Raw genomic sequence first — 230,686 nt, forward strand, 5'->3', positions numbered from 1 at the left:
AAAAAAGTGGTTGAAGCTGCAATGGAACATTACAGAAAATTTGGATCCTCCAAGAGTCTGGGTATCGGTACCTTCAACATCAAACAGCAGCAGGCCATACAGGAAGAGCTGGAGTTGCAGCTTAAAATGAATTCAGAACTTGAAGGGTTCTTCACAAGTAGTCGTGATGAAGCATTCTTCATCAAGAACCTTGAAACGATTCAGGGGGATGAGAGAGACGTTATATTCGTGAGTGTTGGTTACGGCAAGGATCAAAATGGCCGTTTAAATCTTAACTTTGGACCTTTGAATCGTGACGGTGGAGAAAGACGTTTGAACGTTCTCATAACCCGGGCAAGGGAGCGATGCGTTGTTTTTTCAAATTTTAAGGCCCGTGATATAGATATAACTTCAAATTCTGCCTTTGGAGTCCGGGCTCTAAAGTCATTTCTTGAGTACGCAGAAACAGGAAATCTTGAAAGTGTCAGGGCTCCAGGGGAGGATACAGAATCGCCATTTGAAGATTCTGTGTACAGATTCCTTAGAGAAAATGGGTATGAAATTCATAAACAAGTGGGATGTGCAGGTTTCAGAATAGACCTTGCAGTGGTTAATCCTCACTCTTTAGGGATGTACCTTCTTGGAATTGAATGTGATGGGGCAAGCTACCACAGCTCACACGTTGCCAGGGACAGGGACAGACTCCGCCAGCAGATACTTGAAGGGCTTGGATGGAACATATACAGGATCTGGTCAACCGACTGGTACAGAAACCGTGCTGACGCCCAGAGAAGGTTACTCGAAACCGTAGATGAAGCTTCAAAAGTTGCATCATCCCCTAAAAACTTACAAGAAGAAGTTGAAGCTGAGAATGGAAGAAATACCTCTGAAATAATTGAAACACGAATTGAAAATAGAACTGAAAATAGAACTGAAACTCCTCTGGAAGTTGAAAGAGAAACCATGAAGGTTGAAGTTCCATACAATCTAGACACGGAAATATCCTCAAGTAGGGATCATCCATCTGAACGTGCTGAAAATGGCAACAAAGACCACCTTAATATTGATGATGTAACTCCAAGTTCTGTTAACAGTTCATCTACCCATGATAGTTCTATTGATAACTCTTCAGTTAACAGTTCCATAAACAGGTATCCATTTAAAGATTCTATAAGCTTTATCACTGTTAATGAACCTGATTTTAATGAACATGATGTTGTTAATGATTTTAAAATGAAAAAAGTGGATGGTTCCCATATTGGGGGTCTTGATGATGGTTCCATTGTTAATCAATCTGATCTTTCAGAATCTTATGGTACTTCGGAATCTCCAGAAGATTCTGTAGTTGATTATGATGTTTGTTCCTCACTCTGCATCCCTGTAACTGGTGAACTACATGAAAAACATCCATCTGAACTTGCAAAAGCCGTGGTGCAGATCGTGAACCTTGAGGGTCCTGTGCATTTCAGTGAAGTTGTGAGGAGAATAAGGGTTGCTTGGGGCCTTAAAAAGGCAGGTAAAAGGATCCAGGATGCTGTGCTGAGTGCAGTGGTTTATGCCAAGCAGAATGGTGAAATAACATCCAAAGGCGATTTCCTATTCTACAACGGAGTTACCGGAGGTAATGTAAAGGTGCGCAGGCGTTGTGGAGATCCTCCAGCCAGGATTGACCTGATATGTGATGATGAGATTGCAGAAGCAGTTAGAATAGTGATAATTCGTCAGTTTGCAACTCCCAAGGACGAGATTGTCAAGCAAACCTCCAGAATTCTTGGATTTAAGGCAACCCGTGGATCAACTGCATCAAGGATCGGGAAGGTTGTGAACTGGCTTCTTGAAACTGGTGAGCTTGAAATCTTACCAAATGGTATGATAAACTTTCCAAGACAGTGAAACTCTTAAATAATGAGCTTGAAAACGTGAATATGAAGGGAGTTCAATTTTCTATCAATAGTACTGAATCGTGCCATGGAAATATTAATTTGTATAATGTAAATTCTAAAAAAAATATTCCTAAAAGAATTTAATCCATGAAAACCAAGATCAATTAAAAAAAAAGATCCACTTTAAGGATGCTCAATTTTTTAGGTTAAATTCAATTTTAAGATGCATAATAAAGAGTTAATATAACAAATTTTTAATAAGAAGTTATTTTAACAATTTCTTTAATAAAAATACTCATTTAAAAGAGTTATCAATAGATTAGATGAATTGATAAATCTAATCCAGGAGAACAACATGAAGATACCGTGCATAACAGAAGAATCACTTTACAGACCTGAAGCCCGCAGGTGGAGAGAGAGAATGAGTTTACTGGAACCTCTGGGTGATGTAGTGGTTGTGTTACCATGCAGTATGCGTAAACCTTACTCACAGTCCAAATCCCACTCCATTTTCATGAAGGCAACCAAAGGTTATCAAGAAGCAATTTTAACCTCCCCTTTTGGTGTTTGTCCCAGGGAGATGGAAAGAACATATCCAATACAAGCCTACGACACCTCAACAACAGGTGACTGGTCCCATGAGGAAATAAAAGTCACAGGTGAATGTTTGAAAGATTACATTGGAGATAAAGAGGTCATAGCCCATGTTTCAGGTGGTTACAGAGAAGTTTGTGAGGAATATCTGCCTGATGCCATTTACACATGCGAGGACGGCAGGCCAACATCCTGGGAATCCATGGACAAACTCAAAAACGCTTTAAAAGGTTACAATAAAGTTTCTTGGAAGGAAAGAAGGCTCCACGCTTTAAGATCCATTGCAAGATACCAGTTCAACACCCCTGATGCAGACGCATTGATACCAGATGGATCTAAAGTAGTTGGAAGGTTCAGCAAACGTATCCTTCAGAACAAGGAACAAATTGCAACTTTACTCTTTGATAATGGATTTTACTCTCTCAACCTTCGTGGTGGCGAAATTTTGAGAGATGTTGGGGTTAAATGGGTTGAAATAGATTTTGATCTTAAAACCAGCACAGTATTTGCACCGGGAGTTCTTGATGCAGATCCCGGTATAGTCCCAAAGGATGAAGTTGTGGTTTTAAGGAAAGGGGAAGTTATGGGTGTTGGTAAAGCTGTTTTAAATGGTGGAGAGATGAAGAGATCTGGAAACGGTGTTGCAGTGAAGCTTAGACACAGAAAAAAGTGAACCCCCAACCAACCTTAAACACAAACATAATAAAAGTATAAATACCATGAACAGATCATAGAAAACTACATCTATTTGATGTTGATAAACATCATAAAATAGGCCATTAAGATTAAAATAAGATATTTTATAAAATTTAATGGAATAAAGGCAATAAAACACTTTTAAAAATTTTTGAGGGATAATATGAGTGAAGAATTAGTTGCAAAAATAAGAGAAGCACTTTCAAGTGTTGCAGATCCTCACATGGGTATCAGTATAGTTGAAATGGGAATAGTTGGAGACATTGAAGTCAACGAAGCAGAAAAAACCGCTAAAATCGTTATAAAACCAACAAACCCCGGATGCATGAGTGCAGCAAACATAGCAATGCAGGCAAGGATAAACGCTGAAAAACTCGATGAAATCGACAAAGCAGAGATCGTTGTTGAGGGACACATGATGGCAGATGCAATCTGCGACATGGTAAACAAATAATATGGTTCAATGGAACATCGCCGCTGTAGTGGGTGTTCCAGGAGTGGGTAAAACTTCACTCTGCAGGGAAGCTGCAGAACTAGTTGGAAGCACCCATGTAAACTACGGCGACCTTATGCTAGAAATAGCTAGGCTTGAGGGCCTTGCAGAAACAGATTCTGAGATGTTCAGTCTTGATCTGGACATCCAACACAGGATCTGGAGGACTGCAGCTTTAAGGGCCAGTTCCATGAGTAACATCATTCTTGACCTTCATGGAATTGATAAATCCTCAATAGGTTACATAACCTCTTTTCCAGTTGAAATCATATCACCTGACATTGTTGTGATAGTTGAATCTTCATACGAGAACGTGATAAAACGAAGATATGCAGATTCCTCTAAAAAACGTGTTTTAGAAGATTCTAAAAGTTTGTATGAACACATGAATCTTTTAAGATCATCTGTTGCAGTATTTTCTGTTTTTTCAGGATTTACATTTACAGTGGTTGATAACAACAACTTCAAGGAGTGTCTTGAACAAATCGTTGCTGTTCTGAAGAGATAATTCCATAAATTTGTAATATATGCCATGAAATGCTTAATACATTCTTTAGAATGAGTGCATTAATAGAAAGAGTTATATATGATGAAGGCTAAATCTTGAATCTACCCTTACGTCTTCTAAATTTTAATTCACGAAGGATTAATATTTGAATACAGTTAAGGATATGGGGGCCCGTGGCTCAGGCGGTAGAGCGCACGGCTGATAACCGTGAGGCCCTGGGTTCGAATCCCAGCGGGCCCATTTCCTTTTATAAATCATTCTAATTTTAAAGTAATAGTTTAAATTTCTAAAAATTAAATTTGATCGAATTTTACTCAACTACATTTTTACATCATATTAAACCTGCCATATAAATAAACCTAATTTTTAGCCCAGTACCTGATGTAACAATTTGATATCCATCTTTACCTCTTGAGGTTGCACATCATTTTCCACGATAGTTAGGCAAAAGATGAAAGGCTAAAAAAATGAATTTAAGGCTTAAAACTCTTAAAAAAGATTTTTAAATATTTAGAATTAGGATCAAAAATGTTGATTTTCTGTGTTTTTATCATACAAATTAAAATTTCAAAAAATTTATATTTGGTCGCAGCAAATAGTAAACTGGAGCAATGGTAAAGTCTAGGTAAACATTAATTACCTCATTTTTTACCTTCTTTTTTATTATTTTATCCTGAAATACTTTAAACTATCCAAAAAAGATAAATTTTATTTTAAAAAAAGTATTTAAAGTATTGAATAAGGGTTTATCTAAAAAAAAATCATCAGTTCACTGTTTTTATCTGAATCATCATTCAATTCATTTATTCACACAAAAAAAGGAAATTTAAAGGGAATTACTTGCCCTGATAAACTCTTCAAGCTTCTGGGATGCTGCTCCAGATTCAACTACTTCTTCTGCCATTTTAAAGCCTTCCTTAAGAGTTTCAACCTGCCCACTTATGAACAAAATTGCAGCGGAGTTTGCAAGACACATATCAAGCCTTGCCCTGTCCTTTTCATCACCCCTTTTACCTACCAGAACATCCCTAACAACATCCAGGTTTCCTTCAAGGGTTTCAGGAGCTTTTATATATTCTGGATCAGCCCTTTCAATTCCAAAATCCTCAGGATAAATATCAAATACCTTTATTTTTCCTTCATCCAGTAATGCAACCTTTGTTTTTCCTATGGTTGATATTTCATCCATTGCAGGTTCATCCCTGTCATCAAATCCATGGACAACCATTGCCCTCTTGAGTCCAAGGTTTTTCAGAACCTCTGCAACAACCTCAACGTATTCAGGGTCAAAAACTCCAAGTAGCTGGACATCTGCTTTTGCAGGGGATGTTAAAGGCCCAATTATGTTAAAGACAGTTCTTATTCCAAGTTCCTTCCTCACGGGCATAACATGTTTCATTGCAGGGTGGAAGTTAGGTGCAAACATGAACCCTATGCCTGCATCCTCAAGGCAATGCTCAACTCCCCTTGCACCGCAGTTTATGTTCACGCCGAGTGCCTCCAGAACATCTGCACCACCACATTTACTGGTTATGCTGCGGTTTCCATGTTTTGCAATGGCAACACCACATGCTGCTGCTATTAAAGATGCTGCCGTGCTTACGTTGAAGGTTTTAAATCTGTCCCCACCTGTACCACACGTGTCAACGAGTGGAATATCCATATCTGGGTTCACATTTATGCATGCGTCCCTCATTGCCCTTGAAAATCCTGTTATTTCAGGGGCTGATTCTCTCTTAACTGCAAGTCCAGTGAGAATAGCGGCTATGTGCACATTACTTGCCCTGCCACTTATCATCTCACTCATGCAATTGTAAGCCTCTTCTTCACTTAGATCCTTCCTGGAAGCCACTTTTTTCAGGTAATCTACCATCATCTCTGTCATCTCCCTGGATCTATCCCTGAATCCTTGTTGCATTTTTCAGTTCAGCACATGCTTCCTTCACTTTATCAAGGAGAACTGTTTTATCTTTGAGGTTTTCTTCAACTATGTTTATGAGGGCACTTCCAATAATTGCACCGTCAGCTCCGGCTTTTATAACTTCTGCTACATGTTCTGGTTTTGAAATTCCAAACCCAACACATAACGGTAGGTCTGTGTGGCTGCGCATTCTCTCTACAAGCTCAACACTACTGGTCTTAACCTCGGATCTGGCACCTGTAACACCCATAACCGATACAACGTAAAGAAATCCTGAGCACATCTCTGCAATCTGTTTGAGTCTTTCGTTACTGGTTGTCTGGGCTGCCAGGAATATTGGGTCAATTCCATGCTTTCTTGCTGCTTTCACAGATTCTTCTGCTTCTTCAGGAGGTAGATCTGCGGCGAGAACACCATTTACACCCGATTTCAGTGCATCCTCATAAAATTTATTTATTCCACGTTGGTATATGAGGTTGTAGTACACAAGAAGACCTATTGGAATTTCTGTGAATTCACGTATCCTTCTTATGAATTCAAAACATTTATCTGTGGTCATACCTGCATTCAAGGCTCTTAAATCTGCAGACTGTACTGTTTGGCCATCTGCAACTGGGTCACTGAATGGAAATCCTATTTCAAGAGCATCTGCTCCTCCTTCAACCATTTTTTTAATGATCTCTAATGATGTTTCAAAGTCAGGGTCTCCTGCAACCATGAATGGTATGAAAACACCTTCTCCTTTATCTTTAACCCTTTTAAACATTTCTTGATAAGTTTCTGTCATCAAAGTCACATCCTCATTTTTTTCCATGGGACTCACAGTTCTTCCCCCATTTCCTTTGCAACTAAGAACATGTCCTTGTCTCCCCTTCCAGATAAGTTTACAATTATGGTTTTTCCCTTGTTTTCAGGCATTTTAGCATATTTTTCAGCGTATGCAACTGCATGAGAACTTTCAAGTGCAGGTATTATTCCCTCGTACTTGGATAGAAGTTCAAATCCTCGGAGTGCTTCTTCGTTGGTTACTGCAACGTACTTTGCACGGCCTGAAGTGTGGAGGTAGGCATGTTCTGGTCCAACACCAGGATAGTCCAGGCCTGCAGAAACTGAACTTGCCTCCTTTATCTGTCCGTCCTGATTCTGGAGTACGTAGGATAATGATCCGTGGAGTACTCCCTCCGTGCCCTTGCAGAGTGTGGCGCCTGTTTTGTCTGTTTCTACTCCTTCTCCCCCACCTTCCACTCCAATTAGATCAACTTCTTCATCATCAAGGAATCCTGAGAATAGTCCCATTGCATTACTTCCACCGCCGACACATGCTATTGCTGCATCAGGTAGTTTTCCTTCTTTTTCAAGTATCTGTTTCCTTGCTTCCTGCCCTATAACGCTCTGGAAATGTTTTACCATTGTTGGGTATGGGTGTGGACCCATGGTTGTTCCTATGAGGTAGTGGGTTGTTTCGATGTTGGTGATCCAGTCCCTGAATGCCTCGTTTATTGCATCTTTAAGTGTTTTTGAACCTGAGTGTACTGGAAGTACCTTTGCTCCGGATATTTCCATTCTGAACACGTTGAGCTTCTGTCTCTCAACATCTTCACTTCCCATGTACACTTCTACTGGAATTTTGAAGTTGGCACCCACTACTGCTGTTGCAATTCCATGCTGTCCTGCACCAGTTTCAGCTATTAACCTGGTTTTTCCCATGTACTTTGCAAGAAGTCCCTGTCCAAGGGTGTTGTTTATTTTATGAGCACCTGTGTGAAGCATGTCCTCCCTTTTAAGGTATATTTTACATCCAAGTTTCTCTGAAAGGTTCTTTGCGTAGTAAAGGGCTGTTGGCCTTCCTGCAAATTCCTTTAAATAGTATTGAAGTTCTTCATTGAACTTTTCATCATCCTTGTACTTTAAAAAAGCCTTTTCAAGCTCTTCAAGTGCAGGTATAATAAGTTCAGGGACAAAAACTCCCCCATATTTACCGAATTTTCCACTTTCTATCATGAGATCACCTTAACTTTAATTTATTCCAATCAAACAATCCAATCTTATTCTCCAATTAATTTAACAATCAAACAATCCATTCTAGTTAATTAAAAAGATTATTTTAATATTTAATACTTAAATGACCTTTTATTCCAAACAACTCTTTTATTTTAAGGGGATTTTTAATTCCAGGTGCATCTTCAACCCCTGAATTGACATCCACGTAGTCGAAGTATTTATCCAAAATTTTTTCATAACCCTTTATTCTTTCAGTGCTCATTCCACCTGCAAGAACTGTTTTTATACTTTTTTTAATATTTTTTGCAATTTTTGAAGCTTTTACTGCTGTTTCAATTGGAATCTGCCTTCCAGTTCCACCACTTTTTCCTTCAACTTCGTAGTCAAATATGATGGCATCACAAACCCTTGCAAATTCCTTTATTTCCTCTTTTTTATCCTCTGAAAGTTTATCAGAAATTCCAACTGCCCTTACTATCTTCAAATCCTTTTCAAGGGGACTGATTTTGAAACAATCCCGCCACTTAAGATATTTTATTTCATAAGGGGAAAGTGAGTGAAGCTGTAAAATCTTTATACCTGTTTTCCTTAGTGCAAAAAGCACTTCTTCAGCATTTTCAGGTTCCATTACAAGAACGGCCCTATCTTTATTCTTCATAAAATGTTTCAGTTCATTTATCCTTTCCAGTTCCACGAAACGTTTGGATCGTTTGATGTTTATAAATCCTATGAAGTCTGCACCTGCATCTTCACATATCTGTACATCTTTAGGTCTGGTCATTCCACAGATCTTAACTTTCATAAAAATCCAACCCAATATTAATTTCTTTGAATTTTGGAACCATTTAGGCTGCTGATTATTTGTGAAGCTGCATTAAGCATTTCAGATTTATTTTTTTGACCCATTATTCCAGTTCCTATTAATATTGCATCTGTTCCTGCTTCAGCCAAGCGTAATGCATCTTCAGGTCCTTTCACACCACTCTCAGATACAAAGACTACTTCAGGGGGTATGTGCTCTGCAAGTTTTTCCGTTACCCTGAGATCAATTGTGAAGTCCTTGAAGTTTCTGTTGTTAACCCCTATTAACTGGGCTCCTGATTTTAGGGCATTTTCTATATCTTCTCGGCTTCTGCACTCCACCAGTGCATCCATTCCAAGTGTGGAAGCAAGTTCAATACCACTCATGAGTTCAGGGTACACTCCTGACATCAATAGAACTGCTCTTGCACCTGAAAGTTTTGCCTCGTATATCTGGTACTCCTCTAGCAGAAAGTCCTTTCTGAGGAGTGGGAGTTCTGTTATTTTTGAAGCAGACTTCAGGTTGTTGAGGCTGCCTTTGAAATAATCTTCCTCTGTTAGGATTGAAACTGCACTGGCACCTGCAACCTCAAAAACATCAAGGGCATCTTCAATTTTGGTCCCTGATATATCTCCCATGGAGGGTGATGCTGGTTTGTACTCGCAGATAACACGCACATTTTCATCAGAAGTTAATGCATTCTTAAATGAATTATGTTCATTATTTGAATTAAATTTTGGGCCTGGAAATTTCTCATTATCCAGAATTTCTTCAACCTGGTTTTTCAACTGTATCAATGGTTTTGATTTCATTGTGCTTTGAAGTGTTTTCTGTCTCTGGTTTAGGATTTCCTGAATTTTTATCATGAACCTATCTCCAGAAAGTTTTTGAGTATCTTGAGTCCTTCACTTGTTCCAACAGATTCCGGGTGAAATTGAAGGCCGTAAATTGGGAATTCACGGTGTTTTATTCCCATTATGAGATTATCCTCAGTTTTTGCAGTGACTTCCATGCTTTCAGGCGTTTTTTCTGCATCACAGAGCAGTGAATGGTACCTGGCAGCATTTAACGGGTTTTTAACCCCTCTAAAGAGGCCTTTACCGTTGTGGATTATCTCACTCTGTTTTCCATGAACAGGTTCTGTTAAAATTATCTTACCTCCAAAAGCTGAAAATATCCCCTGATGTCCAAGACAAACTCCTAAGATTGGTATTTCAGGCCCAAGTTCCCTTATGACCTGCATGCAGACTCCGAAGTCTCCCCGGTTTTCAGGGTTTCCAGGTCCTGGAGATATTATTATTTTTTGAGGTTGAAGCTTCCTTATTTCATCTACAGTGATTTCATCGTTTCTTTTAACGATTATATCCTCTTGGATCTGACCTACCATCTGGTACAGGTTGTAGGTGAATGAATCGTAGTTGTCGAGTATCAGAATCATTCAATCTCATCCCCTGACTTGATTGTGGAACTGGAACACTTGGAACCTGAATTTGAATTTAAATTTGAATCTGAATCGGAATCCCCTGAAACTTCAAGTGCTTTTAAAAGTGCTCCTGCCTTATTTTCACATTCATGGTACTCATTTTCAGGTACTGAGTCATGAACTATTCCTGCACCTGCCTGTATTCTTCCAGTGTTTCCTTCGCAGACCATGGTTCTTATGGTGATTGCAAAATCTGCGTTTCCATTTAAGGAGAAGTATCCCACTGCCCCTGCATAAGGTCCTCGTGGAATTCCTTCGAGTTCGTTGATTATTTCCATTGCCCTTATCTTTGGAGCTCCGCTGAGTGTTCCTGCAGGAAACATTGCTTTGAATGCATCAACTGCTGTTTTGTCTTTTCTGAGTGTTCCCTGAACCTTGGAAACTATGTGCTGGACGTGGGAAAATTTTTTAACCCCCATGTACTCTGGAACATGGACGGATCCAAATTCACTGACCTTTCCAACGTCGTTTCTTGCAAGGTCCACGAGCATGAGGTGTTCTGCCCTTTCCTTCTCATCGGATAGGAGTTCACTTTGAAGTTTTTCATCCTCAAGGGTGTTTGAACCTCTTGGACATGTTCCTGCAATTGGGAAGGTTTCAATCTTTCTGTTTTCCACCCTTACAAGCATTTCAGGACTTGAACCTATTATTTCACGTTTTCCAAGTTTTAAGTGGTACATGTATGGGGAAGGATTGATTTTACGCAGTTTTTCATAGAATGATAACTTGTTACCCTCCAATTCATATTCCCTGGCATTGGATATGACACCCTGGAATATTTCACCGGCCCTTATTTTTTCCTTGGTTTTTCTGACCATTTCTTCATATTCTTCCTTGGAAAAATAATGGTTTTTTTCCTTGAAAGTTAAATCATCAATTTTGTAGTCCTTTTTTGAGAGTTCCTGGATTTCTTCAAGTCTGTTCTCTCCAAGGGTCACGTATTCACATTTGTTATGTATCCTGTCGAAGATTATTCCATCAAGAAAGAGTCCAAATTCAAAGTCAGGATAGGATCCCTCGGGTATGTCCACGGGTTCGAAGTGTCTCACAGCTTCGTAGGATACATAACCCACAAGACCCCCGTTGAATCCCTTTTTTCCTGTGTTTTTTGAGTTTATCTTCTTTATTTCATCGAAGGGGTTTTTAACCTCAAATTCCTCTTTTTCTCCATCATGCTCTATTTCAAGGGTGTTACCTTTAGCTCTGAAGGTTGCAGAGGGTTTGAATCCCAGTACTGAGTATCTTGCAAGTCCACTGTCACTTTCCATTGATTCCAGTAAAAATGCGCTTGAATAATTACTGTATATCCCTTTGAAGAGTTCAAATGGAGAATCAAAATCTACATCAATTGTTTGGGGTTCGTTTATTTTAATTCCAATTTCATCGAAGTTATATTCGCCAAAAACATTCACTGCCTTTCATATTTTCACCTTAAAAAGTATTTTATCTTGAATTTTTATCATGAATTTGATTTTATCAGCTGAATTTTTTCTATTAACTCAACTTCTTTTCATACCATAGTTTTTATCTCTAACTTATTCTTACATCATAGTACTATTTAAACCTTTAGAGTACATATTTGTACATAGTTTTAAATAGTTGTTCCTACTAAAGGAAGATCAGGCAGATATAAAGACAGGATCAAAAGGTAGTATCATAACGATGGAGAAATAACTATGTGGGACAGAGTAAAACATAAATTCGAGAAATTTCCAGCCAGGATGGCTGTTGCAAGGAAGATAGTGGAACTTGGACTTCGAGTTGGTGAAAAGGGTAAGATCTACTGCGGAGATGTGGAGATAAGTGATCTGGCCCTTGCAAGATCATCTGGCGTTGATAGACGGACAATCAAGTCCACTGTAGATGTTATATTGAATGATGAACAGCTTTCAGCAATATTCAAAGATATTCACCCTGCAGGTGCCCTTCTAAAAAATATCGCCAAGAACCTTGGATTTGGAGTTGTGGAAATAGAGGCAGAAGCTGGAAACCCAGGGATACTTGCAAAATCCACAGAACTAATATCCTGTGAAGGAATAAGCATAAGACAGGCCCATGCAGGAGACCCAGAACTTGAGGAACACCCAAAACTCACAATAATAACAGAAAAACCTGTTAAGGGAGAACTAATAAACGAGTTTCTGAAGATACCTGGGGTTAAAAGGGTTTCAATCTCTTAAAAAGGTTTCATTTGATTTAAAGGGAAATTTTTGAATAAAAAAGAAAATAAAAAGAGAAATTAATAAAAATTAAATAAAAAGCAAATGTTTAATGAAAAATGATTCAAAAATATTAAAAAATAGATAGTTTACAACTATTTCTTTTCCATATCTTCTTCATCAAGGACCTTTAAAAGCTCATCCCATGCTTCAAGAGATTCCTGAGCTTCCTGATCTGTTAAAACCTCAATTGCATATCCTGAATGAACCAAAACATATCTTCCAATTTCTAAGTCCCCTACAAGGTCCAGTTTTGCCTGCTGTCTTACTCCACCAAAATCAACGGTGGCAACGTTGTCCTTAATTTCAACTATCTGTGCTGGTGCTGCGATACACATAATATCTCCTCTTATTAACTTCAATACTCAATTTAATCTGATGTTGATATCCAGTTTTTGAATGCAACTTCTATAATTTACAATATAAGTTTGTATTCATATTTTGTTTTACTATTGTTTAAATTTCAACCAATAAAAGCTTTGGTTAATACATTTTTAAAGAGTTTACCTATCTTGGAATTTATTCAGAAGAAAAACTTCTTAAACAGGGATTGGGTTTTGGAACCCTAAAACTTTCCAATGTTTAACTCATTTTAGTAATTTAAGATGTGCCACTTTTATATAAAGCACATGTTCTATGAAGGATTTTACATTGAAAAAAATCATATTAATTTATATTTTTGTAATGGGGAAAAACTTAACTTAATGAATAATAAATTCTTTTTGAATAATAATTAATAGGGGTAAAATAATGAAAATTAATATCTGGACTTTTATTTATTTTCTAGCAGCTCTGCCTTTTTTAGGTAGATTCTTTGGTTTTTTAACTTCGGGAAACCCATCATATTTAATCACAGGTTCTACAGGACTTATTTTGATCCTACTCATTTTTAGAGAGTACCAATATTTTTATAAAATACTTTTTCTGCTTTTAATAGGTTTAATTTTATTTTCAGGGTTGACAATCACTTATATATATTTATTTGAACCTATCTATGCCACCAAAGAATATTACTATGCAATCGGAACTCTCTTACTTTACATGGTCTTCTTTGCTTACGGCTATTGGCGCAGAGGAGATATAACATTCCCAGATAATAAATCTAAGATCTAATGAGATTATTAAGTTATATGAATTAAATGGAGGTTAAATTAATGGAAGAAAAGTTTTTGTGGCCAATTTTAAATACAATATTTATCGTTTTTGCATTTTTATATTTTTTAAGTGGAGGACCTTTAACTTTTTTATGTTTATCTCTTATTTTTCTTCCTGCTCCTCTCATATCGGTTTATCAGGCTAAAAAATGTAGTTTTAAAGCTTTAATACGTAGTTTAGTGGGTGCATTAGCAATCCAAGGCATGGGAGTATTATATATCTACCTAAATAAATTTTCATATTTCCAAGATTCAACGGATTATATAGCATTTTATGGACTTTTAGGCGTATTCGTCAGCCTTATGTTTTTAGTTGTATATTTGTATAGACGAAGTGATATCATCGTACCTCAACAATAGCGTGAGTGTTACAGACATTAACCCTGTTGTTGACCCTTTCCCATATTATATCACTTTTTAAACAAAATAGTTTCAGTGACGTTTGCATGAAAATTGTTCATGATGATTAAATTTATATATAATTGATGAAGTGGCTCTTTTAGTCACATAAAACAGAGAATATTAAGGTATAGATAAAATAAAACGTTTTAAATCATTAATATGCATAGTAATTATATAAACAAGATATTCTGGAAATGATCTTGGAGGATGAAAAATGAACATCGTGGTTATAGGGGGAGGTCCAGCTGGTAGAACAGCTGCAATGGAAGCTTCAGGACTTGGAGCAAATGTTACACTGATTGAAAAGAATAAAATAGGCGGTAAATGTCTTAATGAGGGATGTGTGGTTGTTTGTGGGCTCAACGACGTTGCGAAGTACATAAGGAACACAAAAAAATTCAATGAAAGAGGAATCACCAGCCTGAACCCTGAAATCAATTTTCATAAAGTTGCAGGTGGAGTGAAAGAAACAATAGCCAAGATAAGGCACGTTCTTGAGGTTGAAACCCGTGAAGCAGGTGTTAACGTTGTCATGGATGATGCTGTGGTTGGAGATGGCTACGTTTCAGTTGGAAATGAAAGGTATAATTACGACAAGCTTATCATAGGGACAGGTGCAGGTGCTTCCATTCCCCCAGTAAAAGGTGCAGAACATGCACTGACCTACAGAGATGTTCTTGACATTCCAAAGGTTCCTGAAAATCTCAACATCGTGGGAAGTGGAGTTATAGCTGCTGAATTTGCAGGAATCTTCTCAGCCATGGGCTCCAGGGTAAGGATTTTCTGCAGGCACAGTTTTTTGAAGATGCTCGACCCCGATATAAAAAGGTACGTGGTTGAAAAGTTGTTAGGGGATGTTGAAATACTTGAAAACACTCAAGTCAATGAGATTCATCCAGACGGACTCAAAACAGATGCTGGTTTTTTTGAAGGAACTGTTCTTAATGCAGTTGGAATGGTGCCAAATTCAGATGCAGTGAGGGGTCTGGTTGATACTGGAAAAAATGGGGAGATAATTGTTAACAGCAAAATGGAAACCAGTAAAAGGGGTGTTTACGCTGCAGGAGATGTTGTTGGTGGAATAGGAACAACACCAGTGGCCCGTATGGAGGGAGTGGTTGCTGCAAGGAACTCTTGCGGAATTCATGCTGAGGCAGATTACAGGTTCGTGCCAAGTTCCATATCCCTACACTACGATGTCAGTTTTCTGAAATCTGAATCTCCCACGGGTTCTGAAGGGCACATACCTGGATCTTCAGGGCCAGAAACATTTTGGAGAGTTCTTGATGGAGAAACAGGTATGAGTAAGGTTGTTTTTGATGCTGAAACTGGAGATATAAACAGTTTGTTTGCAGTGTCACCCTCTGCACGTACAACCATGGCCTACATGTCCAAGTTTCTAAGGGATGGTTATAAAATCCATGATTTTGATAACTTCATTGAAACCCATCCCTCAACAGATGCTGTTTACAAGCTCATAAGGTTCCTTTCCAAGTTAGAGTGAGTATTCAAAAAAAAAGATATATCTGAATGGACTACAAAGGAATAATTAGCTTTTAAACATTTATAAATACTTGAATATCTTCATTAACTCTTTTTATATTATTTTAGTACTCAAAAAATTTTTAAAATCTCAAATAGATATTTGAATTATTTATTTAAAGGAATTCTGTTGTAGATCATCTCTGCAATATCATCAGCTGAATTTAGAACGTCTGCTCCATACTTAGAAGCATTCAGCTTCATCTCACCCATACCCTTGAATGCATCTTCTAAAACTGTTTCCAGGTTTTCGAGTTCAGCTTCAAGCACTGCTCCATTGAAGACTGCGGCTAAATTATGGTAGCGCCCGTATTTCACTCCTAAAAGTGCTACAACTGGTATGTTGCATGCCATGGCTTCGTGTATCATCATACCATCATCTGTGACCACTGCAACATCAATGAGCTTGTAAAGGTCGCGTATCCAATCTATGTAACCCAAATAAAATACCTTTTCAGATTTGAAGTATTTCAGGTAATCCTCTTCCAGCGGGTCTCCAACCACAAGTATGTTGGCATCGATCTGACTTTCTCCAAGTTTTTCCACACCCTGGGCCATTTTTTCAAAGAGTGTTGAACCCGATGAGAAGAGAACAGTTGGGATAGTTGGATCGTAACCTTCTGGCATTTTTGAAAGGGCCTTGTCCTTATCTCCCACGATTACTTCTGGATTTATTGGTGAGTATGCTTTTTTTGTGTTGAGCTTTTCAAGTTCTGCACTTTCCAACTGGAAGAGGTTGGATTCGGGTAGGGCAACGTTCGTTGTGATCTTGGTGCAGATGTTGGCATCCATGGGGGTTATGAGAATTCCAACTGATGGGAGCCTTGCAACGAGTGCTCCAAGACAACCCACAACTGCACCTCCACCTATCACTCCAACCACAACATCTGGTTTGACTTTTTTGCAAAGTTTTGATACTCCCAGTACTGCTTTGAAGGTTCTGAATGCTGCCTTTCCCATTGTTGCCTTTGTGGCAGCGTGTCCTCCAGCCTGGGGGATGCTGGTTTTATACCAAGTTATTCCATGTTTTTTAAAGAGTAAACCTGGAGCTGTGGGATCCAGTGCAAATTCACATTCAACTCCCTTCTTTTCAAGGGCCCTTGCTATGTTGAGGGCTGTCATTGCATCCCCTCCTATGCCCCTTCCTGTAACAATGCATAAAGCTTTCATATAAAATCACCTTAAATTTATTCTTTTTAAAATTATTGATTATTCTTAAAAGTTCATTAAATTAGTTAGATTAATGATTAAACTGTTTTTTAAGGTTTATAAATAATTTTTCTATGTTCATGAACCTTTTTTTTGTACCTTCAACTTTCATTTTTACAATTTATATTATTATCTGAAACCCCACTTGAAAAAATTTTTAACCTACAATTCATTGGGACAATTAAGATTCATCTAAATTATTTTAAAACACAGATTATTTAGTTAGGATAGTTCCAAATAAAGTAATTACAACTTCTTTTAGATCTTAACTTCCTTAAACAGTTCGTTGTTCCAGACGAATTCGTACATTCCCTCAATCGTTTCCACAAACTCCCGGTACTGGTTCCATATTCCAATTGATGTTTTTGAAACTGCGCTTTCTCCTGAAAACTTGGAAAATGCCATGATCATTTCCTTTTTATCCCTTAAAACCATTTTTATGTTGGGTATCTGCAGTAACTTCAGGTCGCAATCTAGGTTCTGGAGAACTTGAGACACATCTATCATTTCTTCATCTACAATTGAGTGGGGCATTATTATTATCCTTACATTTACCCCTCTTTTAATAGCTTTTTGAATAACTTCTTTTAATTTGGGTGGCTCTTCCTTGAACATAAAGCCCGCCATTATGATAAGGGATTCTTCTGCCCTTGAGATGATCTCAAGTTCCTTGTTCACGATCTTCTCCGGGCCGTGAACAAGCCATATGGGTGCAGGTACGTTGGGTATCTGGGTTTCGTAGACCATGTTGAGTTCAGCTTCAGCTTTGTCCATTGTTTCCTTTATTTCATTTCTTGACCTTTTGAAAACCTCGTGGGGAGGTATCACAGTGAATTGCAGTGGCTTACCCCGGCTCATTTCCACAAATCCCTTCTTTACAAGGGATTTCAAAACCACGTATATCTTAGAACGCGGGACGTTTGATGCTTCACTTAGCTCCGTTGCTGTTCCAGATATTACAGATGTTAAAGCCACATAAGCCCTTGTCTCATAGTCCGTAAGTCCCATAGTCTTAAGGGCGTTTAAAGTTTCCTTTTCCACTGGAATGTCTGCCAACATGTCACCTTCTTAATTTGATTATCTTTAATTGATTTTTTTAGAATATTCCTGTTAAATTGAATTAAATCTGTTAAATTGAATTAAATTCATTTCATAATTTGATGAATCATTACTGGTTTCACCATTAATTATATTTGAACCACGTGTTAATCTGCTCCATTTTATACTCTATTAGTTACATAACTTATAAAAAGGTCATGTTCATATTCCTTATTAACTGAAGGGAAGTGATAAAATTGGGAGAAGAAATTGATTATGCCATAGAAACATCAGAACTTGTAAAGAAGTTTGGTGATTTTAAAGCTTTGGATGGAATGAACCTCAAAGTAAAAAAGGGCGAAGTTTACGGATTACTGGGCCCTAATGGTGCAGGTAAAACAACCACCATAAGGGTACTGTGCGGCCTGTCAAACCCATCATCTGGAGAAGCCCAAATTCTTGGAAAAACCATTCCCAACAATACAATATCAAAAGTTATAGGTTACATGCCTCAAGAAACTGCTCTTTACGATGGACTCACAGTTAAACAGAACCTGAAATTTTTTGGGGAAATTTTCGGCCTTAAAAAGGATAAAACAATTAAAAAGATCCATGAGCTCCTTAGATTCATAGATTTGGAAGACTGGAAAAATGAGGTGACTGCTAACTTGAGTGGAGGTATGAAACACAGGGTTTCACTGGCATGCACCCTCATACATGAGCCAGAAGTGCTTTTTCTTGATGAACCCACAGTTGGCGTCGATCCGGAGCTCAGGTTATCCTTCTGGAACTACTTCAACATGCTCAAGGATTCAGGTATAACCATACTCATCACAACCCACTACATGGATGAGGCACGCCACTGCGACAGGGTTGGATTCGTTAAAAAGGGTAAAATAATTGCAGAGGGACATCCTGAAGATATATTAAGGACTACAGGAACCGAATCCCTTGAAGATGCCTTCCTTGAGTTTTCAAGAACTTGTGGATCAGGAAATGTTCTGGAAGGAGGCAGTGTCCAATGAACTTCAGAAGAAGCTTTGCAGTTACAAAGAGGGTTTTCAGGGACATCAAAAATGACAAACGTACCATTGCACTTATGCTCCTTGCACCCATATTTGCAATGTTTGTATTTGGCCTGGCCTTCAGCGGTGACGTGGAAGATGTTAACGTTGTTGTAGTGAACCATGACACAGGTTTCCAGATACCTGGAGGAGAAAATCTTTCACTTTCCCAGGAGATAATCAGCAACCTGGACACTAATGTTTTGAACATCAAATACATGTCAGACAATGCTTCCGCTGTTGGTGAGGTTGAGAATGGAAAAGCCTACGCAGTCATCATATTTCCGGAAAATTTCACAGAAACTGCCTACATTGGTGCTACAACTCCCTCATCCAATCAAAGTACCCAGCTAATTATAAGGGCTGATGAAAGTGTTGTTAACATTAAAAATGCCATATTCAGCACTGTTGGAGATGCTGCAACCAAGACAATGGAAGATCAGGGAATTAACCCTCCTGTGAAAGTGGATTCTGATCCAGTCTATGGTGAGGGTGCAGAGTTCATAGATTTCTTCGTTCCAGGAATAATGGCCTTCGTTGTTTACCTCCTCACAACGCTGCTCACCCTCCTTGCATTCGTTGGTGAAAGGACATCAGGAACCCTTGGAAGAATTCTAGCAACACCCCTTAAGGAAAGTGAAATAGTATGTGGTTATGCTGTGGCATTTGGAATTGTTGGAACAGTGCAGGCTGCATTCCTCCTTACAGTGGGTGTTCTTGTCTTCAAAATAGATGTGGTTGGAAACGTGCTCCTTGCATTCCTGGTGGTTGCACTACTGGCAGTTGTATCACAGGCACTTGGAATACTGCTTTCAAGCCTTGCAAAACGTGAAGGTCAGGCCGTACAGTTCATACCCTTCATAATACTTCCAGTTTTCCTACTTTCAGGTGTTTTCTGGCCAATAGAAGCAATACCTACATGGTTACGACCATTATCATACTTGGTACCACCAACCTATGCAGTTGATGCTTGCAGGGCGGTTATACTCAAGGGATGGGGTCTGGATAAGATAGGGATAGATGTTGCTGTTCTTTTGGCATTTGCAGCTCTTTTCCTTGTTATGGCTGCACTGTCCCTTAAAAGAAAGAAGGATTGAAAAGTCGTTAATTCTTTCTTTTTACTTTTTAAATAGGAACTAGATTTTTTTAAGGCAGTGAGTACTTCGTCATATTCACGCCTTATTTCGTTATAATTTTTGATACAACTTACTCAATATCATTCTCTTCTGCGTAGGGATTGAAGAACAACCTTCTGAAACCCAAAATTTTAAGTAATTTGTTGTTTATCATAATGCATCGTTTTTTAAGGATTGTTTTACGCATCAAGTCTCCAAGTCCTCCTCCTGTTAAAACATCCATGGTGTAATCTCCAAAGTTGGGATCCTGAATTTTGAGGTTTTTCTTGATGAATGCTTCAAGGTTTTTTCTCCTTAAAAATGCTATGAGAATTGATGTTAAGAGGAATAATGCCAGTACAAATAGGAAAACACCTGAAGCTCCAAAGCCAAATGAATTTCCAACAATACTGCCTAAAACTGCGTATAAAATTCCAAGACCCACAGCAAATGAGTGGTTGCCCACCTCTCCCATCATTATTTTACCTTGGTAGTCCAGGGCAGCGTATCCAAGGCATGCCACCAGGATGAGTAGTGCTGGGTAGTAAAGGGTTGAGGTTAATGCAAATATTCCAAGAACAACCAGAAGAGCCATTGTGATCACTGTGGAACATGCAGTTCCAGGCTGCATGTCTGCAATGTTCATTGGCTGTATCATCAGGGCTATCAGTATTGCAAGGGCACCGAAGTTGTAGTAGAATCCAACTGCCATAACCATCAGCATGCCAATTCCCCTTGAAAGCTGTCCAAGTTCAAATGGCAGCCCTTCAATCCTTTTTCTGCCAATTAAATCATCTGCAAATGCGAATAATCCAATTATTCCTATTAAGTATTGATAAGGAGGTTCTAAAAATAGTAATAAAACTATAAATGGGGCCAATCCAACTGCACGAGGCGTTCCACCCCTTATATTGGTGTAGAGGTTTCCCTTGGTTCTTGTGAAAATTTCCTTGAAAATGTAGGTCAAAACTGCTGATGCTAGAAAAGCTAAGATTAATTCTTCGTACAATTAACACACATCCAATAAATATTAAAAAATAGGGGTTTATTAAGTCCTGAAGAACACAGGATTGTTTCCCCCTTTAAAGGTTGTTCAGTGTTTTGATAAATAGGTTTGCATCTGCAACCTTTTTACTGTAGGAATCGTACTTGTAGGTCTCGTAGATTATGGTTGGAATGCCCTTTGATGCTATTGGCTTTGTAACATATTTTGGGCTGGTACCACTAGGTGGCACGTAAACCTTCAAAAACGACATCTTTGCCTTTACCCTATTTATGTAATTGTAGGTTTTGGCTGTCTTTGATACAGGGTCTAAAAACCTTGGGTATTTGTAGCCACTTGATTTCCAAGCATCTTCATGAATGTCAAAAACAACATTTGGATGGCTTCGCTTGACATCTGGGACAACAAATTTATTCCCAAGCAGCTGTCCATACATTCTACCCTTGTAATAGTTCATAGGAGTCTTGGTAACATGGATCCTGTAAAGAAGGTATTTCTTGTTCGAAGATGCTGTTTGAGTCTTCAGCGCAGATACCATGGCATCATGAAAACCATGTTCTCTTGGGTGAACCCCCACAATTATAGCTATTGTGTTGGTTGAGGATGGATTTCCATAAGTTTGCTTTTCAACCCATCCATAACTTGTTTTTCCAATAACCGCCGCAGAGCATGCCCCAATCATAGAAAACACAAAAATTAAACACATGAATATACTAATTAGTTTTCGCATATAATCACCTTTTATTAATAATATATGTAGATTTTCAATATTCATTAATAAACTTTATCATGTTTTATCAAAAAAGGATAGAAATTTAAGGATTTTAGAAGTTTATACAAATTTTTAAATTATTTTTTAAAGAAAAAGTTTGATTTTCATATTAATTTCATTAAAAGGACAGATATATCTTATAAAATCTTTCATAAATATGATATTAATGAACATTGATTAAAAATAGTTAAAAAATTGATTAAAAGATTCTTAAAACTGTTATTTAACAGTATAATACAATTCTTCGAATAATTAGGTTTGTATATTTAAAACCACTTAATATGTATTCACCATAAACTACTATCTGAGGTTACTGAATTTAAAGACTGTTCAACGTGTTGATAAACAGCTTTGCATCTGCAACCTTTTTACTGTAGGAATCGTACTTGTAGGTCTCGTAAATAATCGTTGGAATGCCCTTTCTTGATAGGGGGTTTGTAACGTACTTGGGACTGGTACCACTAGGTGCGTAAACCCTGAGAAACGGCATTCTAGTTTTTATACGATTTATGTAGCTATAAGTTCTACTTGTTCTTGATATTGGGTCTAGAAAACGGGAGTATTTATATCCACTGGCTCTCCAACCATTTTCATGAATATCGAAGACAAGCTTTGGATTGTTTCGCTTCACATCAGGGACAACGAATTTATTTGCAAGCAACTGCCCATACATTCTACCCCTGTAGTAGTTCATAGGGGTCTTGGTAACGTGAACCCTGTAAACTATGTACTTCTTGTTTGAAGAGGCAGTTTTGGTTTTCACTGCAGATAAAACCGCATTATGAAAACGGTACTCTCGTGGATGAACCCCTAAGATTATAACTATCTTGTAGTTGGAAGATGGATTACCATAAACATTTTTTTCAACCCATCCATACTTAGTTTTTCCAAGAACAGTTGCAGAACAGGCAGCAACTGTAGAAAATATAAAAATCAGACAGAGTAAAATGCACATCAATCTACGCATTTGGATCCCTCCAATTAACATTTCATTGACGTTCAGTTATTATTTGTTTTTTAACCTTAATCAATTTTGTTCTGAGGTTTTAATGAAACTTGATTAAACAAAAAAAAGGAATCCAATTCAAAGAGTAGATCGAATCAATTTTTTTCAATGAATAAATTCAGATATTCTTTTTTAGAAAAAATAGATACATGATGGGCAGTTCTATTGGATTAAATAGATTAAAAATTAATATAAGTTAAAGGTTTTTATTGAGTATTAATCAGCCCATAAAAATATTTCGCAGAATTAAGTTATCCCATACCTTAAAAGGGCCGCAATTCCTCCAAGAGCATTGAGCTGTTTTCCTCCGTCGTGTTCCGTACTTACGATCAGTACTTTACCACCCATATTTTCTGTGAGTTCCATGATCTGTTCTACGTCCAGTTCACGTACCAGTTCATCCACAACAAGGAGTTTTTCAACTGCACCTGCATTTGAAGCAGCCTGAACCTCTTTCTTACCGTATGCAACCAGTTTTGAAGATTTACCTATCTCTGCCAGCAGATCCTCAACAGCTCTCATTTCATAGGCTATCCTGTTTTCTGTGGCCATTTCCTCAATTATGCCCTTTTTAAGAACTTCACTTATTCCTGTCCTTCCCCCAGCACCGGTGTTTTCGATTAGGGATATCTTGGCCATTTCAGGATATTGATCCTTCAAAAAATCGTAGAATTCTCCCTTGGTAAATCCAGGACCTGCTATTATGATACTCTGCACTTCTTTAAACTTCTCCAGGGAGTTTGCAACATCTGTGAAGAAGTCGGATATTGCTTTTTTCCTGTTCTTCTGCACTATCCTTTTTCCGGAAACCTGCCCCATTATTGGGCCGTAGTAATCTATCCCGTACTGTCTTATGATTCCAAGGTCTGCAACATCATCTTCAACTGCAACTATGATTGCTGAAGGTTTTTTAGAAGATTTAACTGCATTTTTAAGCCTTTTAATGTTCCATCTGGACCATTTTTCCTTCTGTATCTTCACAGAATTTTTGAGCTTGAGATCCAGAGTGTGGTGAGAGCCCAGTGGGACCAGATCTTCAGGGCCATGCTCTATTATGCCCGTTGCCCTTAACTTTCCAGTGTACTTATGAAAGTTCATATCCTCAACTTTTATTCCTAAAAAGAAGGTTTTTTTAATGCCCCTGTCGCTCCTTATCTTTTCTCCAGTTGAATCCTGGATCCTACGTGTTGTTTTTGAAGATACCATATCTCCGGGTTCTATTATGTGTGATAGATGCCAGAGGTCGTCCAGTGTTTCTGGGACAAGTTCTATTATGCCCCTTTTGGTATCCTGATAAACTATTCGCATGTTTACACCTTGAAAATATTTGGATAATCCCCTTTTAGATCATTCAAATCCTAGTTTTTAAAATTCTTTTCTAGCCCTTTCTAAATTCCACTCTATTAGTATATGTTAAAAAACCATTTAAAGAATTATCATTAAGCGGATTTTTTTGAAATTCAACCATCCATGATTGAATGATGATAATGGGTATTATAAAAAGTTTTGATGACCCCTCTGATTTTAACCATGATTATTAATAAATTTTATATAAAAGTTAATACATATTGAGTTTTAACGTAAGGGTAGGAGAAGATGGTATGGACAATGAACTGGAAAAACAAATAAAAAATGCATTAAATGGAGTAAATCCATGGCAAAGAGTTCCAACAAATGTGAAAGGCGCATTTTTAGTTAAAACTCCCTCTTCAAAGAGAGGTGAAAGTTTCATGGTTGAAATAAATCCCACAGATGCCAATGGAAACCCTATAAAAAGGAGGGGAGTATTTTTAAAGAGACGATCCGAGCTTGAAAACTTCATGGAAGTTATGGGAAATGATAAGTTGAAGGATCTGATGGATGCCCTTGAAAATATTCAGGGATTAACTCCTGAGGAAGAACTTAAAACTGTTGAAATTTAGGGCTTTAGTTAATTTAATGCCCTGAAAAACTTTTTTTTATTTAAATTCAGTTTAGATCTTTAATTCATTCCGAATGAATATTGGACTGACCTAGAGTTAATCCCAATTAAAACCCTCAATTTTTTATTGGATTGAAAACCATAGTTATAACGAGTTCTTATAAATAATCCTCAATTAAAATAAACATTTAAATTTGAACAATATGAATTTTAGTATGAACTTTAAATTCAAATGCTTTTAATCCAAATTCTAGGAGTTCATTCCATGAAAATTACAATAATCGGCGGTACACGAGGTCTGGGTAATTGGATAGCACGTTTTCTTAAAAATAAGGGATTTGATGTTGTTATAACTGGTAGAAACCAAGTAGAAGGAGAAAGTGTTTCAAAGAAGTTGGGTGTAATCTACCTTCAGGATAATGTGGAGGCTGCATCCCAATCCGACGTTACAATTATATCTGTGCCCATAGATGTAACAACCAGAATCATAAAGGAAGTTGCCCCTCATCTTAAGGAAGGATCCCTTCTTATGGATGTTACCTCTGTTAAAGAGGAGCCTGCAGATGTTATGAAACAGTTTGCTCCTGAAGGTGTGGAGTTTCTGCCAACACATCCAATGTTCGGACCCAGGATACGATCCCTGGACGGACAGGTGGTTGTTTTAACCCCTGAAAAAGAGGGGAATGAGGGTAAATGGTATCCTAAGGTTTTAGCATTCCTTGAATCTGAGAATGCTCGTGTTCTTGTAACTAATCCTGAGAATCATGATAAGATGATGAGTATCGTTCAGGGATTAACCCATTTCTCATACATATCAATTGCAGCAACAATAGAAAAACTTGGAATTGATATCAAAGAGTCCAGAAAGTTTGCAAGTCCTGTTTACAGTTTGATGCTTGACATGATTGCACGGATCGTAGCACAAAACCCTTACCTCTGCTACTCCATACAGACGAACAACAGGTACATCGTCCAGACGCACGAAGCATTTCTAGAGACATTTTTGGAGCTTAAAGAGATGATAAATGCAGGAAGGGAAAAGGAGTTTGTTGGTGCCATGAGTTCTGCAGCAAAACACCTTGACGACCTTGAAGCAGCCCTTGGAAGATCTGATAAAGCAATATCTGCACTCAACGAAGAAGTTCAGCTTCTTAAAGATTCTGTTGGTGAAGAGGTTGGTTTGAGACATATATACTCCGAAACGATCCATGTTGGGATACTGAAGGAATTATCACCAGATTTTGCAACGTTAGTTAGGGATGAAAAGGAAATTAAACTGAAATTATCCAACGTTGAAGTTTTAAGCACTACGAAACTCCATAATTGGAAGGTTGACAATTATCCCAGGAATTTTTACGATGTTTCTGCAGTTTTTCCTGAAAACTGCAATCCTCCAGTGATGGCAGAAACACTGATGAAGTTAGATGCTGTCATAGAAGCATCTGTTGTTGATGTTTACTGCGGAGATCAGATAGAAACTGGTAAAAAGAGTGTCACTATACGTTATTCTATAATAAACCCTGATGCACGGTTTGAAGTTGAAAATCTTTTAAAAGGATTTGGTGGGATTATACGCTGACAGATCCCTGATAAGTTGTCCGTTTTAAAATAATTGAAATGTCTTACTTAAAAATTCTTTTAAAAATAATAAACATCTTTTTTTAATTTAAATTGATTTAAACTTCTTTTTTTAGGAAGTATCCTGTTTAAATGCCAGTAACTTCTTTTAAAATTCATTCCAATGGCATTTAATACATATTGAAAAATAACTATGAAAAAAGCGCAACGTTTATATAGTATGAATAACAAGGTTATAGTAACCAAAGTTAACTAAAACATGATGAATAGTGTAAACTATTTTAAACCCATTAAACATATTATAATCAAGCAAAACGTTAATGTAGGGGGTTCCTATGGAAAATAAAGAAATGAAATTAAAAGTTGCAGAAGCGTTTTCACAAAACGATGTTGGTAGAACAATTGCAAGGATCGACCCGGCATGCATGCATAAGCTGGATCTTCTCGATGGAGACATAATCGAGATAAAAGGAAAGAAGGTAACCGCAGCAAAAGTTGCATCAAGTCAGTCAGATGTTGGGCTTGGAATAATCAGGATCGATGGTTACCTGAGGAAGAATGCAGGTACCTCCATAGGGGAAGAAATCACAGTCAAAAGGGCTGAAGTGAAAGAAGCCCAGAAAGTGATTCTTGCACCCGTTGACCAGCAGATAATGATAAGGGGAGATGTAAAACCCGCATTCATGGGCAGAATCATGTCAAAGGGAGATCTGATAGTCGCAGGAATAAGACAGCAGCAGCCCATGAGGGGGGGCTTATTCGACGACTTCTTCAGGGACATGGTTAGTGATGTTTCACCCATGGGTGAGATAAAGCTTGCAGTGGTTTCAACCAAACCTGCAGGAATCGTTCAGATAACAGACATGACTGAAATGGAAATTCAGACAGAACCCGTGGATGTTTCAAAAATTGAGGGCATAAAAAACGTTGTGGATGTTACCTACGAGGACATAGGTGGCCTCAAGGAGGAAGTCAAAAAGGTCAGGGAAATGATAGAAATTCCACTTAAAAGACCTGAACTCTTTGAAAGACTGGGAATATCCCCACCAAAAGGTGTTCTCATGCATGGACCACCAGGAACAGGTAAAACACTCCTGGCAAAAGCCGTTGCAAACGAAAGCGACGCCCACTTCATAGCAATCAACGGCCCTGAGATCATGAGTAAATATGTGGGTGGATCAGAGGAACGCCTCAGAGAATTCTTCGAAGAAGCTGAAGAAAACGCACCTTCCATCATATTCATAGATGAGATAGATGCAATAGCACCCAAAAGGGAAGAAGTAACAGGAGAAGTTGAACGCAGAATAGTTGCCCAGCTACTCACCCTCATGGACGGACTGAAAAGCAGGGGACAGGTAGTTGTAATCGGTGCAACCAACAGACCAGACGCCCTTGACCAGGCGCTCAGACGACCCGGAAGATTCGACAGAGAAATAGAAATAGGCGTACCAGACAAAGACGGAAGAATGGAAGTTCTCCAGATCCACACAAGGGGAATGCCCCTTGACGACACAGTGGACTTGGATGAAATAGCAGATATAACACACGGATTCGTGGGAGCAGATGTTGAATCACTCTGTAAAGAATCTGCAATGAGGGTTTTAAGAAGGGTACTCCCAGACATCAAGGCAGAAGAGGAGATACCAAAGGAAACCCTCAAAAAGATGATAGTCACGAAATCCGACTTCAAAGAGGCCCTGAAGGAGATACAACCATCTGCACTGCGTGAAGTGATGGTACAGGTCCCAGATGTTAAATGGGATGATATAGGTGGACTTGAAAGTGCAAAACAGGAACTTCGTGAGGCAGTTGAATGGCCACTCAAGTACCCTGAAAGCTTTGAGAAGTTCGGTGTGAGACCACCAAGGGGTGTTCTTGTCTACGGCCCACCAGGAACAGGTAAAACACTCCTGGCAAAAGCCGTTGCAAACGAAAGTGATGCAAACTTCATAGCAATCAAAGGCCCAGAACTCCTATCAAAATGGGTTGGAGAATCAGAAAAAGGAGTGCGTGAAGTCTTCAGAAAGGCCAGACAAACAGCACCTACCGTGATATTCTTCGATGAGATAGATTCAATAGCATCTACAAGAGGTGGAAGTAGCACAGACTCTGGTGTGACACAGAGAGTTGTTAACCAGCTTTTAACAGAGATAGATGGCCTTGAGGAACTGCAGGATGTTTCAGTTGTTGCAGCAACCAACCGTGTGGACATAATAGATCCTGCCCTTCTACGGCCTGGAAGGTTCGATAGACATGTTAAAGTGGACACTCCTGACGAAACTGCAAGAATTGCAATATTCAAAGTTCATACAAAGGAAATGCCACTTGCAGATGATGTTGACCTTGAAAAACTTGCCAAAAAAGCAGAGGGATACGTTGGAGCAGATATAGAAGCTGTGTGCCGTGAAGCAGTGATGCTCACACTCAGAGAAAACCTTGAGGCAGACAAGATCAAAATGAAACAGTTCAAAGAAGCTATGGATAAGGTGAAACCTAAAAGTGAGGTTGACCTGAGGCAGTACAGCTAAAACCATTCCACAAGTGGATTTAACTCCAAAAAAACCTGAAAATTTAACTGGGAGAAGTTTTATTATTTTTTTCTCCCAAAATCCTTAAAATAATTCTTTTTCAAGCCTATTGCTATTTTTAAATTGATAACTTCAAAACATAGATTTGTATTTCTAAAAAAGTGTTATTCAAATTATTTCTTCAAAATAATTCCTTTAAGAGCTATTCTTTGTATATTAAAAAGCGTTTTACGCACTTTTATTATTTCAGTCCCTAAATTTTTCCTAATTTTTAGTTATACCTCCTAATTTTTTATTTGTAGGGATCATTTTAAAAAAAAATGAGGATGTTACCATGAAACATCAAAAAAATGATTTAGAAAAATTATCATCCTTCTTTCAGGAAATGAAAAAAAGTTAAGTATCTTCATATCAATATAGGTTTATTTATCGAAAATCTATTCAGAGTTATTTAGATCTTTTAAAAAGAGAGATTCGTTTTTTAGGTGAGACAATGAGTTACAAAGTAAAGGATATTTCACTTGCACCGCAAGGTAAGAAGAAAATAGAATGGGTACAGAGACACATGCCTGTTCTTGAATACATAAAAAAAGAATTTGAAGAAACCAAACCCTTCGAGGGCATTACAATTGGATCATGTTTACATCTTGAACCAAAAACAATAAATCTTGGTTTAACCCTTCAAGCAGGAGGTGCAGAGGTTGCAATGACCGGCTGCAACCCATTATCAACCCATGACGATGCAACAGCTGCAGGAGCTTCAATGGGCCTTAACATGTACGGCTGGAGAGAAGAAAGCAACGAAGAGTACTACGAAAACATCAAGAGGGTGCTGGACCATGAACCTGACATAATAATCGATGACGGCGCAGACATGATATTCTTCATCCACAAGGAGCGAAGGGACCTTATCGGGAAAATATTAGGTGCCTGTGAAGAAACAACAACTGGAATTCATCGTTTAAAGGCTATGAATGAAGATAAAGCCCTTGAATTTCCAGTTATGGCAGTGAATGATTCCTACATGAAGTACCTCTTCGACAACAGGTACGGAACTGGACAGTCAACGTTCGACTCAATAATGGGCTCAACCAACATGCTCATAGCTGGAAAAACAGTTGTTGTCTGTGGATACGGCTGGTGCGGTCGTGGAGTTGCCATGAGAGCTGTGGGGCTTGGTGCAAATGTCATAGTAACCGAAATAGATCCGATAAGGGCCTTAGAGGCAAGAATGGATGGTTACAGAGTTATGAAGATTCGTGACGCTGTTAAAGAGGCAGATCTTATCTTAACAGTCACAGGAAATATTGATATTGTTTCAGGCGACGACTTCAAGTACATGAAGGATGGATGTCTCCTTGCAAACTCAGGACACTTCAACGTTGAGATAAACAAAAAAGACCTTCAGGAACAGTCTGTAAGCTGCAAACAGGTGAGGGCAGATATAGAAGAGTTTGTAATGCATGATGGAAGGAAACTTTACCTCATAGCAGATGGTAGACTTGTTAACCTTGCAGGAGAACGTGGACAGGGACATCCTGCAGAGATAATGGACATGAGCTTTGCAATGCAGGCACTATCCGCCAAGTACCTCACTGAAAACAAACTTGATGTTGGTGTTTACAAAACCCTTGATGAAACAGACAGATACGTTGCAGAACTCAAGTTAAATGCAATGAACATTGAAATCGATGATTTAACACCAAGACAGGTGGATTATATGAACAACTGGGAAGAGGGAACCTGAATCCCCATCCCACTTCTATTTTTTCTTTTACATGTATCATAAGCTGAAATTATTGCAGTACTCTGGACTGAAATCCTGACAAAAAAATTCTCATGGACCCGATGATGAACATGAACTATTCAAAGATCATAGATAAGGGCAATGAACCTTCACGCCTTTTTATTGGAGGAGTTCATGGTAAAGAAGGAATTACCACCATAAAAGCCCTCTCTCAACTTGATGAGGATTCAGTTTCCAATGGAAAACTTGGGATATACAACTTCGATGAAACTCCCTACTTGAGCACCCTCCACAAAGATTATTACAATTCAGATATGGGTAAAAATGTGCTTTCCCTTATTAAAGAGCATAAGCCCGTGGTTTACCTTGAGGCCCACTGCTACAAAGAGAAGAGCTACGAAAAACTCGTAGATGAAGATCGTAAAAGCAGGGTTGGTGTTCCACCACTTATAGAACTTGAAGAAGGAGTTTTAATAGGATCTGTAGCCCCATTTCTAAGGTTGAACTGTTTCAAAAGGCAAGATATCTGTATAACCCTTGAAATTCCATGTTACCCCTCAAAAAAAGCTTTAGGTGTTTATGTTAATATTTTAAAAGCTGTTGCATCTTCCAAAACCCGGGAGGATCTTGAGGCGACCATTGGTACGAGGTATCCTCAGCAGGTTGAAACTGCACGCAGGTACGCCATTGAATTTTTTGGAGATTACCCCCCGTTTTGAATAAAAAAACCTAAAAGATTATTATGGAAAACAAGGGCCGAAAAAAACTTACATTAATATATGATGTTCAACTATCATGATATATGCAGGGGTACCCAAGTGGTCAACGGGGATAGGTTCAGGGCCTATTGGTGTAGGCCTTCAAGGGTTCGAATCCCTTCCCCTGCACTCATTTTAGAATAAGATTTATTTTGTATTTATTTGTAGAATTTCAGGAGATTGTTAGTTTTTCAACAGAAAATATCAATCTATAAGTCATAATCTTAAATTCTATTTAAAAGCATCCTCAATAAATCTAAATTAAAAAACCGTTCCAATGGATTAAATGACCCAGTATCTCTTATTTCTTTAGATCTCCTCTATATTTCATGATACTTTCTTTATAACTACTTTTTAACATAGATATTATGATAAAAGCAAATATAATTGCTAATATAATAACAGGCGCAGTTCCATTTGAAGGTAGATTAAAAAAAGAAAAAAATGTTTTTTTATAAAAAAACTTAATTTGATGAATTTTCTGTTTTCAGGATAATGCTAGGTCGAACCTGTCCAGGTTCATGACCTTGTCCCATGCTTTTATGAAGTCGTTCAGGAACTTCTTAGATGAGTCTTCACATGCGTAGACTTCCGCCAATGCCCGGAGCTCGGAGTTTGAACCGAAAATGAGGTCAACACGTGTACCTGTCCACTTGAGTTCACCTGTTGCTCGGTCCCTTCCCTCAAACACATTTTCGTCCTCTGAGGATGCATTCCATTCTGTTTTCATATCAAGCAAATTCACGAAAAAGTCATTTGTAAGCGCCTCAGGCATCTTGGTGAAGACACCATTCTGGGATTGTCCAAAGTTGGCATTCAGGACACGTAATCCACCAATGAGAACCGTCATCTCAGGAACTGTCAATGTCAGTAATTGCGCTTTGTCCACCAGCAACTCTTCGGGCCTAAATGCGCTTTGAGTCTTCTGATAATTTCGGAACCCATCTGCAACCGGTTCAAGCACAGCAAAGGATTCCACATCAGTTTGCTCCTTTAGAGCATCCATGCGTCCCGGAGTGAAGGGCACCTTAACAATATAACCAGCATTTTTTGCAGCCTGCTCAACACCAGCGCAACCAGCCAAAACAATGAGATCAGCCAGGGAGACCTTCTTGTCACCTTTTTGTGTTTGGTTAAATTCGCTCTGGATGCCCTCAAGTACCTCCAGCACTTTGGCTAGCTGGGCTGGCTGGTTGACTTCCCAATCCTTCTGCGGTGCCAGGCGAATACGAGCACCGTTGGCACCACCACGCTTGTCAGAGCCGCGGAAGGTAGATGCCGAAGCCCAGGCAGTGGAAACCATCTCTGACACTGACAGTTCAGAAGCCAATACCATACCCTTAAGGGTATCGATGTCTTCTTCATCAACCAATTCGTGATCGGCTGCAGGGATGGGGTTCTGCCAGATGAGCTCCTCGTCAGGTACCTCCAAACCTAGGTAGCGTGTCCGTGGACCCATGTCACGGTGGGTCAGTTTGAACCACGCGCGGGCGAAGGCGTCCGCAAACTCATCAGGGTTCTCATAGAAGCGCCGTGAGATCTTTTCGTATATGGGGTCGAAGCGCAAAGAGAGATCTGTGGTCAGCATGCCCGGGGTGCGACGTTTTGATGCGTCGTGTGGATCAGGAACAGTATCTGCGCCTGCGTCACCCTTTGGCTTCCACTGGTAGGCACCGGCCGGGCTTTTGGTCAATTCCCATTCGAATTCAAATAGTATCCTGAAGAAGTTGTTGTCCCAGTTCGTTGGAGTGTTGGTCCAGATAACTTCCGGGCCGCCTGTAATGGTGTCGTTACCTTTGCCATTACCAAAGCTGCTCTTCCAGCCCAGGCCCTGCTCCTCAATTGGTGCGGCTTCCGGCTCAGGACCAACCATTGACGGATCACCAGCACCGTGGGTTTTTCCGAAGGCGTGACCACCTGCAATGAGAGCCACTGTCTCCTCATCGTTCATAGCCATGCGAGCAAAACTCTCTCGGATATCATGCGCCGCAGCAATGGGGTCTGGTTCGCCGTTAGGGCCTTCTGGGTTCACATAAATCAATCCCATCTCCAGGGCGGCGAGTGGTTTTTCCAGTTCACTGTCACCAGTATGACGCTCGTCTGTAAGCCATTCTTTCTCAGAACCCCAGTATATGTCCTTTTCAGGTTCCCAGATGTCATCACGCCCACCACCGAAACCGAAGGTCTTAAAACCCATGGATTCCAGGGCGACGTTACCAGCAAGAATCATGAGGTCGGCCCAGGAAATTTTTCTGCCGTACTTCTGCTTGATGGGCCAGAGCAGTCGGCGTGCTTTGTCGAGGTTAGCGTTGTCGGGCCAGCTGCTTAATGGTGGAAAACGCTGGTTGCCGTTACCCCCTCCTCCACGGCCATCACTGATACGGTACGTACCGGCACTGTGCCACGCCATACGGATGAATAAAGGCCCATAATGGCCAAAGTCCGCAGGCCACCAATCCTGTGACTCGGTCATGAGTTCATGGAGGTCTTTCTTCAGCGCCTTTAGGTCAAGACTCCTGAATTCTTCAGCGTAGCTGAAATCTTCATCCATAGGATTGGATTCTGAGGAATGCTGGCGCAGGATGTCTAGATTCAACCGGTTTGGCCACCAATCAAGGTTCGTAATACTACCTCTAACAGTTTTTTTGCTTTTTTCATCCATAATTCCACCCTCTTTTTTCCACATCTAATTCACCTATTTTAAATTTTCCAAAAACTGTGAATCTTGTGTTTCCGAGTTTAATTGCCATTAATAACATTCCTTTAAAGAATATAATTTGAATTGTTTTTAAATATTTTCTAACAATTATTTATTAATTACAACTTTATTAAAAATTTTTGTTGATTTATACGGATAATATAAAACCATCAATCCATGATAGGATTTGTATAAATCCAAAAAGTAGATAAAAAAAATACATAAATAATTTTAAATTATTTTTAAAAAATCAAGTGAAAAAAATGTGCAAAAAGACAAATTCTCTTTAAAATTAATTATTTTTTTATATAAAAAAATATTTTCATATAAAATATTTATAGAAATTGTAATAATTATGCAAAACTTGAATGAAAGGTTAAAACCACTGTTCCAAACTACTCTGGTTCATGTCAAGTTTTTTGAGTTTATCAAGGGCACTTGAAACTCTTTCCTCTGAAAAATCGTGTTCTCCGCAGAGGAAGTCTAAGGTACCATCCCTGTCAGGTTTCTTCCATTTCAGGTTGTAATCCTCAAGAACATCGTGATCCAAAAACATGTCCCTTAAAACCATAGGATCAACTTCCAGCTCAACATCCAGATGTTCCAGGGCGTTGAATATGTTTTCATGTTTTTTGATGAGTTTTAAACCTTTTTTAGCACCTATACCTTTTATTCCCTCGTTAAAATCTGTTCCAACGAGTATTGCAACGTCCACAAGCTGTTCCCTTGTTAGTTCAACCTGTTCTAAAACTTTTTTAAGCTGTATGAGTTCCAGGTTGGCTTTTCCACCAGTTATGGTCAGGTTTTTAACCATTCTCGTGGCCCCAAAGAGTATGCAGTCGTAGTCCTGTGATCCCACACACCATGCATCTCCCTTTTCAACCATGTACGATGCTTGAGCTTCACCTTCACCCTTGGCCTGGATGTAGGGGATTCCCATTAGTTCTAGAAGTTTTTTAGATCCTTCCACCACTCCAGGGGACATTCTTGAGGATCGGACTGCGTACTTACGTGCCTCCTGAATATCTCCTTCATCAAGGGCTTCTTTCCATTTCTTCTCTGATTCTTCCTTTACTTCTCTTCGCTTGTCCTGTGTACCCTTTTTAAGATGGCTTGATGCACCATCAAATACATAAACCGGTTTTATTCCCTTTTCAACAAGTGATGATGTTCTGTAAAGGATTCCGCTGAAGTGTGAGGTTATGTTTTTGTTGTGATCCATGAGAGGTGTGCCATCTGCCTGTCTTATGCTTGATAAGAACTGGTAAATTATGTTGGCTGCATCAAGTACAACTATTTTTCCTTCAAGTTCATTGAAGCCTATGGATTCCGGAGATACAATGTCTTTAAACTTTACACCCATTTCAACCACACCAAATAGTTCAATCATCCATTCAATTTTTTTATAAGATTTTGTTTATGGATTGAATTTCATTAACTCAATATTTTGCCTTAAATCAGTTTTCTACATTAATCAGCACTATTAAAAGAAAATTTCTTAAAAAACATCTGATTTGAGATATCTACCAATCACATTTCCAGGGGTTAATCTCTGAAAAGATCGTATGGAAACGTTTCTTTTATCCATATAAGAACTTCACCATTGTGTATGATGTTGTAGGTTCTTGCAAGCATTGGAGAATCTGTTCCATATATCTCTTGAGTTTCTTTGTTGGTTCTCTCTGCGTAAATTGTTTTTATTTCTCTTCTGGACTCGATTTTATGGTTTTTTAATATACGTCCAATTGGGATATCTGCCTTTATCAAGTCTTCTTTGAAGTTATTTTCAAGTCTTTCAACTGGAATGTAAGATACTGCATGTATCAATGGTTCTTCTGTTCCCATTACAACAACCCTGTAGTTCACAGTATCCCCCTCATCTATATCGAGAAGTTCCGCTACATCCTTGTCAGCATCCTGAAATTTCTGAACCAGTGTTTCCAGGTGAACATGGCCCTTAATAACATCGAGTATTGCGGTTACAGATCCATCGGTTGTTAAAAGTATTTTCTGAGCGCTTGACAGTTTTCCAATACTCTTCTCAATGTCTTCAATTCCGTGAATAATATTTTGGTCCATTTTACCTCCTAGGATCACTAATTTCTCCTGAAATTGCTGATGATGCTACAACAGCAGAGTTTGCAAGGTAAACCTCAGAATTTGGGTCTCCCATTCTTCCAACAAAGTTTCTGTTGGTTGTTGATATACATACTTCACCTGAGGTTAAAACTCCCATGTGAGCTCCAAGACATGGTCCGCATCCAGGGTTACAGACTTCTGCACCAGATTTTATGAAGGTTTCTATCAGTCCTTCATTCAATGCCTGGAGGTACACCTCTGCAGAGGCAGGTATTACAATGAGTCTAACATCCTCATGAACCCTTGAACCTTCAAGAACTTGAGCTGCATCCCTCAGGTCTTCAAGACGTCCGTTTGTACATGACCCTATGAATGCTTGGTCAACACCAACACCTTCCACCTTTGAAACAGGTTTTACATTATCAACGTTATTGGGACATGCTATCTGGGGTTCCATATCACTAACATCAAAAATATATTCCTTCTCATATTGAGAATCATCATCGGAACGTATTACATCAAAGTTTTTAACGTTTCTCTTCATTAAATACTCTTTCACTGCCCTGTTTGGTTCCATTATTCCGTTTTTGGCACCGCTTTCAATTGCCATGTTGCAGATGGTCATTCGGCCAGAAACATCCATTGAATCTATGGTTTCACCTGTAAATTCCAGGGCTTTGTATGTGGCACCGAATGAACCTATTTCACCGATCACATTAAGTATAACATCTTTAGCCCTTACATATTCACCTAATGAACCATTTACAGTTACTTTGTAGGATTCTGGAACCATGAACCAGTTTTTACCGGTTGCAAAAACTATTGCCATATCTGTTGCACCCATACCTGTTGCAAATGCCCCAAAAGCTCCGTGTGTGCATGTGTGTGAGTCTGCACCCACAACAACAGTTCCAGGCTTTATGAACCCCTTCTCTGGAAGTACTTGATGGCATATTCCTTCACCATGGGTAAATAGATTTTTTATGCCCTGTTCCCTTGCAAATTCCAGTGTAACCTTTTGAAATTCTGCAGACATTATTTTGTTGGCAGGAACGTTATGATCAAAGATTATAACAATTTTTTCATTATTCCAAACGTTATCTGCAATTTTTTTGAATGTGTTAATTGTAGGTGGAGATGTTCCATCATGGGTCATTGCAATATCAACAGGAACATCAATTATTTCACCAGGTTGTACCTCAGATTTTCCTGATGCACGTGCAAGAATTTTCTCTGTTATGTTCATATTAAAATCAATCCTTAAAATTCCTTATTCAAATGAAAATTTCCTTGAAAGTTTCCTTCTTCAGGTCTAAAAACCTTTATAAAATTTTTATAAACCATTTGAATAACTTTAATATTCAAATTAGTCTAATTGAATTAAAAAATTGATCAAGACATTTAAATCTTAATCTACCTTTTAAATTTTGATCCTAATCATTTAGGGGTCGAAGGGTCCACGTACCGATCTCACTATTTCGTTGAAAAGTTTGTCGTTGATGTACTTTCCTTCTTCTCTTCGTCTTTTGACGTTTTCCACAATTTTACAGAGTTCTTCTGTTGTAACATCTATTCCACATGCATCAAGCTTTGCTTTAACTGCTCTGCAGCCTGAATGTTTACCCAGGACTATTTTTCTGTGATGTCCTATCATTTCAGGAAGGAAAGGTTCGTATGTGAGGGGTTCCTCTATAACCGCATCCACATGTATCCCTGATTCATGTCTGAACACATTTTTACCCACAATAGGTTTGTTTTCAGGTACTTTCATGTTGGTTAGTTTTCCAACGAGCTGGGAAAGTTCGTAAAATATGCTGATGTTGAATCCAAGGTCAACTCCATATATAAGGTGAAGGCTCATCACAAGTTCTTCAAGGGATGTGTTGCCTGCCCTTTCACCTATACCATTGACTGTTGTTGAAACTGCATTTGCACCTGCTAAAAGTCCGGATATGCAGTTTGAAACTGCTAATCCAAAGTCGTTGTGACAGTGAAGTGCTATTTCTGCTTTCAGGTCGGACCTTAATTCCCTTACGAGGTAATCCATACCCTGAGGACTTATGGCTCCAACTGTGTCTGCTATGTGCACCCTGTCTGCACCACAGTTTTCAGCCTTTTTATAAACCTGTTTCAAGAAATCAATGTCTGTTCTTGTTGCATCTTCAGCAGAAAATGCTACAAAAAGCCCATGGTCCTTTGCATGCTCAATTGAGTTCATGCAAACGTTCAGAATTTCTTCACGACTCATATTGAATTTATGTTTGAGGTGAAGGTCTGAGGTTGCCATGAATGTGATTATTCCATCAACTCCACAGTCAATTGCCTTGTCAATGTCTTCCTTCTTGGTACGTGACAAAACAAGTATCTGTGCATCTAAATCTTCATTCACAATGGCTTTAACAGATCTTTCCTCTTGCTTTGACACAACTGGAAATCCTGCTTCTATCTGATGGATTCCAAGTTCGTCGAGTTTTCTTGCGATTTGAAGTTTTTCAGAAGTTCCTAAACAAACTCCAGGTGTCTGTTCACCATCTCTTAACGTTGTATCATAAATTTTAACATCATTTGGAAATTTTAAATCCGCTGCCTTGTTGTAAGGGCTCACAAAGTAATCCAAATTATTCCCACCTGCTAATTTTTGAGATATTTCAATTATTTTTATTGATGAATTTTTTAAAAAATTTTAGCTTTTTTTAAAGCGTTCCAATTCTCAAGTTAAAACATGTTTGATTCATTTCTAAGCTAAAATTTTTTTAAACTAAATTATTTTTAAATTACAACAGAAAAATTTATTCTATGTATAGATGTATTTTTCGAAAACATTTGCCATACCTTTTCTGTTCTTCTTGATCTGTTGTTGTGATTCACTCCTTATTTATCCTTTTATATTTAAAAATCTATTTTTTGTGAAATTTATCACCATGAGGCTTCTGGTTTCCAAGTGATCTGGACATTAGCAAATAGGAATGAAAATTCAAAACCCAAAACAGATTGTTGACAATAATTAAAATAAAAAATAAAGGGTATTAAAGAGAGTGTTATTATTTTTTTTGTTGATTGTTATGTTTATATACTTTTTTTTAATTATTATACAATTAACATTTTACCATGATTCACAATTTTCACCCTTCTAAGGTTCATTGCTCCAAGGATAGGGTTTTTATTAATTTTTATTTTTGAAATTAGGTTAGAAATTGGAGTGAATTTGGAAAAAAATTTTATATATTATAGGAATGTATTCTATGATGTCATACATATTAGATGACACTAGAACCCTCCCTCTCCTCAGAGAGATACCGCCTCCAGGAGAGGGAATGGCTTTTATATAATTACTTATTTTAGGGTAAAAACAAACATTATATGCGCTATAAAAAGAATTTATATGATGTTTCATGCCCCAATCAGGACCATTTATATTCAAACACCCTATTTTATCCCTAGAGAGGGTTTTGAATTCTTATTTTTTAGATTCCAAATCCTTCGTTGCATAACTGGATTATACCCTTTAGTTTTACTGTTCTGATATCATGCGTTACCAATAGAATATTTACTACCATCCGAAGCAGCAGATGCACATCAACATTTACCTTAGAGGATCCAAATTATCCACCTGTAACTTCAAGTAAACATGCCGGATCTTGGATATTTCACAGTATTCATTCCAATCTATGCAAACAACTGAACATATTCATATAATTTAGGTGATCTTTGGAAATTTCAGTTGTCTCGGTAATACTTCCTTAATGAACTCCCATAAGTTCAAGGTAGGATCTTCTCTCAAACCCATCTTCTATTCCAAGTTTCTTGAATAACTCAAATATTTCATCCCTTGCCTGGGAAAAATCTTCACCTTCACGAGCTTCTCTTTCTATTTCAATGAATTTTCCAACATTAAGGACTTCATCAAGAGAAATTATGGATTCTTTGAATTTGTATATAATTCTCTTCTTTTCAACAGTTGCAGCTGCCCTGAATCCAAGGTTTTCAAGGATAGATGCCATGTTTTCAGTGTCTGAAACATCAACTTCAATTTCTTTACGTGTCTTGCTGACCTCATCCATTTTGGCGCCTTTATAGGTTAAAATTATTCGTTTTCCAGATGTATCTGGGATTTCCCTTATCCTGAGTGCCTCATCAGTTTCTGCAAAGTCCCGGTCTGGTGCGTTGAAATAAACATCCTTCTGATGCTCCAAACCAATCATCTCCGCCCTAATTTCATTAAGTTTAACTTCAACATCATTAAAATTACCTGCATGGGCTTTAACTTCAACTTCTATCATTTTTAAACCTTCCAACTCTTTTCAAGATTTTCAACATCTGAAACAAGCAATACTATAAATATGAACTTTTCATCAAACCCTTTAACTGATATTTTTTTGGTTCTTCTGATGTTTTGACATGATCATTTCTTTTTCATATTTCATTATGATCATTTCCATATTAAATTAATGGAAGCTCCAGGTTCTTAATGATTGGGTGAAATAAAGGGGTGAAATAAGATTTTGATGTTTCAATGGAGGCAACAATTTGAAGGACGTCCCCCAGAATATTCTGGATCTGTTAACACATAACCCCCAGATTTATCTCCAAATTTTAAATCAGAAACTTCTGAACCTTTGAATCCTTTAAGGTACCAGACCTGTTCAGCTTTACTACCATACCTGTAGACAGTTATTCCCTTGGATTTGAGTTTGTAAGCCATTAAAAATATCCTTTTAACATCAGCTTTGGATGCTTCGTGTGGAAGGTTAACAGTCTTTGAAACTGCATTGTCCACATGGCTCTGGAAGGCTGCCTGCATCTTGACATGCCATTCAGGTTTTATATCATGGGCAGTTACAAACAACCGCTTCACATCAGATGGAATTCCATCAACATCCTGAATTGAACCATTACACAGCACAGAATCCAGGATTTCCTTTCTATAAAAACCCCTTTTTAAAGTGATTTTCTTAAATAGGGGATTTATTTCAAGGAGTTTTGTGCCGTTCATAACATTTCTAACAAAAGAAACTGCAAATAAAGGTTCTATACCGCTCGTAATATTTGCAATTATACTTATGGTTCCTGTTGGTGCTATGGTGGTTGTTGTAGCATTTCTCATGGCCTTGAAACCTTTTTTGTACCATACACTCTCCCTGAAGTTTGGGAAAGAACCCCTCGATCTTCCAAGTTCTTCTGAAGCCTTCTTTGAATGATCCTGTATGAATTTCATGACTTTACCTGCAGTTTCAACGGCTTTTTTTGAGTCATATGGAATTTCAAGCATTATTAACATCTCTGCAAATCCCATAACCCCCAGGCCGATTTTCCTGTTTTTCAGGGTTTCAGTTTTTATTCGGGGTGTTGGAAAACTTGTAACATCCAGAACGTTGTCAAGAAAATGCACAGCCGTTTTTACTGTGCGTTCCAATTTATCCCAATTTATAACACCAGTTTTAACCATCCTGGCAAGGTTTATTGAACCGAGGTTGCATGATTCATAGGAAAGAAGGGGTTGCTCTCCACAGGGATTTGTTGCCTGGATCTTACCTGAAGCTGGAGTTGGGTTCATTCTGTTTATTTCATCCATGAATAGGATCCCAGGATCCCCTGTTTTCCATGCATTTTCAACGATAGCATCAAACAGATCTTCAGCCTTTATGTAACCTACTTCCTCATTGGTTCTGGGGTTTAAAAGGGGATTTTTATCCTCAATTTCCCTTGATTTGTTTACCTTCCCCTTTGAGTGTTCTTCAGATTCCAGTATCCCTCCTGATCCATTCAAAACAGATGTTTCTTCTTCCAGAAGATGTGTATCTTTGAATCCCTTGCTTTTCTCTTCATGGCGAAGGACTTTGTCCATGAATTCATTGTCAACTGAAACAGACAGGTTGAAGTTTTCAAGATGGGTGAGTTTCTTCAGATATTCAGCATCTGCATCCACTGGAATATTTTTGGCCTGTATAAATTCAAGGATATCCGGGTGGTGAACACTGAGTACTGCCATGTTTGCACCTCTTCTTCTGCCTCCCTGTTTTATTACGTCGGTTGCAACATCAAAAATTCGCATAAAAGATAATGGTCCCGATGCTATTCCAGCTGTTGACCCCACAATATCACCCCGTGGTCTGAGCTTTGAAAATGAAAAACCAACACCCCCACCAGATTTGTGGATGAGGGCCATGTACTTCAGGGCATCAAATATTTCAGTTACAGAATCACCAACCGGTAAAACAAAGCATGCAGAAAGCTGATTTATAGGGGTTCCTGCATTCATGAGGGTGGGGGAGTTGGGTAAAAATTCCAGGGAGGATATCAGTTTGTAGAATTCTTTTTCTACTTCAAGGGTATCTGATTCATAGAGTATTTCTGCCTTGGAAACTGCCCTCGAAACCCTTTGGAACATTTCTTCTGGATCTTCCACTATCCTCCCAGTTTCATCCTTGAGTAGGTATCTTTTTTCAAGGACTTCTAGAGTGTTTTGAGATAAGTGGGGAGATTTTCCAGGTGGATGTTTTGGATTCCCAGTGAATCCCATATTTGACCCCCATTTCCATTATATAACCAATATGTCAGCTTAAAAATGAAACTAAACTGATGTTTTAAATGAATTTGAGTTGTTTTGAAAATATTTAGATCAACAAGGTGTGAACTGATTATCCCACCCTTCCCTGGATGGAATTTTTAATATATAATCGTGAACTATCTATTTGAGAAAGATAATCATTTATTGCATCTTCAACTACTTCATAAGCAGCTATTTTAAGATTTTTCTCCTTTAAAAGGATTTTTTTTTCTTTGATTATTTTTTCTGTGGATTTTTTTCTTTTAAAAAGTCCATTTGGCTGCTGTTCAGTTTCTTTCATTTTATTCAGGTACTCCAAACGGATATTCCTTATATCTATTCGGAGGTTATGGCGTACCTTCTTTAATATTTTCTCAAGATCATCGAGTTCATTTATAGTATTCATAGCCCTGTCAATTGAGGATACATCTATTAACATACCTTCAATTCCAAGGGAATCTATCTGCTGACGGTATTTTTTAGGAGATATCATTCTATTCCTATTCCTCCTTGTGATTCCAAGAGTTAATCAAAGCATTGAAGCTTTATTAAAAATTTATAGCTCCAAATATATAATACTAACTGATTTTTTCATATTAAAATAGAAAAAAATAGAAGTAATTGTAACCTACACCCAAAATTTGGGTTTAATTCCAAAAAAAAACTTCAGTATTAATATAAGATACTTTAATAATAACCCAAAGTTATATATGATGTTTAAGAAAAGTTTAATGCTGAGTACTTTCTTTTAAAATATTCAAGAACTTATTATTAAGATACAAACTCAAAGTATGAAAACCTTTACCTTTAATAACACGCTACTTATATACTTTATAAAAGGAAGTACGAATTTATACATAATATCAAATTCATTTATAATGATTAAATGATCTGGAGGAACAGAATGACTGATGTAGAAATCAAAATTGAAAATATTGTGACTTCCGCAACGCTCGGTAAGCCATTAGACCTTACACAGGTTGGTCCGGCACTCGAAGGTGTCGAATACAATAAGGAACAATTCCCAGGCTTGGTTTTTAAACTTAAAGAACCTAAAACAGCCGCATTAATATTTGGATCAGGAAAACTCGTTTGTACAGGTGCAAAATCTGTAAAAGATTCAATAAAAGCCATCCACATAACAGTGGATCTGATGAGAACCCTCGACCCAGAGATACCCAAAGAATTTGAAATAAAGGTACAAAACATAGTTGCTTCAGCCAACCTAATGAAAACTTTAAACCTTGAAGCAGTGGCTTTGGAACTTGAAAACACAGAATACGAACCTGAACAGTTCCCCGGATTAGTTTACAGGCTTGGAGACCCAAAAGTTGTTTTACTCCTCTTTGGTTCAGGAAAAGTCGTATGTACAGGTGCAAAAACTAAAGAAGCCGCCCAGCTTGGTGTTGAAAAAACTAAAGAAAGACTAGCTGAATTGGATCTGATCTAATTTCATTTTTTAAATTGATTAACTCGGTGATCTTTTGATTAAACTTATAGCATTCGATCTTGATAACGTTCTTATAGATGGCGAAGCCATCGATGAAATAGGCAAACTGATGGACGCAGAAACTGAAATCTCAGAAATAACAAAAAAAGCAATGGAAGGAGACCTTGAATTTGGAGAAGCCCTTAAAGAAAGAGTAGCTTTACTTAAAGGTGCATCTGTGGATGATATAAAGGATGTTGTCTACAAGATTCCTCTCATGGAAGGGGCCAGCGAAACTGTTGCAGAGCTCAAAAAGAGAGGTTACAAAATTGCAACAATAACTGGTAGCTTCGAAATAATTGCAAATCGTATGAAAGAGGAATTAGGCCTTGATTACGCATTTTCAAATGTTCTCCACGAAGAGGAAGGTAAACTCACAGGAGAAGTTTCAGGTCCTCTCGTAAAAGGTTCAAAATCTGACGTCCTCAAAGAGATACTAAAAACAGAGCAGATAACTGCAGAAGAATCTGCAGCCGTTGGAGACGGCGCAAATGACATTTCAATGCTCAAAGAAGCAGGAATGGGCATAGCTTTTAATGCTAAACCTGTTTTAAAGGAGATTGCAGATGTTGTTGTAGAAAAAAGGGATTTAAGAGAATTATTAAACATCTTCAAAGAGGAGGAATCCCAAGTGGAAACAAAATCCGAAACTGAAGATAAAGCTGAAGATAAAGCTGAAGATAAAGCTGAAGATAAAGCTGAAGATAAAGCTGAAAATTCTAAATCACCCTACGCTGGTAAAAGCTTCAAAGAACTTCTCAAAGAGAAGAAAGAGCTTGAAAAGCAGCTCAATGAGTTCACAAAAAAAAGGGATGAACTCAACGAAGAAGCCAGGACTCACAAGGACTTAAGGAATGATTTGAACAACAGTATAAAAGAAAATCTGGATAAAGCCCTCAAATACCGTGATGAACGTGACCAGAACAATGAAGAGGTCAAGAAGTACAAGAAGTTGAGGGATGAAACCAACCAGAAGCTCAAGAAGATGGAATGGGCATCTGGAAAACGGGAAATAGTTAAAGCCCAGGGTGAAATAGAAAAACTCGAAAAAACTATAGAAACCAAGGTCCTGGACATAAGGAAAGAAAATGAGCTTGTTAAAAAGGTTACAGACCTTCGAAAAGAGCTCCAGGACATGCATGAGGATGAAAAAACCAAAAAAGAAGCCCTTGAGCTTAAAGAGATATCCGAAGCCCACCATGCAAAGGTTGTTGAGCTTTCAAACAAAGCCCAGGAAACCCATGAAAGCATGATCGAATACTTCAGGAAAATCGATGATATAAGGGCAAAGGCAGATGAAGCCCACAAAAAATTCATTGAAACTCGTGAAAAAGCATCTGCTGAACATGAATCTGTTAAATCCGTTCTTAATGAAATAAGGAAGATAAACAAAGGCCTTGACAAGATTAAGGCAAAAGAACGAAGCAGTGAAAATGAGGAAAGTAAGAAGAAAAATATGGCTGAGAGGGAGATTGCTCAGGACATATTCGAAAAGTTCAAAGAGGGTAAAAAGCTCTCAAAAGATGAACTTATGCTCCTCCAGAAGCATCACATCGTCTGATTCTCTGAATCAGACAACCTCATTTCTTTATTTTAAATTTATTTTTAAAGGTTATTTTTTACTTTAAAAAATAATATTTAACTTCTTTAAAGGTTTCTAGTTCAATATTAAGTCCTTATTTTATTTTTTTAAACCAATTTAACCCCCCAATATCTCATCATTAAAAATAGTTTTTTTCTATGAAATTTTATTGATTTTATTGAGTTAAAGCATTGTACAGTACATAATACTAATTATTTTCTCATGATTATCATCTATTTAAAGTAAATACATCATAACTAAGTTTTAAGAAAAGTTGAATGGATGTAAGTCAGGAGTCATATTTTATGGGAGAAGAAGATTCATACGTCAAGGAGTCTACACGAATTGCTGCTTTGATCATTGCAACACTTGCCAATTTTTTAACACCGTTCATGAGCTCTGCAATCAACATAGCACTGCCTGCAATTGGTGCAGAGTTTGGATCAAGCGCAATTTTACTGAGCTGGGTTCCAACATCATTTTTATTAGCTGCAGCAATGTTTTCAGTTCCCTTTGGTAGGATAGCTGATATTTATGGGATGAAAAAAATATTCAGCTATGGAATAATTATATTTACAGTGGCCTCCCTTCTTTCGGCTCTGGCACCATCAACCATTGCACTCATAGTTTTCAGGATCATCCAGGGAGTGGGTGCTGCAATGATATTTGTAACAGGCCTTGCAATAATCACCTCGGTTTATCCACCATTTAAACGTGGAAAAGCCATAGGAATAAATATTGCAACTGTTTACATTGGACTGTCCCTTGGTCCTGTGCTCGGCGGAATCATGACCCAGTACCTTGGATGGAGAAGTCTTTTCTATTTGGCTGTTCCCCTGGGTATTCTGATATTTGCACTGACACTCTGGAAGCTTGAGGGAGAATGGGCAGTTTGTCATGGAGAAAAATTCGATGCTCTGGGTTCCATATTCTACAGTATCGTTCTTGTAACTGTCATGTACGGAGTTTCCATACTTCCAAGCAACAACGGACTCATCATGATAACCCTGGGAATTGTGGGTTTACTGGCATTTGTGATATGGGAGTTAAGAACTGAAAGTCCTGTTTTAAACATCAAAATCTTCAAAAACACAACCTTTGCATTCTCAAACCTGGCAGCCCTTATAAACTACAGTTCAACCTTTGCTGTGACTTTCCTCCTGAGCCTGTACCTTCAATACATCAGGGGGCTTGATGCACAGTCAGCAGGAATTATATTAGTTGCCCAGCCAGTTATAATGGCGATTTTCTCTCCAATTGCAGGGAAACTTTCAGACAGGTTCGAACCCCAGATCATCGCATCCCTTGGAATGGCAATTTCAACCATTGGAATATTCACATTCACCTTCCTGACACCCACAACCAGCTTAACACTTCTCATCATAGGTTTGATGGTTCTTGGATTTGGATTTGCACTCTTCTCATCCCCCAACACCAATGCAATTATGGGATCCGTTGAAAAACGTTTCTACGGTGTTGCATCTGCAATGGTCAGCACCATGCGGCTTATAGGTCAGATGTTCAGCATGGGTTTGGCCCTCATGGTGTTTGCAATATTCATAGGAAACGTTCAGATAACAACAGCCCAGTACCCAGCTCTGCTCTCAAGCATACACACTGTTTTCATCATCTGCACAGTGCTCTGTTTCATTGGTATCTTTGCATCCATTGCAAGGGGTAAAAAACGTTCAAAAAATGCACAAAAATGATGGTCAATCCATTAAACTAAAAATTGGAAATAATATATAATTATTGAAAATAAGATATTAAAAAAATGTTACATTGAGAGTTATATTGAGATTTGAATGTTTGAAAGGAGAAAAAAAGTTTTTACTTCATTGGATCATGAAATTTCATTTATCATGAGTTAACAACAAAAGATTCTCCTTCCTCTTTTTTAACCCTTAATATATGGTCTGCAGCATCCTCAAGGTCTGTTTCATGGGTGACTATGATCATCTGAGGTATTATGGACATTTTCTTCAGGAGTTCTATGAGTTCCTGCCTTCTGTAGGCATCAAGGTGTATGGTGGGTTCGTCCAGCATTATAAGCTCAAGACTTCCCCCTGAAAGTGTTTGGGTTATTCCAAGACGGAGAGCAAGTGCCACGGCAATTTTTTCACCACCACTTATCATATCAAGGCTGTTTTGACCTGCAGGACCATATATGGTAACATCGTAGTCCTCATCAAGTTTTATATCCGAGTACTCGAAGTTGAACTTCTCAAAGAAGTCCCGTGTGTTCTGCTCTATGAGCGGCCTTGAAAGGTTTCTGAGGTCCCTTTGAACCCCATCTTTACCATAAAGGTCCCTTATGTAGTCTAAAAGTTTCAAGTAATCCTTTAGACCACTGAGTTTTTTCTCATCAAAACTGTAAGACTCAATTTTTTTGTGGATTTCCTCAATTGAACGTGTGATCTGGGCTTCTTCACCTTTAAACCTCTGTTTTTCACCCTTTAAATCGTTGAGAAGACCATTTTTAGTATCAAGATCTTTTTTAACGATTTCATGAGCCTTTTCATCGTATCCAATAGTTTCAAGTTGCAAACCCATTTCAAACATCTTTTCTCTGGCCTTTCCAATACCATCAACTGTTTCCATGAGCCGGGTGTTGAATGATTCTTTCTGGATCACAGCTCCTGAAAGCTGGTGGTACTCGTTGTTAAGGCCTTCCAAATAGTTTATTTCCCCCTGAAGGTTTTCAACACTACCCCCTGCAATATCAACGAAACTGCTTATCCTGGTTTTTAAAGTTTCAATACTGTACTGGATTTTAGCCAGATCTTCTTCGTACTTCTCAGGATCCTTCAGAGACTCCAGAGAATTTTTAGCACCAATGTAAGCCTCATATTGACCCTTTAGGTCTTCAAGAACCTTATTTTTAGTTTTTATATCATTGTTAAGGTCTTCGAAAATATCTAAGTTCTTTTTAAGTTCTACAACCTTTGAATCTATGTCTCCAATATCCTTTTTACTGTCCTCAACTGCACTCATGTACTCAGTTATTATTCCAAGGTTAATATCCTGTATTTTAAGACTTTTAGATTCAAATATTCCTTTTTTAACCTTCAACTCCTTCAAACGTTTCCCAAGTTCTGAGGATCTCTTCCTGTTATTCTCCATTTCAGATGTGTACTCCTTTAAAAGTTCTTCACGTTTTTGAGGAGTTATGTTTGATTTACATATTGGACAGACATCTTCAACCTGATTCAGTTCTTTTATAGGAGTTTCAAGCCCTTTATTTTGGATTTTGATGTTGGATATTTCAGTTTGAAGTTTGTGGATATCTTCAACTGCTTCTTTTACCCTGGCTTCAACTTCTGGTTTTACAGCTTTAAGATGTGTTTCCACATCTTCCACTGAATCAAAATCCGTGTTGAGAATTTTATTTGATTTTTCAAGGACATCTGAAACCTTCTGCATGGATTGCTCTATTTTATTCTGGACCTTTTTTCTCCTATCCACGTAATTAACCATTAAACCCCTGCTACCTGCAAACTGATCCCGAGCATACTGAAGGCTGCAAACTTCAGATTCCAGTTTCAGGTAGTCATGGTAATAGGATTCATTGGAAGTTATTATCCCCCTGAAACCATTGATATCTTTAATTATTTTATTTAAAATAATTTCTTCCTTTTTAAGGCCTTTAAGTTCATCTGCAGCTTCTTGCATTCCCTTCAAAACAGGCAACTTGTCTATTTTGGGTTTTAATTCCTTCATCCTTTTTTCAGTGGCTTCAATTTCATCTACTTTGGCCCTTAGATATTTTTCATCCACCTCCATTTTTTCAAGGAGGTTTTTCCGGGATTCCAGAGCGGATGTGGTTGCTTCAAAATCTGATCGTTTGGAGTCTAAAATTTCATTCCTATCCTTCAAGGACTGGTACTCTGTTTCAAGCTTCAAAATTTTTTCATTGAGTTCCTGAATTCTTTTATGAATACGTTTTTTATCATTATCTGCAGAGTTTAAATCATCCTTTAGACCATCTAATGATTCTAAACGACCCTCCAGTTTCAATTTTTTCCCGTTGTATTCATCCATGAGGATCTTCATGTTCTTCCATGCTTTTTCAAGGGATTCTATTCCAAGGAGTTTTCCGATCATCTGTTTTTTTTCAGATGGTGATTTTTCAATCAGATCAGCTATTTCACCCTGCCGAACATAGACTGCATTGAGAAAAAGGTCTCCATCCATTTCAAGGAGTCTTTTAACTTCTTCTGTAACTGCTTTTTCCCCTGATGCCAGGGGCATGAAACTTTCCCCATCCATTATGCCCAATTTAGCCTGTGCCCCAGATTTTTTGTTTCTGTCCCTTTTTATACGGTACTTCCTTCCATTCACAAGGAACGTTAATGTGACGCTCATCTTCTCTGTGTTGTTCCTTATGAGCTGTTCCATTTTTTTTCCTGAGTGCTGTTTGAACAGTGCAAAGCTCACTGCTTCAAGTATGCTGGACTTTCCAGCACCATTCTCACCCATCACTATGGATATTCCTGTGCTGAGATCCACACTGGTGTTTCTGTGGGATTTGAAGTTTTCCATCCTTACGTTCTCAATTATCATAAAATCCCTCGTAGAATTCTTCTGCCATCTCTTCAGCACGTTTCATATCACCTTCAGACATTTCTTTCATGAGGTTCACTGCAAATTCAGATATTTTTTCGTCCTGAAAATCTTTAAGACGTTCTGCAAGCATCTTTTTAATATCAAGGGCATCCTTTCCCATTTCAAGGAGAGTTCCATCACCTGAAAGTATGTCTGGCCTGTAATTAGGCCTTAATGATAGGCAGATATCTGAAAAGGTGTTGTTGAGTTTTTCATAGAGTTCTGACCGGCTGAAGTTTCCCCCCTCCACTGTTAACTGGAGTAGCGGTTTTTTCTGGAGAGTGGTTATGTGTTCTGTTATCTTGGATATTTTCTCTTCAAGCTCATGGAACCTTATGCTTTCCTTGATAAATTCCCTTGGAAGTTCAAGGTCTATTCTCTCAATTTCTGGAATGTCTCCACCCATATCAACAAGGTAAAAACCTTTACCATTCTTTTTGTAGCCTTCAACCTCATTTGAACGCCATATTTCAGTGGAACCCGGATACACGAGTTTTCCCTCTCCAAAGTCGTCGATGATCCTTTCATGTATATGGCCAAATGCACAGTAATTGAAACTTTTGGGCACATCACCAATTTTTATTTCATATTCGTAGGGTATGTAACGGTCAATACCCTGATGAAGTACAAGTATTCGTTTTTTATGTCCAAGAGATGCCCTTTCAATATCTTGAAGTCTTTCTTTCAGATTTTTAGAAGTGTAACGGGATGCGTAGGGCGTTCCGCCAATAAAAATATCCCCTTCCATATAAAATGGCTTTTTTGGACTTATGAGTTTCAAACCAAAGTCCCTGTATAAAACCTGGGGAGGTATGGCATTTTTTCGCATGACGATGTCATGGTTTCCTGCTATTGCATAGAATGGAATTTTTTCATCCTTGAATCGGATAACTGCATTTTGAACAGTTAGAAGAGCCTTTGTTGGGGGTCTGGAGTACTCAAAGAGGTCGCCGGAATGTACTGCAAAGTCCGGTCTTTCCCTTATCACCTCATCAACTGCCTGGTTGAAAACCTCAAAAAAGTCGTTTTCCCTCTCTAAAAGTCCGTACTGTCTGTATCCCAGGTGTGTGTCGGACATGTGAACGAACTGCATCAGTAATCTCCCCCAAGATCCTCATACTCTCGTTTCTGTTCTTCAAGAGTCTTTTTATCGTCTTCAATGGATTTGGACCATTCCTCAACTATGTTCAAGTCCCCTCCAGATACTTTGCCCTGAAATTCATCTACCTTGACGAGTGTGGGTATTTTGGTCATTAAACCAAGTACTATGGCTTCACCTATGTTCAGTGATGGAAGTTGAGCAATTAAATCATCACTCAGGCTTTCACTTGCCCTTTGAACATGGTTCTGGTCTGTTGGTTCCACAAGGCGGAGAATTATCATGTTGTTGGCCTGTGAAAGTGCATCTGAATCCAGTGATTTTGGACTCTGACTTACCAGGCACAGTCCCACACCAAATTTACGTCCTTCCCTTGCTATTCTGCTTATCCATAGTTTTGATTCTGTGCTTCTATTCTGTGGGGCGAGTATGTGTGCCTCTTCAAGTATGGAGAAGATTGGGAAAGCTATACCATTTCTGGTTCGCAAATATTCTTTCCTGCTTTTCAGAACGTTCCTCAGAACGTGGCTTACAATAACATCTGATGCAAACTCATCAACGGATCCCAGGTCTATTATGTTTGCCTTGCCCAGTTCCATGTTGTCTGTCACATCCCTGGCTTCAAGGCTCAGTATGTTACCGTACTTGTCCCTCATGTGCTGTAGCTTGTTTAAAACATCTGTTATGGACTTTCTATCAGCAGCATTGGTTGAGTTTCCAGATTTACCCTCTGAAGAATCAGCTTCTGCCTCTAAAATCCATGATTCAAGCTGGTTTTCTATTAAAGCTAAAAAATCATTTCCAGTTGTCAGGCCCTTTGCAAGGGTTTTCTGTGCACCCCTGTAAGCTTTTCTGAAGTACCTCTCCTGAACGTAGGCATTTGAAGGAATGTTTGAGAGTTTCTTTAGCTCCGCAAATGAGAGGTAGAGTGGGTTTATCTGGGGTTTTATCAGGTTAACCTTGTCCTTACCAAACTCCGTGTTAACATACTCTGAATGCATGTCGAAAATCAGAACACTTCCATTTACCCCTAAAAGTCCATCAACAATAACTGATACTGTGTTAGATTTTCCTGCACCTGTCATTGCAAGTACTGCCAGGTGTCGTGTTACCATCTTGTTTATGTCCACCTCAACTTCAACTTCTTCCTGTGTTATGAGGTTTCCAAGTTTTAAACCTGAATTTTCAACGTGAAATATTTTCTTTAAAACTTGTGGGTCTGCAACTTCAACTGCGGTACCTGGAGGTGCAGGAGTTCTTGGAATTTTAAGGTCATTTATATCTCCAAGTATCTTTACAGAGCCTTTTATGTAGTGGTCGTCTCCCTCTATTTCTTTTATCCTTTCGATGGTTTTTGGGTCGTATATATCGCCGTTTATTGATACACTTCCTCTTACAAGGGCTTCTATCATTCCCAGAACTTTTTTTCCATCGTATTCAAGTGAAACGTATTCCCCTACTCTGGGCATTTCCTTGGAGATGAAGCTCACCTGAGTTGGTGATGTTTCTCCAACACATCTCCCAATAACTTCATTCATAACATCTCTCTCCCACTCTTTTCTAAAAATCCAATAATATTTGAAAGTCTTTCAAGGTCAGATTTGCTGATAACAACATCATTGTGGGCCTTTTTAAGAAGGTAAGGATATCCCTCAGCACTCCCTCCCTTCAAACCTTCGAGAATCTTGATTATTTCTTCTTCAGATGCTCTGTAGGGCAATTCAAATTTCAGGACATTTTTGAAGTCTTCAAGCCGTGCATAGAAGACTGTGAAGTTTAAACTTTTAAAGAATTCATCCATGATGGGAAAATCACCCTTAACAGCCTTTTCAGGGCTCTGATAAAATGGCTGCACATCCAGATAACATGGATCTGTGTATCCCTGTTTTTTGCAGAATTCTTCAAATATGGCAATATCAGGTATGTTTGATTTGAAATAATCTGTAGCTATGGATGTTTTTGATATTGCAACGATATTTTTCGTTTCTTTAAGAAGTTTACCTATGCTCATCAGTCTTTCAATGTTTTCTAGGTAGATCATGGCCTCGATCTTGATAGCTGGAAAATTCTTTTCAACAGATTCAAAAAGATCATATGATTCTATTTTAATTTCATCCATATTTCTAAAGCTTTCTTCAAGTATTGGGACATAAAGGCCCCTTATTTCATCTTTTTGTTTTGTTTTGAGTTTATTTTCGACTGGAGACGACTTTAATAGGTTTCCCCTGATTGAACCATCAAAAAGTGTTATATCAACATCGTATTCTCTAAAAGCCTTTAAGCTACTTTTAAATTCAAAAATTCCCATGTAATTACCTAAAATACCCTCAATAGGATATTTGTAGGGAGGAATTACGTTTACATCAGAAACTCCGACTCTTTCAAGTCCATTTTTGTTAAATATCAAACACTCTGCATCAACTGCATATAAAAAAAATCCCATGAATCTCTTTTTATTGTAGCTACCATCACCTGCAGATACTGTGATTTCAGATTTTCCATCTTTAAAGGGATGATCCCTCCATAGGTTATGTGGATCTATTTTTATAGAATCCATATCTCTTTTTAAGGTGTTGCTTATACCATCTTTCTTTTCAAGAGCTTTTTCATAGAGCGAATCAAGCATGTAATCCTTCCAATTATTTTAACCATTAATTTGGAATTTTTAAGTCGAATTGAATGTTTTAAGGCAATTATTCAGAATATCATTTCTTACATCACTATATTAAACTACTCCATTTAAAAAAATATCCCCTTTAAAATCATCTTAATGGAAAAATCCATTAGATGACTCATTGAATCTTAAATGAGGTTTTTAAAGGCATACTATCCCCATATGGATTATACTTGTAAATTGTGTTGTTTCCCTGAAATTTATATAATGTAAAACACAATCTAAAACATATGATCCACATAACTAAAAAGGAAAACATGGTCTTGAACAAGGTAAAATATTTTCAGTCCGAATATGAAGAAGGTGTTCCTTATAATATCCTTAAGTTAGACCTTGAATTATCTGAAATGGAACTTAAAGACATTTTAAAGATTTTAGAGGATAAAAAAGTAATATCTCGTCCTAACAACCACATAAAGATGTGTGCAGTTGATGAGATAAATGTACTTGAGTCCAAGGCAGAGGTTAAAAGGGAAGAGTTGGATGAAATGGAGGAGAAGGCCTTCAAGATAATCACTGAACTTGCAGGGAAAAATGGGTATGTTTCAAGGCATTCACTTGAAGGTCACATGCTCTACGGTGAACTAAAACTCAACACCTTGAAGACCTACAACCTCATCATCTCCCTTGAGAACAAGGGACTTATTAAAAGGGTTCAGCTTTCTGATGGGGAATACTACTCCTTGAATTGAAGCTAAAACAAATGAAATAATTCATTATCTAAAAGATAATTTCCATCCCATGATGAATTTAATCTGTTTCCATTGAATTTTTCAGGTCCATGAGTATGGATTGAATTCAGAGGGAGGGATGTACATGACCTCTGCGTATCCTCGTTTTAGGAGTTCTTGGTTGATATTTATGTTGCCTGCGTAAACTACTGCAAGAACCCTACCGTACTTGTCGTGTTGTTTTTCATCATCTATGTTCAGGTAAACAGTTTTTCCAAGACACATACTCTTCACGTAGTCCTTTGCTTCCTGATATCCTGATTCTCCACGCTCTGGAGTGTTGACTCCGACGAAACGTATTCTCCCAACACCCTCAACATCCAGTGTATCACCATCAACAACATATGGACAGTAGCCGCTGACTTCATAATGTTCAGAAGTTTTAAGAGTGTTACTTGAAGAATTCTGGATTGCAGAATCATTTTCCATTGTCTGGTTCACTGTGCCGGAATCCTGATTTGAATAATTGAAATCTGAATCTGAAGTGACACATCCTGACACTGCGACTACTATACAAATTATAACTATGCAAATGATTGGAGATATGCAAGACATGCTTTTAAATTTCAATTTTGATTCCTTCTTAAAATAAAATTTCTAAAATTTAATGTTCTAAAATTTAAGGTTAAGCATTTTTAATAAGATTTTATCGGATCATACTATAAAAAACTGTTCCTAAAACCTAAAACAGGATATGGATCATTTTCAGAGGAAAAATCTGAAAACTAAAAAAAAATAGAGATTTAAAACCTATCCTGCTTCAAATAGGTTTTAAGCTGGTGTTAAATATTTTGGATTGTCCACCTTTTTCTCTTTACCACAGACTGCACAATAGTCAGCCCCACATTTAGAACAAGTCCATTCGCCTTCTGCTGTCGCCTTCGGGTTGTATGTGAGAGTACCATCCTGGTGACAATACGGGCAGTAATTTTTAAACTCGGCTGTGTGGTAGTTGTAGTCTCCTTTAGCACCGCAGGAACATCTTGCAGTTGCTTTAACCGTTGCTGATGTTGTTTTTACATCAGTTGCACCGTAATTTTTTGTAGTTTTTGTAGTTTTTGTCTTTGTAGCTGCCTTTACTGTTTTGTAGTAAACCTTCTTGTAGGTAACAACCTTCTTGTACTTGTAGTACTTTTTGTACTTGTAGTACCTTTTATGGTGTTTGTAGTAGGTTACTTTCTTGTAGTAGGCCACCTTCTTGTAGGTGATAACTTTTTTGTAGTAGTAAGAAGCTGCGCTGGTTTCTGCAAAATTTCCAATGGATGCGATTGAATTGAGACTAACCTTATCTTGTACAGTTAACGTACCTTGGCTTTGATCTATGGTTCCCATTGATCCTGGGACAATGCATATAGCAAAGGCTAATGCACATAGAACTACACCAACATGTAGTCGCCTAATTAATACCGCCTCCATGCTCAAGATTTATTGAAAACATTTCCCAAGCTTTTTTGGACTGCTAAATGATCACTTACACATAACATATAAAACTTTTGATTTAATTTTCGAAAAACAGACCGTATATGGCCATTTTTTAGATTTAAAAGGGTTTAAGAAGGGATTGAAATTAATGATCATGAATCTTTCTCTTTAATTTGTATTTTCGCCAAAGAAACTCACTAATAACTCTATTTTCAAAAAGAATTACTTATTAAACATCTTTGTTTAAGTGTTCAGAAGTTTTTTAATACAATGAACATGTTCCAATAACACTGAACTTGAAAGGCAGATTATAAAAGAGTTTATCTTAAAAAAACAGATCAAAAAGGGCGGAAAAAGTATTCAAAGCATTTATACTAAGTTTTAATGATTTGAGAAGTTGTGGTAGGTTATGTGGTTCTAGCACCTAAACACCCACGTCCAACCCCTGTAGGATAATTTATAATAAAAGATACCCAAATAAACTCAAGGAGATGTAAAAAGAATGATTCTCATAGTAGGCGGCGCAGGGTATATAGGTTCACACATTAACAAAGAACTTAACAAAAGAGGATATGAAACTGTTGTTTTTGATAATTTAAGCTATGGACATGAAGATTTTGTTAAATGGGGAGTGCTTGAAAGGGGAGACCTTGGAAACATTGACGATATAAGGGCAGTATTTCGTAAGTATTCCATAGAAGCTGTTATGCACTTTGCAGCCTTCACATACGTTGGGGAATCAGTTGAAGACCCGCAGAAATACTATTTGAACAATTTACGTAACACCCTGAATCTGCTTCAGGTTATGCTTGAATTTGATGTGAAAAAATTCGTTTTCTCATCAACATGTGCAACCTACGGTAACCCCATTGAAATACCAATAACAGAGGAACATCCCCAGGATCCAATAAATCCCTATGGAAAGGGTAAATTTATGGTGGAGAAGGTTTTGGAGGATTACAGCCGTGCTTATGACTTACAGTACGCATCTTTAAGGTACTTCAATGCTGCAGGGGCGGATCCTGATGGAGAAATTGGGGAATTTCATGAACCTGAAACCCATCTCATACCATTGATACTGGATGCTGCAGCAGGTAAAAGGGAAAACATCATGATATTCGGAACAGATTACGATACTCCTGATGGTACCTGTGTCAGGGATTACATACATGTAACTGACCTTGCAGATGCACATATAAAGGCTCTTGAGTATCTGAAAAATGGGGGTGCCAGTGAATTCTTCAACCTTGGAAATGGAAACGGGTTTTCAGTCAGGGAAGTTATAGAAGTGAGCCGTGAAGTTACAGGTAAAAACATCAAAGCAGTTGAGGATGAGAGAAGACCTGGAGATCCACCAGTTCTTGTTGGAAGTTCAAAGAAGGCAAAGAAGATCTTAGGCTGGAAACCAGAGTATGCAGACCTCCATAAGATCGTTGAAACTGCATGGAAATGGCATCAAAAACTTTAAATGATTCATGCAAACAAATTTAAACACTAATAATGCTTTTTTTTAAGTTTTAAATTTTGAAATATAATTTTTTTTATCTCCGTTGAAAGAGACTTATCTTAAAAAGATTTTACTCATTTTAAAAAAAGATACTGCTGAAGATTATTAAAAAATAGGGATAGTTTTATTCTAAAAATAATCTTTTAGATAGAAGCAACAATTTAATTAACCCCTAAAATTCTATGCATTAAAGATTTAAAGCTATGAATTAAAGCTTTAGAGAAAAATAAGATACTTAAAAGGATGGGCTTAAAAAGAGATTTGGGATATTCAACCCTTGATGATCTCCTTGAGGTACCTCATCATGTCGTCCCTTACCTCTTCATTTTCCAGGGCCATTTCAATGGAACTTTTGAGCCATTCCACTGTGTTTCCAATGTCGTAAATCTTTCCATCAAAGACATAACCATAAATGCTTTCAAGGGATCTCATGGCATCTGTAAGCTGTATCTCTCCACCCACTCCTGGAGAAACATTTTCAAGATGGTCGAAGATTTCAGGGGTTAGGATGTACCTGCCTGTGATTCCAAGATTCGATGGTGCCTCAGATAGTTTTGGTTTTTCAACCAGATCATCTATCTTGTAAAGAGAATCATTCACCTTTTCTCCCTTTATTATCCCATATCTTTCAATTTTTTCGTCTGGAAGTCTTTCTATTGCAATGGTTGATGATTCATACTTCTCAAATATGTCCATGAGCTGTTTTGTGCATGGGACATTTGAATGGGTTATTGTATCACCGAGAAGAACTGCAAATGGATCTCCATCTATATGTTTTTTTGCACAGAGTATTGCATCTCCAAGTCCCTTCTGCTGTTTCTGGCGAACGTAGTAAATATCGGCCATTTCTGAGATTGCTTCAATTTCCACCAGGTTGTCGATCTTTCCACAGTTTTTAAGGAAGTACTCCAGTTCAAAAGATCTGTCGAAGTGATCCTCTATTGATCGTTTTCCCTTACCTGTTATTATAAGGATATCATCAATTCCAGAGGCAACTGCCTCCTCAACAACGTACTGTATTGTTGGTTTGTTAAAAACTGGCAGCATTTCTTTTGGTTGTGCTTTTGTAGCTGGTAAAAATCTTGTTCCAAGTCCTGCGGCAGGTATTATAGCTTTCATTTAGTCACCTAAAACTATCCATTTACTGGATTGTTTCCTTTAATAATCCATAGGTCATTAATTATGATCCCTAATCATTCTGATACTTAATTTTGTTAAAAAATATTTAGAATGGTTACTAAGATATTTCTGGAGAACTATGCTAATGTAACAATTGAATTATGTTCCCCTATAATCATTTCAACATGAATTCTTTATTTTTTGTATTTATTAAGGTTTTTATTCCAGATTAATGCGATTCCATAACTCTCTTCATGTATTCAAGTCCTTCAACAGTGTCGAACATTTTCATTCCAGTATCTTTCTCAACCTTCTCAACGTTTAAAGAGGAATCTCTGGGCCTTTTAGCTTTCTGAACGAAACTCTTACTTTCAACAGGATTTATAAGGTTTGAATCCAGTTCAAATACGTCTGCAATGTTCAACGCAAAGTCGAACCTGTTGATACGTTCGCCACCAGCAGTGTGGTACACACCAGTTTTATCCAACTCAAATAACTTTAAAATGGCCTCTGCAGCGTTATCTGCAAGTGTTGGGGAGTTGTACTGATCCGTTACTATGTTTATCTCCATTCCATTTTTAAGTTCATTTATAACCCATGTTACAAAGTTCATGCAACTGTGCCATCCGTAGAGAACACTTACACGTGCCACTGCATGATCAACATCGTACTTTTGGATCACCTCTTCACCTTTGAGTTTGGTGAGGGCGTAGTGACCTAGTGGATTTGTTTCATCATCTTCAAGGTACATTCCCCTTTCACCGTCAAAAACAAAATCCGTTGAAACGTATACAAGCTTGCTGCCCGTTTTTTCACATGCCTTTGCTATGTTTTCTGTTCCATTAACGTTGATGTTCCAGGCTTCATCTGGATGGTCCTCACAGTAGTCAACGTTGGTCAACGCTGCAGAATGAACAACAAAATCTGGATTTAATAAACTTATCTTATTTATAACATCTTCTTCATCGGTTATATCAAATGAAACTGAATTTTGGACCGGATTTTTGTGGTGGGTCACTGTTATATCGTATCTGTCTCCTGCAAGATAACCAAACTTGGAACCTAAAAGTCCACTTCCACCGGTTATAAAAAGGTTTTTCATGGTAATGGTTAATAAGAATAGAATATATAAAAGTTTTGAGAATACATTAAAGGTGTTTTTATGATCGATGGCGTTAAAATAAAAAATCTTAAGGTAGTTCCAGATGAGAGGGGCTGGCTTATGGAAATAATGAGAAACGATGATGATATATTTGAAAAATTCGGCCAGGTTTACATGACAACAGCATATCCTGGAGTTGTTAAGGGCTGGCACCTTCACAAAAAACAGACAGACAATTTCACATGCATACACGGCATGATGAAGGTTGCACTTTACGATTCAAGGAAAGATTCACCTACCTACGGTGAGATCAACGAGTTTTTCGTTGGAGAAAAAAATCCAATACTTATAAGTGTCCCAACCTACGTTTACCACGGATTTAAAGCTGTTGGAACAGAAACTGCCTACTTCGTGAGCGTTCCAACCCATGCCTACAACTACGATGAACCAGATGAGTTCAGGCTACCTCCAGACACTGATGAAATACCATACGACTGGATATTAGAGGGTAAAAAACACGGTTAACCCTTATAAATTTAGTATAAAAAAAGTTTTGCTGTAAAACTTTGAATAAGTAATATAAACAGGTGATATTGAATGAAAATGCTTATAACAGGCGGTGCAGGTTTTATAGGTTGCAACTTCGTCCACCACATGCTTGAAACCTACGACCATGAACTGGTGGTTCTTGACAAGTTAACATACGCTGCCAACCAAGAATACCTGAAGGATGTTCAGGATAAAATCGAATTTGTGAAGGGTGACATAGAAGATTCTGAAGCTGTTAAACAGGCTATGAAGGACTGTGATATGGTTGTTAACTTCGCTGCAGAAACCCATGTGGATCGTTCAATAGAGGATCCTGGAGTTTTCGTTAAAACAGATGTTATTGGAACCTACAACCTCCTTGAATACGTTAGAAAGTACGATGTGGACCGTTACCTTCAGATATCAACAGATGAAGTTTACGGGAGTATTGAAAACGGTTCATTCACAGAGGAAAGCTGCATAGATCCTTCAAGCCCATACTCTGCAAGTAAAGCTGGGGGAGACGTTCTTGTAAGTGCCTACTACAAAACCTACGGCACGCCCATAATAATAACAAGAAGCAGCAACAACTTCGGACCTTACCAGTACCCTGAAAAACTCATACCACTTTTTATAACCAATGCAATGCATGACAAGGAACTTCCAGTTTACGGGGATGGGCAGAACATCAGGGACTGGATATATGCACCTGACAACTGCAGGGGAATATACACAGCCCTTACCAAGGGTAAACTTGGAGAGGTTTACAACATCGGTGGTGGAAACGAGAAAACCAACCTTGAAATCACCCACATGATACTTGACATCCTGGATAAACCTGAAAGCCTCATAAGATTCGTTGATGACAGGTTAGGCCATGACAGGCGTTACTCCCTGGACTCTGCAAAGATCAGGAAGCTTGGTTGGAAGCCAGAATGGGCATTTGAGGATGCAATCAGGGAAACTGTTGAATGGTACAAGGAGAACCTTTCAATGGTTATGAAGGGCTAGACGGATCAGAAAGGTTTAATAGAGTAAGCCGGAGTTCATAATATAATACCTGGCTTATTTTACTTCTTTTTAAGTTTCTTTTTTTATTAATTTTTATTAGAATTAAATTATTAGAATTAAATTTTTCATTATCATTCTAAAATCAATGCACTAAAATAAAAATTCTTATTTTCAACAGAGAAAAATTTAGGATCTCAAACATTATTTTGATTCAAAAGGGGATTTTTTCGCGTTTTTCTTTTTGGTTCGTTATATTTTTGCGTATTTTTTGTTTTCTTCCGATAGTTTTATATATTGTTTTATTTAATTAGTTGTATTATTGTATTATTTGTGTTATTGTTTTTGTTGATTTGTAATAATTGTTTGTGGAAGGTTTTTAATGGTAAATGGGAAGTTTAATGTAATTTTAGTGTTGATATTGGTTTTAGCGGTTTTAACTCCGAATTTGGTTTATGCAGGTAATTTAACAGGGTCCTGGAGTGGAAGTGTTGGTGATGGTGGTCGAAGTGCTGTTGTAACGTCTCAGGCTGGTAATGTTACGGTTACGGGTGTTGTAAGTACAGTGGGTAATGCTCGTTGGGGTGTTGCAGATTCCAGTGTGCCAGGTTCTGCTCCATTTTCTAATGGTAAGTTGAATACCAATAACTTCTGGAGCAATCCCAGTGCTCGTGGACACACATCCCTGCAAAGCAGTTACTGGTGGGATATTAGTCCAGATTCTGTGGGTACAAACATAGATCGTGCCGGAGATGATAAAGGAACATGATACATCACATTCTACTTTGATAAACCTGTTTTAAATCCAGTCCTGGATTTGGATCGTATGGGTGGTGATGGTCGTGTTTCAAACAAGGCAACCACCAACTCCGCACTCTTAACACTCCTCAACTCAGATCTAAGCCTTACAAAACTTTCAGGTAACAGTCAGTTTCAGGTTACCAGTAAAACTATAGAAAGAACACCCAATCAGAAATTCTCCCAGTTCAACCAGGAAGCTTCATGGACAGCCAACAGTGCAGGTGCAGGAAGCGTAATGATCAAAGGAATAATCAACAGTGTGAGCTTCAAATGGACAGGAACCGGCATAGAAGGAATGGGACAAGACGGAATAGAACTAGTATGGGACCTCACACAGTACGTGGACAACACAGCACCGGTTGTAACATCATCCCTGAACCCCAACACAACACGTTCCGGGAACACTGTCACTTTAAACGCCCATTCCAGCCCAGATACAACATACATCGTTGCAAATACAATGGGAAACCTGTACAGTATGAACAAAGGCTCCGACAACAACTGGAACCTGGACTTCACAGTTCCAGATGCTGCAGACGGCATATACAATGTACTATTAATGGCCTTTGATGGTATGGGTAACATGGGCACCTCTATAACGAACTTCACAGTGGACAACACACCACCAACCATAAATGCGAGTTGCACTCCGGTTTTAACAAGGACAGGAAATAGTATCCTGGTGAATGCCACTGCAGATGATGACACAGCGAGCATGACCCTGGAAGTACTGGGAACCATCTACAACATGATAAAAGATCCAACTGGCACTTGGATATTCAACTACACAGTACCTGGACTTGTGGATGGTACCTACGACATGTTATTAACTGCTACGGATGCACTGGGAAATACCGGTAACAACTACCTCAATTTCACAGTGGACAACACACCACCAGCACTCGTAGGAGATTTAAATCAAACAACCGCCCGAACAGGTGATAACCTAACATTGAATGTGAGTGCAGACAACGACACAAATACATTAACAGCAACCATCCTCGGAGAGGTTTACAACCTCACAAAGGATTCTGATGGTTTATGGACACTCCAATACACAATACCACAGGTTGCAGACGGACTCTACACCATTCTCCTGACTGGAACTGATACACTGGGAAATATGGGTAACACATCATTGAACTTCACGGTGGACAACACACCACCAAGTATCAACGGCTCCGTGCTTCCGGAGCTTACCAAAACAGGTAACTCAATACTTCTTAAGGCGGCTGCAGATCCTGATACAGTTCGGATGACTGCAACAATACTCGGAACAACCTACAACATGATCCAAAGCCCAGATGGTATTTGGACTCTTCAGTACACAGTACCACAGGTTGCAGATGGTCTTTTAGGTGTGTTTTTGGATGCTTGGGATAGTGCTGGTAATCATGGATGTAATACAACGAATATGACTGTGGATAATGCGCTTCCGGGTGTGAATTGTACTGTTTTACCGGGTCGTGCTAAAAATGGTGGTAACGTCACGTTGAGGGTTTGTGCAGATCCTGATGTGGTTAATGTCACAGCAATCATCGCTGAAAACCATTACAACCTAACACAAAACAGTGACGGCACCTGGACCCTTAAATATCCCATTCAAGGATTTGCAGACGGATTTCAAACAGTTCTTCTCACTGCTACCAACGGCCTGGGCAGTCAAGGAACAGCTTATACCGGTTTTACCGTGGATAACACTGCACCGGCCCTGAAAGCAGAGTTACTACCAAGTATGGTTAGGGAGGGTGGTAAGCTTTTTGTGAGGGTTTATTCTGATGTTGATGCTGTGGCAGTTACAGCGGAGATTCTCGGAAAAACCTACAACCTGATTAAAGGTTCCAACAGCATCTGGACACTCCCCTACACAGTTCCCGGACTTAAAGACGGTAATTACAATGTCATGTTGAGGGGTTGGGATGATCTCAACAACACCAACAACACCACACTCGCTTTTAAGGTACAGAATCCTGTAACACCCGTTAATCATGGTTCACTTGGAGGTTCTAGTGGTTCATCCACATCAACTGTGCATTCTGCTTCACAGGGTTACAGTAACGGTGTTCCTAGTGTGCAGGGTGGTTCTTTTGGTTCTGCCGTGGCGGGTAAGGTGGTTTCTCCGGTTGTTGGTGGTTTGTCTGCTAGGTCTTCATCGTCTTCTGGTTTGTTGGATGGGTTTTTGAGTTATGAGGGTAATGGTTGGTATTGTAATGTGAAGGGTTCTGTTTATGGTGGTTCTGCTGCGTTTTTGGAGAATCCTTTTAATCCCTTTTTTTATCAGTTTTATACATGGGATAAGTTGATTCAGGCGGGTCAGAAGGCTTGGAGTACGGGTAATGTTTGGGATTTCTTTAACTATGATTTTTTCCATTTTTATGGTTACAGTAATTTGGATCATGTGTGGGGTGGGGAGAATATTAAGTGGTTTTTGGATAATTTTGTGGGGATTGATGTCAATGGTAATATGTCTGTTGGAAGTTTCTTGCTTAATTTACTCACTATTATTCCTATAGGTAAGTTAGCGGCTGTTGCTGGAAGGTTACTGGCAAGATATTTACCAAAATTTGCAAGCACACTCATAAGAAGCAAGGCAGTACAGGTACTACTTAAAAATAAAACAGTGCAAAAAATACTCAAAGGAGCAAACAAATACTTAATCAATCCATTAAAGTGGCTGGAGAAATTGACTATTGCTAAATTTTGGAAATATTTGCCTAAGATTAATGGGAATGGGATTGTTGAGGGTGTTAAGAGGTTTAGTGGTTTTGTTAATTTGAGTCCTAGGGTTTGGGTTGAGAGTGTTTTTTCTGGGCTTTCTAGGTCTTCTTTGTTGCGTCGTGTGGGTTTGAGGTTGGAGGGTAAGGTTTTTAGTAGTTTTAAGTTGTGGGGTAAGGTTTTGCCTAGGGAGATTCCGAGTATTGTGGGTCATGGTGTTAATGTGTTTTGGAAGGGTGTTAAGGGTGGTGTTGATTCGTTGTTGGATGTTTTTTCGGATATGACTCCTCTTGCTGTTAAAAAGTGGGTTCATAGTTCTCCGTGGAGGATGAAAACCTTCAGTAAACTTGGGAAAGTAGTAAGTACTAAGTTTTATAGGAATATTCATAGTGCTGTGAGTCCTATTATTAAGAGGAATGTTGCACTTCGCAGTGTTTATAATGCAGGTAAAACGGTTTATAAGGAGTATAAGCAGGTTAAAAAGCAGGGTATTCGTAAATATGTGCATAAAAAGATTCAAAAATATGTTAAACCCGTTTATAAGAGGTATATTAAACCTGTTTATAGGAAGTATGTTAAGCCTGTGGTGAAGCAGGTTGTGTCTGCGGGTAAAAAGGTTTATAGTGGTGCAAAAAACGCATGGAATGGCTTTAAAAAGTGGATAGGGTGGAAATAACAATGTTGGATGAGTATATTGATTGGGATGTTGATGAGGAGATGGGGAAGAATAGGGTGCGTGCTGATAGGATATTAAAGGATTTTTCTGATGTTGAGGGTTTGGGTGAGGTTCTTAGTGGTGTGTTAGGTTTGATGGATTCTGAAGTTTATAATAGGGTTTATTTGGCTAGTGATTTGGGTGAGGAGATTAGTAATTTTGCACCTCCTTCGAGGGAGTATTTGTTTGAGCATTATAAGCAGGATCAGTATGCTTGTACTATTTTGAGGAAGCCTGTGCTTAATCTCTTCACGGACAATGTTATTCTTCAACATTATCTTGCGACTTGTGGTGCAATAGGTTTTGTTCATTATGTTTATAAAGGGTCTAAGTTGTCTTTAAGTGATTTGGATTTGCAACACACAGTACTTGAGCGTTTAATGGTTTTATTGGATAATTTTGACAAGCCTGTTGGTTTTCATCCGCCGGATGAGGATTTTTACAGGAAACTTAAAAATATAAAATGGGATAAAAATGCCAAAAAACTCTATGGGGGAATATTAAGAATAATTAGAGATATCACGCTTGTAAAGTGGGGAACAAATTCAAGTACTTTTGGTAGTGGTGAAAATTTTACTTTAACTTTCCTTGCTGCTTGTAATGCTGTGGTTCATGGTAGGAATAAAATATTACCTGAAGATGTATCAATATCCCATAAAACTCATTTGAAGTTGTTGAATACTGATATTAATAATTTGGGATGATTTATGGCTTATTGGGATGTGATTGGATGAATTAAGTTGTATAGGGTGGAAAAAATGAGTTTATGGGATTATATTGATTGGGATGTTGATGAGGAGATGGGGAAGAATAGGGTGCGTGCTGATAGGATATTAAAGGATTTTTCTGATGTTGAGGGTTTGGGTGAGGTTCTTAGTGGTGTGTTAGGTTTGATGGATTCTGAAGTTTATAATAGGGTTTATTTGGCTAGTGATTTGGGTGAGGAGATTAGTAATTTTGCACCTCCTTCGAGGGAGTATTTGTTTGAGCATTATAAGCAGGATCAGTATGCTTGTACTATTTTGAGGAAGCCTGTGCTTAATCTCTTCACGGACAATGTTATTCTTCAACATTATCTTGCAACCAGTGGTACTATTGGTTTTGTTCATCATGCATATAAGGGGTTTAAGTTGTCTTTGAAGGATTTGGATAAAGAGTATGTGGTATTTGAGCGTTTAATGGTTTTGTTGGATGATTTTGATAGTTCGGTTGGTTTTCATCCGCCGGATGAGGATTTTTACAGGAAACTTAAAAATATAAAATGGGATAAAGGGGCTCATAAGCTTTATAAAAAGATACGGAGGATTTATAGGAATGTTGCGGTTGTTAAATGGGTTCCGGACTCAACTACCTTTGGTAATAATGAGCATTTTACTTTGACTTTCCTTGCTGCATGTAATGCTGTGGTTCATGGTAGGGATAAAATATTGCCTGAAGATGTTGTGGTGGCTAATAGGGCTTATTTGAAGTTGTTGAATACGGATATTGAGGGTTTGGAGTTGTGATTTGCATGGGGTTGAGGAAGTTTGTGGCTTTTGTTGTTGGTGTTTTTGGTTTTTTGGTTACTGGTGTTTGTATTGTTTTGGGTGTTCAAAGTATTTGGCCGGGTTATTCATTTGGTGATCATCCTATTGAGAGGCTTATTTTGTTGTTTATTTGTTTCATGATAGCATCTTTTGTTTATAACTTGATAAAAGGTGAAACTCCTCAAGAAGATCTTGATAAAACCCCAGTGACAAGTGAAAAGATCTCCAGAAAACTTGAAGAAAAACGTGACAAAGAAAAGAAATAACCTTTTTATTTGATAATCACTTGTTAAACATTTTTTTTCGTTTATTAAATCATTATCTATAGTTGAAACAGCTATCAAATGCATAGAATTGGATTAAAAAATTTATTAAAGAGGGGAAGATGGTTTCGCAGAAAGATAAATTTACTTTAAGTGATCATTGCACAATTGAAAAATATTCTGCTTTTTTGTTGGATGGTTTTTTGAATTATGAGGGTAAGGCTTGGGCTTGTAATGTGAAGGGTTCTGTTTATGGTGGTTCTGCTGCATTTTTGGAGAATCCTTTTAATCCATTTTTTTACCAGTTTTATACATGGGATAAGATGATCCAGGCGGGTCAGAAGGCCTGGAGTACGGGTAATGTTTGGGATTTCTTTAACTATGATTTTTTCCATATCTATGGTTACAGCAACTTGGATCATTTCTGGGGTGGTAAGGCTTTTGAAAGTATTTTGAAGGATTTGTTTGGTGTTGAAGAGAATGGTACTATTTCAGTTGGAAGTTTCTTACTTGATTTAACATATTTGATTCCTGTTGGTGGGGCTGCAGCATTTTTAGCAAAATTAGGCCTTTCAAGACTTGGATTAGGTTTAACAGAAAGAGTTTTAGGAAAAAGATGGTTAGAGGTTATTGTCAATAATAAAACACTTCAATTGGTATCCAAAGAGTTAAGCAAAAAATGGGACAAATTAAAAAAGCTATTAAATCCTTATCTCAAGAATTTTCCAGTATCTGGAGAAAATTTGAAGGTGTTTTGGGGTTATGTTGTTGATGGTGCTGATTTGATTGGTTTTAAGCCTAGTACTTGGTGGAAGTATGGTGTTCGGAGTACTCGTTTGGATGGATGGATCTCGGATAGTTTGGGGCATTCTGGTAATTTTATGACGAAGTATTATGCTGATTTTTTTAAGGCTTCTACTGAAGGTGATGTAAGTTATTTAGCTGAAATTACAGGTAAATATCTTGGTCTAAAGAATCATCAGACTATTGGTGCTATTTTAACAACTTTTGCAGGCGCATTCTCGATATATGGTGCGTATAATAAGTTAGTTGACGCTAAAAAATGGGTTACTGGTTTGCAGATAAAAAAGACAGTAAAATATAAGGTGGATTCAGTTAAAAAAATTGTCAAGTCCAATCCTGCAGTTAAAGCCTCTAAAGTAATATTAAAGAATACTTGGAAATCTGTTAAGCCTTATGCTAAGAGAAGTGCTAAAAAATTTATTGGGAAAGTTGAAAAGGTTTCTAAATACATTAAAAGTAATCATGTAGTTCAAAAGATGAAATCTACGGTGAAATGGGTGTTGAAAAAGCCTATTTTTAAAAAAATTTTAAACATTAAACCAGTTAAAGTGATAATCAAAACTGGAAAACAAATAATAAACACCGGAAAATCATTATGGAATGGATTAAAAAAATGGGCATTTTAGATAATAACTAATTTAGGGGGTTTATATAGTGGTATATGATATGAAAGGAATAAAAAAAGCACAAAATAAAATTTTAAAAGAATTTAATAACATTAAAGGATTGGAAGAGATTATAGAAAAAGTAATTAACCTTCTAAGTTCTGACAGATATGCTTTAGTTTATGATGTTTCTGGTTTGATGGAGGGTGGTTTGAGGGATGAGAGTTTGGATGATTTGTTGAGTTTGTCTCAGGTGGGTTATGCTGCTAATGTTTTGAGGGATCCTCCTCTTTATGTGGCTTCTTTGACAGGTGTTATAATCTCAAGCCATTTTATTGCAATGGTTAGCATGGTAGATTTTATTTCATATGCTTACAAACAAGAGAATTTAACCCACGAAGACTTAAAGAAGAACCATACTATTTTAGAACGTTTGATGTGTTGTTTGGATGGTTTTGATACTGTTGGTTCGTATGATGTGCCTGATGAGAGTTTTTATCTTAAGCTTCGGGGTGTTAAATGGGATAAAAGGGCTAAAAAGTTGTTTAAAAGATTATCCACATTGAAATTTGAGGTGAGTTTTGAAAAATTTGGATCTGGTACCACTTCTTTTGGGACTGGTGAGGATTTTGCTTTGACTTTTCTTGCAGCTTGCAACTGTGTAAATCATGAAAGAGATAGAATTAACCCTGAAGATGTTGTAATAGCCTATAAAACCTATTTAAAGTTGATTGACACTGATATTAGTAGTTTGTGATGTGGTTTTTTTATGGGTTGGAGAAATTTTGTAGGCTTTGCAGTGGCAGTTGTTTCCTTTGTTTGTGTGGCTGTGTTAGTTATCGAAGTGTTATTATCTTTAATGGGCTACTCTTCATCTGAGGGCACAGCCCACCATCCTTTAATACGCCTTTTGGGATGGATAATTGGAGCAGTGGGTGCTGTAGGAATTTATAATCTAATTAAAAGCAAAAAATCAGAACCTAAAGCAGACGTTGCGGATAAAACTATTGTAACAAGTAATGAGATTTCCAGAAAGCTTGAAGAAAAGCATGGCAGAAAAAAGAAATAACCTTTTTATGTGATAATCATTTGTTAAACATTTTTTTTCGTTTATTAAGTCATTATCTATAGTTTAAACAGCTATCAAATGCATAGAATTGGATTAAAAAATTTATTAAAGAGGGGAAGATAATGGTTTCACAGAGAGATATGTTCAAATTGAATGATCAACAGATGTTAAAGGAGTATTCTGGGCTTTTGTTGGATAAGTTTGATGTTGAGGGTTTGGAGGATGTTGTTAATAGTTTGAAGAGTTTGGAAAGTGAAGGATTTCATGAAAGGTTGTTTGAGGATTATTTGTTAGGTTTGAAGATTTTTGAGGGTGGTGCTGAGTTGTCTGTGGATGAGAAGCGTGATAATGATCTTCTGGTTTTAGGATATCAAAATTTAAGTTACAAACGCCTATTCTCCATTAAACGGAATTTGATAAGTTTTACTGAGTTTAGTGAGATTTCTGATCTGTTATTACCGTTGTATTACATGTATCTTGGGCGTAAATTAACTCATGGTGATGTTAAGGCTTTTTATGATGCTCGTATTGATGAAAGACTGGTTTTCTTGTTGGAAGATTTTGATGAACCTCTAAATGTTCCTAAACCAACTCCAGAGTTTTTTAAGAAACTTAAAAAGCTACAATGGCAAGATAAAAAAACAAAGAAATTTCATGAGAATTTAAAAGAATTTGTTGGTGTATGCAACTAGTGGAAAACACGTGGATTTTAAATTGGTAAATTTTAAGGCTATAGAATTCAATTTCACACTTTCTCTTATGGCGTGTAGTGCGGTGGTTGGTGGTCGTGATAGGATTAACTTGGATGATGTTATAAGGGCTTATAAGACATATTTTAAGCTTTTAAAAACAGATTTACCTGTTTTGGTTGGGAAGTTGGGTGTTTGAGTTTTTAATTGTAAAAAAAAAGAAATAGTTTGGGGGGGGTGTATTTTTTTAATGGTTAGTGATGTTGAGAGTGTTGTGTTGGCTTCTGTTTCTCGCAGGGCAGGTGCTTTTGTGTTGGATCTTCCGTTGTTACTGATGTTCTTTGGTTTTTTATTCTTCATAGGGTTAGGTTCACCTGATCTGTTTGTGGGTGTTGTTTTCCTGATAATCAGCGCCCTGATTACGCTGGCACACTTTTCTTACTTTGAGGGACCTTCAGGTGGTAGTACGCCCGGTAAGTACTATTTATCTTTGATGGTGGTGGATGAACGGACTTTGCAACCTCCAAGTAGGATGCAGAGCATTACACGGAATCTTTTAAGATTTGTTGATCTTTTACCATACATTATACCGGGCCTCCGGGGCCTGATAATTATCTTCACCTCAAATAAAAATCAAAGACTTGGAGACAAAGCAGCAAAAACCATAGTCATCCAGAAAAAAACCCGATAAAATCCATTTTGTAAAGAACAACTGCAAATACAGTTGTGAAAACAGTAAACTCCGGAATAAACTGGCTAAAAAGCAAAATATGGAAATAACAGATAACATAAAAAAAAAGGTAGATAATATTTATAAAAAATGGGGTGACAAAGGATGGGGTTCTGGAAAATTTTGCCGGTTGATGTGGGTTATAGGGTTTTGTTGGATGATTTTGGTGGTGTGGTTGGTTTGAAGGAGGTTTTGGATGGTATTTGTGGGTTAGTAAATTCGAGTTTATATGGGGATTTGATGTTTGTTTCTTTGGATAATATTAAGGATCCTGATGTGAAAATGGGTCATGATGAAGAACTTTCATTGTTGGAGAAGTGTGCATTTGATAATTTGAGTAATTTTCCTTTGAGGCTTCCTTTCACTCCTCTTGTGGGTATTAAGGATTTTTTGGTGGTTTATAGTTTTATTGCAAGTTTTTATTATCTTCGTTTGGGTCATAAGTTGGATTTAGAGGAACGAAACAAAGTATTTTACAGTGATACTGCAACGAGGATTTTATTACTCTTGGAAGACTTTGATTCTACCATGGAAACACCAGAACCCACATCCGAGTTTTTCAAAAAATTGGGTAAGGTTAAATGGGCGGATTCTAGGTCTAAAGACCTTTTTAATAGGGTTACAGATCTTGGATTCAAGGTGATGGACAGGAAGTTGGGATCTAAATATAGCATCAGTTTATCTGTAAATGAGAATGCTTTTATCTTGTTGCTTTCTGGTTGTGGTGCGGTTTTGGATGGTCGTGATAGAATTAGTATGGATGATGTGGTACGTGCTTATAATATGTATTTCAAGCTTTTGAATACGAATATTACCAGGTTGATGTGATACAATATGGGTTTGAGGAATCTTTTTGCAGTAATAGGTGCAGTAATAGTTTTCATTGGCACAGGCACAATCATTGCTTTATCTGCAGGATATCTGGATCAGTCCGCAGGGAATTTAGTTATAAGACTTTTAGGATTGTTCATATGTTTCATACTGGCCTCAATGGTTTATAATCTCATCAAAATTGATGCAGTTGAAGACAAAAACCAAAAAAAGAACAAAAAGATTGTAACAGGTAAAAATATCTCCAGAAAGCTTGAGGAAAAACAAAAAAAGTAGAAAACGATAATTCTTTATTAATAATCTTATTTTTTTTACAAAAATAACCCCTTGACTTAAAACAGCTAGCAATGCACGGAATGGATTTAAAAAATGGGCATTCAAATAACATGAAAATATTTTAAAGGAGGTCTTACAAATGTTTTTAAGAGCTGAACCAACAAATGAGGTTGCTAAGAGTTTATTGTGTGATTTTAGTGATGTTGATGGTTTGAAAGAGGTTGTGGATAGTGTTTTGAATTTGGAGGATTCTGAAGTTTATGAGAAGCTTGTTAAGATTGATATGCCTGTTGATTCTGGTGTGAATTTGAAGGAGAATTTGAATGTTACTTCTTTGGATGAAGTTGCTGAGGATAATTTGAGTAATTTTCCGCTTAGGCTCCCTTTAACTCCTTTGATAAGTATTAAAGATTATTTTACTGTTGGTTTTTTTGTAGGAGCTATTTATAGTGTTGAAATTGGTCACAAACTTTATGAAGAGGATCTGTCCAGAGTTGCTCACAGTAAAATGATACCCCGTATACTTTCAATGCTGGAAGATTTTAATTCAAACCTTGAAACACCCCTTCCCACTGCAGAGTTCTTTAAAAGGTTGGGTAAGGTTAAATGGCAGGATAAAAAAGTTAAAAAATTCATTGAGGACCTATCTAACCTACATTTTATCTTAGCTTTCAACAAATGGGGTGGGAAAAATGTTGATTGGAACTTTCCCATAACCGAGAAAACTTTTATTAAACTTCTTGCTGGTTGTAGTGCTGTTCTAGATGGTCGTGATAGGATCTGTGTGGATGATGTGGTACGTGCTAATAAGACTTATTTGAAGTTGATTGATACTGATATTAGTGAAATGGTGTGATTTGTTATGGGTTGGAGGGATTTTGTTGCGGTTGTTGTGAGTGTTTTGACTTTTTTGGGGGTTATTGTTTTGATTGGCATTGGTTGTTCGGAGTTTTTCACCAGATTACTCCCCAAGTCAGCATCCTGCTGAAAGAATGGCCCTACTATTTGGAAGCCTAATCGCTGCTTTGCTAATTTACAATCTAATAAAAGGTAAAAAACCAGAACCTAAAGTAAATGTTGCGGATAAACATGATGTGACCAGTAAAAATATCTCCAGGAAACTTGAAAAACAGCAAAAAAGATAAAAAGGGTTGTTAATAGTTTTTAGGATATTATTTTATTTAATTAACAGATTTTCTGTGGCGGGTGATGTTTTCCTTTCGAATCATGAAAGATACTACCTAAAATTGTTACCAAAATCAAAGAACCATAAACTGTTAGGAAAGTAGTTAAAAATGTTCAAAAATGATTTTAAATCTTTGATTTAATCTTTTATGAATGTTTATTTAGTTTTAGCATCTAATTTTAAAAATAAGAGCCCATAATCTTTAAAAACTCATCTTTACCCATATTATGGATCTTTAAGGTTTTATGATGACTTTTATGTCCAGCTATAATCTCAACTGGGTTCTTGGTGAGTTTGGAAAATTCTTTTGTTATTTCCTTGTTGGCCTTGCCCTTCTGTGGAACTGATTTTATCCTGATTTCAATGGCTTCACGCCAGGTGTTGTAGCCTGAAATCTCAAATTTGTTTGATTTTGTGGAAACCTCTATGTCCACCAGTATTCCACCTTCAGATTCCCTCACTGCCTTCATAGTAACCAGTTCCATTTCTATTTTTTACGTTGATAAAACTTTAAGTATTCCTATTTTTATGGTACATATGTATTAAATCCCTGTTTCAGCACCCCTGAGAAGGAAAACATTTAAATAGTGAAAGAGAAAGATGTTGGTATGCTCTAATGTGAGTGAAATTAAATATTTGATCACGCAGGGGTGGTCGAGCGGTCAAAGGCGCTAGGTTGAGGGCCTAGTGGGGTAGTCCCTTCGCGGGTTCGATTCCCGTCCCCTGCACTTAACAATTAACTTCTATTTTTAACATTTCCGAGAATCAGATTTAATATGAGATCTCAGTTGATGAAAAAATTTTCAACGATTTATGGTTGGGTTGAGATCAGAAAATCAATCCCCTTTTAAAAACAATGTTTCAAAGTTTTAAAGGTCTAAAACGTTTACAAATAAATTTTTGAAACATTTAACAAAAAACGAAACAATTGAAAAAATATTAAAATAATATATTAAAAATAAGGTAGATTGAACCTTATAAATTGAATTTTATACATTTACTCCCTTTGAATTTTATAATTTTACTCCTTCTTGAAAATGGTGAAGGATTGAGAGGATAAAAAATCAAATTTCTCCAAAACAACGTATCCACCCTTTTCCATGACATTCAATATATCCTCTTCAGAAGTGTAGTGACCAAAAAGGTTCACAAAGTTGATTTTTTTAGTTTTTTTGTAGTCTATAATAACAATTCTTCCATCAGGAGCTAAAAATTGTTTTAAATGGTTGAAGTAACTTAAAGGTTCGGGTATGTGATGAAATACGTTCCTTAAGAAGATAAGGTTCAGATCATTTTCAAGCTCAAGACTGTTCTCTTCTGCCAAAACAGTTTCTATATTCTTCACACCCTTAATTCGAGTTTCAGACTTCACATAATCGAGATATTCTGGTTCCATGTCAACTGCGTAGACCAATCCATTTTCTCCCACCTCATCTGAAAACTTAAAGGTGAAATAACCCCCACCACAACCAATATCTACAATTTTATCGTTTTCACGTATTTTAAGAGATTTTATAATTTCAGTTGATTTAAATTCAGGTTTAGATGCCTTTTCATTGAGTTTTTTAATTTTTTTTAACTTAGAACTTCCAAACATAGGACACATCTTCCATTTTTTTTCAAGTTAAGAACATCGTTTAATCAATCAACATTTATCACAACTTTCAGGGGTTTACCCTCACTTAAATCATCTATTAAACCTTTTTTAAGGTCACATGATGCTTTATCCGCATTTATCATCAGGGTTCTGCTGCACTTGAATTCGCTTTTTCTGCAGACCATGTCTGTTGGATGGTCCAAGGTCAGTTCTGGATGTCCATAACCTTTTATTTCATCCCGAGCATTTTCTGTCTCAAGAATAACTGTTACAACTGTTTTTTCATTTTGTATTGCATTTTTCAGTTCCTCTGGAAAATCATTCATGGAAACTCCAGATGAAACCCCTATTATGCAGTCGGCCTTGATGCCTATTTCTGGTTCCATTGTAACTTCAAATGTTGTTTTATGGCGTGATGTGACGTTGGGATGTCCCTTTGCAAAGAAACTGTAGTTCATAGATACTCACTTTTCATTATGGATTATTTTTGAGATTATTTTTTGATTAAATTTTTTTTGATCATTTGTATGGTTTGAGGTTCTAAAAAAAGATGTCCTGCACTAGATTATTTATTTAAACCTTATTAAATTATGAAATAAATTTAAAAAAAAATGGTTTTTACGAGAAAGTTCATACTCATCTTGGTATAAAATTAGAACTTAATTAAAGATATACTTAGTCACTGAATTAACTGTTAAGATAAAAAATTTAGTTTAAGGAGTTTCATATGCCAAAAAATCCTTTGAAAGGTACTTACTGTTTGATAATTCACCTGAAGTCCAGACAGAATATTAAGATCGGATGTCTAGGTGAAATAAATTTTGAAGATGGTTACTACGTCTATGTTGGATCTGCACTGAATTCATTGAAAAGCAGGCTTGAAAGGCACCTTAAAAATGATAAAAAGCTTTTCTGGCACGTTGATTATCTTCTAAACAATCCCAATGCCAAGGTTGTGGATGTTGTTTTTGCAGTGAGTGGTGATAAGTGGGAGTGTCCCCTTGCATCGAATATATCCAAGTTGGGACATGAAATCAAAAATTTTGGATGTTCAGACTGCAAATGCCCTTCGCATCTATTTTACTTCCCTGATCTGGAACTATCAAAAAAGATATGTTTAGAATCCTTTGAAAAGTTGGGGCTTCAGCCCAAGGATCTGGAGGATCTGGAAAAGATTTAGATAAATGGTTTCAAGGTACAGATCATCACTAAAAAAATTCAGTTTTTATAACTAATCTCATGATGCTTAGCTTGGTGAGTATATGCTCCAAAGTTTTAGGATAATTGAATGGCATCATCAATTAAAATGAAAATTCTATTTAAAAAAATTATGGGAAAGGTTAAAACTTATCATTATATTACGGCTTGCATGAATCTGCTGAACTTTATTTTTAAGGTGAAAGGTAGTGGGTTCTTAAGGTGAAAAATAGCGGGAATATTTTAGTAAAAATGAAAATTTAAAATTAAAAAAAAGTTTACTGGAACTTCCTGAAAAATTCCTCGAACTCATCCACGCCCATGGGCTGGGGAACAACAAATTCCTGGTTTCTGTATATCTTCTCTGCAAGTTCCCGATATTTTTGTGCCTGTTCAGAGTCTGGAAACTTTTCAAGAACTGTTTTTGCATCGTATTCACTCTGCTGGACCAGTTCGCTTCGAGGTATAACTTCTATGACCTTCGTACCAATCCTCTTGGCGAATTTTTCAACGATCTCAACTTCCCTGTTGGTGCCTCTGCAGTTGCAGATGATGCCTCCAAGGCGGCTTTTGAGTTTCTGGATGCCCTGGGATATGTTGTTTGCAGCGTAGAGTGCCATGTACTCTCCAGATGTGACTATGTAAACCTCATCTGCAAATTCTTCCCGCAGTGGTACTGCGAATCCACCACAGACAACATCTCCAAGTACATCGTAGATGATGACTTCAGGTTCTGGCTTGAAGACTTCAAGTTTCTCAAGGAGATTCATTGCAACTATGACTCCCCGCCCTGCACATCCCACTCCTGGTTTTGGACCTCCACTTTCAACACAGTCCACTTTTCCATAGCCTTTAAAGAGAATGTCATCCTTTTTAACGTCCTTTTTTTCTTTGACAACATCAAGGATGGTTGGTATTCTCCGCCCCACAAGGGTTCTGGTTGTGTCTGCCTTGGGGTCGCAGCCTATTACAAGGACATTTTTATCTTTGGAGTAGGCTGCTGCAATGTTTGAAACCACTGTGGATTTTCCAATCCCTCCTTTACCATATATGGCTATTCTTTTGGTTTTTGAGGCCTCAGTCATTACCCTTCACCATGGCTCCGATTATGTCTCCCCTCGTGACTATTCCAATGAGTTTTTTATCTGCATCAAGCACTGGAAGTCTTTTGATGTGGTGGGAGTCCATTAGCTCTGCTGCATCAGATATTTGAGCATCCTTTGAGATTGAAACCACTTTTTTGGTCATTATATCTCCGATTAAAACTGAGCTTGCCCTTTCCATGTCTTCTGCAAGTTCGTCCATTTCGTACTTCATCTTCACAGGGAGTTCTATGAGGTCAAGGGGTGCAGGGAGTATGAGGTTTATTTTGGGTGAGTGAATTTCAAGCATCCTCATTATATCGCCTTCACTCACTATTCCAACAACGTGGTTTTCATCGTTAACTACTGGGGCTCCGCTTATCTTGTTGTTTCGAAGGACCTGTGCAACATCCACTATTTTATCAGTTGATTTGAATTTTACTACATTTATTTCCATGGCATCTTCAATCTTCATTACTCATCAACTCCTCCATAAACAGCTTCAGCTGTCCTGATTTATCCCATCATCAAATATACATATGTTTCATTTATACAAAGGGTTTACCTATATGCAAGGTTTTAAAATAAAATTGCTTTTAGTATCCTTCTTTTATTTAAGTTTTTTATTCCTTTTTTGGTTTTTATACTACTTTCATTTTACGTTCCTAACAGGATCATAAAAGTTTAAATAGTGAATAATTAAATTTTATAATAATTCAGAAAATTAACTATTAATTTGGATTGAAAAATTGTGAAAAAACATAGGATTAGATAAAAGTGACGTGATACCTTGAAAGATGAAAATATTGATGAAATACTTGATAACCTTTTAATTTATCTTCCTCTTTTCTATCAAAAGGCCATAAAGCCAAAAAATCCGGATATAAAACAGAAACACCAGGTTTATTATCAGATACTTGGAATACTTGAACATTTTGATAATTTGCCCATATCCCACCTTGGAAAACGCCTCTTCGTATCGAAGCCCAACATGACCTCCCACATCGACAAACTCGTTGCAGACGGAATGGTCGAACGTGTACCTGATGAAAAGGATCGGAGAATAATCCGTGTGAGAATCACAGAGAAAGGACTGCGCTTCATAAAGGAATCACGTGATATCATCAATGAAATCATAAAGTACAACCTTTCACCCCTCGATGAATCAGAGCTTGATGAGCTCAATGGCTGCCTTAGAAAGATAAGGGAATTCATGCATAAAATCGACACAATGGAAGAAATACATCGTAAAACTCCTTAAAACTTACGAATAAATGAATGTTATAATTTTTAATTTATTGGAGGATACTTAATGGAAAATGAAAAATCAAAGGGCTCTGAAGCCCTCAACATCAAACTTCTACTGGGTGGACTGATGATAAGTCTTCTTGTAGGTGCTCTGGACAACTCCATAATGAGCACAGCCATGCCCAAGGTCATTGCAAGTCTTGGAGGAATGGCATACTACGTCTGGCCCTTCACAATCTACCTTTTAACATCAACAATTGCAATAATACTTTCAGGAAAATTATCAGATATATACGGCCGTAAAAAGGTTTTAATCACGGGAATAGTTATTTTCATAGTGACATCGGTTCTCTGCGGTTTCTCCCAGAACATCATGGAACTCACATTCTTCAGGGGACTGCAGGGAATAGGTGGGGGAATACTCATGACCATCCCCTTCATAGTTGTGGCTGAAGTCTTCCCTCCCAGGGAGAGGGGAAAGTACATGGGAATTCTCTCCTCCGTGTTTGGATTTGCAAACGTTCTCGGACCCGTGCTCGGCGGTTTCATAACCGACTTCATGGGATGGGAATGGGTTTTCTACGTGAACATCCCAGTGGGAATTACAGCCATATACATGCTCAGATCCTACTTCCCACACCTAGAGATAGTTATAAAAGAAGGTGTAATTGATTACGCTGGAATTGTGACCTTAACTGCAGCTTTAAGTGCACTTTTCCTGGGCTTAACCTTCGTGAGGAGCACGGCAGTTTCATCAGGCCTCGTTGCATCTCTCTTCATATTTGCAGGGTTTATGCTTTTAGTCTTCATTTACGCTGAGAAAAAAGCCCGCGAACCCATTTTACCAATGAAACTATTTAAAAACTCCATATTCAATGTTTCATCCATTGCAATGTTTCTTTCAAGTGCTGTGATGTTCTGTGGAATCATCTACATACCATTATTTATTCAGGGAGTGCAGGGAATGAGTGCTTCAACCTCCGGACTCTTAATAACTCCAATGCTTGTGAGTCTCACCATTGCATCCCTCATTACCGGGCAGATCATTTCAAGAACCGGTACCTACAAAAAACTGGCAGTTCTGGCATTCGTACTGCTTACCCTGGGTATCGGACTTCTTTCAACCATGAACACCAGTACAGGATTTGTTGTACTTATAATCTACTCAACCATATTAGGTATTGGAACCGGTATGATGTACCCAATATTCAACGTTGCAGTGCAAAATGCTGTTCCAATGAGGGAGCTTGGAACTGTTACAGCTTCAATGCAGTTCTTCCGTAACATCGGAGCAACTGTGGCCCTTCCGGTATTCGGAGTTATTGTGAACATCACCGTCAACATGGACATCCAGACATCTAAAAACGTTTCACCAGCACTCATGAGCCTTGGAATACACAACGTGTTCATATCTGGACTTGTGATAAGTTTTGTGGGACTTCTGGTTTGTTTCTTGCTGAAGGATAAAGTTTTGGCTGGTAGGGGTGATTTTGAAGTTGAGAAGAAGGATTTGGCTGGGGAATAAGATTTTGCAGGTGAACTTCTTTTTTCTTTTATTTTTTAAGGATAAAAATAAAAAAATGGAATATTTTCATGATTTTATACATAAAAAGTAGTAATAAACCATATAAAGATATCTTATAAATTAAACATTCACTTTATTAAAACTTTGAAGTGATAGCTTTGAACACCCCCTTTTACTGAAATTATCGGTAAAAAAGAAGGATATATTGTTTTAATTCCATTCAATTTCTTGATAAATCTGATTAGAGAAAAAAGAAGGTTTAATGTTTTCAACGGAAAAATATTTAATTCCCATAAATCTCATTCTCAAATTAATATTCTCCCCAGTTAAATTATCACTCTGAGATTATCTGAAACCCCATTCGAAGGTTTTAAGGGGATGTAATTCATTAATTAAAATAATTCATTGAACTGATAATCGAGGTGAACCATGAAGGTAACGTTCATAAATCCGCCGCAAACCAATTCTAAATACAAATTTATAGGAGTTGTGGCCCCGCCTCTTGGAATAAGTTACATGGCAGCTGTTCTGGAGGAAAAAAATTTTGATGTGAGCATCATAGATGCTTCTGCACTTGATATGACCTGGGAAGCTCTTGAAAAAGAAATAGAGAATGTTTCACCGGATGTTATTGCGGTGACTGCACTAACACCAACCATAAGTCAGGCCATGAAAACTGCAGAAATTGCAAAGAAAACCTGTCCAGACGCCGTGATAGTCCTTGGAGGATACCATCCAACCTTCAACTATGAAGAAGTCCTGGAGAAGGATTTTGTTGATGTGGTTGTTAGGGGAGAGGGAGAAAATACCATGCTTGACCTTGTGGAAACCCTTGAAAGGGGAGGTGATCTATCAGAAGTTAAAGGAATAGCCTTTGAGGATACAGTTACACCTTTACGTCCACTCATAACAGATCTCGATAGTTTACCGTTCCCTGCAAGGCACTTGCTTCCAATGGACCATTACAAACTCTTCAACATGGACACTAAAATGGCAACCATGGTAAGCAGCAGGGGCTGTCCAATGCAATGCTCTTTCTGTGCATCTGCAGCACTTCACGGCTCTAAAATGCGTATGAGAAGTCCTGAGAATGTTGTGGATGAAATGGAACACCTTGTGAAGGATCATGGCGTTGAAACCATAGCCTTCATGGACGACACCTTCACCCTGAAAAGGAGCAGGGTTGAGAAGATCTGTGCTGAGATCAAAAGAAGGAACCTTGATGTTTTCTGGGGTTGTACAGCCCGTGTTGACACTTTGTCCGAGGATGTGATAAAGCAGATGAGGGAAGCTGGATGCATAGCCATGTTCATGGGTGTGGAATCTGCTGATCAGCAGGTTCTGGATGAGGTTGACAAGAAGATCAGCGTTGAAAAGATCAGACGTGCATTCGAGATTTCAAGGAAGGAAAAAATGCGTACCATAGCTTCTGTGGTGCTTGGAATGCCTGGAGATACCAAGGAAAGTATAGCCAGGACAGTGAAGTTTGTGAAGGAACTGAATCCTTCCTACGCAATTTTCAGCCTGGCCACACCCTACCCTGGAACCCGTTTCTACCAGCAAACCCTTGAAAAGAACCTTATAAAGGTCAGGGACTGGTCCAAGTACACCCTCATTTCCCCCATCCTTGAAACAATGGAGTGCTCCCTGGAAGAACTTAAAAATATGCAGAACAAAGCTTTCTGCAAGTTCTACCTGCGTCCTGGTTACATTCTGCGCCAGGCATGGATGGACGGACCAATGTTACTGCGGACAATTGTATCTGTTGTCAGGGAAGTGATCTGAGGATCATTTCTTTCTATTTTTAGGAGGGATTAAGAGAAACTATCAGAAGTATTAGTTTAAAGAAGAAAATCTTAAAATTGAGTTTTAAAATTGATTAAGGCCAATGAAGTTTTTTTTAAAAATTCAATAATTGTATCAGTTCATGAATAAATGATCTTAACATACTTACCACTTTTTTTATCAATTACAGTAATACAAGCTAGAAGTTACTACCCTAATTTTAAATGCAGGAATTTTTATATAATTGAAGTGAGTAAATATAAGACTTCATTGAAGGTAACTTTATGACACGGAAATACACTGCAGTGAAGTACTGTAAATGGTGTGGGGATCCCTTCCTAGTTAAATCACCCAACCAAAAGTACTGTTCACCAGAGGTTAAAAATTGCAGTAAGGAAGCTAAGCGCGAAAGCTGGCGTAAAGCAGCACATAAATACAGGGAAAACTACAAAGACGTCCTTAACATATCCCAGGTTTACAAGCTGGGATCTGGATTCCTAAGCAGTAAACCGCAGAAAGAATTTGATGCTGAGTACAGGGCCATACAGAAGGAAAAGAAAAGGCTTAAGTTGAACAGCATAGGGATAGGATTCTGGTTCTGGGTTCAGTACAACCTGCCTTTAATGCGAAACCTCATGGAAAGAGGGGAAAACCCTTTAATAAATTTTTACGTGAATTTTATTGCAGTTGGAGTTTTATTGATAATTGTGTTTGTTTTTGGAGTTTACTATAAATAATACTTTTCACTATTTTTTTATATAAACTTATGATGGTCAAGTATGAGGGTCGGAAGTGCATTTCCTAACCCCTGATCGTTAGTCATTTAAAATTTATAAAAAAATTATAAAAATCTGGTGGAAACTGTGGAAATGATGATAATATATGTTTTAGCCATGGTAGTATCACTTATACTGGTAATAAAGACTGCAGATATATTTGTAGACAATTTAGTTGCCATAGGTGAAGCCAAAGGAATATCACAGATCATTTTAGGAGTTACAGCTTCCGCAGTTGGAACATCTCTGCCAGAGTTTGGTTCAGCAGTTATAGCCATATTAAGCGGCACCCCTGATATTGGAGTTGGTGTGGTTATTGGATCCAACATATGGAACATTGCAGGTATTTTAGGCATATCTGCATTTGTTGCAGGATTTATAAAGACTGGAAAAGAAGAGTTAAAACGTGACGGTCTCATGACTTTGTTAACTGCCCTGATGCTCATGTTTTTCATGTTTTTCATGACCAAATTAAATGCAGTAGTCGGGATCGTGATGATCGTAGCTTACTGCATCTACCTGTGGATTCTGATAAAAAAACAAAAAGAACACAGCAGTGAGCTTGAAAAACAAGAAAAACTCAAAAATAACGTTCCAAATAACATTAAACATCCAGATCTTAAGAAAAACTATATATTGAGTATTGTAGGGATTTTAGGACTTGCAATTGGATGTAAAATCATGGTCTGGAGTGGTGTGGAAATTGCAAATATTATGAACATTCCCCAAATGATAATCGGACTTTTTGCCCTGTCCATTGGAACAAGTGCACCCGAATTCGTTGTAACCTTAAGCTCTGCAATGAAACGACTTCACAGCCTTTCAATGGGAACTGTACTTGGAAGTAACATATTCAACATACTGATAGGTATAGGCATTCCATCTCTCTTCCTTGCAATTCCAGTAGAATCCCTTTCCGTGACCTTTGATGCACCTGTGATGATTCTTGTAACTTCTCTCTTACTTATAATGGCTTCAAGAAAGAAAAAACTTACGAGATGGGGCGGTCTGGTCTTGATGTTGATCTATTTAATGTACATTATCATTAGAATATCTATTTCAGTTTGAAATGTTAGGAACATGTACAAAAAGGTTTTAAATACAAGCATTGGCAAGTACGTGTGTACAAACCTTAAAATAATAATTAAAAACACTTTTTTTTTAACTAGATAATTTATTTACCAATTATACATTTTATTAGTTCTTTAACTGCATTTTGATTTTAGGAGTTTCAACTTAAAATCTAAAAATTTATAATAATAATTTAATTTTAATATAATTCCTTTAAATGTTGATATTATCAAAAAAATGTTAAAAATTATTTTTTAATTAAAACCAGCTTCAAAAAAAGATCATGAAAAAACATGAACAATTTGTTGTCATGACAATTGTTGTCATGACAACATTTATATGGGGGTGCTACATAATATATAACATGCCTAAAAAACAGCCCCTCAACAGGTAAACTAGATTTAAACAGATAAAATGAAAAAAAACAGGATAAAAATAATGAGCTCAGACATTCCACTTCCAGGACTTTTGTCCATTATCAGCCGTAACCATTTTATTTTTATCAACAAAGAAACAAAGGATTTAGATCTTACAGGAGGTCAATTTCCCTGTTTAATAGCGATTTCACATAAACCTGGAACCACTCAGGATTACATTGCAAACAAACACCAGATAGATAAGGGATCAATCGCACGTGCCGTGAAAAAATTGGAGGACAACGAATTTGTACACCGCATTCCCGACCCAAAAAATCGCCGTAAATACCTCCTTTTCCTAACAAAAAAGGGAGAAAACCTCATACCTCAAATCAGAAGTATCGAAGAAAAATGGGAAAAAATGGTGTGTGAAGGGCTAAAAGAAGATGAAAAAGATAATTTAATGGAATTTCTGACTTTACTTGCTGAAAATAGTATAGAAAAAATTAAAAAGCAAGATTAACATTTAAAAATCCCAGATAATATTAAAAAACCTTAAAATTAATCGTAGTTATTCTTTGGTGAAGTATAATGCAAAAAGAACAATCACAAACAAATAAAAATTCTCCGCCAGGAGATGACAAAACTGATGGAGTCTCCATGATTATGGGAGACCCAAAAAAGGCAATAATAAAACTTTCAGGACCGATGATCGTTTCAATGATCCTCATGACCCTTTACAACCTGGTCAATGCAGTTTGGGTTGCAGGTCTTGGTGGAGATGCCCTTGCAGCAGTGGGATTTGTAACACCACTATTCATGGTACTCATTGGACTCAGCAACGGCCTGGGTGCAGGTGCAGCATCTGCAATAGCACGTTACATAGGTGCAGATAATAAAAAATGTGCAAATAACGCTGCAATGCATACACTGATCATTACAATAGCTATTTCCATTGTTCTGACTGTGCTGCTGCTTGTGTTCCTAAAACCAATACTTGTACTTCTAGGTGCAGGAAGCACCATAGACCTTGCAGTTCAGTTCGGACAGGTCACCTTCGGGGGAACCATCCTCATGCTCTTTACAGGTGCAGTTTACGGAGTTCTCCGTGCAGAGGGAGATGCTAAAAGGACCATGTATGCGATGGCAGCATCATCAGTCCTGAACATGATCCTTGATCCCATACTTATCTACTGGGCAGGATTGGGTATTTCAGGAGCTGCATGGGGTACAGTTATATCCATGGCCTTCGTTGCCATTGTCATGCTCTACTGGTTCTTCGTGAAGAAAGACACCTATGTTTCATTCTCGTTTAAGGACTTCGTACCGGATCGGAAGGTGAGCAAAAACATTTTAGGTGTTGGTCTGCCTGCAAGTGCCGAGTTCTTTGTGATGTCAGTACTTGCAGGTGTTCTTAATGGTATTCTGGTCATGGTTGCAGGAACAGATGCAGTTGCAGTGTATTCTGCAGGATGGAGGGTTGTGATGATGGCCACCATGCCAATAATAGCTGTGGGGACTGCTGTGATCACAGTTGCAGGTGTATCCTATGGATCTAGAAGATACGAAAACATTTCCATAACACACAAGTACTCTATAAAGGTGGGGCTCATCATCGCAGCCATCACAAGCGTTTTAACCTTCATATTCGCACCTTACATTGCCATGATATTTGCCTACACTCCACAGAGTGCACCGCTGGCACCTACCATTGCTGCGTTCCTTCAGGTGATGTGTTTCTTCTACATCTTCATGCCACCGGGAGTGATGTCCGGCTCAGTCTTCCAGGGTGTTGGTAAGGGAATGAGCTCCCTCACACTGACCTTACTCAGGAACCTGGCTTTCATTGTTGTGTTTGCATACCTACTGGCAATACCTCTGGGTCTGGGACAACAGGGAGTATGGTGGGGAATCGTTGCCGGAGATATTGTAGGAAGTGTGGTGGCCTACACATGGGCACACACTTACATCAACAGGTTAAGGGGAAACCCAACCCAAAAATAACCTTTAAGAAGTTGTGGATTTCAAGAGATGTTCTTTTATCCACCATATTTTTTTGCAATTAAATTCTGAATGAACAAGAATCAGATAATTCATTTTTTAAATTTTAGAATAAAAATTAGATTAAAAAAGGGCATTAGTAATTAAAAGGTGATATTAACTATTAAAACAACGATTATTCTATTAATTAACAAGAATTGTTAGAAAAATTATTTTTACTTCTGAATTTTTCATTGCATGAAACTGTAAATAAACATTTTTTTTTAAGTCCTAAATGAAATAGTTCCATTAATTCTACTTTTTAACCCTCTTATAAACAGAATCACTTGCCCTTACCTTATCCACAACAGAAATCGCCACATTCTGGCCTTTAAATCCTTTTTGAATGTTTTCACCGTTTATCTGTATGGACTCAACCCTCTGAATAAGGGATCCAGTTGTTGGTCCCTGGATCATAACTTCATCACCCACTTCAAGGTCATTCCAGAGTCTTATTTCTGCTGCAGAAACCCTGCTGTAGTAGTTCACAACCTCACCAACATCCTGCTTTATATGGGTTGATTCATTGCATCCACTGATTTTATAGGGTTTTCTGAGGTAAAATCCTGTGTCAAACCCCCTGTTGAAAACCTTACGAAGATCTGACATCCATCCATCAACTCGTTCCTTTTTGTTGATATCCCATGAACCACTGGTGTAAATATTAATTGCTTCCCTGTAAACCTTTGTAACTGTTGCAACGTAATCTGCAGGTCTTGCACGGCCCTCTATCTTAAAAGCATCAATTCCAGATTCTATAAGTTCTGGAATGTGTTCAACCATACAAAGGTCATGTGGACTTAAAATATGAGTTGTATCAGAAACTGATCCCCTTGACACATTCATTGAAATCTCTTCACCATCTCCAGACAAGAGTTTCCATTCCTTTCTGCAGGGCTGGAGACATTCTCCACAATTAGCACTCTTATCGTAGAGATGTGAACTTAAAAAGCACCTTCCAGACACTGCCATGCACATGGCTCCATGTACAAATGTTTCAATTTCCATCTCTGTTCTGGATTTGATCAGTTTGATGTCATCAAGTGACAGTTCCCTTGAGAGGATGGCACGTTCCACTCCGAGTTCTTCAAGGATCTTCAATGATTCTGTGTTGGACAGGTTGGCCTGAACACTCATGTGAACTGGAACACCCTGTTCACGTGCAACCTTCAGTGCCCCCAGATCTGAAACTATCACTGCATCAGCACCAGAATCCCTGATAAGGGGCATTACATTTTTAAGATGTTCTATTTCTTCTTCCTTCATTATGGTGTTGGTGCAGATGTACAACTTCACATCAGATTCATGACATGTGTCTGCAGCCCTTTTAAGGTCTTCAAGTTTGAAGTTTGCAGCATGGGCCCGCATGTTGCAGCCTTCCATACCTATATAAACTGAATTTGCACCATTTTTAAGTGCAGAGTTCAGTGCTGCAAAATCCCTTGCTGGAGAGAGAAGTTCTACCATTTTAATCACCGTACATTATACAATTATCATCTAACTATGTAGATCCAGTTTTATAAATCTAATTTTGAATACATCAGTTTTAAATTCAATTTAAAAAAAGAATAAAAAATGTAAATTAAAAAAAAATAACGATTAAAAATCCGATTTAACGTTTTTATGAATTTTTTTATGAGCTAAATTCTAAAAAAATCTTTTCAGCACCTGTCAGCCTCATATTCTTCAATATTTTCAGGTAAAGTTGTTGGATATTCTCCTGTAAGACATCCCATGCAGAGTTCATCTCTTTCAAGACCTATACATTCCACAAGGGATTTTTTATCAAGGTATCCCAAAGAATCCACGCCCAGAATCTGTCTTATCTCTTCAACTTCCTTGTCAGATGCTATTAACTCTTTTTTGGTCGCCATTGCTATTCCATAGTAACATGGAGAAGTTATTGGTGGACAACCCACCCTTAGATGTATTTCCTTAACCCCTGCATCTCTCAGAACCTTTACAAGGGATTTTGATGTTGTTCCACGAACCACACTGTCATCAACAAGTACTATGCTCTTACCTTCAAGCTCGGATTTTATAGGGTTCATTTTAAGCCTCACAGAGGTTTCACGTTCCTCCTGTGTTGGCATGATGAAGGTTCGTCCTATGTAACGGTTCTTTATAAGTCCTTCACCGTATTGTAATCCTGATTCCCTTGAATAACCTATTGCTGCTGTTATTGCTGAGTCTGGTACTGGCATTACAACATCAGCATCAACTGGGAATTGTTTTGCAAGGGCTTTTCCAATGTTCAAACGAACATTGTAAACTGATCTACCGTCCAGAATACTGTCAGGACGGGCAAAATAAACATATTCAAACATACAGTGAGCACGAGGCATCTTCTTGTCTTCAAAGATTTTGTAATGTTTTATTTCATCGTTTATAACAAGAATCTCACCAGGCTCTATGTCCTGAACATATTCCGCCCCTACAACATCAAAAGCAACAGTTTCAGATGCCACAATGGTAACATCACCAAGTTTTCCCATGGAAAGTGGTTTTATTCCTATGGGGTCACGTACAACAATAAGATCATCATTTACAAGTATAACAATAGAATAAGAACCAATCAACCGCTTTGAAACGTTCTGAACAGATTCAACCATGTTCCCTGTCTTAGAGTATTCCACTGAAAGAAGCTGGAATAGTACTTCTGAATCTGTTGTTGAATTGAATTTATGGCCGAGAAGCTGTAATTCCTTCCTCAGTTCCATTGAATTAATTATATCCCCATTGTGGGCTATTGCAATGGTTCCAGATTCGAATTCACTGAAGAATGGCTGTGAATTTTCAAGTTTTGATTTTCCAGTTGTTGAATACCTCACATGACCTATGCCCACGTTACCGTCGAGCCCGTCCATGTTTCCATTATTAAAAACGTCACAAACAAGACCCATTCCCCTGAACGTGCTCATTTCCTGGCCGTCATGGGTGGATATCCCCGCAGACTCCTGTCCTCTATGCTGCAGAGAATACAATCCGTAATATATGTATCTTGAGACGTTATCGGATTTTTTATTAGAGTAAGCTCCTACAATACCACATTTATCCCGCAATTCAAATTCTCCCTGATATTATACAGATAAAAACCCGTTCAAAATTAGTTAAACACACAAAATTTATTGTTTGAGTAGGTTGGGACTGAATTTTTCATCATCAAACTCTTCCTTTAAATCATCTATTTTAGAATCATAAAAAATTAGAACAGTTCTGATTATCTTTAACCAGCCTGCGGCATCCTCTTTTGAGGGTGCTACAATGTAACCTTGACCTACAATGATTTTTTCAGGTTTAAATTCGTTAGATATAAAATAAATTTGTTCTTCATCAATTAATTCTTCATCGAAGGCCTCTTTCCATAGTTCATCCAATGGAAATACTTCGAATAGATCTTTATTCCTGAGTATTTGATACTTGTTCTTTGTATCTGCGTATCTCTGCTTCACGTTTTTAAATTCGTCTTCGCTGATCTTGAGTTTTTCCCTGAACTTCTCCTTTGACTCTGCTATTTCATTGTTTTTAGAAATTAATTCCTGGTTTTCAGCAGTTAAGGCTTTTCTTTCTTCTTTGAGTGCCTTGAGTTTATCTTTGGATTCCCAGAGTTTTTCCTCAATTTCTGTGTACTTCTGTATGTTAGCAATGGATATGAGTCCTGCACGTATTATGGCATTCTTGATCTCGTGCCTTATGATCACGGGATCCATGTACTCCACATCATGGCCAAATGGAAGTTTCATACGTTCAATATGGCCTACTTCCTTTTTAAGACATTTTTGGAACTTATCTGCAAGTTCCCTGCCTGGTGCATCAACATCCGTTGCAATTAAGAGTATGTCAGCACCCCTGACTGCTTTTTTAGCTATTTCAGGGTTGGTTGTTGGAATTATGGCGGAGATGGTGATGTGGTACTCCGCTCCAAGGGCTATGTTCTGCATTGCCCTGGAAACCTTCTCCACATCAGAGGCACCTTCCACAATTATCCTGACATCTATTGGATTTACAGCATCCATATCTTTTCAACCTACTTATATTTCAGTTAATTTATTTCAGCCTGTAACCTGTGATTTTTTTGTTCTGCCAGTTGTAACTTCGGATCCTCTTGGATTTTCCGAACCCACAGGCTGCGCAGTATTTTTTACGTGCGTGGTATGAGTTTTTACCACAGCGCCTGCATCTGATATGGGTTTTTTTATTACGCTTACCAAATGATGGTGTTCCTTTCATTTATTCAATCCTCCAATAAAATTGCAATTTAAAAAATTTTTAGTTTAGATCAGAAATTAGATCAGAATAGTATAAGTTGTAGGTTACTTATTCTATCCTGGTGATATATAAACTATGTTGTCGCCCCTTATGAGAACGACTCCTAACCTTCGTGAGGACTCGCCGCCTTCTAATTCTTCAGCGTCATTCAAGACTAAGTTCATATGCATGTCAAAACTGTTGAGAACTCCTCTAAATTCTCTTCCACCTTTGAGTTTAATGAGTACCTGGGAGTTTAATGATTTACCTAACACATCAAGTGGTCTTGATGTATTCAAATTCTTCTGTGCATTCACAATATCACCTTTCCTATAACTTCAATGTTTGTTTGATTTATATTTAAATGTATGCGTTGTTAATATAATGTAGTATAAAAGTTTTAATTGGAGTTTATTTAGGAAATAATATTTGTCATCAAAGCTTATATATGAATAAGGTGTGTTTTAAATTGAAGATCAGAAAAAGGTACTATCTTAAAAAGAAAAAACTTAAAGAAGTTCAGGAAAAACTCGGTGTATACTCAGAATTAATAGGTTCCAAGAGTAAGGTTGAAATTATTGAAACCGACCTTCCAGACATCCTACTTGTTGATGGGGAGCCCCTCGTGATGATGCTGGACGGTGCGCCACTTCCAACCATTAAGGGTGCCCTTAAAATGGACATCACATCCAGTTACGTTGTTGTTGATATGGGTGCTGTTAAATTCGTTGCAAAGGGTGCAGATATAATGTCACCGGGTATAGTGGATGCAGACCCATCAATAGAAGAGGGTGATCTCGTTGTTATCCTTGAGGAAACCCATAAAAAGCCACTTGCAGTTGGCAGAAGCTTAATATCAGGACCTGAAATGGTTGAAAACAGTGAAGGAAAAGCTGTGAAAAGCCTTCACTACGTTGGGGATGAGATATGGAATCTGGAAATATAAGGTTCAAAGTTGAAGGACACATCTAAAATTAAAGGATTAATTTTAGAATTAATCCTTAATTTATATCCTTTAACAAAATCTTTTTGAATATTTAACGAATTTTAAAGTTACAAAAGTTAAAGCTAATGATTTTGAAGGTGTTTCAATGGTAAAACTCAGATACTCATCAGGAAATGTTATCTCACCAGATGTTCATGGTATTGGTGTGCTTGCAGTTGGATCGCACAGGGAGAACCATGGTGCTGCCCTGCCAATTGATACCGATTCAAAGGTCGCTGCATATATTGCACTTCAGGCATCATTAAAAACTGGGGCAACCTTTTTAGGCATACTTTACGCTGCCACAGAATATGATTACGTGAAGCACGGTGATCATCTGCCTGTGGATGAACTCGTTGAAGGGGAGCTGAAACCAACACTGAGATCTGCAAAGAAATGTTTAGGTCTCAGGAAAGTGGTTCTTGTAAATGGCCACGGTGGCAACGTACCCATAAAAGATTACACCGAGGATCTTGAAGGGGATCTGGACCTTGAACTCATTTTCAACAACAGTATCGTTGAGATGGAGGGTCCACATGCAGGGACTGGGGAACTGTCAATGGCAGCATTTCTTGGTTTTTTAGATGAATCAAAACTTGATGAACACTGTAATTTTGATAAGTACCCTGAAGTGGGAATGGTGGGATTACATGAGGCCCGCAAAGCTGAAGAGGGCATTGACGCTGGGGCAGTGGAAGTTGAGAAAGTTGGGGTTTGTGTTGACAGGGAACTGGGCATGAAACTCCTTGATGATGCTGTTTCGAGTGTTGTTGTGGACATTAAGAGTAGTCTATCCAATTTAAAATGATTTTTTTCGACATGCTTCATTAACATAATCAATGGTAGATCCACTGAAACCCTATTTTTTTTATAATTTTTTATTTTAAAGAGTTTTAAGAAATTTTTATGAAAAAGAAGGGTGAATAAAAAAAATATATTAATTCCCTAATGAAAATGAAGATCAAAGGGGGCTTTCAAATTAAAAATCGTCAAAAGGGTTTTTTTAGTAGGAATATTGATCATATGCCTTGTTCTGGCCGTTTAATATATTTAAAATCAGATAAAAATACAAGTACCCCCATCTAAAAAATCCATGGTTATAAAACATTTTCTAAAGATGGAATTTCATTCAAGTATCCTGAAAACTGGAATGATTATACAAAAGAAACCAGTACTGAAGGTTGTATAGTTTCTGTAGGAGATCTTGAATCCAAATTTATTGGAAAGATACCCTCTTCATTATTCGCATTAACTGGAACAAAAACTACTGCGGAAAACGAAGATATCCTAGCAAAAAGGACTGTTCAAGATTTCTTAAACAACACTCGAAATCTCCAGGTTATCCAGGATATCATCTAAACACAACACCAGTTAGAGAATTTAGATTAAGTGGTTCAAAGGCCTATGAGATTAAGTTGACCATGCGCAACGATGCCAATACTGATTACGGTACTGAATACACTCACCTAGTTTCATTTGAAAAAGATGGTGTTGTGTACGTTATGATGTGCACAGCAATGGATCCCATGATTGGAGAGTCTGATAAAAACTTTGACATTATAATCAACAGTTTTCAGGTTAATTCCTAGGATCAAATTTTTTTTATTTTAAATTATCATATTACAAGAAATAATAATTGAAGAAATAATAATTGAAGAAATAATAATTGAAGAAATAATAATTGAGGAAATAATAATTGAGGAAATAATAATTGAGGAAATAATAATTGAGGAAAACATTAGTCCAACGGATCGTTACAAACCATGATTAACCACTCTCAATCTGTTTAATCAACCTTGAACATTCCCTAACAACATCTTTTTTATCGAAAGCCCCTGCAATTCTTCTGATGGCTTCAATCATTCTTATAACTGCATCAAGCCAGCTGAAAATGTCCCCTGCATATGCCTGGATTCCGTAGTTTCGCATCATCTTCTTGCTTATGTTTGCAGGGTCCTGTTTCATCATACGCTGCTTGAGTATTCTGCGGGAGAGTTCCATCTGGAAACAGTCACAGAATGGCCTATCCTTACATTTGCATGATAAAAATTCTATCTGAAGGTTTATGAGTGTTTCCTGAATGTTGGGTTCAAGTTTGGAGATTGCATCCCCTGATGAGAGTATGTCCAGTGTTGAATCTGCAAAGAGACGTGTGGACATGTTTATTTTAAGAACCTTGGATAATCTCTGACTTATCCTGTTTGAGAGGTATGCACTTTCAAAAGGCTCCAGAAACACTGCTATGTCAAGGGGTTTAACCTTCTTACCATGTATCCTCTTTCTGATGTAATCTGCATCATCATGATTCAGGAAGGATGTGGAAACTGCCCTTCCATAACGCGTTGGAAGCAGTTTTTCCTCTCCATTTTTGTTTTTAACTTCCCTTATGAATTTATGGTGTATCAGAGTGTTGTAGGTTTCATCAAAGCCCAGCGGAAGTTCTTCTTCCATGTAAGCTGCTTCCATTCCCTCAAGATCATCAACACGGCCTGCACAAACATCTGCAAGGAACTGTTCCACAACATCATCCTCGGAGTAGGTCACATCTATGCGTTCCACATCACTTTCAAGGAGGGCTACAGCCATCATATCCTCAGACTGGTCATCGTAGCTGCGCCCTACTTCAGGTATAAGGTAAACCCTTCCAATATCATGGTAGGATGGTCTTCCTGCCCTTCCAAGCATCTGTGAAAACTCGTTGGGTGTGAGCCATTTGTTTCCCATGGTCAGGGTTTCAAAGATAACCTGGGACGCTGGGAAATCAACCCCTGCAGCCAGTGCAGCTGTTGTAACCACCGCTGAAATTTTCTGCTTTAAAAACTCCTTTTCTATCCTGCTCTTCTTGGAATATGATAATCCTGCATGGTACGCTTCAGCGTTAACACCCCTTTTTGAGAGGTAATCTGCTATTGAATGTGTTTTCCTACGTGAATTGGTGAATATGATGGTCTGACCTTTAAAACCCTTCTTTGAAACGTTTTTATATTCGTTTCGTGACAGACGTGCCATTATGTCTTCTTTATCGTACTCTGACTTTGCAAATACAAGGTGGCGTTCCAGGGGAACTGGACGGTTTTTGTACTCCACCATCTTCATTCCAAATTCATTTGCTATTTCCTCAGAGTTCTGGACAGTTGCAGAAAGCCCGATTATCTGAAGATCAGGAAAGAGTGCCTTCAAACGTTTTATAAGGCCGTTTAAGCGTGGACCTCGTTCTTCATCGTCCAGCATGTGTATTTCATCCACAACCACAGTTCCAAGGTCTCCCAGTGTATGTGCCTTTCCAGCACGCAGAAGATAGTCCAAACCCTCATATGTTCCAACCACAATATCGGAAGCCTCAACATCATCATCAACTATTGAAAGCTCACCTTTAGCCTTTATTCGACTCATTCCAACTCTTATTGATACATCTAATCCCATTTTATTGTATTTTTTCTTGAAATCCCTGTACTTCTGGTTTGCAAGGGCCACAAGTGGTGTTAAGAACATGAATTTCTTCCCATTCAATGTTCTGGGTATTCCTGCAAGTTCTCCTATGAGGGTTTTACCGCTTGCAGTTGCGGACACAACTAAGAGATTCTCCCCCTCAAGAAGTCCGTTCTGAACTGCCAGGGTCTGAACTGGGAGTAAATGTTTGCCGTGTGACTTTAAAACCCTTTTAAATTCATTTGGAAGTTTCAGTTCATCCATGGACATCTTTGGAATGCCATCATCACTTCCCCTCTTTATTCTATCGTAGAGGGTGAGATCAGGGTTTTTCACAGGGTTGAAGTTGGGGTTTAGAACGCTCAGAACCTTGTTAAGGTCCCCAGTCTTTTCAAGCATTCTCTGGAAGTTTCTGAAGGTGCTCATGTCAAAACCCCTGGCTTTCAACTCCCTTTTTATCTCCTCCTCAGCACACAACTTGCAGATGTACTCATTGTGGTAGATGTAGGAGGATTCTTTTCTTAGAAGCGTTATGTATCCTTCAAAGGTGCAGTGTCTGCACATTCTGGTTCTCTTAAATGGTATGTTTAAGGATTCTAGCATTTCCTCTGTTTCTTCATCCTTCCCTATGATGTAGACGTTCTGTTTCCTGAGGATCTTGATAGCCTCGCTTGGAGGGAACAGGTTCTCAGTTTCAGGGTCCTTTTTAACTATGAACTTCTGCGGCCTTACCTGGTCTCCATTTCTTCCCAGTTTAAGATATCCATAGAAGATAGGTTGTCTCCTACTGTTAACAGCACCCTTAGCACTGCCTATTGGAAATAGTTCCAGAATCTTCTTATTTTTTCTTAAAATTATCATTTAAATCTTTTGAATCCTTTCATAATAAAAAAAATCATCAATATTCTTATGTTTTATAGTTTTTAAATAAATTGCAGCAGTTCAAATCTAAAATTATTAAATTTCTTTCTTAAATAAAAAATTTTTATGATAAAAAAAGTGAGAAGAAAAAAATGAAAATTGAGTTTAAAGTCCCTCTTCCTCTTTCTTTCTCTTCTCTAACAGTTCTATTCCCTGTTCCTTGAGTTTGAACTTCTGGATCTTACCACTGTGGGTTAAGGGAAATTCATCAACGATAAAAACATACTTTGGAACTTTGTAACGTGCTATTTCCTTCATGGAGTAGTCCCTGACATCCTCTTCTGTTATGTCAGCCCCCTCTTCAGGTATGACGAATGCTCCAACTATTTCACCGTACTTCTCATTGGGTATTCCTACAACCTGCACGTCCCTGATTTCAGGCATGGTGTAAAGGAACTCCTCGATCTCACGGGGGTAGATGTTCTCCCCACCACGAATTATCATATCCTTTATCCTTCCAACTATGGTGTAATAACCGTTTTCATCCTCAGTTGCAATATCTCCACTGTGAAGCCATCCCTCTGCATCTATAACTTCCCTGGTTTTTTCAGGCATTTTATAGTAGCCCTTCATTACGTTGTAGCCTCTGCAGCAGATCTCTCCAGGTTCACCCACCTCAACAGTTTCTCCAGTTTCCATGTCCACGATCTTAACTTCACAGTTCTCCATCTTCCGACCTACAGTGGTGACTCTAAGTTCCACTGGATCATCTATACTGGTCTGGGTGAATCCAGGGGAAGCTTCAGTTAAACCGTAAACACTTGTGATACCTGTCATGTGCATGTCCTTTATAACCTTCTTCATTGCCTCAACTGGGCAGAGTGATCCTGCCATTATACCTGTTCTGAGGCTTGTAAGATCAAACATGTCAAACATCGGATGTGTGTACTCTGCTATGAACATGGTGGGAACACCGTAAAGTGCTGTACATCTTTCTTTATGAACCGCTGCAAGTGCTAGGAGGGGATCGAATACTTCAAGCATTACAAGTGTTCCTCCGTGTGTTAAAAGTGCCATAACACCTAGGACTATTCCAAAACAGTGAAACAATGGCACTGGTAGGCAGAGTCTCTCCTCTTCTGTGAAGTTCTGTCTGTCACCTATGTAAAATCCGTTGTTTAAGATGTTCCTGTGGGTGAGCATGACTCCCTTAGGGAAACCAGTTGTTCCTGAGGTGTACTGCATGTTAACAACATCGTTGTTTGTAACACTGCTTTTAACCCTCTCAAATTCTTCTTCAGAGCCGTGTTTCCCTAGAAGCATTAATTCATGGGTGTTGTACATTCCCCTGTGTTTTTCAGGGCCTATATATATGACGTTTTCAAGGTAGGGGAAGTCTTTGCTTTTGAGTTTACCCCTCTCCTGGGTTTTGAGTTCCGGTACAAGTTCGTAGATGATGTTCAGATAATCCACATCCCTGAATCCTTCTATGAGAGCTAGAGCTTTCATATCAGATTGTTCAAGTATGTATGCAAGCTCATGGCCTTTGTAGGCAGTGTTAACTGTTACGAGAACTGCACCTATCTTGGCAGTTGCAAACATGAATGTGAGCCAGTCCGGCACGTTTAATGCCCATATACCCACATGATCACCTTTTCCAATACCTATGGACAATAAGCCCTTTGCAAGTAGGTTAACTCTTTCATCAAATTCTTTGTAGGTAAATCTGAGGTCCCTGTCGGGATAAACTATAAAATCTCTTTCAGGACTTTTTTCAACTTGTTTTTCAAAGAACTTGCCTAGGGTATCTTCTGTAAAAAGCATGTACAACCACCGGTTTTTGATTTTATGTCAGTTATGGATATTGTATTTAGTAACACAGTAAATATTATTTATTGTCCATTAAAGCCATTTCCTGACCGTTTGAGGATTCAATTTCAGTTTCAGGTAACATATGCTCTGCAAGCTGTGTTCTGATGGAATCTGGTATTGGAACAGAGGTTTCATTGACGAAGTCGTAATGAACAACCACTGCATTTCCCTTAACCTTGATCCTGCCTTCCTGCCATGCTTCATGGCGTAGTGTGAAGGATGTGTTTCCAATTTTTACCACGTAGGTTCGCAGTTCCACGTCTTTCTCAAAGTACATCTGGCATAGGAAGTCGAAGTCTGTTCTGACCATTATGAGCTTCCAGTTTTCGTAGCTGAGGTCAAGATCTGGTGTGAACATTCTGAATATGGGGTTTCTTGCCTGTTCAAACCATACAGCAAGAACAGTGTTGTTAACATGACGAAGTCCATCTATATCTCCGAATCTTGGTGTTACCGTTGTTTTAAACATTTTAATTCATCTCTAATTATCTATTTTTTTATATAATTCTAGGATTTTGAATTTTTGAGGAAAACCATATCATTTCGGATATATTAGTTATAATTTCCTGTTATTCTTCTAAATCCCCTTTTAAATTATTGTTTTTTTTGAATTTTTTAATATTATGATCATGCACTTGGTATGATCTAGATCTAAATCCAGAATTTAAATTATAATCTGGATTGGTTCTAATTTGGATTTCATTGAATAAAAAAAATATTGAAATGTATTTTATTAATGCATCCATTATCTCTTCATGATTTTGAAGCCCTAAAACGGTGTGTAAACAACTGCAAGTATCTTTGCATCGTCACCATTGGCATGGAGATCATGGGGTACAATTGAATCGTAGTAAATACTGTCCCCTTCACCGACCACATAACTCTCCTGGCCGTAAAGAACCTCTATTTCCCCACTCATCACGTATATGAATTCTTCTCCCTCGTGGGATGCTAATTCATATTCCCCTGTTTTAGGAGGATGTACATCTATTATGAAGGGTTCCATGTGCCTGTCACTTTTACCGTAGGCTAAGGAATAGAAATCAAGGACACTTTCGTCAAGACTCGTATTTTTACCTGAAAAATGGGTCACACTCTTTGAACTTCCTGCTTTAACTACAAAGGGACCTGTTTGAGGTGCATCATCCATGAATGTGCCCAAGCGGACACCAAGAGCCCTTGCAATATTGAGTAGTGGAGTTAATGAGGGTAAACTTGCTCCGTTTTCAAGTTTTTCAATGAGTTCTACACTGCTCTGACTTGCCTCTGCAAGTTCCTCACAGGACATTTCTCTGCCCTCTCTTAACTGACGAATTTTTTCCCCAACTTTGTTCTCATCTGCCATTGCAAATCACCTTTAATTAAAAATATGAAATTTATTGTTGTTAAAATGGATTATAAAGTTTTATAAAACCTTTTTAAGTTTATTTAATCATTTTTATTAGTATCCCAATCTATTGTTATTTTTAGATTTAGTAATTTAATTTTTAACCATTTAAAGTGATGTTAAACAAATAAATCTCTTTATTTTCTACTTATTTTTAAGTGTTTAACTGCACTTCACTGGTCTTAGGACCTTTTCAAACTGTGTTTGAAGTTAAAACACTTAAAAAAAGATATTATAAGTTTTTTAGTTTTTTTAAGATTTTAAACTGAAAATCACTCTTTTATCAAAAAATGGTATGATCCTGATTTAGATGGACGTGTTGTTGGTTTTGACAGTTGTGTTCGTTACATTGGATACTGTTGTGTTGTTCGTTACATTTAAAACCATTTTTTGAATGTAAGCTGGTTTAAATGAAGAATCTCCAATGGTTGATATTTGTTCTGAACCTGTTAAATTAAGATCAGGCATAATACTTGCAACATCAACATCATTTCCAAAACCTACAACATTTACCAATGAGCCAAATCCATAGGCAAACAATGCCACCATCAAAATTATAAAAACTGCCCCAGATTTCTTTGGATTCATTTAAACCTACCTAAACAATTAATTGAAAGATGTTATTTTTTTAAAAGTTTTTTTATTATATTTAAAGGTTTGAATATAATATTATCATTGAATCTATATCTTTTTTATCTTTGTTATGGCTTTAAATTATTATAATTTTTATATGCTTCCCAACATTTAAATGTAACACAAGGGGCTGTTTTCTGAATGGGAGATCTAATGTGGAGATCTGAATAAAAAAAAAGTTTGAATTAAAAACCAAAAAAAATGGATTCATAACTTCGATCTATTTAGGGTACATTAAAAAACCGTGCAGATACCAAATCAAATATTTTCCATTTTCTTATTCAACTGTAACACATTTTGCCAAATTTTTTGGTTTATCCGGGTCTATTCCTCTTTCAACACTTATGTGATAGGATAAAAGCTGTAATGGAACAACGTAGACTAATGGAGACAATAATTCATTTAAATCCCCAGAAAACTCTATCATTTCATGTGCTTCTGACTTTAAAACCTCGTCATCAGATGATCCAAGGGCTATGACACTTGCACCTCTTGCTTTTACTTCCTGAAGGTTTCCAAGGGTTTTATCATGACTTCCACCTGGAGGTACAACTGCAACAACAGGTACATCATCATCTATCAATGCAAGTGGTCCATGTTTGAGTTCGCCTGCAGCATAACCTTCTCCATGTATGTATGTTATTTCTTTGAGTTTTAAAGCTCCTTCCATTGCAGTTGGATATGAATAACCCCTTCCTATGAAGAAGAAATCTTCTGCATCCTTGTATTTTTTTGCTATTTCCATTATCTGATCTTCCAGTGCCAGTGCCAGTTTCATGTAGTCAGGCACTCTCTGAATGTCCTTTAAAAGTTTTTCATCCTGGGCCATAGACAGTGCAAGGAGATATATACATGTGAGTTGACTTACGTAGGTTTTTGTTGCTGCAACACCAATTTCTGGCCCTGCTCTTGTGTATATAACATGATCAGCTTCTCTTGTGGCTGTGCTTCCAAGTACATTTACAATTGCAAGGGTTTGAGCAGTTTCATTGGCCATTCTCAGGGCTCTTAATGTGTCTGCAGTTTCACCGGACTGGCTTATGAATACTGCAAGGGTTTTCTCATCCAGGGCCCCTGCAGAAAATTCAAATTCTGATGCAAGCACCACATCTGTTGGAATGCCCACAATACCTTCAAATAGATATTTTCCAACGAGTGAAGCATGGTAGGATGTTCCACATGCAACGAAACATATCCTGTTGAACTTTGGAAAGGTATCAACCATTTCTTTTATGTCCTTGAGTTCCATCAGGGTTTTTTTAACGGCTTCAGGCTGTTCATGAATTTCCTTAAGCATGAAATGATCGTAACCACCCTTCTCAGCCATATCTGGCGTCCAATCTACTACATTAATCTCCTTTTCAATTGGGTTGCCATTTATGTCCTTTACAGTTATACCCTCATTTGTTAAAAGGACCATCTCATTATCGTTGAGATACATGACTTTGTTGGTGTGTTTGAGTATTGCAGGTGCATCTGAAGCCAGGAAATACTCATCTTCACCTTTACCCACGATCAATGGACTTTCTTTCCGGACCCCTACGATTTTATCAGGTTCATCCATTGATATAACAGCTATTGCATAGGATCCTTGGATATTCTGGGTTGTAAGGCGTGTTGCTTCCTCTAAATCAGAACCCTCGTTCATATATTTTTCAATGAGATGAGGAATCACTTCTGTGTCTGTCTCTGATTTGAATTTGTGTCCTTCCCTTTGAAGCTGGTCTTTAAGTTCCCTGTAATTCTCTATTATTCCATTGTGAACCACAGCTATCCTGTTTTTGCAGTCTGTGTGTGGGTGGGCGTTTTCCTTTGTTGGAAGGCCATGGGTTGCCCATCTAACATGGGCGATTCCCATTTTTCCAGGAAGGTCTGTTAATTCAAGTTTTTTCTGGACATCATCTATTTTGCCATCATCCTTCTTGATTTCAATGTCCGGGGATGAAGTTGCTATGCCCACTGAGTCGTAACCCCTGTATTCCAACCTTTTAACGCAGGATAAAAGTACTGGGGCCGCATCTTTATCCTTTAGTATACATGCTACAATTCCACACATTTATTTCACCAGTAGGTATTTTTAAATGAAACCCCATCATATATCTTTAAATGAGTTATTATTACTGTTCTACTGTTATTTATAAGATATTTGCAATTTATATTTATAATGTTAGTAATTAGATTTTTATGGGGTTTATTAACCTTGAATTTAATTGAATTTATTCATTAAAATCTTTAGGGATTAGTTATTAGGGATTATGTTCATTTTTAATGAATTTAATGAAATTTTATTTGATGAATTTTTATAATCACGTGTTTATTAAGCACCTGATAATCATCTGATTATAACCTCTTAAATATAATTTATAATAGAAAGTACAATATCTCTAATTGTAATTTATAGGTATATATACATTTGATAAAATAATTATACAAAAAACAAAGAATGGAGTTACCATGAACACGAAGGTTGGAAATCTCATATATAAGGGTAAAGCAAAGGATGTTTATGAAACTGAAGACAACCAAAATGTTATAGTCAAATTCAGAGATGATATAACTGCTGGAGATGGTGCAAAAAAGGAAAGTCTCAGTAAAAAAGGTTTTTACAATTCTATAATATCTTCCAAGTTCTTTGAGGTCCTTGAGGAAGCTGGAGTTAAAACCCAGTACATCAAGCTTCTGGAACCAGGTTACATGCTTTCAAAAAAGCTGGATATGATCCCCCTTGAGGTCATAACAAGGAACCTGGCTGCAGGAAGCCTGCTTAAAAGGTTCCCATTTGAAGAAAAACAGGAATTTGAACCACCAATAATCCAAATGGACTACAAGAATGATGAGTTCCACGATCCCATGCTCAACGATGATATCATAATTGCCCTTGGACTTGCAACTGCAGATGACCTTGAAACCATCAGGGAAATCACCCTTAGAATAAACAGCATCATAAAGAACTTCTTGAAGGATAGGGGAATTCTTTTCCCGGATTTCAAAATTGAATTCGGACGTGATGCCGAGGGGAACATAGTTCTGGGTGATGAGATAAGTCCTGACACATGCAGGTTCTGGGATATGGAAACATGGGATGTTCTGGACAAGGATTTATTCAGAAAAGGTGAATCTGGAGTTATGGATGCTTACATAACTGTTGCATCCCGTATACTGAATGATGAGGATAAAGAGAAGTGGAATCTGGATATTTAACCAGATCCTGTACTTCTTATTGATTGAGAGGATTGATCATATGAAATACAACGCAGAGGTTAAAATAAGTCTTAAAAAGGGTATGTTGAACCCTGAAGCTGCTACAATTCAAAGAGCTCTTGCTCTTCTGGATTACAAGGTTGAAAACACAGACACCATTGAAATAATAAAATTTTCAATTGAAGGTGAAGATGAGGAAACTGCACATAAAAATATAGATGAAATGTGCCAGAGACTTCTCTGTAATCCTGTGATCCATGACTACGAAATAACAATAACTCCAGAAAATGGATAAAAGGAGAATGAAAGATGAAAGTAGGGATTATAAGGTTCCCCGGTTCAAACTGTGATAGGGATGTTTTTCATGCCCTGGAACTTGCAGGTGCGCAGCCTGAATATATCTGGTGGAATCAGAGAGACCTTTCAGACTTTGAGGCCATTGTAATACCAGGTGGTTTCTCATATGGAGATTATTTAAGAGCCGGAGCCATAGCAGGCATAACACCTGTTATTGAGGGGATCAAAGAAGCTGTTAAAGATGACAAACCTGTTCTTGGTATATGCAACGGAGCTCAGATACTTGCAGAGGTTGGTCTTGTGCCTGGAGTTTTCACAGTAAACAAGGACTCCAAATTCATATGTGAATGGGCAGATTTGAAGGTTAGAACAACGAGAACTCCATTTACAAGTATGTACAAGAAGGATGAAATTATAAGAATGCCCATAGCCCATGCTGAAGGTCGTTACTACAACGAGGAGATTGAAAAACTCCACGACAACGACCAGATAGTTCTTTCATTTGAATCTGAAAACCCAAACGGTTCAATGGAAGCCATAACTGGGGTTTGTGATGAAGAAGGTCTTGTATGTGCAGTTATGCCCCATCCAGAAAGGGCTTCAGAGATCATTCTTGGATCAGATGATGGATTGAAGTTCTTCAAGGGAATAGTTAACTATTAAAAGTTAAATATTAAAAACAATCGTTGAATATTTTAATGTGTTTAGTTAACGTGTTTAAAATAAATTCTAATTTGAATGCGTTCTTTGAATGCTTTCTAGATTTAGTCGTAATATTCTAATAAAACTCAAAGGTGAATCCATGGTAGTATATTTAGTGGGTGCTGGACCCGGAGATCCTGAACTTATAACAGTCAAAGCTGTAAATGCACTTAAAAAGGCAGATGTTGTTGTTTATGACCGCCTTGCCAACGAAGAAATACTGAAACATGCCGAGGGTGCAGAATTCATTTACGTTGGTAAAAAGGCCGGAGAACACTACAAAACCCAGGAAGAAATTAACCAGATACTGGTTGATGAAGGTAAAAAACATGACGTGGTTGTGAGGCTTAAAGGTGGAGATCCATTTGTTTTCGGACGTGGTGGCGAGGAGATGCTTGCCCTTCTTGGAGAGGGAATTGGAGTGGAATTCGTACCAGGAGTTACCTCTGCCATAGGTGTTCCAACATCCGCAGGACTTCCTGTCACCCACAGAGGAATTGCAACGTCATTCACAATCGTTACAGGGCATGAAGACCCAACCAAATCCAAAAAACAGGTTAAATGGAACTTCAATGCTGACACCATCATAATCCTCATGGGGATTGGCATGCTTGAGGAGAACCTGAAAGAAATCATGAAGTACAAGGATCCTAAAACACCCGTTTGTGTTATTGAGAAAGGAACACTTTCTGATCAGCGTATAATAACTGGAACACTTGAAGATATAACTAAAAATGATATTAAACCACCAGCCCTTGTAATCGTTGGGCACGTGGTGGATGTATTCAAGAAGGCACGATTATGAAGGGTTTGAAAGGTAAGGTAGTTGCACTGACACGGCCTGCCGAAAGGATGCAGGAAGCTGTGGACATACTTGAAGAAAATGGTGTTGTGCCCCTGGTGGCGCCCACACTGGAACTTCAGATATCAAACACAGATTCACTGATCCAACTGTGCAATATGGCCCCTGAACTGGACTGGTTGATATTCACATCACCAACTGGAATCATCTCAGCCTTCAAACACTGCAAAGACCTTAAAAACCGATTGAACAAAGAATGCCGAATAGCAGTTATCGGGCCCAGAACAGCTAAATTTTTAGATGAAAACGGGCTCAATGCAGATATTGTTCCTAAAGATTACACCGCAGAGGGCCTTCTTGAGATTTTTAAGGATATTGATGTTAATGGGAAGAAAATAGGAATTCCCCGTACAATGGCTGCGCGTGATGTGCTTCCTGAGGGCCTTAAAGATATGGGGGCAGATGTTTCTCTTGCAGAGGCCTACAAATCAGGACTCCCCAAGGATAAAACACAGGTCAACCATCTCATTAAAAGCTTAATAACTGGAGAAGTGGACGCTGTAACCTTCACAAGTACCCTGACAGTGAAGAATTTATTCCAACTTGCAGAGGAAACAGGTGCAAAAGAGGATATTGTGAAATCCATGAAAGATGGAGTTAAGGTTGCTGCAATAGGCCCTGTAACAGCTAAACCTCTTGAAGCTGAGAATATTCCTGTTTTAATACCCGAAGAGTACACAGTTGAAGCCATGCTTCAGAAACTGTTTGAAGATATGGTTGAATAGTTTAAAAACTCAGGGCCATTCCATTGGCTATTGAATTTAATTAGAATAAATTGAATGATTTTATAAAATGATTTAAAAGGTGGGTGAAGGTAATGAAAGCAGTTATATGGCCTGTTTACATTGATTCAACAAAAACGAAGGGTGAAGGACGGAGGGTTCCGCGGGATCATGCAGTGAAATCTCCAAAACTCAGGGAGATCTCCAATGCTGCTGCAAAAATTGGTTTGAACCCTGCGATTGAAAAGGGGAAATCATATCCAAAATCATGGTGGGAAGTTTCAGGAAGGGTTTTGGTTGATAAAAACCTGCCAAAAGGGGAAATCCTAATTAGGATAAGTAAAATGATAAAGGCTTCACGAAAGTAATCCCAAAATTATTTACACTCCTTTTTACCAAAACCACCATAATATAATTTTTATTTAAGTTTTTATAGTTCTTATTTTTATAAGGAGTATTTTAATTCCCATAAGATTGGTGAATTAATAGATCAGATTTATATGGATTGATGAGTTTTCTTAAAAGTCTAAAAATCGTTAGATTTATTATTAATTTACACTTACATTATACTAGATACTATGGAGTTCACATCAATGATCAACGCTCAGAGAAATTCAATGGATAGAAGATTTTCAAAGGCTCATGAAATGGTTGAGAATGCAGAGGATATTAAGATATACACCCATATAGACTGTGATGGTGTAACAGCGGGAGCTGTGCTTTCATCAACACTTGATAAGCTTGGGAAGGATCATGAAGTTGAATTTATAAGTCTGGATAAAATGGATGACCTTGAAGTAGAGAATGAACTTACAATTTTCTCTGATCTGGGTTCTGGACAGTGCATGGACAAGTTCTGCACATCAAATTCCAAAACCCTGATTTTAGACCATCACACACCCCTCAGAAAACCGGGAGATAGTGTTGATAATGGTTTTCTTGAAATAAACCCCCATTTCTACAAAATGGATGGATCCTATGAAATTTCAGGGGGAGGTATGACTTACCTCCTTGCTAAAACCTTTGGATTCCATGAGTTAAGTTGGATGGGTGTTTTAAGTGCTGTTGGAGATATGCAGAACAGTTTAACAGGCAAAATGGAGGGTTTAAATCGGGAGATACTTGCAGAAAGTGTTGAACAAAATCTTGTAGAGTCAACGAATGACCTCGCTCTATACGGTAGGCAAACAAGACCACTTTTTATTGCCTTATCATACTTTGGAGATGTGAACCTGCCCATAACCAACAACAAAACTGAATGTCTCTTTTTACTTGAAAATCTGGGTATTCCAACAAAAAATGGTAAAAAGTACAGGACTTTATGTGATCTGAGTACTGAAGAGAAAAGTAAACTGTTTTCAGAGTTAGTTAGAATGCTGAGCAGGGAAGTTCCATCGAAGTACGTAAAATACGTTCCAAAACTGATTTCAGGAGATTCTTACGACTTTTTAAATGAGGAGGAATATTCTCCACTGCGTGATGCAAGTGAGTTTTCAACTTCTGTGAATGCCTGCAGCCGCCATAAAAAGCATGATGTTGCCCTTAGAGTTTTGAAGGGAGATAGAGGTATGGCGCTGGATGATATGGATGATCTTGCACTGGAGCACCGAAGGTACCTTGCCCAGAAGATGAGCTGGGTTCAGGAGGAAGATCGGATCATCTCCATGAGTAATCTGCAGTACTTCAATGGTAGTGAAATAAAGAGCGAAGTTGTGGGAACCATAACTGGGATGATCCTGAGTTATGGGGATTGGAAAAAACCAATAATAGGTTTTACAGAAATTGGAGATGGAAAAGAGGGTTTAAAAGTTTCACTGCGATGTTCACGTCTTCTTGCTTACAACGGAATACACTTCGGTAATTTAATAAGGAAGGTTGCCCAGAAAGTTGGAGGTACTGGAGGGGGGCATTCAGTTGCCTGCGGAGCTTACATACCCCATGGAAGTGCAGATAAATTCCTTGAAATCTTCAATGAAAGTTTAAATGGAATGATTTAAAGAAGTTATAATAATGAAAAAGTTGAGTTTGAATGAATTGAACCTCAAGCTCAATGAATTGAAATTATGTTAAAACTGGTTGGATGAGTAATATGAAGGTGTTCAAGAAAAAGGGAGAATTAACAAGGTTTCAGATACTTGCAGAGATAGCAAGGGGACAACCACATCTTAGGCAAAAGGACATAGCAGAAAAACTTGGAATAACAGTTCAAGCTGTGTCTGAGAACATCAAAAATCTTGTGGATGAGGGATACGTTGAAACCGGGCTTGGCAGTGCCAAGTACAAGATCACGAAGCGTGGTATTGAAAAGGTTAAGGGTGAAGCCTCAAACCTCAAAAAGTATGCAGACAATGTTCTTGAAACTATGAACGCCTACAAATCTGTTTGGCCAGCAATAGCCAGAGAACCAATGAGATCAGGCGATAAAATATGGCTTGAGATGGATAAAGGTACACTCTACGCAACGAAGAAAAAAACCCCAGCTTACGCTGAAGTTTTAAATGACGCGAAAAAAGGAGAAGATGTGGCATTGGTCAGACTTGGAGGTACCATTGAGTTAAAACTTGGAACTGTAACCATAATCAGACTTCCAACCATAAATCAGGGCGGATCAAGATCCTGCAACCTTGAAAGGGTGCTTGAGATATATGATACTGGATTTGACAAGATCGGTGCCATGGGAACAATTTCCAGGGCTGTTGCAGATAAATTAGAAATTGCAATTGATTTTGAATTTGCAACACCCCAAGCCACTGTGGCTGCAGCAAAAAGAGGCCTTAACGTGATGGTTTTTGCAGTTGGAAAAATGACAAAAAGTATAACACGCAGACTCAATTCAGAAGGAATAATTTACACCATAGAAGATGTTTTAAAGGATTGAAATTAATTAAAACCTGAAAAAACTCTTTTTTTTCTAAATCTTTTCATTTCACTTTATTAAAACAACTTGTTCCTTAAATAGGAATTCTATCCTTTTTTTACAAAAATCTGCACCCACATGTATCGATCTTGGAAACTATTGCACCTTCAACACTTGTATCTGGACTCTTAGAAATTGCAAAGGCTGTTTTTCCAAGCATGGCCATTGAGGCCCCCATTGTTTCATCTTCAAGAACTTGAACAAGTTCCAAAACTTCAGGATCCATGAGTGATGTTTCCTCTGAGAACTTTCTCGAGAGTTTCATGAACATTTGTGGATCTGGATTTTCTAAAAGTTTTGAAAGCAGATCCCTTCCTGTTTGATTTATTTTTGCTTTGTAACCTGGATCTCCTATTATGCTTGAAGTTTCAATCTCCCCCAGGGTTTTAGATATAACGAAAAGGTCTTCTCCACTTCCATTTCCATTCAATATCAGTTTATCAACTGCCCCCACTCCAGGAGCTCCTTCCTTAACCCGTAGTGTAATTCCTCCACAAACCTCTGCTATAACATCTCCGAGTCCACTTTGCATTTTAATTTCTGCAAGATGAGCTATTGCTGCAGCATTATTAAAGGTTAATGGAAGACCGAGTCTCTTTGAGATCCCCAGTGAAGCTCCAAGGGCGCATCCAGCAGATGTTCCGAAGCCTGCCCCAACAGGAACTTGCAGTTCATGGTTTATGTTTATTTCTTTATCTTTTAAGTATTCACTTAATTTAAACTCTTTCTTTATTAAATCAATGGTTTTATATGTTATAGATGTGTTACGAACATCATATTTTCCGTTTATTTTGACAGAAACTCCGTTTCCATCTTTTATCTCCACATGAGTGGTTACACCATGGTCAATGGCAACACCTGCACCCTTTGATCCTTTCTTCAGAGGGTTTGAGTTGTGGAGTATTTCAAAAAAGCCTGTTATATGGGCTGGGGCGAAAATGGAAGATTTCATGATTATCACTATATTTTAATATGCTGGATAACAATAAATAATCTATCAAAAAAAAAGGGGGATTCCACTATAAACAAGAGAATTGATCTCCATACCCACAGCATATTCAGTGATGGTGAGCTTTTACCATCAGAGATAGCAAGAAGAGCAAGTGTACTGAACCACAGGGCTGTTGCAATAACTGATCATGTTGATGCATCCAACATAGACTGTGTTGGGAGGATAATAAATGCTGTTTTGGATATAAGGGAAAACTGGGACATAGAGATTATTCCCGGAGCTGAAATAACACATGCTCCAGCTGAAATTATTGAAAAACTCGCAAATCAAGCCAAAAATCTTGGAGCCGAGATTGTGGTTGTTCATGGTGAGACCATAGTTGAACCTGTGATTGAGGGCACCAACTGGAATGCAGTTAACTGTCCCGAAGTTGATATTTTAGCACATCCAGGACTTATAACCCTTGAAGAAGCTGAAATTGCCAAAGAAAATGATATAGCTCTTGAAATTAGTGCCAGAAGAGGCCATTGCCTTGGAAATGGACATGTTGCAAGTGTTGCACTTGAAGTTGGAGCCAAACTCGTTGTGGACACTGATACACACGCCCCTGAAGACCTTATATCCTATGATATGGCATATAAAATTGCTTCAGGTGCAGGATTACCTGAAAAAGAGATTGAAAAGGTTTTGAAGGACAATCCTGAGAATATATTGAAGAGTAAGGGAATAATTTAGTTAAAATTAGGGATCAATTACAGTACCTTACAAGATTTTAATATTATAACTAAAATAAATTTCATATTTTTCACATTATAACCTATTGATATCTTTTTTTTGATTTTTTTCATCTACCCAGCTGCCAAACACAGTTTTGCCACTTTTTCATGGAAAAGTTTAATAAGTTTATAAAACAAGTGGATAGTACCTATAAACTAATTTAAATAGATTGTGGTGGTTTTTGATATGAAAGAGAAAATAATGGGAATATGTTACATCATTGTAGCTGCCTTAATAATTGTTGTCAAGTACACCGTACCCAGCTTCTTCAATGTGCTTATATGGCTCGTTACCATTGGTCTGATCCTAAACGGAGTTTATTTACTCATGAAAAAGTAATATGCCTAACAATTTTAAGTTATTTTAATTAATTTTTTATTTTAAACATCATTTAAATCTTTTAAAAAGATTAGGGGCTTTAGTCGTGCACAACATGGTACTCCACCACCAGATCTTTCCCTAAACTGTAACTCTTTTTAAATTCTAAGTTAACTGCATCTTTCATGTGATCTACGCCATCACCATCAACCAGTGTCTTTGCATCCACACCTCCAGCTATCATTGGAGCTATACATACCCTGATTTCATCCACAAGCCCCTGGATGAGCATTGAATAGTTGAGGGTTGAACCTCCCTCCAGCATCAAGGTTTTCACTCCCCTCTCATGAAGTTCTGCCATGAGGCATTGAAGATCAACACGTTTATCCCCACAGGACACAACATCCACATTTTCTTTAAGTGCTTCAACATTTTTGGGGTCTGCAGATTCTGAAACTGCGATTAGTGTGGGTGCATCATCCTTGAGAACTCTGAAATCTATGGGTGTTCTTGCCCTACTGTCAACAACCACTCTTAAAGGATTATCTGATGGTTTTGAGGGTATTTTATGCACAGTTAAACGTGGATCATCTGCAAGAACCGTGTTTATTCCCACCATTATTGCATCAACTTTCTTCCGAATTCTGTGAACTCTTATAAGGTCTTCATGACCTGAAATTTCAGAACTGCCTGTTCTGGTTGCTATCTTACCGTCAAGGGTCATTGCAGAGTTTAATATCACGTATGGTCTCAATTCATCACTCTCAGAATTACTGGATTATCTGGAATTATTTTATTTAAACTACTCCTCTGAAACATTGAATTTTTGAATGATTGAAGATTATCCTTGGAGATCCAAAAAAGATAAAAAATAGGGCGTTGTATCTCATTGAATTGGAAATAGTTCATGTAAAGCTGGTTTGATCACTGCCCTCCGCCCAGTGCATAGAATATCTGCTGCACCTGCTGTACAATGGAGTTGATACTGTCCAGAATATTCTGCAGGGGATCCAAAAAACTCTGGACCTCATCAGCGGTCTGATTAGCAGTTGCGGAGGCATTGTTAAGAGTCTCCTTGGTGTTATCTTTAACGTTATTTAAACTATCATTCGGTGCTGCTGCTACTGCAGTTTGAAGCACAAAACATGTTAATATTATGAATATCGCCAGTAATTGAAAAGATTTCTTCATTTGGTTCACCTGTCTTCCAAGTAAAATTTCCAGTTAATACTCTTAGATGATTCAAGGTACATCTTAAAATTTTTGATTTTATTTTAGGGATCACTTAAGAGAGATTCCATACTAGGAGTTGCATGATACGTATCCAATAGTGTCCTCCAATTGGATTGATCTCATTCTAGTTCCAAACGTCATGTTTAAGGCCTTAACTTTATTTGATTACAACACATAAAGATAAGGAGTTAGCTTAGAAAAGGGAGAAATTTAAATGAGTGATAAGAACTACGAAGAAGGATTAAAAAACATTGAAAAAATTCATCCCAATGCCAGTAAAGCTCTTATGGAAAATCTGAAGGATGTGGCCCCTGATCTTGGAAAATTCGTGATTGAATTCCCATACGGCCAGATATACAACCGTCCAGGCCTTGACCTTAAAACCAGGGAGATAGCAACTGTTGCAGCACTCACAGCCATGGGGAATGCTAAAGAACAGCTTAAAGACCATATCCATGGTGCACTCAATGTGGGATGCACCCAAGAAGAGATCGTTGAAGTTATAATTCAGATGGTTGCATATGCTGGTTTTCCCTCAGCAATAAACGGTATAGAAGCAGCAAAAGAAGTTTTTAATGAAAATAAGAAAGAGGAATAATGAGTACATCCTTTAACTTTATGGATGATCAATCCCTTTTTTTTATTTTGAAAAATTTTAAAGATAGTTGCTAAGAAAGTTTTAAATCCCAAATATCTTTCTTGCATTCTTCTCTGTTACCCTGTCAACTTCACGGACTGAAACTGATTTCACATGGGCAAGCGTTTTCACAACTTCTTCAACGAATGCCGGCTCATTCCTCTGCCCCTTAAAAGGGGATAGATATGGGCTGTCAGTTTCTGTCAGGATATTTGATAAGGGTATATCCTCCACAAGCTTCTTGTGATGGTCTGAAAAGGAGAGTATGGTTGAAAATGAGAGGTGGTAACCTTCCTCAACTATTTTCTGTGCTGTTTCAAGGTCTCCACCATAGCAGTGAAATACAACGTCTGGAATTGATGAGTGTTTCTTTACTATGTCCAGTGCCTGTCTTTCTGCATTTCTTACATGGAGTACAATGGGCAGCTCATATTCAACTGCCATTTCTATGAATGATGAGAAAACTTTTTGCTGCCTGCGCCTTCCTTCTTCATCTGTTACTTCATAAAAGTCCAGACCACTTTCCCCTATTGCAACGGCTCCATCTATGTTCTCTTCGATCTCATTAAAGGCCTGTTCTATTATACTTGAATCTGCCTTCGATGCATTAACAGGGTGAAATCCAAGACTTACATGAACAAATCTAGGATATTCTTCTAATAATTTTAATGTTCGTCTGTTTCCACCTAAACTAGCTCCAGAATTGATGATACCCGTTAATTTTTCCTTGGACCTTTTCATCACTTCTTCCCGGTTTTTATTGTACTCCTTAAAATCAACATGGCAGTGTATGTCCATCATAAGCAAACATCCCCCATTAGAAATCCTGATTTAAAAAATGATAAAATAATTTTTTATAAAAATTTACACTTTTTATAAAATTTAAAGTGTTATAAATCGTGTGGAGATATAAAGCGTTAAAAATAGCTACACTCCAAAACGTCTTTCTCTCTGCTGGTACGATCTTAAAGCCCTTAAAAAGTCAACTTTTCTAAGTTCAGGCCAGAGACTATCGCAGAAGTAAAGTTCAGAATATGAGGATTGCCATAGAAGGAATCCACTCAACCTTTCTTCTCCACTTGTTCGTATTATGAGGTTAGGATCATCCAAACCTGCAGTGTAAAGTTTTGAATTGACAATTTTCTCATCCACACAATTTGGATCTAGCTTTCCTTCCTCAACATCTGTGATGATCTTCTTAATAGCATCAACTATTTCCAGACGTCCATCATAACCTATTGCAATATTAACAAGTCTTTTATCATATGATGCCGTTGAATCTTCCGCTATCTGTATTGCTTCCCTTACATCATCGGGAAGAAGTTCAAGTTTGCCAACAGCTTTTATTCTGACTTTGTTCTTATGTATCTTCTCGTTTCTGGCTATTCCTTCAAAATTTTCCTTGAAGAGTCTCATTAAACCTTCCACCTCATCTTCAGGTCTTTTGAAGTTTTCAATTGAAAACGCATAGACAGTTACTATCTCTATTCCCAGATCAACACACCAATCCAGAACACGTTCCAGCGTACTTATACCTCTTTTGTGCCCGTCAATTGTTTTCATGTTGCCTTGAATCTTTGAAAAACGCCTATTTCCATCCATTATTATGGCCACGTGTTTAGGCATGCTTTCAGGTGTAAGATTTCGTGAGATGTACCATTCATACATACTGTAAAGTGGTTTTAAAACAGACATTTTCAGTTCCTTTCTCCTCATTTATATCCTCTGATCAAATTCAATGCAAATCCTGTGAAATCATGAATATATTCGATTGTTAAATCCTATAACCAATGACTGGTTAATCACAGGATTATTATCTTTTTAAATATCATTCAGTAGTTTTATTCAATGTTTTCTTATTTTGATTTTTTTTATCAGGATATCTTTTTTTTATAGTATCCTATTTTTTTATAAATTTTATAAATTTTATTTCCATAAAAATCCATATTTTATGAAGTGTTCAATGTGTTTTTAACCTTTTCATTTCTGCTAAGTAAGCTGCAAATTCCAGTGCACTCATGTAACCTTCTTTTTTTTGTGATCTGGATGTGTCGACAAATATTTCATCAATTCCAAGGGTTACGGCCCCATGGCTTTTCACTCCTCCAACTAAAACAAGACTTCTGAATATTAGGTTGCCTGATATGCCGTCTGGAGCAAGTATTAAATTTGCATTCTCTGCAACTGCATCCTCTATCAATATGAAGTAGTGTTTAACAGGATATTTATCCCTTGTGATTGCAGTTACAATCTCTCCTTCCTGGATTGAATCATGGATCTTCTGGCTTCTATCTTTATCCTGAGCCCTTCCACCAGATAGAACTGCTATTTTAGGTTTTATATTAATATCCTCTAGAAATTTCGCACCGGCCTCAATCAGGTGGACCTTTTCATCCACACAGTCTCCTTCATCAATTCCAACTGGGGTTAAAAGGAATTTATGGCCTTTGATCTCTAAAAAAGAAGCCCTTGAAAGTTTGGGATATTTATCCCTTAAACGGGTCAGAATCTTGGATGCACTGAGGGATCCTCGTATTCCAGCATCAACTTCACCATTCAAAAGCATATCAACAAGTTCATCCTCAGATTCTGTTAAAATAACATCAAAATCCATTTCACGGGCTGCTTCAGCAACACTTCTGTTTTGACCGAGACCTGCAACAACTTTCATCCTATCATTTGATCCAATATTAATATATGTTTTAAAATCTATTCAATAAAAAGGTTTTCACATACCTATACTATTTCTGAGAAGTTTTCTTTGAAAAAATTATTTCAGATCATTCAATGCTGAAATTTATTCAAATGGATTCTGTAAATAAATTCTGTATTTTAATGTTCCTAAAAATCAGTTGATACGGATTAAGTAATAAACTATTAAAAAAGGAAAAAACATTTGAAAGTATGTAAGTTAAAACTATTTTTTAACTACTTTCAATGCTTCATCTACCTTTTCCAGTGTTATCTGAATGTCCTCATCACTGTGAGCCCTTGATAAGAAACAGCACTCGAACTGTGATGGGGGTATGAACACGCCCCCTTCAAGGAGTTTGTGGAAGTAAGCTGTGAATCCCCGGGTATCCGCAGCTTTTGCATCCTTATAATCCATAACATCTCCTTCTTTGAAATATATCTGGAACATGGAGCTTAAACCTGCAACATGGAAGTTCAAGCCGTTGCCTTCAAGAAGATCCGAGAGTCCCTTCCTTAAATTCTGACCCTTAGAGTCCATTGAATTGTAAAAACTGCTATCAAGCTGTTTTAACATTGTAAGCCCTGCTTTTATTGAAATTGGGTTTCCATTGAATGTTCCTGCTTGATAAACATTTCCTGAAGGTGCTATCATTTCCATTAATTCTCGTTTACCTGCAAGAGCACCCATTGGAAATCCTCCTCCAAGTATTTTTCCAAAGGTCACCAGGTCTGGTGTTACTCCAAAGTACTCCTGAGAACCACCCTCAGCTATTCTGAAACCAGTTATAACTTCATCAAATATGAGTATTATGTCATTTTCAGCAGTTATTTTCCGTAAAAACTCCAAGTAACCCTTTTTTGGAGGTATGCATCCTATGTTTCCCATTACAGGTTCCACTATGATCGCAGCTATCTCATCATTATCTGATTCAATGAGCTTTGTAAGTGCTTCTTCATTATTAAAAGGTACAAGAACTGTGTTTTTGGTTGTGTCCTCTGGAACTCCTGGTGAATCTGGAAGTCCTGCCGCACCTGAACCTGATTTTACAAGAACGTAATCATGGGCCCCATGGTAGGATCCTTCAAACTTAATTATCTTATTTCTACTTGTAGCTGCCCTTGCAAGTCTTATTGCACTCATTGTTGCTTCTGTACCGGAATTCATAAATCGAACCATGTCCGCACAGGGTACTCGATTTACAACCTGTTTTGCAAGTTTTATTTCATTTTCTGTCGGCACACCGTAGGCTGTTCCTTTTTTAAGTTGTTTTGAAACTGCTTCAATGATGGTTGGGTCTGCATGGCCAAGAACAAGGGGACCGTAGGCAAGGCAGTAATCTATGTAGTTTTTTCCATCAACATCATAGATCCTGGAACCTTCTGCCCTTTCTGCAAAGAAGGGGTAGGGTTTGTAGGCCCTTACAGGTGAATCCACCCCTCCTGGAAGGAATTTTTTAGCTTCTTTGAACAAGTCCTCTGAAATCATATTATCACTCCTGAAATAGTTAAAATTGAAGGGTTAAAATGTTATTCCGTCTTGATTTTACTTAAATAATGATTTTAATGGTTTAAATTAATTAGAGATTTATTTAATGATTTAACTTAGTTTAAGCGATTCTTTAATATTTCTTTAGGTGTAGTTCTCATACCTTGCCAAGATCAAGATTAATAAGGGCATTTACTGCAGCTACTGCAACAGGCGTGCCGCCTTTAGGACCTTCTGTTGCTAAGTAGGGCAGTTCTGTTTCTTGAAGTGCTTTTTTAGATTCAGCAGCACCTACAAATCCTACTGGAACTCCAATTACAGATTTTACATCCATTTCCCCTTTTTGGACAAGATCTAAAACCTCCAATAATGCCGTTGGAGCGTTTCCAATTGCAACAATGCCTTCAAATCCTTCAAGTGCTGCCACCCTCATTGCAGCTGATGCACGAGTTATTCCATATTCTTTTGCAATTTTAACTGCCTTTTCATCTTTTATGTAGCATTTAACCTTGCCTTTGTACCTGTTTATTCCCACTTTAACCATGTTTATGTCTGTGAGAATATCCTCCTCATTTCTGATGGATTTCAAACTTTCCTGGACAAAATTACCACTTATTCTGGTTATTTCTGCATATTCCGGGTCTGCTGTTGAATGAACTATTCTCTCAACAATAGCCCTCTCTTTCGAGGTTAAATGACCAGTTTTATCATCTATAAGTGATTTTACTATTTCCCTACTTTTTTCTGCTATATCATAGCCCTGTTTTGTTGACGCACCCATGAACATGGTTTTCACTTACTCAAAAATTTTTTTTACAGTTCAGATTTTTCTATTGTTCAGTTTTTGTTCAGGTTCAATTAAGTTATTTTTGGTGGTTAACTTAGGAGGACGGTTTTCAGTGACCTCTACTTAATACAAGATTTATCACAGGAGCTATGAAGTTCATGGGTTGAATCAAAAATTCGGTTATTTTTTTTAAATAATCAACATTCATGAGGAAGTTTTTTAGATTTTAAGCAAAATTTATATGCTATTTTTAATATATAAGTATTAAAAATACTTTTTTGAAACTGGAGGTATTTCTATGAAAGGAGAAGTGAACGAAGTTAAGGGACAGGTAATGCAGACCATTGCAACTTTGATGACAACTGCTTTTGGATTGATAGCAGCACTCGCATGGAACGAAACTATCAAAGCATTTATAAGCCAATTATTCCCAACAGGAAGTGGATTAACTGGTCTGGTGGTTTACGCAATTCTGGTTACTGTAATAGCAGTTGTTGCAACCATATTGATTGGAAGGGCAATAGCAAAACCTGCAGTTCAGGAAGTTAGAATAGTAGAATAATGGAAATTTAAATATCCATTTTTTATATTTTTTTATTTCTATTTTTAGATTTTATTTTCAATTCATTTAAAAGTTGAAAATTCTTGTTTTAATTCTTAAAGTATTATTGATGTTTAAAATTATTTTTAAATTCGTATATTAAATTTAAAAGGATTTAAAATAGGTTAAGATGAATTATTTTCATTAAAAAAAAATTATGATGCAGATTCCTCAGCATTTTCAACTGATTTTTCCACTTCTTCAACCTTAAAAACCCTTGTCTTTGAAACCTGATCCAAAAACCTGTCATTGGAATCTCCAAAGAGGAATCCAAGGAGTAAATCCAGGATCATGGGGACCCAAAGGATCTTGGATAAATTTCTAATAAAAGAGGCTTTATAAGTCATTTCGCCCGTTGAAGTCTCTACCTGAAGACTCATTAACGATTTACCCAAAGTAGTGCCATGTTTACCTTCCATGTAGGTGAAGTACACCATTATCATTAGAGCAGCCAACAGAAGCCAGTAATTTAAAACTGCAAATGTGCTGGTTGCCATTATTAAAGGATATAAAAGGGAACTTAGTATCCACATTATAAGTGTTAAAATTATTCCATCAAATATTAAAGCTACTAAACGTCTTCCCCAGAAGTTCTGCATTTTTTACCACCCAGAATTATCAATGAACTGACCATGATTTTTCATGAATCTGTATGGATTCAATTCATTTGAATTCATTCAATCTATGTATTACCAGTTCTTATAGATTTATATAAGTTTGTGTTATGAAGTTGAGTTTGTATTTTTCTCTAAACCATAATCCAAAAAGCCAGATTTTTAACCAGGATAATGAAAAAATAGGATAAAATAAGGTTTGGTTTAAAAAGATTTAAAAAAAGATTTTCAGCAGACCCTTGGAACAGGGTCAGCTATTGGTGCTTCAAGTATCCTCTTACCGCCAAGGGCTGTTTCAAGGATAACGTGTTTGTCGTTTGTAACTTCACCAATTATCTGGGCATCTACTCCATACTTGGTTTTGCGCACAGCTTGAAGTATTTCATCTGCTTTGTCAGCTTCAACACCCATTATAACTTTACCCTCATTTGCAACTTCGTAAGGGTCTATTCCAAGCATTTCAGATGCAGCATGAACCTCTTTTTTGATTGGAATCTTCTCTTCATCCAAGAGCATTCCCACACCTGATTTTTCAGCCAGTTCATTGAGTGCATTGGCTATTCCGCCCCTTGTTGGGTCTTTCATTGCCTTAACGCCACCAACTTCAAGGGCAGCTTCAACCATACTCCATACTGGTGCAACATCAGATTTTAGGTCTGTTTCAAATCCAAAACCTTCTCTGTATGACATTAAAGAGATCCCATGGTCTCCAACACTGCCTGTGAGTATGATCTTGTTTCCCACTTCAAGGTTAGAATCCCTTGTGATCTGACCCTTTTTAGCTATACCTATTCCTGTGGTGGATATGACTATGTTGTCCAGCTTGTCATTCTCCATTACCTTTGTGTCCCCAGTTATTATTGCTACATCCACTTCTCTGCAGACTTCATCCATGGATTTTATTATTCGTTCAAAATCCTCCCCTGAGAATCCTTCACTCACCACCATGGCATTTGCTATTGCAAGGGGCTTTGCACCCATTACAGAAACATCATTAACAGTTCCAGCTATGGATATTTTACCTATATCCCCTCCAGGGAAGAAGATCGGGTTCACGGTGTGGCTGTCTGTGCTTATAACAATTTCATAGTCTCCAAAGGGTATTGTTGCACCATCATCAAGGTCATCAAGCCCTACTCCACCATTAACCTGTTTATTATTGATATTTCCAAGTATTATATCTGATATGAGGCCCTGCATGACCTCTCCACCTGCTCCATGTGACATGCTGATTTTCATAGAATTCACCCACGGTTTTGATTTTAATATTTCCAGTTGACTTTGAATTTTTTACTCATTCATTGTATGAATTTGAATCCAGTTAATTGGATCTAATCACTGATCTATTTTAATTCAATGATCCATTATTTTTTTCAGAATTTACTTAAGTTCCTCTTTCATTTAACATAAAATACGTTTAAAATGTTAGATAGAACAATAAAGTTATTCAAAGCTTTAGAATATCCTTGAAATTATTATCAGGAATTCTATTAATTTCTATTGATCTGAGGTTGGAATTTGGAATATTTAAATATTTATAATTCCAGATTTTTTTTTGTGATTAGAAAGTTTATGTATGATCTGTTAGGTACGATAAAAGTCTTTATTAACCTGCACTGTGAAACCAATAATAAACTAGTTAAAATTGAAAAAATTAATATACCTTGATCTAGAAATAGATTCATTCTAGCTAAGACTTTTTTAGTTTGTTAGTTGGTGTTGATAAAAAGTTCAAAGATTTAAAGTGATGGAAGATCAATATTAAATCAAGACAGTCTGGAAATAAAACTGCCAAGAATTCTTTTCTTTCAGTTGGAGAATCCATTCAGTTGAATGATTCAATAATTCCATGATTTCAATTGAATTACATCTAAAAATTACTTAAATTATATTAAAAAACTTAGGTTTAAGATAATAGAGGTGAAATAATGGCAATATGGCAAGGAAAATCATTAAGAAAAGCAACAGGTGCACGTGCAAAAACCAACAGGAACAAGAGGAACTCTGAATTTGGAAGAGACCCTGCTGAAACCAAGATCGGAGACAGGAAAGTCAAAAAGATCAGAACCAAAGGTGGAAACGAAAAAATCAGGCTCACAAACACCCAAACAATCAACGTTGTGGACCCAAAAACCAGCAAGGTCCAGGTTACAGAGATACTCAATGTTGTGGACAACACTGCAAACACTCACTTTGTAAGGCGTAACATCATAACAAAAGGAGCTGTTGTTGAGACCAGTCTTGGAAAAGCTAAAGTAACATCCAGACCAGGCCAGCACGGCATGGTAAACGGTGTACTTGTTGAATAAACAGATTTTAGAACGGGTGAACGAGTTCCTTGGGGATGTCAATAAAAACCTCCCTGAAGGAATGGAACTCGAATATGAGGGGTTCTACGAGAGGGGTTTCTTTGTAACCAAAAAAAGATACGCTCTCATAGAAAACAACAACATAACAGTGAAAGGTTTGGAACTTGTAAGGCGTGACTGGGCCCCTGTAGCCAAAAAGACTCAGGAAAAGGTCATGAGAGCCATACTTGAGGAAGGTTCCCCTCAAAAAGCCGCTAAAATCATTAAAGATATTATTGACGAGATAAAAGAGGGGAAAATTCCCCTGGAAGATCTTGTTATACACACCCAGCTTACAAAAAAACCAGAAAACTACGTTCAAAAGGCACCCCATGTAATGGCTGCCAGAAAAGCAATTGAACGCGGAAGAACTGTTGGACCAGGATCAATCATCCGTTACGTTGTTGTTAAGGGCAAAGAACCTATTAGCAGACGTGCGGAACCAATAGAAGATGTAGATGTTGCAAACTACGATCCAAACTACTACATAGAGAACCAGGTTTTACCTGCAGTTTCACGTATAATCAATTCCATTGGTTATTCTGAAGAAGAAATAATGCAGAAAGAAAAACAAAGCAGTCTGGATGCATTTTTCTAGTGATGATCCTTCAATTATTTTATTAACTTGAAATTTCTTGTTTATTCTTATTAATTGAAAATTTATTATAATTATTTTTTACAACCATAGTCATATTTTAAATTTAATTTTATATTAAATTTAATTTTATAAACCAAGACTCAAATTCCAGTTGCAATGAAAATTATTAATATAAACAGAATCTTACTAGGAATTATGGACTTATTTATTCAATGATAAAAACCTGGCATGTTATTTTCATTAGTTTTAAATAATGAATTATGTAATAATCAATTTGTGTAAAGGTTTGTATGGTGTAAAAAAAATGATAGACGCTGTTTTTTTTGATATTGATGACACTCTCTACGATACTTCCGGCTTTGCAAAACTTGCAAGAAAGGCTGCACTAAACAGTATGATCGATGCAGGACTACCCATGGAACAGGATGAAGCCTACAAGCTTCTACGAGAAATAATAGATGAAAAGGGATCAAACTACGACAAACACTTTAATGTTTTAACAAAACGTGTTTTTGGAGAAGAAAAGCCCCTTTTAATAGCTCTGGGGATGATCACATATCACAACGTTAAATTTGCTCTTTTAAGATTGTTTCCTAACACCACATCCTCACTGATTTACCTGAAAGGCAAAGGCTACCCCCTGGGAGTTATTTCGAATGGAATAACCATTAAACAGTGGGAAAAACTTATAAGACTTGGTCTTCACCATTTCTTTGAGGAAGTTGTAACCTCACAGGAGGCAGGTGTTGAAAAACCAGACAAGGAAATATTCCAGCTTGCCCTTGAAAGGATGGGCTGTGAAGCTGAAAGATCCATTATGATTGGCAATAAATTCAACGAAGACATAATGGGTGCTATAAACGTGGGGATGTCTGCAATACTGGTTAATTCAGAACTAACAGATTCTGAAAGAGAATGCATAACCAGGGAAAATTTAAATGTGGAAGTTATAAATGATTTAGGGGAAATTAAAAACATATTGTAGCCATATAATCTCTTGATAAATCTATTGATAAGATATTGATACTGTATTATAGTTAATATGTAAATCTAAATGAAATCTAAAACTTCATACATTAAAATCTAAAACTTCATGCATTATATGGAGAACCAGGTGGTTTAATGAGTTACTATCATGACCCCAAAATGGAAAAAATATTTGAAATACTGAAAGAACCCAAGTCACTGGAAGAACTGCATCTTCCAGGGGTATTTGTGAAGGATCTGATCTTGAAGATCATAGCAAATCATAACACAGTTAAAACCAGCCGTATAAATGAGATCACAGGTTTACACTGGGATATAATTAAAGAGAGTTTAACAGAACTTGAAAAGGATGGTTTCTGTGCCCCAGTAAGTGGAGGATTTCTTTTTTCGAGTATTGAGTACAGTGTTACCAAAAAGGGAAGAGAAAAATCCAGAACAATTTCTGAAGACAATCCCTACATTGGCATAGCTCCTGTAAACTATGAGGATTACTACTTAATAATGGAAACCCAGATAAAGAATCGTTATCCAATTAGGATACCACATGAAGTTGTTGAAAATACTTTCAAAGAAGTTGTGGGCGTTGAATATGCAAAAGAATCCCTCATTGAATCATGCATAATTGGGAAGGGAGTTTTCATTTATGGACAACCTGGAACCGGTAAAACTTTCATTCTAGGTAAAATGCCAGATCTTCTACCGCCACTCCTGATTCCCAAGTTCATAGAATTTGGAGGTATGGTGATCCAGATATACGATCCTGACTTCCATAAGGAATGTGAGGAACAACCTGAAGATCCCCGTTGGGTTAAGATATGTGCTCCTTTTGTGCTTACAGGTGCTGAACTAAGTTTAAATAAGTTGGAAACCAACTACAACCCTAACAAAGGAGTCTATGAAACCTCACCCATAATAAAAGCTAACGGTGGAGTTTTATTAATAGATGACCTCGGAAGACAAAGGGATGACCATGAACTTATTCTGAATAGGCTCATTGTACCTATGGAGAATAAAAAGGATGTTATATATGTCAGGGGGATTCCAGTCATTTTTCACAGTCACTTCATACCTGCATTTTCAACCAACCTTGACATAAGCATAATGGACGAAGCACACCTCAGAAGAGCTCCACTTCACATATTCCTTAAAACACCAAAACTTGGTGATGTCCAGGAAGTTTTCAAACGAAATCTTGATGCTATTGGGGAAAAATATGATGAAGAGGTTCTGAAAAGATTTGTAAATGTTTATGATGATACTGAAAATGGTGGGGAAGGTCTTCAACCCAGCTTTGCCCATGCAAGGGACGTTGCACAGATATGTCAGGCTGTGAGAATAAACCGTGACAAAGATGTTGTTGACAGGGAAGTTCTTGATGAGGCCCTTGAAAAACATGTTTTAATAGCACTTCAAAGAATGAGAATTGATATTGCACAAGTTATGCGAAAAACACGGTCATTCCGTGTGCGAACAGCCCAAATAAACGAAGCTTATCATGCACTTTTAAAGTATGGGGCAAATAAAATTTCCTACGAATCAGAGTCCCTTATAGTGGATCTTGATGACAGCGTGACCCCTGTACAGCTCGTGGAGTACCTTCACAACAAGGGTATTGAAGTTGACAGAATAGATTTGATTGCAGAATCTGAAAAAGAACTGCGCAGAACAATTCTTGAGTATGATTGAAAGATTAAAGGATATCTTTTATGGAATTACACTAATTTTTAATTTTTTGAAGGATTTAATTTAATTTTAGCAGTTTCCTATTTCATAGGTTAGTGTTGTGCACAAACTTTTTATGGGGCTATTCCACCATCTATTAGCATTACAATTAATATGTGCCCATTCAAATTAGTATGAAAAACAGCCTGAAAAATAGGATTGGAAGTGGGGCCAGTTGAAGGTTTTTATTTAAAAATTATATATGGAGATCATTAAATTGAAAAAGTATTTATATTCAAGTTTATCCATAATAGTTATTCTTTTCCTCGTAGTTTACGGGTCAGCGGATAATAATGTGGAAAAAAAACATTTTAGTAGTAATGGAATATCCTTTGATTATCCTGCCACCTGGCAGAGCGTTGAAGCTGAAAGCCATGTGGCTGCATTCAAAGATCCAGATTCTGGTTCAAACGTAACCATCAGTAAACAGTACATGCCTTCAGATTATGCTTCAAACAATAATTTTACCCTGAATTTCAGTGAAGCTAAAGACTTGGGTTTTAAATTTGTAGCATCTGAGAACGTCACCATTGATAATACAAGTGCCTATAAGAATAGTTACGAAGTTACCACCAAAAACTCTTCAATTTCCCTTGAGGAAGTTTGGGTTGTGAAAGATGGCTTCTTGTACAGCATAATAGTAAAAACCCCTATGAATGAATCAAGTAACACAAAATTCAGTTTAAGTTCATTTTTACCAGGCTCTGAAAAAGTTGTGTCTTCTGAGATAGTGACTGACAGTTTTAAAATAGAAAATTCAACCAATTCAACAGTTTCACCATTCTGGGGCTACGTTTCAATACCAAGTCTTGGTGTGAACTGGGGAATACGTTCAGACACAGTTAATGCCTTGGGTTCAGTTTACCACTACAACGAAAGTTTTTATCCAGGTCAAGATGGTGTTGCGGGTCTTTTAGGACACCACACCCGATTTTCAGCACCATTCATGAACATTGATACCTTGAAAACTGGAGACAGTGTTGTGATAACTGACTTGCTGAGCCAGAAACGTTACACTTACCATGTTTCATCCAATGGAGATATAAAATGGGATTTTAAGACAAACCCCGTGAATTTCACTGCAGGTACTCCTGAATTAAAAATGGTAACCTGCTGGCCACCAGGATACAGTAAAGCTGCTTATCAGACCCACTGTAAACTCGTTTCAATAGAACCACTCTGAAAGCATATACACTGAGCAAGTTTTGAATAACTATGCAGGCAATAGAAAAGTATATAGAAATAGTGTTAGAATATATTCAATTAGAAGAGATGATTTAAATGGCAACAACAACAGTTATACTCGGATCATTATTATATTCTCACATAATTCCCCCTATCCTTGCATTTATAGGTGTGCTGCTCCTCTGTTCAGGTATAATGGACAGAAAAATGAATTACACCTTAATTGGAATGGCATTATTCTTTGCAGCAGGAATTTTACCATTTTTAATTCTTCCTGCAGTTTTAGGGTGATTGATCCAATAAAAAAAATGAACTAAAAAAAGTTACCTAGGGTTAACTTCCATCAGTTACTTTTTTAAAAATTTTTTTAAATTCATTTAATTTTTTTTTAATGTATTTTATCCTATTTATTAAAATATAAAAGGGATTTAAAATAATAAAATGGATAAAATTATTTTTTTAAAATGGATAAACAAACAACTAATATTATAAAAAGAATTTTCTTTATAAAAATTAAATTAGAAATAAAATTTAAAAAGAATTTTTATTGATTATATCCTCTTCACTGATTCTACTTTCCACCAACGTTCTTGTACCATCAAAGGTTCCTTCACCTTCGAGTTTCATTGTGGATACCATGGATGCAAATATACCACATGTTTCAGGGTTCAAGGTTTCCATCCTTCTAGTTGCATAGGCCGCCATGTAAGTGTCACCCAACCCCGTAGGATCTACCCTTAGCTTGTGGGGAAATGCAGGAATTCTATAGCTACCACCAGTTTTCACTGAATATATGATGGATCCCCTACCTCCCCTGGTAATTACAACTTCATTTGGTCCAAAGTTACTGATGGTTCTTGCAACATCCTCCAGTTTATGGATGTGGGTGCCCAGCACAACCCGTGCCTCAACCTCATCAAGGAACACCACATCAAAGAACTTTAAAAATTTTTTAAAATCATTCCATGGCTTTAAAATGACTTTATTTTCTTTTATATGTCGCAGATATCCCTGTATACCTGCATAAATCGGGACATTAGATTTAGATAGATATTCAACAGTTTCAAGGGGTACATCGAAGGGGGTGAGTGCGGATATTAATAATGCATCGAATTCTTTCAGATCGATGCTACGGAGGTTTTCAGGTTTTATTGGGTTTCGAGTGACATCAGCATTTTGAATCCTATGGTTGGGGTCATGGTTTGGGTATATGTTCTCAAACTTCAGTGTTTTATCAACAAAAACTGGTACAAAATCCACATCATCTGGAAAAGATTCAAGGAGATGTTCATCTTCCCGTGAAAGGGTTACAACTGCTGTGGTGTTCACTCCCATCCGGGATAGAACTGCTGCCTGATAATAAACAGCACCCCCTGTGGATCTGTAGGTCTTTTTGTCTCTGACTATGGTATCCAGGGTTAAAGGACCTATAATAAGAAAGTTTGACATCTTTGTAACCTCATCAATTTTTATACACCCTTAAAAATCAGATCTGATCCTGCCTGAGTGGAGTGCAGAACCAACAAGAAACTTACGAACACCTAAAATTGAGAGTTCTTCAATATCATCATCTAAAATACCCCCACCCATAATTATGGAGGATTTAAATGCATGAAATTTGTTAATAAGATTAAAATCAACACCCTTTTCAGTTCCAACCCTAGATATATCAAGTAAAATAATTTCATCAGGGTTTAATTCCTTTATTTTATTGATCATTACATTTATGTCTGTTTTTAGGTATCTGGTGAAAATTTCGTTGTTCTTTATGTCTATGCTCAGAACCAGTTGGTCCCTGCTGAAGGATTCAAATATCTCATCAAGACTTTTAAGGGTTTTAAGGGTTTCTGTAGCAATAATAACCTTATCTGCAGCTTTTAGGATAGTTTCAACCATTTGAACACTGCCAGCACCAGCATCCAGCATTACTGGAATTATTTTATTTACCTCCTCCACGATTTGGAGGTTCGATCCCTTCCCTTCAATGGAATCCAGGTCTGCTATGTAAATGCGCTGTGCTCCTGCAGCTTTTAAAGATTTTGCAATCTCCAATGCATCAGAAGAGTGTGAGAAAACTGTTTTAAGGGGCTTATAAGTTTCTCTCATTCCAGATTTACCTGAAACTGCTTCACCATTTTTTATATCCATGACTGGTATTATCATTGAGCAACATTCCCTAGTTAAATTTCTTTAATATTTAATAAAATCGTTAACTCTTTGCTTTATTGATTTAAGTGATTTAATTGATGGATTTATTATCGAAATGTCAATGAACTGAACTTTTAATATGCTAACAAAAACATTAGATCTGATTACTGAAACAAGTCACAATATTAATTATACATTAAACTATAAAAAAGAATTAAACTCCAAAACATGAAAAACGTTAGCATCAAATTATCTGGATTTCATACTGGGTTCTTTTAAGCTTGATTTTATTTTATAGAGTATCCAAAGAAGGAAACATTTGAGCGAAATATGGTTTTCTGGATACTCTATAAACCAAGCAGGTTGAATCCATGTAGAGGTAAAATTTTACTTCCATCTGGCTGAGGAAGTCCTATAATTCTTAGCATGAACAACCTAAAGAATGATTGTAACGCATAGTATAAATACTTTTATAATAAAAAGTATTACTAATTGTTTGTTAAGCCACAGCTTTGTAATAATGGGGGGTAAATAAAAAAAACTGAATTTTAGAGGTGTTTTTGGATGTGTTTCAACCTTGTATTTCAGGTTCTGTAGTTATCATCCAGAAATTTACCGAGTTCATTGAGTGCATGATCAACAGCTTCCCCTGCTATTTCATCACCAGCATCTGAGAGATCATCAAAAACTATGTGAACCTCAACCTCAACATTTAACTCCTCTTCATAATCCATTTTAACATCTACGTTGAAGTCCAGAACCTCTTTTCTAGATACCTTTTTAAAAATAAAGTTTTCTGCGGCTGAAGCTGTGAATTCTGAGATGGTATCCAGATCTTCACTGCTCAACCTTTTGAGTTTATTCAATTAATATAACTCCTTATAGATTTAGAAGGGGATTTAGGAAATTCCTGCGCCCTGCATGGCTTCCTGAAGAGATGCCTGCATTTCCTGGAGTTTGTTCATGATACGTTCTTCCTGACGTTTCACGGTTTTCTCTCGAAGTTCAAGTGTCTCAACTTTTTCTTCAAGTTCTGCAGTTATTTCATCCTTTTTAACTTTTACAAGAAGATTTCCTGCAGTTTTGTATACATCCCCTTCATCTTCAACCTTTTTCAATTCGTCAAGTGCTTTCTGAGTTTCCTTTATTTGGAGTTCAACAGTCTGTTTCTGCATTGAAATTGCCTGTGCCTGCTGCTGCACCTGCTGGAATTGAGCTATTTGATGCTGGATGTTTTGTGGAAGTTCCATTTTATATCACCTCATAAGAAAAATTATCTTAAATCTTTTTTAATTTTATTTAATTTTATTTAATTTTATTTAATTCTTGATTTTATGGTTAATCATGCCTGATTCAGTACACAATTAATTTATCATAAAATAGGCCTATTTGGTTTTGATGTATTTTCTAAGTTCTAGAATTTCGTAAGACAGCTTCGTCCATCTCAAGTAAGAGTTGAGGGAAGCACGTAATGAAGTTGCATCCTCTGCATCTACCTTGATCCTTATGGTGCTGCCTGCAAGATGAACACTTACAGATGCCCTGTCTGATGGAGATGTGTGAATTTCAGGTTCTATTGATTTCAATATTATCTCTGCATCCTCAGGGGTGTCAAATTCCATTTCAAGTTCTGTTTCAACACCTTCAAGGACTTCCACAGTTCCATCTCCCAGTTCGTATGTGTTTAATCATGGAATATTCTCCAATCCTTGATGTATATCTTAGGGCCCGTTATTACTCCTTTAGAATCATAAAATTCCAGTAAAGCCCTTCTTTCATTGTCTCCTTCCTTAAGAACTAGAATATTTTCCTGCTTTAGGATGTCCCTGCATTTTGGGATACCTAATAATTCCCCCAAAATGTTCAATGTATCCATCTCAGACTTCATGGAGAGTTCACTGGTCTTCAGCCTACCCTTGGAATTTGTGATGGATACTGTAACATCCATAGAAAGGACAATATCGCCCTTTTCATTGTAAAAATCTATCTTAGAAGGGTTACCCTTGGTTTCTGAGATTAGTGCAGTTTTGTCAAATCCCAGTTGCGAAGATTTCAACAAAACATCACGGAGGCTCATCTTCCCCCTGTTAACATATTCAGAGTTTATGACTCTGTCTAAACTTTTGCAGAAGGATCTTGTTCTTTGAGAAGGCTTCCTAGATGTGGTTATTAACATTAGATACCCTTTTCAGGTTCGTTATTGAAAATAGTCAAAAAACTATGTTCAAGGATTATCTTGCTTTTACTGTCCTTTTTACAGGAGGTATTACTTTGAAGAGTATCCTGTACCTGCAACTAGGACATTTGGACTCTGTGTATCCCTTAATATCTACTAAAGTACCACATTTTCCGCATTTATACAATTATAAACCTCCAATTATCCTCTTTATGTTCCTGGTAGCTGTTCTTCCCATTGGAGTTGATGGAAGGTATGCTCCGCCAGTGAATACTGCGCCGCATTTTCTGCATTTCCATATTCCTGCTGAAACCCTTTTTACACCAGGCCTATCACATTGAGGGCAAACATGATCCTTTTTCATGTTTTCTTCTACTAATTTAACGGATCTTTTCGCTTTCCTTCCGTATCTTGCACCGAATCTTCCGGTTATTCCTACTTTTTTCGTTCTTGCCATTTTTTATCACCTTTAAATTTGATTTTTTGAATTTTTGATGAATCGCCCTGATCACTGCAATGAGAACGGGCTTTGATCAACATATTTTTTTAATAGTTTAGTAAATATTCTAATGTGATTAATACTTCATTAAAAATTGAAGATTAGAATTATCTTAAATATTGGTATCCGGAGTTATTAAAACTGTTGTTGAACATTATAATATCAACCTATACCTTAAATAAACATCGATCATTAAAAGATTGATCTGGATTTTTAATCCAGATAATTTCTAAGCTCAGCAGTTTTTTCCTTTGCAATGGACACTGCCTTTAGGACTTCTTCTCTCTTGAAAGGTTTTTGTTCACCTTTCTGCATTGCACATATACTGCCGTCAGCCCTTATCCCAATTGAAATACGGGCATCCATTATTTCTTCCTCTTCAAGTGATGGATCGACCAATAGTTCATCACCTATTTTTGCAAATGTGCACATCAAAGCTTTTTCATTGATAGGTAATGGAACCATGTTTTCAGTATCTAAAACTACTTCACCATCTTCAACTCTTGCTTCTGGCATTTTCGTGTTGAGGAGTGCTGCAACACTTCCGAGAACTGCTGCATCCATTAGGTTGCCATCGTAGTCAATTATATGAAGGTCCAAAAATATCATCCAAACCTTCTTACCTTCAATTATGCAGAGCTTTTCAAGGTCAACAACTTTTCCTTCCCTTATGCACCGGTCTGTAACCCTTGCAAGTTCAACAGAACGTTCATCTGGTGGCCCTGGTTCAAAGTTTGGTGCTGCCATTGGTAGTAGCTCAGAGTTAGTCATCAGAACTCCTTTTCCAGGCGTGTCTGAGAATGGTTCTGCTATCTGAGTTTTTGCACCAACCACTATCTGGGTTTTTCCTATTTTAACCCTTGCAGAACCCTCTGCTTTAGTGATGATACCTGTTTCAAGGGATATTTCACGGTATTCATCAAATTTTCTTCCGTCTGTCCTTTCTCCCTCTTTAACAAGATTCGTCACACTTTCCTTTATTATTTCAGGAATTATAGTAACCATATTACTCACCATACCTGTTTATTATGGCTTTTTTCTGTGCCTCGCCTAATTTCTTGCATCCGTCCATTGCGAGATCCATGGCCTTTTCAAATTCATCAGCTGTGAGGTGGCCATCCATTTGAAGAAGTGTTATTTCACCTGTTCTTGGCATCATGGCTATTGGAAGGTCAGCCTCACCTTCTTTATCCTCAACTTCTGAAAGATCCAGTACAACCTGACCGTTGGATTTTCCTGCTGCACATGCCACAACCATGTCCCTCATAGGTATTCCTGCATCTGCAAGTGCAACTGATGCTGCTGTTATTCCAGCACATCTTGTTCCTCCCTCAGCCTCTATTACTTCAATGAAAACGTCTATAGTTGATCTTGGAAACTTTTCCAGGAAAACAGAGGGTATAAGTGCTTCAGATGTTATCTTGGATATTTCAGTTGATCTTCGGTCAGGCCCTGGCCTTTTACGATCATCCACTGAAAATGGTGCCATGTTGTATCTGCATCTTAAAACTGCCTTGTTTGGCTGCATCAATCTTCTCACATGAAGTTCTCTTGGCCCATATACAGCCACAAGTACCTTGTTACCCCCAATTTCAAGATATGCAGAACCATCAGCCCTTTCAAGTACTCCTGCCTCTATTTTGAATGGTCTTAATTCATTGAAAGCTCTTCCATCAGCCCTTGCACTGGCTTCTGTACCTGTGCTTAAATTACTATCTGTTATAATAATAATCACCCCTTTTTACTGGATTAATTCCTCTCCATTTTCTTCTTCCTCTTCAGGAGTATCTTCTTCTTTGGAACTCGTACCCTCATATTCTGAAGTTTTTTCATCTACTTCAAAACTTTTTTCTTCATCCTCAGAAGTTTCATCATCTTCTGAAACTGTCTCGTTACCTAGAAGTTCTGAAAGCATTTCCCTCACCCTATCTGTCAATCCAGAGGTGTGAGCCTGTTCCTCAATCATCTTTATAACTTTCTCAGCAACACGTTCCATGGAAGGTTCCCCTTTAACCCATACAACTCCGTTCTGTCCTACAACAACATCACAGTGGGTTTCGTCCTTTATCATGTTTATCATGGAACCTTTTTTACCTATGAGCCGTGGCACCTTGGTTGGTGTGATGTTTATAAGAATTCCACCACGGAATTTTCCAAGTCCTCGTCCTTTAAGACCCAGTTTAACTTTTTTAACCTCATCAACATCCACTACCCTTAAAAAGAGAACATCTCCAACATCAAAGGTTTTGTTAAGTTCCCTTTTCTCCTTTCCAAAAACATCTGAAGCTGGTAAAAATCCAGAGTAGGGAGAATTTATATCCAGATTCCACATGGAAAATCTTATGTCTGTGATTTCCCCAATAACAACATCTCCCCTCTTTGGAATGTATTTACTCTGTAAGGGTATTACACTTATTTTTTTGTCTCTTATGGCCACAAGACCTACAAGGGCGGAGCATATATTATTATCTTCCCTGAAAGTCCCTCTTCCTGAATGATATTCCTCGTCTGCCAGAACGTCACCTGGAATTACTATTTCCTTATCATCTACAAATATCACATTCTGCCTCCTTTACGTGGACTGTCTAAAAAAATAAGATTAATTAGAGGACGGATCATCTAACAACTTATCATTATTTAATCAGTTTTGTTTCCACTTGTCCCCTTGTAAGTTCGCTCAGCTTCGTGTAAAAACTGTCTTGCAAGCCCCCAGGTATTTCGATAACTGCAACCCATGAACCATCCTGCTGCCATTCTTCCTTTTTTATGGTACCAAATTCAGATACTGCTCCATAGGCTTTTCCTGTGAAGTCTCCAGGTATCCTCACCGCAACCTTCACCTTCTCAAATCTTATGGGTATTTTGGTTCGTATGGCTTTGAGAACTGTTTTAACCTGTTCATCAACGCTTTTAAATGGATCAACATGGATCCTGCACTCATCCATGGCTATTTCGATCCTTCTTGCAGGATGTGGAAGTTTTGTCTGGGGGTTTATTGATTCGCGTGTGATGGTTGCAACGATCATCTTTCGCTTTTCTTCCTGCATTTCCTTACGCTGCTGGGCAGTTAACTGGACCTGTCCCTTTTTTATTATGGTTGCAGCAGCTTCTAGAGGATCAATTGTGCTGAAGGCCTTCATCATGGCTTCTTCAGAGGCTTTATCCCCCTTATGTGCATCTTTAAATATTTCCTCAACTGCAAGTATCTCTTCGATTTTTATTTCTTCGCCTTTTTTAAAGTCCGATGCAAGATCTGGATCTACAAGGATCTCGAAGTGTTCCCCATAGTACTCCAAACGGGCTATAACTGCATCTTCAAGGGTAACCATAGTTTATTCCTCTTCTTCTTCCTTAGATTTTCGGATGAGGAGTTCTTCAACGTGTTCTGCTATTTCATCGTCTGAGATTTTTTTGAATTTTTTGTCTTTGGCTTCAATGAGTGCAATTTCAACGCTTTCTGGGGTTGTTTTGCCTTCAGTTGCCTCATACACAGCATCTAATGCCAGTTCAATGGCTTCATTGAGTTTTATATCTTCATGATACTTTTTCTCAAATTCATCCATTGCCACCTGCCTTCCAGCACCAATTGCAGTTGCCTTGTATTCAATTAAAGCACCGCTTGGATCTGTTTCAAAGAGTCTGCATCCTGAATCGTTAACTCCACCTATTATAAGGGCTGAACCGAATGGTCTGACCCCTCCGTGCTGGGTGTACATCTGTTTCATGTCGCATATTTTCTTTGCAAGGCCTTCAACTCTTATGGGTTCGTTGTAGGTTATCTTGTTGATCTGTGATTCCATCCTGGCTTTTTCAATGAGGGATCTTGCATCTGCCACCAATCCAGAGGTTGCAGCTCCTATGTGGTCGTCTATCTGGAATATTTTTTCTATAGATTTAGGTTCCACAAGTTTACTTGTTGGCCTTTTATCAACCACGAGTACGATTCCCTCGCTTGATTTTACACCTAATGAAGTTGTACCTCTTTTTACAGCTTCTCTTGCATATTCAACCTGAAATAGCCTTCCATCTGGACTAAATACTGTTATAGCCCTATCATATCCTGCTCCTGGAAACGGTTGCATATATAATACCTCTCTATCTTTTTCTCAAATAAGAAATGAAATTCAATCTGAACTGTGACATTTAAATCTAAATCTCATCCATTTTTTATTTTTTCCATCCAAGTCATATCCACTATATGGACTTAGGGATGATTGACGGAGGAGATCTAAATTTATTACCACATTTATATCATCAGACCGTCTATTTATAAACCATTTTATATAAAATATTTTGAATCTTAATCCAAACTATTTATTCATCTTATTTTCATGGTTTAATAAACTTTTTTATTGCAGATTTAATGGTCCCTGAAATTCCCAGGGTGTGAAACACAATTCTTCGACCCCGGAATCTGGTTATTGTTGGAATTATCCCCATAACAGATTCTAGTTCATCACGATTACATCGGAAAATTCCCTTCATAACAGTTTCATTGGGATTGGAGTGACATTTCCATAGTTTAACTATCCATAAATCAAAGCGGCTAGTACCGCAAGCCCCGTAAAGGTCCTGTGAAGCTTCACCAATAAGGAATATCACATCATCACGCTTCAGTGGGGCTTGGGATATCACCTCAAATGCAACGTACCTCTTCTTTACACGAAGGGTTGGTGGGAGTATTTTAAGCTTCATCTAAATCATCTGCAGCATAACTTTATTTAACATGGAATTATTTAGTTTATTTATCTGAATTAATACAATTTCTATGATATTTTACTTTGATTATAATCTGAATAGTTGTATTTTTATTTTTAATGAATATTAACATGATTGTACTGATAATTATAAGTCAATCATGGATTGATGATTATGGAATGATAATATGAAGATAAGATAGTGATAATAATAATAATTTTAAAGGTTCTTAATTCTTGAGGTTTTATAAGATAGATCGATGATCAGGTAGTAATAGTTCTAACACCATTGACAATAACACTGCTTCTCAGTTCTCCCCGTTTTATTATTTCCATGGGAGTTTTAGATAGTGTTTCAATTGCCTCTTCCTTCGTCAGCCCAAAACATCTTGAAAGTGCAGTTACATCCTGGGGAGTTCTGAGGTCGTAAATAGATCCTGCAGCACATGTGGTTAGAAGTGGAAAATTGAACTTTCTTTGAAGCTTCACGATCTGGCGGAATTGATTTAAAACTCTGTACCGATTTTTAGGATTTGTTCGGAGAAGATATTTGAGGTTTAGCTCAACTGCAACACTGTTTTCTGCAGCTTTTTTTGCAAGTACCTGGTTCATTCCACTGTCCCTCCGATTCTTGTAGGGTTGGGATAACACATCAATACGTGGATCTTCACATGCAGCCCGGTTTATCTTCAGATCTCCTCCCTGAACAATAACAACATCTGCACTTTTGCGAAACTTTTGAACCTTTCTTTTAAGGGCTTCAGGGTTTTTTGCAGTGATTTCAACACCACTGTAGATCCTGAAACTATGGTTTCTGGAGTTCTCATTCCCATGCAGATGCCCTGAATCATGGAAATGTTTACTGGAGCCTTTCTCTGAAGAGGCTTCATCTAACTGTTCTCCACCAAATTCTTCCTTTAACTCTTGAATATGGTTTAGAAAATCCTTGTCATAATCATCCAAATATTTGACAACCGCTACTCCAGAATAACCTAATCTCTCTGCTTCCATAATGAGTTTTTTACCACCATGGAAGTGAAAATCGAAAAACATATTGTTCACCAAGCATTTTTTTTATGTACATTCTGGAATGATTATTTTTAAAGCAGTTTAATCAAAGATTTAAGGAATTTGATCAACTTTCATTGGTACTTAACTCCAATAAAAGGTTTTCTGCAGACTTCTTTCAACAGATGATCGTTTAAGATCTTTAAGGATTCCTTTAGGGTTTTTGAAGTTAAATGATTTTTAAGGCAAAAAAATGTTAAACATCAAACATTTCCCTTGCAAGCTTCAGTGCGATCTCCTTTTTTGCAGGGTAGGCAGCCATCTTAACCTTAACATGGATAGAATCACCATGCTCCACCACCTTCAAATCTCCAAGGTACGCCCTTTGCTTGTCAAATCTTAAAAATAGATTTCCTTTATTATCTATTTTGTTTTCTAGTTGATGTAAAATCCTTTTTTTATCAGGATCAGATAGTTCATTTAAAATCTGGACAAAATCGCGGGTTTCCCTTTTTCTTGTGATCTTGTCGCTTAAAATTAAAACAGAATTTTTATAGTAACCCTCTGTGAGTTCACTTTGGGGTGAAGAAGAAGGAAAAAGGGTTTTAATCGCAGTTTCCACTTTTTCCTGGTTTTCTGTTCCATAAACAAATGCTCTGTATGAGATGTTATGGATCATTGCTTACCTTGCCTTCTCTGAACCTTTTCCTTTAACTCGGAGTCCCCTTGTTTTTTTACCCTCACTTGTAAGGCCTCTGAACACACGGCTTGTGTGCTGTTTCTCACAGATCCAGTTGATCTTTGGATCGTTTTTGATTGAAGGGCTGTTTGGGTCAACCAGAATTACTTCGAAGAATTTGAATTTTCCATCTTCCCATACCCAGTATGAGTTAAGAACTTCAAGGTTGGGGTATTTTCTTGCAACCCTTTCTTCTGCAATTCTTTTGATGGATTTTTTAGGGGTTATTTTATTAACACCCATTCTTTTAGGCTTCCTACCTGCTGTGAATCTTGTTTTTCGCCTTCCACCTCTGCGGACTCGAATTCTTGCAACGACATATCCTTTTTTGGCTTTGTAGCCTAATGATCGTGCTCTGTCGATCCTGGTAGGTCTGTCTATTCTCTTGATTACACTTTCTTTTCTCCAGACTGGAGCTCTTTCATGCATTAACTCCTTGACGTAGGAGTCGTCTGGGTTTTTCCATGCATCTCTTATATACTTGTACATTAAATACACCTCTTTTGTTCAGCTTTCGCCACATCCAGGGATTATAAGTCCCAAAATAGGTTTGATATCATTTAAGACATCAATTGTTGAATACAATCTTAATTGATCAAAATGATCTTAAAATTATATTTTTACATCACCAAAATAAGCGATGATCACTATTGGTTAATTCTATTTAAAAAGCTTTACCCTTCAAATCCAACAGTACATTATATTTCGAAAAACCATTATTTAAATTAAACGGACCGATCAAAAAGAAATTCAAAAAAAGAGGAAAATGGTTGGTTAATTCGTATTATTCTGCTACTTTGTACAGTATTCTTACAGCCTTTGTAAATGCTGGTTTTCCAGCTGTTAGGAGCACAACCCTTAAAACATCCATTATTTCATCCTTGGTTATGTTAAGCTCCTTCATACCGCTTAAAATTTGTTTCTTTATAGCTCTATCATCAGAAGAAGCTGCAGTTATAGCTATGGCCATTAGTTTCTGTGTTTTGTAGTCCAGAACCTTTCCTGTGTAGCAGACATCGTTCAATGCAACACTGATGTCGTAAAGATCTGGGTAGTCCTCTTTAATATGGCTCATTCCTTTACTAAAAAATACTTCGTCTTTCATTAAAAGCCTCCAAAAAACATCTTAGCTAAAATATCTTATGTAACATAATTTATGATCTTCAGATAATATAAGTTTAACTTAACTATGTGAAATCAAGGTTTAAAACTGTTTTATAAACCCAAAAATGTTCATAAATATTTTTTTTAATAATTTAAACTCTTTAAAACTTTGAAGTTTTAAATTTTAAATCTTTTAAATCGATGATTTTTAAAAATAAGAATTAAAATAAAAAAATAAATCGGAGGTTCTTTTAAAGTTTTTAAGAAAATTAAAACCAATTTTTAAAGTTCAATAGGTTTTGAGATATTAAAGTGCTCCTTTGTTCTCTCTTCCTTCCCTCATACCAGTTCCTGCTTCACGGCGGAGTTTATCTGGTTTGAAGAGCATTTTAACAACGTTGTCTGCATGTTCCCGTGCACGGTTTTCTGCAAGTTGTTTAAGATCCTTATCATCCAATCCTTCATCTTCATGGACAAAAACCTCAATTATATGGGTGTTCGTCATGAGCTGTGCATTTATAAGGCCAGTTGATGCTTCATGGGCACATACTTTGTCCATTTTTTCAGGGCCAGGCATTCCAAATGCCATGACCAGTTCACAGCCCTCCTCCTCTATGAGTTTTTTGGATGCCACAGGCAGGTCCTTCACACCAGGCACTGTGCTCCGTATGAAGTTTATGTTGCCGATCTGTCCTTTTATCTGGTCAAGGGCAGCACTTGCCATATCAAAACGTGCAAATGTAGTGTCACAAATTCCTATTTTCATTTTATCACCAGAATTTCAATGAATATTTTTTAAAAAATGATATCTTCTCAAATTTTAGTTTAAGATTTCCTTAAAATTAATGTTAGTTAATCCTGAATTTATTAATATTGTATTTTTAAGTTAATTTAAGTTAAATTATTAATATTAGTCCATATAATATTAAATCCTCATTGTTTTACTGTCAGAATTCTTATCATCAAATCTATTTTTTGTTTGAACTTAATTTATAAAATAGGTATGTAAAATAAATTTTGAAGTGATTAAACTTAATAATTGAAATTAATTAAGAAAAATATTTTAAGTTGGTCTAAAAATAAAAGCTGTAAAAAAAATAAAAAATAGAAATGATTAAGACTAATCATTTCTTTCTAGGAACTAAAACTCCACCTAAAACCATTAAAACTGCCATTACAATGTACTGGAGTGGAACTCCTGTTTTTTGCATTGGAACTGTTTTAACTGATTCTGCTGCGTTTACAACACCATTAGAAGGATCTTGTACAACAACTACGCTTGATGATGCTAAATCATTTGAGATAACTGCGTCGTAGTAGGTTCCAGTTTCTATCCTTGAAGCCGTGTTGTTTATGTTCACATTGGATTTTATGGTCCCTGTGATCCTTAGGAACGCTGATGCTCCAGATTCCATGTTTCCAATGCTCCATATGCCGGTTGCAGAATTGTAAGTTCCTGCAGAAGGCGTTATGACAACATTTAGAAGTTCTGAAGGAATTACATCCCTTATCTGAACGTTGGTGGCTGTTCCTGGACCGTTGTTTTTCACTGTAACCGTAAAAGTTACCTTATTTCCAGGGTTTGCTGATGTTTTGTCAACGCTCTGGGAAACTGTGATATCTGCTGCAGGTACCTGAACAGGTGCATTGCCGGCCATGTAAAACCAGAAGGTTTTGTTTGCAACAACATTTATGTCTGCAGTTGTGTTGAACTGTTTGAAGATCACTGAACTGGTGCTATTTCCAAAGTTAAAACCTGCAAGGGATCCATCAGGATCTGATGAAGTTACAGAATCATTTGCCCACTGTAGATCACCGTAGGAGAATCCTACAAAGCCACTCTTTGTGAGTATGAGCTGGAACGTGTTGTAGAAGGGATCTTCATCAATGTTCATTACATGATCCCACGTGAAGATTGCCATGTCATCTGTTATCTTACAGTGAAGCTTTCCACTATTAGAGTTATCAGTGTAGATATCGTTCCAGAAGGGTGTTATTAACATTACACCAGCATTGTTTGGTATTGCAGGTTGATATGTAGAGTCTGGATATTCCGTGGTGAACTGGACGTATCCGTTGTTGTTAACCCGTAGGCTGTTGTAAGTGTTTCCGTAGTAACTAATGTTGAAAGGTAGTGTTATCACGCCTGTTGTATGATCATCGTTACCGTCAAGGATTATATCCCCGATGTCAGAGTAACTGAGCCCTGGGAGCGTTTCGTTTGAGCTTAACACTGCCATGGTCGATGCCACAACACTGTCAGTTAATGTGCTGTTGCTCACAGAGACTGCTGTTAAGATCACATTATTAACGTAACCTGTGTAATCTGATGGTGCGGTTACTTCAACCATGAATTCCTTTGAAGCTCCAGAAGCTAAGCTCACTATCCATCCATCACCAGTTATGTTAGAAGTTATATCGTTTCCACCGGTGAGTGCATCGAAGTACTTTACTGTCCAGGAAGCGTCGGTTGTGGTGGCCGTTATGTTAAAACCATCCATTGTGTTTCCGTTGTTCTGAATTTTAATATTGTAAACTGCTGCAGTGGTGTTGTTAGCAAAACCCATCTTGGTTTGAGCAGTAGTATTGTTGTAAATAGCGTTACCAATGTATTGGCTGTCTGTAACATTTTTGATCTCTAAATCAGGCTGATTTGCAGCGGAAACTGATCCACAGCATGCTAAGACAAAAACGGATGTGATTATAAACAGAAGAAACCTTTTATGTATATTTTGGTTCACATTTTTCACCTCCTTTTAAGTTTTAATATACATACTTGTTTTAATAGGTTAGATTCACTATAAAAAATTATCTAAATATTATCAGTGTGTTGTGCTCATACTCACAAAGAAAAGAATTTCAAGAGTATCGTAATTAAAGGAAAGCGTTTAAAATTATTATTAAACTTTCAAAAGAAGTTTCAAGGATTTCATTTTATTATTCAAAAGCATGAAAAAGGTTAAACACTATAAAAAAAACATGAAAAACAGTTATTTTATGATATAAAAGGATATAACATCAAAATATCTGAAAAAAATTAATAATCAATCAAAAAAGAAAAAAATAAACTAATTTAATGATTTAAATCTTGATTTAAACCATTTTAAATTCCAAATGACTTCTTCAGAAGTTCAACGTTCACTGCTCCTGCACGGAACATTTCACCAGTTCTGAGGTCGTTTATAACAACTTCTGCAGGTGCGAACATTCCCTTGTCTATTTTGTAGAAGTCAAATTCAGCTTCCTTGAAGACATCGTAGAATGGTTTACCAAATCCATCTGAGGATGCAGATGGTAATTTTTCAGCAACGTCTTTTATGTCATCTCCTTCTTCAGATTCTACGTAGTAGTAGGTTCTACCTCCGAATAGAACTGCATCGTTGGTTTTACCCATTGCCTTGAGTCCATCTGGGTCAACTGGTGCTATTGGTGCTATACCTGCTGCATGTTTAACCTTTGTGACGTCGAATTTGAGGAATTCAAGCATCTTGTAGGTTCCGTTTTCAACTACCCTTCCAGCTATCTGGATTGAACCAACAAGGGATGATGTTGGTGCAACGAGGAGGTAAACGTTTTCTGGTGAAACACCACAGTCTGATGCTATTGAATCTGCTACGTCTGCTCCAGGTAATTTATCAGCTTCGAGTGTTAATATTGCAAGGTCTGCATCATCTTTGTATCCTATTTCTTTGTAGGTTTCTGCAGGTTTGAGTGCAAGGGCCCTTGCAGGTCCGGATCCAAGTGCGAAGAAGTCACCTACACTGACTGACCATCCTGCTTTCTGTGCTCCGAGTGTTGATATTGCAGGGAAATCTGTTTTTATCTTAACTGAAGGTATTGCAAAGTTCTCTGAAAGGTCACCGGGTATGGATATTCCCACCTCTGCCAGTCCACCGAGACAGATCTTCGTGTAAAGTTCTCCAGCTTTAAAGCTTCCTGCAACGTTCACCCCACAATCAATTACTGTTGCACCGTTATCGAGTTTTGAAACTGCTACGTTGAGTTCCTCTGCATTCTCCATCATCTGATCCAATGTTTTTTTTGCTTCAAGATTGACACTTACCATTGTTTCACCTCATAAATTCAAATTTTAACATCCTCATAAATTGAACATTCAATAAAGTGAAGAGTTAAATTCAATTTAATATTCAGTTTGATTTTTTAATTTAATTCAGTTTAATCCAACAAGATGTTTAAGTTTTTTTATTTTATTTTTCGAAGTCACACGATTCAAAATTAAAAATAATAAAATCAAGTATATAACTTAAAAATCCTTTATTAAGAATTTAAATTGATTAAAAATAAATTTAAAATGAAAAGTAGAGTGAAAGTAATTGAAAAAGTTGATTTTTAAGATTTAAACCTCTTCCGCCTCTTTGAAGTTCACTTCATAGATATGGGCACTTATTGAGTGGATGGTGAGTGTTCCAACCTCAACCCCAATCTGGTCTGCTGCGTACTGGGCCAGATGACTGAGTCCCACTGCATTTGGGAACCATGCCCCGTAGATGTCATGTGATCTCCACAGTCCGGTTGTGTGAAGCTTGTCGTCGCGTATCTTGAAGTCAACGAGTATCATGCAGGGCACTTCATCATTTGCTGTGTCTGTAGGAGGGTCCCATGTTATTGATATGGCCCTTCTTGATTCCTTGCAGTTTTTAAGTCTATTTATTGCTTCCTGTATCTGATCTATACCCTGGAAGTGTGCCCTTAACCTGTTGCCGTAGGTGTAAACGAATCCCTGTCTGTCATCAGAGATGAACTGTTCAGCATATTTATCAAGTTTTTCACCGCTCCAGAAGTATCCTTCAGGGGGTTCTGTGTCAAGGGGGTTTTTAACCATCACCATTGTGTTTAAAAGTTCCTTGGTCAATGAACCTCGTTCATCATTTATCTCAGCACCTTTCTTCACTATAGTTTTTACAAGGGCTTTCCACCCTTCCTTTATGGTTGGTACCTTCTTTAGGATAGCCATCCTACCGCCTCCGTCATTGCTTTGAGTTTTGAGAATGCAGCTTCTTTTGGAAGCATTTTCATTCCACAGTCAGGGTCAATTATGAGGTTATCTTTTCCAAGAGCTTCCAAGCCCTTTTTTATGAGTTCTAAAACCTTTTTGGGATCCTCAACTTCCTTCTTCTTGGTGTCGATGCATCCAAATCCTATCTTCTTATCCTTGATGAGGCCTTTATTTGCTGCTTCTTCAAGAACATTTATATTTTTAGGGATTCCTGCAAATTCACAGTCTACTATGTCAACAGGAAATGTTAAAAGTTCCTCAAAAACATCACTTATATCTCCACAGACGTGCATTGCTGTTGGAACCTTCAGATCCTTTGTTATAATTTCAATAGCTTTTTTTGCAGTTTTTATATCTGGCAGTCCAGTTGAAAGAAATGGTTCATCGATCTGAATGTAAACTGCCCCTGTTCTTTCTAAAAATTCTGCTTCCTTCTTTAAAGCATACGCTAAATCAATTACAGCTTTGTCCTTGCTCTTGTAAAATCCTTCAAGCAGGGATGAAAAAACCAGGGTTGAAGGACCTGTTATTATGCCTTTAACTCCTTTAACACCCTCTTCGATTTTGCAGGGATTGGAGCTGTATTCCTTGGAGATGCCTTCAGCAATCTTCACTGCATATTTGAGGTCTTCAGCAGATATGGATACTGGGGAGGGTTTAATTTTCCCAACGATCTTGGGAGTGTTGCCTTCAACAGTCATTCCTGGAATGGCCTTTGCAAAGATCTCAACCATCCCATCCCTTACCTGTCCATCAGATATGATATCAATTCCTGCTTCTATTTGATCCCGCACAGCAAGTTCTATTGCAGGTTTGTATCTGTCGTAGGTTCCAAAAAAACTCGAAAGTTTTTGAGATAGGGATGATGGTTCTTCTGGTAACGCTGGATAACTTCCAACAACTGTGGTTAACATTTTTCAATCCACTGCAACTAATTTGATCCTTGATAGCTCTTCTTCATCAATTGGAATTTCCACAACCGCTGTCCCATGGCATGGTTTGGTGTATGGAATCATGACCCTACTATTTTCTTCATCGATTCCTATTGGTACAGGTGGAAGGCCAATTATACGGGCACCAAGTATTTTTTCTCCAGGATTCACGTGAATAACTTTGACTGCTTCCTTTTCAATGAGTTTAGCGCAGTCTTTAAATCCAGATCTTGAAGTCAGTATTCTATAATCCTCTGATTCCTGCAGGTAAGTTTCAAGACAGAACGTCATTTTTATTCCTCCAGTTCCTTAACAGCCCTATCGAATTTAACTCTGAGGGGTGTTGGATTATGATAAGCCCTTACAGCTATTATTTTAGCATCAGTATTTTCTGAAACTGCTTTCTGGAATTTTTCAAGAAGCTCATGGTCCTTTTCAAATACCAGTGCAATTGAATCTGTGTTCAATATATGGTAAAAGGTTACGAAGTAGGAAACTGCAGCATCCTTGTGAACAAATCCCACGAGAAGATCGTACTGTTCGGGTTCAAGGTTTTCAAGGCAGGATTCTATGTCTATCTTGTTCTTTACGTACAGTTCTTCTGGATCCGAAACCTCCAGAAGCTTCATTGCAGAGGGCGTGCTTGCAACCGTGACTTCGTATCCCATTTTCTGGAGTTTATAGGTCGAATAAACTGCCATTGGAGTTTGTGACGGTGCTTCCGGACATCCTAACAATATAAGGGCTTTTTTCATGATTCATCCTCCATTCTTATCATACTATTGTTATACTCAGTTTATTAACCTCTGTATTTTTAAACTCATAATTTATGCTCAATCTTTTTTAACAACAAGTACATGTGCAACCACCAGTGCACTCAGGAACATGAATGTTAAAAGAGCGGTTCCATTGATTGAACGATTCATCAGGAATAATCCAACAAGTGCTTGGGATATAAAAGCAGTTAAAGAACCTATAAGAAGAGCTTCCCTTCCTAAATAGTTTCTGTTACCCCTCTCCCTTTTTTCTCTGTAGACCTCCAGTATCTTGAATCCTGAAACCATTACAAAAACACACCATGCAAGCAGAAGTATCATGACTATGTATCCAAAGTCGTATGCAAATCCAAATATCCCAGGTAACATGTAATCTATTACATCCTTTTTTGTAACGAGTATACCAAAGAAAACAGGAAATGGTAGTCCGAACAACATTATCATGGATATTGGTAGGGATATGTATCCACTGGAGCTCCCCATGTCCTCTGCTCCCCAGTAACTTGATGTTGGTACATGGCCGAAGAGTGTGGTGTTCTTTATAACCATTTCAACACTTGAAATTGCGTTGGTTTGAATTCTTTCAATCCTGAGAAGAGGACTCAAAACCTGCATTGAAAGGAGTCTTGAAAGGAGTTCAAGGGATCCGAAACCTGCTAAAACAACTGCAATCCCCAATACTATCCTTTTTACTGTGAAAATAGATTTCTGCCTGAGGGATTTTGAGATTACAAATAAACCTATAACCAATCCTAAAAACCACAGTAGAAGGAAAGATCTGTGCATTAATCCTCCCACAACAGTTATGATAACTATGAGAAGTATCGTAAATCCCTTAAGATTTCTAACCTTTATTCCAACTTCCTGCATCATTGGTAATGCTGCGAGGAGTGTTATAACCGCTAAAAGGGCTAAAGGTCCATAGGGATGTGTGAATTCATGGTGGGTCATACCAGGTAAGAAAAGGAAAAGTGCATCTGCACCAAAAAGCATGGTTAGACCAACACCTAAAATCAAAGCGAAAAAGAGCACTAGGCTCAATGAAACTGGTACTATGTTCAGAAGTAGCATCACTGCAACTTGTATAAAAATTGCCACTTCCAATATGAATTGAAGATTAGTTTGAGCGATTAAAGCCATTTTATTCCTCCAAATCCCTCTGGACTTAATTAAAGTTATTTTTTATTATTTTTAAATTTTAGTATAATTTTAAAGTGAAATTCTTATTTATAAGTGTTTTATGTGTGATGATTAGTAAAAAGTATAGCTTCTATACATTATTTGAAGATATTATTCAAAGAGGATACGAGTTATGGATAAGCTAAATTCTTTTCAGTAATCTTAAAGGAGTATTGATCTTAAACCATTTTGAAGAAAACTACCCTGTGATTTCCAGGGCCGTTGTAATCCCTTGCAACCTTCAGCCCATTGATGTTCATTGTTTGATCAGTTTCGTACTCAGTAAAACCTAAACTTTTGTAAAATGAAATTGCAACCTTGTTTCTGGGATTTGTTACAAGAAAAACTTTTCTGCAGCCAGCATCATTCAGAACTTCAAATAAATTCTTAAGAAGGCAGGAAGCAAAACCTTCCTTTTTAAAACCGGGTTTTACACATAAAAGGTGAATGTATGCTTCGTTAAGATCTTCTTGTGAAATAAATCCGAGTAAAAAGCCCATTATTCCCTTTCCATGGTCTTCAGCTACGAATGATGTTTTTTTAAAGAATTTTGTGAACAGGTGATACACTGAATTTTTTTCTGTTATCATTGGACTGCACTTTCCTGCAAGTTCCGCAATTTGGGTTAGATCTCCATCCTCCAAATTTCTTATTTTAATATTTTTCATGATAGTCCTCCATGAACATGAAATAGCACACTTGAAGTAGCATTAAGTTTAAATATCACGAAGTTAAATCCAATTATACGGGCTGGTAGCTCAGGCGGTAGAGCGTCGCCTTGGCATGGCGGAGGCCCCGGGTTCAAATCCCGGCCAGTCCATCTATTTTAATTGATTTAAAGATATTTTAAATGATTTATTTATTTGCTATTTATGGGTGGCATTGAAAATACTGTAATTCTAAAAGCTTTAAAGATTTAAGTTAAAAAAAAACTAATCTTAAACCTTCAATTCTTTCATGAACTTTTCTATTGTACCAATGATTTCATCAAGCCCTTTACCAGTCTTTAGACTACTTTTTATAACTACTGCATCAGGGTTTAGCTCTTTAACATCACTGACCATTTTGTCCTGGTCTGCTCCAACTGCATCTGCAATATCAACCTTGTTGATGACAACCATGTCTGCATCCTTGAATATAAGGGGATGTTTTTCAACTGTGTCGTCTCCCTCGCTGACACTTATAACAACCATTCTTATGTGGGACCCAAGGTCGAAATCCACGGGGCATATGAGGTTTCCAACGTTCTCTATAAATAACAAGTCTATGTCTTCAAGTGGAAGGTCTCCAAGGGCGTGCTCCACAAGATGGGCATCTAAGTGGCATTCTTTACCAGTGTTCAGCCCTACAACAGGTGCTCCATATTTTTCAATTCTTCCTGCGTCGAACTTGCTTATAACATCCCCTGCTATAACACCTATTTTGTAGTCCATTTTCTGGATCAGGATTTCAAGAAGTGATGTTTTTCCAGAGCCTATTGCTCCTAAAACATCAATTGAAAATGTATCTGCTTTATCAAATATTCTCTGGTTTCTTTTTGCAAGTTTTTTGTTTGCAACCATAATGTCGTGCTGTATCTCAATATCTGCAACTTTATGCATCTTAATCACTCTTTTTTACAAATCAAGTACCAAATTTAAGTTACTTAGAATCTTTAATTATTTAGATTAATTATTTAAAATTTTTATTCTTTAAAATCAAACCAAAATCCACATCTGATCGTTACAGCATGTGAAATGTATCTAAATTAATGTTTAATGAATCTTAATCATCTTCTTTTTCTATTTTAATGTTCTTAACGTTACATTCCCGTCCTGCAGTTATTTCTAAATCTCGTTCACTACATTCAGGACATTTAACAATTGCCATGTAATGATCTGAATCATCCATATTTGCAGGTCCAGTGTAATCACATGAATTACATTTAATTTCGACTGAAACTTCTTCTATGTTGATAGTTGCATTTTCAAGCAGTGTGTTTTCAACTAGAACATCTAAAAGAAATTTAAGCTGCTCTGGATTGAGCATTGTAAGTTTTCCAACTTCTACGGTAGCTTCAATTATCTCTGTAGCATCATTTTTCTCTGCAACGTCCAGAATTGTTTTAACCATAGCGTCAGCCATTGAAAGTTCATGCATCCTGCCACCTCATTTATCATAATTTTGTTTTGATCCATAATTTCTATAAATATTAGGGATCGTGATCCTAGATAATCCTACTATTAGAGGAATCTCATTAATAAATTTAACAAATATTTTTTTAAAATATATTATTTAATGGATTGAATGGATTACCAATTCCAGTACTGGGAGATCCATTATTTTATCATCTTGTAATTGTTTAACCAAAAATTCATAAACAATGGTTTTAATAAGTTAAGAACATGATATTTGAAGTTTACAATGATGATATAAATTGTTACAGGTGGTTATTTTGATAATAGGTGGATCTGCTTCACAAAAATTGGCTGCAAAAATTGCATGGGAACTTGAAGACACTTTATGTCCCGTGGAAACTCGTAAATTTCCTGACGGAGAAAGATACCTTCGCATAAAAGAGGATGTGGAGGATGGTGCTGTTGTTGTTCAATCAACAGGTTATCCTCAGGATGAAAACCTTATAGAACTTTTTTTAATCCTCAAAACCCTCCAAGATATGGCTGTGGAAGATGTTAAGGTTGTGATACCCTACTTCGGATATGGGAGGCAAGAGCGAAGATTTAAAGATTTTGAAGCAGTTTCAGCATCTATAATGGCAGATATGATCGAATTTTGTGGTGCATCTGAGCTTCTGTGTGTTAACCTGCATGAAGATGATATCCGGGACTTTTTTGACATTCCAGTGCACAACCTTTCAGCAATGCAACCCCTTGCAGAACACATCGGTGCAAAATTTGAAGATCCTGTTATCGTTGCCCCTGATAAAGGTGCTCTCAGCTTTGCAGAGGAAATTGCAGGAATTTTAGGCTGTGAGTGTGACCACATGGAGAAAACCAGAATATCACCAGAAAAGGTTGAAACCAAACCTAAAAACATGGATGTTAAAGGCAGAGACACTGTGATAATTGATGACATCATAAGCACAGGTGGTACAATAGTTAACGCTACAAATATTTTAAGGAAACATGGTGCAGAGAGTGTTGTTGTGAGCTGCGTCCACCCTGTCCTCGTGGGCGATGCACTCCTGAAAATATTCGCTGCAGGAGTGGACGATGTTATAGGGACAGACACCCTCCGATCCGATGTCAGCACTGTTTCCATTGCAGGAATCGTTGCTCAAAAGCTCAGGGAAATTTAAAACATTTAAAATTCCCTTTTTTTACATTCCAATGTCATTTTTAAGCCATAATATCATTATAAATAAGTACTAGTTTTAAAATAAGAAATTAACTCCTTAAAATCACTGCCATTGCAGTAATATTTCTAAAAATTGTTTTATTTAAAAATATATTAATAAAACGAATAATTTAATAAAATAAATAAGGATAAAATAAGGAAAGATTCCTGTAAGAATGAAATCTTGATTAAACCCTGAGAAGTGGGAATTCAATAAGGGTTTGTGGTCTGTTTTCAGGTGCACATATACCTTGAGACGCTTCAAATCCATTTTTACTATTTTTAGAAGCTTTTTGCATATCTTCCCTCTGTTCAGGTGTGTAATCTCCAAAGTAAAGTTCTTCTCTCTCCACTTCACCCGTCACAATTTTAAGGAGATCATACTCCACAGGGCAGTTTTCAATGGAAGGCACCAAAAAGCAGCCCTCTTTACTCACATCCTGTTCAACATTCACTTTCCATCCTACCTTACCTACGGCTGCATGGTTCAGCATTTCAGCCATGGATCCGTTGTTTGGTGTGACGTATCTTGCAGTGTTCTCAAAATCAACACATGTTGCACTCGGCACATCATCAGATTCTTCACCTAATTTGTAGCTGCCGTTGGCACGTACCGTGAAAAGAGGGACTTCAGCAGCCTCATCCATAAATGTTTTGATCAATATTTCCCATGAATCCTCTGAAAACACTGCTTCTCTCTTTATGTACATAACTGTTCCATCAGGGTTTTTAAGGGTTTCAGATTCTTTACTCTGCCATTTACCATTTAAATCTGCTTTTTTAATCATGATAATTTCCTCCAAATTGAAAAAAACATTGAAATGTTTTGAAGTGCAGATACACTGCGCATTAATTTACATGAATTTAATGTTAAACTTGATCTAACCTTACATAATTAATTTTTGTAAATAATGATGAGTAACAGATTATAGTACTGTTCATAATCGTTTCAATCGTTTTTTTCAATACTGAACTTCAGTGATATAATATGAAAAATAGATATAATAAAAAAATAGATTGTTTCTGGCTTAATTAGTTGATTTTAATGAATTATTAATACAATAAATTGAAATAAATTGAAAATTAAAGGAGTAAAACTTGTAGGTTTTATTCTCCCTTAGTTTATTTCTTTTATTCCCTTTTATTTGCAGGTTCTATGTTGATGGATTTTCCCTTGATCCTGGCACTGTTCATGAGGGAGAACACTTCACTTGCACTTGCCTCTGGAACTTCAACAAAGGAGAACTTGTCAAATATGTCTATTTTACCAATGTTTGAACTTGAAAGGCCGGTTTGTTCAGCTATGGCTTTAACAACATCTTTGGCTTTGATCCTCTGTTTACGGCCGATGTTGATGAAGAATCTGACCATTCCTGGTGCAGCTCCTGTGTCTCCAAATTCTTCTTCATTTGGAGCATTAGAAGGACTTTCCCTTGTCATGACGATTTTTAGAAGAGCTGCAGCCATTTCAACTGAACTGTAATCTTCTTCCATCATCTTTTCAACTAAACGAACCTCCTTCTCAAGATCATCTGTGTTCATAACGTGCTTGATCCTTTCAAGGAATTTGTTGGTTTTTATTTCTTGAACATCCTTGACTGAAGGTATCTGTTGCTGTTCTATCTTGGTTTTGGTGTACTTCTGTATGTCCCTGAGCTGATATATCTCCTTTCCAGAAACAAAGGTAAATGCCATTCCAGTCTTACCAGCCCTACCAGTTCTTCCTATCCTGTGGACGTAATATTCATCATCGTTAGGCACGTCGTAATTGAAGACCGCTTCAACATTTTCAACGTCAATTCCCCTTGCAGCAACATCTGTTGCAACCAGAACTTCCACTTTTCCGTTTCTGAACTTGGACATTACCCTGTCCCTCTGGTTCTGGGTCATATCACCATGAAGACCGTCTGCAGCATATCCCCTTATCTGAAGGTGTGTAACAAGTTTGTCAACCCTTCTTTTGGTGTTACAGAAAACAAGTGATAACTGGAAGTTGTGTATATCCAGAAGACGTGATAGAACCTCAAGTTTCATTTTCTCCTTGACTTCGAAGTATATCTGCTGGATCTCAGGTACTGTTAATTCCTGATGAACCACTTTAAGGAATTCTGGGTCTTCCAGGTACCTGCGTGTTAAGTTGAGAATGTCACGGGACATGGTTGCTGAGAAGAGTAAGGTCTGTCTTTCCTCAGGCATTTCGCTTAAAACGAATTCTATGTCTTCTCTGAAACCCATGTCAAGCATTTCATCAGCTTCGTCAAGGACCATCATTTTAACGCTGCTCATGTCAAGGGTTCTTCGTCCCATGTGATCCATTACACGTCCTGGTGTTCCTATTATGATCTGCACTCCTTTTTTAAGGGCGTTGATCTGCCTGTCTATTGGTTGTCCACCATATATTGGAAGTACTTTAATTTTCTTCATGTATTTTGAGAGTTTCCTAAGTTCCTCTGCTACTTGGATTGCAAGTTCCCTTGTTGGACATAAAATAACAGCCTGCAGCTTCTTGTTGCTTGGATCAACATTTTCAAGAATTGGAATTCCAAATGCAGCTGTTTTTCCTGTACCTGTTTGTGCCTGGCCGATGACATCTTTACCGTTGAGCACGTGCGGTATGGCAAGTGACTGGATAGGTGTGGCTTCTTCAAAGCCCATGTCTGCAACAGCCCGCTCTAATTCAACGGATATGTCTAAATCTTTAAAGTTAAGTTTTTTCATGTTTTATTGTCCTTTATTTTTTTATTTCAAGAATGTTATGATTGTTAAAACCTTGAATTATCTCGTGGGGTTGCAAGGTTAATTACAATTAAATATGTTTAATAAACCTATTAAAATTTACATTAAAATTCGAATTTGGTAGTTTTAGGTTCCACCATATCTTCACTAAAATGAAAAGTTGTATCTAGATTTTCATTATTGAGTATAATTTTCTTTAATAATATCTATAGTTCAATCTTATTTATTGATATTTGAGGATTATAATATTTATAATCCACACAAAATTTGTGACTTTATCAATTAAAATTAGACTACCTTATCAGTAGCACCAATTCACCACAAAAATATTAAAAAAAGAATTAAAATAGGGGAAAAATTAAAAGTCCCCTTAGTTAAATTCCTTTTAATTCACCTAGTTCACTGTTGGGCTTTTGATTATGCCCTTTGGAACCATTTCAGTTACTCTTCGCATTTTTTCAATAAGGCCTTTTTTACCCTTCCCAATCAGGGCGTGTTCAAGAACTTCGCTGAGTGTTTCAACAGGTATGACTTCAATTTCATTTTTGTACCTGTCTTCCAGGAACACATCATCCATGTTGGATTTAGGGATTAAAACCTTTTTAATACCTGATTGAGCTGCAGCTTCAATTTTGCCTGTTACTCCGCCAACCGGTAAAACATCTCCCCTTACGCTCAGTGATCCTGTTAATGCAACTGACTGGTCAACTGGTATGTTTTCAAGTGCAGAAACAACTGATGTTGCAACTGAAACACTTGCACTGTCACCTTCCACACCATCGTAGGCCTGAAGGAACTGTATGTGTATGTCGTACTTGGATATGTTGGTTCCTGTGTTTTTCTTAATGAGTGCACTGACGTTTTGAACAGCTTCCTTGGCTATTTCTCCAAGTTTACCTGTTGCAATGATCCTGCCTTCCTCTGTACTCTGTGCTGGTGCAGCTTCAGCAGCTATTGGAAGAACTATACCACTTCTATCACCAATTATTGCCAAACCATTGACCCTACCAACCTCTGTGCCCTCTGTTTTGAAAACACTGTACTCTTTTCTCTGGACTATGTAACGGTCTGCTATCTGCTGTTCAAGTGTTCTTGCAAGTTGTTTAGCATTTATAACATGATCCACAGTGACAACATTTGCATTTTCCCCTTTTGCTATGTCACCTGCAGCCCTTACAAGGCCACCTAAATCCCTTAACCTCAAGGTTAATACATCTTTTTTACCAGCCCTTCTTTGAGCCTCCCTTATAACCTCAGCTACAGCTTCTTTATCGAAGTGAGGTATTCTACCATCTTTTTTAACTTCCTGTGCAATGAACTGGACAAGTTTGTCCCTGTTTTCAGGTGTGTCAGGCATGCTGTCCTTCATGAAAACTTCGTAACCATATCCACGTATCCTTGACCTGAGGGCTATGTGCATGCCCTCAAGCACCTGAAGGTTTCCGGATGCAACCAGGACAAAATCACATGGAACTGGCTGTGAACGTACCATTGCTCCACTACTGGTTTCGCTCTGACCCGTTATGGAGTATCTCTTTTCCTGCATTGCAGTTAAGAGTTCCTGCTGGGTTTTAGGTTTCAGGGTTCCTATTTCGTCTATGTAAAGAACCCCCTTGTTGGAACGGTGAATCATTCCTGCTTCAACACGTTCATGGGCGGGTGTTCCAAGACCTCCTGACTGGTATGGGTCGTGTCTCACATCACCTAGAAGTGCTCCTGCATGTGCACCTGTTGCATCAACGAAAGGTGCAGTTTTTTTGTTTTCAGCACTTACAAGAAGTTTTGGAACCATTATTGAGCTTCTTGGTTTCATCTGCTGAAGTGCAAGGAAAACGAATGCTGCAGCAATTATTGCAACTAAGAACTGGTTGAGTGCAAATCCAACGATCATGATCAACACTATCATGAGCATCATGAACATGTTCTTTTTCTCTTCCTGTCCCTTGGATTTAACCTTGTAATTCATAACCACATTTTTACCTTCTCCAGAAGGCATTACACCTATAAGGGGGTTTTGGTTATCTTCCATATTTGGATAGACAAGTATGTCCTGTAGTTCTTCTGGAGGGAGAAGTTCAGCCATTCCTTTGGCCAACATGGATTTACCTATACCAGGTTCTCCAATTAAGAGAACATTTCTCCTCTGTTTTGCTGCTTTTTTGATCGTTTCAACAGCTTCTTCCTGACCTATGATCTGGTCTATGATCCTCTCAGGGACATCTATATCTTCAGAAGTTTTGTAACTACTGGAATCCAGTTTATCTTCGGATGAATCTGGTGCTGGACTGGTTGAATTTAAATTGGTTGAATTTAAATTTGAATTTGCCATAATCTATGACAACCTCCTGAATTTTACATTGAATAAAAAAAATTAACGTAACTTTAGTTTGTTATACTCTATTTATTATATATAACCTTATATATGTAGATTTGTATTTAAAAATTTTAGGCCTTATTTTTCAATTTATAGGAAATATTAATGGTTTTATTTCCTTTTTTTATATATTCCCATCTTAAGGTTTGTTAACAATCCACTAATTCCTTATTTTTTTGTTTCAATACTTCCTTTTTTTATCCTTTTTTATTTTAGAAATAATAAAAACTATTAACAAAAAACTTTTTTCCTATTTTAATAACTTCAAGTATATAAAATCATTGATCCCCCAACACAGATCTCAAAAAGTTATTTATAAATAAGGAAGTGACTATTATCTAAACGAAATTTCGATTTAAATAATTCTGATTTAAGTGAATTCTAATCTTAACTAATCTTAAAATATGAACTCCTAAATATATCGCATATTTAAATTTATTGAATATTTAATGGAGATGAACATGAAAATAACTAATTTCAAGGGGATTTAACTTTGGCTTCAAAAGATAAAACCAAATGCATAATGATACAGGGAACATCGTCCAACGCAGGTAAAAGCGTTGCTGTTGCAGCACTCTGCAGAATATTCTCAAAAAGAGGTTACAGAGTTGCACCTTTCAAATCACAGAACATGTCCCTGAACTCATATACAACCTATGAAAATGCAGAGATTGCAATGGCCCAGGTTCTCCAGGCCGAAGCTGCAGGGGTGGAACCCTCCTACAACATGAACCCTATTCTTCTCAAACCTAAGGAAGACTTTATATCCCAAGTTATAGTTCATGGAAAGCCCGCTGGAGACATGAACTTCTACCACTACCAGAACAACTTCAGGGAAGAAGCTTTAAAGGCAATTAAAACCTCCCTTGAATCCCTGAAAAAAGATTATGAAGTACTAGTCATTGAAGGAGCTGGATCCCCTGCTGAAATAAACATGTTGGATAAAGATCTTGCAAACATGCAGATAGCCCGCATAGCAGATGCTGATGTTATTCTGGTTGCAGATATTGATAGGGGTGGTGTTTTCGCATCCATTGCAGGCACATTTTCATTACTACCTGAAGATGATAGAAACAGGATCAAAGGAATAATAATAAACAAGTTCCGTGGAAATTTAGATATTTTAATGCCAGGAATTCGTCAGATAGAAGAGATAGTGGGTGTTCCAGTTCTGGGAGTTCTTCCATATGACGACAGCTTAAAACTTCCAGAAGAGGATTCTGCATCACTTTCAGAGCATAAATACGCAAAAAATGAAAAAATAACAGTGGGAGTTATGAGACTGCCCAGAATATCCAACTTCACAGACATAGATCCCCTTGAATACGAGCCAGACCTTGGAATAAAGCTCGTTGAAGTTGGAGGCCATATTGGAGATGTTGATGCCATCATAATCCCAGGAACCAGAAACACAGTAAGCGATCTTTTAGCCCTTAAAGAAGCAGGTTTTACAGATGAAATATCCAGTTTATCCCGTGACATCCCTGTTTTTGGCATCTGTGGAGGTTACCAGATGCTCGGGGCAAAAATCATTGACAAATCACTGAAAGAATCTAAACACGGCGATATAAAAGGTATTGGACTTTTGGATGTAAATACCAGCTTTGATAATGTTGATAAAATTATCACCCAAAGCTTGGGTGAATCACTTGGTGGTGGCTTGTTCAAATCCCTCAAGGGAGATAGTGTAAAAGGTTATGAACTTCATGAAGGTTTAACTGTCCTTAAAGGATCTAAACCTTTATTCAGAGTTGTTGAAGGATGTGGAAACTTCCCAAACTCAGGATACGACGGTGCTGTTGAAGGTTTGACTGCAGGAACATACTTCCATGGCATATTTCACAATTTCCATTTCAGAAGGGTTTTTACAGATTACCTGCGAACTTCAAAGGGGATTGAAAGCCTTGGATTCGCAACTGATAATTTCCAGGATCTAAGACAGTTTTCCATAGACCGTTTAGCAGAGATATTCGAAAAAAACGTTGATCTAAGTATTTTAGAAGATAACACTGTTGAAAACTAGATGGATTACACAGATCATCAGATGCAATCCATTAAATTCTTAGAACTATTTTTTTAGTATATTATTTTTTTTACTGCATTGAATTATATATGGAGTTACTTGGTGAATTTACTGGTTACATCCTTTACTGCAGGGCTTTTAACCAGAATTGAAATTTTATCGCCTTCAGCCAGGACCATATCTTCAGTTGGAATGGTTATTTCACCGTTTTTGTATATCGCAGATATTATGTAGTTATCTGTAGGGCTTAAATCACCTATTCTTTTTCCTATAACTTTCTTGTTGTTAACACTTATATCCAGTAGTTCTGCATTTCCCTTCCCAATAACTATGAGATCTGCTATCTTGGGTCTTGTTATGAGTTTTTCAAGGTAACCTGCAGCTGTAAGTTCCGGACTTATAACATCATCTATGCCCACTTTTTTGAAGGCTTCCTCATGGTCAGGGTTGCTGACCCTTGCTATGACCTTTTTAATGTTGTAATCCTTCACAAGAATGCATGAAAGCAGATTAGCTTCATCATTTCCTGTGGCTGCTACAAAAACATCAGCATCTCTTATATTAGCTTCTTCGAGGGTCTTTGTATCTGTTCCATTACCACATATGACCAGGGCGTCCAGCCCTGCTGCAGCATTTGCACATAGATTTTCATCATTTTCAATCAGTGTCACATCGTGACCAACTGAAACCAGGGCTGATGCAAGGGCCAGTCCTACTCTCCCACCACCCATTATTACTGTGTACATGGTTAAAATCACCTTCAATAAGTTTTAATAAATTTAAAAGGTATATGTCCCAGTTAAATCCTTAAAAAATTATAATTAAATTATAATTAGATTATACATCTTTAAAATCCTTTAAACAAAGTTTAATGGATTAATTTGGTTAATCACCTTAAACAGATTGATAATAAGATAATGAATTGATCTTATTCGACTTGAACTTTTTACTATTTGAAGGTTGTTGTATATAATTTTTTCTTGAATTCATTGATTTCATTAAAATTTCTCATGTATAAATACGTTTAAAAGCCAAAAAAGGTTATTATGGAGTTTAATAAAAATTTAGTGGAAAAAAATTAGGAAATTTGGAATGGATTATAAAAGGTTGATTTTTAATGCGTTGAGATCTTCAATAATTTTAAACCATGCTTTAATAGAGTTAACCCCTTCAAAACCTAAAAGCTTATATAGTATAAAGCCAAAACCATGGTATGCGGTAAAAGCACTACTGCGACGTTAGTCCAGCTTGGTTAAGACACTAGCCTGCCACGCTAGTGACCCGGGTTCAAATCCCGGACGTCGCATTGCGGTTGTAGTCTAGTCTGGTTAGGACTTGGGCCTTCCAAGCCTACGACCCGGGTTCAAATCCCGGCAGCCGCATTTTTAATACTTTTTTATTCAAACTTTAAATTCAGTACGCTTCAATTTCAATTAAACTGTGTGGGATCCTCTTTTTTATTAAGGGAAGATCAACGTTTGAATTATCATTTCCCACATCAATGTTATTTTATCAAATTTTGTACATTATGAGCTTACATTAATATAAGCTTAATTAATATGAGCTTAATTAATATGAGCTTAATTAATATGAGCTTAATTAATATGAGCTTAATTAATATGAGCTTAATTAATATGAGCTTAATTAAATTTTGAAGCCATTTACATGATTAAAGAGTGTATTATAATAAAAAAAGAGAAATAAATGAAATAGATGAATAACATCTTAAGTTAATTTTTTATAGAATTTGATTTCTAATGAATTAGAACAAAAAAAAAGCAGATAAAAAAAAATAATGCAAAAAAAATCAGAGATATAAAGAAGATGTGAAATTTAAACAGGAACAAGAAGTTCAGCTGCAACCATTCTACAGATATCTGTTTTTGTAATCACACCTACAGGTTTTTCACCCTCCATAACCAGAAGTCCTGAAACATCAGCCCTTAACATTAGATTTGCAGCATCTTCTATTTGATCGTCTGCATCTATGGTTATGACATTTTCAGACATGATATCCTTAATTTCAAGTGATCCTGCCTCTTTGTTTGTTGGTCGTATACTACCAAGAACACCCACCAGATCAGAGTACGAGATCACACCCTCGGGTTTTCCATATTCATCCATTACAAAAAGTCTTCTTACACCCTCTTTGTACATCTTTTCAAATGCTTCCAATGGTCTTGTATCTGCACTGATAGTGATAACACCCAAATTCATGGCTTCTTTAACTTTCATTTTACCACTTCCTTCATTTATACTGTGGGAACTAGTAGTTTCTACCTTCAACATAAGAAACTCAACAAACTATTTACCAGTTATAGTATTCACTACTTCCAATTAATATCTTACCCCAATTTAATATCTTACGAATATGTTAGAAAGGCCTGATTTAAGTTTACATTTCTTAGTACGTCACTTATTTTTTAATTTTTTTAATTTTAAAAAAATTAATAGTAAAAAAATCATGGAAAAGTAATAAGTATTATATATGCAGACAACCATATGAAAGTATGACACAGATATTGTTTTCAGCAAGCAATATTGTGAAGGAAAGACAAGCTTTAAATAGTACTAAAATCGTATTATGGTAATATCTAAAAATGGAGGAAAAATTGTGATGAGAATAAGTATGTCATTGCCGAAGAAACTTTTGAATGAGTTTGACGAGGTATTAAAGGATAGGGGATACCAATCCAGATCAAAAGGAATTAGAGATGCCCTAAAGGATTATATAGTGAGATACCAGTGGATGAACGAGATGGAAGGTGACAGGATAGGAATCATCGCTGTTATATACGACCACCATTACACCGGTGTCATGGAAGACTTAACAGACATCCAGCACGACTACAGGGATTACATAAACGCAGTTATGCACGTCCACATGACAGAAAAATACTGTCTTGAAGTCATCGTTGTTAAAGGCGATGTAAAATACATCCGCGACCTAACAGAGAAAATAATGAGGCTCAAAGGCGTGGAACATGTGAAACTCACAAGCACAGCCAGCGGCGAAAAAATAGACAAAAGTTAATTCCGTCTGAAATGGTGAGGGATAGAAAAAGTGGATAATCAAAAAAATTAACGATTAAAAATGTATGAAACATCTTATCACCACAATTTAACATCAGACACTGAAAGACTGGCTGGCTTTTATGAAGCCATAATAAAAAAGGCGAAGGGAACTGTATACGATATAGGGGCCGGTTCTGGAATTCTATCAAAATGGGCCGCCCCGTATGCAGACTTCGTTTATTCCATTGAAATAAACTCAAAAGTTGCAGAAAACACACGATCCCAACTTAAATCCTTTAAGAACATTGAAGTGATCTGTGCAGATGCCAAAAATCTTAATTTTCCAAAAAAGGCGGATCTCATAATCTGTGAAATGCTGGATACAGCACTCATAGACGAAGAACAAATTCCTGTTCTCAATTCTATTTTAAAAAAACTGAAGCCCCACGGAGAAATCATTCCTCATGGCATTATAAACTGTGTGGAACCAGTTTCAACTGATATTGAACATCTATTTTATGATGATATTTATGATACACCCCTTCACGGAACTCATAATACTGATCATGATAATTCTATTGAATTAAAACCAAAATATCAGGTTCTTGGAAAACTTTTAAGCTACCATAAAATTGATTTTAAAGGGGAAATACTCCAAAATGGCAAGATCCATGCAAATGTTGATTTTTTACTGGATCTGAAAATAAATAGAAGGGGAACTGTTTCTGGAGTGAAGTTAACAACGTTCACACTTTTAACTCCAAATATTATCTGCGGTCCAACACCCATGATGAACCCACCACTCGTGGTTCCAACCGAGAGTATAAAGGTTGATGAAGGAGATACAATTCAACTCAAGTTAAGTTACATTATGGGAGGTGGCCTGGACAGTGTTGAAGCTTCAATTAAAAGAATATCTTAAGAATTTCCTTAAAAACCGTGAAAAAATATTTATTTTAGGAATTGGAAATGATATGAAAGGTGATGATGCTGTTGGTCCTGTTTTAGCCGATAAATTATTCTCTAATTTCCAGCATCAGGAAGATATTGTGGTTGTAAACGGGGGTAACGTACCTGAAAACTACACAGGAACCATAAGAAGGGAAAATCCATCCCACATCATATTCATCGATGCTGTTGAAATGGAAAAGGAACCAGGATATGTAAAACTTGTTAAAAAGGAAGAAATTCCAAATTACAGCATATCAACACATGCAATGCCTATTTCATTCCTGATTAAGTACCTTGAGTCTGCAGTGGACTCTAAAATGATCTTAATTGGAATCCAACCAAAAAGCATGGAATTAGGTCAAGGTATCTCAAAAGAGGTTGAAAAAAGTGTTGAAACTATATTTTACGAGTTAAAACTTCTTTTAGAGAATTGATCCTTTGGATGGTGAATTGAAGGATCAACTCAACGAAAAATCAACTCAATCACTTGATTTAGATCGCTGATTTAAACGCATGATTTTAGACACGTTGATCAAATTGTTTTCTATTTATTTTTCTTTAAAATTAGGATATTCACTTGTTTTAAGATTATTTACATTAAAAAAACCAGCAGTATTGTTTAAAAAAAATTGTACACTATAAATAAAAGGTTGATCTAAGATAAAAAGAAGAACATGGCCATAAAATATGGTTATAAAAATCAGTAAATATGTATTAAAACTTTTTAATAGATTTAAAGTTATTTCAGTGATAAAATGAAGATATTATTTATAGGAGCTCGGCTTTTCGATGATGTGGCCTTTTATGCAGAGCAAAATGGCTTGGAAACTATTTTAACAGAATCTAATCCTCTAGCCCATAACCTGGAACTTGCAGACAAACACTACCTCGTATCAAGGGGTATGAAAGAACCCATGGACATTGCAATCAGGGAAGATGTTGATGCAGTTGTTCCCTTAATGGGGATTGACGGTCCTTTGCTTGAGGTTGCCCAGATGAAGGAGAAACTTGAAGAAGATCACGGCATTCCAGTTGCGGCATCCGGAGTTTCTGCCACATCCATTGCAAAAGATAAACTCAAAACAAAGGAATTCCTCCTTAAAAATGGTATAAAAACACCGAAATTCCATAAAATTCTGCCAGGAACAGATGAAATTATTGATACTAGCTTTCCAGTTGTTTTAAAACAACCAGAAGGTCAGGGAGGTTCTGGAGTAAAGATATTGCCTTCCAGAGTTGATCTCGATAACTGTTTAGAAGGGCTAAAGAATTCCATGGAAGAGATATTTTTAGAAGAGTTTCTTCAGGGAATCGAGGTTTCAATAGAAGTTCTAAGGTGGAATGGTTCTTCTGTTCCACTCGTCCCTGTTTACAAAGGTGAAACCACTGTTGAAGGGATTCATCCATTGAATAAGATAAAAAAAGCCCCCCTTGAACTTGAAGGGGTTAACAACAAAAAGAACAACCTCAAAATTCAGGAACTGGCTTCAAAGATAGCTGAACTCATGGGTATCGAAGGAACTGCAGACATAGACATAATATTTGATGTTGAAAAAAGAGAAACCAACATCATTGAAATCAACAACCGTCCCAGTGGAACCAGATACATGACTGCTGCTTCAACTGGTGTGAATCCATTACATGAACTTGTTGATATGGCTGCAGGCTGTTGGAATCCTGAAAAGGTCCAGAAGCATTTAAAGCATTTTGCAGGGCTTGAAATACCTGTGGGAACCCTTGAAAGTGAGAGAAATAATTACAAATTTAGAGATTTCTCAGGAGAAGAATCATGGATAGTTCATGGCCCTAAAAACTATGAACGCGTCACTATCCGTGGAAAAAACCTTGAAGAAACCTTTAAAATTGCGGAATCCCTGAAGATAGATCTTAAAATGGAGTAGATCCTAAAAAAATCCGGAATAAATGAAATAAATCTTGAAGATATTTCTCTTAAGAATATTTTTTATAATAGGTTCAAAAAAACCTAAAAACAAAACAGGAATTGATGATTGGTTACTTAGATTTTAAATTTATTTAATAATGAAAAGATAAAAAAATATTAAGGTGGTAACTTGACTAACATTCAAACCGGCATTTTCATATTCATTTTTGCATTCATAATAACCACGTTCTTCACCTTCTTCATAAGAAGGGCGCTGAGGTATGCGGATATTAAAGATAATCCAATTGTAACGGAGCACAGACATAAGGCCGGCACACCAACCATGGGGGGACTTGCAATTCTCCTTGGTTTTCTTTTGGTGGCATGTGCATACCCCATGAATAAGATCCTGGTGTTGACGGCCATAATAATGATGACTGCCGGAATTATAGGTTTATTAGACGATTTAATCGGCCTTAAAACTAAGGAGTACCAGAAGCTCATAAGGAACGTATCACAGCAGCCAGTTGAAATAGGCAGATTAACACTTAAACACGGCGAAAACGCAAGGGTTACCACTCCCAAAGCAAAAAAGGATCTTGTGAAACTTCTTGAGGAGGAAAAGGTTGAAGTTGTAGATGAAGTTCCAATAAAAAAGGAAATAGGGGAAGGGGAAAAAATATTCGCTCAGATCCTGATTTCATTATTCCTAGTTGTTTCAGGGGCTGTGAGCACCTCGGTTATGGGGATCAACGTAGGACTGTTCATCATCCCCATTATTGTAATGGGTATCGTTGGATCCATAAACTCTGTAAATCTTATTGATGGAATGGACGGCCTTGCAGCAGGAATACTTGCAATAGCATCCACTTCATGTGCAATTTTCGCATTTTCCACTGGAAACATAGATGGAACCATTCCATTTTTGGTTCTTGCAGGTACCTGTTTCGGTTTTCTAGTGTTCAACAAATACCCTGCAAGCATATTCATGGGTGACACAGGTTCATTTGCACTTGGAGCAGGCTACATCACAGCAGCATTTCTTGGAAACGTCATATACTTTGCAGTGATTGCACTAGCAATTCCAATCATTTCAGTCATAGTGAGTTTAATGCACAGAGCTCATATCATAAAATTACCAGTTGAACCACTCCACCACACACTCAACTACAAGGGAATGTCTGAACAGAAAATAGTGGGTCTTTACTGGGGTTTAACTATTCTGGTATGTGCAGCTGCAATTTATTTTTACCACGCTATTTAAGGATACAATTTAGTACAGAATACAAAACTGGGGATAAAAATGGAAATCACAACTTCTTATCTGGCTCAGAAGATTGATGGAAAACTATTTGGGCCTGATAAAAGGATCAACGGCATTTTCAACTTTCTTGGTGATGCTAGGCATGGAGATGCTGTGGTAAGACACTGGATCAATGAAAAGGGAATTGAAATTGCTGTAGAGAAGGGAGTTTCCTGCATTGTAACACAAAATCCTCATGAAAATGCTGTGGAAACTGCAGAAAAACTGGATTTACCATTAATAGTAACTGAAAGAATAGAACTTGCCAATGCATTTGCAATTGAATGGGCAGTTAAAAGGTTTGCAGATGATGCACTGCGCATCGTTGTGACAGGTACCAATGGAAAATCCACAACAACCCATATGATACATAAAATACTGGAAGATGCAGGTTACAATACTTACACCAACACAGACCCCCAATCTGAATTCAACACTTTGATAGACCCCATAGTTGGAAAACAGATAGCTGAGTTTCCTGGAAAAATTGAAGCAATGGTTGTGGAAGTTTCAGAGGTTCAGGGCTGGCTTGATAATCTAATGAAAGATCATGCCCAGATCATGACGTCAGCCGTGGATCCGGAAGTTGTTGTACTTACAAATGTTTCACTTGACCATATTGGACTTGTTAATTCAATAGAAGAAGCATTTCATGAAATATCTGGTGCAGTAAAAGCACTGGCCTCAAATTCCAACACCCATGAAAAAACCTTTGCCATTCTGAACAAAGAAGATCCTCTCATAAAAAAAATGGCCAACATGATAGGTCCGAAAACTAATTTAATATTTTATGGTAACTGTGATTCTGAAAAAGGTCCAAAATGTAAGGAAAAAGATGAAAATGATAAGGGATGTTCAGAAGTTGAGATCTGTGCAAAGGGAATCACCCACAACGGAGATGTTGTTGTGCCACTGGAAAAACTTCCATTCAAAAGCAAACACTTCCTCCAAAATACCATGGCTTCTGTTGGAGCGGCTTTGGCCGTTAAAATTCCCAGTGAACTCATTGAAGAATCAGTTTCATCCTACAAACCTCTGAAAAGAAGGTTCAGCGTATTGCATGAGAACCCCACAATAATCGATGACTTCGCCCACAACCCTGACGGGATCATTGCAACCATAAAAAGTGCTGCAGAAAGTTTAACAACCAACGGACATTTGTACATTGTATCTGCAATCCGTGGTTCAAGGGGAGAATCCATAAACAGTGCAAATGCACAGGCAATTGCAGAGGGATTGAATGGATTGAAAGGTCTCAAAAACAGCCTGATTGTAACTTCAAGCCTTGATGTTGTGGACATGAACAACACTGTGAAACCCCATGAGAAACGTGTTTTTCTAGAAAATCTTGAAAAGAGGGGTTTGAAATATGAGTTCCATGAGAAGCTCCAAACTGCAGTTGAAGCTGTCCTAAAATCTGCTAAACCTCAGGATACAATTCTATTAATAGGAGCACAGGGTATGGATCCTGTCTCAGATCTTTTAGATGAATTGATTCATGAAGACGTTTAATTGGCAACTACAAAAAAATTGTTAGCTTAATTCTCTTTTTAAAAGACAGAATGTTATGGATCGTATAAAAATTAGAAATAACATGGTTTTCATGAAATTGTAGATCTTTTATTGAAGTTTGGGCCTTTTTATTATTTTTATAATTTTATAGATGTATTGATTAAATAAAAATTTAAATAAAATTTATCCAGATAGGTTATCACACTGAGATCAAACTAGAAAAAAGTTGAAATATTGAAATTTTTTATATGAAAATAGTATTTGTTTTTATATGAAGGTAGTATTTGAAATTCAGGACCCACCTCTATTCTATTGAGAATTGTTCGTTAAAAATATTGAGAATGTTTCATTAAAAAAAAATATTTTTAAATGATACCATTATATTTATAATATCCTTGAATTCAGTGAATTAAATTTATATTAAAATAAGAAGTATCCCAATTATAAAAATTTTAAATAATATTTATTTTAAGAGTTATTTCAAAAAAGAATTGTTTTAAAATAAAATAGGAATGAATACAAAAAAAATCTAAGGTATTTTTAATAAATAGTTTCTGCAATATTTGATATGTACTGAATTGTAGGTACTGAAAATTATTTGATTAAAAATTTCTAATTTACAAAAAAAAGAAGGATCGATTTATATAAACCCATCCATTTGATGTGAGAGTTTAACATGAAATGTACAGTCATAGGCGCAGGTAATGCTGGACGTCCAGTAGCACGGATACTTAACCATGCAGGTAACAGTGTAACCATCACCGATCAGAAGAAAATTGAAGAATTTCCAGATAAAGTCCAGAAAACCCTGATGAAAATGGAAGAAGAAGGAGTGGAACTTAACCTGGGTTCAGATGCACCACTTAACTTTGAAAAAGGAGAAAACGTTTATATATCCCCAACAATACCTGAAAATGCCCCAATAAGAGAATTTTTAGCTTCAGAAGATAATGAAATAGTTACAAACGAAGATGTTTCAAGGGTGATAAACGATCTGATCCCCATAGATATTGTTGGAGTTACAGGAACCCTTGGTAAGACCAGCACCACCCATACTATCTCTGAAATATTTGAAAGTGCAGGTTACAGGGTGTGGATGTGCTCATCAAGAATGGGTAACCTACTGAGTGAAGTAATAGTCGAGGGCATAATCAATGGAAAACCTCAAGAAAATGATGTTGCAGTGCTTGAACTTCCCCATGGAACTTCAAGACTCATGTCACAGGTTCGTTTGAAGGTTGGGGTTTTAACAAATATTTACCCAGAACACCTTGATGAATTCGATTACTCCATGGACAAATATGCAGCAAGAAAACTGTTCATATCCAGTTCAAGCGAAAAACTGGTTGCAGGATTGCAGTGCAAAGAATTTTTAAAGCCGTTACGTGATGATACCATATTTTACTGTTTGAACGATCCAAATGAAGATTCAAATGAAATGAAGAATCAAAATGGGACCTGCAGCGTTTCTGGTTATCCGTCCAATGGAAACATCACAATTTCTTATACAGATATAGATATTCAAGAAGAATCTGGAGAACTGGAAACAGATCTCAGTGGAAAATTTCTGGCACCATTCAAGTTAATGAGTTACTACATGGAAAATGCTGTGGCAGCAGCTGCAGCTGCACTCTGCTATGGACTCCCTGAAAAAGACATATCAGATGGTTTAAGCAGTTTTCATGGAGTTCCAGGACATATGGAGTACATTGGAAACTACAAAGGTAGGGATGTTCATTTCGATGCGGCTTTTGTACCTGAAGGACTGGTCAATACCCTAAATATATTTTCAGACAAAAAACTGGTGATTCTAATGGACAACCCTGACAGCACCAACCCCCGTGACAAAGGTAAAATTGGGGAAGTTCTTGGACGTTACGCAGATGTTATGATCGTAAGTGGATACAATGAAACAACTAAGAACCTCAATATGGATGCAGCGAAGGAAGTTGTTAATGGTGCTGAAGGTTCCAAATCCCTGAAGTTTGCGGTTGAGGATATGAAAACTGCAGGAGAGCTTTCAATCAAACATTCAAAAACCGGTGATGTTATCTTACATGTTGGACCCGGTGCAATTACTTCTTATGAAGAGGTTAAATCCAAAATGATATTGGGAATAGAAGAAGGATGTAAAAAATATGAATAAGGATAATACTTCCTCCAATCATTTCAATGAAACAGAAAATGAGATTTACGGCGTTATAGGAATTTGTGGAATAGTTGGAAATATTGCAGCCCGTGTACTGATGGACAGAGGATGCCATGTACTGGGGACTGACATGAAGTCAGATGATGAGTGTGAATTTAAATACGCCCTTAAAAAGTACATACAGAACCAGGACCTTGAGGTTTATTTTTCAAAACATCCTGACTCTTTCTTCAGCAGATCCAAGTACATAATACCTCCACCAAGCCTTTCAAAAGATTCAAAGGTATTCATGAAAATGGAAAAAATTGAAGCCAATATACTCGATGTCGATACACTTCTCAATGAAATAAAACCTGATAAGCCTGTTTTATGTGTTACAGGAACCAATGGAAAAACCACAACGACCACACTGTTGAAACATATCTGCAAAACTGCAGGTTTAACCACGACAGAGCATGGTTTCAGGAATTTACAGGGAAACATTGATTACATCCCACCACTACAGGCCCGGCTCAAGGGGGATGTGGCTGTTCTTGAAACTGGAACCTTTGGAATTCCAGGAGATCTTAAACGTATGGTTGAACGCTGCCAGCCATCCTGTGGTATTGTAACCAACATCACACCGGACCATATCCATGATGACCAAGATTTTCTAAGTTACGCCAGTATCAAAGGAACTTTCATTGAATACTTTAAAAAGGGTAAGTTAATTGTTAATGCAGATGATCCAACCCTTTGGGGACTTGTTGAATCATATAGGTCAACTTCCAACAATCAAAACGTCAGTTCAGATGTTAATGGTTGTGAATACATAAGCTTTGGAGTGGACTACGAAGCCACAAAACCAGGTAAAAAGAAATGTATCTGTGGCCGTGAAATTCAGATCAACGAAACAATATCTGGAGTGGGTTACTACAATTGCAAATGTGGGCTTAAAAGACCTGAACCCGATTATCTTGCAGGGAATATTGGAGAAGACAGTTTCACCTTGAAAACGCCTGAAGGTGATGTGCAGTTTAAAATGAAGATAAAGGGACTTCATAACGTTTACAATGCCACAGGTTCAATTGTGGCGGCAATTGAATTTTTTAAAATAGATTTAAATACTATTAAAAAGGCTGTTGAAAGTTTTGAAGGTGTTTCTGGACGTATGGAATACATGTACACCTACAATGGTAGTGAAGTTATCGTTGACTATGGCCATAACCCTGCAGGCGTTGGAACTGTTCTGAGGGAGATGAAAAAGATCTACAAAAAACTGGCGGTAGTTGTTACAATTTCATCGGAGTCTGGAGAAAGTGGAGATCTGGAAATACTCCAAAAAGCAGTTGAAATTGGAGATTTTATTGTGCCTGCATCTTTTTACTCAAGACAGGCTGCAGAGAAACATATTTCATCACCCAAGATCATATTAACTGATGAGTCCAAAGCAGAATTTAAAGCTGGCACACTTGGAGCAACATCAAAACAAGTCCTTGAAGGATTAAAAAAAGGTTTAGAATGTGATGTAGATGCTGTTATCTGCCTTGGTGAGGCTGCATTTAAATACAAAGAGCATATTAAATCACTGCCCTGCCATTTAAAGGAGAAGAATATTTAAGTAAAAATCTTAGGATCATTATAAATGATTCAAAATTCTTATAGTTTGAACTGATTGAAATACTTGAATATTACTGAAATACTTGATATTGAAATCAATTTCATAAGATATTATTATGAATCTAATAATTATGAATTTAATGAATTATTGCAAAGGTATGTGGTGAGATCATGTTCATAAAAATCAGGAGAGATACTCTAATCATTTTAATACTTGCATTCATGCTAATTGTATCTGGTCAGTTGATGACTTACATGGCATATGCATCATCAAATGGAACAGAAGAAGGAGTTCCAATATCTGGTGTTATAATAAAAGGCAATGACATCATACCCACAGACACCATAAGAAGTAACATAGCAAATGCAGGTTTTAGATCAGGTAGTTACATCAAAGGAGATACTTTAGTCACCAGCAAACGACAGTTACCATTAAATGAAGCCATTCAAAATGCTGAAACAGCAGCTATGAACTCTAGGATTCCAGGAACAACTGTGAAACCAATTGTGGCTGCAGATGTTCAGGTTGATAAATCCACGGGAATCGTTACTGTTACAGTAATAGAAGACTTCTCAAGTGTCAAAATTTCAGGAGCGAACAGCACATGAAGAGCAATATGAACAGGTTAATCAAGGTTTTCATATTCCTGGTAACCATATCACTGGTTATTGGTACAGCAACAGCAACATGCAACGTCGTAGTAATAACGGACCCAACTGGAACTGATCCAAACGGTGCTGCAGCAGGCAGTATGTCCTGGGCAGCCAACATGTTCCAGTCAACCTTCATACTCTCCAAGGAGAAACATTTCGGTGTTCTCTCCGGTGGTGAAGGTCAGTCCACCCCAAGGCTTCAAGCAATAGTTGGGACTCTTACCAAACTTGAAAACGGTGCAAGTCCCTCAGAAGCAGCTTCAACAGCGAGCAGTTATTCCGGAATCAGGGTTATGGTTGGTACTGCAACCCAGGGTGCTGCAGTTGGTGGGGACTTTAACGTATACCTTGTTACAGTTTCGAACAACGGTACAATAACCGTGACCCCCTATGCTAATGGTGGTCTTGCAGTACTACCTGCAGGAACCAAAGGAGCTATTATTCACTTGAGAAACAGCGAAGGAAACCCTCAAGCCGGAACTGCAGACACTGTACGTCGAGAAACAGCTGTGAATATTGGTAAAATGATAAGGGACGGCTACAATGCAACTTACATAGTTGGAAAAGCCATGGAAGAAGTGGCAATAGACTCCGGTGAAAAGCATGGTGGAGGTGGAATCAACCTGGTTTCAGGAGTAACAACTGGAGATATGTTCACACCTGAAAATTTGAATGAAACTGGTTACTCAATGGATGCAGCATTCTACAAGGTATGCCCAACCGATGGATGGAGAGTCAGTTACCCTGAAGCAGACAACTACCAAACCTGTCCAAACGATGGAACCACCCTGAAAACTGTTTACGCCTACGATGCCCTTATAGATGCAATAACAGTCTCAAATAATAGTTTATCAGTATCTACCTATGGAACCGATGCTGCAGGTATTTCAGAAACAACAGAGGAAATAGTGACTGCATCTGTTAAAAAGCATGGATACAGTGCTGATGAAATTTCAAAGGACATTAACTCTGCAATAGATAATGGCCTGCTTGTTGGGGTTAATTATGTGGAACCTAAAGATATAAACGTGAAAGCAAGTTCAAAAGCTGTGGGAGTTTATTATAAACAGCTCGCAGATCATAGAACATCACCCACATGGAATTTACCAGTTAGTTCCTCTTTCCTTAACATAGTGGGAAATATACAAACAGCAATTGGGTTGATACTAGTTTTACTAGTTCTATTCAGGAGTACACTCATAAAGTCCTTCTTGAAAAAGAGATAAAACAGTGCATCCAACTGAATATAAGTTTGGAAAAACCATGCCAAAATAATTTAAAATTTTTTTTATTAAATCTTTTAAAATTATTTTATTTTTAAAAAGGTTGTTACAGTTTCAGTGCAATGAAACAGTCTTTCAACGGATGATTAATAAATTAGTGTGAATGAATATTATAATATCAGATTACTTAAAGAAGGTGACAATATGGCGTTAATTTTAATACGTGCAGATAATAAAGAAAAACTTTTAAACGGCATTGCAGACGTTGAAAGACATGCTAAATTAAAAATACTTGGAATTCCAAAGATAATACCATCAGAATCTGCTGATAAAATTGTTCAGGGAATAATAAAACAGAAACTTCGATCAAAATCAAAAAAAGCAGTTATTGTTAGGGTTGAGGAAGACACAACCAAGAGCATAGTTCATATAAGAAAAATACACCCTCCAGCACATTTGATGGTTATAAGTGAGGAGTATGGTGAATTTAAAGATCTTGAAGCTAATTTTAAGGAACTTAAACCATTCAGAGGTTATTATTCCCCTAAAAACCCTAATTCTCCAAAACCTAGAAGTACCAATTCTAAAAAAAAACAGAAATAAAATTTGGAATATACTTGGATATTGCTGAGTTGGATATTGCTGAGTGATTCCCAAATGGGATCATATGAAAATCAGCACCTCAATATTCATTTTAACCAATAATTCATTTAAAAAAAAAAAGTAAAATTAATTGTATTAACGTTTTTTTATCCTTGCTATATCTCCAATTGTGGCTCCACGAGCATTTAGATGCCCAATATCCTCAGGAGTAGCACCATCATTCTTCTCAAGAAGTGTGATACCAAGGATCCTCTCAAGCTTCCGTGCAAGTTTTATATCAGGAATCATTTTACCAGATTCTATCCTGTTAATAACAGAAGCCTTTTCATAAATCTTCTCGGCCAACTCTTCACGTGACCATTTCTTCTTCTCCCTAGCCTGCCTTACAAGAACATTACATTCTTCAACCACTTCATATGTAGGCTCTGCAGGTCTTGGTCGTCTTCTTGGGGCTCCAGTTTTTCTTGGTGCACCTGGCCTCCTTGGTTTTTGAGGTTCCCTCTGAATTTTACCAAATTTAGAGCATTCTTTACATGTTAACATTACTGATCCATCGATCTTAGTTTTCAATGGAGTTCCTACTACTTTCTTTCCACATATCTCGCATCTCATGACGATCCCTTTGAACTTATACTCACTATATAATCTGTACCTCTATATTTAAATATTATTAAAAACTAAAAAATCTACATATAAACTTAATATATTATGAATGAACATATCTTTATCTTATAAAAATTAGGAGTGAGTTAGGACCATGGAAAACATGTCCCCAAACATATTAAAAAAGATAGAAGACCTTAAAACTGAGATAAAAATTCTCAAAGAGGAGAATACTAAAACCAAACGTAATCTAACGTGGAAGGTGAGGAAACTCGAGAAAGATAAGGTCCTTATCGAAAATGAGAAGATGAGGCTGGACCGAGAAGTTAAATCTCTAAGGGGGGAGATTGAAAGGTTCAGATCACCTCCACTTGTAATTGCAACAGTAACCGAAGTTCTGGATGACGGTAGGGTAGTTGTAAAAAGCAGTACAGGTCCTAACTTTGTTATTGGATATTCACGCTTCCTAAATAAAAAGGATCTCGAACCTGGAGTTCGAGTTGCACTGAATCAGCAGACATTCAGCATAGTACATGTCCTACCATCTGAGAAGGACCCAATAGTAAGTGGTATGGAAGTGGATGAAAAACCACAGGCAAGCTACGATCAGATAGGCGGACTTGAGGAGCAGGTAGTTGAGATCAAAGAAACAGTTGAACTGCCCCTTAAAAAACCAGAACTATTCACAAACATTGGAATTGAACCACCAAAAGGTGTTCTTCTCTACGGCCCACCAGGAACAGGTAAAACCCTCCTTGCAAAGGCAGTTGCACATGAAACCAATGCAACCTTCATAAAGATAGTTGCATCTGAATTCGTCAGGAAGTACATAGGTGAAGGTGCAAGACTTGTCAGGGGCGTTTTTGAACTTGCAAAGGAAAAATCACCCAGCATAATATTCATAGATGAAATTGATGCAATTGCTGCTAAAAGGCTTAAAAGTTCAACAAGCGGTGATAGAGAGGTTCAAAGGACACTCATGCAGCTTCTTGCAGAGATGGATGGTTTTGAAGCCAGGGGAGATGTTGGAATCATTGCAGCAACCAACAGACCCGACATACTGGACCCTGCACTTCTGCGTCCTGGAAGGTTCGACAGGTTCATAGAGGTGCCAGTTCCAAACGAAGATGGCAGGATGGAAGTGCTCAAAATTCACACATCTCACATGTCCCTGGATGAAGAAGTGGACATCCAGCTCATTGCATCCCTTACAGAGGGAGCTTCAGGTGCTGACCTGAAGGCAATATGTACAGAAGCAGGTATGTTTGCAATAAGGGAAGAAAGGTCCACTGTAACTGTTGCAGACTTCATGGATGCCGTTGAGAAAATAATTGGAATGGAACGGGAAGAAGAGATGAGAAGAGAAGCTGGAGTTATGTTCGGCTGATACTTCCAAATTTTTTTATTTTTTCATAGAAATTAATCTAAAATTAAAGTTTAAAGCCAATGATGAACCCTATGAGCTCTGATACGTGATGACTGATGGGCGATCTGAGGCTACTTAACATTTTACTTAATAATTCAAATTATATTTTATTATTTCTAATTTTTTTTCTACTCTTTTAATCTTCTAGTTCTTTTAAAGATCTTTAATTTTTAAAAAAAGTTATTTCAAAAAAAGATAGGTTGAATCAGATTAAAAATTGAATAAAAAAAAATATTTCAATTTATAATGTACTTTCAATCATAAAATTAATTAAAAAAAAAATTAAATCTGTTTCAATCCGAGTCCCTATGAAATTCCATTAAAAGTTGATTTACATCTCCAAAAACCTTTTCATTTTTAAGTTCTGGAACTTCAGGACGCGTAACAACAACCACAGGGATTCCAAGTTCAAGTGCAGCATCTATCTTTGAGGGAGTACCTCCTGTTTCACCACTCTCCTTCGTGAGCACAACAGATGCATGGTACTCTTCCATCAGAACCTTGTTGAAGTCCTTTGAAAAGGTTCCCTGCATCGCTATTATGTTTTCACCTGTCATTTCCAGTTCAAAACATTTATTCAATGAATATATTGATGGTACAACTCTTGCAACAATATTTTCTGGAGATATTAATTTAGTTAAATGGTGAATGGTTGAAACACCTGCAAGGTGCATTATTTTAGGATTTAAATTGTTTTTATCTTTTAAATCCTTTTCTGCACCTTTTTCTAAAGTTTTTTCTGCAATCTCCTTCACCTTTGAAGCTGCTTCTTCAAATGATCTGACTTCATATATCAGATCATCTTCTGGAAGTGGTATTTGGGGTCTTTCAAATCTTATATATTTTATTCCTGCTATTTTTGATGCCTCAATTGCATTTTTGGTTGCTTCAGCTGCAAATGGATGGGTTGCATCCACAAGAACTTCTATATTTTTTTGGGATATGATCTGAACCATTTCGTCCACACCCAATCCCCTTGATATAACATGAGAAGCCCCTGCGGATCTTGCAAGTTCACCGCCGTACCTTGTGGTTGTGGTGGCAAGTACTTCATTATCTTCAGAGGCTGTTAGTCCTTCAATTATTCTGACTGCATCACGTGTACCAGCCATCACCATTATCCTCATTTTATCAACTTCTCAGATATGAATTCACTTATGAAGATAATTGCTGCAACCACAACTATTAAAACCCAATCCATTGCCCCAATTGCGGTTGTTCTGAATATTCCCTGAAGGAAGGGCACGTATATTACACATACCTGGAGCAGGAATGATGCTGCAACAGCCATTAGCAATGTTTTGTTGGGCACCCTTCCCTTGGCCTTGCAGTTGAACACGTTGAATATCTGGAACATCACGAAGACTGTGAATGCCATGGTTGTTGCTTTAAGCACACTTGAACCTGATGTGAGTTCGTAGTAGTAGAGTGCAAGGGTTCCAATACTCATCACAACTCCAGCAAAAGTTATCCTTATGAGGTTCTTCCTGTGAAGGATGTTTCCCTTGCTTGGTAGGCGTTCCATAACGTCTGCCTCTGAAGGTTCAACACCCAGAGACTGGGCTGGAGGACCGTCCATTATTATATTTATCCACAGTATCTGAATTGGGTTGAAGGGTATTGGCAGATTTGCAAGGGATGCAACTGTTATTGTGAGTATTGCACCTATGTTAGTTGAAAGCTGGAATTTAACAAATCTTTTGATGTTATCGAAGATTGTTCTTCCCTCTTTAACAGCTTTAACTATCGTTGCGAAGTCATCATCCTGCAGGAGCATGTCTGCAGATTCCTTGGCAACATCTGTACCGGAACCCATTGCAACACCAATGGCTGCCTTTTTAAGTGCAGGTGCATCGTTAACCCCATCCCCAGTCATTGATACAACATGACCCCTTGAACGCAGTGCCTCAACGATTCTAACCTTCTGCTCAGGGAAAACACGTGCGTACACATTAACTTCTTCAACCACGTTCTTGAACTCCTCATCACTGAGGTTATCAAGGTCTGAACCTGTTAAAACCTTTCCACCGCCCAGGGCACCATCTAAAATTCCAATTTCTGATGCTATGGCTGCTGCTGTGTCCTTATGATCACCCGTTATCATTACAACGTTGATCCCTGCTTTTTTACAGGTTGCAACAGCTTCCCGAGCCTCTTTACGTGGCGGATCCATCATTCCCACGAGCCCCACAAATATCAGATCATTTTCAAGGGCTTCTTTGTCCTCTAAATCCGCACTGGAATCTATTTTTTTGTATGCCAATGCTAAAACCCTCAGGGCACTTGAAGTCATGTTTTTGAGTTCTTCAAGAACTTCTTCCCTGTTGTCCTCTGTGATATCCGAAATTTCTCCTGCCTCTTCAACACGGCTGCATCGTTGGAGTATGATCTCAGGAGCGCCCTTGGTTAATACATACCTTTCGCCGTTGAACTCGTTGACAGTGGTCATTCTCTTCCTTTCACTGTCAAGGGGTATTTCAAAGATTCTTCGATGGGTTTTTTCAAGTTCTTCACGGGTGTAGCCATTTTCATCAGCAAATATGAGCATTGCACCATCTGTTGGATCTCCAAGGATCCTTCCATTTGAGAGGGTTGAGTTGTTACAGAGTGCTGAAACTGTGTAGGCCATTTCAGGGGATGTGATCTTGGTCTGACGCACGGTCATCTTGTTCTTTGTGAGTGTTCCAGTTTTATCTGTACATATGGTTGTGCATGAACCCAGGGTTTCCACAGCAAGAAGTTTTCTTACAACTGCATTGCTCTTAGCCATTCTCTGCATTCCAAGGGCCAGTGTTAGGGTTAAAATTGCAGGTAAACCCTCAGGTACAGCTGCAACTGCAAGTGAAACTGCAGTCATGAAGTTTTCAACGATGGGTACTCCCTTGAAAAACTGGAGTGCAAATATTCCAGAACACACAACAACAGCTATGAGGCCCATCATCTTTCCAAGACTGGCTATTCTATCTTGAAGGGGGGTTTTTGCCTCTTCTTCTTGTATCATCTCTGCAATTTTACCTATGGCAGTGTTCATTCCAATTTCAACAACAACTCCCAATCCACGCCCCATTGAAACACTGGTATCCATGAAGGCCAAGTTCTTTGTTTCCTCATCCGATACAAATGTTTCATCTTTTTTAACAGGTTTTGATTCACCAGTTAGTGCAGATTCATCAACGAGAAGGTCGTAACTTTTTATTATCCTTATGTCTGCAGGAATTTTGTCTCCTTCTTCAACAACAACAATATCTCCAACTGTGAGTTCAGCAGCCGGAATTTTAACCTTTTTACCGTCACGTACAGCAACTGCTTCTGCAGAACTCATGTCTTTGAGCTTGGCCATTGCTTCTTCAGCACGATTCTCCTGTATGAACCCTACACTTGCATTTAAAACAACCACAATTAGTATTACAGCCGCATCTGTAGTGTCTCCTACAAAAGCCGCAGCAACTGCAGCCACAATAAGTAGAATTATAAGGAAATCTTTAAACTGACCTAAAAACCTTCTTAAAGGCCCTGGTTTTTCTTCTTCCACCAACTCATTTGTTCCATATTTAATAACACGTTTTTGAGCTTCTTCAGTTTTTAATCCATCTGATTTGGATTCTAAATTATCTAAAACTTCATCAACGCTTAGACTTTGCCATTTCATTGTTACACATCTTGTAAAAAACTGCTTTTTCATAATTTATGAGTTTCATCTTTTTTTTTGTATTCAAAAATTCAGTTGAAAGTGGTTTTATTATTAAATCTGATCCCACTGCCTCTGCAACCTCCACTATGTAGGGTTGAAGTTCTTCTGGAGGTCTTATTGAATAAATAAGTGAAGCACCAGCATATATTTTTAAGTTGGGATCTGTAATATCATCTTTGACAACACCATCATGGGAAGGTTTAATATCTGTCATGATAATATTCATCTTATGATGTTCCTTCAGTTTGAGTGCAACCCTCGGGAAACCACCAACACCAACCTCAACGATCTTAGAGGTTTTATCATAGTTTTTTAGAATGTAATCTGATAAATCGTTCCACATCATATCACTACACTGTTTAATGGAGAAATTCATGATAATAAGAGAATTCCGGCGTCCAGATATCAAAAGGGTCCTTGAAATCGAGGAATCTTCCTTCGACGACCCCTACCCATCCAGTGTCCTTGTTGAAATTTACAACCTTGGAGCTGGTTTTCTGGTTGCCCAGGAAGATAATAGTATTGTGGGATATATTATATTTTGGATCAGATTTGAAGATGAGGGTCATATAATTTCAATTGCAGTTGACAAAAAATACAGGCGGAAGGGTGTTGGTTCCAAACTCGTTGAAACTGCCATGGAAATATTCAAAAAGTACAACGTAAAAACAATAAAGTTAGAGGTCAGACTTGGAAATCGTGGGGCACAGAAGTTCTACAGATACCTTGGATTCCATGAAAAAAAGGTTCTTGAAAATTACTACGAGGATCTTGAAAATGCCATGATTATGAATCGGGAACTGATGAAACCAACAGAACTGAACATTGAATATGGAAATGAATCAAAGGTTGATAAAAATTCTCAATAGACTCCAGGAAACATCAGCAAAATCCAGGAAAGAGTGAAGAAGATAATGTTTATTTAAACTTAAATATTAAATTAATCCAGTTATAATCCTTTAATATGAATTTTATATAATAAATAATATTTATTTGAGGAATTAAGCTCATATATTAATTAATAAATTGAATATTTAGATGAAATGGAATATGGTATCAAATACTAATAAAATAAATAGTTATTTGTAATAATGCGGTGATGCAATGCTAAAAGAGGCAAAATTAGCTTTAGAAGACGGAACAATATTTAAAGGAGAAAGATTCGGTTCTGAAACCACTAAAACTGGTGAAGTGGTTTTTACAACAGGAATGACTGGATACGTTGAATCACTTACAGATCCTTCCTACAAAGGCCAGATACTAATGTCAACATATCCCTTACAAGGTAACTATGGAGTATCCTCAGAGTGGTTTCAATCAGAGGGGATAAAGGCTGAAGGATTTATTGTAAGGGAGAATAACCCCTACACATCCCACAGTTTATCAGAAAAAAATTTATCAGAATTTTTAGCTGAATATGAAATTCCAGGTATAAGTGGAATAGACACCCGTGCCCTCACCCTGAAGATCAGAAGATTCGGAGCCATGAAAGGAGCTCTTACAACAGAAGAAATATCCGATGAGGAACTTCTGGAAATGGCAAAAGCCCAAAAGGGTATAGAAGAACTGGACCTTGTGGATGAGGTATGTGTTTCAGAGCCCAGAATATTTGGTGAAGACTACGATAAATGGGCTGTTATTCTTGACTGTGGTATAAAACAGAACAGCATCAATGCACTGCTTAAAAGAGAAGTTGGAGTTGTTGTGTTACCCTACAAGACTGATGTTAAAGAGATCATGGACTACGAACCTGATGCAATGCTTGTTTCAAGTGGCCCTGGAAATCCGGAAAGGGTTGGAAATGCCATTGAAACCGTTCAAAAGCTCCAGGAAAAGCTCCCAATATTTGGAATATGCCTTGGTCAGCAGATAATCAGCCTTGCATTCGGTGCTAAAATCTACAAAATGAAGTTCGGTCACAGGGGAATAAACCAACCAGTTAAGGACCTTAAAACTGGAAAGGTTTCAATAACATCCCAGAACCACGGTTTCACAGTTGATCCAGAGTCTGTACAGGGTTTACCAATAAATATAACCCAGTTAAATCTCAACGACGGCACTCCTGAAGGAATAGAACATAATGAACTGCCAATTTCAAGTGTGCAGTACCATCCAGAGGCTGGGCCTGGTCCACATGACACTGATTACTACTTCGACAACTTCGCTGAAACCCTGAAAAAATACTAAATTTAAATACTCAAAAATTCAATTGTAGACAGATAAAACCCCTAAATTATAATAAAAAGATTTTAAAAAATAATAACTGAGGGTATTTATTTAATTGTAGATTGAAATACCTGAGATCATAGTAAGGCAAATAATTTATTAAAATTAATTGTTAAAGTAAATGGATTATAATAATTGCTAATTAAGAGAATTAGGTAGAGGATCATAAATGCCAAAGGACGCAGACATAAAAAAAGTTCTCATTATTGGATCGGGACCCATTCAGATTGGTCAAGCAGCTGAATTCGATTATTCAGGTTCGCAGGCATGTAAATCCCTCATGGAAGAGGGAATTGAAACTGTGCTCGTGAACAGTAACCCTGCAACAATACAGACTGACATCGACACTGCTGACAGAGTCTATGTGGAACCCTTAACCCCTGAAATCGTTGGAAAAATAATAGAAAAGGAGAAACCAGATGCCATACTTCCCACAATGGGTGGACAGACCGGTTTAAATGTTGCCACCGGCCTTGAGAAGATCGGTGCCCTTGATGGAATTAAGGTCATAGGATCTTCTGTTCAAACTATAAGGAACGTTGAAGACCGTGACCTTTTTGGACACTTCATGATGAAGCTTAACGAGCCCATACCCAAGTGCAGGGCAGTAACTTCCCTTGAAGAAGCTCTAGATGCTGTTAAAGAGATCGGTTATCCTGTGATAGTCAGACCTGCCTTCACACTGGGAGGAACAGGAGGTGGAGTTGCCCATAATCAAGAAGAGCTGATTGAAATTGCAACCAGAGGCCTTGACATGAGCTTCATAAACCAGGTTCTCATTGATGAGTCTGTTATTGGATGGAGAGAATTTGAATACGAGGTAATGAGGGATAAAAACGACACCTGTATCATAGTCTGTAACATGGAGAACATGGATCCCATGGGAATACACACTGGTGAGAGCATAGTTGTTGCTCCAAGCCAGACCCTCTCAGATGTTGACAATCAACGCCTCAGAAATGCTTCAATCAAGATCATAAGGGCCCTTCAGATACAGGGAGGGTGTAACATCCAGTTCGCTGTTCACCCAGACACAGGGGATTATAAGGTCATTGAAGTGAACCCCAGGGTGAGCAGAAGCAGTGCACTTGCATCCAAAGCCACAGGATATCCAATTGCAAAGATATCATCCAAGATAGCAGTTGGAATGACCCTTGATGAAATACAGAACGATATAACCAAGGAAACACCCGCATCATTTGAACCATCACTTGATTACGTGGTTGCAAAGGTGCCGAGATGGCCATTCGATAAGTTCAAGGGAATTAAACGTGAAATTGGAGTTCAGATGCAGTCAACTGGAGAAGTTATGGCAATAGGTCGAACTGCAGAGGAAGCACTTCACAAAGCCATAAGATCCCTCGACATCGGTAAAAACAGCTTTGAAGAGGTTCCATTCACAGAGGACCTCCTTAGAAATGCAACGGATCAACGCATATTCCATATTTACAGTGCCCTGAAATCTGGAATGACAGTTGAAGAATTACATGAAATAACACAGATAAACACCTTCTTTTTATATAAGATACTCAACATCATTGAATTTGAGAACAAGTTAACCAAATTAAGTAGTGCAAATAAAGATGATGTTTTAAGTTCTGAAATCCTTAAAAAAGCTAAGAGAATGGGATTCCCAGACCGTAAGATCGCCAAGTTCGCAGGGTGCTCTGAAAAATCCGTCCGTAACATTCGAAAGGAGAAAGCCATATTACCAACCTACAAAATGGTTGACACTTGTGCTGCAGAATTTGAAGCAAAAACACCATACTATTACAGTACATACGAAGATGAAGATGAAGTAGCTGTTTCTGATAATAAAAAAGTTGTTATAATTGGTGCCGGACCTATAAGGATTGGGCAGGGAATAGAATTTGATTACTGCTGTGTTCATGCAGCAATGGCACTTAAAGATGAAGGAATTGAAACAATAATTATAAACAACAACCCAGAAACCGTCAGTACCGATTACGATATCTCAAACAAGCTCTACTTCGAACCATTAACACTGGAAGATGTCATGAACATCATTGACAAAGAAAAACCTCATGGAGTCGTTGTCCAGTTCGGAGGTCAAACATCCATAAACCTTGCAGTACCCCTTGCAGAAGAAGGTGTGAAAATACTTGGAACTCCCCATGAAAGTATTGACCGTGTTGAAGATCGGGAGAGGTTCACAGAGGTTTTAGAGAAACTTGAAATACCTCAGGCAGATTATGGTATTGCAAACTCTTTTGAAGATGCCAGTAAAGTTGCAGCAAGGATAGGTTTCCCAGTACTAGTCAGACCATCCTACGTTCTCGGTGGAAGGGCCATGGAAATTGTATACGATGATGAAGAGCTCAAGGAGTACATGAAGGAAGCCGTGAAAATATCACCAGAACACCCTATACTCGTTGATAAGTTCCTTGAAGATGCAATTGAAATAGATGTTGATGCACTCTGCGATGGTGAAGAAGTCTTCATTGGAGGCATAATGGAACATATAGAAGAAGCAGGAGTCCATTCCGGAGATTCTGCATGTGTGATACCTCCTCAAAGTATTTCCAAAGAGGTTATCCAGACCATCAAAGACCACACAAAAAAACTTGCCCTTGAACTGGATGTTGTTGGGCTTATGAACATCCAGTACGCTGTTAAAATGGAAAAACCCGGAAAGGCCATAGTTTACATCATTGAGGCCAACCCACGTGCAAGTCGTACAGTTCCATTCGTAAGTAAAGCTGTTGGAGTACCACTTGCAAAGGTTGCAGCAATGCTCATGATGGGTAAAAAACTCAGAGACTTCGGATTAAATGATGAAATTAAGATTAAACACGTTGCTGTTAAGGAATCCATATTCCCATTCATAAAAATTCCAGAGGCAGACTCAGTACTGGGGCCTGAGATGAAGTCCACAGGGGAAAGTATGGGAATAGATGAAAACTTTGGAGTTTCCTACTTCAAGGCACAGCTTTCAGCAGGCATGGAACTTCCAAAAGAAGGTAAAGTATTCATAAGTGTTAAGGATGCCGACAAAGACAGTATCCAGGACATAGTTAAGGATGCAGCTTCAATGGGATTCCAGCTTGTGGCAACTACGGGAACTGCAGAAGCAGTTAAGGGACATGTGTCCATAGAAACCATCCGCAAGGTAAGTCAGGGATCACCCAATATACGTGATGCAATGCTTGATGGTGAAATAAACCTTATAATAAACACACCCTCAGGCAGGCAATCTGCAGATGATGGTTACCATATAAGAAGACTTGCAGTTGAACTTGGAATACCCTACGTTACTACACTTGCAGGAGCTCGGGCCGTTCTCACAGCAATTGAGAAGGTTAAAGATGGAAGTATTGATGTCAAATCTCTAAATGAATACCATGAATTAATTGAATAAAAAGAGGGATACATATTAACCTTTTTTTTATTTGATATTTCTTATTTAAGCCCCTAAAATCAGATTTTCTTTCTATTTTTTATTTATAATTATTTTTAAATGAGGAGACTAAAATTAAAAAATTTTTTAATACCATCTTCAATGAATAATTTTAATAAGGGTTTAAAAGTTGTTTTTTAAGAAATAAAATCGTTTCAAACCTTTTATTTAGTATTCAACTGATTTTTTTTCTTGATTTTTTAAAAACTACAAACTAATAAATAGTAAGGATAAAAATATCTTATTTTATATGATCACCATTAAAAACGCCAGGGTTCTCTACGGAGAGAACATGGAAGTTCATAAAGCAAACATCCTCATTGAAGATGATAAAATAGTTGAAGTATCAGAACATGCACATGGAGGAAGGGTTGTAGATGCTTCAGGTTGTATAGTTGCCCCTGGACTTATAAATTCCCATATTCACATAGGGGATTCAGTTGCAAAGGATGTTGGAGATGGACAGCACATAGATAAAATAGTTAAACCTCCAGATGGAATAAAACACAGGATACTGAATGAAACTCCTCCAGAGAAAATCATTGAATCAATGCGAGACTCCATGAGGCACATGCTCGAAACAGGTACAACAACATTCATTGATTTCAGAGAGGGAGGATTTGAAGGTATTGAACTTCTTGAAGAAGCTTCAAGGGATATTCCAATACGGAAGATCGTGCTGGGGCGCCATGATTCATTCATGGACCCTGAAGTTGAAACATCGAATGTGCGAAAAACTGCAAAAAAACTTCTCAGATCATGTGATGGGATTGGTTTAAGTGGTTTTGGTGAAATAAGGGATGATGTGGCACTTGAGATTACAAAGACCTGTAAAAAATATGGTAAAATCTCTTCCATACACGCTGCAGAGTACGGTGCAGTTCAAAGACAATCTTTAAAAACAAACGGCAACACTGAAGTTCAGAGAGCTTTGAAAACCGGCTTTGACCTTCTGGTACATTTAACATCCCCCCTTGATGATGATTTGAAGGTCACAGGCCTTGAGGGCGTGCCTGTTGTTTCATGCCCACGTTCAAATGGAGCATTGTCTGTGGGCATACCCCCAATAAAAGAGATGATGGACAACAACATAAATCTTCTCCTTGGAACTGACAATGTGATGTTCAACTCCCCAAACATGTTTCATGAGATGGAGTATGCCCTTAAAGCTACAAGAGGCCTTTACAAAGAGTATCTATCCCCAGTTGATGTGTTTAAGATGGCAACTGTCAACGCTGCAAGGGCACTCAACCTGAACTCAGGATACATTCAGGAGGATAAGGTTGCTGATCTCATAATAGTTAAACAGATCTCTGAAAATCCAGTGTTGTCCCTCATAAATAGGGCTGAATCGAAAAACATAATAGGATTAATAACAGAAAGTAAATTAATATAAAGAGGTGAACCTATGTACAAAAAAATACTACTGCCAACAGATGGTTCAAAATATGCAAATAAAGCTGCTGAACATGCCATCTGGATTGCAAGTGAAAGTTGTGCTGAAATAATTGTTTTAAATGTGGTTGAAACTTCTTCACTTGTTGGATTACCTGCAGAAGATCTCATAGTGAAAATAACAGAGATGCTGAAGGAAGAGGGAAAATTAGCCATAGAACACATCGTTGAAATAGCAGAAGATAGCCCAACAGAAGCTAAATGTGAAAAAACCATAAAGATCACATCAAAAACAAAAGAAGGTTCTCCTGCAGAAGCCATATTGAAAACTATTGAAGAAGAAGACATAGATCTTGTTGTGATGGGAACTTCTGGAAAACATGGACTGGACAGATTTTTATTGGGAAGTGTAACTGAAAAAGTGGTTAGATCAGCAGGCTGCCCAGTCTTAGCAGTACATTGATCTAAAATTTTTTAATTCAATTTTTAAAAAAAAACAGTGCTAATTAGTTTTATGCATGAATTAGCAGGTGTAACAATGCTTGTAAAAGAGATAATGTCAGAGGACATACACTACATACATGTTCCAGGTAACCGTGCCAACGCACTGGAACTTATGAGAGATAAGAACGTATCAGGATTACCCGTTGTCAAAAAAGGAACCAAAGAAATTGTTGGAGTACTCACAAGAACAGATCTTGTTGAAAACCCTGATGAAGAGCAAATAGCCCTTATAATGACCCGAAACCCAATAACCGCATCTCCAGATGATGATGTTAAAGAGATCGCAGACAAGATGATGGAAAACAACATAAGAAGAGTTCCAATAACCGAAAATGGAGCCTTAGTTGGTCTTGTAACTGCATCAGACATGATAAACAACGCTTTATGGAAGATGGAAGTTAAAGATCCTGTTGAGGATTACATGCTCAGAAACATTCCAACAACCTGGGAGAGAACTCCCCTCAATGTTGCATTTGGGATAATGAGATACTTCAACCTCAAGGTTTTACTGGCCCTTAACAACGAGGGAAAACTTTCAGGTATACTCACAGAAACAGATTTCATAGATGAAAGTGAGGTTGTATCTGAAAGGACTGTTCACAACACTTCTGTAGGTACTGAAGGGGATAAATGGTCATGGGACAGTAAAAGCGTGCTCTACGTCATTAAGAATCATCTTAAATTTTCTGATAAAGAAGTCAGGGATGTTGCAACACCGGATCCTGTTATTGCAACAACAAAAACACCTGTTCAGGAATGTGCAAATAAGATGAAACAGAAAAAAATTGAACAGATTCCTGTGATTGATGTTGAGGGAGATCTGGTTGGACTTGTCAGGGCCATAGATTTAATAAGAGCTATCAGCGATTAAAATGTCAAAAATTCCAATTTTAAAGATAAAGGGGGATCCAGAAACCATAAGGATCATCGCCAAAAAGGGTGGAGACGTATCAATACAGACAATAAACCTGAAATTCATAATGGCAAACCTATGGTGGGATGGGGCCCCTGAATTTGAAACTTTCTTCAACGTGATGGAGTTAACAATTAAAAGAGCCCTTAAAGAAGTTCATGAATTTGAAAAATTGACAATTGATTATACCTACCGAGCAAATGACAGCCTCGAGGATGCATCTGAGATAGTGGTGGAAATAAACGATGTTAAAGCCGATGAAGTGGATGTAGAAATAGCTGGAAGGTTTATAAGCCTCCTTGGAGAGGATGATAGGGGATTTTTCAAGAGGCTCACAAGTTCACGTAGAAGGGTTGAAGAAACAGTTCACAAAGAGATTTAAAAAAAAGAATTGAGTTATTTTTAATGAAGCAATTAAATAATTGAATTCTTTATGGAATTTATTTTTTCTAAAATTTTTATTTCTTTTATATAACCCTTCTAACATGGGGTAAAACTTGAATAAGAAGTTTTTCAGCATCTTCTTTGTCAATAACTCTTCTTGCAACAATTTTACCCTTTTTGAAGATTGTAACATTTCTTCCTTCTGTTTCAAGCATTGCTATGCCCATTTCAGTAGAACATTTGACACTGCCAAGTTTTTCAAGTTCTCCACATGTGCTTTTTATGTTAACGCTGTAGGGAAGTTCTGTTTCAAACATGATCTTGTTCTTCTCATCTTTACATGGTTTGTAAACAACAATATCCTTTTTTGAATCTCCATGATCCCCTATATCCATTGTGACCCTTTTAAAGCCCACAGCTTTGAGTTCTGAATCAATGTGACTTAATACTCCCCTGTTTAAGAGTTTATCTATTTTTTCAACTTCAATGAGCGCAGTATCCTCATTATCCCTGACCCTTACTACAGCAGAACCTGTAAGTCCCTTCAGAAGTGATTCTGCATATTTTATCCTGTTTATCTTTTTAGGGGTTATTTCACTATTTTTTGATATTCTTGTTGCAAGACAGGTGGTTGAAGGTGAATAGTTCAGTCCCATGGAACCCAGTAGTTCTCTTACTTCTTCTGCTGTGAAGCCTGCCTTGACCAGAGGATTTTTAATATTTTTGTTGTAGTTCACCATTATTCCAGGCCTATCTTCAAGGAGATCACTTATGTTGGTACCGTCTGCTATTTCATCAAGGTTTTCCTGGGCCATTATCTCCCCAAGTTTGGAGTACATCTTGTTTTTGCAGACATAGCACCTGTTTGGTGGATTTGATTTGAATGATTCATCCGTGAGAAAATCATCCTTCACAACCCTATGTTTTATTCCTATTTCCTCTGCCACTTTCCTGGCATTTTCCACAAAATCATTGGGCATAACCCCATTGTCAATTGTAACAGCAAGCAATTCCTTTGAAACTTCTACTGCAACTTTTGCAAGGAGTGTGCTGTCAGCACCGCCTGAAAAGGCAACAAGAACCTTTTTATCACGAATTTCTTCCTTTAATATCTCTAATTTCTTTTCTATTTCCATTAAAATCATTCCATGAGCTTTAATTTTTAATTTAAAATTTTAACGTGATTTGAGAGCAATAATGGTATGTAAGGATGTTAAATCTAAAATTACAGTTTATAAACTCTTTTTTATGTATTCTAGAACTTCAACTGCATCTTCCCTTTTCACATCAACACTTCTTTCATCCAAAAATCTTTCAAGAACCTGCTTTTTAGATTCATCAATGCCTGAATCACTTAAAACCTTTCTGTAGGTCCTCTTAGGATAATAAATCGATTTTGCAGTCTGAATGAGGGTTTTAAAGTCTTCTTCGCTTATTAGCTTTTCATTTAACGCTGCCTTGAAATTGTACCCCATAGTAACCAGGGCTTCTGATAGCTGTTCCAGGGTTTTGGGGTTGAAAACAACCGCAACATCATCATCAGCTTCTATTAACCCTCCTTTATAGTAACTGTAAACTCTGCCCACCCCAATCATTCCAAAATCATCAAGTTCAGATGCCCTTAGTGCACCCATACTTGCACCACCAACAACTGTAACACCTTCTTTTAATGCTTTGAGTATTTCTTTATGGGAAACAGCAGGTTTTTGATGGAAAACACCATCAATAATTGCTATTACATCTGGTTTATCCTTCAAAGCTGTTAAAATATCACCTCTGCCAACAGGGGGGCGATAATCTGCTATCAAAATTTCAGATGCTTTATTAGGATGTAGCGAAGGGCCTGTAAACACTACGATCTTTTTATCTGTGATCTTTTCATTTTTATCCAATTCAAATCCTCTTATTGTTTTATCCAGCTTCATTAGATCGGATGATTATTTTTGAATGATTATTTAATCACCAAATAATAACTATTAACGTGAAAACTTAATAAATAATTTTCTACTTCAAAAATAAGGACTGAAAATGGATTTTTAAAGAATAAATTTTAAAAATAGTTGAAATTAGGTATAAGTAGATATAACTAAAAATAATTAATAATAATTTTCGAAATCACTGCTTCCAACGATTTCTTCATGAAGCTTTAAAATTCTTGGAATTGATGGATGATCCGATCCAAGCCTTTTTTCCCATTTTTTTATGACGAAGTTGATTCCAACTTCTTCTGTACCATGTACAAGGTTGTCTGCATGGGCCACAATTTTCTCCTCAAGTGTAATGGGTATGTAATCCTTAGCTGGTAATCCAAGTGCTTCTGCTTCTAATTGAGGTATTCCTGCACCTATATGTCTTTCAGCAATTCTCTGGACTTCGATGGGAAATTCTCTCTTACGGAGTATTTCTGCACCCACCACCCCATGGAATATACTGTGGGTTTTTGATCTACCAATATCATGGAGCAATGCTCCTTCTTCAACCAAATCCACGTCCACATTGTCAAAATTAGAGGATAATTGCAGTGCCTTCCTTGAAACTGTTTTACAATGTTCAACTATGTTATCAGACAGTAACTCGTCTAAATTCTCTAAGATTAAATTTGTATTCAAGTATTCTTCCTCAAACTAATTTAAAAATAAGGTTTGATTTCAATGAATTCAACTCATTTTTTGCATCATTTCCTTCAATTCAGTTATAACTGCAGAGTTATCCTGATATTCTAAGTTGCCACCACATTTTGGACATATGAAGTTGTTTTCAGATGCTTCATCGAATCTGTACCTGCATCCATTGGTTAAACATACAAAGAACATGTTTCCCTCTTCGAATTGCAGTGCCTCTTCAATTTCCCTTGAAAAATTTTCATACTTATGGGTTATTATGTCTGCAACCTTTTCTTCCTCAAACTTCCAACTGTAGGTGTACCACTGGGTTTCAGGGTCTTTGCTTCTTTTGTAACTTGCAACTCCTGCATCGTAAAGTTTGTAGAGTACTTTTCTTACAATATTAAGTCTTATTTCAGTTTCTTCTGCAATTTCTTCATCTGTTGTTTTACCCTTCAATAAACATTCAATGATAGAAACACTGCTTTCCTCATCATTTGTGATGTCCATGAGGACTTCTTGAACGGTGGGATCCATAAGCATTTAAGCTCCTCCTTTAATTATGAAAATTTGAGTAAATCCGAGATCATGGCCATTTGAACATGATCACCCATTTAGTTGGATACTTCATTTTATAATCATCTAAAACCATGATAAGATGGTTTCAATATAATCGGATTTAATGGTCGGTACCTTAGACTCATGAAAAATTATCTTCAATTGTCCATTAGTACTTTTGATATCACTCACATCAAATCGTTTACACCATTACACTCTTGAAATTTACATTCAAAATTTTCAAAATAATATAATAATCTCGGTGATATAGTATATAAACAAAATAGTATTTATATTTGTTGAATGACAATATTGCTCAAAAAAAGCAATGATTTAAAATAGGTTTAAAGAATTCTAACAATTACAGCAGGCGTGTGCTCAACAGAATCAAGCATATCCACAGTAATATCAGTTATATCTCCATCAAAAGTACTGCTCATATCGTAAACTGTTTCCATATCCATCTCATTTTTTTCATGGTATTCCTCAGTTATTTTAGCTATTTCAATTATTTTATCCAGATCATGCCTCTTTGAAATTCCCAGAGGTGTTGGACCTATTATACTTCCAAAACGACCCAAGATATATCCAAAAAATCCCATGTTGCATTTTATGCCTGAAACAGCTATGGGGAGGGATGTGAATTTTTTACCAAAAAGTTCGTAGCTGGCATCTGTATCTATGATCATCACGGTAACCCTCCTGCCGGTACTTTTCAGTAGCTCATCTTCAATATCCATTGCAACCAGTTCAGGTTTATCTGGAAGTAATGAAACGAATGTTCCAGGAACGTTACTCAAATCCACACCAGCTTCAGATGCAGGTTTAAGTGCATGTTTCAACCCATAATACTCCAAAATAACCCTTTTATGAGATCTGGCTTCTGGAGGAAGTTTTCTGAGATTATGAATAGTTCTTTTCTTTATCCGGAAAATTGGGCCCAAAATATAACCCCATAAATATTTGGACCAGAGATCAGCCAGAAGTATGGACATAATTGATGGTTCAAATTCAGCTTCATCAACCAGCCTACCCTGGGATACAGATATGGGAGTTTCAGAGATAACTAAAAAATCACCATCTTCAATCAGATCTGCAGCACCATGAATTATGGTTTTATAAGGTTCACCAGGTTTTATGTATCCTGTCTTAATTGGTATGGTGATGTAATTCAGTTTCTTATCCAATGAATGTTCAGCCACTTCATCACCACCCATATATCCAGAATAGATTCTTCAATCTCACAGTATCATCTTGATTAAAAATAATTTGTTAGTCAAAACCTTCTTCAAAGTATTATAAAATAAAAATTGAGAAGTTTCATCCCTTGATTGGTGGTGCCCATACCTTAAGGTCTATTCCCTCTATTATGGCCCGTTTACCTTCAAGCTGGACAATAACTCCAGAATGGACTTTCTGCATCATACAATGGCCTGGAAGGAATCTAACTGTTTCACCAATACTGGGTATGTTTCCCTCGATTATGCCCTCAAATCCTCCAACCATACATATTCCAATGTCCATGAATTCAAAGTCTGATTCTGGATCAAGTCTGTGGCACGGTCCCACCATGTGAACCGTTATGAGGCCGTTATCTTCACTTAAAATCTTTGCAAAGTGGGTGATTGGACATGCAAGTGGCCTGTACCTTACAACATCTCCTGCTTTGAGTTCTTTATGCGTGAAGGGGTAGAGAACTTCTCTGCAGGAACGTTCCCCTGGAAGGGGATTTAATATGAAATCTGCTTCGTAGCCATCCAGAACACCTACAAATTTCTCTTCTTCAGGGATCACATTCTCTTCCTTGAGGATCTCCCTTATTTCACTTCTATTTTCATTGAATATTTCCTGGAGGAGGAATCTGCAGCTTTCAAGATTTACCTTGTTTTTCAAGAGGAAGTGTGCAAACTCCTCGCACCTTGCGTATCCACACACACCACAGTTGAAGCCAGGTAACAGTTTCAAAAGCCTTGAGCGTGGATCTGTGTTAGTTGAACTGTTGCTCATAAATACACCTATAATACATAATAATCTGCTTTAAAATTTATTCGCCGTTATTCCCCTTCGTAACTCTGGAATCCATCAATTCTACGGAGTATTCCTCGGTGATATTTTTTGTTAACCTTGGTTTCACCAACACAAAGTGTGCACACAGCAAGAGGTGCTGAATGTCTTAATTTTTCCTCGTCAAGGGCTACTTCTTTGGATTTTATCATTTCTTCAGCCAGTTCAACACATCCCTGACCTGAAAGTCCATTTGCTTCTATTATTTTACATTTGGGGTTTACTTCAAGGACTCTTTCCCTGAATATTTCACGTTCAGCCTGAGATATCATGTCACCCTTTGTTACGACTGCAATATCTGCAGTACTAAGAAATGGACCAACTTTAAGGGGAGTGTTGGGTCCACTGGTTGCGTCTATAACACAGACACCAAGACAGTTCATTGTGTATGGGGCACATCTGTGGCAGAGCCCTGCTGTTTCAACAACAAGAAAATCTGATTCATTTTCCTCTGCCCAGCTTATCATGTCATCTATGTTGTAGATTGCATAGTGGTCTGGACACATGTCCATGGAAAGTCCCACCTTCGTTGGTACCCCAACTTTGGCAAATTTTTTATCATCATCTGTGTACAGGCAGTCGATTTTAACCACAGACGATTTGAGATCCCTTTGTTTAAGATTTTTAAGGGCATGTATCAGTACAGCTGTCTTTCCAGAACCTGGAGTTCCGGCAACAATTACCATCCTCATAATTTCACATCTTCCATGTTTATATCTTCAATAACTTCTCCGTTACGCACCTTGTCCCTTAAACTGAGCATGAGTTCATCGATCTTATTCAGTTTTTGAGATATGGCTTTTTCTGCAGGTGTTGTTCCTACAACATTCTGCATTCCCCCACTCTTCATGACTATACGTTTATCTGTCATCAAGGCAAGCACCGGGTCATGAGTTACAACCATGACTATCTTTCCATGCCCTGAGAGGACCTTAAGGGCGTCATGCTTTCTTATACCTGCATTCTCTATTTCATCAATGAGTACAATTGGAGAATCACTGATAATTGCCACATCTGCCACCATTAAAGCTCTTGATTGACCTCCACTTAAAATTGTAAGGTCAAAATCCTTTTTTATGGGTTCTCCTGTGAGTGTGTTGGCCAATTTTATAACGGAATCCACACATTTGTCACTGGCACCCCTGCATTTAGCGTGAAGATTTAAGAAATCACCAACAGACATGTCCGCAAGGAAATTCATGTTCTGGGACAGCTGTGCCACCATTTTTTTACGGGGATTAGTTCTGTCCTCGTAGCTGGGTTCCTCATCATTTACAAGGATTTTCCTGCGTGAAAATGTATCTTCCTGTGCGAGTTGTTCTATGTCACCTATGAGAGAACTTTTACCACTCCCTGTGGGACCAACAACCCCAAATATTTCACCTTTTTTTATGATTACTTCTTCAACAGGTTCTTTGTTCCCCTGTTTGTCGTAGCCACCTATAACAGTTATTTTTTCTATCATTGCAGGTTCACCTTTCCCAAAGTGTCTCCCCTCAACCCCATTCTCATGGTTTCAAGTGCCGTTATTTCATCAGGTGGGATATTTCCAAGGTTCACATTTGCTCCAAATTTCAGTATCATGTAAACTTGCTGATTTTTATGTGGAGCTTCCCAGATTATTTTGTTGATATCCGTTTTTTTCATGAATAATTCAACATCGTCTTCTTTAACATTGCCATCACTGTCGTAGATACCTATTCCCTTTCCACCTTCCCTTGCTTCAATGAGGACTTTATCGGCACCTGCTTCTATGTCAAAATTAACAAGATCGATCCGTTGATCAATGGTCATTTCACCATCTTTTCTTGGATCCTTCTTTCCAACCTCGGTTATTGTCATGAAGCCATTATCCTTCACTTCACGGATTATTCTTTCCCTTTCTTCAATGGATATGTCAATTGTGCCGTCAGATATTTCTATTGCCTCAAATCCAAGTTTCTGGGATTCATTTAAAAATTCTTCGAATTTATTTTGAATGTATGCAACTTCAAACAATGTCCCGCCAGGGTATGGTTTTACATCATGGGATAAGTACGTTTCAACTTTAGCTTTTATAATGTCTCTTTCATGGACGGCTGAGGTTCCCCATCCAAATTTTGCAAGATCCACATAATCTCCAGATATTTGAAGCAGATCTTCAACAGCTCTTGGACCCATTCCTTTATCCAACATCATTGTAATGCCTTCTTCAGCATCTTTAACGTGAATCTGTGTGAGAAAATTAAATGCATTCATTGCATCACCTTGTTTTTCTATATAATTTCATGTGTTAGTTGTAGATCATATATAAACTATTTCAAATAAAATTTTAGAACTTAATAAGAATTGAATCTTTCGTTTTACTGTTTCAAATTATGAAGATCAAGATATAAAAATTGGGAATATTCAATATCCTAATAATTATTCAACATCGTAGTTAATAGAATAAATTGAAATCATCAAAAAATTTACTTAAATCAAAATTCTAGTTTAATTTAAGAGATCTACATGGGAAATTTGATATAATTAATAAATTTACGGAAATCATAATTAGTAACTTTTATGCGTTAGCAGCAAGTAATTCAAATATGGTAAATTAAATGAATATTGAATAGACTGGATCATTAGTATATCATCATCATAATTCATTGAATAAGAACACATCATGTAAAAATGTGAAGTGATTTTTTATGGAAAAAACTATTCATTACTTTGAAAATCCGGGCATAGAAAACACAGAAAAGCTCATAGAACTTGTTAAAGCTCGAAAAGAAGAATTAAGTATAAAGAACATTGTAATTGCATCTGCATCTGGAAGTTCAGGTGTTAAACTTGCAGAAATGATTGAGGATGCGAGTATCGTTAACGTGACTCACCACGCAGGTTTTAAAGGTGGGGATGAAATTGAGATTGAAACCAAGTACGGCCTAGAACTCGAGAAGAGGGGTGTTGAAATTTATGCAGGATCCCATTCCCTCAGCGGTGTTGGAAGGGGAATATCCAACAAATTTGGTGGTGTTACACCAGTTGAAGTAGTGGCAGAAACTTTAAGGATGTTCTCTCAGGGTTTAAAGGTCTGTGTTGAAATAAGCATCATGGCTGCAGATGCAGGGCTTATACCAACAAATACTGAAGTTATAGCCATAGGGGGCACTGGAAAAGGAGTAGATACTGCTGTGGTGCTCAGTCCTGCACACATGAACAACTTCTTTGACCTTAGGATACATGAGATCATTGCAATGCCCAGACCATAATTTGTGGGGTTATCTTTTCATCATGTTTCCAAGCAAAAGTTCAAAAATTAATCTAGAAAAACAAGTAAGTTCACAATGACGTCATAATGGAATGTTGGTGACATTTTGATGATAAAAGTCAAAAATCAGTTCTGTGATAATAAATTATTGGTAAAAAAACCGTTGCTTTTAAATATGAGTTGTTACAATAACACAATAAGTATTAGTAACATTAGCTGTGGGGGTATGAATTGAAATCTCTTATAAACAATACCATAAAAGAATCTGAAAAGAGAAGGGAAAGATCAGAAGTTGAAGCCCATCATGAATATGATGATAGCATCGACAGCGATCTTAAAGAGATTATACAAAGAAGCCGGGCTAAAATCTATGTTATTGGAACTGGAGGGGCAGGGAATAACACAGTTTCAAGACTTAGTGAAATAGGAATAGCCGGAGCAGGAACTATTTCGGTAAATACCGACGCACAGGATCTTTTCTACTCAAAATCAGACCACAAAATACTCATTGGTCGGGACACATGCGGAGGTCTTGGAGCCGGCGGAGTGCCTGATGTAGGAGAACAAAGTGCTGAGGAAAGCGAAGAACAGATCAAAGCCAAACTCGAAGGTTCAGACATGGTCTTTGTAACCTGCGGTCTTGGTGGAGGAACAGGAACCGGTTCTGCACCAGTTATATCCAAACTGGCAAAGAAACTAGGGGCTCTTACAATAGCAGTTGCAACAATGCCATTCAGTGCAGAAGGACTCAGAAGAAGAGAAAACGCTGAAAAGGGACTTGAAAAGCTCCAAAATGCTGCAGACACCGTAATAGTCATCCCAAACGACAAGCTCCTTGAAGTAGCACCTAACCTGCCAATAAACAAGGCTTTCATGGTTGCAGATGAGATACTTGGAAGGGCTGTGAAGGGCATAACAGAACTCATAACCAAACCTGGTTTAATCGGCCTGGACTTTGCAGATATAAGAAGCATCATGATGGGCTCAGGAATGGCAATGATAGGAATGGGCGAATCCGACTCAGGTGACAGGGCAATAGAATCTGTTCATGAAGCACTCAACAGTCCTCTTCTGGACCTGGACATATCCAATGCCAAAGGTGCACTCATTAACATATCTGGAAGCTCAGACCTGACACTGCACGAAGCAGAGAAGGTTGTGCAGATAGTTGCAGATGAACTGGATCCAGATGCAAACATAATCTGGGGTACACAGATACAGGAAGACCTGCAGAACACAGTCAGAACAACCATAGTTGTGGCCGGAGTTAAATCACCACACATATTTGGAATGCCTGGCGAACGTGAGTATGTAGAAGAAAAAACGAAAGAAACTGTTCCAGAATCTTCACTAGAAGAATTCATTGATGGTGTTTTTTAATCACAAAACCGTATTATTCATTAGTTGGTAGAGGACACCATCGATCATCAGTACTCCATAAAATGTTTCTGTCTTCAGATTTTCAAGTCATGTTAGAATTTATAGGTTAATTTTATGGGTTTAGTTCATACCATCCACCCACAGGATCAAAAGGTTTATAAATCCCTAAAGAGATAACCTATTTGTGATATTCTAGATTTTTTTATAAATATCTCTTCTTTAAGCGTGTCAAAAAGCAGGTATTTCTATGAGTTTAAGTAAAGAGTCAACAGTCAATTTTCTAAAATTATGTCAAAGAGTTCTGCATGTGTCTAAAAAGCCAGACAGAAGTGAATACTTAAATGTTGCCAAAATAACTGGCATTGGAGTTATAATAATAGGTGTTGTAGGATTTATAATCAGTATGATAGCTCAGCTTTTAGGCCAGTAAGTGATTAATATCGATTTAAATCTATTAAAAGCAACTTTTAAAAAACTTTTAAAATAATTATCTATTTATAATAATTATTTGAATATATTATTTGTAATTAAAATCTAAATTTAAAATTTCAACATAACCATAAAACAGCATTATCTAAAATTATTTAAATCTAGAAAGTAATATTGATTTAAGTCAGGTAAGTGATAAATTGATCTATGCAATAAGAACCCTTGTGGGCCAGGAGAAAAACGTTGCAAGAATCATTGCAAGAAATGTTAAAACAAGTGGGATTGAAGTTTACTCAATCTTAGTGCCTGAAACACTTAGAGGATACATTTTAATTGAATCCGAAACAAAAATAGACATGCAGAATCCTGCATTTAAGGTTCCCCACATGAAGGGTGCAATCGAAGGTGAAATACCCTACGATGAGATACAAACCTTTTTAAACCCAGAACCTATCACAGCTTCCATCAAAAAGGGAAGTATTGTGGAACTGGTATCAGGACCCTTTAAGGGAGAAAAGGCTAAAGTTATCAGGATAGATGAATCTAAAGAAGATGTGGTCTTAGAACTTATCGAGGCCGCAGTTCCAATTCCTGTTACAGTTAAAGGTGATCAAATTAGATTAATACAGAAGGAGGCAGATTAATGGCAAAAGAAACTGTAGAAATTCTTATAGACGGCGGTAAAGCCACTCCAGGACCACCATTAGGTCCTGCAATAGGTCCGCTGGGCATTAACATGATGCAAGTGGTTGAAGAGATCAACAAAAAAACTTCAGATTTCAGTGGAATGAAGGTACCAGTTAAGGTTATAGTTGATATCGGCACCAAAGCATTTGAAGTGGAAGTTGGTACACCACCAACAACTGCACTCATAAAGGATGAACTCAAAATAGAGAAGGGTTCACAGGATCCTGGAACAGACAAAGTAGCAGACCTCAAAGTTGAACAGGCATTGAAAATCGCTCGTATGAAATTCGATGCATTACTGTCCAACGACTACAAAATGGCTGCTAAAGAGGTTATAGGTACCTGTGTAAGCATGGGCCTAACAGTCGAAGGAAAAGATCCAAGAGAAGTGCAGAAAGAAATAGATGAAGGAGTATACGATAGTGTACTTGTTCAGGATGCTTAAATCCTGATCTATTTCTATTTTTAAAATTCATTGGAATTAAAAATAAAGCACATGTTTTAAAATTTCATACTCACATTTATCACAGGGGATAAATATTACTAATTTATCCTGTCATCCATTCACAAATTCAATTTCATGGATATGGCATCATATCAGTGAACAAAATATATTATTCATTGTGAACTTTTCATTTGAAAGAGTTCATGGAGGAATATTTGATGAAACAAGAGATATTGGAAGCGGTGAAGAAGGCTAAAGAAGACTCAAAGCCGAGGAACTTCACACAATCCATTGATGTTGTTATAACCATCAAGGATTTAGACGTGAAAAAGCCAGAAAACCGTATAGATGAAGAAGTGTTTCTCCCAAATGGTCGTGGTAAAGACGTTAAAATTGCCTTCATAGCTGAAGGTGAGTTAGCGCTTCAGGCCAAAAACGCAGGTGCAGACCTGGTTATAACCAAGGAAGAACTTCAAAAACTTGGTAAAAACCGTAAGGAAGCGAAAAAAATTGCAAACAAGCATGACTTTTTCGTTGCACAGGCAGATTTCATGCCCCTTGTGGGTAGATTCCTAGGACCTGTATTAGGACCAAGGAAAAAAATGCCTAAACCTGTTCCTGCAACAGCCAAAGCCGAACCAATAATGGGAAAACTTAAAAGCACAGCAAAAGTTAGAATAAAAGATCAACCAGTCATACAAGCAATTGTAGGCTCCCAAGATATGGATGATGAACTCATTGCAGAGAACATCGAAGCCGTGCTTGATATAATGGACAGAAAACTGGAGAAAGGAAGAAGCCAGATAAAGGCCATGTACGTTAAAACAACCATGGGCCCAGTAGCGAGGGTGGTCTAAATGCCTCATGTAGCTAGTTGGAAGAAGGAAGAGGTGGAAAGCCTCAAAGAACTCATAGAAAGCCATGATGTTGTGGGTATGGCTAACCTTTCAGACATACCAGCTCCTCAGCTTCAGAAGATGCGAAGAGCCTTGAAGGACAGTGCAGTTGTTAAGATGTCAAGGAAAACTCTAATGACCCTTGCACTCTCAGAGTCCAAAAAGGAAAACATAGCAGATCTTGGAGAACACATGGATGGGCAGCCAGCCATGATCTTCACAGATATGAACCCCTTCAAGCTGTACAAGATACTTGAGGACAGTAAAACAGAAGCTCCTGCAAAACCTGGAAGCATTGCACCAGAAGACATAGTGGTGCCAAAGGGTGATACGGCCTTCAAACCTGGTCCAATACTTGGTGAGCTTCAGAAAGTGGGTATTCCTGCAAAGATCGATAAGGGCAAAATAGTTATAACCAGTGATAAAACAGTAGTTGCTGAGGGAGAGACTATCTCCAGGGAAATTGCAAGTATGTTAACCAGACTTGAAATATTCCCAATGGAAGTTGGAATCGACCTTGTAGCTGCTTATGAAGATCAAACAGTTTACACATCGGACCTATTGACAATCGACGAAGAGAAAACAATAGCAGATGTACAGAAAGCCTTCACTCAGGCATTGAACCTGTCAGTGAACGCCGTGATATTCAACAAGGAGTCCGTACCAGTAATACTGCAGAATGCAAACACCAAAGCAATGAACCTGGCACTGAATGCAGATATTTTAACATCCAAAACCAGGGACATGATACTTGCAAAAGCTTATGCACAGATGCTTGCACTTGCATCTGAAGTATCAGGCAAGGATACAGATGCAGTTGACGATGAACTTCGAGAAAAACTGAATTCACAGGCCACTGCAGCAGCCCCGAAGGATGATAAAAAACCCGAAGACGATGAAGAGGAAGAAGTTGAAGAAGAGAAAGAAGAGGATGCAGCAGCAGGTCTCGGAGCTCTATTCGGCTGATTTAACATTAAATTTCAACAACTTTAATAAAAATTTAAGGAAGTTAAAACTCAGGGTAAACACTCACGAGTTAAACAAATTTAACAATATTTAGAATTTGAGGTGAATCAAATGGAATATATATACGCAGCAATGTTATTGCACACAGCAGATCAGGAAATTAACGAAGAGAACGTTAAAAAGGTATTAGAAGCAGCAGGAACAGAAGCAGACGAAGCAAGGATCAAAGCATTAATAGCAGCACTCGAAGATGTTGACATCGAAGAAGCTATAGCTAAAACAGCAGTAGCAGCCGCAGCACCTGCAGCAGCCGCAGCACCTGCAGCAGCTGAAGAAGAAGAGGAAGAAGAGGAAGAGGAAGAAGAGAAAGAAGAAGAAGCAGCAGCCGGTCTCGGCGCACTCTTCGGATAATCTCTTTCCCACCTTTTTTTTTAATCGGAAATATTATATCAGACTATTTCATGTCGTTAAAAGTCCGGAATCTAATATATAAATATTGGATCTCCACTTGACTTTTTCATATCTAGAATTTTAACTTATTTAGATATATTATTAAAAATATTGTATCAATCTTATTTTTAGAATTAATTTATTTTAGAATTAACTTTATAGAATCAATTTTCACCATTTTAATTGAATCCTACTTTTAAAAATTTTAAAACTATTTAAACCATGCTTAGTCAAAATAGGATCAAGTTTAACATTAAAATTAAAATAAGTGTTGGTTATAATATCATAGTATAAATATTGAAAATTTATATTTAAAAAATTAAATTGAACTACAACTTTTGAATGAAAAAAACTCTTAAATACTCTTATTAAATTAGTTTAAAGGTTAAAAAGAGTGCTAATTCAAATTTATGTAATTCATTGGATACAATTAAAAAAAAGTTAAGATAAATTTAAAAAACTTTTATTGATGATTACTATGTCTCGTCAGCTTGAAGAACTTGGATTTACAAAGAAAACATGTAAAAAATGTGGAAACGAATTTTGGTCAATAGGGGACAGGGATACCTGTGGAGATGCTCCCTGCGATGAATATGAATTTATAGGGAATCCTGCAACCAGCAAGAAGTACGATCTCTACGGAATTCAGAAGGAATTCACAGAATTCTTCCAGAAAAACGGCCACACGCCCATAAAACGATACCCCGTACTTGCAAAACGATGGAGAGATGATGTTTTCCTTGTTGGAGCTTCAATCTACAACTTCCAGCCGTGGGTAACATCTGGAATGGTTGAACCCCCTGCAAACCCACTTGTAGTGGCCCAACCATCAATCAGACTCAACGATGTGGATAACGTGGGACGTACAGGTCGCCACATGACCTGTTTCACAATGGGTGCACACCACGCATTTAACAGTCCTGAAAAACAGGTTTACTGGAAGGATGAAACTGTTAAGTACTGTCACGACTTCATAAAGCATATTGGAATTGATCCGAGTGAGATAAGCTACATTGAATCTTGGTGGAAGGGTGGGGGAAATGAAGGACCCTGCTATGAAATCTGTGTCAGGGGGGTGGAACTTGCAACCCTGGTTTTCATACAGTACAAAACAACACCAGAGGGACTTAAAGAAATTCCCCTGAAAATCGTTGACACGGGCTACGGACTTGAAAGGTTCGCATGGATCTCACAGGGCACAGCAACAGCATACGATGCATCCTTTGGACCTGTAATCAACAAACTCAAGGACATATCCGGTGTGGAACTTGACCAGGAACTCCTTGCAGAAAATGCAAAAATAGCAGGGATGATGGACATTGAGGACATTGCAGATCTTAAGGTCTTAAGATCCAGGGTTGCAGGTAAACTTGGAATATCAGTTGATGCACTTACCAAGGCTGCAGAGCCCATGGAAGCTGTTTACGTTATTGCAGATCACACCAGATGTCTTGCTTTCATGCTTGCAGATGGGGTGATACCCTCAAACGTCAAGGAAGGATACCTTGCAAGGCTTGTACTTCGAAGAACTGTGCGGTTCATGAATGACCTTAAATTAAAGGAATCCCTCTCTGAAATGATGGATATGCAGCTGGACTTTTTATCCAAGACCTACCCTGAGATCAAAAACAGTCAGGAGCATATATCCAACATAATCAACCTCGAGGAGAAACGCTACGGCAAAACAACGTCCAAGGGCACAAAACTGGTGCAAAAAAGTATAAAATATCTTAAAAAGGAGAATAAAACTGAAATCCCCGTTGACATGCTTATCAAACTCTATGATTCCCATGGAATACCACCTGAAAGCATTGAGGAAATTGCAGTGGCTGAAAACTTCAGTGCAGCCGTTCCTGACAACTTCTACACCCTTGTTGCAGCAGAGCATGAAGAGGAAACAGTTGAAGAAAAGGCCCAAATTGAACTGAACTTCCCTGAAACAGAACTGATGTTCTACGATGAACCAGAGAAAAGGGATTTCCAGGCAGAACTCCTTGGTTTCCATGAAACGAGTGCAGTACTGGATCGGACTGAATTCTATCCTGAGGGTGGAGGTCAGCCATCTGACATAGGATTCTTAAGGGTTGGTGATGATAAGTTCAGGGTTCTTCATGCTGAAAAGGTTCAGAACGTTGTTCTGCACAAACTGAGTGATGAAGATGCAGAGAAATTCAAGGCATTTACTGGGTCCCAGGTTGAAGGAGAGATCGATCCTGTGAGGAGAACCGCACTTACAAGGAACCACACAGCAACTCACCTGATCGTTGCAGCTGCAAGGAGGGTTCTTGGAGAGCACATATGGCAGGCAGGTGCCCAGAAGGGTGTTAAAAAGTCAAGGATTGACCTGTCCCACTACAAACGTATAAAGCCTGAGGAACTACAGGAGATAGAGCTCATTGCAAACAGGTTCGTTATGGAGAACCATGATGTTAAAACCCGTTGGATGAACAGAACAGATGCAGAGAAGGAGTACGGTTTCATACTCTACCAGGGAGGAGTTGTTCCCGGTACGGACATACGGACAGTTAAAATTGAAAATGTGGATGTTCAGGCCTGTGCAGGTACCCATGTGGAGCGCACAGGAGATATAGGTATGATAAAGATAACCCGTACAGAGAGGATCCAGGATGGAGTTGAGAGGATTGAATTTTCAGCTGGAGAAGCTGCAGTTGAAGCAGTTCAAAGAAGCGACGATCTCCTTAAGGAAAGCAGCACCATCTTCAAGGTTGAATCTGAACAGCTGCCTAAAACCTGTGAAAGGTTCTTCACAGAATGGAAGGCATTTAAAAATGAAATTGGAAGACTTCAGGACCAGATTGCTGCACTTAAAATTGAGGGAATTGGAGACAAAGCTGAAAAAATCGGAGACATCACCTTCTTGAGTGAGACCATGGATAGTGACATGGGTGAACTCATCAAGATCGCAACTGACCTCACGGAAAATGAAGATGGCATTGATGTGGTTGTATTTGGAAACAATGACGGCAAGATCGTTGGGGCTTCCTCCAAGAAAGCTGTGGGTATTGGTGTGAGGATGAATGAGATCATCAAGGGTGCAGCCAAGATACTTGGTGGAGGTGGTGGTGGAAGACCAAACCTTGCCCAGGGTGCCGGCCGAAACAGTGAAAAGATGGTTGATGCAATAGAATATGCTGCCCAGAAAGTTAGGGAGATTGTGGAGTGAATCCAGATAATTCCATCCTTTTACTTTAAAATAAATTTTTTTTTGATTCATGAATTTTTAATTTTTAACACCATTACTTTTCTTCAGTTTTTAATTTATTAATCTAAAAAATCAAAATTTTATATAACAAATGATCCTAACTAAACAATTGTTATAAATTGTTACAGTATCAAAAAATAGTTTTTGTATATATTTGTATAATGAAATTAAGCATAAAACCTTCCTTAAAAAATCATTAAAAATTTATGAATAGAGTTACCTGTACAAACATAACCCGGAGAACCTGAATGAATATCCGAACTATAGAAGAAATAAACAAGAAAATTGAAAGTGGAGATGCAACTGTCCTAACCGCAGAGGAAATATCACAGCTTGTAAGGGATGGTGAAGAACCTCGTGCCGAGGATGTTGATGTTGTAACCACAGGTACATGCGGAATAATGTCTGGAACAGCTGCAGTACTCCACGTGCCTGTTGCAGATCCTGGAGCATTCAAAAAAGCAAAAAGTGTCCTGCTAAACGGAGTGCCTGGATTTCCAGGACCCTGCCCCAATGAATGGCTTGGATCCGTGGACATGATTGTTTACGGTACCAATCACAGCATATACAATGACACCTATGGTGGAGGATTCCTTTTCAAGGATCTGGTTGGTGGAAAGGAGATAAAAATAGAGGTTGAATCCATAGACGGAGAAAAATTTGAATCAACCGTTACCATGGATGATTTAGGCGCGGCCCAAATGATTGGAACACGCCTTGCCTTTAAAAATTACAACTCATTTGTAAATCCAACAACCGAAGCGGTTTCATCAATATTCAACGCCATAAATATGGGAGGACCCTTTAAAGGGTTCACATTTTCAGGCTGTGGTGAGCTGAACCCCCTCCAAAACGATCCATCCATGAAAACCATCTGTGCAGGTTCCAAAGTACTTTTAAATGGTTCTGAAGGTCTTGTTATTGGTAAGGGAACACGAAGCAGTGCTGAGAAACCCAACATGATGATAACCGCTGATATGAAAAATATGGACCCCCACTACCTTGGAGGGTTCAAAACAGGAGCTGGACCTGAAGTCTTTGACAGTGTTGCAGCTGCAATTCCAGTTCTGAGTGAGGGTATATTCAAGGAAACCTTCATAGAGAATAAGGATGTTAAATTACCTGTTACAGATATAAGGGGCCGTCACAGTGTTCTTGGATTCACTGACTATGCTGATGCATGGGAAGGATCTGATGAAAGGCCAGTGCACCATGCAGACATCTGTAGAAACTGTGAGGTTTGCATAGTGCGTGAGAGATGTCCTACAGGAGCTTACACAGGCACATTGAACACCAGACGCTGCTTTGGCTGTGGAATGTGTGCCTACTCCTGTCCTTACGGTGCATTCACAATGGAGACTGGAAATGTTCATTTCTCCCTTGAGGGAAAATCCATGGAGGTTCCTGTGATGTGCAGGCAGTCAGATATAAGAAGGGCCAGGGAACTGGTGGCAGAACTCACAAAAAGGATAGAAACTAGGAAATTTTTGCTCAACAACTGTTTGTAGTTTCTAATTTCCTATTTTTTTAAACAAACTTATAAGATGCATGCTTTAATTTTTAAATCTTTTTTTAATGTTCCGGATTTTGTGTAGAAAAAAAGTCAATGAACATCAAATTTTTTTTATAATAATTTTTTATAATTTTATGGTAACAGATTTTAATTTTAAATCCTTATGAGATTTTGTCCAGATTAATCAAAAAAATGTATGGATTGATCAATTGAATTAAAATGAATAACAAAGAGAGCTGAGAAATGAATAGGATCAGTTTCATCCCACTTTTATGCTGGGAATGATTTGGGAGTTTCCAGAGAACACCATTATCCCTATCACGAAGCCAATTATTAATGCTGCAAGTAATATTATAACAGTTGCACCCATACCACTGGACTTCTTGGAAGCTGCAGGCTCATAATCCTCATATCCATAGTTAGATTCGTAACTGGATCTACTTTGGTTCCTTTTCCTAGGGGTTGTGGGTTCATCGTAGTCCCTGTAACTTTCGTAGATATCCTCATAGTCTTCCTGATCCTGGTACTCCCCATCGATGTACCTTTCTTTAAGGGGTTTTTTAGATACGGGTTTCCTATTGCTTTTGGGTGTGAAAAGTTCCATACCGCAGTTTGAGCAGTACTCTTCACCATCTCTAATTTCAGCTCCGCAGTTTTCACAGATCATGTTACCACCTGACATTTAGATATCTGGTTCTTTAATATTTCATTCATAAGTTACAATACATTTAATTTTAAGTTTTGATATTGAATTGATTTGATATTATAAAATTAAGGTAGTTCCTATAAATTTTTTATGAATAACTATGGAGTAATATTGCTTTTACAAGCAACCATACTTAGAGTGTACCTCAGAATCCTTTTTCATCATGGATTCTCCCAGTAAATCTTCAAAAAACATTACACAATAAATAAAAAAAAGGGAACAATGATGCTTTTAAACCATTCAACCAACAACCCTCATGTTCTGAATGAATATTTGAGGGATAACAAATGGACCCCTTTGTTTTGAAGTTTTAGAAGCTGCAGATGCCTTTTTTAAGCTTTGGAATATGTTTCCAGATATCATGGCTTTCTTCACAGGGTAGGCAATTTCACCATTCTTTACTTTGAAGGCATTCATTGCTTCAACTGAGAAATCTCCAGATATTGGGTTTGCAGTGTGTGCACCTAAAACATCCCTTACGAATATTCCATTTTCAACCTCTGAAAGTTCGTTGATGCTTCCAAACTCAACTATGAAGTTGCTCATACCTACAGAAGGAATGTCTGCATAGGATCCCCTCATACCATTACCTGTGCTTTCAACACCACCCTTTCTGGATGTGTATATGTCGTAGAGGAAATTTTTAAGGACACCCTTTTCTATCAAGGTTGTTTTCTGGGTTGGTGTTCCCTCTCCATCAATGTTTGAGGAGTTGAGACCATTTTCAAGGGTTCCATCATCGTATATGCTAAGAGAACTTGATACAACTTCTTCTCCAAGTTTATCTGCAAAAAGTGATCTTCCCCTCTGAACATTGTCTGCATTCAGTGCATTTGAAAAGGTTGAAAGTAAACCTGCAGCTGCGTCGTAATCCAATATCACCATTAAATCTCCAGTATCTATGGATTTACCTCCTCTGGAGTCAAGTGCAACCTGACATGCTTTTTGGGCGATGGTTTCAGGGTTTACATCGAAGTGGGTTGATGAGTCTGATTCATGGGCAGTTGACACTGCTTCGCCATCCTCTGCATTGACGGATATGTACCCTGCAAATCCTGTTGAAATGTCCTGACAGTCTGCACCCTCTGAATTTAGAAGCAAACTTTTGTATGAGCCTGCAGCAAATCCTCCAGATGTTGGCTGGCATTTTTGATCTGAGACCGTGTTTATCATGGTCTGTGCAAAGTTCACAGCCTCTTCAATCTCAAATGCTTCAATCTTCCTGTCGTAAAGGCCTTTAACACTTGGATACTTGGCTTTTGCTGCGAATGAAAAGTTTTCATCTGCCACATTGGAGTGTGCATTGAAAACTGCCCTTTCAACTGTTCTGCCCAGTTCTTCAGTGCTTCCTGTGTTGGTTGTGTGTGCAAATCCCATTTTACCGTCAATTATCACCCTAACTCCAACTCCAAGGGATATGACTTCCTTTGCAAAGTCCACTTTATCGTTTTTAATATCAACATCAACACTTTCTTCCCTTTCAACATAGATTTCCGCATTTTCTGCGTGTTTCAATGCAATATCCAGTGTTTTATTCGCTACCTCATACATCATAATATAAACCTCTCAACAGCTTCTGCAACCCCATCTCCGTAGGGTTTCTCAGTTACATAATCAGCAATATCCTTAAGCTCCGAAACAGCATTTGCAACGGCAACCTTAACACCTGAAGCTTTTAAAAAGTCCAGATCATTCTCACTATCACCCACAGCCATTATATCCCCTGTTTTTATTCCCATTTTTCCTGCAAGAAATTCAAGGGATGATCCCTTGTTCACTGAAGGGTCTGTAAGGTGTATTGCAAATTTAGAGTCGTAAACTTCAACTTCAAAGTTTTTCAGTGCATCCTTAACCATTTCCACAGGGATGTTTCGTTTCAATGCAACTTCAGACACCCTCTGGTTGGAGTATTCAACCTTCTCAACTGGAGGGTTCCATGCCATGTTGGATCTTAAAAAATCATAGGCACCCTGACATTTACCTATGTCTCCAAGAACATGTTTTTCTCCCTGAAACTCAACCACCCCTCCGTTTTCGGCCACAAAACCTCCAGTTGTGCCGAAGAGTATGGATACTGCATTTACAAAGCATGATATGTTTCCTGTGACTATCACAACAGGAATTCCCATACCCTCAACTGTGCGAATGGCCCTTATTGCACTTATACATGCCTTCCTTGTTTTATCCGTTATGGTACCATCAACATCCAGAGCTACAGCTTTAATCACTTAAATATCCGCCCATTTTTAGTTTTTTTCATTTTATCCTAACTTGAAAATCGAAGTAACAATCCTGAAGGGTACAACTAATTACAGGGACCCATATCTGTATGCTATGTTACATGTTCCCTCTTTACTCACCATACATGCACCTACAGGGTTCATTGGATTGCACTCTTTCTTGAAAAGTTTGCATTCTTCAGGTCTTGCAATTCCACGGAGTATTGGGCCACAGATACATCCTGTTACAACATCCTGTGTTTCTTCAACTTCTATATCGAATTTTTCCCTTGTATTGAACTGGGAAAACTCGTCCCTGATCTCGTAGACAGAGTCAGGTATCGTTGGAAAACCTCTCCACTCCCTGCTTGTGATGTAGAAAACTTCTTCAAGGAGTTCTTGAGCCCTCACGTTACCTTCATCCCGGACAGCACGTTTGTACTCATTTTGAACTTCGGCTTTTCCGTCCTTGAACTGTTTGAGTATCATGTAAACTGACATTAGAACATCCAATGGGTTAAAACCTGCAACAACCTGTGGAATGTTGTATTTTTCAGAGAATATATTGTAGGGTTCTGTTCCGATGATGGTTGCAACATGCCCAGGTTCTATGAGTGCGTTTAGGTTCACTTCACCTGATTCTATTAGGAACTTCAAGGCTGGTGGTATCATCCTGTGACAGGACAGGAATGAGAGGTTTTCTGGAGGTCCAGAAACAATTTCAGATGCTGTTGTTGGGGCTGTGGTTTCAAATCCTGCAGCCATGAAAACAACTTCGTTGTCAATTTTTTCTGCTATTTCAACTGCGTTGTTGACACCGTAAACTATTCTTACATCTGCACCGTCTGCCTTTGCATCCATGAGTGAACCTGTTGCTCCTGGAACCCTCAGCATGTCACCGAAGGTTGCTATTGTAACGCCCTGCCTTGCAAGGTACAGGCATTCATCAACTTCCCTTGCAGGGACACAGCAGACTGGACATCCAGGGCCTGCAACTATTTCAACTTCTTTAGGGAGTAGGGACCTTATTCCATGCTGCATTATGGTGTGTTCATGTGATCCGCAAACATGCATTATTTTAACGGGTCTTGAAATGTTTTCTATGCGTTTTATTATTTCTCTGGACAAATTCTTCATTAAGACACCTTGATAACTTTTGATTTCCTGAATTATGTCTTTATTAGACCTAAGAATTTTAAGTTTAATTCTTGTAATATCTATTGTAGAAACAGATACATAAAAATAAGCATAAGAACTTGTATATTTTTTTACATAAAATTTTTACATAAAAATCTTTTTTAAAATGGCAGTTATCCCATTAATAGATATGAAAAAATAAACACAATTTCATAGGTTAGATATTAAAAACCGAAGAAAATTACTTGTCTTGGATTAAAATAGAAATAATGATTGAAAATGGTAATTAAAATGAAGGTATCAGTTATTGGTCTGGGTAAAGAGGGTGAAAATGCTGTAAAATCCCTTTTAAATTATGGATGTCAGGTTTATGCCTCAGATATAAATGAAAATATTGATCTAAGCAATTTTGAAGCTATTTATGAAAAGGACATTGCTAAAGGTCTTGATATGGATTTAGGCAGGCATGATTTTGATAAGATCAATTCATCGGATGCAATGGTACTGAGTCCCGGACTCTGGAACATTAAAATGGCAGAGATGATCAGATCCCAGAAAAAACTTCTTTCAGATGTTTTCAGCCAACATAAGTCCCTTTTCACAGTGGGTGTTACAGGTACCAACGGTAAAACAACAACCTGCTTCATGATAAAGGAAATACTGGAAAAAAAGGGTTTGAATGTCCTTATTGGAGGTAACGCTGGTGGAGGATTTCAGGGTTACACCCAACTTATACTGGAAGCTGAACTTGGAAACCCAGAGCAAAATTACGATGTCATGGTGGTTGAAGTCTGTGATATGACCCTTGATTTTTCCAAGGCAACCTTCGATCTTGATGTTGTTGTGGTTACCAACATTGGATCAGACCATATGGACTTCCACGTATCCATTGAGAACTACTGCGAAGCAATATGCAGATTTTTAAAGGGTAAAAAAGCTGTTTTAAATGGATATGATACCAGCCTTCAAAATTTAGGTGATTGTGCAGATAAAACTATATTTTTTGAGGAGTACACTGGAAAGTTGAATGTTTTTGGGAAGTTCAACAGACAGAATGCTGGGGCTGCATCAGAGGTTGGAAAGATTTTAAATGTAACACCTGATGAAATCAATGCAGCTCTGGGAGATTTTAAAGGTGTTGAGGGAAGAACCAAACTCCTGAAGGTTCATGGTTCCAGGGTCCTCATAGGAAAAACAGACAATGCCCCCGCAACAGCAGCCGTGCTTAAGGAAACTCCTTTTGATGTGGTTATGATTGGAACTCCAAGGAAGGGAGAATTGTGTAGATTAGATACGTTGAAAGAAGTTTCCAGGGCAAATCCTCCTGTTGTGGCACTGTTTCCAGGGCTTGAGGATACTGTTGATACTGCATTAAACATCCTTAAAAGCACAGGCTATTCAGGAGTGATAGAAGTTCTTGAGAATGTTTCTGAAGTTGTGGATTTTACATTAGAACTTGTAAAGGCAAATCAGAGCATCAACATATTCATCGGAGGAAATGGCCAGGAAAGGATTATACAAATACAGAAAAAGTTGTATGAACAATCTGAAAGGCCATGATTAATTAATTTGAATTCAATGATTTATTTGAGGGATATAAAATTTAAAAATAATTTAAATTCTTTTTTTTATGCTTTCAGGAAATACTTTTTTTGGTCTTGTAATAACGGATCATGGTTGATCATATTCCATTTGTATGATCAATTTAAGGACCACTATTATTAGGAGTATTTATACTGTGATGACCTATTATATTAAGAAATAATAAATTTCTAAAAATTCAAAGGAGGATTGAATTATTGTACCGCCGCCTAAAACCAATAATTATCCTATTAATATTGATAGTATTAGCAATCGCGATGAATCCTGTTGGTAACTCTTTAGAGAACTATTATCCACAGCAAAAAGCTATGGATATTGCTGCATTAACTATTGGAAATACTGTTACGTCTGGAATGGATGTTGTGGATGAAAGTAAACTGCGTAAAGTGCCTGTGATCTATCATCCGGAGTACATAATGAATGATCTCAAAGAACAGCAATTCTATGATCTTTTTGTTGCCTTAACCACAGGTGCCATTGAAACACCCCTGAATGAGTTAACTGGAGCCCATATCTCATCACATGGAACTGCTCAGGGATTTGAAGGACCTGGAATACTCCTTGTAAAAGGAGATAAGCTGGTTGTGAGTCCTCCAGACACATTTGTATGGGGATTCAAAAAAGCTTACACTTACGGTGTTAAGACCAAAAGTGGACTTGAAATCTGGGAAAATGAAAAAACCGTTAAAACTGTGCCCTACAGTGATATAAGTAATAGTACAGTTCCTCACAATTACGTTACAGTTAAAACACTGAAAAAATGGTGCAACAAAGCAGATAATGGGGCCAAAATAACATTAAACTATGGACTGTCCAATTTCAACGACAACAGAAACCCAGTAGCTCCAGAAGACATAGAAACATTCTTTGGAAATGATGTTTTAGAGTACATGGAAAATTATCCCTCAGGCAGCCCTGTAATGGTTTACGCTAAATTTTCAACAGAAACTGTTGTTGGAACAGGTGCCGATGTTTTGGGATCCTATGCAAATTACAGTACAACTGCTAGGGCTTACAATGCAATGCAGTTTGTAAAGGGCTGGAACAACACCATAATACCCCCGCACACAACCTCACATGGAAAGGAAACTGTTGGATTTCAGGGAATCAGTGACCCCCATGCACCAGAAGACAGTGCCACTCATGGAGTTTGTCCAGCGGCCAGATCACTGCGAAGTGCCGTTATGTCAGATGGATTCCCACTGCCTGTAGGAATGTCAAGCGGAGAATATGCAGTTTTATATGGATTTGAACCCAGTGCCGGGATATTGCTCAAAAATACAAATGATTATCCTGTTAAAATTGTGATGTGGACAACTGGAAGTGGTGCAGGCCTGCATATATATACAAAGGCAATTGCATTGGCATAAAAAAACTATCCAAATTTCCTTTTCTATTTTTTTCTTATTTTTTAAGGCAATTTATAATTGAAAGAGTTTTCAAATTTAAGAAAAATTTATTTTTTTTTAGATGAATAAGCTTATTTTAGATAAAAGTTCATTCTTAAATAAAAAGAAGGCTAAAGTAGTATCAGATTGATTTTAAAAAAATTAAAGGAATTATTTCAGTGTGATTCAAATGATTTCAGCCATAGTAACAGCAGCAGGAAAAAACAGGCGCATGATAGCGGATCAAAAATCCAGAGGGATTGAAGTAAAGCACAAACTCCTCCTAGACCTTCATGGAAAGCCAGTTATAATACGGACCATTGAAAACGTTTTGAATGCTGGTGTGGATGAAGTTGTGGTTGTTCTGGGCCATTTCAGCCATCAAATAATTGGAGTTATTGATGATTTTGATGATGAAAGAGTTAAGATTGTTGAAAACCCTGATGTAAATGTTGAACTATCTGAAACACTTTTAAATGGGGCTTTCAATGTTGAATCTGGTTTGTGTCTTTGTGTTGCTGCAGATCAACCCACAATAACAACGGAAACATTTAAAAATCTCATAAAAAAGGCTTCAGAATATTTTGAACCTGAAAATATCGTTTCAGTAATGGCAAGGCAGAAAACTGGTTTCCTTGATAGTGCAGAGGGACTTGGGATGCCCTTTGTATGTCACAGTGATCTTTTGAAGAAGTATCTTCCAGGACGTGAGGATAATCTGAATCCTATCTTAAGGAATATGGTTGATGATGATGTGGTTTTCTACGGTTCTCCTGCCCTGAACGATTTGGAACTGGTTAACATAAACCGTTGGGATGATTATCTCCTTGTTTTGGAAAAAATGGGCAGATGACAGTTTTTTCAGGAATTTTTTGGATCTAATTCAAATTATGCTCTTTGAATCTGAATTGAATGGAAAATTGGAGATTGAGTGAATATTAAGGCCTTGACTAACTTAAAAAAAAGTAGCATGTCAATTTCAAAGCCCAACCTAACCCAGTTCAGACTTACCTTTGTGGATTGCTGTTCTTTCATGCTCTGCTTGGGAACTATTTCTCAAGGCTCTCTTCTAAAAGTTCAAATCTTTCCTCGAATTCTTCCATAACCTTTCCAAGTTTTTCAACAAGTATTAATGTATCATACACCCAGTTAATAACTAATTCCTGGTCTGCTTCTCCTTCATATTCCTTTATTTTCCCAGATAAATCCTTCACTTCTTCCAGTATTTTATAAACTGCTGTTTCATCTGACACATTTTCACCCCAGTTATAATCATATATTGTACTTCATTCCTATTACAATATTCTGAAGCAAAAAAATGCCCATTATCAGCTGCGAATATTGGCCATGAAAAATTAGTTATGCAAAAAAAGGAAAAATATGGGATTATAAAGAGTCCAATGCATTTACGAAACAACCTACATTCTCACCGTTCATCCCCACTATAACTTCATCCGGGTTTATATCAGCATAGCTTCTTGAACCGCTGCAACCTAGGGTTATATTCGGCCTTTTACGAGTGTAAGGGCCTGCAACTGCATCTCCACATATTGACTGTATTCCTGCAAAGTCCGCCTCAACACGACCCCCTAGGGTGTAAACCATTGCCTGGGACATCAGCATGGCCTGTTTTGGGTTTGCAATTATCACAACAACATCCGGGTCGAAGGGTGTGGTTTCAAGTGGTGCATATGCTATTGCTCGCATTATCGGGTCAATTTTTGGTATAGCATCCATTGTTCTCTTGGCTGAGCCAAGGCTTGAGAACCGTTTCAGTGAGTAGTACATTTCACCTGTTTTAACCTTTTCTGGAGCTTCCATAAGGCCCAATGCTGCAGCTCCACCTTTACACTTCTCTTCATCCACTGTTGCATAAAAAGTTGCACCTTGAGCTGCTTTTTGAACCATTTCACAGTGCCTAATGGATTCATCTATCTTTGGGATGCCCTCAGGAATATCTTCTTCCTTTAAAACTAGCTTAATTGCAACTGGAGATTTTTTTAGCCCTAATTTATCCCTTATTTTCTCCGAAAGTTCTTTGTATCCGTCTACATCACAACTTGCCATAAATTTCACCTCAGATGATCTATGTAGATAATTGATATAACCTTTTATTTATCTTTCTGATTAACAGCGTTAAGTAGAAATTTTTTTGGAAAATAAAAATTAAAAGAGGTTTTTATTAATTTAAAAATAAGTTAAAGATGTTTTATATAAATTAAAAAAATTTACATGGACTAAAAAGATTTTAATGGAAAAATAGTGGATGAATTATTTAAAAAAAAGTTGAAACTTAAAATAAGTTAGAATATGAATAAGATCATAAAAAGAATTTTATCCATATCTCAGGCGGATCTTATGCCTTGTACGAGTTCTGATATTTTTTGATGGATGTTGGAACTGTTTTCAACCACTGTTCCTGTTACTATTATATCTGCACCAGCTGCTGCAACTTCCCTTGCTTCCTCACCACTTCTGATTCCACCACCCACAATGAGTATGATGTCTGAGGATTTTTTAACGGCAGCGATCATTTCAGCGGGAATGTGATTTCCTGCACCGGATCCAGCTTCAAGGTACAGTAACTTCATGCCCATGAACTCTGCTGCTATTGCATAGGCTGCTGCAAGGTCTGGTTTTGCTCGAGGTATGAGTTTTGCATCTCCAACCCATCCAACTGTTCCGCCGGGCTCTACAACGAGATATCCCATGGGTATAGTTTCAATTCCCATTTTCTTAATGGTGGGAGCACCAAGTGCCTGAGCCCCTGTTATCCAGTATGGATTCGTTGAGTTTAAAAGGCTCATGAATAAAATAGCATCAGCGTACCTGCTTACGCCGCTTATGTTTCCTGGAAACAAAATAACAGGAACATCAATATTTTCTTTAAGTGCTTTGGCAGTTGCATCCAACTCATTTGAGTTGGTTGTTGAACCACCTAACATTATGGCATCTGTTCCACCTGTAACCGCTTCTTTGGCTATTTCAACAGCCTTTTCAGGACTCTGTTCCTCAGGATCCAGTAGGGTCAGGTGCAGTTTATGATCTTTCAATGATTCTTTAAGGTAATCTTCAACATTCATCTTGAATCACCTGCAAAATGATGATAGAAATTATAATAAAATTTTACAGCATTATTGATAATTTTACATAGATTATTTTTTTTATAGAGGTTATGCTCATAAAAATTAATCAAAATGCATTTTTATAATGAAATAGAAGGATTTATTTGGATATTAAAGGTAAATAAATGAAATTTTAAAATTATTGATTTTATAGTATGGTCCTTCAAGTTCAATTAAATCCATGGATAATTTAACATTTGAGGGTTTATAAACCCCTCAGTTAAATTAAAACGGCTTATTCAGCCTCTTGGTTCTTTTGCCTTGTACCTTAAACCTTTGTAACCACATTTTCTGCATGTTTTTGCGGTTGGAGGGTTTCTTGCGTTACATTTAAGACAAATCTTTATCTTGAAGATTCTGTTCTCTGCTTCTTCAAATCTAGCCATGTTTAGCCTCCTATGAATTCATTTTGAATCTTAACAACTTCCATGCTTGTTTTAGCATTGGAATATGCCTCTAAAAGCTCATGGTTGAGCTCTAGAAAAGTAGGTCCCCACTTGAACTGGGACATAATTTCAACAGCATTATCTTTAAGTCCCACTATATAAAAAGTTGCTGCTATAGCCTCTGCAGTTGAAAGTTTGCATGGCTTCCCATAGTTGGTGGGATTGGCTGCAACTAGAAATGGGAGTAAACGATGATATTTCTTGCCTTTAAACATTACCGAAGATTTCTGTATCTTGTTCCATGAACAATCAAGCCCTACGATACCGCTTTTCTCAACGATCTCCCTGTCCTCTGGGGACACTGCTTTCTCTGAGAAGGGGTCCAGAACAAGTCCCCTTCGGGGTAGCATGTTCATGTTATTTACCACCCGGATCTTGCCCTGCCTTTGAAGTTTAGCTGTTGTGCACTTTCTGGGGTCGCACTCGTCTGCATGGTATACTGTAACTTTCATTTCAATCAGTGATCTATTCATGGGAATTCAATTTCATCTTAACAGATTTCATCGTAAAAACAATTCAACTGTAGATTTATATTTCTTTGTTAATTAGATTATTAAATTTAACTATCATGACTATAAAATATTTTTTTTATTTTCTTAGGTTATAACTATTTTCTTAGGTTACAAAAAATTTATTTTATTAAATTTTAATGAATTTTAAAAAATCTACAGTTCCCTTCTTTCATTGCGAAGTATTTCAGGAACAACATCCTCTGGATTCTGTAATTCCTCCAGATCGTAGTAACGACCTCCAGATGCCAGTGCCAATTCCATGTTCATGTTCCTGCCGTACTTAACCGATTTTTCAAAGTTAATCACAATGGTGTGTATTTCATTCTCCTTGAGGGCTCCTGCAATATTGAGGGCATCTGTGGTTGGACCTTCCTCAATTGCAACGTTGGGCATGCCGTCTGTCATGACCAGCATCATTGGTACGTACTCATCCCTCATCTTCTCCTTTTTGAGAATTTCAAATCCTTTTTTAAGGCCAGATGCCAGGGGGGTTGTTCCTCCAACCGTTATGTTATCCACCTGTTCCTTGAAAGAACCCGCCCTTCGTGTTGTTGGAATTATGATCTCGGCGTCTTCTCCCTTAAACCCAACAACACTTACCTTGTCGTTATGGCGATTGGCATCCTCTATCACACGGTTTAAGATTCCCTTGACCCTGTTGGCCTTCCTCTCTGTGAACATGGATCCGCTGATATCCACCACAAGAACTATTGATGCCCTTGCACCGTGTTTTCGAACTTTGTGCCTTAGATCATCACTTTCAACCTTCAAAGACATCCTTGCACCTTTCGATTGGGTGCCTGCAGATTTCAGTGCTGCTGCCCTCAAGGTTGCATCTATGGCAATGTCCCCTGCAGCATCCTTTGGAAGCTTGCTTTTTACGTACTTACCTTTCTGGGTCTTTGAATCAACCCTTTTACCGTAAAGCCTCCTTTTCTTTTTTCCCTTCATCTTCAGCAATTTTTTTAGATCAGGCCCCTCTTCATCAGCTTCAACCTTTTCATCCTCTTTCTCAAGGCTTTTGAGTTTCATGCCCCTTTTTTTACCCTCTGATGAGTTCTGCTGATTTTGGCCAGTTCCCTGCTTCTTGTCCTCAGAGATATCTGAAACCGCCTTTTGAACCTTTTCCTTTATCTTTTCAGGCCCCTGTGAGGATTTATGGAATCTTTCCCCAAGAACAAGGAGTGCAGCTTCTTCAACATGTTCCTGATTAACTTCTTCCATGTTCTGGTAGGCTGCAACTGTCTTTGCTGTTTTCAGTATTGCTATATCAGCCCTGTGGCCGTCAACCCCCATGTCCATGCAGATGTGGGCTATAACCTTCATGAGATCCTTTGAAATACTCACGTTACCCATTACCTTCCTGGCAGTTACTATACTACCTAGGATTTCCTCCTGTTTTTCCTGGAATTTGTCCCTGAATGCTGCAGGGTCTTTTTCAAATTCTTCCCGTCTTTCCATTATCTGCACACGTTTGTCAAGGTCCATGATGCTGTGAACTGATATGTGAAGACCTATTCTGTCAGAAAGCTGAGGTCTGAGCTCTCCCTCAGCAGGGTTCATGGTTCCAACCAGTATGAACCTTGAAGGGTGGGCTATTGATATTCCCTCCCTTTCAACTATGTTTACACCGTAGGCTGCTGCATCAAGGAGTACATCAACCAGGTTGTCATCCAGTAGGTTTATTTCATCAACGTAGAGGATGTTCCTGTTAGCATCTGCAAGAATTCCAGGTTCTAGGGCTTTTGATCCTTCTTTGAGTGCTTTTTCTATGTTTATGGATCCGACAACCCTGTCCTCTGTTGATCCAAGGGGCAACTCAACCACGCGCATTTTTTTCTCTTCAACCTCAAAGTCCCCTGATCTGCATGATTCACAGAGGGAATCCGGATCTTCGGGGTTGCAGTTAAATGGGCAGCCTTTCACAACCTTAAGAGAGGGTAAAAGGTCTGCAAGAGCTCTTACTGCAGTTGTTTTACCTGTTCCCTTGTCTCCTTTTATAAGAACCCCCCCAATGCTGGGATTTATGGCATTGAGTATTAAGGCTTTTTTAACATTTTCCTGACCAACAATTGCTGAAAATGGGAAAATAAAGTTTTTCAATAGTCTCACCGCTTAACAAAGAATTTTCATATTTTTGTTTTATTTTAAGTTAGTTAAATCTTGATATTATTATGGGTTGCACCTAAGATATAATATGATTCAATTTTTTGTATTAACTCCGTGGCTAAAAAGATGAAATTGTATTACTCCATGAGGATTATCCCAATTTATTAGGGTGTAAGGGAATCTGGAATAAAAAAATACAAAAAGGTAAATAAAAGTGCAGACAAAAAAATAATTGGTGATATAAATGTGCACTGTTGGAGGGCCAATGGCTGATATTAAACTGAAAAAACTCAAAACAAAAAGGTATAAATGCCTTGATTGCGGAAATACCTTTAAAGGTATTGGAAGAAGAGTAATATGTCCATCATGTCAGTCAGAGAACGTAGAAGAATTAAATTAAATTCTGATGAAATTCTTTTTTTAATTGGAAGCTCAGGAGAGCTTGGCATAGTAAAAGCATCCAGAGATATGCATATATTCATAGGAACTCCAGAATCAGAAGAAATTGTGATGTTCCTTGAACCTCAAGATTTAATAGCTGTTTCTGCATTTGAAAATGGTGTGAAAGCTGAAAAAGGTATTGAATCCATGTTGTACCTTCTGAGGGAGTTGGGTTCGCCCATCGTTGTTCTTCCCAAGGGCCATCCTACTTCAAAAAGACTACCACTGGTTGTGTCTTGCGGAGATCGTGTGCGCCTTGACTGCGGAATACAGGCCGGCACTCATCCAGAACAGGACATTCTATGTGCATGTGATGATCTTTCAGGTGTTAAAATAGCTGCAGTGGAAGATGGAGTGGAAGTTGAAGGGGATTTCAGCAGGTTCCAGTTTAAAGTTCAAACTACTTCATAATCACCATATCAATACTTATCTTAACAAATAACCCCTAATTGCATTGAAGCTCAAAAAAACCATTATAAGAACTGTTTTGGCGAATTTTGAATCTTAAAAAAGGTTGAAGCTTAAAAAAAAGCTTTAGATTAATTTAAAAATTATTTGAAAATGTAAGCTTTTTTATTTAAAAATAATATTTTGTTAAAAATCCATTCTCAAACACCTTTATATTTATAGTAAAATAGATGAAATGATACCATGGCAATGTATGAATTTTACCAAATATTTGGGCAGTTAGTTTTCCTTCTTGGAATCTCAGTACTAGCTCTGCTCTCTATTACTCTTGTTCTTGGAAAACTTCTGATTAAGGAAAACAGGTTAGTCTTCCCAAGACTGCTCCTTTTTACCATAGACATGTTCTACGGCATATTCAAAAGGTTCTCTGAAATTGTGGGAGTTGATGCTAAGATAGTTGATCAGATCGGTATAGAAGTAAGGAACAAATTGAACGAAAGGATATTCCACAAAATAAAACCTGAAGAGAAGATCCTTGTACTTCCACACTGCCTCAGACATCAGGATTGTGAGGCCAAACTCGGAGAGTCTGGTTTAGTATGCCAGGACTGCAACCGCTGTGTTATAGGTGTTCTCAAGAACAAAGCTGAAGAAATGGGTTACGGTGTTTACATAATACCGGGATCTACGTTTTTAAAGAATATCGTTGCAAAGAACAATTTCAAGGCATTCGTAGGTGTTGCCTGTTACCAGGATCTGAACCTTTCCATGATGAAACTCTCGAAATTTCACTGCCAGGGAGTTCCACTTCTAAGGGATGGTTGTATTAACACAAAAGTTGATGTTAAAGCTGTGCTTAAAATGATGGGTGCAGATATTAAAAATGGGTCTGAAAAACTCTCAGAAGGAAGTCCATGCAGCAAAAATCCCAGCAGAAAATCACTTTAAGGGCATATAATTAAAATTAAGTAGATTAAATCATTCTCTGACATCATTCACCACTTTTTTCATCATATTTCTTATTACGATTAAAAGAAGTAATTTTTATTTTACAGTTTTCTAATAATTTAGATGAAAATAAATAAAAAATAAAAGGTAATTTAAGGGGCGAATACATTCCAAAATCCATGGAAAATGAATGATGTATATGTTTTACCCGTTTTTAGACGTAATAATCCAACTATAGTCCCTAAGACTAATCCAATTATCATCTTAGATAATAATATCATGGGTATATTCGTCAAAGCCATTGGATGAATCAGGAAGACATCGATGTAACCCAGATGCCATATGCTAAAGAGCAGAGTGACTGTGAACCACGTGATCACTCCAGAGTTGACCATTTCCCCAGACCCTTGAATACGATTCCAGATGTAGCCCCTGAAGAGGAATTCTTCAAATGCAGGGGTTAAAATGCCGAATACAATACCCATCACCAGGACGTCGGTTTCCCATGCAAATGTGTAGGGAATCAAAGCCATTGCAACCAGAACAGAAATCCCTAATATGTACAGGTTCCTGGTTTTAGGTTTAATATCCTCCCAGTTAAGGCTCAAGTCCTTGAGGGATGGTTTGAAGTAAAGTAAAAGGATCATTCCCACTATTATGAGGCTCATGCCATTGAATATCTGGAAAACAACTAGATCATTAGGGGAATGTTGAACTCCAAACCATAACGCGCCCATAAAAATCGCCCTTAATAGCTGTATAACTATCAAGGCCAATACTATTTTCAACACGAGTTTTAAAAACTTTTTCCGAACATCCTTGGATTTAAAAAATTGCATAATCATCCCACATCATTTTAAGACCTAAAACTGTATTCCTAGTTTATTTTTGTATGAAAGATATGAAAAAATTCTTTAAATCCCCATTAAATCCCTTTTTAAGGTTAATCAGGGAACCCATATCTCTTTGATTTATTTGTTAAATTTATTTCTCGTCTTCGTACAGGAAGATGTCCTCTATTTTAACCTGGAATAACATGGCCATTTTAAAGGCTAAGCTCAGTGAAGGGTCGTATTTATCCTTTTCTATTGCTATTATTGTTTGTCTGGTTACTCCCAGCTTTTCTGCAAGTCCTTCCTGGGTTATGTCGTTCATTGCACGAAAAACCTTCAGTTTATTTTTCATTTTTGGCACTATCCATGTTTTTTATTGTAGTAAATGTAAAATCCACTGTACAAGAGGAGTAAAAGACATGCAGAGTCAGCTAAGGTGAATCCTGCCTGGGTGAATTCAGGAAAACTGTTCTTAAGTGTCAAAAGTCCAACCCCTAAAACTGTTATTATGGTCAGGAAGAAAAGCATCGCCATTCTGGAAGCTTTGTTAGCCACAAGGGCTGTTCTTTCGTCCTCAGTTATTTCATAAACATTTTTTTTGATGAAGTAAGATACTAAAAAACCCAAAAGCAATGTTATGAATGCAAGGAGCAGGTTTCCAAGTAGAACTGACACCGCAACCAATACAGCCACAACAGTGCTTATAATCATTCTTGAGTATCTGTAGGTTTTTTTCTCCATGATTAATTCCTCCAATTTAATATTTTCTACGGTAGTATGTGTAGGCTACAACGTATATTACAAAGGTGAAGGCACTCACAGCAAAGAGGGTGTAGCCTATCTGCATGTATTGAGGAAAACTGGCCCTTAATGTAATCAGAACTATTGCAATCCACATTGTAACTGCAATTACTACTCCAAGAGTCATATTTGCGGCTTTGTCATTTATCAGCTGGGTTCTTTCATCTTCACGAACACCATTCCCCATCTTAAACATCTCTTCCAGATCATTCCTGTGGATGTAGAGAACCGGGGCCATTCCAACCATGCACAGTATTGCCAGCCCAATTAGGATGATGTTTCCCATTAAAAGGCCAACTATCCATAGTCCCGTTGTGAAGAGCGAGAACGTTATCAATATTTTTCCCATTTTTTTCAGATTCATAAATTCCACCTCATGTAACTAATACTTTACATAATGTTACTTAAACTTTACTATTTGTACATGTTGGTTAACATAAATATCTGGAATTCTCCCTTAAAATTCATTGAAGTCCAGTTCCTGTTAAATTCATCAAAAATCTCCGAATTCCGGGATTAATATCTTGATTAACACCAAAAACATACGTTTCATTGGCAGGATTATTGGGTTGGGAGGGTATAGAATTACTAAAAAAAATGATTGAAACTGTTAAATTATAAAAATACACATAGGAATAGTTAGAAATTATCCCATAGTTCATAATATCCCAAGTTCATAATAATTTAAATGAAAAAGTTCTACGGAGGAACAGTATGGCAAAAGTTCTTTTAATATGTGCAAGTCCTCGTAAAAATGGTAACACATCCCAAGTTCTGTCTGAATGTGCAGCTGTGATTGAAGAAAATGGATTGGAAACTGAAACAGTGCATCTGAAGGGTGAGAAGATTGAATCTTGCAGGGCATGTGGAAGATGTGCCAGAATACACAAGTGCAAGATAGAGGACGGCCTGAACGAGATCATAGATAAGGTTAGGGATTCTGAGGGTTTTATAGTGGGTAGCCCAGTTTACTTCGGAACGGCCCGCGGCGATCTCATGGCAGCACTCCAGCGTATCGGCTACGTTTCAATGAACAGCAACCATTTCCTCTCATGGAAGGTGGGTGGGCCAATAGCAGTTGCAAGGCGCGGTGGCCAGACAAGCACGATTCAGGAACTCCTCATGTTCTACCTCATAAACGACATGATAGTGCCAGGATCAACCTACTGGAACATGGTCTTTGGACTGGAAAAGGGAGAAGCCCTTGAGGATGAGGAAGGAATCAGAACCATTAAAAGATTTGGAGAAAACGTTGCAAATCTCATAAAGAAAATAAACTGAAATTATTGAAGTTAGGTCAAATTAAATCTAACTATATCATAAAAGAGATTAATAATGCCTCCAATGGCGGAACTAAAGTTAAACCAGAAATGGAATAAATTTATTGAGAGAGTGGAACCATGGGTGCAGAGGATTTGTACAAGAAATTTGCAGGGTACTACGATAGGATCTATGAAAATGTGGACTACGCAGGAGAATCAGAATTCATTAAGTGGGCCATTGAAAACCATAAAGAAAGTGATGGAAACAAAATTCTGGATGTTGCCTGCGGGACAGGTACACATGCATCCATACTTGCTGAAAACTTCCAAGTGCTTGGAGTTGATATAAATAAAAACATGCTGAAGATAGCCCATAAAAAGGTTCCAGAAGTCCGATTTATTCATGGGGATATGAAGGAACTGGACCTTGGAGATAAGTTCGATGCAGTTATCTGCATGTTCTCTGCAATCCACTACAACACCAGCTACTTCGAGCTTGAAAACACCCTGAAAAACTTTTACAACCACCTAAATGACGGAGGAGTGGTTATATTCGATTTTGGACTTAACAAGGAAAACTGGATTGAGGGACTTGTCAGTATGGACACAGTTGTTGAAGATGACCTTAAACTTGCAAGGATATGTCAGTCACACCTTGAAGGTACAGTATTCAATGCGAACTTCCTTTTCCTTGTTAAAGAAAAGGGAAAACTGGACTTCGATATAGACCAGCACCAGTTAGGTGTTTTTGAGATGGAGAAGGCCCTGGAAATCATGACCAAAACAGGATTTGAAACTAGTATATACGCTGATTTTTCCAAAAAGGAATGGGAGATTACAGAGGGTGAAAGACCCGTCTTTGTAGGTGTTAAACAATCCAAATCCCCAGAAAGTTGTTAAAAGATGGTGCTTATTAAAAAATAGGTTCAAAACTGGAACTTCAACAAAAAAATTAAATCCTTGAGTATCATATAATTAGTTTAATAGTTGTATCGGCATTAAAATTTTACAAATTTAGGATATTTTAAAGGTTTAAAAAGATTTTAAAGGAGTTTTTAGGTTGTTGGGGAATTTCAAGTTTCAGAGGTGTTCATAATATGAGGATAGCTGTTGCTGCATCAGACGATGAAAAATACGCTGCACATTTTGGCAGGGCACAGAAGTTTTTGATATACAATTTTAACGAAAAAAACATTGAATTTGTTGAAACACGAGAATCTGCAAAGCTTCCTGGAGAAAAACACCAGTGGAAAAAATCTTTGGATGTTGTGGAGGATTGTGATGTTGTTATATGTGTTCAGATCGGTATTAATGCCAAACCAGGACTCAAAAGGATGGGTAAAACTGTAGTTGAGGATGAGGGAACTGTTGAAGAGGTTCTTGAAAGGTTCCACAAACACCAGATATTCATGAGCAAACCCCTTAAATTCTAAAATATTTCTTTTACAACACATCCCATAAGTGACAAAACTCAAGGTTATTTCAAGTTTTGGATTAGGGAAGTACAAAAACAGTGCATCATGTATTTAATCTTATTTTTAAAGGGAGAATATTATTATTTTAAGGGTAGCAGCCTTAAAAAGTAGTTTTAGATCAAATTTTAGAACCTATTTTAACCATGAAATCCACATATCAGTTAAGGATTTCAAATTTATTTAAGAATTTATTGAAGAGCACCTACAAAATAATAGTTGTTCAATAGGTTTTTAATTTCAATAGGTTTTTAATAATTTTAATTTCAGTGAAGAAGATTTTTATCAAATTAACAGATATGAATTTAACAATAAAAAGTGAAATGAATTTTAAAGGTGCTAAAATGAAAACAGCAGTAATATATTATTCATCACATCATGGAAACACCAAAAAGATTGCAGAAAAGTTATCTGAGGCTCTTGAAGGTAAATTATTTGAATACACTGATGTGGATAAATACAACACTGTGGACTACAATTTAATTGGATTTGGGTCTGGAATTTACCATGGAAAACCTGCAAAGGAGTTTTTAGAATTTCTGGAAGAACTTCCAGATGTTAAAAATATAAAGGCCTTCGTGTTCACAACAAGTGGAAAGGGAACAGATAATTACAACAACATCCTAAAGGAAGAACTGGAAGCAAAGGGTTTTGAGGTTGTTGGGGAATTTTCATGCAAGGCCTTCGACACATGGGGTCCTTTGAAGATCATAGGTGGTAAAAACAAGGGAAAACCCAATGAAGAAGACTTTAAAAGGACAGAAGAATTTGCAAAAAACCTTAAAGAACGTTTGAATTCATCTTGAACCCGTGGGGAAGTTACTCCTCAAGGGTATCAACCTCGATTCATTAATTGAGAATTTACAGGGAGTGAAGTTAATAGTTTCAATATCCCATCCAAATATCTTTCATCAAAGCAAATCCTATTTTTAAAGGTTTTTACGGATTTTTCCGGTTTTTATAGAAAACCTATTATAACATGAGATGTAACCTTATAACGACGGGTTCAAGATCGATAGTTAAAATTTCTATTTTTGCGAGTTGAGATTAGGATGATTCCTGAGATCTTCAACAATATTTATAAAGCATAACTGAGAGTTATTAATAAACGATTCTCAATTCTATAATAAAATTATTATAAGTTAGTGATTTTAACCTCGCCTCAATGAGAGGCTATTTTATAAATCGTTTACAACTAAAGGTGATAGTATGGCTAAAGCAAGACGTCGAAGAGTACGAGATACATGGAAAGAAAAACAATGGTATAAGATAATGACTCCTAAAGAATTTGGAGACATTGAAATTGGTTCAACCCCTTCAAGGGACCCAGATCTGCTCCTTAAGAGGAGTGTTGAGGCAACCATGAGGGAGCTTGCAGGTGACTTCAGCAAGCAGTACGTGAAACTGTCATTCCAGGTGAACAACGTTGCAGGAGACATAGCAAACACAGAGTTTACTGGGCATCAGGTTACAACTGACTACGTCAGAAGTATGATACGCAGGGGAACAAGCAGGATAGATGCAATAACAAATGTCACAACCAAGGACGGAAAGACTTTAAAGGTCCATGTCATAGCAATAACCATTAAAAGGGCTAAATCATCCCAACAGAAATTCATAAGGGAAACCATGGAAAAACTGATCCAGAATGCAGCTGTAGACAGATCCTTCCCTGAATTCATTGAAGGAGTGGTATCTGGTAAAGTAGCATCCCACATTTACCACGAGTCAAAGAAGATTTACCCATTGAAACGTGTTGAAATCCTTAAAACCAGGGTAATTGAATAAACCCTGAAAATTTTTGATCTGGGAGATTATGATAAATCTTGAATATGTGGTCCTGATTTTGGTCGTAGGGCTTGTAACGTATGTTAGAAAAGCTCTTGATCTATTCGGATCCATTTTCATGGTTATCATGGGCATAATTATTATTTTTACCGCCGGTACAAACTGGCTTATTTTAATATTCATATTCCTGCTTTTAGGACTTTTATTCACCAAATACAAGCACAGCTACAAAAAGGAAATAGGCGTTTATGAAGGTACCAGAAGCCTTAAAAACGTTATATCCAATGGCATAGTGGCCTTTGTAATGGCTGCATTTGGGAACTACGCAGGATTTATAGGTTCAATTGCAACAGCAACAGCCGATACAATGGCAAGTGAAGTTGGAGTGGTTGAAAAGAATGCACGACTTATAACCACCCTTAAAAAGGTTCCAGCAGGAACAGACGGTGGAATAACAGTTCGTGGAACTGCAGCTGGAATAATGGGTGCTGGAATAATAGGAGTTTCTGCATACCTACTTGGAATTTACCCCAACATATTTCAAACATTGAAAATAGCAATAATAGCAGGTACAGCTGGATGTTTCGTTGACAGCATCCTTGGAGCTGTATTTGAAAGGAGAAAATATCTCTCCAATGAATACGTTAATCTTATAGCTACCATAACTGGAGCAGCATTAGGTATCCTCATGGTTTAGGTGATAATTGTGAAAGGAATCATAATGATAATGGATGGGATGGCAGACCGTCCCATAAAAGAGCTTGAATACAGAACACCCCTTGAAACAGCAAAAACCCCAAACATGGATAAAATGGCCAAAATGGGAATATGTGGATTGATGGACCCTATAAAACCCGGTATAAGGGCGGGAAGTGACACATCCCACATATCCATACTTGGATACGATCCTTACACTGTTTACACTGGCAGAGGACCATTTGAAGCTGCAGGAGTTGGAGTGGATGTTCTTCCAGGGGATATAGCATTCAGGTGCAACTTCTCAACTGCAGATGAAAATGGTATAATCACAGACAGGCGTGCAGGAAGAATAAGGGAAGGAACAGATAAAATAGCAGAAACTATAAACTCCATGGAACTCGATGATAACGTTGAAGTCATATTCAAGGAATCAACCGGTCACAGAGCTGTTCTTGTACTGAGGGGTGAAGGATTATCTGATAAAATTTCAGATGCAGACCCTAAACATGAAGGTAAACCCCCAAAAGAGGTTATTCCCCTTGAAAACACCACTGAATCCCGTAAAACTGCGGATGTGTTGAACAAGTTCATAAAGAAATCCTACGATCTCCTGAGGGATCATCCTGTGAACCTCCAGAGAATTGAAGATGGAGAGAACCCTGCAAACATAATCATACCCAGAGGTGCAGGTGCAGTACCACACGTACAACCCTTTGGTGATAAGTACGGGTTAAAACCGGTTTGTATAGCAGAAACCGGACTTATAAAGGGTATTGGAAAGATAGCAGGTATGGATCTCATTGATATTGAAGGTGCCACAGGTGGTATCGACACCAACCTTGAAAACATCCGGGATGGCATACTTGAAACTACCACAAAGGACTACGATTTCTTCCTTATTAACGTGGACGGTGCAGATGAAGCTGGACATGACGGCCAAATGGAAGAGAAGGTTAAATTCATTGAAAAAGCTGATTCTATTATTGGAGAGATCATGAAGCTTGAAGATGTTTACTTCATTTTAACAGCGGATCATTCAACCCCAATATCAGTTATGGATCACACTGGAGACCCTGTTCCCATCGTTATCAAGGGTCCTGAAGTAAGGGTTGATGATGTGGAAGAGTTCAACGAAAGATCCGTAACCCAAGGGGGATTATGCAGAATAAGGGGAAACAATGTCATGGATATTCTCATGGACCTTATGAACAGATCCACCAAATTTGGAGCATGAAGAGGTGAAGAACATGGCTTCAAATATCCAGGAACAGATGATCCCAAAACTCTTTGGAACATCAGGCATAAGGGGTAAACTCGGCGAAAATATAACCCTTGAGCTTGCAGTAGATGTTGGAATGGCAGTTTCCACCTACATTGGTGGGAAAGGATGTAAAGTTGTAATTGGTTATGACACACGAACATCCAATGAAATGATTGAAAGTGCAGTTGTTGCAGGACTTCTTCAGGGAGGTTGTGATGTACTGCGCCTTCACATGGTACCAACACCCCTCGTTGGATATGCTGCAATGAAACTGGGTGCAAATGCTGGTGTGATGATAACTGCTTCCCACAATCCACCAGAGTACAATGGAATAAAGCTCTGGAACCCTGACGGCATGGCCTACAAACAGGATCAGGAAAGGGAAATAGAAACAATAATCCATGAAAAAAGCTTTAAAAAAGCTTCATGGGAAGATGTCGGTAAGATCGTAGATATATCCTACATAACAGAGGAATATATAAAGGATATACTGGATCACGTTGACATAAAACCTGGTATCAAGGTTGTTGTGGACTGTGCAAATGGTGCAGCATCCCATCTTTCACCACTAATTCTCAGAAAGGCAGGCTGCTCCGTTGTAACCTTAAATTCACAGCCCGACGGATTTTTCCCAGGTAGAATGCCTGAACCTTCAGCCCAGAATCTCCAGGAACTTATGAAGGTTGTTAAAGCCACAGGTGCAGATATTGGAATTGCACACGATGGTGATGCAGACCGAATGATCGCTGTGGACGAACAGGGACGTATATCTGACTTTGACAAGTTGCTGGCCTTAATATGCTATGAAATGGGAGGTAAGGTTGTTACAACTGTTGATGCATCCATATGCACAGATCGCTGCATAGAAAAGGTTGGTGGAGAAGTTATAAGAACTAAGGTGGGTGATGTTCATGTTGCAGAGGCTGTTGAAGCCGAAAATGCATCATTTGGAGGAGAACCTTCAGGTACGTGGATCCACCCTGACTTCTGCATGTGCCCTGACGGAATACTGTCGGCACTGCGAATCATAGAGATCGTTCAAAAACACGGTGCCCTTTCAGAGCTTCTTGACTCAGTTCCAAGTTACCCCACCATCAGGGATAAGGTGAACTGTGACAACACCCAAAAAGGCATCATTATGGGCAGTGTGGAAACTGAACTCTCAAATCTCTTCAGTGATGTCCATGATGTAAATCGTATAGACGGTGTGAGAATTTCAATGAACGATGGAAGCTGGGTTCTTGTAAGACCCTCAGGTACAGAATCTTACATCAGGATCACCCTTGAGGCAGTTGATGAAGCCAGAGCCATATCAATCAGGGATAAATGCAGGGAATTTATAGGAGAGTTTTTATGAAGGCAATTCTACTCACAGCAGGGGAAGGCACAAGGATGCGGCCCCTCACCATCACAAGGCCTAAAACCATGCTGAAAGTTGGTGGAAAACCCATACTCCAGTACAATGTAGAGGCATTAAAGGATGCTGGCGTGGATGAGGTGAGCATGGTTGTTGGGTACCATGAAGATGTGATAAGAAACCATTTTGGAGACGGATCCAAACTTGGAATTAAAATAAACTACATAACCCAAAAAGAAAGACTCGGAACAGCCCATGCAATAGGGCAGGCATCAAAAAGCTTTGAAGAAGAGTTTTTAGTCCTGAATGGAGATATACTGGTTGAACCAAAACTTTTAAGAGATTTGATAGAACGCTACAACATGGGTGATGCAGATTCCATCCTCGCCTTAACAGAGGTTGATGATCCATCATCATTTGGAGTTGTTGAACTTGATGGTGATATCATAACCAGAATAGTTGAAAAACCATCCCCTGGAGAGGCACCAAGTAATCTGATAAATGCTGGAATATACCTCTTCAGCCAGGACATCTTCCAGGCCATAGAAAAAACAGGAAAATCCAAGAGGGGAGAGTACGAAATAACAGACTCCCTTGAAATCCAGATGTCCCAGAAAAAGAGGGTTGTGGGACTTAAATCCAACTACAAATGGGTGGATATTGGAAGGCCATGGGAACTTCTGGATGCAAATCAGCACTTTTTAGAGGATCTTGAAACCCATATCGAAGGGGAGGTTGAAGAGGGGGCTACTTTACACGGACCAGTGTTCCTTGGAAAGGGAAGCATCATACGGGCAGGAAGCTACATCATGGGACCTGTCTACATTGGTGAAAACTGTGATATCGGCCCAAACAACTACCTGAGAAAACACACGTGTATCTGTGACAATGTGAGCGTTGGAAATGCTGTTGAAATTAAAAATTCCATTATAATGGACGGCACCAATGTTAACCATCTTTCATATGTTGGGGATTCCATCATAGGAGCAGACTGCAATGTTGCAGCCGGTACAAACATTGCAAATCTCAGATTTGATGATGGACACGTTAAGATAATGGTTAAAGGAAATAAAGTTGACTCTGGAAGACGTAAATTTGGAGTTGTCTTTGGAGATGGTGTTAAAACAGGTATAAACTCCAGCTTCAACCCAGGAGTTAAGGTTGGTGTTAACTCCCGCATAGGATCAGGAGCAATTATCTACAGTGATGTGGGCTCAAACAAGATAGTTCTACCACGCCAGGAACATGACGTTCTTGAGTACAGGGAATAACTACCTTGAATAAGGATTTAAAGATATTGATCTGTTGTTTGACATATCATATGATACATCCTCATTTAAAGATCTATTAACTGTAACCCTTTATTTTTTTATTTTAATTCAAACCATGTTCTTATGTGGGGCCAAAATCTTATTTTATATGAAATTAAAAAAGGTAAGTACTGTTAAATAAGAATAACCTTTATAAAACTTTAAAAGGGAAATGGAAATGATTCATACAAGTGTTAAAATATTTGAAGGTGCAATAATAACCAAAAACGTTGAAATAGATGAAAAATCATCAGTATGGTTCAACGCAGTTCTCAGAGGAGACATAGAACCAATAAAAATTGGAAAATCTTCCAATATCCAGGACAACTGTGTACTTCACTCCTCCAAGGATCATCCCCTTGAAGTTGGAGACTTCGTTTCTGTGGGACATTCAGCTGTACTACACGGATGTAATGTTGAAGAAAATTCTCTCATAGGTATGAACGCCACAGTACTCAACGGCGCAGTTATCCATAAAAACAGTATTGTGGGAGCAGGCGCTCTGGTTACAGAGGGTCGTGAATTTCCTGAAGGCAGTTTGATACTGGGAGTACCTGCAAAGGCTGTTCGAAAGCTTCAAAAAGAGGAAATAGATGAAATTAAGGATAATGCTATGAGATACGTTGAAATGGCAGATTCCTCATTCTATGATTGATGGTTAAATTTAAAA

231 protein-coding genes and 6 tRNA genes (1 of these 237 running past the window's edge) are annotated in these 230,686 nt (G+C 37.7%); 119 read left to right on the plus strand and 118 right to left on the minus strand.

The window, feature by feature from the left end; translation table 11 throughout:
* The 5 genes from J2756_RS02985 to J2756_RS03005 form a co-directional block, all read left to right on the plus strand.
* Positions 1 to 1,872: the final stretch of a DUF3320 domain-containing protein gene (locus J2756_RS02985; protein WP_209582443.1), read on the plus strand. Its footprint begins 3,366 nt before the window's first position; 1,872 of the gene's 5,238 nt are visible here — the last part of the coding sequence; its start codon lies off the left edge, out of view; its stop codon occupies positions 1,870 to 1,872.
* Between the two features lie 345 nt (positions 1,873 to 2,217).
* Positions 2,218 to 3,129 carry a DUF5591 domain-containing protein gene (locus J2756_RS02990; RefSeq protein WP_209582448.1) on the plus strand — a complete coding sequence of 304 codons (912 nt, stop codon included), beginning with the start codon at positions 2,218 to 2,220 and terminating at the stop codon, positions 3,127 to 3,129.
* A 186-nt stretch (positions 3,130 to 3,315) separates the two neighbouring features.
* A complete protein-coding gene (locus tag J2756_RS02995; protein ID WP_209582459.1) occupies positions 3,316 to 3,606 on the plus strand; it encodes a metal-sulfur cluster assembly factor in 291 nt (96 codons plus the stop codon).
* 1 nt (position 3,607) lies between these two features.
* The gene (locus J2756_RS03000; protein ID WP_209582462.1) at positions 3,608 to 4,153 is read left to right on the plus strand and encodes an AAA family ATPase; all 546 of its coding nucleotides are present in this window, start codon (positions 3,608 to 3,610) and stop codon (positions 4,151 to 4,153) included.
* Between the two features lie 167 nt (positions 4,154 to 4,320).
* Positions 4,321 to 4,393: transfer RNA gene (locus J2756_RS03005), tRNA-Ile, on the plus strand.
* A 586-nt stretch (positions 4,394 to 4,979) separates the two neighbouring features.
* Here the strand turns inward: J2756_RS03005 and trpD are convergent.
* From trpD to trpE, 7 genes are all read right to left on the minus strand, one after another.
* Entirely contained in the window at positions 4,980 to 6,071 is a 1,092-nt protein-coding gene (trpD, locus tag J2756_RS03010; RefSeq protein WP_342593094.1) for an anthranilate phosphoribosyltransferase, read from the minus strand.
* Entirely contained in the window at positions 6,049 to 6,888 is an 840-nt protein-coding gene (trpA, locus tag J2756_RS03015; protein WP_209583180.1) for a tryptophan synthase subunit alpha, read from the minus strand. Before trpA ends, trpD begins: the two co-directional genes overlap by 23 nt.
* 5 nt (positions 6,889 to 6,893) lie before the next feature.
* Entirely contained in the window at positions 6,894 to 8,075 is a 1,182-nt protein-coding gene (gene trpB, locus J2756_RS03020; RefSeq protein ID WP_209582464.1) for a tryptophan synthase subunit beta, read from the minus strand.
* Positions 8,076 to 8,178: 103 nt separating this feature from the next.
* Positions 8,179 to 8,877 carry a phosphoribosylanthranilate isomerase gene (locus J2756_RS03025; RefSeq protein WP_209582467.1) on the minus strand — a complete coding sequence of 233 codons (699 nt, stop codon included), beginning with the start codon at positions 8,875 to 8,877 and terminating at the stop codon, positions 8,179 to 8,181.
* A 17-nt stretch (positions 8,878 to 8,894) separates the two neighbouring features.
* Complete coding sequence (locus J2756_RS03030) at positions 8,895 to 9,743, minus strand: indole-3-glycerol phosphate synthase TrpC (protein ID WP_209582469.1); 849 nt, start codon at positions 9,741 to 9,743, stop codon at positions 8,895 to 8,897.
* Complete coding sequence (locus J2756_RS03035; RefSeq protein ID WP_209582471.1) at positions 9,740 to 10,315, minus strand: anthranilate synthase component II; 576 nt, start codon at positions 10,313 to 10,315, stop codon at positions 9,740 to 9,742. Before J2756_RS03035 ends, J2756_RS03030 begins: the two co-directional genes overlap by 4 nt.
* Positions 10,312 to 11,772, minus strand: coding sequence for an anthranilate synthase component I (trpE, locus tag J2756_RS03040; RefSeq protein ID WP_209582472.1), 1,461 nt, complete (start codon positions 11,770 to 11,772; stop codon positions 10,312 to 10,314). Before trpE ends, J2756_RS03035 begins: the two co-directional genes overlap by 4 nt.
* 264 nt (positions 11,773 to 12,036) lie before the next feature.
* On the opposite strand from trpE, the gene J2756_RS03045 reads away from it, so the two are divergent.
* Complete coding sequence (locus J2756_RS03045; protein ID WP_209582474.1) at positions 12,037 to 12,540, plus strand: amino acid-binding protein; 504 nt, start codon at positions 12,037 to 12,039, stop codon at positions 12,538 to 12,540.
* Between the two features lie 134 nt (positions 12,541 to 12,674).
* Here the strand turns inward: J2756_RS03045 and J2756_RS03050 are convergent, their stop codons facing one another.
* A complete protein-coding gene (locus J2756_RS03050; protein ID WP_209582476.1) occupies positions 12,675 to 12,917 on the minus strand; it encodes a HypC/HybG/HupF family hydrogenase formation chaperone in 243 nt (80 codons plus the stop codon).
* 412 nt (positions 12,918 to 13,329) lie between these two features.
* On the opposite strand from J2756_RS03050, the gene J2756_RS03055 reads away from it, so the two are divergent.
* From J2756_RS03055 to J2756_RS03065, 3 genes are all read left to right on the plus strand, one after another.
* Positions 13,330 to 13,692 (plus strand): hypothetical protein, encoded by a 363-nt coding sequence (locus tag J2756_RS03055; RefSeq protein WP_209582478.1) that lies wholly within the window; start codon positions 13,330 to 13,332, stop codon positions 13,690 to 13,692.
* Between the two features lie 41 nt (positions 13,693 to 13,733).
* Positions 13,734 to 14,093: a hypothetical protein gene (locus tag J2756_RS03060; protein WP_209582480.1), complete on the plus strand. Its 360-nt coding sequence runs from the start codon at positions 13,734 to 13,736 to the stop codon at positions 14,091 to 14,093.
* Positions 14,094 to 14,349: 256 nt separating this feature from the next.
* Positions 14,350 to 15,639, plus strand: coding sequence for an FAD-dependent oxidoreductase (locus J2756_RS03065; RefSeq protein WP_209582482.1), 1,290 nt, complete (start codon positions 14,350 to 14,352; stop codon positions 15,637 to 15,639).
* 146 nt (positions 15,640 to 15,785) lie between these two features.
* Here the strand turns inward: J2756_RS03065 and J2756_RS03070 are convergent, their stop codons facing one another.
* Positions 15,786 to 16,847, minus strand: coding sequence for a glycosyltransferase (locus J2756_RS03070; RefSeq protein ID WP_209582484.1), 1,062 nt, complete (start codon positions 16,845 to 16,847; stop codon positions 15,786 to 15,788).
* 297 nt (positions 16,848 to 17,144) lie between these two features.
* Positions 17,145 to 17,945, minus strand: coding sequence for a TrmB family transcriptional regulator (locus J2756_RS03075; RefSeq protein ID WP_209582486.1), 801 nt, complete (start codon positions 17,943 to 17,945; stop codon positions 17,145 to 17,147).
* 236 nt (positions 17,946 to 18,181) lie between these two features.
* Between J2756_RS03075 and J2756_RS03080 the strand changes: the two genes are divergently transcribed.
* Positions 18,182 to 18,949 carry an ABC transporter ATP-binding protein gene (locus J2756_RS03080; RefSeq protein WP_209582488.1) on the plus strand — a complete coding sequence of 256 codons (768 nt, stop codon included), beginning with the start codon at positions 18,182 to 18,184 and terminating at the stop codon, positions 18,947 to 18,949.
* Positions 18,946 to 20,085, plus strand: coding sequence for an ABC transporter permease (locus J2756_RS03085; RefSeq protein WP_209582490.1), 1,140 nt, complete (start codon positions 18,946 to 18,948; stop codon positions 20,083 to 20,085). The genes J2756_RS03080 and J2756_RS03085 overlap by 4 nt, the downstream gene beginning before the upstream one ends.
* Before the next feature lie 109 nt (positions 20,086 to 20,194).
* On the opposite strand, the gene J2756_RS03090 is transcribed toward J2756_RS03085, so the two are convergent.
* From J2756_RS03090 to J2756_RS03105, 4 genes are all read right to left on the minus strand, one after another.
* Positions 20,195 to 21,112 carry a cell wall biosynthesis protein gene (locus tag J2756_RS03090; RefSeq protein ID WP_209582492.1) on the minus strand — a complete coding sequence of 306 codons (918 nt, stop codon included), beginning with the start codon at positions 21,110 to 21,112 and terminating at the stop codon, positions 20,195 to 20,197.
* A 73-nt stretch (positions 21,113 to 21,185) separates the two neighbouring features.
* The gene (locus tag J2756_RS03095; protein WP_209582493.1) at positions 21,186 to 21,836 is read right to left on the minus strand and encodes a hypothetical protein; all 651 of its coding nucleotides are present in this window, start codon (positions 21,834 to 21,836) and stop codon (positions 21,186 to 21,188) included.
* Between the two features lie 361 nt (positions 21,837 to 22,197).
* Positions 22,198 to 22,845, minus strand: coding sequence for a hypothetical protein (locus tag J2756_RS03100; protein ID WP_209582495.1), 648 nt, complete (start codon positions 22,843 to 22,845; stop codon positions 22,198 to 22,200).
* Positions 22,846 to 23,130: 285 nt separating this feature from the next.
* Positions 23,131 to 24,192 (minus strand): mRNA surveillance protein pelota, encoded by a 1,062-nt coding sequence (locus J2756_RS03105; RefSeq protein WP_209582497.1) that lies wholly within the window; start codon positions 24,190 to 24,192, stop codon positions 23,131 to 23,133.
* 293 nt (positions 24,193 to 24,485) lie between these two features.
* Between J2756_RS03105 and J2756_RS03110 the strand changes: the two genes are divergently transcribed.
* The 6 genes from J2756_RS03110 to J2756_RS03135 all read left to right on the plus strand — a co-directional run bounded on the left by J2756_RS03110 (position 24,486) and on the right by J2756_RS03135 (position 31,545).
* Positions 24,486 to 24,806 (plus strand): hypothetical protein, encoded by a 321-nt coding sequence (locus tag J2756_RS03110; protein WP_209582499.1) that lies wholly within the window; start codon positions 24,486 to 24,488, stop codon positions 24,804 to 24,806.
* Between the two features lie 264 nt (positions 24,807 to 25,070).
* Positions 25,071 to 26,384, plus strand: a complete 1,314-nt coding sequence (locus tag J2756_RS03115) for a prephenate dehydrogenase (protein WP_209582500.1) — start codon at positions 25,071 to 25,073, stop codon at positions 26,382 to 26,384.
* A gap of 334 nt (positions 26,385 to 26,718) precedes the next feature.
* The gene (locus tag J2756_RS03120; protein ID WP_209582502.1) at positions 26,719 to 28,911 is read left to right on the plus strand and encodes a CDC48 family AAA ATPase; all 2,193 of its coding nucleotides are present in this window, start codon (positions 26,719 to 26,721) and stop codon (positions 28,909 to 28,911) included.
* 493 nt (positions 28,912 to 29,404) lie between these two features.
* Entirely contained in the window at positions 29,405 to 30,658 is a 1,254-nt protein-coding gene (ahcY, locus tag J2756_RS03125) for an adenosylhomocysteinase (RefSeq protein ID WP_209582505.1), read from the plus strand.
* Between the two features lie 110 nt (positions 30,659 to 30,768).
* On the plus strand, positions 30,769 to 31,377 hold the full coding sequence (locus tag J2756_RS03130; RefSeq protein WP_209582507.1) for a DUF2119 domain-containing protein: 609 nt from the start codon (positions 30,769 to 30,771) through the stop codon (positions 31,375 to 31,377).
* Between the two features lie 85 nt (positions 31,378 to 31,462).
* Positions 31,463 to 31,545, plus strand: a tRNA-Leu gene (locus J2756_RS03135).
* 358 nt (positions 31,546 to 31,903) lie between these two features.
* Here J2756_RS03135 and katG read toward each other — a convergent pair.
* From katG to J2756_RS03175, 8 genes are all read right to left on the minus strand, one after another.
* Complete coding sequence (gene katG, locus J2756_RS03140) at positions 31,904 to 34,078, minus strand: catalase/peroxidase HPI (RefSeq protein WP_209582509.1); 2,175 nt, start codon at positions 34,076 to 34,078, stop codon at positions 31,904 to 31,906.
* A gap of 412 nt (positions 34,079 to 34,490) precedes the next feature.
* Entirely contained in the window at positions 34,491 to 35,477 is a 987-nt protein-coding gene (gene fen / locus J2756_RS03145; protein ID WP_209582511.1) for a flap endonuclease-1, read from the minus strand.
* Between the two features lie 182 nt (positions 35,478 to 35,659).
* Complete coding sequence (locus J2756_RS03150; protein WP_209582512.1) at positions 35,660 to 36,193, minus strand: chorismate--pyruvate lyase family protein; 534 nt, start codon at positions 36,191 to 36,193, stop codon at positions 35,660 to 35,662.
* A gap of 1 nt (position 36,194) precedes the next feature.
* Positions 36,195 to 37,439 (minus strand): homoaconitase large subunit, encoded by a 1,245-nt coding sequence (hacA, locus tag J2756_RS03155; RefSeq protein WP_209582513.1) that lies wholly within the window; start codon positions 37,437 to 37,439, stop codon positions 36,195 to 36,197.
* A 195-nt stretch (positions 37,440 to 37,634) separates the two neighbouring features.
* Entirely contained in the window at positions 37,635 to 38,810 is a 1,176-nt protein-coding gene (locus J2756_RS03160; RefSeq protein ID WP_209582514.1) for a homocitrate synthase family protein, read from the minus strand.
* Between the two features lie 1,123 nt (positions 38,811 to 39,933).
* Positions 39,934 to 40,473: a class IV adenylate cyclase gene (cyaB, locus tag J2756_RS03165; protein ID WP_209582515.1), complete on the minus strand. Its 540-nt coding sequence runs from the start codon at positions 40,471 to 40,473 to the stop codon at positions 39,934 to 39,936.
* Positions 40,474 to 40,703: 230 nt separating this feature from the next.
* Entirely contained in the window at positions 40,704 to 42,713 is a 2,010-nt protein-coding gene (locus J2756_RS03170; RefSeq protein WP_209582516.1) for an adenosylcobalamin-dependent ribonucleoside-diphosphate reductase, read from the minus strand.
* A 118-nt stretch (positions 42,714 to 42,831) separates the two neighbouring features.
* A complete protein-coding gene (locus J2756_RS03175; RefSeq protein ID WP_209582517.1) occupies positions 42,832 to 43,233 on the minus strand; it encodes a hypothetical protein in 402 nt (133 codons plus the stop codon).
* Between the two features lie 411 nt (positions 43,234 to 43,644).
* On the opposite strand from J2756_RS03175, the gene J2756_RS03180 reads away from it, so the two are divergent.
* The 3 genes from J2756_RS03180 (at position 43,645) to J2756_RS03190 (ending at position 47,520) form a co-directional block, all read left to right on the plus strand.
* Positions 43,645 to 44,190 carry a TATA-box-binding protein gene (locus J2756_RS03180; RefSeq protein ID WP_209582518.1) on the plus strand — a complete coding sequence of 182 codons (546 nt, stop codon included), beginning with the start codon at positions 43,645 to 43,647 and terminating at the stop codon, positions 44,188 to 44,190.
* A 34-nt stretch (positions 44,191 to 44,224) separates the two neighbouring features.
* Positions 44,225 to 45,790, plus strand: coding sequence for a phosphoserine phosphatase SerB (gene serB / locus J2756_RS03185; protein ID WP_209582519.1), 1,566 nt, complete (start codon positions 44,225 to 44,227; stop codon positions 45,788 to 45,790).
* A gap of 326 nt (positions 45,791 to 46,116) precedes the next feature.
* On the plus strand, positions 46,117 to 47,520 hold the full coding sequence (locus tag J2756_RS03190; protein ID WP_209582520.1) for an MFS transporter: 1,404 nt from the start codon (positions 46,117 to 46,119) through the stop codon (positions 47,518 to 47,520).
* A gap of 151 nt (positions 47,521 to 47,671) precedes the next feature.
* Here the strand turns inward: J2756_RS03190 and J2756_RS03195 are convergent, their stop codons facing one another.
* The 4 genes from J2756_RS03195 to J2756_RS03210 are packed head-to-tail and all read right to left on the minus strand — an operon-like array spanning position 47,672 to position 54,141.
* Positions 47,672 to 50,413 (minus strand): AAA family ATPase, encoded by a 2,742-nt coding sequence (locus J2756_RS03195; protein WP_342593095.1) that lies wholly within the window; start codon positions 50,411 to 50,413, stop codon positions 47,672 to 47,674.
* Entirely contained in the window at positions 50,364 to 51,509 is a 1,146-nt protein-coding gene (locus J2756_RS03200) for a metallophosphoesterase family protein (protein WP_209582524.1), read from the minus strand. The genes J2756_RS03195 and J2756_RS03200 overlap by 50 nt, the downstream gene beginning before the upstream one ends.
* On the minus strand, positions 51,509 to 53,053 hold the full coding sequence (locus J2756_RS03205; RefSeq protein WP_209582526.1) for a helicase HerA domain-containing protein: 1,545 nt from the start codon (positions 53,051 to 53,053) through the stop codon (positions 51,509 to 51,511). Before J2756_RS03205 ends, J2756_RS03200 begins: the two co-directional genes overlap by 1 nt.
* Positions 53,050 to 54,141, minus strand: a complete 1,092-nt coding sequence (locus tag J2756_RS03210; protein ID WP_209582528.1) for a DNA double-strand break repair nuclease NurA — start codon at positions 54,139 to 54,141, stop codon at positions 53,050 to 53,052. Before J2756_RS03210 ends, J2756_RS03205 begins: the two co-directional genes overlap by 4 nt.
* Positions 54,142 to 54,446: 305 nt before the next feature.
* Here J2756_RS03210 and J2756_RS03215 point away from each other — a divergent pair, with 305 nt between their 5' ends.
* A complete protein-coding gene (locus J2756_RS03215) occupies positions 54,447 to 54,881 on the plus strand; it encodes a hypothetical protein (protein WP_245315915.1) in 435 nt (144 codons plus the stop codon).
* 81 nt (positions 54,882 to 54,962) lie between these two features.
* Here J2756_RS03215 and J2756_RS03220 read toward each other — a convergent pair whose 3' ends face one another.
* Together J2756_RS03220 and J2756_RS03225 are read right to left on the minus strand one after the other, a co-directional pair.
* Positions 54,963 to 55,349 carry a thermonuclease family protein gene (locus tag J2756_RS03220; protein WP_245315934.1) on the minus strand — a complete coding sequence of 129 codons (387 nt, stop codon included), beginning with the start codon at positions 55,347 to 55,349 and terminating at the stop codon, positions 54,963 to 54,965.
* 342 nt (positions 55,350 to 55,691) lie between these two features.
* Positions 55,692 to 56,252: a hypothetical protein gene (locus tag J2756_RS03225; protein ID WP_209582532.1), complete on the minus strand. Its 561-nt coding sequence runs from the start codon at positions 56,250 to 56,252 to the stop codon at positions 55,692 to 55,694.
* A gap of 592 nt (positions 56,253 to 56,844) precedes the next feature.
* Here J2756_RS03225 and galE point away from each other — a divergent pair.
* On the plus strand, positions 56,845 to 57,810 hold the full coding sequence (gene galE / locus J2756_RS03230) for a UDP-glucose 4-epimerase GalE (RefSeq protein WP_209582534.1): 966 nt from the start codon (positions 56,845 to 56,847) through the stop codon (positions 57,808 to 57,810).
* Positions 57,811 to 58,119: 309 nt separating this feature from the next.
* On the opposite strand, the gene galU is transcribed toward galE, so the two are convergent.
* Both galU and rfbD read right to left on the minus strand, forming a co-directional pair.
* A complete protein-coding gene (gene galU / locus J2756_RS03235; RefSeq protein ID WP_209582536.1) occupies positions 58,120 to 58,968 on the minus strand; it encodes a UTP--glucose-1-phosphate uridylyltransferase GalU in 849 nt (282 codons plus the stop codon).
* A 229-nt stretch (positions 58,969 to 59,197) separates the two neighbouring features.
* Complete coding sequence (gene rfbD / locus J2756_RS03240) at positions 59,198 to 60,070, minus strand: dTDP-4-dehydrorhamnose reductase (RefSeq protein WP_209582538.1); 873 nt, start codon at positions 60,068 to 60,070, stop codon at positions 59,198 to 59,200.
* Positions 60,071 to 60,130: 60 nt separating this feature from the next.
* Here rfbD and J2756_RS03245 point away from each other — a divergent pair, with 60 nt between their 5' ends.
* The 17 genes from J2756_RS03245 to J2756_RS03325 all read left to right on the plus strand — a co-directional run bounded on the left by J2756_RS03245 (position 60,131) and on the right by J2756_RS03325 (position 73,775).
* Positions 60,131 to 60,595, plus strand: a complete 465-nt coding sequence (locus tag J2756_RS03245; RefSeq protein ID WP_209582540.1) for a dTDP-4-dehydrorhamnose 3,5-epimerase family protein — start codon at positions 60,131 to 60,133, stop codon at positions 60,593 to 60,595.
* A gap of 72 nt (positions 60,596 to 60,667) precedes the next feature.
* Complete coding sequence (rfbB, locus tag J2756_RS03250; RefSeq protein ID WP_209582543.1) at positions 60,668 to 61,609, plus strand: dTDP-glucose 4,6-dehydratase; 942 nt, start codon at positions 60,668 to 60,670, stop codon at positions 61,607 to 61,609.
* 379 nt (positions 61,610 to 61,988) lie between these two features.
* Positions 61,989 to 62,375 carry a hypothetical protein gene (locus tag J2756_RS03255; protein WP_209582544.1) on the plus strand — a complete coding sequence of 129 codons (387 nt, stop codon included), beginning with the start codon at positions 61,989 to 61,991 and terminating at the stop codon, positions 62,373 to 62,375.
* Between the two features lie 57 nt (positions 62,376 to 62,432).
* Positions 62,433 to 65,798, plus strand: coding sequence for an Ig-like domain-containing protein (locus J2756_RS03260; RefSeq protein ID WP_209582546.1), 3,366 nt, complete (start codon positions 62,433 to 62,435; stop codon positions 65,796 to 65,798).
* Between the two features lie 2 nt (positions 65,799 to 65,800).
* Positions 65,801 to 66,541 carry a hypothetical protein gene (locus tag J2756_RS03265; RefSeq protein ID WP_209582549.1) on the plus strand — a complete coding sequence of 247 codons (741 nt, stop codon included), beginning with the start codon at positions 65,801 to 65,803 and terminating at the stop codon, positions 66,539 to 66,541.
* 54 nt (positions 66,542 to 66,595) lie between these two features.
* The gene (locus J2756_RS03270) at positions 66,596 to 67,342 is read left to right on the plus strand and encodes a hypothetical protein (protein WP_209582551.1); all 747 of its coding nucleotides are present in this window, start codon (positions 66,596 to 66,598) and stop codon (positions 67,340 to 67,342) included.
* Between the two features lie 5 nt (positions 67,343 to 67,347).
* The gene (locus J2756_RS03275; RefSeq protein WP_209582553.1) at positions 67,348 to 67,629 is read left to right on the plus strand and encodes a hypothetical protein; all 282 of its coding nucleotides are present in this window, start codon (positions 67,348 to 67,350) and stop codon (positions 67,627 to 67,629) included.
* A 119-nt stretch (positions 67,630 to 67,748) separates the two neighbouring features.
* Positions 67,749 to 69,056 (plus strand): hypothetical protein, encoded by a 1,308-nt coding sequence (locus J2756_RS03280; protein WP_209582554.1) that lies wholly within the window; start codon positions 67,749 to 67,751, stop codon positions 69,054 to 69,056.
* Positions 69,057 to 69,084: 28 nt separating this feature from the next.
* Positions 69,085 to 69,792: a hypothetical protein gene (locus tag J2756_RS03285; protein ID WP_209582556.1), complete on the plus strand. Its 708-nt coding sequence runs from the start codon at positions 69,085 to 69,087 to the stop codon at positions 69,790 to 69,792.
* Positions 69,793 to 69,804: 12 nt separating this feature from the next.
* On the plus strand, positions 69,805 to 70,104 hold the full coding sequence (locus J2756_RS03290; protein WP_209582558.1) for a hypothetical protein: 300 nt from the start codon (positions 69,805 to 69,807) through the stop codon (positions 70,102 to 70,104).
* A 122-nt stretch (positions 70,105 to 70,226) separates the two neighbouring features.
* Entirely contained in the window at positions 70,227 to 70,796 is a 570-nt protein-coding gene (locus tag J2756_RS03295) for a hypothetical protein (protein WP_209582559.1), read from the plus strand.
* A gap of 10 nt (positions 70,797 to 70,806) precedes the next feature.
* A complete protein-coding gene (locus J2756_RS03300) occupies positions 70,807 to 70,992 on the plus strand; it encodes a hypothetical protein (RefSeq protein WP_209582560.1) in 186 nt (61 codons plus the stop codon).
* 51 nt (positions 70,993 to 71,043) lie between these two features.
* A complete protein-coding gene (locus tag J2756_RS03305; protein WP_209582561.1) occupies positions 71,044 to 71,484 on the plus strand; it encodes an RDD family protein in 441 nt (146 codons plus the stop codon).
* 144 nt (positions 71,485 to 71,628) lie between these two features.
* Complete coding sequence (locus J2756_RS03310; RefSeq protein ID WP_209582562.1) at positions 71,629 to 72,351, plus strand: hypothetical protein; 723 nt, start codon at positions 71,629 to 71,631, stop codon at positions 72,349 to 72,351.
* 6 nt (positions 72,352 to 72,357) lie between these two features.
* The gene (locus J2756_RS03315; RefSeq protein ID WP_209582563.1) at positions 72,358 to 72,630 is read left to right on the plus strand and encodes a hypothetical protein; all 273 of its coding nucleotides are present in this window, start codon (positions 72,358 to 72,360) and stop codon (positions 72,628 to 72,630) included.
* Positions 72,631 to 72,769: 139 nt separating this feature from the next.
* Complete coding sequence (locus J2756_RS03320; RefSeq protein ID WP_209582564.1) at positions 72,770 to 73,486, plus strand: hypothetical protein; 717 nt, start codon at positions 72,770 to 72,772, stop codon at positions 73,484 to 73,486.
* Positions 73,487 to 73,559: 73 nt separating this feature from the next.
* Positions 73,560 to 73,775, plus strand: a complete 216-nt coding sequence (locus J2756_RS03325) for a hypothetical protein (protein WP_209582565.1) — start codon at positions 73,560 to 73,562, stop codon at positions 73,773 to 73,775.
* A gap of 220 nt (positions 73,776 to 73,995) precedes the next feature.
* Here J2756_RS03325 and J2756_RS03330 read toward each other — a convergent pair whose 3' ends face one another.
* Entirely contained in the window at positions 73,996 to 74,286 is a 291-nt protein-coding gene (locus J2756_RS03330) for a DUF167 family protein (RefSeq protein WP_209582566.1), read from the minus strand.
* 174 nt (positions 74,287 to 74,460) lie between these two features.
* On the opposite strand from J2756_RS03330, the gene J2756_RS03335 reads away from it, so the two are divergent.
* A tRNA-Leu gene (locus J2756_RS03335) sits at positions 74,461 to 74,544 on the plus strand.
* 293 nt (positions 74,545 to 74,837) lie between these two features.
* On the opposite strand, the gene J2756_RS03340 is transcribed toward J2756_RS03335, so the two are convergent.
* Complete coding sequence (locus J2756_RS03340) at positions 74,838 to 75,413, minus strand: class I SAM-dependent methyltransferase (protein ID WP_209582567.1); 576 nt, start codon at positions 75,411 to 75,413, stop codon at positions 74,838 to 74,840.
* Between the two features lie 44 nt (positions 75,414 to 75,457).
* Positions 75,458 to 75,871, minus strand: coding sequence for a DUF371 domain-containing protein (locus J2756_RS03345; protein WP_209582569.1), 414 nt, complete (start codon positions 75,869 to 75,871; stop codon positions 75,458 to 75,460).
* A 284-nt stretch (positions 75,872 to 76,155) separates the two neighbouring features.
* Between J2756_RS03345 and J2756_RS03350 the strand changes: the two genes are divergently transcribed.
* On the plus strand, positions 76,156 to 76,593 hold the full coding sequence (locus J2756_RS03350; RefSeq protein WP_209583186.1) for a GIY-YIG nuclease family protein: 438 nt from the start codon (positions 76,156 to 76,158) through the stop codon (positions 76,591 to 76,593).
* A gap of 295 nt (positions 76,594 to 76,888) precedes the next feature.
* Here J2756_RS03350 and cfbC read toward each other — a convergent pair whose 3' ends face one another.
* Both cfbC and J2756_RS03360 read right to left on the minus strand, forming a co-directional pair.
* The gene (cfbC, locus tag J2756_RS03355; protein WP_209582571.1) at positions 76,889 to 77,695 is read right to left on the minus strand and encodes a Ni-sirohydrochlorin a,c-diamide reductive cyclase ATP-dependent reductase subunit; all 807 of its coding nucleotides are present in this window, start codon (positions 77,693 to 77,695) and stop codon (positions 76,889 to 76,891) included.
* Positions 77,688 to 78,167 (minus strand): CBS domain-containing protein, encoded by a 480-nt coding sequence (locus J2756_RS03360; RefSeq protein ID WP_209582573.1) that lies wholly within the window; start codon positions 78,165 to 78,167, stop codon positions 77,688 to 77,690. The genes cfbC and J2756_RS03360 overlap by 8 nt, the downstream gene beginning before the upstream one ends.
* A 315-nt stretch (positions 78,168 to 78,482) precedes the next feature.
* On the opposite strand from J2756_RS03360, the gene J2756_RS03365 reads away from it, so the two are divergent.
* The 7 genes from J2756_RS03365 (at position 78,483) to J2756_RS03395 (ending at position 86,457) form a co-directional block, all read left to right on the plus strand.
* On the plus strand, positions 78,483 to 78,953 hold the full coding sequence (locus tag J2756_RS03365) for a MarR family winged helix-turn-helix transcriptional regulator (RefSeq protein WP_209582575.1): 471 nt from the start codon (positions 78,483 to 78,485) through the stop codon (positions 78,951 to 78,953).
* Between the two features lie 51 nt (positions 78,954 to 79,004).
* The gene (locus J2756_RS03370) at positions 79,005 to 80,465 is read left to right on the plus strand and encodes an MDR family MFS transporter (RefSeq protein ID WP_209582577.1); all 1,461 of its coding nucleotides are present in this window, start codon (positions 79,005 to 79,007) and stop codon (positions 80,463 to 80,465) included.
* 429 nt (positions 80,466 to 80,894) lie between these two features.
* Positions 80,895 to 82,250 carry a B12-binding domain-containing radical SAM protein gene (locus J2756_RS03375; protein ID WP_209582579.1) on the plus strand — a complete coding sequence of 452 codons (1,356 nt, stop codon included), beginning with the start codon at positions 80,895 to 80,897 and terminating at the stop codon, positions 82,248 to 82,250.
* 284 nt (positions 82,251 to 82,534) lie between these two features.
* On the plus strand, positions 82,535 to 82,987 hold the full coding sequence (locus J2756_RS03380) for a hypothetical protein (RefSeq protein WP_209582588.1): 453 nt from the start codon (positions 82,535 to 82,537) through the stop codon (positions 82,985 to 82,987).
* A gap of 132 nt (positions 82,988 to 83,119) precedes the next feature.
* The gene (locus J2756_RS03385; RefSeq protein ID WP_209583187.1) at positions 83,120 to 84,094 is read left to right on the plus strand and encodes a calcium/sodium antiporter; all 975 of its coding nucleotides are present in this window, start codon (positions 83,120 to 83,122) and stop codon (positions 84,092 to 84,094) included.
* A gap of 441 nt (positions 84,095 to 84,535) precedes the next feature.
* Complete coding sequence (locus J2756_RS03390) at positions 84,536 to 84,976, plus strand: MarR family winged helix-turn-helix transcriptional regulator (RefSeq protein WP_209582597.1); 441 nt, start codon at positions 84,536 to 84,538, stop codon at positions 84,974 to 84,976.
* Between the two features lie 68 nt (positions 84,977 to 85,044).
* Positions 85,045 to 86,457, plus strand: coding sequence for an MATE family efflux transporter (locus J2756_RS03395; RefSeq protein WP_209582599.1), 1,413 nt, complete (start codon positions 85,045 to 85,047; stop codon positions 86,455 to 86,457).
* Positions 86,458 to 86,748: 291 nt separating this feature from the next.
* On the opposite strand, the gene J2756_RS03400 is transcribed toward J2756_RS03395, so the two are convergent.
* The 5 genes from J2756_RS03400 to J2756_RS03420 all read right to left on the minus strand — a co-directional run bounded on the left by J2756_RS03400 (position 86,749) and on the right by J2756_RS03420 (position 91,058).
* Positions 86,749 to 87,960, minus strand: a complete 1,212-nt coding sequence (locus tag J2756_RS03400; RefSeq protein WP_209582601.1) for a U32 family peptidase — start codon at positions 87,958 to 87,960, stop codon at positions 86,749 to 86,751.
* A gap of 194 nt (positions 87,961 to 88,154) precedes the next feature.
* Positions 88,155 to 89,555 carry an amidophosphoribosyltransferase gene (gene purF / locus J2756_RS03405; protein ID WP_209582608.1) on the minus strand — a complete coding sequence of 467 codons (1,401 nt, stop codon included), beginning with the start codon at positions 89,553 to 89,555 and terminating at the stop codon, positions 88,155 to 88,157.
* A 63-nt stretch (positions 89,556 to 89,618) separates the two neighbouring features.
* Entirely contained in the window at positions 89,619 to 90,509 is an 891-nt protein-coding gene (locus tag J2756_RS03410) for a toprim domain-containing protein (RefSeq protein ID WP_209582609.1), read from the minus strand.
* A 31-nt stretch (positions 90,510 to 90,540) separates the two neighbouring features.
* Positions 90,541 to 90,723, minus strand: a complete 183-nt coding sequence (locus J2756_RS03415; protein ID WP_071906298.1) for a 50S ribosomal protein L37e — start codon at positions 90,721 to 90,723, stop codon at positions 90,541 to 90,543.
* 92 nt (positions 90,724 to 90,815) lie between these two features.
* Positions 90,816 to 91,058 carry an LSm family protein gene (locus tag J2756_RS03420; protein WP_209582612.1) on the minus strand — a complete coding sequence of 81 codons (243 nt, stop codon included), beginning with the start codon at positions 91,056 to 91,058 and terminating at the stop codon, positions 90,816 to 90,818.
* 131 nt (positions 91,059 to 91,189) lie between these two features.
* Between J2756_RS03420 and J2756_RS03425 the strand changes: the two genes are divergently transcribed.
* The 3 genes from J2756_RS03425 to J2756_RS03435 all read left to right on the plus strand — a co-directional run bounded on the left by J2756_RS03425 (position 91,190) and on the right by J2756_RS03435 (position 93,315).
* Positions 91,190 to 91,687, plus strand: coding sequence for a DUF1947 domain-containing protein (locus tag J2756_RS03425; RefSeq protein ID WP_209582614.1), 498 nt, complete (start codon positions 91,190 to 91,192; stop codon positions 91,685 to 91,687).
* Between the two features lie 145 nt (positions 91,688 to 91,832).
* The gene (gene arfB / locus J2756_RS03430) at positions 91,833 to 92,534 is read left to right on the plus strand and encodes a 2-amino-5-formylamino-6-ribosylaminopyrimidin-4(3H)-one 5'-monophosphate deformylase (RefSeq protein WP_209582616.1); all 702 of its coding nucleotides are present in this window, start codon (positions 91,833 to 91,835) and stop codon (positions 92,532 to 92,534) included.
* Positions 92,535 to 93,147: 613 nt separating this feature from the next.
* Entirely contained in the window at positions 93,148 to 93,315 is a 168-nt protein-coding gene (locus J2756_RS03435; protein WP_209582617.1) for a hypothetical protein, read from the plus strand.
* A gap of 178 nt (positions 93,316 to 93,493) precedes the next feature.
* Here J2756_RS03435 and J2756_RS03440 read toward each other — a convergent pair whose 3' ends face one another.
* The 7 genes from J2756_RS03440 to glmS all read right to left on the minus strand — a co-directional run bounded on the left by J2756_RS03440 (position 93,494) and on the right by glmS (position 101,964).
* Positions 93,494 to 96,016, minus strand: coding sequence for a DUF5814 domain-containing protein (locus J2756_RS03440; RefSeq protein ID WP_209582619.1), 2,523 nt, complete (start codon positions 96,014 to 96,016; stop codon positions 93,494 to 93,496).
* A gap of 165 nt (positions 96,017 to 96,181) precedes the next feature.
* A complete protein-coding gene (locus J2756_RS03445) occupies positions 96,182 to 97,840 on the minus strand; it encodes an AMP-binding protein (protein ID WP_209582621.1) in 1,659 nt (552 codons plus the stop codon).
* 64 nt (positions 97,841 to 97,904) lie between these two features.
* Entirely contained in the window at positions 97,905 to 98,357 is a 453-nt protein-coding gene (locus J2756_RS03450) for an acyl-CoA thioesterase (RefSeq protein WP_209582623.1), read from the minus strand.
* 100 nt (positions 98,358 to 98,457) lie between these two features.
* Positions 98,458 to 98,634 (minus strand): hypothetical protein, encoded by a 177-nt coding sequence (locus tag J2756_RS03455; RefSeq protein WP_209582625.1) that lies wholly within the window; start codon positions 98,632 to 98,634, stop codon positions 98,458 to 98,460.
* Between the two features lie 23 nt (positions 98,635 to 98,657).
* The gene (locus tag J2756_RS03460; RefSeq protein ID WP_209582628.1) at positions 98,658 to 99,233 is read right to left on the minus strand and encodes a helix-turn-helix domain-containing protein; all 576 of its coding nucleotides are present in this window, start codon (positions 99,231 to 99,233) and stop codon (positions 98,658 to 98,660) included.
* Between the two features lie 348 nt (positions 99,234 to 99,581).
* Positions 99,582 to 99,863 carry a hypothetical protein gene (locus J2756_RS03465; protein ID WP_209582630.1) on the minus strand — a complete coding sequence of 94 codons (282 nt, stop codon included), beginning with the start codon at positions 99,861 to 99,863 and terminating at the stop codon, positions 99,582 to 99,584.
* A 322-nt stretch (positions 99,864 to 100,185) separates the two neighbouring features.
* On the minus strand, positions 100,186 to 101,964 hold the full coding sequence (gene glmS, locus J2756_RS03470; RefSeq protein ID WP_209582632.1) for a glutamine--fructose-6-phosphate transaminase (isomerizing): 1,779 nt from the start codon (positions 101,962 to 101,964) through the stop codon (positions 100,186 to 100,188).
* A gap of 398 nt (positions 101,965 to 102,362) precedes the next feature.
* Between glmS and purC the strand changes: the two genes are divergently transcribed.
* From purC to J2756_RS03510, 8 genes are all read left to right on the plus strand, one after another.
* On the plus strand, positions 102,363 to 103,109 hold the full coding sequence (gene purC, locus J2756_RS03475) for a phosphoribosylaminoimidazolesuccinocarboxamide synthase (RefSeq protein ID WP_209582634.1): 747 nt from the start codon (positions 102,363 to 102,365) through the stop codon (positions 103,107 to 103,109).
* Between the two features lie 40 nt (positions 103,110 to 103,149).
* Positions 103,150 to 103,404 carry a phosphoribosylformylglycinamidine synthase subunit PurS gene (purS, locus tag J2756_RS03480; protein ID WP_209582635.1) on the plus strand — a complete coding sequence of 85 codons (255 nt, stop codon included), beginning with the start codon at positions 103,150 to 103,152 and terminating at the stop codon, positions 103,402 to 103,404.
* Positions 103,405 to 103,418: 14 nt separating this feature from the next.
* A complete protein-coding gene (gene purQ / locus J2756_RS03485; protein ID WP_209582637.1) occupies positions 103,419 to 104,069 on the plus strand; it encodes a phosphoribosylformylglycinamidine synthase subunit PurQ in 651 nt (216 codons plus the stop codon).
* Between the two features lie 139 nt (positions 104,070 to 104,208).
* Positions 104,209 to 104,913, plus strand: coding sequence for a uroporphyrinogen-III C-methyltransferase (gene cobA, locus J2756_RS03490; protein WP_209582639.1), 705 nt, complete (start codon positions 104,209 to 104,211; stop codon positions 104,911 to 104,913).
* Positions 104,910 to 105,695, plus strand: a complete 786-nt coding sequence (locus J2756_RS03495; protein ID WP_209582641.1) for a uroporphyrinogen-III synthase — start codon at positions 104,910 to 104,912, stop codon at positions 105,693 to 105,695. Before cobA ends, J2756_RS03495 begins: the two co-directional genes overlap by 4 nt.
* Before the next feature lie 92 nt (positions 105,696 to 105,787).
* The gene (locus J2756_RS03500) at positions 105,788 to 106,060 is read left to right on the plus strand and encodes a signal recognition particle protein Srp19 (protein ID WP_209582643.1); all 273 of its coding nucleotides are present in this window, start codon (positions 105,788 to 105,790) and stop codon (positions 106,058 to 106,060) included.
* Positions 106,061 to 106,285: 225 nt separating this feature from the next.
* Positions 106,286 to 107,689: a single-stranded-DNA-specific exonuclease RecJ gene (gene recJ, locus J2756_RS03505; protein WP_209582645.1), complete on the plus strand. Its 1,404-nt coding sequence runs from the start codon at positions 106,286 to 106,288 to the stop codon at positions 107,687 to 107,689.
* 92 nt (positions 107,690 to 107,781) lie between these two features.
* Positions 107,782 to 108,570, plus strand: coding sequence for a DUF7839 domain-containing protein (locus J2756_RS03510; protein WP_209582646.1), 789 nt, complete (start codon positions 107,782 to 107,784; stop codon positions 108,568 to 108,570).
* A gap of 97 nt (positions 108,571 to 108,667) precedes the next feature.
* Here J2756_RS03510 and J2756_RS03515 read toward each other — a convergent pair whose 3' ends face one another.
* Entirely contained in the window at positions 108,668 to 109,561 is an 894-nt protein-coding gene (locus J2756_RS03515) for a pantoate kinase (protein WP_209582648.1), read from the minus strand.
* 69 nt (positions 109,562 to 109,630) lie between these two features.
* Between J2756_RS03515 and J2756_RS03520 the strand changes: the two genes are divergently transcribed.
* Together J2756_RS03520 and J2756_RS03525 are read left to right on the plus strand one after the other, a co-directional pair.
* Positions 109,631 to 110,296, plus strand: coding sequence for a histidinol phosphate phosphatase domain-containing protein (locus J2756_RS03520; protein WP_209583190.1), 666 nt, complete (start codon positions 109,631 to 109,633; stop codon positions 110,294 to 110,296).
* Positions 110,297 to 110,524: 228 nt separating this feature from the next.
* On the plus strand, positions 110,525 to 110,677 hold the full coding sequence (locus J2756_RS03525; RefSeq protein WP_209582650.1) for a hypothetical protein: 153 nt from the start codon (positions 110,525 to 110,527) through the stop codon (positions 110,675 to 110,677).
* A gap of 79 nt (positions 110,678 to 110,756) precedes the next feature.
* On the opposite strand, the gene J2756_RS03530 is transcribed toward J2756_RS03525, so the two are convergent.
* Both J2756_RS03530 and J2756_RS03535 read right to left on the minus strand, forming a co-directional pair.
* Entirely contained in the window at positions 110,757 to 111,410 is a 654-nt protein-coding gene (locus tag J2756_RS03530; RefSeq protein ID WP_209582651.1) for a 2,5-diamino-6-(ribosylamino)-4(3H)-pyrimidinone 5'-phosphate reductase, read from the minus strand.
* 170 nt (positions 111,411 to 111,580) lie between these two features.
* Positions 111,581 to 111,847, minus strand: coding sequence for a hypothetical protein (locus J2756_RS03535; RefSeq protein WP_209582652.1), 267 nt, complete (start codon positions 111,845 to 111,847; stop codon positions 111,581 to 111,583).
* A 256-nt stretch (positions 111,848 to 112,103) separates the two neighbouring features.
* Here J2756_RS03535 and J2756_RS03540 point away from each other — a divergent pair, with 256 nt between their 5' ends.
* Entirely contained in the window at positions 112,104 to 112,487 is a 384-nt protein-coding gene (locus J2756_RS03540) for a carboxymuconolactone decarboxylase family protein (RefSeq protein ID WP_209582654.1), read from the plus strand.
* Between the two features lie 81 nt (positions 112,488 to 112,568).
* On the opposite strand, the gene J2756_RS03545 is transcribed toward J2756_RS03540, so the two are convergent.
* From J2756_RS03545 to J2756_RS03565, 5 genes are all read right to left on the minus strand, one after another.
* Positions 112,569 to 113,327, minus strand: coding sequence for a TatD family hydrolase (locus J2756_RS03545; protein WP_209583192.1), 759 nt, complete (start codon positions 113,325 to 113,327; stop codon positions 112,569 to 112,571).
* 126 nt (positions 113,328 to 113,453) lie between these two features.
* Positions 113,454 to 114,221: a polyprenyl diphosphate synthase gene (gene uppS / locus J2756_RS03550; protein WP_209583193.1), complete on the minus strand. Its 768-nt coding sequence runs from the start codon at positions 114,219 to 114,221 to the stop codon at positions 113,454 to 113,456.
* A gap of 265 nt (positions 114,222 to 114,486) precedes the next feature.
* Complete coding sequence (mtxX, locus tag J2756_RS03555) at positions 114,487 to 115,197, minus strand: methanogenesis marker protein Mmp4/MtxX (RefSeq protein ID WP_209582655.1); 711 nt, start codon at positions 115,195 to 115,197, stop codon at positions 114,487 to 114,489.
* Between the two features lie 246 nt (positions 115,198 to 115,443).
* Positions 115,444 to 116,706: a glutamate-1-semialdehyde 2,1-aminomutase gene (hemL, locus tag J2756_RS03560; RefSeq protein WP_209582657.1), complete on the minus strand. Its 1,263-nt coding sequence runs from the start codon at positions 116,704 to 116,706 to the stop codon at positions 115,444 to 115,446.
* Positions 116,707 to 116,863: 157 nt separating this feature from the next.
* Positions 116,864 to 117,493: a cobalt-precorrin-8 methylmutase gene (locus J2756_RS03565; protein WP_245315918.1), complete on the minus strand. Its 630-nt coding sequence runs from the start codon at positions 117,491 to 117,493 to the stop codon at positions 116,864 to 116,866.
* A gap of 298 nt (positions 117,494 to 117,791) precedes the next feature.
* Between J2756_RS03565 and J2756_RS03570 the strand changes: the two genes are divergently transcribed.
* Positions 117,792 to 118,055, plus strand: a complete 264-nt coding sequence (locus J2756_RS03570) for a DUF5654 family protein (protein ID WP_209582661.1) — start codon at positions 117,792 to 117,794, stop codon at positions 118,053 to 118,055.
* A 194-nt stretch (positions 118,056 to 118,249) separates the two neighbouring features.
* On the opposite strand, the gene J2756_RS03575 is transcribed toward J2756_RS03570, so the two are convergent.
* Positions 118,250 to 118,693, minus strand: a complete 444-nt coding sequence (locus J2756_RS03575; protein WP_209582662.1) for an RDD family protein — start codon at positions 118,691 to 118,693, stop codon at positions 118,250 to 118,252.
* A gap of 243 nt (positions 118,694 to 118,936) precedes the next feature.
* Positions 118,937 to 119,956: a hydrogenase expression/formation protein HypE gene (gene hypE / locus J2756_RS03580; RefSeq protein WP_342593096.1), complete on the minus strand. Its 1,020-nt coding sequence runs from the start codon at positions 119,954 to 119,956 to the stop codon at positions 118,937 to 118,939.
* A 680-nt stretch (positions 119,957 to 120,636) separates the two neighbouring features.
* Here hypE and J2756_RS03585 point away from each other — a divergent pair.
* From J2756_RS03585 to J2756_RS03610, 6 genes are all read left to right on the plus strand, one after another.
* Entirely contained in the window at positions 120,637 to 121,017 is a 381-nt protein-coding gene (locus J2756_RS03585; protein WP_209582665.1) for a 30S ribosomal protein S8e, read from the plus strand.
* On the plus strand, positions 121,010 to 121,654 hold the full coding sequence (locus tag J2756_RS03590; protein WP_209582667.1) for a DNA polymerase domain-containing protein: 645 nt from the start codon (positions 121,010 to 121,012) through the stop codon (positions 121,652 to 121,654). Before J2756_RS03585 ends, J2756_RS03590 begins: the two co-directional genes overlap by 8 nt.
* Positions 121,655 to 121,958: 304 nt before the next feature.
* Positions 121,959 to 122,639 carry a TIGR02253 family HAD-type hydrolase gene (locus J2756_RS03595; RefSeq protein WP_209582669.1) on the plus strand — a complete coding sequence of 227 codons (681 nt, stop codon included), beginning with the start codon at positions 121,959 to 121,961 and terminating at the stop codon, positions 122,637 to 122,639.
* A 137-nt stretch (positions 122,640 to 122,776) separates the two neighbouring features.
* The gene (locus tag J2756_RS03600; RefSeq protein WP_209582671.1) at positions 122,777 to 124,327 is read left to right on the plus strand and encodes an ATP-binding protein; all 1,551 of its coding nucleotides are present in this window, start codon (positions 122,777 to 122,779) and stop codon (positions 124,325 to 124,327) included.
* A 253-nt stretch (positions 124,328 to 124,580) separates the two neighbouring features.
* A complete protein-coding gene (locus tag J2756_RS03605) occupies positions 124,581 to 125,546 on the plus strand; it encodes a sortase domain-containing protein (RefSeq protein WP_209582673.1) in 966 nt (321 codons plus the stop codon).
* A gap of 98 nt (positions 125,547 to 125,644) precedes the next feature.
* Positions 125,645 to 125,839, plus strand: coding sequence for a hypothetical protein (locus tag J2756_RS03610; protein WP_209582676.1), 195 nt, complete (start codon positions 125,645 to 125,647; stop codon positions 125,837 to 125,839).
* A 240-nt stretch (positions 125,840 to 126,079) separates the two neighbouring features.
* Here the strand turns inward: J2756_RS03610 and J2756_RS03615 are convergent, their stop codons facing one another.
* The 27 genes from J2756_RS03615 to J2756_RS03745 all read right to left on the minus strand — a co-directional run bounded on the left by J2756_RS03615 (position 126,080) and on the right by J2756_RS03745 (position 146,491).
* Entirely contained in the window at positions 126,080 to 126,997 is a 918-nt protein-coding gene (locus J2756_RS03615) for a PfkB family carbohydrate kinase (protein ID WP_209582678.1), read from the minus strand.
* A gap of 30 nt (positions 126,998 to 127,027) precedes the next feature.
* Positions 127,028 to 127,711: a HisA/HisF family protein gene (locus tag J2756_RS03620; protein ID WP_209582680.1), complete on the minus strand. Its 684-nt coding sequence runs from the start codon at positions 127,709 to 127,711 to the stop codon at positions 127,028 to 127,030.
* Positions 127,712 to 128,280: 569 nt separating this feature from the next.
* Positions 128,281 to 128,562: a DUF3194 domain-containing protein gene (locus tag J2756_RS03625; protein ID WP_209582681.1), complete on the minus strand. Its 282-nt coding sequence runs from the start codon at positions 128,560 to 128,562 to the stop codon at positions 128,281 to 128,283.
* A 33-nt stretch (positions 128,563 to 128,595) separates the two neighbouring features.
* A complete protein-coding gene (locus tag J2756_RS03630) occupies positions 128,596 to 128,946 on the minus strand; it encodes a prefoldin subunit beta (RefSeq protein ID WP_209582683.1) in 351 nt (116 codons plus the stop codon).
* Positions 128,947 to 129,081: 135 nt separating this feature from the next.
* On the minus strand, positions 129,082 to 129,354 hold the full coding sequence (locus J2756_RS03635; protein WP_209582685.1) for a KEOPS complex subunit Pcc1: 273 nt from the start codon (positions 129,352 to 129,354) through the stop codon (positions 129,082 to 129,084).
* 26 nt (positions 129,355 to 129,380) lie between these two features.
* The gene (locus J2756_RS03640; protein ID WP_209582686.1) at positions 129,381 to 129,872 is read right to left on the minus strand and encodes a Brix domain-containing protein; all 492 of its coding nucleotides are present in this window, start codon (positions 129,870 to 129,872) and stop codon (positions 129,381 to 129,383) included.
* Positions 129,873 to 129,927: 55 nt separating this feature from the next.
* A complete protein-coding gene (locus tag J2756_RS03645; protein ID WP_209582687.1) occupies positions 129,928 to 130,059 on the minus strand; it encodes a DNA-directed RNA polymerase subunit P in 132 nt (43 codons plus the stop codon).
* Positions 130,060 to 130,329 carry a 50S ribosomal protein L37Ae gene (rpl37A, locus tag J2756_RS03650; protein ID WP_209582689.1) on the minus strand — a complete coding sequence of 90 codons (270 nt, stop codon included), beginning with the start codon at positions 130,327 to 130,329 and terminating at the stop codon, positions 130,060 to 130,062.
* A 255-nt stretch (positions 130,330 to 130,584) separates the two neighbouring features.
* Positions 130,585 to 131,376, minus strand: a complete 792-nt coding sequence (gene rrp42, locus J2756_RS03655; RefSeq protein ID WP_209582691.1) for an exosome complex protein Rrp42 — start codon at positions 131,374 to 131,376, stop codon at positions 130,585 to 130,587.
* A 1-nt stretch (position 131,377) separates the two neighbouring features.
* Positions 131,378 to 132,106: an exosome complex exonuclease Rrp41 gene (rrp41, locus tag J2756_RS03660; protein ID WP_209582693.1), complete on the minus strand. Its 729-nt coding sequence runs from the start codon at positions 132,104 to 132,106 to the stop codon at positions 131,378 to 131,380.
* A gap of 6 nt (positions 132,107 to 132,112) precedes the next feature.
* Positions 132,113 to 132,931: an exosome complex RNA-binding protein Rrp4 gene (gene rrp4 / locus J2756_RS03665; RefSeq protein WP_209582701.1), complete on the minus strand. Its 819-nt coding sequence runs from the start codon at positions 132,929 to 132,931 to the stop codon at positions 132,113 to 132,115.
* A 73-nt stretch (positions 132,932 to 133,004) separates the two neighbouring features.
* Positions 133,005 to 133,700, minus strand: a complete 696-nt coding sequence (locus J2756_RS03670; RefSeq protein WP_209582704.1) for a ribosome assembly factor SBDS — start codon at positions 133,698 to 133,700, stop codon at positions 133,005 to 133,007.
* Between the two features lie 3 nt (positions 133,701 to 133,703).
* Positions 133,704 to 134,453: an archaeal proteasome endopeptidase complex subunit alpha gene (gene psmA / locus J2756_RS03675; RefSeq protein WP_209582706.1), complete on the minus strand. Its 750-nt coding sequence runs from the start codon at positions 134,451 to 134,453 to the stop codon at positions 133,704 to 133,706.
* A gap of 247 nt (positions 134,454 to 134,700) precedes the next feature.
* Positions 134,701 to 135,066, minus strand: a complete 366-nt coding sequence (locus tag J2756_RS03680) for an Rpp14/Pop5 family protein (protein ID WP_209582708.1) — start codon at positions 135,064 to 135,066, stop codon at positions 134,701 to 134,703.
* 266 nt (positions 135,067 to 135,332) lie between these two features.
* The gene (gene rnp3, locus J2756_RS03685) at positions 135,333 to 136,121 is read right to left on the minus strand and encodes a ribonuclease P protein component 3 (RefSeq protein ID WP_209582710.1); all 789 of its coding nucleotides are present in this window, start codon (positions 136,119 to 136,121) and stop codon (positions 135,333 to 135,335) included.
* Positions 136,122 to 136,332: 211 nt separating this feature from the next.
* Positions 136,333 to 136,755, minus strand: coding sequence for an RNA-binding protein (locus tag J2756_RS03690; protein WP_209582712.1), 423 nt, complete (start codon positions 136,753 to 136,755; stop codon positions 136,333 to 136,335).
* Between the two features lie 3 nt (positions 136,756 to 136,758).
* Complete coding sequence (locus J2756_RS03695) at positions 136,759 to 137,304, minus strand: 50S ribosomal protein L15e (RefSeq protein WP_209582714.1); 546 nt, start codon at positions 137,302 to 137,304, stop codon at positions 136,759 to 136,761.
* Positions 137,305 to 137,599: 295 nt separating this feature from the next.
* Complete coding sequence (locus J2756_RS03700; protein ID WP_209582716.1) at positions 137,600 to 137,920, minus strand: carboxymuconolactone decarboxylase family protein; 321 nt, start codon at positions 137,918 to 137,920, stop codon at positions 137,600 to 137,602.
* Positions 137,921 to 138,226: 306 nt separating this feature from the next.
* Entirely contained in the window at positions 138,227 to 138,685 is a 459-nt protein-coding gene (gene ribC / locus J2756_RS03705) for a riboflavin synthase (RefSeq protein ID WP_209582718.1), read from the minus strand.
* Between the two features lie 358 nt (positions 138,686 to 139,043).
* On the minus strand, positions 139,044 to 140,660 hold the full coding sequence (locus tag J2756_RS11690; protein WP_209582720.1) for a DUF11 domain-containing protein: 1,617 nt from the start codon (positions 140,658 to 140,660) through the stop codon (positions 139,044 to 139,046).
* Between the two features lie 362 nt (positions 140,661 to 141,022).
* Positions 141,023 to 141,985, minus strand: coding sequence for a methenyltetrahydromethanopterin cyclohydrolase (gene mch / locus J2756_RS03715; RefSeq protein WP_209582722.1), 963 nt, complete (start codon positions 141,983 to 141,985; stop codon positions 141,023 to 141,025).
* Positions 141,986 to 142,276: 291 nt separating this feature from the next.
* Complete coding sequence (locus J2756_RS03720) at positions 142,277 to 142,894, minus strand: thymidylate synthase (protein ID WP_209582724.1); 618 nt, start codon at positions 142,892 to 142,894, stop codon at positions 142,277 to 142,279.
* Positions 142,882 to 143,850 (minus strand): methionine synthase, encoded by a 969-nt coding sequence (locus J2756_RS03725; RefSeq protein WP_209582726.1) that lies wholly within the window; start codon positions 143,848 to 143,850, stop codon positions 142,882 to 142,884. The genes J2756_RS03720 and J2756_RS03725 overlap by 13 nt, the downstream gene beginning before the upstream one ends.
* A gap of 3 nt (positions 143,851 to 143,853) precedes the next feature.
* The gene (locus tag J2756_RS03730) at positions 143,854 to 144,159 is read right to left on the minus strand and encodes a DUF1894 domain-containing protein (RefSeq protein ID WP_209582728.1); all 306 of its coding nucleotides are present in this window, start codon (positions 144,157 to 144,159) and stop codon (positions 143,854 to 143,856) included.
* Between the two features lie 2 nt (positions 144,160 to 144,161).
* Positions 144,162 to 144,623: a DUF1890 domain-containing protein gene (locus J2756_RS03735; protein WP_209582730.1), complete on the minus strand. Its 462-nt coding sequence runs from the start codon at positions 144,621 to 144,623 to the stop codon at positions 144,162 to 144,164.
* A 78-nt stretch (positions 144,624 to 144,701) separates the two neighbouring features.
* Complete coding sequence (locus J2756_RS03740) at positions 144,702 to 145,784, minus strand: hypothetical protein (RefSeq protein ID WP_209582731.1); 1,083 nt, start codon at positions 145,782 to 145,784, stop codon at positions 144,702 to 144,704.
* Positions 145,785 to 146,002: 218 nt separating this feature from the next.
* A complete protein-coding gene (locus J2756_RS03745) occupies positions 146,003 to 146,491 on the minus strand; it encodes a GNAT family N-acetyltransferase (RefSeq protein ID WP_209582734.1) in 489 nt (162 codons plus the stop codon).
* A gap of 79 nt (positions 146,492 to 146,570) precedes the next feature.
* Between J2756_RS03745 and J2756_RS03750 the strand changes: the two genes are divergently transcribed.
* Positions 146,571 to 146,643, plus strand: a tRNA-Ala gene (locus tag J2756_RS03750).
* Positions 146,644 to 146,761: 118 nt separating this feature from the next.
* Here J2756_RS03750 and hypB read toward each other — a convergent pair.
* Both hypB and hypA read right to left on the minus strand, forming a co-directional pair.
* The gene (gene hypB, locus J2756_RS03755) at positions 146,762 to 147,424 is read right to left on the minus strand and encodes a hydrogenase nickel incorporation protein HypB (protein WP_209582736.1); all 663 of its coding nucleotides are present in this window, start codon (positions 147,422 to 147,424) and stop codon (positions 146,762 to 146,764) included.
* A 163-nt stretch (positions 147,425 to 147,587) separates the two neighbouring features.
* Positions 147,588 to 147,962, minus strand: a complete 375-nt coding sequence (hypA, locus tag J2756_RS03760; RefSeq protein WP_209582738.1) for a hydrogenase maturation nickel metallochaperone HypA — start codon at positions 147,960 to 147,962, stop codon at positions 147,588 to 147,590.
* A 295-nt stretch (positions 147,963 to 148,257) separates the two neighbouring features.
* Between hypA and J2756_RS03765 the strand changes: the two genes are divergently transcribed.
* On the plus strand, positions 148,258 to 149,121 hold the full coding sequence (locus tag J2756_RS03765) for a ribose-phosphate diphosphokinase (protein ID WP_209582739.1): 864 nt from the start codon (positions 148,258 to 148,260) through the stop codon (positions 149,119 to 149,121).
* 226 nt (positions 149,122 to 149,347) lie between these two features.
* Here J2756_RS03765 and J2756_RS03770 read toward each other — a convergent pair whose 3' ends face one another.
* From J2756_RS03770 to lonB, 3 genes are all read right to left on the minus strand, one after another.
* The gene (locus J2756_RS03770) at positions 149,348 to 149,962 is read right to left on the minus strand and encodes a hypothetical protein (RefSeq protein WP_342593097.1); all 615 of its coding nucleotides are present in this window, start codon (positions 149,960 to 149,962) and stop codon (positions 149,348 to 149,350) included.
* 328 nt (positions 149,963 to 150,290) lie between these two features.
* Positions 150,291 to 151,877 carry a DEAD/DEAH box helicase gene (locus tag J2756_RS03775; RefSeq protein WP_209582744.1) on the minus strand — a complete coding sequence of 529 codons (1,587 nt, stop codon included), beginning with the start codon at positions 151,875 to 151,877 and terminating at the stop codon, positions 150,291 to 150,293.
* A 412-nt stretch (positions 151,878 to 152,289) separates the two neighbouring features.
* Positions 152,290 to 154,224, minus strand: coding sequence for an ATP-dependent protease LonB (gene lonB, locus J2756_RS03780; RefSeq protein WP_209582745.1), 1,935 nt, complete (start codon positions 154,222 to 154,224; stop codon positions 152,290 to 152,292).
* A gap of 568 nt (positions 154,225 to 154,792) precedes the next feature.
* Between lonB and cobQ the strand changes: the two genes are divergently transcribed.
* Positions 154,793 to 156,292: a cobyric acid synthase CobQ gene (gene cobQ, locus J2756_RS03785; protein ID WP_209583195.1), complete on the plus strand. Its 1,500-nt coding sequence runs from the start codon at positions 154,793 to 154,795 to the stop codon at positions 156,290 to 156,292.
* A 95-nt stretch (positions 156,293 to 156,387) separates the two neighbouring features.
* Here cobQ and J2756_RS03790 read toward each other — a convergent pair whose 3' ends face one another.
* Positions 156,388 to 157,038: a potassium channel family protein gene (locus J2756_RS03790; RefSeq protein WP_209582747.1), complete on the minus strand. Its 651-nt coding sequence runs from the start codon at positions 157,036 to 157,038 to the stop codon at positions 156,388 to 156,390.
* A 486-nt stretch (positions 157,039 to 157,524) separates the two neighbouring features.
* Here J2756_RS03790 and J2756_RS03795 point away from each other — a divergent pair.
* Positions 157,525 to 157,598 (plus strand) — tRNA-Gly (locus J2756_RS03795).
* 2 nt (positions 157,599 to 157,600) lie between these two features.
* Positions 157,601 to 157,674, plus strand: a tRNA-Gly gene (locus J2756_RS03800).
* A gap of 451 nt (positions 157,675 to 158,125) precedes the next feature.
* Here the strand turns inward: J2756_RS03800 and J2756_RS03805 are convergent.
* Complete coding sequence (locus tag J2756_RS03805; protein WP_209582758.1) at positions 158,126 to 158,527, minus strand: CBS domain-containing protein; 402 nt, start codon at positions 158,525 to 158,527, stop codon at positions 158,126 to 158,128.
* Positions 158,528 to 158,909: 382 nt separating this feature from the next.
* Between J2756_RS03805 and nikR the strand changes: the two genes are divergently transcribed.
* The 11 genes from nikR to J2756_RS03860 all read left to right on the plus strand — a co-directional run bounded on the left by nikR (position 158,910) and on the right by J2756_RS03860 (position 171,183).
* Complete coding sequence (gene nikR / locus J2756_RS03810) at positions 158,910 to 159,326, plus strand: nickel-responsive transcriptional regulator NikR (protein ID WP_209583196.1); 417 nt, start codon at positions 158,910 to 158,912, stop codon at positions 159,324 to 159,326.
* Between the two features lie 60 nt (positions 159,327 to 159,386).
* Positions 159,387 to 160,229 carry a methyltransferase domain-containing protein gene (locus J2756_RS03815; protein WP_209582760.1) on the plus strand — a complete coding sequence of 281 codons (843 nt, stop codon included), beginning with the start codon at positions 159,387 to 159,389 and terminating at the stop codon, positions 160,227 to 160,229.
* Complete coding sequence (gene hycI, locus J2756_RS03820; RefSeq protein ID WP_342593098.1) at positions 160,198 to 160,692, plus strand: hydrogenase maturation peptidase HycI; 495 nt, start codon at positions 160,198 to 160,200, stop codon at positions 160,690 to 160,692. Before J2756_RS03815 ends, hycI begins: the two co-directional genes overlap by 32 nt.
* 321 nt (positions 160,693 to 161,013) lie before the next feature.
* On the plus strand, positions 161,014 to 162,159 hold the full coding sequence (locus J2756_RS03825) for an ATP-grasp domain-containing protein (protein WP_209582763.1): 1,146 nt from the start codon (positions 161,014 to 161,016) through the stop codon (positions 162,157 to 162,159).
* Positions 162,160 to 162,330: 171 nt separating this feature from the next.
* Positions 162,331 to 163,404 carry a glycosyltransferase family 4 protein gene (locus J2756_RS03830; RefSeq protein WP_209582765.1) on the plus strand — a complete coding sequence of 358 codons (1,074 nt, stop codon included), beginning with the start codon at positions 162,331 to 162,333 and terminating at the stop codon, positions 163,402 to 163,404.
* Between the two features lie 39 nt (positions 163,405 to 163,443).
* On the plus strand, positions 163,444 to 164,955 hold the full coding sequence (locus J2756_RS03835) for a Mur ligase family protein (protein ID WP_209582767.1): 1,512 nt from the start codon (positions 163,444 to 163,446) through the stop codon (positions 164,953 to 164,955).
* Between the two features lie 676 nt (positions 164,956 to 165,631).
* Positions 165,632 to 167,101: a Mur ligase family protein gene (locus J2756_RS03840; protein ID WP_209582769.1), complete on the plus strand. Its 1,470-nt coding sequence runs from the start codon at positions 165,632 to 165,634 to the stop codon at positions 167,099 to 167,101.
* Complete coding sequence (locus J2756_RS03845) at positions 167,094 to 168,704, plus strand: Mur ligase family protein (RefSeq protein WP_209582771.1); 1,611 nt, start codon at positions 167,094 to 167,096, stop codon at positions 168,702 to 168,704. Before J2756_RS03840 ends, J2756_RS03845 begins: the two co-directional genes overlap by 8 nt.
* Positions 168,705 to 168,874: 170 nt before the next feature.
* Positions 168,875 to 169,312, plus strand: coding sequence for a hypothetical protein (locus J2756_RS03850; protein ID WP_209582774.1), 438 nt, complete (start codon positions 168,875 to 168,877; stop codon positions 169,310 to 169,312).
* A complete protein-coding gene (locus J2756_RS03855; RefSeq protein WP_245315919.1) occupies positions 169,309 to 170,583 on the plus strand; it encodes a hypothetical protein in 1,275 nt (424 codons plus the stop codon). The genes J2756_RS03850 and J2756_RS03855 overlap by 4 nt, the downstream gene beginning before the upstream one ends.
* A 156-nt stretch (positions 170,584 to 170,739) precedes the next feature.
* On the plus strand, positions 170,740 to 171,183 hold the full coding sequence (locus tag J2756_RS03860; protein WP_342593099.1) for a DUF356 domain-containing protein: 444 nt from the start codon (positions 170,740 to 170,742) through the stop codon (positions 171,181 to 171,183).
* Between the two features lie 135 nt (positions 171,184 to 171,318).
* Here the strand turns inward: J2756_RS03860 and J2756_RS03865 are convergent, their stop codons facing one another.
* The gene (locus J2756_RS03865; protein ID WP_209582775.1) at positions 171,319 to 171,795 is read right to left on the minus strand and encodes a multiprotein bridging factor aMBF1; all 477 of its coding nucleotides are present in this window, start codon (positions 171,793 to 171,795) and stop codon (positions 171,319 to 171,321) included.
* 145 nt (positions 171,796 to 171,940) lie between these two features.
* Between J2756_RS03865 and J2756_RS03870 the strand changes: the two genes are divergently transcribed.
* Entirely contained in the window at positions 171,941 to 173,173 is a 1,233-nt protein-coding gene (locus J2756_RS03870) for a proteasome-activating nucleotidase (protein ID WP_209582777.1), read from the plus strand.
* A gap of 332 nt (positions 173,174 to 173,505) precedes the next feature.
* Here the strand turns inward: J2756_RS03870 and cobK are convergent, their stop codons facing one another.
* Genes cobK through J2756_RS03885 form a run of 3 tightly spaced genes read right to left on the minus strand, consistent with a single transcriptional unit; the run spans position 173,506 to position 177,246 of the window.
* Positions 173,506 to 174,339, minus strand: coding sequence for a precorrin-6A reductase (cobK, locus tag J2756_RS03875; RefSeq protein WP_209582778.1), 834 nt, complete (start codon positions 174,337 to 174,339; stop codon positions 173,506 to 173,508).
* On the minus strand, positions 174,336 to 176,861 hold the full coding sequence (locus J2756_RS03880; RefSeq protein WP_209582779.1) for a calcium-translocating P-type ATPase, PMCA-type: 2,526 nt from the start codon (positions 176,859 to 176,861) through the stop codon (positions 174,336 to 174,338). Before J2756_RS03880 ends, cobK begins: the two co-directional genes overlap by 4 nt.
* Complete coding sequence (locus J2756_RS03885) at positions 176,836 to 177,246, minus strand: UPF0146 family protein (RefSeq protein WP_209582780.1); 411 nt, start codon at positions 177,244 to 177,246, stop codon at positions 176,836 to 176,838. The genes J2756_RS03880 and J2756_RS03885 overlap by 26 nt, the downstream gene beginning before the upstream one ends.
* A 31-nt stretch (positions 177,247 to 177,277) precedes the next feature.
* Here J2756_RS03885 and rimI point away from each other — a divergent pair, with 31 nt between their 5' ends.
* From rimI to J2756_RS03920, 7 genes are all read left to right on the plus strand, one after another.
* Positions 177,278 to 177,772, plus strand: a complete 495-nt coding sequence (rimI, locus tag J2756_RS03890; RefSeq protein ID WP_209582781.1) for a ribosomal protein S18-alanine N-acetyltransferase — start codon at positions 177,278 to 177,280, stop codon at positions 177,770 to 177,772.
* 235 nt (positions 177,773 to 178,007) lie between these two features.
* On the plus strand, positions 178,008 to 179,090 hold the full coding sequence (gene carA / locus J2756_RS03895) for a glutamine-hydrolyzing carbamoyl-phosphate synthase small subunit (RefSeq protein WP_209582782.1): 1,083 nt from the start codon (positions 178,008 to 178,010) through the stop codon (positions 179,088 to 179,090).
* Positions 179,091 to 179,298: 208 nt separating this feature from the next.
* Positions 179,299 to 182,508, plus strand: a complete 3,210-nt coding sequence (carB, locus tag J2756_RS03900; RefSeq protein WP_209582783.1) for a carbamoyl-phosphate synthase large subunit — start codon at positions 179,299 to 179,301, stop codon at positions 182,506 to 182,508.
* A 289-nt stretch (positions 182,509 to 182,797) separates the two neighbouring features.
* Positions 182,798 to 183,943, plus strand: coding sequence for an amidohydrolase family protein (locus J2756_RS03905; protein ID WP_209582784.1), 1,146 nt, complete (start codon positions 182,798 to 182,800; stop codon positions 183,941 to 183,943).
* Between the two features lie 12 nt (positions 183,944 to 183,955).
* Positions 183,956 to 184,405: a universal stress protein gene (locus tag J2756_RS03910; RefSeq protein WP_209582785.1), complete on the plus strand. Its 450-nt coding sequence runs from the start codon at positions 183,956 to 183,958 to the stop codon at positions 184,403 to 184,405.
* Positions 184,406 to 184,480: 75 nt separating this feature from the next.
* Entirely contained in the window at positions 184,481 to 185,317 is an 837-nt protein-coding gene (locus J2756_RS03915) for a CBS domain-containing protein (protein WP_209583205.1), read from the plus strand.
* Between the two features lies 1 nt (position 185,318).
* Positions 185,319 to 185,741, plus strand: a complete 423-nt coding sequence (locus tag J2756_RS03920) for a hypothetical protein (protein ID WP_209582786.1) — start codon at positions 185,319 to 185,321, stop codon at positions 185,739 to 185,741.
* 85 nt (positions 185,742 to 185,826) lie between these two features.
* Here the strand turns inward: J2756_RS03920 and larE are convergent, their stop codons facing one another.
* The 9 genes from larE to comA all read right to left on the minus strand — a co-directional run bounded on the left by larE (position 185,827) and on the right by comA (position 193,206).
* Positions 185,827 to 186,879, minus strand: coding sequence for an ATP-dependent sacrificial sulfur transferase LarE (larE, locus tag J2756_RS03925; RefSeq protein WP_209582787.1), 1,053 nt, complete (start codon positions 186,877 to 186,879; stop codon positions 185,827 to 185,829).
* Between the two features lie 96 nt (positions 186,880 to 186,975).
* A complete protein-coding gene (locus J2756_RS03930; protein WP_245315921.1) occupies positions 186,976 to 187,635 on the minus strand; it encodes a TfuA-related McrA-glycine thioamidation protein in 660 nt (219 codons plus the stop codon).
* 204 nt (positions 187,636 to 187,839) lie between these two features.
* Positions 187,840 to 188,352 (minus strand): TIGR00295 family protein, encoded by a 513-nt coding sequence (locus tag J2756_RS03935; RefSeq protein ID WP_209582789.1) that lies wholly within the window; start codon positions 188,350 to 188,352, stop codon positions 187,840 to 187,842.
* A 48-nt stretch (positions 188,353 to 188,400) separates the two neighbouring features.
* The gene (gene tfe / locus J2756_RS03940) at positions 188,401 to 188,889 is read right to left on the minus strand and encodes a transcription factor E (protein ID WP_209582790.1); all 489 of its coding nucleotides are present in this window, start codon (positions 188,887 to 188,889) and stop codon (positions 188,401 to 188,403) included.
* Positions 188,890 to 189,248: 359 nt separating this feature from the next.
* The gene (locus J2756_RS03945; protein ID WP_342593100.1) at positions 189,249 to 190,106 is read right to left on the minus strand and encodes a coenzyme F420-0:L-glutamate ligase; all 858 of its coding nucleotides are present in this window, start codon (positions 190,104 to 190,106) and stop codon (positions 189,249 to 189,251) included.
* Positions 190,107 to 190,224: 118 nt separating this feature from the next.
* Positions 190,225 to 190,911, minus strand: coding sequence for a (Fe-S)-binding protein (locus J2756_RS03950; protein ID WP_209582792.1), 687 nt, complete (start codon positions 190,909 to 190,911; stop codon positions 190,225 to 190,227).
* Between the two features lie 47 nt (positions 190,912 to 190,958).
* Positions 190,959 to 191,660, minus strand: a complete 702-nt coding sequence (locus J2756_RS03955; protein ID WP_209582793.1) for a GTP-binding protein — start codon at positions 191,658 to 191,660, stop codon at positions 190,959 to 190,961.
* Positions 191,657 to 192,433: an ATP-binding cassette domain-containing protein gene (locus J2756_RS03960; RefSeq protein WP_209582794.1), complete on the minus strand. Its 777-nt coding sequence runs from the start codon at positions 192,431 to 192,433 to the stop codon at positions 191,657 to 191,659. The genes J2756_RS03955 and J2756_RS03960 overlap by 4 nt, the downstream gene beginning before the upstream one ends.
* The gene (comA, locus tag J2756_RS03965) at positions 192,430 to 193,206 is read right to left on the minus strand and encodes a phosphosulfolactate synthase (protein WP_209582795.1); all 777 of its coding nucleotides are present in this window, start codon (positions 193,204 to 193,206) and stop codon (positions 192,430 to 192,432) included. Before comA ends, J2756_RS03960 begins: the two co-directional genes overlap by 4 nt.
* Before the next feature lie 434 nt (positions 193,207 to 193,640).
* Here comA and J2756_RS03970 point away from each other — a divergent pair, with 434 nt between their 5' ends.
* From J2756_RS03970 to J2756_RS04015, 10 genes are all read left to right on the plus strand, one after another.
* Entirely contained in the window at positions 193,641 to 194,204 is a 564-nt protein-coding gene (locus tag J2756_RS03970; protein ID WP_209582796.1) for a pyruvate kinase alpha/beta domain-containing protein, read from the plus strand.
* 230 nt (positions 194,205 to 194,434) lie between these two features.
* A complete protein-coding gene (gene ftsZ / locus J2756_RS03975) occupies positions 194,435 to 195,583 on the plus strand; it encodes a cell division protein FtsZ (protein WP_209582797.1) in 1,149 nt (382 codons plus the stop codon).
* 247 nt (positions 195,584 to 195,830) lie between these two features.
* The gene (locus tag J2756_RS03980) at positions 195,831 to 196,013 is read left to right on the plus strand and encodes a protein translocase SEC61 complex subunit gamma (RefSeq protein WP_209582800.1); all 183 of its coding nucleotides are present in this window, start codon (positions 195,831 to 195,833) and stop codon (positions 196,011 to 196,013) included.
* Positions 196,014 to 196,212: 199 nt separating this feature from the next.
* On the plus strand, positions 196,213 to 196,656 hold the full coding sequence (locus J2756_RS03985) for a transcription elongation factor Spt5 (RefSeq protein ID WP_209582802.1): 444 nt from the start codon (positions 196,213 to 196,215) through the stop codon (positions 196,654 to 196,656).
* The gene (locus J2756_RS03990) at positions 196,656 to 197,144 is read left to right on the plus strand and encodes a 50S ribosomal protein L11 (RefSeq protein WP_209582803.1); all 489 of its coding nucleotides are present in this window, start codon (positions 196,656 to 196,658) and stop codon (positions 197,142 to 197,144) included. The genes J2756_RS03985 and J2756_RS03990 overlap by 1 nt, the downstream gene beginning before the upstream one ends.
* 218 nt (positions 197,145 to 197,362) lie before the next feature.
* A complete protein-coding gene (locus J2756_RS03995) occupies positions 197,363 to 198,001 on the plus strand; it encodes a 50S ribosomal protein L1 (RefSeq protein ID WP_209582804.1) in 639 nt (212 codons plus the stop codon).
* Positions 198,002 to 199,006, plus strand: a complete 1,005-nt coding sequence (locus tag J2756_RS04000) for a 50S ribosomal protein L10 (RefSeq protein WP_209582805.1) — start codon at positions 198,002 to 198,004, stop codon at positions 199,004 to 199,006. It abuts the gene before it with no gap.
* Positions 199,007 to 199,117: 111 nt separating this feature from the next.
* Positions 199,118 to 199,417, plus strand: a complete 300-nt coding sequence (gene rpl12p, locus J2756_RS04005) for a 50S ribosomal protein P1 (protein WP_209582806.1) — start codon at positions 199,118 to 199,120, stop codon at positions 199,415 to 199,417.
* A gap of 508 nt (positions 199,418 to 199,925) precedes the next feature.
* On the plus strand, positions 199,926 to 202,640 hold the full coding sequence (alaS, locus tag J2756_RS04010) for an alanine--tRNA ligase (protein WP_394357541.1): 2,715 nt from the start codon (positions 199,926 to 199,928) through the stop codon (positions 202,638 to 202,640).
* Positions 202,641 to 202,927: 287 nt separating this feature from the next.
* Positions 202,928 to 204,187, plus strand: a complete 1,260-nt coding sequence (locus J2756_RS04015) for a methanogenesis marker 16 metalloprotein (RefSeq protein WP_209582808.1) — start codon at positions 202,928 to 202,930, stop codon at positions 204,185 to 204,187.
* 264 nt (positions 204,188 to 204,451) lie between these two features.
* On the opposite strand, the gene J2756_RS04020 is transcribed toward J2756_RS04015, so the two are convergent.
* The 4 genes from J2756_RS04020 to hypD all read right to left on the minus strand — a co-directional run bounded on the left by J2756_RS04020 (position 204,452) and on the right by hypD (position 208,278).
* On the minus strand, positions 204,452 to 204,859 hold the full coding sequence (locus J2756_RS04020; RefSeq protein ID WP_209582810.1) for a zinc ribbon domain-containing protein: 408 nt from the start codon (positions 204,857 to 204,859) through the stop codon (positions 204,452 to 204,454).
* A 279-nt stretch (positions 204,860 to 205,138) separates the two neighbouring features.
* Entirely contained in the window at positions 205,139 to 206,452 is a 1,314-nt protein-coding gene (locus J2756_RS04025) for a TldD/PmbA family protein (RefSeq protein WP_209582812.1), read from the minus strand.
* The gene (locus tag J2756_RS04030; RefSeq protein WP_209582814.1) at positions 206,449 to 207,126 is read right to left on the minus strand and encodes a phosphoglycolate phosphatase; all 678 of its coding nucleotides are present in this window, start codon (positions 207,124 to 207,126) and stop codon (positions 206,449 to 206,451) included. The genes J2756_RS04025 and J2756_RS04030 overlap by 4 nt, the downstream gene beginning before the upstream one ends.
* Before the next feature lie 81 nt (positions 207,127 to 207,207).
* Positions 207,208 to 208,278, minus strand: a complete 1,071-nt coding sequence (gene hypD / locus J2756_RS04035) for a hydrogenase formation protein HypD (protein ID WP_342593107.1) — start codon at positions 208,276 to 208,278, stop codon at positions 207,208 to 207,210.
* Positions 208,279 to 208,545: 267 nt separating this feature from the next.
* Here hypD and J2756_RS04040 point away from each other — a divergent pair, with 267 nt between their 5' ends.
* From J2756_RS04040 to J2756_RS04050, 3 genes are all read left to right on the plus strand, one after another.
* Positions 208,546 to 209,814 carry a Mur ligase family protein gene (locus J2756_RS04040; protein WP_209582819.1) on the plus strand — a complete coding sequence of 423 codons (1,269 nt, stop codon included), beginning with the start codon at positions 208,546 to 208,548 and terminating at the stop codon, positions 209,812 to 209,814.
* Positions 209,815 to 210,053: 239 nt separating this feature from the next.
* Positions 210,054 to 211,226, plus strand: coding sequence for a hypothetical protein (locus J2756_RS04045; RefSeq protein WP_209582821.1), 1,173 nt, complete (start codon positions 210,054 to 210,056; stop codon positions 211,224 to 211,226).
* A 208-nt stretch (positions 211,227 to 211,434) separates the two neighbouring features.
* The gene (locus J2756_RS04050; RefSeq protein ID WP_209582823.1) at positions 211,435 to 212,097 is read left to right on the plus strand and encodes a nucleotidyltransferase family protein; all 663 of its coding nucleotides are present in this window, start codon (positions 211,435 to 211,437) and stop codon (positions 212,095 to 212,097) included.
* Between the two features lie 196 nt (positions 212,098 to 212,293).
* Here J2756_RS04050 and J2756_RS04055 read toward each other — a convergent pair whose 3' ends face one another.
* The 6 genes from J2756_RS04055 to J2756_RS04080 all read right to left on the minus strand — a co-directional run bounded on the left by J2756_RS04055 (position 212,294) and on the right by J2756_RS04080 (position 217,439).
* Positions 212,294 to 212,497 carry a hypothetical protein gene (locus J2756_RS04055; RefSeq protein WP_209582825.1) on the minus strand — a complete coding sequence of 68 codons (204 nt, stop codon included), beginning with the start codon at positions 212,495 to 212,497 and terminating at the stop codon, positions 212,294 to 212,296.
* A gap of 133 nt (positions 212,498 to 212,630) precedes the next feature.
* Positions 212,631 to 213,311, minus strand: coding sequence for a DUF169 domain-containing protein (locus J2756_RS04060; RefSeq protein ID WP_209582826.1), 681 nt, complete (start codon positions 213,309 to 213,311; stop codon positions 212,631 to 212,633).
* A 278-nt stretch (positions 213,312 to 213,589) separates the two neighbouring features.
* Entirely contained in the window at positions 213,590 to 214,327 is a 738-nt protein-coding gene (locus J2756_RS04065) for a geranylgeranylglyceryl/heptaprenylglyceryl phosphate synthase (RefSeq protein WP_209582828.1), read from the minus strand.
* A 281-nt stretch (positions 214,328 to 214,608) separates the two neighbouring features.
* Positions 214,609 to 214,755 (minus strand): 50S ribosomal protein L40e, encoded by a 147-nt coding sequence (locus J2756_RS04070; protein WP_048085552.1) that lies wholly within the window; start codon positions 214,753 to 214,755, stop codon positions 214,609 to 214,611.
* A 2-nt stretch (positions 214,756 to 214,757) separates the two neighbouring features.
* Positions 214,758 to 215,267, minus strand: a complete 510-nt coding sequence (locus J2756_RS04075) for a DUF367 family protein (RefSeq protein WP_209582831.1) — start codon at positions 215,265 to 215,267, stop codon at positions 214,758 to 214,760.
* Positions 215,268 to 215,480: 213 nt separating this feature from the next.
* A complete protein-coding gene (locus J2756_RS04080; protein WP_342593101.1) occupies positions 215,481 to 217,439 on the minus strand; it encodes a VWA domain-containing protein in 1,959 nt (652 codons plus the stop codon).
* A 241-nt stretch (positions 217,440 to 217,680) separates the two neighbouring features.
* Here J2756_RS04080 and J2756_RS04085 point away from each other — a divergent pair, with 241 nt between their 5' ends.
* From J2756_RS04085 to J2756_RS04095, 3 genes are all read left to right on the plus strand, one after another.
* The gene (locus J2756_RS04085) at positions 217,681 to 217,836 is read left to right on the plus strand and encodes a hypothetical protein (RefSeq protein WP_209582835.1); all 156 of its coding nucleotides are present in this window, start codon (positions 217,681 to 217,683) and stop codon (positions 217,834 to 217,836) included.
* A complete protein-coding gene (locus J2756_RS04090) occupies positions 217,803 to 218,288 on the plus strand; it encodes a hypothetical protein (RefSeq protein WP_209583207.1) in 486 nt (161 codons plus the stop codon). Before J2756_RS04085 ends, J2756_RS04090 begins: the two co-directional genes overlap by 34 nt.
* 240 nt (positions 218,289 to 218,528) lie before the next feature.
* Entirely contained in the window at positions 218,529 to 219,233 is a 705-nt protein-coding gene (locus tag J2756_RS04095) for a DUF116 domain-containing protein (protein ID WP_209582837.1), read from the plus strand.
* 152 nt (positions 219,234 to 219,385) lie between these two features.
* Here J2756_RS04095 and J2756_RS04100 read toward each other — a convergent pair whose 3' ends face one another.
* From J2756_RS04100 to J2756_RS04115, 4 genes are all read right to left on the minus strand, one after another.
* Positions 219,386 to 219,970: a CPBP family intramembrane glutamic endopeptidase gene (locus J2756_RS04100; protein ID WP_245315922.1), complete on the minus strand. Its 585-nt coding sequence runs from the start codon at positions 219,968 to 219,970 to the stop codon at positions 219,386 to 219,388.
* 247 nt (positions 219,971 to 220,217) lie between these two features.
* On the minus strand, positions 220,218 to 220,418 hold the full coding sequence (locus J2756_RS04105; protein WP_209582841.1) for a helix-turn-helix transcriptional regulator: 201 nt from the start codon (positions 220,416 to 220,418) through the stop codon (positions 220,218 to 220,220).
* A gap of 8 nt (positions 220,419 to 220,426) precedes the next feature.
* Positions 220,427 to 220,807, minus strand: a complete 381-nt coding sequence (locus tag J2756_RS04110) for a DUF2178 domain-containing protein (protein WP_209582843.1) — start codon at positions 220,805 to 220,807, stop codon at positions 220,427 to 220,429.
* Positions 220,808 to 220,823: 16 nt separating this feature from the next.
* On the minus strand, positions 220,824 to 221,231 hold the full coding sequence (locus tag J2756_RS04115; protein ID WP_209582845.1) for a DUF2178 domain-containing protein: 408 nt from the start codon (positions 221,229 to 221,231) through the stop codon (positions 220,824 to 220,826).
* A 350-nt stretch (positions 221,232 to 221,581) separates the two neighbouring features.
* Here J2756_RS04115 and J2756_RS04120 point away from each other — a divergent pair, with 350 nt between their 5' ends.
* From J2756_RS04120 to J2756_RS04165, 10 genes are all read left to right on the plus strand, one after another.
* Positions 221,582 to 222,148: a flavodoxin family protein gene (locus J2756_RS04120; protein WP_209582847.1), complete on the plus strand. Its 567-nt coding sequence runs from the start codon at positions 221,582 to 221,584 to the stop codon at positions 222,146 to 222,148.
* A gap of 119 nt (positions 222,149 to 222,267) precedes the next feature.
* Positions 222,268 to 223,029, plus strand: coding sequence for a class I SAM-dependent DNA methyltransferase (locus J2756_RS04125; RefSeq protein WP_209582849.1), 762 nt, complete (start codon positions 222,268 to 222,270; stop codon positions 223,027 to 223,029).
* A 197-nt stretch (positions 223,030 to 223,226) separates the two neighbouring features.
* Positions 223,227 to 223,562, plus strand: coding sequence for a NifB/NifX family molybdenum-iron cluster-binding protein (locus J2756_RS04130; protein WP_209582851.1), 336 nt, complete (start codon positions 223,227 to 223,229; stop codon positions 223,560 to 223,562).
* A gap of 383 nt (positions 223,563 to 223,945) precedes the next feature.
* A complete protein-coding gene (locus J2756_RS04135) occupies positions 223,946 to 224,407 on the plus strand; it encodes a flavodoxin family protein (RefSeq protein ID WP_209582853.1) in 462 nt (153 codons plus the stop codon).
* A 403-nt stretch (positions 224,408 to 224,810) separates the two neighbouring features.
* Entirely contained in the window at positions 224,811 to 225,389 is a 579-nt protein-coding gene (locus J2756_RS04140; protein WP_209582854.1) for a 30S ribosomal protein S3ae, read from the plus strand.
* 28 nt (positions 225,390 to 225,417) lie between these two features.
* Positions 225,418 to 226,086 (plus strand): TIGR00297 family protein, encoded by a 669-nt coding sequence (locus J2756_RS04145; RefSeq protein ID WP_209582855.1) that lies wholly within the window; start codon positions 225,418 to 225,420, stop codon positions 226,084 to 226,086.
* Between the two features lie 9 nt (positions 226,087 to 226,095).
* On the plus strand, positions 226,096 to 227,322 hold the full coding sequence (locus tag J2756_RS04150) for a 2,3-bisphosphoglycerate-independent phosphoglycerate mutase (RefSeq protein WP_209582858.1): 1,227 nt from the start codon (positions 226,096 to 226,098) through the stop codon (positions 227,320 to 227,322).
* 13 nt (positions 227,323 to 227,335) lie between these two features.
* Complete coding sequence (gene glmM, locus J2756_RS04155) at positions 227,336 to 228,706, plus strand: phosphoglucosamine mutase (RefSeq protein ID WP_209582860.1); 1,371 nt, start codon at positions 227,336 to 227,338, stop codon at positions 228,704 to 228,706.
* A complete protein-coding gene (gene glmU / locus J2756_RS04160) occupies positions 228,703 to 229,977 on the plus strand; it encodes a bifunctional sugar-1-phosphate nucleotidylyltransferase/acetyltransferase (RefSeq protein ID WP_209582862.1) in 1,275 nt (424 codons plus the stop codon). The genes glmM and glmU overlap by 4 nt, the downstream gene beginning before the upstream one ends.
* Positions 229,978 to 230,188: 211 nt before the next feature.
* Positions 230,189 to 230,671 (plus strand): gamma carbonic anhydrase family protein, encoded by a 483-nt coding sequence (locus J2756_RS04165; protein WP_394357542.1) that lies wholly within the window; start codon positions 230,189 to 230,191, stop codon positions 230,669 to 230,671.
* Positions 230,672 to 230,686: the final 15 nt, after the last annotated feature.

Source organism: Methanobacterium aggregans (genome assembly GCF_017874455.1).
Taxonomy (GTDB): domain Archaea; phylum Methanobacteriota; class Methanobacteria; order Methanobacteriales; family Methanobacteriaceae; genus Methanobacterium_C; species Methanobacterium_C aggregans.

Coding starts and splice junctions, on each gene's coding strand:
- J2756_RS02990 (WP_209582448.1), top strand. CDS start 2,218: ATGAAGATACCGTGCATAACAGAAGAATCACTTTACAGACCTGAAGCC.
- J2756_RS02995 (WP_209582459.1), top strand. CDS start 3,316: ATGAGTGAAGAATTAGTTGCAAAAATAAGAGAAGCACTTTCAAGTGTT.
- J2756_RS03000 (WP_209582462.1), top strand. CDS start 3,608: ATGGTTCAATGGAACATCGCCGCTGTAGTGGGTGTTCCAGGAGTGGGT.
- trpD (WP_342593094.1), bottom strand. CDS start 6,071: ATGCAACAAGGATTCAGGGATAGATCCAGGGAGATGACAGAGATGATG.
- trpA (WP_209583180.1), bottom strand. CDS start 6,888: ATGGAAAAAAATGAGGATGTGACTTTGATGACAGAAACTTATCAAGAA.
- trpB (WP_209582464.1), bottom strand. CDS start 8,075: ATGATAGAAAGTGGAAAATTCGGTAAATATGGGGGAGTTTTTGTCCCT.
- J2756_RS03025 (WP_209582467.1), bottom strand. CDS start 8,877: ATGAAAGTTAAGATCTGTGGAATGACCAGACCTAAAGATGTACAGATA.
- J2756_RS03030 (WP_209582469.1), bottom strand. CDS start 9,743: ATGATAAAAATTCAGGAAATCCTAAACCAGAGACAGAAAACACTTCAA.
- J2756_RS03035 (WP_209582471.1), bottom strand. CDS start 10,315: ATGATTCTGATACTCGACAACTACGATTCATTCACCTACAACCTGTAC.
- J2756_RS03045 (WP_209582474.1), top strand. CDS start 12,037: ATGTGGGACAGAGTAAAACATAAATTCGAGAAATTTCCAGCCAGGATG.
- J2756_RS03050 (WP_209582476.1), bottom strand. CDS start 12,917: ATGTGTATCGCAGCACCAGCACAGATAGTTGAAATTAAGGACAACGTT.
- J2756_RS03055 (WP_209582478.1), top strand. CDS start 13,330: ATGAAAATTAATATCTGGACTTTTATTTATTTTCTAGCAGCTCTGCCT.
- J2756_RS03060 (WP_209582480.1), top strand. CDS start 13,734: ATGGAAGAAAAGTTTTTGTGGCCAATTTTAAATACAATATTTATCGTT.
- J2756_RS03065 (WP_209582482.1), top strand. CDS start 14,350: ATGAACATCGTGGTTATAGGGGGAGGTCCAGCTGGTAGAACAGCTGCA.
- J2756_RS03070 (WP_209582484.1), bottom strand. CDS start 16,847: ATGAAAGCTTTATGCATTGTTACAGGAAGGGGCATAGGAGGGGATGCA.
- J2756_RS03075 (WP_209582486.1), bottom strand. CDS start 17,945: ATGTTGGCAGACATTCCAGTGGAAAAGGAAACTTTAAACGCCCTTAAG.
- J2756_RS03085 (WP_209582490.1), top strand. CDS start 18,946: ATGAACTTCAGAAGAAGCTTTGCAGTTACAAAGAGGGTTTTCAGGGAC.
- J2756_RS03095 (WP_209582493.1), bottom strand. CDS start 21,836: ATGCGAAAACTAATTAGTATATTCATGTGTTTAATTTTTGTGTTTTCT.
- J2756_RS03100 (WP_209582495.1), bottom strand. CDS start 22,845: ATGCGTAGATTGATGTGCATTTTACTCTGTCTGATTTTTATATTTTCT.
- J2756_RS03105 (WP_209582497.1), bottom strand. CDS start 24,192: ATGCGAATAGTTTATCAGGATACCAAAAGGGGCATAATAGAACTTGTC.
- J2756_RS03110 (WP_209582499.1), top strand. CDS start 24,486: ATGGACAATGAACTGGAAAAACAAATAAAAAATGCATTAAATGGAGTA.
- J2756_RS03115 (WP_209582500.1), top strand. CDS start 25,071: ATGAAAATTACAATAATCGGCGGTACACGAGGTCTGGGTAATTGGATA.
- J2756_RS03120 (WP_209582502.1), top strand. CDS start 26,719: ATGGAAAATAAAGAAATGAAATTAAAAGTTGCAGAAGCGTTTTCACAA.
- ahcY (WP_209582505.1), top strand. CDS start 29,405: ATGAGTTACAAAGTAAAGGATATTTCACTTGCACCGCAAGGTAAGAAG.
- J2756_RS03130 (WP_209582507.1), top strand. CDS start 30,769: ATGAACTATTCAAAGATCATAGATAAGGGCAATGAACCTTCACGCCTT.
- katG (WP_209582509.1), bottom strand. CDS start 34,078: ATGGATGAAAAAAGCAAAAAAACTGTTAGAGGTAGTATTACGAACCTT.
- fen (WP_209582511.1), bottom strand. CDS start 35,477: ATGGGTGTAAAGTTTAAAGACATTGTATCTCCGGAATCCATAGGCTTC.
- J2756_RS03150 (WP_209582512.1), bottom strand. CDS start 36,193: ATGGACCAAAATATTATTCACGGAATTGAAGACATTGAGAAGAGTATT.
- hacA (WP_209582513.1), bottom strand. CDS start 37,439: ATGAACATAACAGAGAAAATTCTTGCACGTGCATCAGGAAAATCTGAG.
- cyaB (WP_209582515.1), bottom strand. CDS start 40,473: ATGATAGAAGTTGAAGTTAAAGCCCATGCAGGTAATTTTAATGATGTT.
- J2756_RS03170 (WP_209582516.1), bottom strand. CDS start 42,713: ATGGGATTCACTGGGAATCCAAAACATCCACCTGGAAAATCTCCCCAC.
- J2756_RS03175 (WP_209582517.1), bottom strand. CDS start 43,233: ATGATATCTCCTAAAAAATACCGTCAGCAGATAGATTCCCTTGGAATT.
- J2756_RS03180 (WP_209582518.1), top strand. CDS start 43,645: ATGACTGATGTAGAAATCAAAATTGAAAATATTGTGACTTCCGCAACG.
- J2756_RS03190 (WP_209582520.1), top strand. CDS start 46,117: ATGGGAGAAGAAGATTCATACGTCAAGGAGTCTACACGAATTGCTGCT.
- J2756_RS03200 (WP_209582524.1), bottom strand. CDS start 51,509: ATGCAGTTCGTTCACATGTCCGACACACACCTGGGATACAGACAGTAC.
- J2756_RS03205 (WP_209582526.1), bottom strand. CDS start 53,053: ATGAATGAAGTTATTGGGAGATGTGTTGGAGAAACATCACCAACTCAG.
- J2756_RS03210 (WP_209582528.1), bottom strand. CDS start 54,141: ATGCTTGATTCGCTCTATGAAAAAGCTCTTGAAAAGAAAGATGGTATA.
- J2756_RS03215 (WP_245315915.1), top strand. CDS start 54,447: ATGGTCTTGAACAAGGTAAAATATTTTCAGTCCGAATATGAAGAAGGT.
- J2756_RS03220 (WP_245315934.1), bottom strand. CDS start 55,349: ATGGAAAATGATTCTGCAATCCAGAATTCTTCAAGTAACACTCTTAAA.
- J2756_RS03225 (WP_209582532.1), bottom strand. CDS start 56,252: ATGGGAACCATAGATCAAAGCCAAGGTACGTTAACTGTACAAGATAAG.
- galE (WP_209582534.1), top strand. CDS start 56,845: ATGATTCTCATAGTAGGCGGCGCAGGGTATATAGGTTCACACATTAAC.
- galU (WP_209582536.1), bottom strand. CDS start 58,968: ATGAAAGCTATAATACCTGCCGCAGGACTTGGAACAAGATTTTTACCA.
- rfbD (WP_209582538.1), bottom strand. CDS start 60,070: ATGAAAAACCTTTTTATAACCGGTGGAAGTGGACTTTTAGGTTCCAAG.
- J2756_RS03245 (WP_209582540.1), top strand. CDS start 60,131: ATGATCGATGGCGTTAAAATAAAAAATCTTAAGGTAGTTCCAGATGAG.
- rfbB (WP_209582543.1), top strand. CDS start 60,668: ATGAAAATGCTTATAACAGGCGGTGCAGGTTTTATAGGTTGCAACTTC.
- J2756_RS03255 (WP_209582544.1), top strand. CDS start 61,989: ATGGTAAATGGGAAGTTTAATGTAATTTTAGTGTTGATATTGGTTTTA.
- J2756_RS03260 (WP_209582546.1), top strand. CDS start 62,433: ATGGGTGGTGATGGTCGTGTTTCAAACAAGGCAACCACCAACTCCGCA.
- J2756_RS03265 (WP_209582549.1), top strand. CDS start 65,801: ATGTTGGATGAGTATATTGATTGGGATGTTGATGAGGAGATGGGGAAG.
- J2756_RS03270 (WP_209582551.1), top strand. CDS start 66,596: ATGAGTTTATGGGATTATATTGATTGGGATGTTGATGAGGAGATGGGG.
- J2756_RS03275 (WP_209582553.1), top strand. CDS start 67,348: ATGGGGTTGAGGAAGTTTGTGGCTTTTGTTGTTGGTGTTTTTGGTTTT.
- J2756_RS03280 (WP_209582554.1), top strand. CDS start 67,749: ATGGTTTCGCAGAAAGATAAATTTACTTTAAGTGATCATTGCACAATT.
- J2756_RS03290 (WP_209582558.1), top strand. CDS start 69,805: ATGGGTTGGAGAAATTTTGTAGGCTTTGCAGTGGCAGTTGTTTCCTTT.
- J2756_RS03295 (WP_209582559.1), top strand. CDS start 70,227: ATGGTTTCACAGAGAGATATGTTCAAATTGAATGATCAACAGATGTTA.
- J2756_RS03305 (WP_209582561.1), top strand. CDS start 71,044: ATGGTTAGTGATGTTGAGAGTGTTGTGTTGGCTTCTGTTTCTCGCAGG.
- J2756_RS03310 (WP_209582562.1), top strand. CDS start 71,629: ATGGGGTTCTGGAAAATTTTGCCGGTTGATGTGGGTTATAGGGTTTTG.
- J2756_RS03315 (WP_209582563.1), top strand. CDS start 72,358: ATGGGTTTGAGGAATCTTTTTGCAGTAATAGGTGCAGTAATAGTTTTC.
- J2756_RS03320 (WP_209582564.1), top strand. CDS start 72,770: ATGTTTTTAAGAGCTGAACCAACAAATGAGGTTGCTAAGAGTTTATTG.
- J2756_RS03330 (WP_209582566.1), bottom strand. CDS start 74,286: ATGAAGGCAGTGAGGGAATCTGAAGGTGGAATACTGGTGGACATAGAG.
- J2756_RS03340 (WP_209582567.1), bottom strand. CDS start 75,413: ATGTTTGGAAGTTCTAAGTTAAAAAAAATTAAAAAACTCAATGAAAAG.
- J2756_RS03345 (WP_209582569.1), bottom strand. CDS start 75,871: ATGAACTACAGTTTCTTTGCAAAGGGACATCCCAACGTCACATCACGC.
- cfbC (WP_209582571.1), bottom strand. CDS start 77,695: ATGACTGAGGCCTCAAAAACCAAAAGAATAGCCATATATGGTAAAGGA.
- J2756_RS03360 (WP_209582573.1), bottom strand. CDS start 78,167: ATGAAGATTGAAGATGCCATGGAAATAAATGTAGTAAAATTCAAATCA.
- J2756_RS03370 (WP_209582577.1), top strand. CDS start 79,005: ATGGAAAATGAAAAATCAAAGGGCTCTGAAGCCCTCAACATCAAACTT.
- J2756_RS03375 (WP_209582579.1), top strand. CDS start 80,895: ATGAAGGTAACGTTCATAAATCCGCCGCAAACCAATTCTAAATACAAA.
- J2756_RS03380 (WP_209582588.1), top strand. CDS start 82,535: ATGACACGGAAATACACTGCAGTGAAGTACTGTAAATGGTGTGGGGAT.
- J2756_RS03385 (WP_209583187.1), top strand. CDS start 83,120: ATGATGATAATATATGTTTTAGCCATGGTAGTATCACTTATACTGGTA.
- J2756_RS03390 (WP_209582597.1), top strand. CDS start 84,536: ATGAGCTCAGACATTCCACTTCCAGGACTTTTGTCCATTATCAGCCGT.
- J2756_RS03395 (WP_209582599.1), top strand. CDS start 85,045: ATGCAAAAAGAACAATCACAAACAAATAAAAATTCTCCGCCAGGAGAT.
- J2756_RS03400 (WP_209582601.1), bottom strand. CDS start 87,960: ATGGTAGAACTTCTCTCTCCAGCAAGGGATTTTGCAGCACTGAACTCT.
- J2756_RS03410 (WP_209582609.1), bottom strand. CDS start 90,509: ATGGATGCTGTAAATCCAATAGATGTCAGGATAATTGTGGAAGGTGCC.
- J2756_RS03415 (WP_071906298.1), bottom strand. CDS start 90,723: ATGAAAGGAACACCATCATTTGGTAAGCGTAATAAAAAAACCCATATC.
- J2756_RS03425 (WP_209582614.1), top strand. CDS start 91,190: ATGAATAAGGTGTGTTTTAAATTGAAGATCAGAAAAAGGTACTATCTT.
- arfB (WP_209582616.1), top strand. CDS start 91,833: ATGGTAAAACTCAGATACTCATCAGGAAATGTTATCTCACCAGATGTT.
- J2756_RS03435 (WP_209582617.1), top strand. CDS start 93,148: ATGCGCAACGATGCCAATACTGATTACGGTACTGAATACACTCACCTA.
- J2756_RS03440 (WP_209582619.1), bottom strand. CDS start 96,016: ATGATAATTTTAAGAAAAAATAAGAAGATTCTGGAACTATTTCCAATA.
- J2756_RS03445 (WP_209582621.1), bottom strand. CDS start 97,840: ATGCTTTTTACAGAAGATACCCTAGGCAAGTTCTTTGAAAAACAAGTT.
- J2756_RS03450 (WP_209582623.1), bottom strand. CDS start 98,357: ATGTTTAAAACAACGGTAACACCAAGATTCGGAGATATAGATGGACTT.
- J2756_RS03455 (WP_209582625.1), bottom strand. CDS start 98,634: ATGGATGCATTAATAAAATACATTTCAATATTTTTTTTATTCAATGAA.
- J2756_RS03460 (WP_209582628.1), bottom strand. CDS start 99,233: ATGGCAGATGAGAACAAAGTTGGGGAAAAAATTCGTCAGTTAAGAGAG.
- J2756_RS03465 (WP_209582630.1), bottom strand. CDS start 99,863: ATGAATCCAAAGAAATCTGGGGCAGTTTTTATAATTTTGATGGTGGCA.
- glmS (WP_209582632.1), bottom strand. CDS start 101,964: ATGTGTGGAATTGTAGCATGTATACTAAAGGATAAAGATGCGGCCCCA.
- purC (WP_209582634.1), top strand. CDS start 102,363: ATGAACACGAAGGTTGGAAATCTCATATATAAGGGTAAAGCAAAGGAT.
- purS (WP_209582635.1), top strand. CDS start 103,150: ATGAAATACAACGCAGAGGTTAAAATAAGTCTTAAAAAGGGTATGTTG.
- purQ (WP_209582637.1), top strand. CDS start 103,419: ATGAAAGTAGGGATTATAAGGTTCCCCGGTTCAAACTGTGATAGGGAT.
- cobA (WP_209582639.1), top strand. CDS start 104,209: ATGGTAGTATATTTAGTGGGTGCTGGACCCGGAGATCCTGAACTTATA.
- J2756_RS03495 (WP_209582641.1), top strand. CDS start 104,910: ATGAAGGGTTTGAAAGGTAAGGTAGTTGCACTGACACGGCCTGCCGAA.
- J2756_RS03500 (WP_209582643.1), top strand. CDS start 105,788: ATGAAAGCAGTTATATGGCCTGTTTACATTGATTCAACAAAAACGAAG.
- recJ (WP_209582645.1), top strand. CDS start 106,286: ATGATCAACGCTCAGAGAAATTCAATGGATAGAAGATTTTCAAAGGCT.
- J2756_RS03510 (WP_209582646.1), top strand. CDS start 107,782: ATGAAGGTGTTCAAGAAAAAGGGAGAATTAACAAGGTTTCAGATACTT.
- J2756_RS03515 (WP_209582648.1), bottom strand. CDS start 109,561: ATGAAATCTTCCATTTTCGCCCCAGCCCATATAACAGGCTTTTTTGAA.
- J2756_RS03525 (WP_209582650.1), top strand. CDS start 110,525: ATGAAAGAGAAAATAATGGGAATATGTTACATCATTGTAGCTGCCTTA.
- J2756_RS03535 (WP_209582652.1), bottom strand. CDS start 111,847: ATGAAGAAATCTTTTCAATTACTGGCGATATTCATAATATTAACATGT.
- J2756_RS03540 (WP_209582654.1), top strand. CDS start 112,104: ATGAGTGATAAGAACTACGAAGAAGGATTAAAAAACATTGAAAAAATT.
- J2756_RS03545 (WP_209583192.1), bottom strand. CDS start 113,327: ATGATGGACATACACTGCCATGTTGATTTTAAGGAGTACAATAAAAAC.
- uppS (WP_209583193.1), bottom strand. CDS start 114,221: ATGTCTGTTTTAAAACCACTTTACAGTATGTATGAATGGTACATCTCA.
- mtxX (WP_209582655.1), bottom strand. CDS start 115,197: ATGAAAGTTGTTGCAGGTCTCGGTCAAAACAGAAGTGTTGCTGAAGCA.
- hemL (WP_209582657.1), bottom strand. CDS start 116,706: ATGATTTCAGAGGACTTGTTCAAAGAAGCTAAAAAATTCCTTCCAGGA.
- J2756_RS03565 (WP_245315918.1), bottom strand. CDS start 117,493: ATGTTCATGGGTGCGTCAACAAAACAGGGCTATGATATAGCAGAAAAA.
- J2756_RS03570 (WP_209582661.1), top strand. CDS start 117,792: ATGAAAGGAGAAGTGAACGAAGTTAAGGGACAGGTAATGCAGACCATT.
- J2756_RS03575 (WP_209582662.1), bottom strand. CDS start 118,693: ATGCAGAACTTCTGGGGAAGACGTTTAGTAGCTTTAATATTTGATGGA.
- J2756_RS03585 (WP_209582665.1), top strand. CDS start 120,637: ATGGCAATATGGCAAGGAAAATCATTAAGAAAAGCAACAGGTGCACGT.
- J2756_RS03595 (WP_209582669.1), top strand. CDS start 121,959: ATGATAGACGCTGTTTTTTTTGATATTGATGACACTCTCTACGATACT.
- J2756_RS03600 (WP_209582671.1), top strand. CDS start 122,777: ATGAGTTACTATCATGACCCCAAAATGGAAAAAATATTTGAAATACTG.
- J2756_RS03610 (WP_209582676.1), top strand. CDS start 125,645: ATGGCAACAACAACAGTTATACTCGGATCATTATTATATTCTCACATA.
- J2756_RS03615 (WP_209582678.1), bottom strand. CDS start 126,997: ATGTCAAACTTTCTTATTATAGGTCCTTTAACCCTGGATACCATAGTC.
- J2756_RS03620 (WP_209582680.1), bottom strand. CDS start 127,711: ATGATAATACCAGTCATGGATATAAAAAATGGTGAAGCAGTTTCAGGT.
- J2756_RS03630 (WP_209582683.1), bottom strand. CDS start 128,946: ATGGAACTTCCACAAAACATCCAGCATCAAATAGCTCAATTCCAGCAG.
- J2756_RS03640 (WP_209582686.1), bottom strand. CDS start 129,872: ATGTTAATAACCACATCTAGGAAGCCTTCTCAAAGAACAAGATCCTTC.
- rpl37A (WP_209582689.1), bottom strand. CDS start 130,329: ATGGCAAGAACGAAAAAAGTAGGAATAACCGGAAGATTCGGTGCAAGA.
- rrp42 (WP_209582691.1), bottom strand. CDS start 131,376: ATGGTTACTATAATTCCTGAAATAATAAAGGAAAGTGTGACGAATCTT.
- J2756_RS03670 (WP_209582704.1), bottom strand. CDS start 133,700: ATGGTTACCCTTGAAGATGCAGTTATAGCCCGTTTGGAGTACTATGGG.
- psmA (WP_209582706.1), bottom strand. CDS start 134,453: ATGCAACCGTTTCCAGGAGCAGGATATGATAGGGCTATAACAGTATTT.
- J2756_RS03680 (WP_209582708.1), bottom strand. CDS start 135,066: ATGAAGCTTAAAATACTCCCACCAACCCTTCGTGTAAAGAAGAGGTAC.
- rnp3 (WP_209582710.1), bottom strand. CDS start 136,121: ATGTTTTTCGATTTTCACTTCCATGGTGGTAAAAAACTCATTATGGAA.
- J2756_RS03690 (WP_209582712.1), bottom strand. CDS start 136,755: ATGATCCATAACATCTCATACAGAGCATTTGTTTATGGAACAGAAAAC.
- J2756_RS03695 (WP_209582714.1), bottom strand. CDS start 137,304: ATGTACAAGTATATAAGAGATGCATGGAAAAACCCAGACGACTCCTAC.
- J2756_RS03700 (WP_209582716.1), bottom strand. CDS start 137,920: ATGAAAGACGAAGTATTTTTTAGTAAAGGAATGAGCCATATTAAAGAG.
- ribC (WP_209582718.1), bottom strand. CDS start 138,685: ATGAAAATAGGAATTTGTGACACTACATTTGCACGTTTTGATATGGCA.
- mch (WP_209582722.1), bottom strand. CDS start 141,985: ATGGTAAGTGTCAATCTTGAAGCAAAAAAAACATTGGATCAGATGATG.
- J2756_RS03720 (WP_209582724.1), bottom strand. CDS start 142,894: ATGGCTATCCTAAAGAAGGTACCAACCATAAAGGAAGGGTGGAAAGCC.
- J2756_RS03725 (WP_209582726.1), bottom strand. CDS start 143,850: ATGTTAACCACAGTTGTTGGAAGTTATCCAGCGTTACCAGAAGAACCA.
- J2756_RS03730 (WP_209582728.1), bottom strand. CDS start 144,159: ATGACGTTCTGTCTTGAAACTTACCTGCAGGAATCAGAGGATTATAGA.
- J2756_RS03735 (WP_209582730.1), bottom strand. CDS start 144,623: ATGAAAAAAGCCCTTATATTGTTAGGATGTCCGGAAGCACCGTCACAA.
- J2756_RS03740 (WP_209582731.1), bottom strand. CDS start 145,784: ATGGCTTTAATCGCTCAAACTAATCTTCAATTCATATTGGAAGTGGCA.
- J2756_RS03745 (WP_209582734.1), bottom strand. CDS start 146,491: ATGAAAAATATTAAAATAAGAAATTTGGAGGATGGAGATCTAACCCAA.
- hypB (WP_209582736.1), bottom strand. CDS start 147,424: ATGCATAAAGTTGCAGATATTGAGATACAGCACGACATTATGGTTGCA.
- hypA (WP_209582738.1), bottom strand. CDS start 147,962: ATGCATGAACTTTCAATGGCTGACGCTATGGTTAAAACAATTCTGGAC.
- J2756_RS03775 (WP_209582744.1), bottom strand. CDS start 151,877: ATGAAAAAACTTAACTTTAAAGATTTAGACATATCCGTTGAATTAGAG.
- lonB (WP_209582745.1), bottom strand. CDS start 154,224: ATGGCAAATTCAAATTTAAATTCAACCAATTTAAATTCAACCAGTCCA.
- cobQ (WP_209583195.1), top strand. CDS start 154,793: ATGATACAGGGAACATCGTCCAACGCAGGTAAAAGCGTTGCTGTTGCA.
- J2756_RS03790 (WP_209582747.1), bottom strand. CDS start 157,038: ATGTACACAGTAATAATGGGTGGTGGGAGAGTAGGACTGGCCCTTGCA.
- J2756_RS03805 (WP_209582758.1), bottom strand. CDS start 158,527: ATGAAAGTTAAAGAAGCCATGAATTTGGGTGTTATCACTATCAGTGCA.
- nikR (WP_209583196.1), top strand. CDS start 158,910: ATGAGAATAAGTATGTCATTGCCGAAGAAACTTTTGAATGAGTTTGAC.
- J2756_RS03815 (WP_209582760.1), top strand. CDS start 159,387: ATGTATGAAACATCTTATCACCACAATTTAACATCAGACACTGAAAGA.
- J2756_RS03825 (WP_209582763.1), top strand. CDS start 161,014: ATGAAGATATTATTTATAGGAGCTCGGCTTTTCGATGATGTGGCCTTT.
- J2756_RS03835 (WP_209582767.1), top strand. CDS start 163,444: ATGGAAATCACAACTTCTTATCTGGCTCAGAAGATTGATGGAAAACTA.
- J2756_RS03840 (WP_209582769.1), top strand. CDS start 165,632: ATGAAATGTACAGTCATAGGCGCAGGTAATGCTGGACGTCCAGTAGCA.
- J2756_RS03845 (WP_209582771.1), top strand. CDS start 167,094: ATGAATAAGGATAATACTTCCTCCAATCATTTCAATGAAACAGAAAAT.
- J2756_RS03850 (WP_209582774.1), top strand. CDS start 168,875: ATGTTCATAAAAATCAGGAGAGATACTCTAATCATTTTAATACTTGCA.
- J2756_RS03855 (WP_245315919.1), top strand. CDS start 169,309: ATGAAGAGCAATATGAACAGGTTAATCAAGGTTTTCATATTCCTGGTA.
- J2756_RS03865 (WP_209582775.1), bottom strand. CDS start 171,795: ATGAGATGCGAGATATGTGGAAAGAAAGTAGTAGGAACTCCATTGAAA.
- J2756_RS03870 (WP_209582777.1), top strand. CDS start 171,941: ATGGAAAACATGTCCCCAAACATATTAAAAAAGATAGAAGACCTTAAA.
- cobK (WP_209582778.1), bottom strand. CDS start 174,339: ATGAGGATAATGGTGATGGCTGGTACACGTGATGCAGTCAGAATAATT.
- J2756_RS03880 (WP_209582779.1), bottom strand. CDS start 176,861: ATGAAATGGCAAAGTCTAAGCGTTGATGAAGTTTTAGATAATTTAGAA.
- J2756_RS03885 (WP_209582780.1), bottom strand. CDS start 177,246: ATGTGGAACGATTTATCAGATTACATTCTAAAAAACTATGATAAAACC.
- rimI (WP_209582781.1), top strand. CDS start 177,278: ATGATAATAAGAGAATTCCGGCGTCCAGATATCAAAAGGGTCCTTGAA.
- carA (WP_209582782.1), top strand. CDS start 178,008: ATGCTAAAAGAGGCAAAATTAGCTTTAGAAGACGGAACAATATTTAAA.
- carB (WP_209582783.1), top strand. CDS start 179,299: ATGCCAAAGGACGCAGACATAAAAAAAGTTCTCATTATTGGATCGGGA.
- J2756_RS03905 (WP_209582784.1), top strand. CDS start 182,798: ATGATCACCATTAAAAACGCCAGGGTTCTCTACGGAGAGAACATGGAA.
- J2756_RS03910 (WP_209582785.1), top strand. CDS start 183,956: ATGTACAAAAAAATACTACTGCCAACAGATGGTTCAAAATATGCAAAT.
- J2756_RS03915 (WP_209583205.1), top strand. CDS start 184,481: ATGCTTGTAAAAGAGATAATGTCAGAGGACATACACTACATACATGTT.
- J2756_RS03920 (WP_209582786.1), top strand. CDS start 185,319: ATGTCAAAAATTCCAATTTTAAAGATAAAGGGGGATCCAGAAACCATA.
- larE (WP_209582787.1), bottom strand. CDS start 186,879: ATGGAAATAGAAAAGAAATTAGAGATATTAAAGGAAGAAATTCGTGAT.
- tfe (WP_209582790.1), bottom strand. CDS start 188,889: ATGCTTATGGATCCCACCGTTCAAGAAGTCCTCATGGACATCACAAAT.
- J2756_RS03950 (WP_209582792.1), bottom strand. CDS start 190,911: ATGAGCAACAGTTCAACTAACACAGATCCACGCTCAAGGCTTTTGAAA.
- J2756_RS03955 (WP_209582793.1), bottom strand. CDS start 191,660: ATGAGGATGGTAATTGTTGCCGGAACTCCAGGTTCTGGAAAGACAGCT.
- J2756_RS03960 (WP_209582794.1), bottom strand. CDS start 192,433: ATGATAGAAAAAATAACTGTTATAGGTGGCTACGACAAACAGGGGAAC.
- comA (WP_209582795.1), bottom strand. CDS start 193,206: ATGAATGCATTTAATTTTCTCACACAGATTCACGTTAAAGATGCTGAA.
- J2756_RS03970 (WP_209582796.1), top strand. CDS start 193,641: ATGGAAAAAACTATTCATTACTTTGAAAATCCGGGCATAGAAAACACA.
- J2756_RS03980 (WP_209582800.1), top strand. CDS start 195,831: ATGAGTTTAAGTAAAGAGTCAACAGTCAATTTTCTAAAATTATGTCAA.
- J2756_RS03990 (WP_209582803.1), top strand. CDS start 196,656: ATGGCAAAAGAAACTGTAGAAATTCTTATAGACGGCGGTAAAGCCACT.
- J2756_RS03995 (WP_209582804.1), top strand. CDS start 197,363: ATGAAACAAGAGATATTGGAAGCGGTGAAGAAGGCTAAAGAAGACTCA.
- J2756_RS04000 (WP_209582805.1), top strand. CDS start 198,002: ATGCCTCATGTAGCTAGTTGGAAGAAGGAAGAGGTGGAAAGCCTCAAA.
- rpl12p (WP_209582806.1), top strand. CDS start 199,118: ATGGAATATATATACGCAGCAATGTTATTGCACACAGCAGATCAGGAA.
- alaS (WP_394357541.1), top strand. CDS start 199,926: ATGATTACTATGTCTCGTCAGCTTGAAGAACTTGGATTTACAAAGAAA.
- J2756_RS04015 (WP_209582808.1), top strand. CDS start 202,928: ATGAATATCCGAACTATAGAAGAAATAAACAAGAAAATTGAAAGTGGA.
- J2756_RS04020 (WP_209582810.1), bottom strand. CDS start 204,859: ATGATCTGTGAAAACTGCGGAGCTGAAATTAGAGATGGTGAAGAGTAC.
- J2756_RS04025 (WP_209582812.1), bottom strand. CDS start 206,452: ATGATGTATGAGGTAGCGAATAAAACACTGGATATTGCATTGAAACAC.
- J2756_RS04040 (WP_209582819.1), top strand. CDS start 208,546: ATGAAGGTATCAGTTATTGGTCTGGGTAAAGAGGGTGAAAATGCTGTA.
- J2756_RS04050 (WP_209582823.1), top strand. CDS start 211,435: ATGATTTCAGCCATAGTAACAGCAGCAGGAAAAAACAGGCGCATGATA.
- J2756_RS04060 (WP_209582826.1), bottom strand. CDS start 213,311: ATGGCAAGTTGTGATGTAGACGGATACAAAGAACTTTCGGAGAAAATA.
- J2756_RS04065 (WP_209582828.1), bottom strand. CDS start 214,327: ATGAATGTTGAAGATTACCTTAAAGAATCATTGAAAGATCATAAACTG.
- J2756_RS04070 (WP_048085552.1), bottom strand. CDS start 214,755: ATGGCTAGATTTGAAGAAGCAGAGAACAGAATCTTCAAGATAAAGATT.
- J2756_RS04075 (WP_209582831.1), bottom strand. CDS start 215,267: ATGAAAGTTACAGTATACCATGCAGACGAGTGCGACCCCAGAAAGTGC.
- J2756_RS04085 (WP_209582835.1), top strand. CDS start 217,681: ATGTGCACTGTTGGAGGGCCAATGGCTGATATTAAACTGAAAAAACTC.
- J2756_RS04090 (WP_209583207.1), top strand. CDS start 217,803: ATGTCAGTCAGAGAACGTAGAAGAATTAAATTAAATTCTGATGAAATT.
- J2756_RS04095 (WP_209582837.1), top strand. CDS start 218,529: ATGGCAATGTATGAATTTTACCAAATATTTGGGCAGTTAGTTTTCCTT.
- J2756_RS04100 (WP_245315922.1), bottom strand. CDS start 219,970: ATGGGCGCGTTATGGTTTGGAGTTCAACATTCCCCTAATGATCTAGTT.
- J2756_RS04105 (WP_209582841.1), bottom strand. CDS start 220,418: ATGAAAAATAAACTGAAGGTTTTTCGTGCAATGAACGACATAACCCAG.
- J2756_RS04110 (WP_209582843.1), bottom strand. CDS start 220,807: ATGGAGAAAAAAACCTACAGATACTCAAGAATGATTATAAGCACTGTT.
- J2756_RS04115 (WP_209582845.1), bottom strand. CDS start 221,231: ATGAATCTGAAAAAAATGGGAAAAATATTGATAACGTTCTCGCTCTTC.
- J2756_RS04120 (WP_209582847.1), top strand. CDS start 221,582: ATGGCAAAAGTTCTTTTAATATGTGCAAGTCCTCGTAAAAATGGTAAC.
- J2756_RS04125 (WP_209582849.1), top strand. CDS start 222,268: ATGGGTGCAGAGGATTTGTACAAGAAATTTGCAGGGTACTACGATAGG.
- J2756_RS04130 (WP_209582851.1), top strand. CDS start 223,227: ATGAGGATAGCTGTTGCTGCATCAGACGATGAAAAATACGCTGCACAT.
- J2756_RS04135 (WP_209582853.1), top strand. CDS start 223,946: ATGAAAACAGCAGTAATATATTATTCATCACATCATGGAAACACCAAA.
- J2756_RS04140 (WP_209582854.1), top strand. CDS start 224,811: ATGGCTAAAGCAAGACGTCGAAGAGTACGAGATACATGGAAAGAAAAA.
- J2756_RS04145 (WP_209582855.1), top strand. CDS start 225,418: ATGATAAATCTTGAATATGTGGTCCTGATTTTGGTCGTAGGGCTTGTA.
- glmM (WP_209582860.1), top strand. CDS start 227,336: ATGGCTTCAAATATCCAGGAACAGATGATCCCAAAACTCTTTGGAACA.
- glmU (WP_209582862.1), top strand. CDS start 228,703: ATGAAGGCAATTCTACTCACAGCAGGGGAAGGCACAAGGATGCGGCCC.
- J2756_RS04165 (WP_394357542.1), top strand. CDS start 230,189: ATGGAAATGATTCATACAAGTGTTAAAATATTTGAAGGTGCAATAATA.